The organism is Streptococcus sp. HN38 (genome assembly GCF_028335765.1).
GTDB classification, from domain to species: Bacteria; Bacillota; Bacilli; order Lactobacillales; family Streptococcaceae; genus Streptococcus; species Streptococcus suis_P.
The window spans coordinates 2,009,448-2,240,133 of the sequence record NZ_CP116604.1 but is presented as its reverse complement, the minus strand read 5'-3'; the positions used below and the strand labels follow the sequence as shown (position 1 = coordinate 2,240,133).

Annotated in this window: 209 protein-coding genes and 12 pseudogenes (2 of these 221 only partly in view); 169 read left to right on the top strand and 52 right to left on the bottom strand. The window is 41.7% G+C overall.

Annotation, left to right across the window (positions count from 1 at the left end):
• Positions 1 to 155: the 3' end of a translation elongation factor Ts gene (gene tsf, locus PHA78_RS10870; RefSeq protein ID WP_099806551.1), read on the top strand. 886 nt of this gene lie to the left of the window's left edge; the window shows 155 of its 1,041 coding nt (coding positions 887-1,041); the start codon falls outside the window, past its left edge; it ends in the stop codon at positions 153 to 155.
• Between the two features lie 330 nt (positions 156 to 485).
• On the opposite strand, the gene PHA78_RS10865 is transcribed toward tsf, so the two are convergent.
• A complete protein-coding gene (locus PHA78_RS10865) occupies positions 486 to 1,187 on the bottom strand; it encodes a GNAT family acetyltransferase (protein WP_257059716.1) in 702 nt (233 codons plus the stop codon).
• On the bottom strand, positions 1,181 to 1,525 hold the full coding sequence (locus PHA78_RS10860) for a thioredoxin domain-containing protein (protein ID WP_029177107.1): 345 nt from the start codon (positions 1,523 to 1,525) through the stop codon (positions 1,181 to 1,183). Before PHA78_RS10860 ends, PHA78_RS10865 begins: the two co-directional genes overlap by 7 nt.
• A gap of 275 nt (positions 1,526 to 1,800) precedes the next feature.
• Between PHA78_RS10860 and PHA78_RS10855 the strand changes: the two genes are divergently transcribed.
• From PHA78_RS10855 to PHA78_RS10845, 3 genes are all read left to right on the top strand, one after another.
• Positions 1,801 to 2,259, top strand: coding sequence for a CtsR family transcriptional regulator (locus tag PHA78_RS10855; protein ID WP_024418693.1), 459 nt, complete (start codon positions 1,801 to 1,803; stop codon positions 2,257 to 2,259).
• A 3-nt stretch (positions 2,260 to 2,262) separates the two neighbouring features.
• On the top strand, positions 2,263 to 4,716 hold the full coding sequence (locus PHA78_RS10850; RefSeq protein WP_272158168.1) for an ATP-dependent Clp protease ATP-binding subunit: 2,454 nt from the start codon (positions 2,263 to 2,265) through the stop codon (positions 4,714 to 4,716).
• A 118-nt stretch (positions 4,717 to 4,834) separates the two neighbouring features.
• Positions 4,835 to 5,326, top strand: a complete 492-nt coding sequence (locus PHA78_RS10845; RefSeq protein ID WP_222357305.1) for an adenylyltransferase/cytidyltransferase family protein — start codon at positions 4,835 to 4,837, stop codon at positions 5,324 to 5,326.
• 94 nt (positions 5,327 to 5,420) lie between these two features.
• On the opposite strand, the gene dusB is transcribed toward PHA78_RS10845, so the two are convergent.
• From dusB to PHA78_RS10830, 3 genes and pseudogenes are all read right to left on the bottom strand, one after another.
• A complete protein-coding gene (gene dusB, locus PHA78_RS10840; RefSeq protein WP_044775868.1) occupies positions 5,421 to 6,425 on the bottom strand; it encodes a tRNA dihydrouridine synthase DusB in 1,005 nt (334 codons plus the stop codon).
• Positions 6,418 to 7,284 (bottom strand): Hsp33 family molecular chaperone HslO, encoded by an 867-nt coding sequence (hslO, locus tag PHA78_RS10835; RefSeq protein WP_024386123.1) that lies wholly within the window; start codon positions 7,282 to 7,284, stop codon positions 6,418 to 6,420. Before hslO ends, dusB begins: the two co-directional genes overlap by 8 nt.
• A gap of 79 nt (positions 7,285 to 7,363) precedes the next feature.
• A pseudogene (locus tag PHA78_RS10830) lies at positions 7,364 to 7,927 on the bottom strand (LPXTG cell wall anchor domain-containing protein); the annotation flags it as partial.
• Positions 7,928 to 8,037: 110 nt separating this feature from the next.
• On the opposite strand from PHA78_RS10830, the gene PHA78_RS10825 reads away from it, so the two are divergent.
• Complete coding sequence (locus tag PHA78_RS10825) at positions 8,038 to 9,159, top strand: IS110 family transposase (protein ID WP_015445098.1); 1,122 nt, start codon at positions 8,038 to 8,040, stop codon at positions 9,157 to 9,159.
• Between the two features lie 376 nt (positions 9,160 to 9,535).
• On the opposite strand, the pseudogene PHA78_RS10820 reads toward PHA78_RS10825, so the two are convergent.
• Positions 9,536 to 12,091, bottom strand: a pseudogene (locus PHA78_RS10820) (DUF6359 domain-containing protein); the annotation flags it as partial.
• Between the two features lie 535 nt (positions 12,092 to 12,626).
• On the bottom strand, positions 12,627 to 14,858 hold the full coding sequence (gene gshAB / locus PHA78_RS10815; protein WP_272158167.1) for a bifunctional glutamate--cysteine ligase GshA/glutathione synthetase GshB: 2,232 nt from the start codon (positions 14,856 to 14,858) through the stop codon (positions 12,627 to 12,629).
• 363 nt (positions 14,859 to 15,221) lie between these two features.
• Here gshAB and PHA78_RS10810 point away from each other — a divergent pair, with 363 nt between their 5' ends.
• Positions 15,222 to 16,514 (top strand): adenylosuccinate synthase, encoded by a 1,293-nt coding sequence (locus tag PHA78_RS10810; RefSeq protein ID WP_032510465.1) that lies wholly within the window; start codon positions 15,222 to 15,224, stop codon positions 16,512 to 16,514.
• A 260-nt stretch (positions 16,515 to 16,774) separates the two neighbouring features.
• Positions 16,775 to 17,098: a preprotein translocase subunit YajC gene (yajC, locus tag PHA78_RS10805; RefSeq protein WP_024409541.1), complete on the top strand. Its 324-nt coding sequence runs from the start codon at positions 16,775 to 16,777 to the stop codon at positions 17,096 to 17,098.
• A gap of 165 nt (positions 17,099 to 17,263) precedes the next feature.
• On the opposite strand, the gene PHA78_RS10800 is transcribed toward yajC, so the two are convergent.
• Entirely contained in the window at positions 17,264 to 19,018 is a 1,755-nt protein-coding gene (locus PHA78_RS10800; protein WP_029175660.1) for an IS1634 family transposase, read from the bottom strand.
• Between the two features lie 336 nt (positions 19,019 to 19,354).
• Between PHA78_RS10800 and PHA78_RS10795 the strand changes: the two genes are divergently transcribed.
• The 4 genes from PHA78_RS10795 to PHA78_RS10780 all read left to right on the top strand — a co-directional run bounded on the left by PHA78_RS10795 (position 19,355) and on the right by PHA78_RS10780 (position 24,867).
• Positions 19,355 to 20,110, top strand: coding sequence for an isoprenyl transferase (locus tag PHA78_RS10795; RefSeq protein WP_029185628.1), 756 nt, complete (start codon positions 19,355 to 19,357; stop codon positions 20,108 to 20,110).
• 21 nt (positions 20,111 to 20,131) lie between these two features.
• Positions 20,132 to 20,926: a phosphatidate cytidylyltransferase gene (locus tag PHA78_RS10790; protein ID WP_272158568.1), complete on the top strand. Its 795-nt coding sequence runs from the start codon at positions 20,132 to 20,134 to the stop codon at positions 20,924 to 20,926.
• Positions 20,927 to 20,935: 9 nt separating this feature from the next.
• Positions 20,936 to 22,195 (top strand): RIP metalloprotease RseP, encoded by a 1,260-nt coding sequence (rseP, locus tag PHA78_RS10785; protein WP_272158166.1) that lies wholly within the window; start codon positions 20,936 to 20,938, stop codon positions 22,193 to 22,195.
• Positions 22,196 to 23,004: 809 nt separating this feature from the next.
• A complete protein-coding gene (locus tag PHA78_RS10780; RefSeq protein ID WP_272158165.1) occupies positions 23,005 to 24,867 on the top strand; it encodes a proline--tRNA ligase in 1,863 nt (620 codons plus the stop codon).
• Positions 24,868 to 24,946: 79 nt separating this feature from the next.
• Here the strand turns inward: PHA78_RS10780 and PHA78_RS10775 are convergent.
• The 4 genes and pseudogenes from PHA78_RS10775 to dhaK form a co-directional block, all read right to left on the bottom strand.
• Positions 24,947 to 25,591, bottom strand: a pseudogene (locus PHA78_RS10775) (MIP/aquaporin family protein); the annotation flags it as partial.
• Between the two features lie 42 nt (positions 25,592 to 25,633).
• On the bottom strand, positions 25,634 to 26,008 hold the full coding sequence (dhaM, locus tag PHA78_RS10770; protein WP_272158164.1) for a dihydroxyacetone kinase phosphoryl donor subunit DhaM: 375 nt from the start codon (positions 26,006 to 26,008) through the stop codon (positions 25,634 to 25,636).
• Entirely contained in the window at positions 26,005 to 26,580 is a 576-nt protein-coding gene (gene dhaL / locus PHA78_RS10765) for a dihydroxyacetone kinase subunit DhaL (protein ID WP_029185633.1), read from the bottom strand. The genes dhaM and dhaL overlap by 4 nt, the downstream gene beginning before the upstream one ends.
• A 10-nt stretch (positions 26,581 to 26,590) precedes the next feature.
• Positions 26,591 to 27,580: a dihydroxyacetone kinase subunit DhaK gene (dhaK, locus tag PHA78_RS10760; protein ID WP_099778379.1), complete on the bottom strand. Its 990-nt coding sequence runs from the start codon at positions 27,578 to 27,580 to the stop codon at positions 26,591 to 26,593.
• A gap of 145 nt (positions 27,581 to 27,725) precedes the next feature.
• On the opposite strand from dhaK, the gene dhaS reads away from it, so the two are divergent.
• The 17 genes from dhaS to PHA78_RS10675 all read left to right on the top strand — a co-directional run bounded on the left by dhaS (position 27,726) and on the right by PHA78_RS10675 (position 45,642).
• Positions 27,726 to 28,271, top strand: a complete 546-nt coding sequence (gene dhaS, locus PHA78_RS10755; RefSeq protein WP_014736432.1) for a dihydroxyacetone kinase transcriptional activator DhaS — start codon at positions 27,726 to 27,728, stop codon at positions 28,269 to 28,271.
• A 10-nt stretch (positions 28,272 to 28,281) separates the two neighbouring features.
• The gene (gene dhaQ, locus PHA78_RS10750; protein WP_024378835.1) at positions 28,282 to 29,271 is read left to right on the top strand and encodes a DhaKLM operon coactivator DhaQ; all 990 of its coding nucleotides are present in this window, start codon (positions 28,282 to 28,284) and stop codon (positions 29,269 to 29,271) included.
• Between the two features lie 218 nt (positions 29,272 to 29,489).
• On the top strand, positions 29,490 to 29,873 hold the full coding sequence (locus PHA78_RS10745) for a hypothetical protein (protein WP_024377344.1): 384 nt from the start codon (positions 29,490 to 29,492) through the stop codon (positions 29,871 to 29,873).
• A gap of 15 nt (positions 29,874 to 29,888) precedes the next feature.
• A complete protein-coding gene (locus PHA78_RS10740; RefSeq protein WP_024377345.1) occupies positions 29,889 to 30,578 on the top strand; it encodes a hypothetical protein in 690 nt (229 codons plus the stop codon).
• Positions 30,579 to 30,823: 245 nt separating this feature from the next.
• Complete coding sequence (locus PHA78_RS10735) at positions 30,824 to 35,215, top strand: PolC-type DNA polymerase III (RefSeq protein ID WP_099780105.1); 4,392 nt, start codon at positions 30,824 to 30,826, stop codon at positions 35,213 to 35,215.
• A gap of 145 nt (positions 35,216 to 35,360) precedes the next feature.
• Complete coding sequence (locus tag PHA78_RS10730) at positions 35,361 to 35,963, top strand: nitroreductase family protein (protein ID WP_029176159.1); 603 nt, start codon at positions 35,361 to 35,363, stop codon at positions 35,961 to 35,963.
• A gap of 415 nt (positions 35,964 to 36,378) precedes the next feature.
• Entirely contained in the window at positions 36,379 to 37,620 is a 1,242-nt protein-coding gene (locus PHA78_RS10725; RefSeq protein ID WP_024378838.1) for an aminopeptidase, read from the top strand.
• Between the two features lie 59 nt (positions 37,621 to 37,679).
• A complete protein-coding gene (locus PHA78_RS10720; RefSeq protein ID WP_272158160.1) occupies positions 37,680 to 37,913 on the top strand; it encodes a GlsB/YeaQ/YmgE family stress response membrane protein in 234 nt (77 codons plus the stop codon).
• 512 nt (positions 37,914 to 38,425) lie between these two features.
• Positions 38,426 to 39,988, top strand: coding sequence for a 2-isopropylmalate synthase (locus tag PHA78_RS10715; RefSeq protein ID WP_024378840.1), 1,563 nt, complete (start codon positions 38,426 to 38,428; stop codon positions 39,986 to 39,988).
• A gap of 8 nt (positions 39,989 to 39,996) precedes the next feature.
• Positions 39,997 to 41,049 carry a 3-isopropylmalate dehydrogenase gene (gene leuB / locus PHA78_RS10710; protein ID WP_272158158.1) on the top strand — a complete coding sequence of 351 codons (1,053 nt, stop codon included), beginning with the start codon at positions 39,997 to 39,999 and terminating at the stop codon, positions 41,047 to 41,049.
• Positions 41,046 to 42,437 (top strand): 3-isopropylmalate dehydratase large subunit, encoded by a 1,392-nt coding sequence (gene leuC / locus PHA78_RS10705; protein WP_272158157.1) that lies wholly within the window; start codon positions 41,046 to 41,048, stop codon positions 42,435 to 42,437. The genes leuB and leuC overlap by 4 nt, the downstream gene beginning before the upstream one ends.
• The gene (gene leuD, locus PHA78_RS10700; protein WP_172145390.1) at positions 42,437 to 43,030 is read left to right on the top strand and encodes a 3-isopropylmalate dehydratase small subunit; all 594 of its coding nucleotides are present in this window, start codon (positions 42,437 to 42,439) and stop codon (positions 43,028 to 43,030) included. Before leuC ends, leuD begins: the two co-directional genes overlap by 1 nt.
• 339 nt (positions 43,031 to 43,369) lie before the next feature.
• A complete protein-coding gene (locus PHA78_RS10695; RefSeq protein ID WP_024378844.1) occupies positions 43,370 to 44,155 on the top strand; it encodes an L-threonylcarbamoyladenylate synthase in 786 nt (261 codons plus the stop codon).
• A 45-nt stretch (positions 44,156 to 44,200) separates the two neighbouring features.
• On the top strand, positions 44,201 to 44,527 hold the full coding sequence (locus PHA78_RS10690) for an IS630 transposase-related protein (RefSeq protein WP_272158155.1): 327 nt from the start codon (positions 44,201 to 44,203) through the stop codon (positions 44,525 to 44,527).
• A 45-nt stretch (positions 44,528 to 44,572) separates the two neighbouring features.
• Entirely contained in the window at positions 44,573 to 45,046 is a 474-nt protein-coding gene (locus PHA78_RS10685; RefSeq protein WP_334311305.1) for a transposase, read from the top strand.
• Positions 45,047 to 45,158: 112 nt separating this feature from the next.
• Positions 45,159 to 45,380, top strand: coding sequence for a type II toxin-antitoxin system RelB family antitoxin (gene relB, locus PHA78_RS10680; protein ID WP_024378847.1), 222 nt, complete (start codon positions 45,159 to 45,161; stop codon positions 45,378 to 45,380).
• Between the two features lies 1 nt (position 45,381).
• Positions 45,382 to 45,642: a type II toxin-antitoxin system RelE family toxin gene (locus PHA78_RS10675; protein WP_024378848.1), complete on the top strand. Its 261-nt coding sequence runs from the start codon at positions 45,382 to 45,384 to the stop codon at positions 45,640 to 45,642.
• Positions 45,643 to 45,839: 197 nt separating this feature from the next.
• On the opposite strand, the gene PHA78_RS10670 is transcribed toward PHA78_RS10675, so the two are convergent.
• Positions 45,840 to 46,730 (bottom strand): helix-turn-helix domain-containing protein, encoded by an 891-nt coding sequence (locus PHA78_RS10670; RefSeq protein WP_024378849.1) that lies wholly within the window; start codon positions 46,728 to 46,730, stop codon positions 45,840 to 45,842.
• A gap of 195 nt (positions 46,731 to 46,925) precedes the next feature.
• Between PHA78_RS10670 and PHA78_RS10665 the strand changes: the two genes are divergently transcribed.
• From PHA78_RS10665 to PHA78_RS10645, 5 genes are all read left to right on the top strand, one after another.
• Entirely contained in the window at positions 46,926 to 47,051 is a 126-nt protein-coding gene (locus PHA78_RS10665) for a hypothetical protein (RefSeq protein WP_257212219.1), read from the top strand.
• 137 nt (positions 47,052 to 47,188) lie between these two features.
• Positions 47,189 to 49,243 carry an ABC transporter ATP-binding protein/permease gene (locus PHA78_RS10660; RefSeq protein WP_024378850.1) on the top strand — a complete coding sequence of 685 codons (2,055 nt, stop codon included), beginning with the start codon at positions 47,189 to 47,191 and terminating at the stop codon, positions 49,241 to 49,243.
• Between the two features lie 9 nt (positions 49,244 to 49,252).
• Positions 49,253 to 49,624 carry a hypothetical protein gene (locus tag PHA78_RS10655; RefSeq protein ID WP_024378851.1) on the top strand — a complete coding sequence of 124 codons (372 nt, stop codon included), beginning with the start codon at positions 49,253 to 49,255 and terminating at the stop codon, positions 49,622 to 49,624.
• Positions 49,625 to 49,779: 155 nt separating this feature from the next.
• On the top strand, positions 49,780 to 50,664 hold the full coding sequence (locus PHA78_RS10650) for an ABC transporter ATP-binding protein (RefSeq protein ID WP_105113129.1): 885 nt from the start codon (positions 49,780 to 49,782) through the stop codon (positions 50,662 to 50,664).
• Positions 50,661 to 53,003, top strand: coding sequence for a hypothetical protein (locus PHA78_RS10645; RefSeq protein WP_272158154.1), 2,343 nt, complete (start codon positions 50,661 to 50,663; stop codon positions 53,001 to 53,003). Before PHA78_RS10650 ends, PHA78_RS10645 begins: the two co-directional genes overlap by 4 nt.
• Positions 53,004 to 53,047: 44 nt before the next feature.
• Here PHA78_RS10645 and def read toward each other — a convergent pair whose 3' ends face one another.
• Complete coding sequence (gene def, locus PHA78_RS10640; RefSeq protein ID WP_105182309.1) at positions 53,048 to 53,662, bottom strand: peptide deformylase; 615 nt, start codon at positions 53,660 to 53,662, stop codon at positions 53,048 to 53,050.
• 129 nt (positions 53,663 to 53,791) lie between these two features.
• On the opposite strand from def, the gene PHA78_RS10635 reads away from it, so the two are divergent.
• The 3 genes from PHA78_RS10635 to PHA78_RS10625 all read left to right on the top strand — a co-directional run bounded on the left by PHA78_RS10635 (position 53,792) and on the right by PHA78_RS10625 (position 56,833).
• Positions 53,792 to 54,961: an MFS transporter gene (locus tag PHA78_RS10635; protein WP_105182310.1), complete on the top strand. Its 1,170-nt coding sequence runs from the start codon at positions 53,792 to 53,794 to the stop codon at positions 54,959 to 54,961.
• Positions 54,962 to 55,544: 583 nt separating this feature from the next.
• Positions 55,545 to 56,114, top strand: a complete 570-nt coding sequence (locus PHA78_RS10630) for a GNAT family N-acetyltransferase (RefSeq protein WP_272158153.1) — start codon at positions 55,545 to 55,547, stop codon at positions 56,112 to 56,114.
• Entirely contained in the window at positions 56,105 to 56,833 is a 729-nt protein-coding gene (locus tag PHA78_RS10625; protein ID WP_272158151.1) for a pseudouridine synthase, read from the top strand. Before PHA78_RS10630 ends, PHA78_RS10625 begins: the two co-directional genes overlap by 10 nt.
• A gap of 145 nt (positions 56,834 to 56,978) precedes the next feature.
• Here the strand turns inward: PHA78_RS10625 and tnpA are convergent.
• Positions 56,979 to 57,442, bottom strand: a pseudogene (gene tnpA, locus PHA78_RS10620) (IS200/IS605 family transposase).
• A 196-nt stretch (positions 57,443 to 57,638) separates the two neighbouring features.
• The gene (locus PHA78_RS10615) at positions 57,639 to 58,220 is read right to left on the bottom strand and encodes a xanthine phosphoribosyltransferase (protein ID WP_024378857.1); all 582 of its coding nucleotides are present in this window, start codon (positions 58,218 to 58,220) and stop codon (positions 57,639 to 57,641) included.
• A gap of 216 nt (positions 58,221 to 58,436) precedes the next feature.
• Between PHA78_RS10615 and PHA78_RS10610 the strand changes: the two genes are divergently transcribed.
• The 15 genes from PHA78_RS10610 (at position 58,437) to PHA78_RS10540 (ending at position 73,006) form a co-directional block, all read left to right on the top strand.
• On the top strand, positions 58,437 to 59,747 hold the full coding sequence (locus tag PHA78_RS10610; RefSeq protein WP_029185646.1) for a nucleobase:cation symporter-2 family protein: 1,311 nt from the start codon (positions 58,437 to 58,439) through the stop codon (positions 59,745 to 59,747).
• Between the two features lie 681 nt (positions 59,748 to 60,428).
• A complete protein-coding gene (locus tag PHA78_RS10605; RefSeq protein ID WP_208542041.1) occupies positions 60,429 to 60,938 on the top strand; it encodes a hypothetical protein in 510 nt (169 codons plus the stop codon).
• A 140-nt stretch (positions 60,939 to 61,078) separates the two neighbouring features.
• Positions 61,079 to 61,297, top strand: a complete 219-nt coding sequence (locus PHA78_RS10600; protein WP_024418664.1) for a helix-turn-helix transcriptional regulator — start codon at positions 61,079 to 61,081, stop codon at positions 61,295 to 61,297.
• Positions 61,278 to 61,751, top strand: a complete 474-nt coding sequence (locus PHA78_RS10595) for a DUF6773 family protein (RefSeq protein WP_029187700.1) — start codon at positions 61,278 to 61,280, stop codon at positions 61,749 to 61,751. The genes PHA78_RS10600 and PHA78_RS10595 overlap by 20 nt, the downstream gene beginning before the upstream one ends.
• Before the next feature lie 217 nt (positions 61,752 to 61,968).
• Positions 61,969 to 63,246: a uracil-xanthine permease family protein gene (locus tag PHA78_RS10590; protein WP_024378862.1), complete on the top strand. Its 1,278-nt coding sequence runs from the start codon at positions 61,969 to 61,971 to the stop codon at positions 63,244 to 63,246.
• A 203-nt stretch (positions 63,247 to 63,449) separates the two neighbouring features.
• A complete protein-coding gene (rpsO, locus tag PHA78_RS10585) occupies positions 63,450 to 63,719 on the top strand; it encodes a 30S ribosomal protein S15 (RefSeq protein ID WP_002938849.1) in 270 nt (89 codons plus the stop codon).
• 335 nt (positions 63,720 to 64,054) lie between these two features.
• Entirely contained in the window at positions 64,055 to 66,274 is a 2,220-nt protein-coding gene (gene pnp, locus PHA78_RS10580; protein WP_099806936.1) for a polyribonucleotide nucleotidyltransferase, read from the top strand.
• 52 nt (positions 66,275 to 66,326) lie between these two features.
• Positions 66,327 to 66,944, top strand: a complete 618-nt coding sequence (gene cysE, locus PHA78_RS10575) for a serine O-acetyltransferase (protein WP_024390851.1) — start codon at positions 66,327 to 66,329, stop codon at positions 66,942 to 66,944.
• A 43-nt stretch (positions 66,945 to 66,987) separates the two neighbouring features.
• Positions 66,988 to 67,848 carry a GNAT family N-acetyltransferase gene (locus tag PHA78_RS10570; protein ID WP_024378262.1) on the top strand — a complete coding sequence of 287 codons (861 nt, stop codon included), beginning with the start codon at positions 66,988 to 66,990 and terminating at the stop codon, positions 67,846 to 67,848.
• A 1-nt stretch (position 67,849) separates the two neighbouring features.
• Positions 67,850 to 68,623, top strand: a complete 774-nt coding sequence (locus PHA78_RS10565; protein WP_024378263.1) for a nucleoside phosphorylase — start codon at positions 67,850 to 67,852, stop codon at positions 68,621 to 68,623.
• 189 nt (positions 68,624 to 68,812) lie between these two features.
• The gene (gene cysS / locus PHA78_RS10560) at positions 68,813 to 70,156 is read left to right on the top strand and encodes a cysteine--tRNA ligase (RefSeq protein ID WP_272158148.1); all 1,344 of its coding nucleotides are present in this window, start codon (positions 68,813 to 68,815) and stop codon (positions 70,154 to 70,156) included.
• Positions 70,149 to 70,547 carry a Mini-ribonuclease 3 gene (locus tag PHA78_RS10555; protein ID WP_099872603.1) on the top strand — a complete coding sequence of 133 codons (399 nt, stop codon included), beginning with the start codon at positions 70,149 to 70,151 and terminating at the stop codon, positions 70,545 to 70,547. Before cysS ends, PHA78_RS10555 begins: the two co-directional genes overlap by 8 nt.
• 1 nt (position 70,548) lies before the next feature.
• Positions 70,549 to 71,403, top strand: coding sequence for a helix-turn-helix domain-containing protein (locus tag PHA78_RS10550; protein WP_099872606.1), 855 nt, complete (start codon positions 70,549 to 70,551; stop codon positions 71,401 to 71,403).
• A gap of 109 nt (positions 71,404 to 71,512) precedes the next feature.
• Entirely contained in the window at positions 71,513 to 72,643 is a 1,131-nt protein-coding gene (locus PHA78_RS10545; RefSeq protein ID WP_024378280.1) for an ABC transporter ATP-binding protein, read from the top strand.
• 138 nt (positions 72,644 to 72,781) lie between these two features.
• Positions 72,782 to 73,006 (top strand): hypothetical protein, encoded by a 225-nt coding sequence (locus tag PHA78_RS10540; protein WP_024378281.1) that lies wholly within the window; start codon positions 72,782 to 72,784, stop codon positions 73,004 to 73,006.
• A 94-nt stretch (positions 73,007 to 73,100) separates the two neighbouring features.
• Here PHA78_RS10540 and PHA78_RS10535 read toward each other — a convergent pair whose 3' ends face one another.
• Together PHA78_RS10535 and PHA78_RS10530 are read right to left on the bottom strand one after the other, a co-directional pair.
• Positions 73,101 to 74,069: an aromatic acid exporter family protein gene (locus PHA78_RS10535; RefSeq protein ID WP_272158145.1), complete on the bottom strand. Its 969-nt coding sequence runs from the start codon at positions 74,067 to 74,069 to the stop codon at positions 73,101 to 73,103.
• A gap of 74 nt (positions 74,070 to 74,143) precedes the next feature.
• Positions 74,144 to 74,533, bottom strand: coding sequence for a DUF1761 domain-containing protein (locus PHA78_RS10530; protein WP_272158144.1), 390 nt, complete (start codon positions 74,531 to 74,533; stop codon positions 74,144 to 74,146).
• A gap of 306 nt (positions 74,534 to 74,839) precedes the next feature.
• Between PHA78_RS10530 and PHA78_RS10525 the strand changes: the two genes are divergently transcribed.
• From PHA78_RS10525 to rpsI, 12 genes are all read left to right on the top strand, one after another.
• Entirely contained in the window at positions 74,840 to 75,997 is a 1,158-nt protein-coding gene (locus PHA78_RS10525; RefSeq protein ID WP_024378284.1) for a PASTA domain-containing protein, read from the top strand.
• A gap of 55 nt (positions 75,998 to 76,052) precedes the next feature.
• Positions 76,053 to 76,781 (top strand): 23S rRNA (guanosine(2251)-2'-O)-methyltransferase RlmB, encoded by a 729-nt coding sequence (gene rlmB / locus PHA78_RS10520; RefSeq protein ID WP_002939457.1) that lies wholly within the window; start codon positions 76,053 to 76,055, stop codon positions 76,779 to 76,781.
• On the top strand, positions 76,782 to 77,303 hold the full coding sequence (locus PHA78_RS10515) for an NYN domain-containing protein (protein WP_024389168.1): 522 nt from the start codon (positions 76,782 to 76,784) through the stop codon (positions 77,301 to 77,303).
• Positions 77,300 to 78,160: a DegV family protein gene (locus PHA78_RS10510; RefSeq protein WP_272158143.1), complete on the top strand. Its 861-nt coding sequence runs from the start codon at positions 77,300 to 77,302 to the stop codon at positions 78,158 to 78,160. Before PHA78_RS10515 ends, PHA78_RS10510 begins: the two co-directional genes overlap by 4 nt.
• A gap of 66 nt (positions 78,161 to 78,226) precedes the next feature.
• Entirely contained in the window at positions 78,227 to 79,120 is an 894-nt protein-coding gene (locus tag PHA78_RS10505) for a DUF7916 family protein (protein WP_024379173.1), read from the top strand.
• A gap of 411 nt (positions 79,121 to 79,531) precedes the next feature.
• A complete protein-coding gene (locus tag PHA78_RS10500) occupies positions 79,532 to 79,729 on the top strand; it encodes a hypothetical protein (protein WP_272158142.1) in 198 nt (65 codons plus the stop codon).
• A 157-nt stretch (positions 79,730 to 79,886) separates the two neighbouring features.
• Positions 79,887 to 81,584 carry an FAD-dependent oxidoreductase gene (locus tag PHA78_RS10495; RefSeq protein WP_272158141.1) on the top strand — a complete coding sequence of 566 codons (1,698 nt, stop codon included), beginning with the start codon at positions 79,887 to 79,889 and terminating at the stop codon, positions 81,582 to 81,584.
• Positions 81,577 to 82,920, top strand: coding sequence for an APC family permease (locus tag PHA78_RS10490; RefSeq protein ID WP_272158139.1), 1,344 nt, complete (start codon positions 81,577 to 81,579; stop codon positions 82,918 to 82,920). The genes PHA78_RS10495 and PHA78_RS10490 overlap by 8 nt, the downstream gene beginning before the upstream one ends.
• A complete protein-coding gene (locus PHA78_RS10485; protein ID WP_248033835.1) occupies positions 82,917 to 84,176 on the top strand; it encodes a YeeE/YedE family protein in 1,260 nt (419 codons plus the stop codon). Before PHA78_RS10490 ends, PHA78_RS10485 begins: the two co-directional genes overlap by 4 nt.
• A 99-nt stretch (positions 84,177 to 84,275) precedes the next feature.
• On the top strand, positions 84,276 to 84,929 hold the full coding sequence (locus tag PHA78_RS10480) for an ArsR/SmtB family transcription factor (RefSeq protein WP_158457243.1): 654 nt from the start codon (positions 84,276 to 84,278) through the stop codon (positions 84,927 to 84,929).
• A 206-nt stretch (positions 84,930 to 85,135) separates the two neighbouring features.
• Positions 85,136 to 85,582: a 50S ribosomal protein L13 gene (gene rplM / locus PHA78_RS10475; protein ID WP_027972471.1), complete on the top strand. Its 447-nt coding sequence runs from the start codon at positions 85,136 to 85,138 to the stop codon at positions 85,580 to 85,582.
• Positions 85,583 to 85,601: 19 nt separating this feature from the next.
• Entirely contained in the window at positions 85,602 to 85,994 is a 393-nt protein-coding gene (gene rpsI, locus PHA78_RS10470) for a 30S ribosomal protein S9 (protein ID WP_002942223.1), read from the top strand.
• A 109-nt stretch (positions 85,995 to 86,103) separates the two neighbouring features.
• On the opposite strand, the gene PHA78_RS10465 is transcribed toward rpsI, so the two are convergent.
• The 6 genes from PHA78_RS10465 to PHA78_RS10440 form a co-directional block, all read right to left on the bottom strand.
• Positions 86,104 to 87,324, bottom strand: coding sequence for a tyrosine-type recombinase/integrase (locus PHA78_RS10465; protein ID WP_272158138.1), 1,221 nt, complete (start codon positions 87,322 to 87,324; stop codon positions 86,104 to 86,106).
• Between the two features lie 156 nt (positions 87,325 to 87,480).
• Positions 87,481 to 87,738, bottom strand: a complete 258-nt coding sequence (locus tag PHA78_RS10460; protein ID WP_272158137.1) for a hypothetical protein — start codon at positions 87,736 to 87,738, stop codon at positions 87,481 to 87,483.
• Positions 87,719 to 88,015 carry a helix-turn-helix transcriptional regulator gene (locus PHA78_RS10455; RefSeq protein WP_272158136.1) on the bottom strand — a complete coding sequence of 99 codons (297 nt, stop codon included), beginning with the start codon at positions 88,013 to 88,015 and terminating at the stop codon, positions 87,719 to 87,721. Before PHA78_RS10455 ends, PHA78_RS10460 begins: the two co-directional genes overlap by 20 nt.
• Before the next feature lie 105 nt (positions 88,016 to 88,120).
• Positions 88,121 to 89,452, bottom strand: a complete 1,332-nt coding sequence (locus tag PHA78_RS10450) for a Rep family protein (RefSeq protein ID WP_272158135.1) — start codon at positions 89,450 to 89,452, stop codon at positions 88,121 to 88,123.
• A gap of 192 nt (positions 89,453 to 89,644) precedes the next feature.
• Complete coding sequence (locus tag PHA78_RS10445) at positions 89,645 to 89,983, bottom strand: hypothetical protein (protein ID WP_272158134.1); 339 nt, start codon at positions 89,981 to 89,983, stop codon at positions 89,645 to 89,647.
• Positions 89,984 to 90,431: 448 nt separating this feature from the next.
• Positions 90,432 to 90,956, bottom strand: coding sequence for a hypothetical protein (locus tag PHA78_RS10440; protein ID WP_272158132.1), 525 nt, complete (start codon positions 90,954 to 90,956; stop codon positions 90,432 to 90,434).
• 182 nt (positions 90,957 to 91,138) lie between these two features.
• On the opposite strand from PHA78_RS10440, the gene PHA78_RS10435 reads away from it, so the two are divergent.
• Entirely contained in the window at positions 91,139 to 92,410 is a 1,272-nt protein-coding gene (locus PHA78_RS10435) for a hypothetical protein (protein ID WP_272158131.1), read from the top strand.
• Between the two features lie 120 nt (positions 92,411 to 92,530).
• Here PHA78_RS10435 and PHA78_RS10430 read toward each other — a convergent pair whose 3' ends face one another.
• On the bottom strand, positions 92,531 to 92,704 hold the full coding sequence (locus tag PHA78_RS10430) for a YlcI/YnfO family protein (RefSeq protein ID WP_153309392.1): 174 nt from the start codon (positions 92,702 to 92,704) through the stop codon (positions 92,531 to 92,533).
• Between the two features lie 125 nt (positions 92,705 to 92,829).
• On the opposite strand from PHA78_RS10430, the gene PHA78_RS10425 reads away from it, so the two are divergent.
• From PHA78_RS10425 to PHA78_RS10345, 17 genes and pseudogenes are all read left to right on the top strand, one after another.
• The gene (locus PHA78_RS10425; protein ID WP_272158130.1) at positions 92,830 to 93,807 is read left to right on the top strand and encodes a hypothetical protein; all 978 of its coding nucleotides are present in this window, start codon (positions 92,830 to 92,832) and stop codon (positions 93,805 to 93,807) included.
• A gap of 15 nt (positions 93,808 to 93,822) precedes the next feature.
• Entirely contained in the window at positions 93,823 to 94,662 is an 840-nt protein-coding gene (locus PHA78_RS10420) for a hypothetical protein (RefSeq protein ID WP_272158129.1), read from the top strand.
• 16 nt (positions 94,663 to 94,678) lie between these two features.
• Positions 94,679 to 95,083 carry a hypothetical protein gene (locus PHA78_RS10415; protein ID WP_044753042.1) on the top strand — a complete coding sequence of 135 codons (405 nt, stop codon included), beginning with the start codon at positions 94,679 to 94,681 and terminating at the stop codon, positions 95,081 to 95,083.
• A 96-nt stretch (positions 95,084 to 95,179) separates the two neighbouring features.
• On the top strand, positions 95,180 to 95,881 hold the full coding sequence (locus PHA78_RS10410; protein ID WP_272158128.1) for a helix-turn-helix domain-containing protein: 702 nt from the start codon (positions 95,180 to 95,182) through the stop codon (positions 95,879 to 95,881).
• Entirely contained in the window at positions 95,882 to 96,232 is a 351-nt protein-coding gene (locus PHA78_RS10405; RefSeq protein WP_105156971.1) for a hypothetical protein, read from the top strand.
• On the top strand, positions 96,225 to 97,634 hold the full coding sequence (locus tag PHA78_RS10400; protein ID WP_272158126.1) for a Y-family DNA polymerase: 1,410 nt from the start codon (positions 96,225 to 96,227) through the stop codon (positions 97,632 to 97,634). Before PHA78_RS10405 ends, PHA78_RS10400 begins: the two co-directional genes overlap by 8 nt.
• Positions 97,631 to 97,990 (top strand): hypothetical protein, encoded by a 360-nt coding sequence (locus tag PHA78_RS10395; protein ID WP_272158125.1) that lies wholly within the window; start codon positions 97,631 to 97,633, stop codon positions 97,988 to 97,990. Before PHA78_RS10400 ends, PHA78_RS10395 begins: the two co-directional genes overlap by 4 nt.
• Positions 97,983 to 98,273 carry a DUF5960 family protein gene (locus tag PHA78_RS10390; protein ID WP_172077140.1) on the top strand — a complete coding sequence of 97 codons (291 nt, stop codon included), beginning with the start codon at positions 97,983 to 97,985 and terminating at the stop codon, positions 98,271 to 98,273. The genes PHA78_RS10395 and PHA78_RS10390 overlap by 8 nt, the downstream gene beginning before the upstream one ends.
• A 457-nt stretch (positions 98,274 to 98,730) precedes the next feature.
• Positions 98,731 to 99,426, top strand: coding sequence for a hypothetical protein (locus tag PHA78_RS10385; RefSeq protein WP_002942225.1), 696 nt, complete (start codon positions 98,731 to 98,733; stop codon positions 99,424 to 99,426).
• A 3-nt stretch (positions 99,427 to 99,429) separates the two neighbouring features.
• Positions 99,430 to 103,773, top strand: a pseudogene (locus PHA78_RS10380) (Eco57I restriction-modification methylase domain-containing protein).
• Between the two features lie 156 nt (positions 103,774 to 103,929).
• Complete coding sequence (locus PHA78_RS10370) at positions 103,930 to 107,688, top strand: YobI family P-loop NTPase (protein ID WP_272158123.1); 3,759 nt, start codon at positions 103,930 to 103,932, stop codon at positions 107,686 to 107,688.
• 15 nt (positions 107,689 to 107,703) lie between these two features.
• Complete coding sequence (locus PHA78_RS10365; protein WP_024376055.1) at positions 107,704 to 109,155, top strand: ATP-binding protein; 1,452 nt, start codon at positions 107,704 to 107,706, stop codon at positions 109,153 to 109,155.
• A gap of 253 nt (positions 109,156 to 109,408) precedes the next feature.
• Positions 109,409 to 110,200 carry a toll/interleukin-1 receptor domain-containing protein gene (locus PHA78_RS10360; protein ID WP_002942232.1) on the top strand — a complete coding sequence of 264 codons (792 nt, stop codon included), beginning with the start codon at positions 109,409 to 109,411 and terminating at the stop codon, positions 110,198 to 110,200.
• 216 nt (positions 110,201 to 110,416) lie between these two features.
• A pseudogene (locus PHA78_RS12630) lies at positions 110,417 to 110,605 on the top strand (helix-turn-helix domain-containing protein); the annotation flags it as partial.
• A pseudogene (locus tag PHA78_RS10355) lies at positions 110,606 to 111,452 on the top strand (IS630 family transposase); the annotation flags it as partial. It lies immediately after the preceding pseudogene.
• 380 nt (positions 111,453 to 111,832) lie between these two features.
• A complete protein-coding gene (locus tag PHA78_RS10350; protein WP_002942240.1) occupies positions 111,833 to 112,282 on the top strand; it encodes a pyridoxamine 5'-phosphate oxidase family protein in 450 nt (149 codons plus the stop codon).
• Between the two features lie 90 nt (positions 112,283 to 112,372).
• Complete coding sequence (locus tag PHA78_RS10345) at positions 112,373 to 112,720, top strand: metal-sulfur cluster assembly factor (protein WP_024376598.1); 348 nt, start codon at positions 112,373 to 112,375, stop codon at positions 112,718 to 112,720.
• 113 nt (positions 112,721 to 112,833) lie between these two features.
• Here PHA78_RS10345 and PHA78_RS10340 read toward each other — a convergent pair whose 3' ends face one another.
• The 9 genes from PHA78_RS10340 to PHA78_RS10300 all read right to left on the bottom strand — a co-directional run bounded on the left by PHA78_RS10340 (position 112,834) and on the right by PHA78_RS10300 (position 119,649).
• Positions 112,834 to 114,186: an IS66-like element short variant transposase gene (locus PHA78_RS10340; protein WP_029943004.1), complete on the bottom strand. Its 1,353-nt coding sequence runs from the start codon at positions 114,184 to 114,186 to the stop codon at positions 112,834 to 112,836.
• Positions 114,140 to 114,346 carry a transposase gene (locus PHA78_RS10335; RefSeq protein ID WP_029178301.1) on the bottom strand — a complete coding sequence of 69 codons (207 nt, stop codon included), beginning with the start codon at positions 114,344 to 114,346 and terminating at the stop codon, positions 114,140 to 114,142. The genes PHA78_RS10340 and PHA78_RS10335 overlap by 47 nt, the downstream gene beginning before the upstream one ends.
• A 50-nt stretch (positions 114,347 to 114,396) precedes the next feature.
• Complete coding sequence (tnpB, locus tag PHA78_RS10330) at positions 114,397 to 114,747, bottom strand: IS66 family insertion sequence element accessory protein TnpB (protein WP_002941575.1); 351 nt, start codon at positions 114,745 to 114,747, stop codon at positions 114,397 to 114,399.
• A complete protein-coding gene (locus tag PHA78_RS10325; RefSeq protein ID WP_029185337.1) occupies positions 114,728 to 114,913 on the bottom strand; it encodes a hypothetical protein in 186 nt (61 codons plus the stop codon). The genes tnpB and PHA78_RS10325 overlap by 20 nt, the downstream gene beginning before the upstream one ends.
• A 79-nt stretch (positions 114,914 to 114,992) precedes the next feature.
• Entirely contained in the window at positions 114,993 to 115,358 is a 366-nt protein-coding gene (locus PHA78_RS10320) for a DUF6176 family protein (protein ID WP_024377892.1), read from the bottom strand.
• 51 nt (positions 115,359 to 115,409) lie between these two features.
• Positions 115,410 to 117,125 carry a dihydroxy-acid dehydratase gene (gene ilvD, locus PHA78_RS10315; protein WP_024376596.1) on the bottom strand — a complete coding sequence of 572 codons (1,716 nt, stop codon included), beginning with the start codon at positions 117,123 to 117,125 and terminating at the stop codon, positions 115,410 to 115,412.
• A 158-nt stretch (positions 117,126 to 117,283) separates the two neighbouring features.
• The gene (locus PHA78_RS10310; protein ID WP_032497889.1) at positions 117,284 to 117,700 is read right to left on the bottom strand and encodes a hypothetical protein; all 417 of its coding nucleotides are present in this window, start codon (positions 117,698 to 117,700) and stop codon (positions 117,284 to 117,286) included.
• A complete protein-coding gene (locus PHA78_RS10305; RefSeq protein ID WP_272158122.1) occupies positions 117,675 to 118,610 on the bottom strand; it encodes a phosphodiester glycosidase family protein in 936 nt (311 codons plus the stop codon). The genes PHA78_RS10310 and PHA78_RS10305 overlap by 26 nt, the downstream gene beginning before the upstream one ends.
• On the bottom strand, positions 118,597 to 119,649 hold the full coding sequence (locus tag PHA78_RS10300) for a bifunctional glycosyltransferase family 2/GtrA family protein (protein ID WP_272158121.1): 1,053 nt from the start codon (positions 119,647 to 119,649) through the stop codon (positions 118,597 to 118,599). The genes PHA78_RS10305 and PHA78_RS10300 overlap by 14 nt, the downstream gene beginning before the upstream one ends.
• Positions 119,650 to 119,874: 225 nt before the next feature.
• Here PHA78_RS10300 and PHA78_RS10295 point away from each other — a divergent pair, with 225 nt between their 5' ends.
• The 6 genes from PHA78_RS10295 to PHA78_RS10270 all read left to right on the top strand — a co-directional run bounded on the left by PHA78_RS10295 (position 119,875) and on the right by PHA78_RS10270 (position 125,962).
• Positions 119,875 to 121,578 (top strand): acetolactate synthase large subunit, encoded by a 1,704-nt coding sequence (locus PHA78_RS10295; RefSeq protein WP_002942251.1) that lies wholly within the window; start codon positions 119,875 to 119,877, stop codon positions 121,576 to 121,578.
• Positions 121,571 to 122,047 carry an acetolactate synthase small subunit gene (gene ilvN, locus PHA78_RS10290; RefSeq protein ID WP_002942256.1) on the top strand — a complete coding sequence of 159 codons (477 nt, stop codon included), beginning with the start codon at positions 121,571 to 121,573 and terminating at the stop codon, positions 122,045 to 122,047. The genes PHA78_RS10295 and ilvN overlap by 8 nt, the downstream gene beginning before the upstream one ends.
• Before the next feature lie 140 nt (positions 122,048 to 122,187).
• The gene (ilvC, locus tag PHA78_RS10285; RefSeq protein WP_136647727.1) at positions 122,188 to 123,210 is read left to right on the top strand and encodes a ketol-acid reductoisomerase; all 1,023 of its coding nucleotides are present in this window, start codon (positions 122,188 to 122,190) and stop codon (positions 123,208 to 123,210) included.
• A 294-nt stretch (positions 123,211 to 123,504) separates the two neighbouring features.
• Entirely contained in the window at positions 123,505 to 124,755 is a 1,251-nt protein-coding gene (gene ilvA, locus PHA78_RS10280; protein WP_024379209.1) for a threonine ammonia-lyase IlvA, read from the top strand.
• 9 nt (positions 124,756 to 124,764) lie between these two features.
• On the top strand, positions 124,765 to 125,667 hold the full coding sequence (locus PHA78_RS10275; protein WP_002942264.1) for an SPFH domain-containing protein: 903 nt from the start codon (positions 124,765 to 124,767) through the stop codon (positions 125,665 to 125,667).
• An 85-nt stretch (positions 125,668 to 125,752) separates the two neighbouring features.
• On the top strand, positions 125,753 to 125,962 hold the full coding sequence (locus tag PHA78_RS10270; RefSeq protein ID WP_009910800.1) for a capsule biosynthesis transcriptional regulator: 210 nt from the start codon (positions 125,753 to 125,755) through the stop codon (positions 125,960 to 125,962).
• Positions 125,963 to 126,088: 126 nt separating this feature from the next.
• On the opposite strand, the gene PHA78_RS10265 is transcribed toward PHA78_RS10270, so the two are convergent.
• Complete coding sequence (locus PHA78_RS10265; protein ID WP_012775335.1) at positions 126,089 to 126,832, bottom strand: amino acid ABC transporter ATP-binding protein; 744 nt, start codon at positions 126,830 to 126,832, stop codon at positions 126,089 to 126,091.
• Entirely contained in the window at positions 126,825 to 128,390 is a 1,566-nt protein-coding gene (locus PHA78_RS10260) for an ABC transporter substrate-binding protein/permease (protein WP_172020106.1), read from the bottom strand. The genes PHA78_RS10265 and PHA78_RS10260 overlap by 8 nt, the downstream gene beginning before the upstream one ends.
• A gap of 122 nt (positions 128,391 to 128,512) precedes the next feature.
• Between PHA78_RS10260 and PHA78_RS10255 the strand changes: the two genes are divergently transcribed.
• The 8 genes from PHA78_RS10255 (at position 128,513) to sufB (ending at position 137,357) form a co-directional block, all read left to right on the top strand.
• Positions 128,513 to 129,352 (top strand): undecaprenyl-diphosphate phosphatase, encoded by an 840-nt coding sequence (locus PHA78_RS10255; RefSeq protein ID WP_024377889.1) that lies wholly within the window; start codon positions 128,513 to 128,515, stop codon positions 129,350 to 129,352.
• 127 nt (positions 129,353 to 129,479) lie between these two features.
• On the top strand, positions 129,480 to 130,202 hold the full coding sequence (gene mecA, locus PHA78_RS10250) for an adaptor protein MecA (RefSeq protein WP_248038977.1): 723 nt from the start codon (positions 129,480 to 129,482) through the stop codon (positions 130,200 to 130,202).
• The gene (locus tag PHA78_RS10245) at positions 130,199 to 131,371 is read left to right on the top strand and encodes a glycosyltransferase family 4 protein (RefSeq protein ID WP_272158119.1); all 1,173 of its coding nucleotides are present in this window, start codon (positions 130,199 to 130,201) and stop codon (positions 131,369 to 131,371) included. The genes mecA and PHA78_RS10245 overlap by 4 nt, the downstream gene beginning before the upstream one ends.
• Positions 131,372 to 131,884: 513 nt before the next feature.
• Positions 131,885 to 132,658: a Fe-S cluster assembly ATPase SufC gene (gene sufC / locus PHA78_RS10240; protein WP_024376584.1), complete on the top strand. Its 774-nt coding sequence runs from the start codon at positions 131,885 to 131,887 to the stop codon at positions 132,656 to 132,658.
• 16 nt (positions 132,659 to 132,674) lie between these two features.
• Complete coding sequence (gene sufD, locus PHA78_RS10235) at positions 132,675 to 133,937, top strand: Fe-S cluster assembly protein SufD (protein WP_024376583.1); 1,263 nt, start codon at positions 132,675 to 132,677, stop codon at positions 133,935 to 133,937.
• Between the two features lies 1 nt (position 133,938).
• Entirely contained in the window at positions 133,939 to 135,165 is a 1,227-nt protein-coding gene (locus PHA78_RS10230) for a cysteine desulfurase (RefSeq protein WP_161947177.1), read from the top strand.
• A complete protein-coding gene (gene sufU, locus PHA78_RS10225; protein ID WP_099806687.1) occupies positions 135,152 to 135,592 on the top strand; it encodes a Fe-S cluster assembly sulfur transfer protein SufU in 441 nt (146 codons plus the stop codon). Before PHA78_RS10230 ends, sufU begins: the two co-directional genes overlap by 14 nt.
• 349 nt (positions 135,593 to 135,941) lie before the next feature.
• Positions 135,942 to 137,357, top strand: coding sequence for a Fe-S cluster assembly protein SufB (gene sufB, locus PHA78_RS10220; protein ID WP_272158118.1), 1,416 nt, complete (start codon positions 135,942 to 135,944; stop codon positions 137,355 to 137,357).
• Between the two features lie 184 nt (positions 137,358 to 137,541).
• Here sufB and pbp3 read toward each other — a convergent pair whose 3' ends face one another.
• Complete coding sequence (gene pbp3 / locus PHA78_RS10215) at positions 137,542 to 138,783, bottom strand: D-alanyl-D-alanine carboxypeptidase PBP3 (protein ID WP_024397659.1); 1,242 nt, start codon at positions 138,781 to 138,783, stop codon at positions 137,542 to 137,544.
• Positions 138,784 to 138,997: 214 nt separating this feature from the next.
• Here pbp3 and PHA78_RS10210 point away from each other — a divergent pair, with 214 nt between their 5' ends.
• From PHA78_RS10210 to PHA78_RS10165, 10 genes are all read left to right on the top strand, one after another.
• The gene (locus PHA78_RS10210) at positions 138,998 to 140,788 is read left to right on the top strand and encodes an oligopeptide ABC transporter substrate-binding protein (RefSeq protein WP_029177413.1); all 1,791 of its coding nucleotides are present in this window, start codon (positions 138,998 to 139,000) and stop codon (positions 140,786 to 140,788) included.
• A 375-nt stretch (positions 140,789 to 141,163) separates the two neighbouring features.
• A complete protein-coding gene (locus PHA78_RS10205; protein WP_002942324.1) occupies positions 141,164 to 142,162 on the top strand; it encodes an ABC transporter ATP-binding protein in 999 nt (332 codons plus the stop codon).
• A gap of 2 nt (positions 142,163 to 142,164) precedes the next feature.
• Positions 142,165 to 143,106 (top strand): ATP-binding cassette domain-containing protein, encoded by a 942-nt coding sequence (locus tag PHA78_RS10200; protein ID WP_012027759.1) that lies wholly within the window; start codon positions 142,165 to 142,167, stop codon positions 143,104 to 143,106.
• Position 143,107: 1 nt separating this feature from the next.
• Positions 143,108 to 144,064, top strand: a complete 957-nt coding sequence (opp4B, locus tag PHA78_RS10195) for an oligopeptide ABC transporter permease (RefSeq protein ID WP_002942327.1) — start codon at positions 143,108 to 143,110, stop codon at positions 144,062 to 144,064.
• Positions 144,065 to 144,077: 13 nt separating this feature from the next.
• A complete protein-coding gene (locus tag PHA78_RS10190; RefSeq protein WP_002942329.1) occupies positions 144,078 to 144,980 on the top strand; it encodes an ABC transporter permease in 903 nt (300 codons plus the stop codon).
• 121 nt (positions 144,981 to 145,101) lie between these two features.
• Positions 145,102 to 145,467 carry an Asp23/Gls24 family envelope stress response protein gene (locus PHA78_RS10185; RefSeq protein ID WP_002939192.1) on the top strand — a complete coding sequence of 122 codons (366 nt, stop codon included), beginning with the start codon at positions 145,102 to 145,104 and terminating at the stop codon, positions 145,465 to 145,467.
• A gap of 2 nt (positions 145,468 to 145,469) precedes the next feature.
• Positions 145,470 to 147,134, top strand: a complete 1,665-nt coding sequence (locus PHA78_RS10180) for a DAK2 domain-containing protein (RefSeq protein ID WP_099780207.1) — start codon at positions 145,470 to 145,472, stop codon at positions 147,132 to 147,134.
• Between the two features lie 100 nt (positions 147,135 to 147,234).
• On the top strand, positions 147,235 to 147,675 hold the full coding sequence (gene tsaE / locus PHA78_RS10175) for a tRNA (adenosine(37)-N6)-threonylcarbamoyltransferase complex ATPase subunit type 1 TsaE (protein ID WP_024376437.1): 441 nt from the start codon (positions 147,235 to 147,237) through the stop codon (positions 147,673 to 147,675).
• Positions 147,668 to 148,195: a GNAT family N-acetyltransferase gene (locus PHA78_RS10170; protein WP_099780206.1), complete on the top strand. Its 528-nt coding sequence runs from the start codon at positions 147,668 to 147,670 to the stop codon at positions 148,193 to 148,195. Before tsaE ends, PHA78_RS10170 begins: the two co-directional genes overlap by 8 nt.
• A complete protein-coding gene (locus tag PHA78_RS10165) occupies positions 148,192 to 149,385 on the top strand; it encodes an LCP family protein (protein WP_099780205.1) in 1,194 nt (397 codons plus the stop codon). The genes PHA78_RS10170 and PHA78_RS10165 overlap by 4 nt, the downstream gene beginning before the upstream one ends.
• Positions 149,386 to 149,858: 473 nt before the next feature.
• Here the strand turns inward: PHA78_RS10165 and PHA78_RS10160 are convergent, their stop codons facing one another.
• The gene (locus PHA78_RS10160) at positions 149,859 to 150,188 is read right to left on the bottom strand and encodes a hypothetical protein (protein WP_002942350.1); all 330 of its coding nucleotides are present in this window, start codon (positions 150,186 to 150,188) and stop codon (positions 149,859 to 149,861) included.
• Position 150,189: 1 nt separating this feature from the next.
• On the bottom strand, positions 150,190 to 150,603 hold the full coding sequence (locus PHA78_RS10155) for an HIT family protein (protein WP_024376433.1): 414 nt from the start codon (positions 150,601 to 150,603) through the stop codon (positions 150,190 to 150,192).
• A gap of 62 nt (positions 150,604 to 150,665) precedes the next feature.
• Here PHA78_RS10155 and PHA78_RS10150 point away from each other — a divergent pair, with 62 nt between their 5' ends.
• From PHA78_RS10150 to PHA78_RS10080, 15 genes and pseudogenes are all read left to right on the top strand, one after another.
• Positions 150,666 to 151,400 (top strand): ABC transporter ATP-binding protein, encoded by a 735-nt coding sequence (locus tag PHA78_RS10150; protein ID WP_002942356.1) that lies wholly within the window; start codon positions 150,666 to 150,668, stop codon positions 151,398 to 151,400.
• The gene (locus tag PHA78_RS10145) at positions 151,397 to 152,437 is read left to right on the top strand and encodes an ABC transporter permease (protein ID WP_272158116.1); all 1,041 of its coding nucleotides are present in this window, start codon (positions 151,397 to 151,399) and stop codon (positions 152,435 to 152,437) included. Before PHA78_RS10150 ends, PHA78_RS10145 begins: the two co-directional genes overlap by 4 nt.
• A gap of 49 nt (positions 152,438 to 152,486) precedes the next feature.
• On the top strand, positions 152,487 to 153,281 hold the full coding sequence (gene ccrZ / locus PHA78_RS10140; protein WP_002942360.1) for a cell cycle regulator CcrZ: 795 nt from the start codon (positions 152,487 to 152,489) through the stop codon (positions 153,279 to 153,281).
• Positions 153,278 to 153,916: a tRNA (guanosine(46)-N7)-methyltransferase TrmB gene (gene trmB / locus PHA78_RS10135; protein ID WP_099870361.1), complete on the top strand. Its 639-nt coding sequence runs from the start codon at positions 153,278 to 153,280 to the stop codon at positions 153,914 to 153,916. The genes ccrZ and trmB overlap by 4 nt, the downstream gene beginning before the upstream one ends.
• A gap of 257 nt (positions 153,917 to 154,173) precedes the next feature.
• Positions 154,174 to 154,644 carry a ribosome maturation factor RimP gene (gene rimP, locus PHA78_RS10130; RefSeq protein ID WP_002942369.1) on the top strand — a complete coding sequence of 157 codons (471 nt, stop codon included), beginning with the start codon at positions 154,174 to 154,176 and terminating at the stop codon, positions 154,642 to 154,644.
• A 73-nt stretch (positions 154,645 to 154,717) separates the two neighbouring features.
• A complete protein-coding gene (gene nusA / locus PHA78_RS10125) occupies positions 154,718 to 155,872 on the top strand; it encodes a transcription termination factor NusA (protein WP_029175752.1) in 1,155 nt (384 codons plus the stop codon).
• Between the two features lie 16 nt (positions 155,873 to 155,888).
• Positions 155,889 to 156,185, top strand: a complete 297-nt coding sequence (rnpM, locus tag PHA78_RS10120) for an RNase P modulator RnpM (RefSeq protein WP_002942375.1) — start codon at positions 155,889 to 155,891, stop codon at positions 156,183 to 156,185.
• On the top strand, positions 156,172 to 156,480 hold the full coding sequence (locus PHA78_RS10115) for a YlxQ-related RNA-binding protein (RefSeq protein WP_029175751.1): 309 nt from the start codon (positions 156,172 to 156,174) through the stop codon (positions 156,478 to 156,480). Before rnpM ends, PHA78_RS10115 begins: the two co-directional genes overlap by 14 nt.
• Before the next feature lie 17 nt (positions 156,481 to 156,497).
• Entirely contained in the window at positions 156,498 to 159,305 is a 2,808-nt protein-coding gene (gene infB / locus PHA78_RS10110) for a translation initiation factor IF-2 (protein WP_272158113.1), read from the top strand.
• Between the two features lie 155 nt (positions 159,306 to 159,460).
• The gene (gene rbfA / locus PHA78_RS10105; protein WP_002942382.1) at positions 159,461 to 159,814 is read left to right on the top strand and encodes a 30S ribosome-binding factor RbfA; all 354 of its coding nucleotides are present in this window, start codon (positions 159,461 to 159,463) and stop codon (positions 159,812 to 159,814) included.
• Positions 159,815 to 159,939: 125 nt separating this feature from the next.
• Positions 159,940 to 160,629 (top strand): hypothetical protein, encoded by a 690-nt coding sequence (locus tag PHA78_RS10100; RefSeq protein ID WP_024401261.1) that lies wholly within the window; start codon positions 159,940 to 159,942, stop codon positions 160,627 to 160,629.
• Positions 160,630 to 160,837: 208 nt separating this feature from the next.
• A pseudogene (locus PHA78_RS10095) lies at positions 160,838 to 161,948 on the top strand (IS630 family transposase).
• A 170-nt stretch (positions 161,949 to 162,118) separates the two neighbouring features.
• Positions 162,119 to 162,277: pseudogene (locus PHA78_RS10090) on the top strand (group II intron reverse transcriptase/maturase); the annotation flags it as partial.
• Positions 162,278 to 162,493: 216 nt separating this feature from the next.
• The gene (locus tag PHA78_RS10085; protein WP_024376424.1) at positions 162,494 to 163,357 is read left to right on the top strand and encodes a helix-turn-helix domain-containing protein; all 864 of its coding nucleotides are present in this window, start codon (positions 162,494 to 162,496) and stop codon (positions 163,355 to 163,357) included.
• An 80-nt stretch (positions 163,358 to 163,437) separates the two neighbouring features.
• A complete protein-coding gene (locus PHA78_RS10080) occupies positions 163,438 to 163,506 on the top strand; it encodes a KxxxW-cyclized peptide pheromone (protein ID WP_099778207.1) in 69 nt (22 codons plus the stop codon).
• 122 nt (positions 163,507 to 163,628) lie between these two features.
• Here the strand turns inward: PHA78_RS10080 and PHA78_RS10075 are convergent.
• Together PHA78_RS10075 and PHA78_RS12625 are read right to left on the bottom strand one after the other, a co-directional pair.
• Positions 163,629 to 164,475: pseudogene (locus tag PHA78_RS10075) on the bottom strand (IS630 family transposase); the annotation flags it as partial.
• Positions 164,476 to 164,478: 3 nt separating this feature from the next.
• Positions 164,479 to 164,664, bottom strand: a pseudogene (locus tag PHA78_RS12625) (helix-turn-helix domain-containing protein); the annotation flags it as partial.
• Positions 164,665 to 164,692: 28 nt separating this feature from the next.
• Here PHA78_RS12625 and kwcM point away from each other — a divergent pair.
• From kwcM to PHA78_RS10060, 3 genes are all read left to right on the top strand, one after another.
• Entirely contained in the window at positions 164,693 to 165,994 is a 1,302-nt protein-coding gene (kwcM, locus tag PHA78_RS10070) for a KxxxW cyclic peptide radical SAM maturase (RefSeq protein WP_099806605.1), read from the top strand.
• Positions 165,991 to 167,082: an MFS transporter gene (locus tag PHA78_RS10065; RefSeq protein WP_024376422.1), complete on the top strand. Its 1,092-nt coding sequence runs from the start codon at positions 165,991 to 165,993 to the stop codon at positions 167,080 to 167,082. The genes kwcM and PHA78_RS10065 overlap by 4 nt, the downstream gene beginning before the upstream one ends.
• Before the next feature lie 252 nt (positions 167,083 to 167,334).
• Entirely contained in the window at positions 167,335 to 168,492 is a 1,158-nt protein-coding gene (locus PHA78_RS10060; protein WP_272158112.1) for a carbohydrate-binding domain-containing protein, read from the top strand.
• 35 nt (positions 168,493 to 168,527) lie between these two features.
• Here the strand turns inward: PHA78_RS10060 and PHA78_RS10055 are convergent, their stop codons facing one another.
• On the bottom strand, positions 168,528 to 169,187 hold the full coding sequence (locus PHA78_RS10055) for a trimeric intracellular cation channel family protein (RefSeq protein ID WP_024416372.1): 660 nt from the start codon (positions 169,185 to 169,187) through the stop codon (positions 168,528 to 168,530).
• A 231-nt stretch (positions 169,188 to 169,418) separates the two neighbouring features.
• Here PHA78_RS10055 and PHA78_RS10050 point away from each other — a divergent pair, with 231 nt between their 5' ends.
• The 4 genes from PHA78_RS10050 (at position 169,419) to lpdA (ending at position 175,922) form a co-directional block, all read left to right on the top strand.
• Positions 169,419 to 170,387, top strand: coding sequence for a thiamine pyrophosphate-dependent dehydrogenase E1 component subunit alpha (locus PHA78_RS10050; protein ID WP_024379494.1), 969 nt, complete (start codon positions 169,419 to 169,421; stop codon positions 170,385 to 170,387).
• 785 nt (positions 170,388 to 171,172) lie between these two features.
• The gene (locus PHA78_RS10045; protein ID WP_099806608.1) at positions 171,173 to 172,168 is read left to right on the top strand and encodes an alpha-ketoacid dehydrogenase subunit beta; all 996 of its coding nucleotides are present in this window, start codon (positions 171,173 to 171,175) and stop codon (positions 172,166 to 172,168) included.
• A gap of 338 nt (positions 172,169 to 172,506) precedes the next feature.
• Positions 172,507 to 173,892, top strand: a complete 1,386-nt coding sequence (locus tag PHA78_RS10040; protein ID WP_105147473.1) for a dihydrolipoamide acetyltransferase — start codon at positions 172,507 to 172,509, stop codon at positions 173,890 to 173,892.
• A 269-nt stretch (positions 173,893 to 174,161) separates the two neighbouring features.
• A complete protein-coding gene (lpdA, locus tag PHA78_RS10035) occupies positions 174,162 to 175,922 on the top strand; it encodes a dihydrolipoyl dehydrogenase (RefSeq protein WP_099806610.1) in 1,761 nt (586 codons plus the stop codon).
• A 50-nt stretch (positions 175,923 to 175,972) separates the two neighbouring features.
• Here the strand turns inward: lpdA and PHA78_RS10030 are convergent, their stop codons facing one another.
• Complete coding sequence (locus tag PHA78_RS10030; protein WP_099806611.1) at positions 175,973 to 177,163, bottom strand: DUF6688 domain-containing protein; 1,191 nt, start codon at positions 177,161 to 177,163, stop codon at positions 175,973 to 175,975.
• Positions 177,164 to 177,296: 133 nt separating this feature from the next.
• Between PHA78_RS10030 and PHA78_RS10025 the strand changes: the two genes are divergently transcribed.
• From PHA78_RS10025 to rpsR, 4 genes are all read left to right on the top strand, one after another.
• Complete coding sequence (locus PHA78_RS10025) at positions 177,297 to 178,286, top strand: lipoate--protein ligase (RefSeq protein ID WP_099806612.1); 990 nt, start codon at positions 177,297 to 177,299, stop codon at positions 178,284 to 178,286.
• A gap of 171 nt (positions 178,287 to 178,457) precedes the next feature.
• The gene (gene rpsF / locus PHA78_RS10020; RefSeq protein WP_024418487.1) at positions 178,458 to 178,748 is read left to right on the top strand and encodes a 30S ribosomal protein S6; all 291 of its coding nucleotides are present in this window, start codon (positions 178,458 to 178,460) and stop codon (positions 178,746 to 178,748) included.
• Between the two features lie 11 nt (positions 178,749 to 178,759).
• Entirely contained in the window at positions 178,760 to 179,254 is a 495-nt protein-coding gene (locus PHA78_RS10015; protein WP_002942409.1) for a single-stranded DNA-binding protein, read from the top strand.
• Between the two features lie 32 nt (positions 179,255 to 179,286).
• Positions 179,287 to 179,526 (top strand): 30S ribosomal protein S18, encoded by a 240-nt coding sequence (gene rpsR / locus PHA78_RS10010; protein WP_002939250.1) that lies wholly within the window; start codon positions 179,287 to 179,289, stop codon positions 179,524 to 179,526.
• 315 nt (positions 179,527 to 179,841) lie between these two features.
• On the opposite strand, the gene PHA78_RS10005 is transcribed toward rpsR, so the two are convergent.
• A complete protein-coding gene (locus tag PHA78_RS10005; protein WP_029185317.1) occupies positions 179,842 to 180,498 on the bottom strand; it encodes a DUF1129 domain-containing protein in 657 nt (218 codons plus the stop codon).
• Positions 180,499 to 180,513: 15 nt separating this feature from the next.
• Positions 180,514 to 181,458, bottom strand: coding sequence for a magnesium transporter CorA family protein (locus PHA78_RS10000; RefSeq protein ID WP_024397681.1), 945 nt, complete (start codon positions 181,456 to 181,458; stop codon positions 180,514 to 180,516).
• Between the two features lie 1,012 nt (positions 181,459 to 182,470).
• Between PHA78_RS10000 and uvrA the strand changes: the two genes are divergently transcribed.
• The gene (uvrA, locus tag PHA78_RS09995; protein ID WP_272158109.1) at positions 182,471 to 185,296 is read left to right on the top strand and encodes an excinuclease ABC subunit UvrA; all 2,826 of its coding nucleotides are present in this window, start codon (positions 182,471 to 182,473) and stop codon (positions 185,294 to 185,296) included.
• Positions 185,297 to 185,325: 29 nt separating this feature from the next.
• Here uvrA and PHA78_RS09990 read toward each other — a convergent pair whose 3' ends face one another.
• Positions 185,326 to 185,499 carry a YlcI/YnfO family protein gene (locus PHA78_RS09990; RefSeq protein WP_002942417.1) on the bottom strand — a complete coding sequence of 58 codons (174 nt, stop codon included), beginning with the start codon at positions 185,497 to 185,499 and terminating at the stop codon, positions 185,326 to 185,328.
• 138 nt (positions 185,500 to 185,637) lie between these two features.
• On the opposite strand from PHA78_RS09990, the gene PHA78_RS09985 reads away from it, so the two are divergent.
• From PHA78_RS09985 to nusB, 12 genes and pseudogenes are all read left to right on the top strand, one after another.
• Entirely contained in the window at positions 185,638 to 188,544 is a 2,907-nt protein-coding gene (locus tag PHA78_RS09985) for a G5 domain-containing protein (protein ID WP_099808882.1), read from the top strand.
• 57 nt (positions 188,545 to 188,601) lie between these two features.
• Positions 188,602 to 189,690, top strand: coding sequence for a hypothetical protein (locus tag PHA78_RS09980; protein WP_024376412.1), 1,089 nt, complete (start codon positions 188,602 to 188,604; stop codon positions 189,688 to 189,690).
• A gap of 12 nt (positions 189,691 to 189,702) precedes the next feature.
• Positions 189,703 to 190,050 carry a hypothetical protein gene (locus tag PHA78_RS09975; protein WP_024376411.1) on the top strand — a complete coding sequence of 116 codons (348 nt, stop codon included), beginning with the start codon at positions 189,703 to 189,705 and terminating at the stop codon, positions 190,048 to 190,050.
• A 131-nt stretch (positions 190,051 to 190,181) separates the two neighbouring features.
• A complete protein-coding gene (locus PHA78_RS09970; protein ID WP_207560313.1) occupies positions 190,182 to 191,528 on the top strand; it encodes a DUF1266 domain-containing protein in 1,347 nt (448 codons plus the stop codon).
• 113 nt (positions 191,529 to 191,641) lie between these two features.
• Entirely contained in the window at positions 191,642 to 192,496 is an 855-nt protein-coding gene (locus PHA78_RS09965) for a DNA adenine methylase (RefSeq protein WP_029176691.1), read from the top strand.
• Positions 192,486 to 193,292, top strand: a complete 807-nt coding sequence (locus PHA78_RS09960; RefSeq protein WP_032498267.1) for a DNA-methyltransferase — start codon at positions 192,486 to 192,488, stop codon at positions 193,290 to 193,292. The genes PHA78_RS09965 and PHA78_RS09960 overlap by 11 nt, the downstream gene beginning before the upstream one ends.
• 25 nt (positions 193,293 to 193,317) lie before the next feature.
• Positions 193,318 to 194,145, top strand: a complete 828-nt coding sequence (locus PHA78_RS09955; RefSeq protein WP_217451689.1) for a type II restriction endonuclease — start codon at positions 193,318 to 193,320, stop codon at positions 194,143 to 194,145.
• 27 nt (positions 194,146 to 194,172) lie between these two features.
• Positions 194,173 to 194,292 (top strand): annotated as a pseudogene (locus PHA78_RS09950) (DNA cytosine methyltransferase); the annotation flags it as partial.
• 126 nt (positions 194,293 to 194,418) lie between these two features.
• Entirely contained in the window at positions 194,419 to 195,480 is a 1,062-nt protein-coding gene (locus PHA78_RS09945) for a M24 family metallopeptidase (protein ID WP_024376409.1), read from the top strand.
• A 64-nt stretch (positions 195,481 to 195,544) separates the two neighbouring features.
• Positions 195,545 to 196,102 carry an elongation factor P gene (efp, locus tag PHA78_RS09940; RefSeq protein ID WP_002942436.1) on the top strand — a complete coding sequence of 186 codons (558 nt, stop codon included), beginning with the start codon at positions 195,545 to 195,547 and terminating at the stop codon, positions 196,100 to 196,102.
• Between the two features lie 27 nt (positions 196,103 to 196,129).
• Positions 196,130 to 196,522, top strand: a complete 393-nt coding sequence (locus PHA78_RS09935) for an Asp23/Gls24 family envelope stress response protein (protein WP_024376408.1) — start codon at positions 196,130 to 196,132, stop codon at positions 196,520 to 196,522.
• Positions 196,512 to 196,931, top strand: coding sequence for a transcription antitermination factor NusB (gene nusB, locus PHA78_RS09930; protein ID WP_024380426.1), 420 nt, complete (start codon positions 196,512 to 196,514; stop codon positions 196,929 to 196,931). Before PHA78_RS09935 ends, nusB begins: the two co-directional genes overlap by 11 nt.
• Positions 196,932 to 197,009: 78 nt before the next feature.
• Here the strand turns inward: nusB and PHA78_RS09925 are convergent, their stop codons facing one another.
• The gene (locus PHA78_RS09925; RefSeq protein WP_002938271.1) at positions 197,010 to 197,975 is read right to left on the bottom strand and encodes a LacI family DNA-binding transcriptional regulator; all 966 of its coding nucleotides are present in this window, start codon (positions 197,973 to 197,975) and stop codon (positions 197,010 to 197,012) included.
• The gene (locus PHA78_RS09920) at positions 197,956 to 199,410 is read right to left on the bottom strand and encodes a sucrose-6-phosphate hydrolase (protein WP_272158566.1); all 1,455 of its coding nucleotides are present in this window, start codon (positions 199,408 to 199,410) and stop codon (positions 197,956 to 197,958) included. The genes PHA78_RS09925 and PHA78_RS09920 overlap by 20 nt, the downstream gene beginning before the upstream one ends.
• Positions 199,411 to 199,616: 206 nt before the next feature.
• Here PHA78_RS09920 and PHA78_RS09915 point away from each other — a divergent pair, with 206 nt between their 5' ends.
• Positions 199,617 to 201,524 carry a sucrose-specific PTS transporter subunit IIBC gene (locus tag PHA78_RS09915; protein WP_272158107.1) on the top strand — a complete coding sequence of 636 codons (1,908 nt, stop codon included), beginning with the start codon at positions 199,617 to 199,619 and terminating at the stop codon, positions 201,522 to 201,524.
• Positions 201,525 to 201,651: 127 nt separating this feature from the next.
• Positions 201,652 to 202,533: a fructokinase ScrK gene (gene scrK, locus PHA78_RS09910; RefSeq protein WP_024376404.1), complete on the top strand. Its 882-nt coding sequence runs from the start codon at positions 201,652 to 201,654 to the stop codon at positions 202,531 to 202,533.
• Positions 202,534 to 202,574: 41 nt separating this feature from the next.
• On the opposite strand, the gene PHA78_RS09905 is transcribed toward scrK, so the two are convergent.
• The gene (locus tag PHA78_RS09905) at positions 202,575 to 202,895 is read right to left on the bottom strand and encodes a hypothetical protein (protein ID WP_099831366.1); all 321 of its coding nucleotides are present in this window, start codon (positions 202,893 to 202,895) and stop codon (positions 202,575 to 202,577) included.
• 81 nt (positions 202,896 to 202,976) lie between these two features.
• Positions 202,977 to 203,108, bottom strand: a complete 132-nt coding sequence (locus PHA78_RS12620) for a hypothetical protein (RefSeq protein ID WP_367648823.1) — start codon at positions 203,106 to 203,108, stop codon at positions 202,977 to 202,979.
• Positions 203,109 to 203,757: 649 nt separating this feature from the next.
• On the opposite strand from PHA78_RS12620, the gene secA reads away from it, so the two are divergent.
• The 3 genes from secA (at position 203,758) to alr (ending at position 207,853) form a co-directional block, all read left to right on the top strand.
• Positions 203,758 to 206,283, top strand: coding sequence for a preprotein translocase subunit SecA (secA, locus tag PHA78_RS09900; RefSeq protein ID WP_024378923.1), 2,526 nt, complete (start codon positions 203,758 to 203,760; stop codon positions 206,281 to 206,283).
• Positions 206,284 to 206,397: 114 nt separating this feature from the next.
• Positions 206,398 to 206,757, top strand: coding sequence for a holo-ACP synthase (acpS, locus tag PHA78_RS09895; protein ID WP_002942482.1), 360 nt, complete (start codon positions 206,398 to 206,400; stop codon positions 206,755 to 206,757).
• On the top strand, positions 206,750 to 207,853 hold the full coding sequence (gene alr / locus PHA78_RS09890) for an alanine racemase (protein WP_024375989.1): 1,104 nt from the start codon (positions 206,750 to 206,752) through the stop codon (positions 207,851 to 207,853). Before acpS ends, alr begins: the two co-directional genes overlap by 8 nt.
• A gap of 816 nt (positions 207,854 to 208,669) precedes the next feature.
• Here alr and PHA78_RS09885 read toward each other — a convergent pair.
• Positions 208,670 to 210,025 carry an aspartate kinase gene (locus tag PHA78_RS09885; protein WP_222309527.1) on the bottom strand — a complete coding sequence of 452 codons (1,356 nt, stop codon included), beginning with the start codon at positions 210,023 to 210,025 and terminating at the stop codon, positions 208,670 to 208,672.
• A gap of 176 nt (positions 210,026 to 210,201) precedes the next feature.
• On the opposite strand from PHA78_RS09885, the gene PHA78_RS09880 reads away from it, so the two are divergent.
• The 17 genes from PHA78_RS09880 (at position 210,202) to PHA78_RS09800 (ending at position 224,587) form a co-directional block, all read left to right on the top strand.
• A complete protein-coding gene (locus tag PHA78_RS09880) occupies positions 210,202 to 210,843 on the top strand; it encodes an HAD family hydrolase (RefSeq protein ID WP_024375991.1) in 642 nt (213 codons plus the stop codon).
• A 437-nt stretch (positions 210,844 to 211,280) separates the two neighbouring features.
• Positions 211,281 to 212,072 carry an enoyl-CoA hydratase gene (locus PHA78_RS09875; protein WP_012027714.1) on the top strand — a complete coding sequence of 264 codons (792 nt, stop codon included), beginning with the start codon at positions 211,281 to 211,283 and terminating at the stop codon, positions 212,070 to 212,072.
• 81 nt (positions 212,073 to 212,153) lie between these two features.
• Positions 212,154 to 212,588, top strand: coding sequence for a fatty acid biosynthesis transcriptional regulator FabT (gene fabT, locus PHA78_RS09870; protein ID WP_012775319.1), 435 nt, complete (start codon positions 212,154 to 212,156; stop codon positions 212,586 to 212,588).
• Positions 212,585 to 213,562, top strand: a complete 978-nt coding sequence (locus PHA78_RS09865) for a beta-ketoacyl-ACP synthase III (protein ID WP_105212686.1) — start codon at positions 212,585 to 212,587, stop codon at positions 213,560 to 213,562. The genes fabT and PHA78_RS09865 overlap by 4 nt, the downstream gene beginning before the upstream one ends.
• Before the next feature lie 59 nt (positions 213,563 to 213,621).
• On the top strand, positions 213,622 to 213,846 hold the full coding sequence (locus PHA78_RS09860) for an acyl carrier protein (protein WP_002938891.1): 225 nt from the start codon (positions 213,622 to 213,624) through the stop codon (positions 213,844 to 213,846).
• Between the two features lie 169 nt (positions 213,847 to 214,015).
• Positions 214,016 to 214,981 carry an enoyl-[acyl-carrier-protein] reductase FabK gene (gene fabK / locus PHA78_RS09855; protein ID WP_099806730.1) on the top strand — a complete coding sequence of 322 codons (966 nt, stop codon included), beginning with the start codon at positions 214,016 to 214,018 and terminating at the stop codon, positions 214,979 to 214,981.
• Between the two features lies 1 nt (position 214,982).
• Positions 214,983 to 215,903, top strand: a complete 921-nt coding sequence (gene fabD / locus PHA78_RS09850) for an ACP S-malonyltransferase (RefSeq protein ID WP_099808785.1) — start codon at positions 214,983 to 214,985, stop codon at positions 215,901 to 215,903.
• A gap of 9 nt (positions 215,904 to 215,912) precedes the next feature.
• Positions 215,913 to 216,647, top strand: coding sequence for a 3-oxoacyl-[acyl-carrier-protein] reductase (gene fabG / locus PHA78_RS09845; RefSeq protein ID WP_099808786.1), 735 nt, complete (start codon positions 215,913 to 215,915; stop codon positions 216,645 to 216,647).
• Positions 216,648 to 216,940: 293 nt separating this feature from the next.
• On the top strand, positions 216,941 to 218,176 hold the full coding sequence (gene fabF, locus PHA78_RS09840) for a beta-ketoacyl-ACP synthase II (protein WP_099808787.1): 1,236 nt from the start codon (positions 216,941 to 216,943) through the stop codon (positions 218,174 to 218,176).
• A complete protein-coding gene (gene accB / locus PHA78_RS09835; RefSeq protein ID WP_024375997.1) occupies positions 218,177 to 218,653 on the top strand; it encodes an acetyl-CoA carboxylase biotin carboxyl carrier protein in 477 nt (158 codons plus the stop codon).
• Positions 218,650 to 219,072, top strand: a complete 423-nt coding sequence (fabZ, locus tag PHA78_RS09830) for a 3-hydroxyacyl-ACP dehydratase FabZ (RefSeq protein WP_024378919.1) — start codon at positions 218,650 to 218,652, stop codon at positions 219,070 to 219,072. Before accB ends, fabZ begins: the two co-directional genes overlap by 4 nt.
• 24 nt (positions 219,073 to 219,096) lie before the next feature.
• Entirely contained in the window at positions 219,097 to 220,464 is a 1,368-nt protein-coding gene (locus PHA78_RS09825; protein WP_272158105.1) for an acetyl-CoA carboxylase biotin carboxylase subunit, read from the top strand.
• Positions 220,465 to 220,850: 386 nt separating this feature from the next.
• Entirely contained in the window at positions 220,851 to 221,717 is an 867-nt protein-coding gene (accD, locus tag PHA78_RS09820; protein WP_044773823.1) for an acetyl-CoA carboxylase, carboxyltransferase subunit beta, read from the top strand.
• Positions 221,714 to 222,487: an acetyl-CoA carboxylase carboxyl transferase subunit alpha gene (locus PHA78_RS09815; RefSeq protein ID WP_099808789.1), complete on the top strand. Its 774-nt coding sequence runs from the start codon at positions 221,714 to 221,716 to the stop codon at positions 222,485 to 222,487. The genes accD and PHA78_RS09815 overlap by 4 nt, the downstream gene beginning before the upstream one ends.
• Positions 222,488 to 222,550: 63 nt before the next feature.
• Complete coding sequence (locus PHA78_RS09810) at positions 222,551 to 223,012, top strand: GNAT family N-acetyltransferase (RefSeq protein ID WP_099808790.1); 462 nt, start codon at positions 222,551 to 222,553, stop codon at positions 223,010 to 223,012.
• Between the two features lie 10 nt (positions 223,013 to 223,022).
• On the top strand, positions 223,023 to 223,688 hold the full coding sequence (locus PHA78_RS09805) for a CPBP family intramembrane glutamic endopeptidase (RefSeq protein ID WP_024376003.1): 666 nt from the start codon (positions 223,023 to 223,025) through the stop codon (positions 223,686 to 223,688).
• Positions 223,689 to 223,921: 233 nt separating this feature from the next.
• A complete protein-coding gene (locus PHA78_RS09800; protein WP_024376502.1) occupies positions 223,922 to 224,587 on the top strand; it encodes a CPBP family intramembrane glutamic endopeptidase in 666 nt (221 codons plus the stop codon).
• A 79-nt stretch (positions 224,588 to 224,666) separates the two neighbouring features.
• Here PHA78_RS09800 and PHA78_RS09795 read toward each other — a convergent pair whose 3' ends face one another.
• Complete coding sequence (locus PHA78_RS09795) at positions 224,667 to 225,593, bottom strand: site-specific integrase (protein WP_002942550.1); 927 nt, start codon at positions 225,591 to 225,593, stop codon at positions 224,667 to 224,669.
• Positions 225,594 to 225,714: 121 nt separating this feature from the next.
• Here PHA78_RS09795 and PHA78_RS09790 point away from each other — a divergent pair, with 121 nt between their 5' ends.
• From PHA78_RS09790 to PHA78_RS09780, 3 genes are all read left to right on the top strand, one after another.
• Complete coding sequence (locus tag PHA78_RS09790) at positions 225,715 to 226,290, top strand: restriction endonuclease subunit S (protein WP_024378914.1); 576 nt, start codon at positions 225,715 to 225,717, stop codon at positions 226,288 to 226,290.
• Positions 226,283 to 229,489 carry a type I restriction endonuclease subunit R gene (locus tag PHA78_RS09785; RefSeq protein WP_024376500.1) on the top strand — a complete coding sequence of 1,069 codons (3,207 nt, stop codon included), beginning with the start codon at positions 226,283 to 226,285 and terminating at the stop codon, positions 229,487 to 229,489. Before PHA78_RS09790 ends, PHA78_RS09785 begins: the two co-directional genes overlap by 8 nt.
• A gap of 107 nt (positions 229,490 to 229,596) precedes the next feature.
• Positions 229,597 to 230,686 carry the 5' portion of a restriction endonuclease subunit S gene (locus PHA78_RS09780; RefSeq protein ID WP_272158102.1) on the top strand. It continues 131 nt past the right edge of the window, so only the first 1,090 of its 1,221 coding nucleotides appear in the window; its start codon is at positions 229,597 to 229,599; the stop codon falls past the right edge of the window.

The window sequence follows — 230,686 nt, the reverse complement described above, 5'->3', positions numbered from 1 at the left end:
TGGACGACAGCAAAACAGTTGAAGCTTACTTGAACTCAGTAAACGCTTCAGTTGTAGAATTTGCTCGTTTCGAAGTGGGTGAAGGTATCGAGAAAGCTTCAAACGACTTTGAAGCAGAAGTTGCAGCTACAATGGCAGCAGCTCTTGGTAAATAATGAATAGTCAAGAACTTCCGAAAGGGGGTTCTTTTCATATTGAGAGCTGTACTTTATGACTTGCTTTACAAGCTGTACGGCTCTTTTTGAGGCGAACTTGGTTCGCACTATATCCAGCCTTCAAAGGTTCCCCAAACCTTTGAAGCGTGTACTAAAAGCAAACTGAAAGACTACTCGACAATTCAAGAACTTCCGACAGGGAGTTCTTTTTTGGTAAAATCGGTCTTAGGGCGGATGTTGGCTATGTTTGATTCGGTTATACTAGTATCAATCCTAAATATTTTTCATAATCTCCTTAAAAAGCACCGGCCACAAGGCCGGTGCTTTTTGTTAGATTTTTAAAATATAAGTGTCCCAGCTAGGCTTGTTTGGTTGTCGGAATTGGTCTGCTAAATGCATGGCGATAGGATCGCAGTCATCAGCCTCAAAGCTAATTTGCTCATACTGTTCAAATAGTTGGCAAATAACTGCTTGGATGAAGGAACCAAAGCTTTGTTCATCTTTTCCGCATACGTAGGCAATTTCATCGGTATCTATGAAGGCACAATTTTCTGAGTCTGTATAAACTCGGTCAGGTAAGTCCTTCTCGAATTCTTCTTGACTGGTAGTCCAAGGATTGATGTCTTGATGGACTGTTTGATAGTGGTCAAAAATTTGCTGACAGGCTATTTGATAAGGTGCGGTGCCTTTGCGGGCTATGCTTAAGTTGGAAGTGCCTGTTTGACTGAGATAATCTTGTTTGGTCACTTCAAATTCGTAACATTTTCGTTTGCAGACAAAGCCAGCTGCGGTGAGGAAATGGATTCTTTCCTGCTCTGCAGAGGAGAGCATAACCTGCAGAGGCTTACCTTCTAAGAAAGTCTGTAGGGACTGGAAGAGTTGCTCTGCTATGGTGCAATCATAATCAACCAAATCTAGTCGTAGATAGATATTGGTCTGGTGGTAGGGGTTGCTATAGGTATGGATGTTGCCGACTGGTCTTCCGTGATGAGATATGTGGAAGGTGTTGGCTTGGTAGGAAATGTCTAGCATTGGTTCTCAATAAAAGTCACAATTTCTTCTTCCGTCATGCTGGAGTCGCAGCGGACTTGGATGCCAGTAGGTTTAGCGACGAGGAGACCTGGGACGGTAGGAACTTGGTAGTGGTCGCGAAGGGTCTGGAGTTCAGAGCTGACTTGGCTGGAGTCGAGGAAGTGGATGGTCACTTGCTTGTCTTGGGCTACCTTGTGGAGTTTTGGTGCAAAGCGGTTGCAGTAAGGACAGGTTGCTCGTCCGATGAAGAGAATGCTGCCCTCTTGAGCAGTTAGCAGGCTCTGTGCCTGCTCCACAGTCACACTTGTAAAGTCTTGAATGTAATCTTGAAAGTTCATGGTATAAGATATAAAGGGCCTTAAGTGGACACAGAAAAAATAGGAAACAGAACGACGACTAGTTCTCGTTTATCTTTTTGGCCCAGTCCGTAGCCCGTATTCAGTTCGACCAAATACGGAAGCCCTAGTCCTTTCTGTTTTTTTCTTTTATTATAGGATAAAGCAGAGCAGATTTCAAAAATTGGCTACGCTTGTGTGGAAGTGAGGCTTTCGCTTTCAAAAAGCAGATAAAAATAGTATAATGGTCAAAGATAGTCAAAGAAAGAGGCGATACTATGGTGATGAAAAATACATCAGATTATATCGAAGAGCATATCAAAGCTATTTTAGATCAGGTAAAAGTCGCAGAGTTGCGTCGAAGTGAATTGGCCAGTCGGTTTGAAGTGGTGCCAAGTCAGATTAACTACGTCATTAAAACCCGTTTTACAGCCAGCCGTGGCTATATTGTTGAGAGTAAGCGTGGTGGTGGTGGTTATATCCGAATTGGGCGGATTACCTTTTCGGATAAGCACGAACTGGTCCATGATTTGTTAAACAATATGGGTGAGCAGTTGTCTGCGACGGTTTATGCGGATATTTTACAGCTCCTTTTTGATGAAGGATTGATGACAGAACGAGAAGGCAATCTCTTTTTGTCCACAGGCTCTGATGAAATATTAGGAAAAGATGCAAGTGTCATTCGCGCTCGCATGATGCGTCAAGTCTTACGACGCTTAGATAGGAAAGAGGATTGATTCATGAAAATTTCAACTGGTTTACAAAGAGTATTTGAAGATGCTCAGTTGGTTGCCCAACGTTATGCCTGTGATTACTTGGAAACCTGGCATGTTCTCTTATCATTTGTCATCAACCATGATACCGTTGCGGGAGCTGTCTTGGCAGAATATCCTGTTTCGATTTCTGACTATGAACATGCGACTTTTGTCGTGACAGATAAGGTTTATCGCGAAGAGTTGGATAGTTTCCGTATCTTGCCTTCTTCAAAACGTTTGGATGAAACGGCTAGTTTGGCCAAGAAAATTGCTGGAGTTGTCAAGGCCAAGGAGTTAGGTACAGAACATTTGTTTATGGCTATGCTCTTGGATAAACGTTCAACAGCTAGTCAGATTTTGGACAAGGTTGGTTTTCATTTTGATGACTCAGATGATAAGATCCGTTTCTTGGATTTGCGTAAAAATTTGGAAGCCCGTGCAGGATTTACTAAGGAAGACTTAAAAGCAATCCGTAGTGTGATGAAGGGTGGAAAATCCAAGGCTACGAATATGGGGCAGATGATGGGCATGCCTCCAGCTCCACAGACTGGTGGATTAGAGGACTATACTCGTGATTTGACCGCTTTGGCCCGTGAAGGCAAGATGGAGCCAGTCATTGGTCGTGATGCAGAAATCTCGCGGATGGTTCAAATCTTATCTCGTAAAACCAAGAATAATCCAGTCTTGGTTGGGGATGCGGGTGTTGGTAAAACAGCACTTGCCTTGGGTCTGGCTCAGCGTGTGGCAGCTGGGGATGTCCCTGTCAGCTTAGCCAAGATGCGGGTTTTGGAACTTGACTTGATGAATGTGATTGCAGGGACCCGTTTTCGTGGTGACTTCGAAGAGCGGATGAATAATATCATCAACGACATTGAGGAAGATGGTCAAGTTATCCTTTTCATCGATGAATTGCATACGATTATGGGTTCTGGCTCGGGGATTGATTCAACCCTGGATGCGGCCAATATTCTCAAACCTGCTCTGGCTCGTGGTACCCTACGTACAGTTGGGGCGACGACTCAAGATGAGTACCAAAAACATATTGAGAAAGACGTAGCCCTGGTTCGTCGTTTTGCCAAAGTGATCATTGAAGAGCCGACAGTGGAAGATAGCATTGAGATTTTAACTGGTTTAAAAGGAACGTTTGAGAAATACCATAGGGTCCGTATTGGACAAGCAGCTGTAGAGACTGCCGTGACCTACGCTAAGCGGTATTTGACCAGCAAAAACCTGCCAGATTCAGCCATTGACTTGCTGGATGAAGCCAGTGCAACGGTACAAAATCGAGTGAAAGGGCAGGCTGAGGAAACAGGACTGACGAGCATAGACAAGGCCTTGATGGATAAAAAATATAAGACTGTCAGCAAGCTTTTGATTAAAACGAAAGAAGATGCAGAGGCTAGTCAAAACTATGACCTTGAAGTAACAGAAGAAGATGTTTTAGAAACACTTAGCCGCTTGTCAGGTATCCCAGTAGCCAAGCTTAGCCAATCAGATACTAAGAAGTATCTGAATCTGGAAGCAGAATTGCACAAGCGTGTGATTGGGCAGGAAGAAGCTATTTCTGCTGTTAGCAGAGCTATTCGTCGTAATCAGTCAGGGATTCGTACAGGTCGCAGACCGATTGGTTCCTTTATGTTCTTGGGACCAACTGGTGTCGGTAAGACAGAGCTTGCTAAAGCCTTGGCAGAGGTTCTCTTTGATGATGAATCTGCTCTTATCCGTTTTGATATGTCCGAGTATATGGAGAAATTTGCGGCCAGCCGTCTCAATGGAGCGCCTCCAGGCTACGTGGGCTATGAAGAAGGTGGCGAATTGACGGAAAAAGTTCGTAACAAACCTTATTCTGTTCTTCTTTTTGATGAGGTTGAAAAGGCTCATCCAGATATTTTCAATGTTCTCTTGCAGGTCTTGGATGATGGTGTCTTGACGGACAGTAAGGGACGTAAGGTTGATTTCTCAAATACTATTATTATCATGACGTCAAACCTTGGAGCAACAGCCCTTCGTGATGATAAGACAGTTGGTTTTGGTGCCCTTGATTTATCTAAGGACCACAAGGAAGTGGAGAAACGCATTTTTGAGGAATTGAAAAAAGCCTATCGTCCAGAATTTATCAACCGTATTGACGAGAAAGTTGTCTTCCATAGCTTGACAGAATCCCATATGCAGGATGTTGTCAAGGTCATGATTAAACCTTTATTGGCTGTAACAGCTGAGAAAGGAATTACTCTTAAACTGCAACCGTCAGCCCTTAAGTTACTGGCTAAACAAGGTTACGATCCAGAAATGGGAGCTCGTCCTCTTCGTAGGCTCTTACAAACCAAATTGGAAGATCCGTTGGCAGAAATGTTGCTCCGTGGTGACTTGACTACTGGTTCGACCTTGAAGGTTGGGGTCAAGGGTGAAGAGCTCAAGTTTGATGTGGTAAAGGGATAAGGAGTGCTCGTTGTTGCTATCCTTTCCAGATGCAGAATTATTCTTCCGTTTTGAAAAACGTATGAAATAGTTGGAGAGGTGAGCTTGCTCGCCTCTTTAGCAAGTAGAAAGGAAATCTATGAATCAACCCATAGCTGTTGTTTTCGGAACCTTTGCTCCCATGCACAAGGGACATTTGGATTTGATCGAGCGAGCAAAGTTGGCATGCGGTCAGGTTTGTGTGGTGGTTTCAGGCTATGATAGGGATCGTGGGGATAGGATAGGTTTAGACCTGACCAAACGATTTCAATTTGCTCAAGAGCAGTTTAAGGAAGATGATTTTGTCGAAGTTCGTGCCCTGGATGAAACGGACTTGCCTCCCTATCCAGATGGTTGGGACCTTTGGCTAGACCGCTTGCTTGCTTTGTTGGACTTGTCAGAACATCAAGTACCAGTTTTCTATGTGTCTGAGGAAGAATACGCTCAAGAACTGCATAGTCGAGGCTATCAAGCTCATTATAGTCCTAGAAAATTTGGGATTTCAGCTACCCTCATTCGTGAGTATCCTCAACAATATCAGGATTACATTGCTCCTGCCTTTCTTGCCTTTTTTGGAAAGGAAAGACTATAAAACAACATAGAAAAACGCATAAAATCAAGTTATCATCTTGGTTTTATGCGTTTTTCTGTTTCATTATTAGCGAGTTTTAACCTGCCAGTTTATCTTATTTAGCAATCCGTTCTTGATAGGCTGCTCTGGCCTGGTCAAAGAGTTCTTGGACCTGCTCGATGGTTTCGGCCTTGGCAACGGCTCCACGGATCTTGGCAGCACCTGCTGAACCACGGAGGTAGTGAGGGGCAAGACCACGGAATTCACGTACGGCAATGGATTCGCCTTTGAGATTAGTCAATCGGGTCAGGTGGTCGAAGGCGACATTGAGTTTGTCGTCAAAGGAGAGGTCGGGCAGGACTTCTCCTGTTTCAAGATAGTGGTTGATTTGGTTGAAGATGTATGGATTGCCCATAGCAGTTCGTCCGACCATGACAGCGTCGGCACCGACTTCCTCGATTCGCTGGCGGGCATCTTCTACATTGCGGATGTCGCCGTTTGCGATGAAGGGAATCTTGGTCAGGCTGCCAGCTACCTTGGTGAGGGTTTCCAGGTCAACTGTTCCTGTGTACATCTGCTCGCGGGTCCGTCCGTGCATGGCCAGGGCAGACACACCGGCACTTTCTGCGGCCAGGGCATTTTCGACCGCCAGGTCGGTATTGTTCCAACCTGTCCGCATCTTAACAGTCAAGGGAATATCGAGGACCGATGTCACTTCCTTGATGATGTGGTAAATCTTGTCGGGGTCCTTGAGCCACTTGGCACCAGCTTCGTTTTTAACGACCTTGTTGACAGGGCAGCCCATGTTAATATCTACGATATTAGCCTTGGTGTTCTTCTGGATGAAGTCGGCAGCCCGTTTCAGTCCTTCGGCGTCGCCACCAAAAAGCTGGATAGACATAGGGTATTCGTTGTCGTCGATATGGAGCATATGGAGGGTCTTCTCGTTGTTGTAGAGAAGGCCTTTTTCAGAAATCATTTCCATAACGACCAGACCTGCGCCCATTTCTTTGGCAATGGTGCGGAAGGCCGAGTTGGTCACGCCAGCCATTGGGGCCAGCACGCAGCGATTGGGGATTTCCACATCACCAATCATGAAAGGAGTGTTGAGATTAGCCATTGATGAGTTCCTCCAAATCGTTTTCGTCAAAGTGGTAATGGGTCTGGCAGAATTGGCAGGTGATGTCCACGCCCTTGTCTTCTTCCTTCATCTCTTGCAGGTCCGCTTTTGGCAAGCTGGCCAGAGCATCGAGGAAGCGGTCCTTAGAGCAGTCGCAGACGAAACCGATTTCTTCTTCTGACAGGCGTTTGAAGTCGTCGTCGCCATAAATGGCGGATAGCAGAGCTTCTATGTGGTTTTCAGAAGCCAGCAAGCTTGAAATGGCAGGCATTTCTTGGATGCGTTTTTCAAAACGGGCAATTTCAGCCTCAGTCGCACCTGGCAAAACTTGCAACAAGAATCCGCCAGCTACCTTGACCTTGTCTTCTTCGTCCAACAAGACATTCAGCCCCACCGCAGACGGTGTCTGCTGGCTGTCTGTTAGGAAGTAAGCAAAGTCTTCACCGATTTCACCAGAGATTAAGGGTGTCATGGAGTTATAAGGGTGACCTGTTCCGTAGTCTGTGATAACAAGGAATTGACCATTGCCCACAAGAGGCCCAACGATGACTTCGCCAGTCGCGGTCCGTTTGTAGTCCAAGTCTGGATTTTGAATGTAGCCCTTGACCTGACCTTTGGTATTGGCAACGGAGATGATAGCCCCAACAGCACCACTGGCCAAGATTTTCAGGGTGATCTTGGTGTCGCCTTTTTCATTGGCAGCCAAAATCTGATTGGCAATGAGGGTGCGACCCAGAGCAACGGTGGACGACGCCATGGTGTCGTGTTTTTCTTGGGCTGTTTTCACGGTTTCTGTGCTATCTAGCACAAAGGCACGAAAATGCCCGCTTTTTGATAGTGTCTTAATAATTTTATCCATAAAGATTATTATAGCATAAGTAGATGTGAAGCAGTAGAAAAATGAGCCTGAAAGTCATGCTTTCAAGCTCAAAAAATGATTAGGATTCTTTTTGTTTTTTGACAAGGCAGGCGCTCAAGAATACGAGACCGATTGTGATAAGTACAAAGCTTGTTTCTTCTCCTGTCTTTGGAAGGATTTTCTTTTGACTGTTGTTGGCAGTAGGGGCCACGGTTGTTTGTCCCTTGTCTGTAGCGCCAGAACGGTCATCAGCATTTACAGATGTTTGATTAGAAGTTGAAAGATTTGTTGGCTTGTTATTGTTGGTCGTACCATTGTCATCACTAATATTGACTGTTCCTGAGTCATCTGTCTGCTTGTCGCTTGGTTCTGGTTGAGTTGGTTCTTGTGCCTTTGTCACATCCAGTTGTACCAATAGTGGATCGTGGTCAGAAGCTCTGCCATGTTCTTCCATAAAGGCTGAATTGACATGGACCATATCAAAGGCATAGCGCTCCAACAAGTTAGTTGATACTAGCATATTGTCAAGAGACTGATTGTTTCCGTTATAGAAGTAAGAGAAGCGATCGGATGCATCGTGACGACTAACGAGGTTAGCCATTCCTCCTGTTTCTAAAATTTCTATGGTTTTAGTAAATTCATAGACAATATGTAAAGACCCCCAGTTGAGAATTCGTGGATTTACCTGTACACTAGAATAAAAAAAACAATCAACTTCTAACAGGAATTACCACACTCAATTGGAGGTCTTATATGTTTCATTTTACCACACTTTTCATCGGAATGGATGTTCACAAAGAAAGTTTTTCACTCTGCTATTATGATATGATGGCGAATCAATTCAAACATAGCACTAAAGTTGGTCCAAATGTTAGCTATATTGTGAACTATGTGAATGAGCTTCGTCGTTTATATGGTCAAGATGCAGAAGTGTTATGTGGCTACGAAGCCGGATGTCTTGGATTTACCCTATATCACCAGCTACAAGCTCACGGGATTCCCTGTATCGTGATGGCGCCTACAACGGTGATGAAGGAAGGATCTAAGCGTGTTAAGACTGATAAAAAAGATGCAGCTCAGCTCGCAAAAGCTCTGGCCTTTCGTAGCTATCGGCCTGTTCATATTCCTACTGTTGAGGATGAACAAGTCAAAGAATATATCCGCATGAGAACAGACCACAAAGTGGCTCTGAAGAAAATCAAACAACAAATTCTTGCCTTCTGTCTCCGACATGATTTTCGCTATACCGAGGGAAGCAGTAATTGGACACAGAAACATGTTCGCTGGCTCCGTTCCCTAAATCCTGATGGACTTTACGCAGAGATTTTGACAGAATATCTATTGACCTATGAGAAATTAGTAGATCAAATAGAACGGTATGATGCACGAATTGAGCAACTGGGTCAAAGCGACAGTTATCAAGAGAAGGTCTCACGGCTTTCTTGCTTTATTGGCATTAAAACACTAACTGCTCTTTCCATTGTGACAGAAATCGGTGATTTTAATCGCTTTGCGACAGCTCAACATTTTGCTTCTTATCTTGGGCTAACTCCTAGCGAAAATTCTAGCGGCGACAAGGAGAGAAGAGGTGCTATCACCAAAGCTGGGAATAGCCATGTGAGACGACTTCTGATAGAAGCTGCACAATCATTGGCTAAGGGGACGATTGGGTATAAATCCAAAGAATTGAAAAGGAGACAAAGTGGAAACCGAGTGGAGGTGATTGCTTATGCGGATAAGGCTAATGAACGCTTAAGAAGACGTTATCGCACACTTGTTCTAGGAAAAAATAAGAAACAAAATGTTGCTAAAACAGCTATTGCACGAGAATTGTCTGGTTTTATTTGGGGGATGATGACAGGAAGAATAGCTTGAAGTTAGCGCTTGTTTTCATGTACACTTTTGACCATTAAGTTTTATCATCGCAGAGCGATGAGGAATCCCTATTTCTATCCAAAATCACTGGGTGAATTTGGACAGAAATAAGGATTGAAATCATGTTTGAATGGAAAGTATCTTGAAGGAGTTTAGGACTTCAAGGTTTGAGTCATCTACGAAATGACTAAGTGGCACAATTGTGATCCACGCTTATAGAGAGTAGGACTCGCGGCAGAACCATTGACCTGTAGGTAACCAATCCACGAATATCAGAGTGGCCAATGCCCGAAGCTAAGAACTAGGCTCTTTCTAGATACTTTTCATTTTTTAATCAGTTCGATTGTTTTTACTTGACAAAGGGCTTTACATATCAGTCATTGAAGTCGCCTAGCATAACGATATTAGCATTTGGATTTTGAGCTAAGCCTGCTTTTGTAAAGTCAGCGATAATTTGTGCTAGTATGTGGCGTTTTTCTTCGGACTTGAAGCTGACAGGTTGGATTTTTCCGTAGAGACCATTGTCACCGCGTTTTGAGTTGAGATGGTTGGCAAGGACAACGACTTTCTCGCCGTTGAAGACGAATTCAGCTGCAAGTGTTTTGCGGACAGCTGCCCAAGCAGGGTTGGTTGGGTCGATTCGGCCCAGGCTGAGATTGAGTTCGCCGTTTTCCCATGCAACTGCCTGCGTTGCGGTACCGATTGGTTTGTCAGATAGGCTGACACGTTTTGAGTTGTAGAGGAAGCCGACGCGAATATTGCCTCCTTCCTGTCCGCCGTCTTTGTTGTTTTCAGGAGCAATATCCACATAGGTATAGGTTGGTCCGCCGGCTGCTTGAATGGCTGCAATTAGGCGCTCAGCACTCTTACTAGCATCAGTTGTGCCATCATTTGTAGCACCGTTGTTGTCCTGCACTTCAATCAATCCGATAATATCTGGAGAATGTAGGTCTGAAACAAAGGATTTGGCAATGCGTTGGACTTTAGCGTCTGATGTTGACTTACTGTCAGCAGAAAAGTTTTCAATGTTATAAGAAGCGATAGTCAGCTTGTCATCATTTGGGATAATGGTTGTTGTTTCTGGTTTTGTAGCTCCTTCGTGCAAGGTTGGAAGGGTGCTATCATCTACATAGACTTTATAATTGGTGTAAGAGTAGGTAACTGGTCCAGCGATACGACCGGTGAAATAGTCTCCTGATTTGACGATCTGTTTTCCATTTTTCAAAAGGAGTGGAATGATATTGGTATTATTCCCTTCAGGGCGAAGGTTGACGCCTCCAACGTTATTTAAAGGAAGTTGACTAGTGGCAGGAGCGACATAGATTTCCTTGTTTTTTAGTGGGCCGAGGATTTTTGCATCATCCACGGCAACCACCATGCCTTCAACGGATTCCCAGAAATCGAGCGCATCTTGTTCTGGATCAAATTGAGCCAAACCGTCGTTGTCAATAATATCTGCTGGGATGGTCCGATCAAGACCAAGGACTATAGGAGATGGTACAGGTGCAGTCCCATCCACAGTTACTTCAGTAGCTCGAATTTGTGTGATGGTTAAGTCTGTTTCCCCACGTTCTGTATAACCTTTTCCGAGGTATTCTTCTACACGTCCTGCGATAGTGACAAGATCTCCTACCTTGACATTTGTTTTTAATTTGTCAGTAAAAATATTAATACCGTCAGATGTTTTGACGTCTCCATCTGGTGTGACATCTTGCACGTAGAAGTTATTGGCAGAGGTAACGTAGGTTACTACGACGTTTTTAAGAATCACAGATTGATTGGTTAGAGGTGATTGGTGACTTGCACCTTGAATGTGACCGACTGTTACAGTTTCGGTCTTGCCAGGTGCTGTTTCTGTTGTTGCCTTTTCAACGACTTCAAAATGAGAGAGGTCAAATGGTTTTAATTGTATTTTTCCATTATAGGTGGATAAAATAGCGGTTAGATTAATCTTATCTCCCTTGTTGATATGGTTCAAAAAATCAGCCGTTTTGATACCTGTTCGACTATCTAAACGCACATCCACAGTTTGTCCTTCGGAATCAGTTACGGTAAAGGTAGCATTTTGATAGCTATCGCTTTGAATATCTCTGACAGTCAAGTTTTTTAGAGAAACTAGTGTTGCCTGTGCTTGTGTTGCTAACTGAGCGATGTTTGTTTCTGTAATGGGAGCGTTGAAATGCTCAGATATAGCCTTGTGGTTGCTAACTGTGGTTAGTTGGAGTTCGCCTTTATACTCACCCAATGTTCCTGTTAATTGGACTGTATCACCAGGCTGATAGCCCAAGGCAACCCCAGGGTAGATATAGATACCAGCACCGTCAGAACCCTGGAGGTAAAAGCCATTTCCTCCCCAACCGTTTACTAGGCTAATGATTTTACCAGAGACTGTGTACTCTGTTCCTTGTGCACCAGAGCGAACAGTAGCAATCGGTGTAGAAACAAGGTCGCTTGACTCGGTAGTCGTATTTTCACTGGTTGGTGGCTGAACATTAGTAGAAGATGAATCTACGATTTCAATCGATGTAGCTGGTTTGATTCCAGCTCGCTTCATGTATGTATCGCTAGTTCCTGTGATGCGAACCAATTTTCCGACTAGTTCGGGATGATCAACGAGGTTGAATTGGCTGCGAAGAGGTTCTTTTAGTTGAATAGGGATAGTGTCGGCGGCCGCAGTATCCATGCTTGCACCAAGGGCTAGATTTGTTTTGTTAGTGGCGTCAAAAGCAGTTCCGCTACTATTAAGTGGTGCAATAAGATAACCTTGTATCGTGACTTCCGACTTGGTTATTGCAAGTGACGGATAATTCTCTATCGCCACTTCAGTAGCGTGCACAGATGGTATGGGCGAAGTGGCAAGACTAAGCAAGAGTCCGGCTGTTACCGCTACAGAACCTACGGTATAGAAGAGAGAACGGTTTCTAATCTTCATATAAAACTCCTTTTTGTTATATATGGACGTTATCAAAACGTCTGCAGTTGTTATATATATAGTTTAACAAAAAATGAGTCGTTTGGAATACTTTTTTTAGATATAATACGGATATTTTTAAAAATTCAAATGAAATAGTAAAAATACATTAGAAAACGAAACAAATAACGAACGATGTAGTAGGATGTTGGGAATTGATTCATAAAAAGCACCGAGATATAAATGATTATCTTGGTGCCATATTCATTTTACTTAACATTTAGTTGGGAGTTTAAAAGGTCTGGGAGACCTTTTAAAGTGGGAGATATAAGCTGACGGCAGTCAGCTCACATAAATTGATGTCTGGGAATAGACTGTTTCAGCTCAACAACTAGAAATAAAGACTTGTTGACGAACTCTTTTTATCTTGGTCGAGTTCTTTCCCACTCCCAGCAACCTGCAGCTATTGAGGCGAACGTGCTTTGCCCTATCTCCAGCCTTCAAAAGTTCCACGAACCTTTGAAGTAAGTACTAACAAAGTAAGGAAAATGGAAAACTATAGCTCTGGAAACAATTTTTTCAAAATCTTCGGCGTAATGCTCTGACCAGGTCCTGCGTAAGTATAGGTGTGCAGGTACATGGCAGGGTTGAAGTTGAGCTCAATACAGGTGCAGTTTGGATCTTCCTTGCTTGCTGGCTTGGTGCGGTCGGGGATAATCAAGTCCACACCACAGACCCAAGCTCCCATAGCAGTCGCCATAGCGGCAGCCAGTTGCTTGTAGGACTCGTCCATCTGATTGGTCATATCGATGGAGTCACCACCCGTTGAGATATTGGAATTGCCACGCAGAAAGGCTTGAACGCCCTCTGGCAAGACCGTATCAGGTGTGTAGCCCTGTTGCTCCAACATGAGCAGTTCGATATCGCCTAGATTGATGATTTCAAGTGGCGAACGATGGTCACGCCCTCGCAGTGGATCTTGGTTTTTTTGGTCCACCAATTCACGGATGGTTGAGCTACCGTCCCCCACAACATTGGCTGCGACGCGGAGCAGGACAGCCTCGCACTTGCCATCAAGGATGAAGAAACGGTACTCGGTTCCCGCCACGAATTCCTCCACAAGCACATGGCTATCTTCTGAAAAGGCGATGTCCAGGGCTTTTTCATAGTCCGCAAGGCTGGCTGGCTCCTGGAAGATAGAGATGCCAAGGCCGAAGTTGGTAGATTTTGGTTTGACAACAATAGCAGAGCTGGCTACCTGTCCGTAATACCGCAGGGCATCTGTCTTGTTTGTAAATTCAGCTCCCGCAGGTACTGGAAAACCAGCCTGGTCCAAAATCTTCTTGGTCACCACCTTGTTGGCCATGGCGAGAGGAATGACGTAGTTGTCCTTGGAGGTCATGTTGCCATTTTTGATGTACTCGACATGGTCACCATGCCATAGTTTGAGAAATTGGTCTTCTTCATCCAAAATCTCCACGTTCAAGCCCAGCTGAATGGCGTCAAAGAGAATCATCTGGGTGGAGAGTTCCATGTTTTCATAGCCCTTGAGGGCGTATGGGGCTGTCCAAGCATAGTCATGGAAAGTCTTGCCTTGTTGCTGGCCAAATCGTTCCAAAGACCCATCTTCAACCTGCTCTGCTATTTTTCCAGAAAGGGTCAAACGAGGGTCTTGAAGTGCTGCCTCCACATGTGCAATGAGCTGGCCATAGTAGTCATCCAGTCCAAAGTGTAGAACTATGGCTTTCATGGCTGTCAAGATTGGCGTGGCATCGGCATCGCTAGGTAGAGGTGTGTGGGGATGGCTAAGGGCGATGAGATTGTTAAGTTTATCTGCTTTTGCTAAGGTGTTATCAACATCTGTCAGTTGGTCTAGCCAAAGAAGAGATAAGATAAAGAGGTGGACTGTATCAAGGGTTTCTTGACTAATAGCAAGCGGGTCATAGGGGTTCAGGTCGAAGGACCGGAATTCTAAATAAGAAATCCCCTTGCTGAGGTAGTCACGGCTAGTCTTGGCTCCACGTAGTCGGACGGAAGAGTAAAATTCCTTCTCAGCGGATAGTTGACCAGATTGGACAGCTTGTTCGATGTCGGCCACGTACTGTTGGAGAGAAGAAAAGGAAATATGAACATCATCGGAGTTGACATAGCCGTACTTGGAATTACGAATGGAACGGACGCAACCGACTTCCGTGGTTAGGAATTCTTTTTCGGCTAGGCTACTTGCTCCATATAGGTAGGTTAAGAGCCAACGATAGTTGAGGAAGTTTTGTGCTAATTTGAGGTAGAGAGTGTTTTTGAATGCGATAAAATCTGTTTCCTCGCTTAATTCAAAAAGTTGTTGGGTTAAGTCTTTTCCTAATTCAAAATTATAATGGATGCCAGACATAGACTGGACGAGCTTGCCATAGCGTTCCCCCAAACCGACACGGTATTGGTACTCATAGTCGCTATCTAGTTGAGCAATTTGGATTTCTTCTTCTGAAATCACAGGAGGCATGGATAGGGGCCAGAGATATTCTTGCTTATCCATAGAACGTGTGGCAACATCTGTAATGGCTCCCAGTAGGCGACGCGCTTCCTCCGTCGACTGAGCGATCGGTGTAATCAACTCTAACTGTGGCTCGCTGTAGTCTGTCTGGATATAGGGGTGGAAGCTACGAGAACCCAGTTTATGAGGATGGGGAGTTTGTGCAACTCTGTGGTTTGAATTGATGCGAAGTGATTCGCGCTCAATTCCAAAAGTAGCCTGAAGAATGGGGCTGTTTGGTGATAATTTTTGTAACATACTAAGTCCTTTATATTTCTGTCAAAGTCTTATTCCAATTTTATCTAGATTGGAGGGTAAATACAAATTTCTGCTACGTTTCTGGTGAAAAATGTACTAAAAATCACTGAAAGCAAACAAAGACTTCGGATTTCTCTGTTAAAAGCATATTTACACATGTCTACCTCGTGTATTTAATCGGATTTTTATGAAATATACTTTTAAAAAAATAAAAACATTCGCTATATATGAAATTATTGGAATTTCTTGAAAAAATGTTCGTTTTTTGATAGAATAGTGTGTAAAACGAAACTTGCAGGTGAGATTCCTGCCAGAAGTAGAAGAAAGGCTGGGCTGGTTAGCCAGTTCAGAGAAAGAGTGAATATGACATCAGTAGTTGTTGTAGGAACCCAGTGGGGCGACGAAGGTAAGGGTAAAATTACAGACTTCTTGTCTGCTAATGCTGAAGTAATCGCACGTTATCAAGGTGGTGATAACGCTGGACACACTATCGTTATCGATGGCACTAAGTATAAATTGCACTTGATTCCATCAGGAATCTTCTTCCCAGAAAAGATTTCTGTTATCGGTAATGGTGTGGTTGTCAATCCAAAATCTTTGGTGAAGGAAATCAACTATCTCCATGATTCAGGTGTGACAACAGATAATTTGCGGATTTCAGACCGCGCACATGTCATCTTGCCTTATCACATCAAATTGGACCAGTTGCAAGAAGAGTCTAAAGGTGAGAACAAGATTGGTACAACCAACAAGGGTATCGGTCCAGCCTACATGGACAAGGCTGCGCGTGTTGGTATCCGTATTGCAGACCTCTTGGACAAGGAGATTTTTGCGGAGCGTTTGAGAACAAACTTGGCTGAGAAAAACCGTTTGTTTGAGAAGATGTATGAGTCAACTCCGATTGAGTTTGACGAAATCTTTGAAGAATACTACGCTTATGGTCAGGAAATCAAGAAATATGTAACAGACACATCTGTTATTTTGAACAATGCCCTTGACCAAGGCAAACGTGTCTTGTTTGAAGGAGCGCAAGGTGTTATGTTGGATATTGACCAAGGTACCTATCCATTCGTTACTTCTTCAAACCCAGTTGCTGGTGGTGTGACTATCGGTAGCGGTGTCGGTCCAAGCAAGATTGACAAGGTTGTTGGTGTATGTAAGGCCTACACTAGCCGTGTTGGTGACGGACCATTCCCAACTGAATTGCACGATGAAATCGGTGACCGCATTCGAGAAATCGGTAAGGAATACGGTACGACAACTGGCCGTCCACGCCGTGTCGGTTGGTTTGACTCAGTGGTGATGCGCCATAGCCGCCGTGTGTCAGGTATTACCAACTTGTCCCTCAACTCGATTGACGTCTTGTCAGGTCTTGAGACCTTGAAAATCTGCGTGGCTTATGACTTGGATGGTGAGCGTATTGACCACTACCCAGCAAGTTTGGAGCAACTCAAACGTTGCAAACCAATCTACGAAGAAATGCCAGGTTGGTCTGAAGACATCACAGGTGTACGTAGCCTGGATGAATTGCCAGAAGCGGCTCGCAACTATGTTCGTCGTATCAGCGAATTGGTAGGCGTTCGTATCTCAACCTTCTCAGTAGGACCTGGTCGTGAACAGACCAATATCCTTGAGAGTGTATGGAGCGCAAAATAGTGTGTGAAGAGGCTGGGCAAAAAGACCAACCTCGCTTCTCAGGGTTCGTGTCAACATCTCAGCGCAGTGGTTGATTGGCAGATTTGTTCGTGTTTTACACTCCAAATCTGACCTAATCAACTGTGCGGGGGCGGGAAGACGAACTCTTTTTTTGACCGGTCGAGTTCTTTCCCGCTCCCTTTTTCTGTTTGGTCGAACTTTGCTTTCTTGTCCAGAATTTGATATAATCATGCTTATCAAACAATAAAAGAGGTAAACAAATGGAAGGTTTATTTTTGCCGCTTGTCATGGTTGCCATGATTGGTTTTATGTTCTATTCGCAACGTAAACAACAAAAACAACGTCAAGAAGCATTAAATCAAATCAAAAAAGGTGATGAAATTGTGACCATTGGTGGGCTATTTGGTATTGTCGATGAAATCGATGATAAGAAGGTTGTTCTCGATGTTGATGGTGTTTACTTGACATTTGAACGTGGTGCTATTCGTAATCGTGTAGCAAGTTCAGGTACTACATCGGCAGTTGTTGAAGAAGTGGCAGTTGAAACTCCAGAAGCAACTCCAGAATCTGCAATTGAAGAATAAGGATGAGAAACCGAGGGAAACCTTGGTTTTCTCTTGTTTTAGCCCTGCCTGATTTTTGCTATCCTAGGTAAAAATATGGTATAATCCCGTCTTTGACAGTTTTACAAGACAAAAACCTCCCTAACCCTATGCATATCAAGGGTTTAGCGAGGTTTTCTTTTTATATCAAAAATGCGTACTTTTTCTCGATTTTGACGATTGTAAAATTTTTTTCATCTTTTTTTCGCTTAGAATTTGATAATCACTTCTGAATCCAAATGTCTGATGCAGCTGGTCAGTAATAGCCGTCCGAGTGTAGTTAGGTAGATAACCAAAACCAGGCAGATACTTAAAGGTGTATGAACGTAAGGTTTCAATGAGTTCAGTACATGTGAATTGCTTCTGAACCGCCAGCTCTAAGTAACGATAGAGTATAAGAGCAAGAAAGCAAGTTGTAAAGTGAGCAGAAATGCGATCTTCTCGACTTAAATAAACTGGTCTAGCTTTCAATTCATGCTTCATAATACGGAAACATTCTTCAATTTCCCATCTTCTCTGATTAATGGAAACAATGGTCTCAATCGTATCGTCTAAGTTTGTTGTTACCGCATAAATTCCATCAAATCTAGCTTCAGAAACAATTCGTTCTTCATCCAACTCAATAAACGTTTTCTCAGCTATTTCTCCATCCCTTGTTGTCTCTGTTACTTTTAGGAAACGCTTAGGATCTGTAGATTGTTTCTTCTTGTAGTCAGCTGGTTTTCCAATCCATTTTGAGGCACGTTGAATCTGGCGTTCGCGTATCTTTCTTTGGTAATCTCTGTATTTAGCTGAGAAGGTTACAATCAATCGTTGGTCTTCTAGCCCATCTTGTGGTAAGGGGCATTCTTTGTAAAAGACTTGTCTATAGAGAAAGTCTTGATTACTTTCATCTAGTGCAGAAATATCATAGAATGTCTCGGACTTATCTCCCATCAACCGCCAACCTGTAGAAGCTGTAGCCCAGTCTTTGTCTTCTTTCTTTAACTTTTTGATAGATTGAGTTGTGACAAAGGCTCTCCCGCTGATATTATTGTAGCGTTTGTTTCCAATAGAAGATAGTCCAGCATCTGTACAGACCACAAATTGAGCTTTTTCAAAATCCTTGATAATCTTCTTCTCCAAAGGTTTCATAGTCGTTTGTTCATTCGTATTACCAGGTGTGACGGAGAAAGCTAATGGAATTCCTTGAGAATCCATAAACAGCCCCATTTGAACGATTGGATTCGGTCGATGTTCCTTAGAATAGCCATATTGTCTCAGTTGCCCCTCCTCATCTTCTTCCTCAATTTCGAAATAGAAATTTGTACAGTCGTAATAGAGGACATCAGTTTTACGAGAGGAAAGTGCAGTTGAGTTTTTATAGAGTTGTTCTTGAATAAAGTCAGTTTCTTTGGCAATAATTTCTAATCCTCGGTAGAGGTGCTGGAGTTCCAGAGTTTTAGGTTCTAGGAGAGTTTGTGAAAAATGAGCAGTAGACCGTTTAGAGGATGGGAATAGGATTCTGCCGTAGAGGAGACGAGAAAGAATGGTATCTAAGTGAAAACTAAAGTGATACCTCTTCTGAATATCTTGACAGATTTTATCCAATCCCAACTGATAATAGATATTCTGTAGAAATAAATATCCCCCATGATATTCATTTCGTTGATTTTGTTTCAACTGTTTATTCTCATGAAGTTTGACTAATATTTCTTGTTTATCTTCTTTATCAAGTTCGGTTAACTCTTTAGCCCGCAATTTTGCCCATTCCATTGGTTCCATTTCGGGATGTAGCTGTTGAAGAGTTTCATGATTGCCGAGATTTTCGACAATGGTTGATGTCCGTTTGTTTCCGACCTTGATATCTTTGATAATGGCATAGTTGATAGTATTTTTAGATACTGATTTTTTAACTCTCATGGATTCGCACCTCACTCTATTATACCACAGTACGAGAAAGTACGCAATAAAAATGTGCGAGAATTTGACAAAAAAATAGCGTCACATCAACGTTTGTGACACTTTTGGTGGTTTCAAACTGTCAAACTCCCGTGTAGCAAGTTCAGGTACTACATCGGCAGTTGTTGAAGAAGTGGCAGTTGAAACTCCAGAAGCAACTCCAGAATCTGCAATTGAAGAATAAGGATGAGAAACCGAGGGAAACCTTGGTTTTCTCTTGTTTTAGCCCTGCCTGATTTTTGCTATCCTAGGTAAAAATATGGTATAATGAAACGATTATACAATAAGGAAAATACCATGTTTAAATTTAATTTTAAAAAGAAAGAAAGCATTGAAACAGCAATTGAAGTCCCTAAGCATATCGCTGTGATTATGGATGGCAATGGCCGTTGGGCGAAAAAGCGGATGCAGCCACGTATTATGGGGCATAAGGCTGGTATGGATGCACTTCAAAAGGTTACCAAGACGGCTTCTGATTTGGGAGTAAAGGTGTTAACTGTCTATGCCTTTTCTACAGAAAACTGGTCTCGACCGGAAAAAGAAGTGAAGTTTATCATGAATCTACCTGTGGAGTTTTATGATAAGTATGTTCCTGAACTCCATGCCAATAATGTCAAAATTCAGATGATTGGTGACCATTCAAAACTTCCTGTCCCGACTCTCAATGCGCTTTATAAAGCCGAACAAAAGACAAAGAGTAACACTGGTTTGATTCTCAATTTCGCTCTTAACTATGGCGGTCGTGATGAGGTAACTCGCGCAGTCAAGGCTATTGCGCAAGATGTCTTGGATGCCAAGTTCAATCCTGGAGATATTGATGAGAAATTAATAGCGGATTACCTCTATACAGGAACCTTATCACCAACGTTACGCGATCCCGATCTAGTTATCCGTACAAGTGGTGAACTTCGTCTTAGCAACTTCCTACCGTGGCAAACAGCCTATAGCGAGCTGTATTTTACAGATGTGGCATGGCCGGATTTTGATGGTGAGGCTCTTAAATTAGCAATCAAAGAATACAACCGACGTCATAGACGGTTCGGTGGTGTATAAGGAGAATTTATGACAAGCGATTTGCAAAAACGAGTAATGTTTGGGGGAATAGCCTTAGCTATTTTTCTTCCCTTTCTATTGATTGGTGGGACAGCATTTCAATTTTTCGTGAGTTTGCTAGCGATGATTGCGGTTGGTGAATTAATAAAAATGAATGGTTTAGCACCCAATTCTATTGAGGGGATGTTAACAATGCTTGCAAGTGTAGTTTTGACCCTGCCACTAGAAAATTTCCTAACATTTTTACCTACGGATGGAAATTATACAGCATATGCTATTGTTGTATTTCTATTACTAGGTTCAATTGTTTTTAATTTCGGTCAGTATAATTATTCAGACGTTGTTTTTCCAATTGCTTCAAGTTTTTATATTGGTATTGGCTTCCATAACCTTATCTTAGCTCGAATGGATGGGTTGAATAAGGTATTTTTTGCCCTATTGATTGTCTGGGCGACAGATATCGGTGCCTACTTAATTGGAAGACAGATTGGTCGGAGAAAGCTACTTCCAAGAGTATCTCCAAATAAAACGATTGAAGGATTTATTGGTGGTATACTTTCTGCGGTAGTAGTTGCTCTCATTTTTCTAATATTTGATAAGTCCTTATTGGCTGGCTATTCACTTGGTATGATGCTATTGTTAGTTGTTATTTTCTCTATATTTTCACAGTTTGGTGATTTAGTGGAAAGTGCAATAAAGCGTCATTTTGGTGTGAAAGACTCGGGAAAAATCATTCCGGGACACGGTGGTATCCTAGATCGTTTCGATGGTATGATTTTTGTTTTCCCAATCATGCACTTCTTTGGACTGTTTTAAGGAGGCATTATGAAGGGAATATTAGCATTTATCTTTATATTCGGAGTTATCGTCATTGTCCATGAATTTGGTCATTTCTATTTTGCCAAAAAATCAGGTATTCTCGTCAGAGAATTTGCCATTGGTATGGGGCCAAAAATCTTTGCACATATTGGTAAAGATGGCACAGCCTACACTATCCGTATTCTTCCTCTGGGTGGCTATGTTCGTATGGCTGGCTGGGGTGAAGATAAGACGGAAATCAAGACAGGTACACCTGCTAGCTTGAGCTTGAATGCAGATGGGATTGTCACTCGTGTCAATCTTTCTGGTAAGCAACTGGATAATCATAGTTTGCCCATGAATGTGACCAGTTTTGATTTTGAGGAAAAGCTTGAAATCACCGGTCTAGTTCTTGATGAAAGCAAGACCTACAAGGTTGACCATGATGCAACGATTGTGGAGGAGGATGGGACGGAAGTTCGGATTGCTCCACTTGATGTTCAATATCAGAATGCTACTGTCTGGGGGAAGTTGATAACCAACTTTGCTGGACCCATGAATAACTTCATTTTAGGTATTTTCGTCTTTATTATGCTGATTTTTGCGCAAGGTGGGGTTGCAGATCCAACCAGTAATGCCGTTAGTATTACAGACGGTGGTGCCTTACAGGATGTAGGTATGGTGACAGGTGATAAAATCTTGTCGGTCAATGGTCAAGCTACGGATACTTACACAGATATTGCTAGCATCATCAGTCGGGTAGCCTCAGAAGCCTCAACAGCTCCAAGTTTTGATTTGGTTGTTGAACATGAGGGGACTGAAAAATCGCTCACAGTTACTGCTGAGAAGGTTGACGATAGTTACCGAATCGGAATTTCACCGATTTTAAAAACTGGTTTCCTTGAAAAGATTATTGGGGGCTTCCAGCAAGCGGGTGCGACAGCAGTTATTGTTGTAACTGCCTTGAAAAACTTGATTGCCAACTTCGACATCAAGCAATTGGGTGGACCTGTTGCTATTTATTCTGTCAGCAATCAGGCTGCTACAAATGGCTGGTTCTCAGTCTTTAACCTGATGGCTATGCTGTCGATCAATATTGGTATTTTCAATCTTATCCCTATTCCAGCCTTGGATGGTGGTAAGATTGTGATGAATATCCTAGAAGCCATTCGCAGAAAACCACTCAAACCAGAGACGGAATCTTATATCACTCTAGCAGGTGTAGCCGTTATGGTGGTTCTTATGATAGTAGTCACTTGGAATGATATTATAAGAGTCTTCTTCTAAGATAATTTGAAATTTATGAAAGGAATTGATTGCGTGCTAAACGTAGGATGTTCTGAAAAATACGAAAGGAATTGAATGCGTGCTAAACGCAGGATGTTCTGAAAAATACGAAAGGAACTGAACACGGGCTGAAACCTGTGCATTCCTGATAAACAAAAGATGAAAGGAATTGACTGTGTGCTAAACGCAGGATATTCTGAAAAAATACGAAAAAGAAAGGAACAGAGAGTTTTCAGATTTGAACTCGAGCGTCAGCGAGGGGTTTGAAAAGCTAATTCTTTGTCTTCCAATCAAGTAAACTATGAAAGGAATTGAATGCGGGCTGAAACCTGTGTCTTCCTGATAAACAAAAGATGAAAGGAATTGACTGCGTGCTAAACGCAGGATATTCTGAAAACTACGAAAAAGAAAGGAACAGAGAGTTTTCGGATTTGAACTCGAGCGTCAGCGAGGGGTTTGAAAAGTTAATTCTTTGCCTTCCAATCAAGTAAACTACGAAAGGAATTGAACACGGGCTGAGACCTGTGCATTCCTGATAAACAAAAGATGAAAGGAATTGACTGTGTGCTAAACGCAGGATATTCTGAAAAAATACGAAAAAGAAAGGAACAGAGAGTTTTCAGATTTGAACTCGAGCGTCAGCGAGGGTTTTGAAAAGCTAATTCTTTGTCTTCCAATCAAGTAAACTATGAAAGGAATTGAATGCGTGCTAAAAACTTTACGAAAAAGATAAACCTGCCTAGTGCCAAAGGCACTGCGTTAGGTTTCCTATTTTCGTTTCGTTTTCTTAACGCACTTATATCTTAACTATGAAACAGTCTAAAATGATTATCCCTACTTTGCGGGAGATGCCTTCGGATGCGTCGGTGATCAGCCACGCTTTGATGTTGCGTGCGGGTTATGTCCGTCAGATTTCTGCTGGTATTTACAGCTACTTGCCATTGGCTAACCGTGTGATTGAAAAAGCAAAAAACATCATGCGTGAGGAGTTTGATAAGATTGATGCTATTGAATTTTTGGCACCAGCTCTCTTGTCAGCGGACATTTGGCGTGAGTCAGGTCGTTACGAAACCTACGGTGATGACCTCTACAAGCTCAAAAATCGTGAGGGCTCTGACTTTATCTTGGGACCAACTCACGAAGAAACGGTGACTCTTTTGGCGCGTGATGCGGTGCAGTCTTACAAGCAGTTGCCGCTTAACATCTACCAAATCCAGCCAAAATACCGTGATGAAAAACGTCCTCGTAACGGTCTTCTTCGTGGTCGTGAGTTTATCATGAAAGACGGTTACAGCTTCCACGCCAGCTATGAAAGCTTGGACCAGACCTATGACGACTACAAGGCAGCTTACGAGGCAATCTTCACTCGTGCAGGATTGGAGTTCAAGGCCATTATCGGTGACGGAGGTGCCATGGGCGGTAAGGACAGCCAGGAATTTATGGCCATTACCCCAGACCGTACGGATTTGGACCGTTGGGTTGTCTTGGATAAGTCGGTTGCTTCTTTTGATGAAATCCCGGAGGATGTTCTTGAAGCGATCAAGGAAGAACTCTTGGCATGGTCTGTGTCTGGTGAAGACACCATCGCCTACTCTAGCGAATCAGGCTACGCTGCCAACCTAGAAATGGCAACTAGCGAGTACAGACCAAGTACAGCAGTTGTCGTCGAAGAAGACTTGGTTAAAGTAGCGACGCCAGATGCCAAAACCATCGACGAAGTTGCTGCCTTCTTGAATGTTGCGGAAGAGCAAACTATCAAAACCATGCTCTTTATGGCAGACGGTGAGCCAGTTGTTGCCCTCCTTGTTGGCAATGACCAGGTCAACGATGTCAAGTTGAAAAACCACCTTGGCGCAGATTTCTTTGATGTAGCAAGCCCAGCTGATGCAGAAAAAGTCTTCGGTGCAGGTTTTGGTTCCCTTGGACCAGTCGGCTTGCCAGAAAACATCAAGATTATTGCAGACCGCAAGGTTCAAGATGTGAAAAATGCTGTTGTTGGTGCCAACGAAGACGGTTTCCACTACACAGGTGCCAATGCAGGGCGTGATTTCCAAGTGACTGAGTATGTGGACATTCGCGAAGTCAAGGAAGGCGAGCCTTCTCCAGATGGACACGGGGTTCTCAACTTTGCCCGTGGTATCGAGATTGGTCACATCTTCAAACTCGGTACACGCTATTCAGACAGCATGAATGCCAACATCTTGGATGAGAATGGTCGTTCTATGCCGATTATCATGGGATGCTACGGAATCGGTGTTAGCCGTCTCTTGTCAGCCGTTCTTGAACAACACGCTCGCCTCTTTGTTAACAAGACACCAAAAGGTGAATACCGTTATGCTTGGGGCATCAACTTCCCTAAAGAATTGGCACCGTTTGATGTGCATTTGATTCCAGTCAATGTCAAAGATGAAGAAGCAATGGCCTTGACTAAGTCAATCGAAACAAGCTTGGTGGCTGCTGGTTATGAAGTCTTGACAGATGACCGTAACGAGCGTGTCGGCGTTAAGTTTTCTGACAGTGACTTGATTGGCTTGCCAATCCGTGTGACTGTTGGTAAGAAAGCAGCTGATGGCATCGTCGAAGTGAAAATCAAGGGCACAGGTGATACTGTAGAAGTCCATGTGGACCAACTCCTTGAAACCTTGCAAATCCTTACAAAAGAAAATGAATAACAGAAAAAGACTTGGTTGATGATAGCCAAGTCTTTGTTGATAAAGTAGGCTTGGTTCTAGTCACCCAAGGCTATTTTTTTTATAACATATTTAGTAGGAGGTTATAGAGGATAGCTCCTGCGACTCCTCCAAGAATTGGGCCAACAACTGGGATCCAGCTGTAAGACCAGTCAGAATCTCCCTTGTTTGGAATTGGAAGGATAGCATGCATGATACGAGGACCTAAGTCACGAGCTGGATTGACTGCGTAGCCTGTCGTTGATCCTAGTGAGAAGCCGATTGCAAATACGATAAGTCCCACGATGATTGGGCCGAGGCCAGCGCTGACATTGTTAGGACCAATTGCAAGGATTCCCATGACTAAGACAGCTGTACCAAGAGCTTCGCCGAGCAAGTTTGAAGCTGTGTGACGAAGAGCTGGTCCAGTAGAGAAGGTAGCAAGGATTGTTCCGCTATCTTTTGTTTCCTGCCAATGTGGGTAGAAATGGAGATAGAGGACGATGGATGCCAACATTGCTCCAGCAAATTGGGCAAGTAGGAAGCCTGGGACTTGAGCCCATGGTAGGGAGCCGATAGATGCCATTGCGATAGTGACAGCTGGATTCAGGTGGGCAGGTCCAAAAATTCCTGATATGTAGACGGCAATTGTTACAGCGATGCCCCATCCTAGTACGATGGTCAGCCAGCCGCTATTTTCAGCCTTGGTTTTAGAGAGGATGCAACCACACCGTTTCCAAGTAATTCTCCAATCAGATATAATGACCTCCTATTTATTGATTGTCAGTTCTTTTAATTGTTCAAGAATAGTCTCCAAGTCAGCTCCAGCCTGTAAGAGAGCTGCGGCAGTATAGCAACCTTCGACGACTGGTACGGTTTGGATAAGAATTTGTTTGTCTGTAAAATCGGCAGCAAGTTCCATGTTCATTCGGGCGCTACCTAAGTCGAAAAAGGCAAGGAGGGTATCAGCAGAGTTTGCCTCAATTCGCTCTTGTACGATTTCAAAGCTAGTACCGATGCTACCATCTTCTAGTCCGCCACAATAGGTGATGGGAATATCGTTTGCGACTTCAGATACTAGGTCGATGATTCCCTGGGCCAAATTTTTTGAATGGGATACGAGTAAGATACCAACCTTTGTCATAGTTCTGCCTCCAACATGGCTTCAAAGAGAAGTCCAGATGAGAAAGAGCCTGGATCAATGTGTCCAATAGACCTTTCCCCAACATAGGACGCGCGTCCCTTGGTTGCAGCAATATCCTTTGTCCCTTGAACGGCTTTATGGATAATTTCCGTTGTCAGCTGGCTTTCTCTTAGGGCAGAAATAACAGGAATCCACACGTCTACCATGGTTTTCTCGCCCAATTCAGCCTTGCCACGTTTTTGGATCATCTCCAAACCTGCTTGAAGCGTATCTGCCAAATCAGCGCCAGCTTGACTGGCTTTAGTAATACCCATAAAGGCAGAGCCGTAGAGAGGGCCGGAAGCACCGCCAACCTTGCTGAGAAGTTGCATGGCAACCACCTTAAAGACTTGGTCAGCAGTCTCATAGTCTTTTTCAGATAGCTCCTGCATGACGGCAGCCATTCCGCGCGCCATGTTGCCCCCGTGATCTCCATCTCCGATTGGAGAATCGAGTTCGCTCAAATAATCTTTGTTTTCTTGAATTTTTTTGTTGAATGTCTCCATCCAGAGCAGTGCTTGTTTTGCATCCATAGTCTTTCTCCTACCAAGCTACCACTTCAACAGGGGCCTGCAAAGCGTCAATCCAGCTTGGGTCTTCTAGTTTGATTAAGGTCAATGACAGTCCAGCCATATCAATCGATGTCATGTAGTTACCGATTTTCTTGTAATCGACAATAACCCCTTTTTTAGCTAGTAATTGCGCAACGTCGTTGGCAAAAACATATTGCTCCATGAGAGGAGTTGCTCCAAGACCGTTGATAAGGACACCGTAGTGTTCACCATCTTGAATGTCAAAGCCTTCAGCCAATTTCTCAACCAATTCTTCAGCCAATCTTGCAGATGGTTGGAGTTTTTCTTTCTTATAGCCAGGTTCACCATGGATACCGACACCGTATTCAAATTCATCCTCTTCAAGGACGAAGCCTGGTTTACCCACTTCTGGTACCGTAGCACCTGATAGGGCTAAGCCGATAGTCTTGATTTGTGGGACGAGACGGTCAGCCAGTTCCTTAATCTCAGCCAGAGATTTGCCAGTTGTTGCAGCGTGACCGAGAATCTTATGGACAAGGATGGTACCAGCTACACCACGACGACCTTGGGTATAGAGGCTATTTTCCACAGCGATGTCATCGTCCACAACGACACTGGCCACTTCGATGCCCTCCATTTCCGCCAATTCTTGTGCCATCTCAAAGTTCATGATGTCGCCAGAGTAGTTTTTGATGACCATAAAGACGCCGGCTCCCTCGTCAGCAGCCTTGATGGCTTCCAAGATTTGGTCTGGTGTTGGTGAGGTAAATACTGCGCCACATACAGCGGCGGACAACATGCCCTTGCCGACAAAGCCTGCATGAGAAGGTTCGTGACCAGAGCCACCTCCTGAGATGATGCCGACTTTACCAGTTTTTTCAGCCTTGCGGATAATCACATCAAATCCATCGATACGATCGACAAGATCTTGGTGCATAAAGACAAGTCCTTTTAACATTTCATCAACGACATGTTCGGGTTGATTGATAATCTTTTTCATGAGAAAACTCCTTTGTTTTTGTTTTCGCTTTCATTCTACATTGTCCAAAAGAAAAAAGGAAGGGACAGATTGCCCAATGTGTCCCTTTTGTTCCAAAGAAAAGCATGATAGGGTATAATAAAGAGGAAGCGAAAGGAAGTGACATATGCCAACCTCGTTGATTACAAAGAAAAGGATTGCAAAGGCTTTTAAAAAACAGCTATCCCAAAAATCCTTTGATAAAATCTCAGTTGTCGACATCATGCAGGAAGCAGGGATTCGTCGTCAAACCTTTTACAACCATTTTTTAGACAAGTATGAGTTGCTGGACTGGATATTTGAGACAGAATTGCAGGAGCAGGTAACTGACAATCTGACCTATATTAGTGGAATCAAGCTTCTGGATGAGCTCTTGTACTACATCGAGAGTAACCAATCTTTCTATAGGCAACTCTTTGAGATTAAGGGGCAAAATGATTTTGTCAGCTATTTAGAAGGCTACTTTATGGTTTTGATGGAGAAAATTATCAACGAGTACCAGCTCCAGGAGGGTAAAATGATTTCCCAACAGGACAAGCATTTTTTGATTCTCTATCATGCTAATGCTTGGATTGGACTGATAAAGGAAGGACTGACGCAGTCGCCTTGTCAGATTCACGGTTATTGGAAGCAAATGGTGGCTCTTGTTCGCGAGTCGTTTTTGATTTTGTAGGAGTTAATGTATGGTGTTTATTAGAAATAGACAGGCAACAATTATTGAAGATTATTTGGATGGTTTCTGTCGAACCAATCCTAAAGTGAAGAAAGTGAAGGGGCTTCCGATTGTGCTTCAGAAAGTGCAGGATGACCATTTAGTTCCAATTATTTCAGGAGGTGGTTCGGGGCACGAACCGGCACATATTGGATTTGTCGGAAAGGGTATGTTGACTGCTGCAGTATATGGTGAAATATTTACGCCCCCAACCGCTGAAGAAGTCTTGGTAGCCATTCGTGCAGTAGATAAGGGCAAGGGAGTTTTTCTGATTGTAAAAAACTTTGAGGCAGACCTTGTCTCTTTTAGAAAAGCTATCGAATTGGCTCGGCAGGAGGGGATTGCAGTCAAGTACATCGTATCCCATGACGATATTTCGGTCGATACTAAGAATAATTTCCGTATGCGGCATAGGGGGCTTGCAGGGACCATTCTACTTCATAAGATATTAGGAGCTGCTACCCTTACTGGCTATAGCTTAGATGAATTGGAACAGCTGGGACTGTCTCTGGCAACAGAGATTGCGACCATCGGTTTTGCAACCAAGTCGGCCTATTTGCCCAATGCTGCCCTGCCTTTGTTTGATTTGGAGGAGGGACAAATATCTTACGGCATCGGTATCCATGGAGAAGAGGGCTATCGGACGGTTGCATTTGAATCTTCTGAGCAGTTAGCCAACGAAATTGTGAACAAATTAAAATTAAAATTCCGTTGGAAGGAGGGCGAGGAGTATATTCTTTTGGTCAATAATCTTGGTTCTATGTCGGAGATTGAGCAAGGAATCTTTTTGAATGACATTTGCCAATTTCTAGAGCTAGAAGGTTTACAGCTTTCCTATATTAAAATAGGTAAATTTATGACCAGTCTTGATATGGGAGGAATTTCTGTCACCCTCTGTCGTGTCAAGGATCGAAAATGGCTGGACTTTTTAGAAGCACCGACAGAAGCTGCGGCTTGGTAACTGGATAAGTGAGATGTTATCAATCTCACTTATTTATTATTGAATTTGCAAACTCGAAGTGTTATAATAAGGATGGAACGGAAAACGTTTTCTAATCGTGTATAAATTCGTTAAAATGATTCAATGACTCTCAGGAATAGAAGTGGAGGGGATGTCCGATGTACGACGAAACTAAGCTATAGTATCCATTTTGTGGGGACTGTGAAAGGAGTAATATCATGAAAGTACTTAGAAAATTGATTGTTGTGTTGTCAGCGTGTGCAGTTCTCTTTACTAGTTTTGCATCCAGTTATGTCCCAGTTGTATATGCAGGCGGGGCAATAACAGATTATGTTTCGTCTCGTGAAGTACCTATTGAAAAGGGAGGGATTGTTCCTTTGGATAGAGGAGTTTGTGGAGATTTTGCAAATGTTCCGCGGCTTCATAACCGTTACTGTAATCGGCCGACCCCTCCTGGTAGGAATTTAACTGCTAGAGAAAGAAATTGTGTGATTGCATTCCTAGGTGGTGCATTTGGTATTTTAACTTGGTCTAATCCTATCACATGGAAGCAAGTTGTTTCTACATTTGGACCAGCTCTGTTAACCTGTGTACTCGGGTAGACAAAGGAGGGAGCTATGAACGTTTCATTTAACAAAGCCTTCTACAAATCTCCATCATTTTATCTGTTTATTTTTAGTTCGATTCTGTTTTTAAAACAGGGGTTATTTCAGCGTTCAATGGTTATTGCTATACTAGCTGTCGGTTTATTGGTATTCCAATTATTTCTAGCACTGACGGAACCGGTGTTAGATAGAGCGAGGGATAAGTGGCTTACTTTAGTGTTTTTACTGCTTTCCTTGTGTCTGTTGTTGCAGGGGTGTAGCTTTTCTAAACAGGCTGTAGCAACTCCTTCCCTTGATACCTCATCACGTACAGAGGATACTGCTCGAGCTATGGAAGAATCCGCCATAAAACAATACCATAGTATTGTCTCGCAGTATACTCCTTTGACTATTGAAGAGTTAGTGAATGACAGTTTTCCCAGAGATAGTTTGTTGTTTCTAGGGAAAGCCTCCTGTCCATACTGTAGAGATTTTTTACCCCTTTTTCAAGAAACTATGCAGAAGTTAGATGTAGTACAAACAGTTTATTACTATAATGTGGAGGGGATGACTGAAGAGGATAAAAAACAAGTGTTGACCAAATTTCCGATTGTGGGAGTACCAGCCCTCATTTATCTCAAGGAAGATGGGACTTACAATTTGTTAGATGAGACAGAAACATCGTTGTCCGATTGGCTTTATTCCCTGCCAAAAGAAGAATGATATATATTGTAGTGACTTGAATTAGGAAAGGGACAATTTTAAGTTATAGTGTTAATAACCCACTCCTAAAATAACTTTAGAGTTCTCAAATTGACAAACTTAGATATGTCCTGTTTCTAATTCACTCGACTATAATGTCCTGCCTTTTCTTAGAGAGAAGGTGGGATATTTATTTTCTGCCTCCCTCAAGAAAAATTCTTCCATTTATGGTAAAATGTTTCTAACGAACTACAAAGGAAATAAGTATGTCAGATAAGTTTCAACTCTTGCTACAACAAATCGGAATGCCTCTTGATGCACGACAATCAGGGGCTTTTTCGACTGCAACGATTGAGAAAGTAGTCTTGCACAAGGTCAGTAAACTTTGGGAATTTACCTTCCGTTTTGAAACCCCCTTGCCGCTCATGGACTATCAACTCTTCAAGGCTCGTTTGGCGACGGAGTTTGAAAAGGTGGGCAATAAGATTCAATTTTCTATTGTCAGCGATGCGGAGGCCTTTGAAGCTGGTTTGGTAGAAGCATATTATCCAGAAGCTTTTACGGAAGATTTGTGCCAGAGTGCAGGCTTCAAGGCTCTTTTTCAGCCATTAGAGGTGGCTTATAGAGATGGTGTTTTGTGGATAAAAGGTCCTGAAACCATTGACACCGTTCATTTTCGGAAGAATCATCTGCCAAATCTTGTGGAGCAATACAAGCGATTTGGTTTTGGCAATCTTGCGGTGGACATTGAAGTTTGCCAGGAGATGACGCAGCAGCAGGCTGCGGCTTTCCATGCGCAAAATGAAGAAATTTACCAGCAGGCTAATGAAGAAAACTTGGCGGCCCTTGAACAACTGGCTCAAATGGTGCCACCACCAGAGGCAGCTCAGCCATTTGTCCCAGAATATAAGAAAAATCGTCCTGCCAAGGTCAATATCGAAAAGGCTGAGATTACGCCTATGATTGAGGTGGATAGCGAGGAGAATCGGATTGTCTTTGAGGGACTGGTCTTTGAGGTCGAGCAGAAGACGACCAAGACGGGGCGGGTCATTATCAACTTTAAGATGACCGACTATACTTCGTCCTTCACCTTGCAGAAGTGGGCTAAGAATGAGGAAGAGGCTCAGAAGTTTGATATGGTCAAAAAGGGCAACTGGCTACGGGTACGTGGAAATGTGGAAACCAATAATTTCACCCGTGATTTGACTATGAACGTACAGGAAGTCCAGGAGGTCAAGAAGGAAATTCGTAAGGACCTTATGCCTGAGGGTGAGAAGCGGGTTGAGTTTCATGCCCATACCAACATGTCTACCATGGATGCCCTGCCTGCCGTTGAGGACTTGGTGGCGCGTGCGGTTGCCTGGGGACACAAGGCGGTGGCCATTACCGACCACGGAAATGTTCAATCCTTCCCCCATGGCTACCATGCTGCTCGTAAGGCTGGGATTAAGCCCCTCTTTGGTATGGAAGCCAATATCGTTGAGGACTCGGTTCCCATTGTCTACAATGAAGCGGATATGGTCCTGTCTGATGCGACCTATGTGGTCTTTGACGTGGAAACAACCGGTCTCTCTGCAGTCAACAATGCCCTGATTCAAATTGCGGCGTCTAAGATGCACAAGGGCAATATCATTGCAGAATTTGATGAGTTTATCGATCCGGGTCATCCGCTCAGTCAATTTACAACAGATCTGACAGGAATCACAGATGAGCATGTGCGTGGTTCCAAGCCCATGGAGCAAGTTCTTCGGGAGTTTCAGGACTTCTGTCAGGATTCCATTATGGTTGCCCACAATGCCACCTTTGACGTTGGCTTTATGAATGTCAACTATGAACGAGCAGGCTTACCTATTATTAGCCAGCCTGTCATTGATACCTTGGAATTTGCTCGTAACCTTTACCCCGACTTTAAGCGTCATGGTTTAGGTCCTCTCACCAAGCGGTTTGGTGTTGCTCTTGAACACCACCACATGGCCAACTACGATGCGGAGGCGACAGGGCGCCTGCTCTTCATCTTCCTAAAAGATGCCTTGGAGAAGCACAATTTGACCAATCTCAACCAGCTAAATACGGAGCTGATTGCGGAGGATTCCTATAAGAAGGCTCGTGTTAAGCATGCCACGCTCTATGTGATTAATCAGGTTGGTTTGAAAAATATGTTCAAACTGGTCTCTCTTTCCAATACCAAGTATTTTGAGGGAGTTCCACGTATTCCACGGACCGTTCTCAATGCCCATCGTGAAGGCTTAATATTGGGAACAGCCTGTCAAGAGGGCGAGGTCTTCGATGACTTGCTCTCCAAAGGGATAGATGAAGCGGTTAAAACGGCAGCCTATTATGATTTTATCGAAGTTATGCCTCCAGCTCTCTACGCTCCCATGATTGCCAAGGAGCAGTTTAAGGATATGGCAGAGATTGAAGAGACTATCAAGCAGTTGATTGAGGTAGGACGTAGGGCAGGTCTGCCTGTTCTGGCGACTGGAAATGTCCACTACATTGACCCAGAAGAGGAAATCTATCGGGAAATCATAGTTCGTGCTCTAGGTCAAGGGGCATCAATTAACTGGACCATCGGAAATGGCGAGAACGCTCAGCCAGCACCACTGCCAAAAGCCCACTTTAGAACGACCAGCGAGATGTTGGACGAGTTTGCCTTCTTGGGCGAAAGCCTGGCGCGTGAGATTGTCATTACCAATCCCAATGCCATGCTGGACCGGTTTGAAGATGTTCAGGTGGTTAAGACCGACCTCTATACGCCTTATATTGAGAAGGCCGAGGAAACGGTTGCGGAATTGACCTATCAGAAAGCCTTTGAAATTTATGGCAATCCTCTTCCAGATATCATCGACCTGCGGATTGAAAAGGAATTAACGTCCATTCTGGGGAATGGATTCGCCGTGATTTACCTGGCGTCGCAGATGTTGGTGCACCGTTCCAACGAGCGGGGCTACCTGGTGGGTTCACGGGGGTCTGTCGGTTCCAGTTTCGTTGCAACCATGATTGGGATTACAGAAGTAAACCCTATGCCTCCTCACTATGTCTGTCCAAATTGTCAACACAGTGAATTTATCACAGATGGTTCCTATGGTTCAGGTTTTGACCTGCCAGACAAGGATTGTGAAAAGTGTGGGACCAAGTATAAAAAAGATGGACAGGACATTCCTTTCGAGACCTTCCTTGGTTTCGACGGGGACAAGGTTCCCGATATTGACTTGAACTTCTCAGGGGATGACCAACCGTCTGCCCATTTGGATGTTCGGGATATTTTCGGCGAAGAAAATGCCTTTCGTGCAGGAACGGTTGGTACGGTGGCGGCCAAGACGGCCTATGGTTTTGTCCGAGGCTATGAGCGGGATTATGGAAAATTCTACCGTGATGTAGAAGTAGAACGCTTGGCTGCTGGTGCGGCTGGTGTCAAACGGACGACTGGTCAACACCCAGGCGGAATTATCGTATTCCCTGATTACATGGATGTCTATGACTTTACGCCTGTCCAATATCCTGCCGATGATGTGACGGCCAACTGGCAGACCACCCACTTTAACTTCCACGATATTGATGAAAACGTCTTGAAGCTCGATGTTCTGGGGCACGATGATCCGACCATGGTTCGCAAGCTGCAGGACTTGTCGGGCATTGATCCGCAGACCATTCCTGCTGATGACAAGGGAGTGATGGCCCTTTTCTCTGGTACGGAAATTCTGGGAGTTACCCCAGAGCAGATTGGCACACCGACGGGTATGTTGGGCATTCCTGAATTTGGAACCAACTTTGTACGGGGAATGGTAGAGGAAACCAAGCCGACCACCTTTGCGGAACTCCTGCAGCTGTCTGGTCTATCCCACGGTACAGACGTATGGTTGGGCAATGCTCAGGACTTGATTAAGGCAGGAATTGCCGATCTATCTACCGTTATCGGCTGTCGGGATGACATCATGGTCTATCTCATGCATGCAGGCCTGCCACCTAAAATGGCCTTTAACATTATGGAACGGGTGCGGAAGGGCATGTGGCTCAAGATTTCTGAGGAAGAGCGAAACAGCTATATCCAAAATATGAAGGATAACAAGGTGCCAGACTGGTACATCGAATCCTGTGGTAAAATCAAGTACATGTTCCCCAAAGCCCACGCGGCTGCCTACGTTATGATGGCCTTGCGGGTTGCCTACTTCAAGGTTCACCACCCAATCTACTATTACTGTGCTTATTTCTCTATTCGTGCCAAGGCCTTTGATTTGGCGACTATGTCAGGTGGCTTGGATCGAGTCAAGGCCAAGATGGAAGAAATTGCTCTCAAGAAGAAGAACAATGAAGCCTCAAACGTTGAGCAAGACCTCTACACTACTTTGGAGTTGGTCAATGAGATGCTGGAACGTGGCTTTAAGTTTGGTAAATTGGACCTTTACAAGTCCCATGCGACTGACTTCTTAATTGAAGACGACACTCTTATTCCGCCATTTGTTGCCATGGATGGTTTGGGAGAAAACGTAGCCAAGCAGGTGGTGGCGGCACGGGCTGAAGGAGAGTTTCTCTCCAAGACGGAGCTCCGTAAGCGTGGTGGATTGTCAGGTACACTGGTCGAAAAAATGGATGAAATGGGTATTCTCGGTAAAATGCCAGAGGATAACCAGCTCAGTCTCTTTGATGATTTGTTTTAAACTTGTTCACTGTTTCTTTTGGAAGCAGTGAATTTTTTTTATAAAAAGAAGTCAAAACTCTTGACTAATGTTTTTGATAGGTATACAATCTCTACATAGTGATAAAAACTACTATGTAGTAACAAATAAGAAAAGAGGAAAATATATGTCAAACTTTGCAAACCTACAAGAAAAACGCCGCACAATCTACGCACTTGGTAAAGACTTGCCAGTATCAAATGAAGAAGTAGTAGCACTTGTTGAGAAAGCCATGAAAGAATCTCCATCAGCTTTCAACTCACAATCTAGCCGTGCAGTTGTACTTTTTGGTGCGGAGTCAGAAGCTTTCTGGAACGAAATTGCCTATAGCGAATTGGAAAAAGTAACGCCTGCAGAAGCGTTTGAAGGCACAAAAGGTCGTTTGGCTAGCTTTGCAGCTGGTGCTGGTACTATCTTGTTCTTCGAAGACCAAGACGTGGTCAAAGGCTTGCAAGAGAGCTTCCCGCTTTACGCTGAAAACTTCCCAATCTGGTCTGAACAAGCTCACGGTATCAACTTGTACGCAGTATGGTTGGCTTTCGCTGAGAAAAACATCGGCATGAACGTACAACACTACAACCCATTGGTTGATGCACAAGTGGCTGAAAAATACGGTATCCCAGCTAACTGGAAACTCCGTGCACAAGCACCATTCGGAAGCATCGCAGCTCCAGCAGCAGATAAAGACTATATGGCGGATGCTGACCGTGTAAAGGTTTTTGGTAACTAGTAAAGTTTACAGTTTGCTTTATTACGTCGTTAACTCGCCTTGCCTAACTCCAGTTATGTCTGCGGCTGTTGACACGAACTCTGTTCGTTTTATCTCCCACCTCTAACTATCTCCCAGATAGTTAGAGCTAGTACTAAATGCAAACTGAAAACTTTACTCTGCGAAAATTGGGATCAGACGTTGTTGGCTTGATGTGATGAGTGTAGAGCTCCAGTGGAGCTTTACAGCCTGCTCCCTTGAAACAGGAGAGGAGCAGAGTTCAACCTTCGGCTTGATGACACGAACTTCGTTCGTTTCATCTCCAACCTTCAACTATCTTCCAGAGCTAACTTCCTGCATCAGCAGGAAGTTTTTTTATCTGTCTAGCTTCAAAATATGATACAATAATCTAGTATTACATTTCAAAGGAGAAAAAATGGTATTATCAAATTTTAAAGAAAATCTCGCTAAATATGCTAAACTCTTGGTTTCAACAGGTATCAATGTGCAACCTGGTCACACGGTGCAGTTGACAATCAGTGTGGAACAGGCTGAGTTGGCTCGTTTGATTGTCAAAGAAGCTTACGCCCACGGTGCTAAGGAAGTCTTGGTTAACTGGTTGGACGACGTGATTGCGCGTGAGCGTTTGGTCAATGTAGATGTGGAACTCTTGGAACAAGTTCATCCACAACGTGTTACTGAAATGAACTACCTCTTGGAGCGCAAGGCAAGTCGTTTGGTGGTCTTGTCTGAAGATCCAGGAGCTTACGACGGTGTTGATCCAGAGAAATTGTCTCGCAACGCTCGTGCACTTAGCCAGGCTTTGCAGCCAATGCGTCAAGCAACGCAAGCTAACAAGGTTAGTTGGACTCTTGGTGCAGCCTCTGGTTTGGAATGGGCTAAAAAAGTCTTCCCAAATGCAGCGTCTGACGAAGAGGCAGTGGACCTCCTTTGGGACCAAATCTTCAAGACTTGCCGTATCTACGAAGAAGATCCAATCAAGGCTTGGGAAGAGCATGAGGCCCGCTTGGTGGCTAAGGCTAAGGTCCTTAACGACGAGCAGTTTGTCAAATTGCACTATACAGCACCAGGAACTGACCTCGTTCTTGGTATGCCGAAGAATCACTTGTGGGAAGCGGCTGGTTCGGTCAATGCCCAAGGTGAACACTTTATTGCCAACATGCCAACAGAAGAGGTCTTCACAGCACCTGACTACCGTGTGGCAGACGGTTATGTAACGTCTACAAAACCACTCAGCTACAACGGCAACATCATCGAAGGCATCAAAGTAACCTTCAAAGATGGTGAAATCGTGGACGTGACGGCAGAAAAAGGCGACGAAGTCATGAAGAAATTAGTCTTTGACAATGCTGGTGCACGCGGTCTCGGTGAGGTTGCCCTTGTGCCAGACAAGAGCCCAATCTCTCAATCAGGTGTGACCTTCTTCAATACTCTTTTTGATGAAAATGCCTCGAACCACTTGGCGATTGGTCAAGCCTATGCCTTCTCTATCGAAGGTGGTACAGAAATGAGCCAAGAAGAGTTGAAAGAAGCTGGTCTCAACCGTTCAGATGTCCATGTGGACTTCATGATCGGCTCTAACAAGATGAACATTGACGGTATCCGTGAAGACGGTACCCGTGTACCAATCTTCCGTGACGGTGAATGGGCTATCTAATGATATGGGTATAAGACTGGGCAACCAGTCTTATTTTGTGAGAATAGGAGGAATACGAGATGTTAGCAAGTATTATTGCAGGTGCGATTATCGGTTTGATCGCGGGAGCTTTGACTTCTTCGGATGACCGTCGCGGTTGTTTGGGAAATATTATCTTAGGGCTTGCAGGTTCGTGGGTTTGCCAGTTACTCTTTGGTGACTGGGGACCACAATTTGCTGGTATGGCTCTGGTACCGTCAGTCTTTGGAGCAGTATTGCTAGTGGCTATTTTTTCAAGTTCTAGACGGAATTAATATGAACTGTAAGACCAGACTTCTGATGAGGTTTGGTTTTATTTGTGGAGGAATTTGCGTAAATTGCTCTATTGTTCGGATTTTTCAGAAAATTTCCATTTTTCTGTTGACAAGTGAAAAAAAGTACGTTATCATGGAAAACAAGTAAAACACAGAAAGGAAAAAGTCAAATGAAACCTGTCACTACAAAATTTTTTGCTTTGTTGTTGCGACGGTCGGGCTAGTGCGCTAGGTAGCATTAGTCCTGTTTGGCTTACCAAGCGGGCGCTGTTGACAACATCTCGCAGGTAGTTATCCTCGAGGTGTTTTCTTTTTTATCGTCATTTAGTTTAATTTTATTACTTCGTTAATTCGCCTTACCTAACTCCAGTTATGCCTGCGGTTTTTGATGCGAACTAAGTTCGCTCTATTTCCCACCTCCAACAGTCACTACTCTGACTGTTGGAGCTAGTACTAAAAGTAAATTCAAGGACGATAGTATTGAAGTTTGTATTGTTTAGAAAGGTATTCTTATGCGTGTGATTGAATTTTTAGATACGACTTTACGAGATGGTGAACAGACGCCAGGTGTGAATTTTTCTATCAAGGAAAAAGTGACCATTGCCAAGCAGTTGGAAAAATGGGGAATTTCTGCCATTGAAGCGGGTTTCCCAGCGGCCAGTCCTGATTCGTTTGAAGCGGTTCGTCAGATTGCGGCAGCGATGACCAAGACGGCTGTGACAGGTTTGGCACGGTCAGTCAAGTCAGACATTGATGCTTGTTACGAGGCACTAAAAGATGCCAAGTATCCGCAGATCCATGTTTTTATTGCGACCAGTCCGATTCACCGTGAATTTAAACTTCAAAAGACCAAAGAAGAAATTTTGGCGCAAATCACAGAACATGTCAGCTATGCCCGTGAGCGTTTTGAAGTGGTTGAGTTTTCACCAGAAGATGCGACGCGGACGGAGTTGGATTATTTGCTTGAAGTGGTGCAGACAGCGGTAGATGCGGGTGCGACCTACATCAACATTCCAGATACAGTTGGTTTCACCACTCCACAACACTACGGTGAAATTTTCCGTTATCTAACGACCAATGTCAAATCGGATCGTGAGATTATTTTCAGTCCGCATTGCCACAATGACCTAGGTATGGCAGTTGCCAATACCCTTTCAGCTATTAAAAATGGTGCCGGTCGTGTCGAGGGTACCATAAACGGTATCGGTGAGCGAGCAGGAAATGCGGCCCTTGAAGAAGTAGCTGTTGCCCTTGAAATTCGGAAAGATTTCTACGATGTGACCAGTCCGATTGTTCTGAAGGAAACGCTCAATACTTCGGAATTAGTATCTCGCTTTTCTGGGATTGCCATTCCACGCAATAAGGCGGTGGTTGGTGGCAATGCCTTCTCACATGAATCCGGTATCCATCAGGATGGAGTCTTGAAAAATCCATTGACCTATGAAATCATTACACCTGAGTTGGTAGGGGTCAAGAAAAATTCTCTGCCACTGGGTAAACTTTCTGGACGTCACGCCTTTGTAGAAAAGTTAAAAGAACTAGACCTGTATTTTGATGAAGGAGACGTTGCTAGCTTGTTTGCTCGTTTCAAAAACCTGGCAGACAAGAAAGAAAAAATCACGGACGCAGATATCCGTGCCTTAGTAGCTGGGACAGAAATTAGCAACCGTGATGGTTTCCAATTTAAAGATTTACGTTTGGATAGTCAGTCTGACGGCAGCATCCAGGCTCAGGTTATCTTCATCAATCAAGATGAGGAAGAAGTGATTGTTTCGGAGTCAGGCAAGGGTTCGGTTGAGGCAGTCTTTAATGCCATTGACCAATTCTTCCAGCAGGAAATCAGCTTGGAACGGTATCATATCGACGCTATTACCGACGGTATCGATGCCCAGGCTCGTGTGCTTGTCGCTGTAGAAAACAAGGCAACGGAAACAATCTTTAATGCCTCTGGTATTGACTTTGACGTGGTGAAGGCTTCTGCCATTGCCTATATCCATGCTAATGTCATGGTGCAAAAAGAAAATAGTGGACAGATAGATAAGAAACTATCTGAGAAGGACATGCCACACATCTAGGAGGAAGTATGACGAAAAAAATTGTAGCCTTGGCTGGTGATGGAATTGGACCAGAAATCATGGAGGCTGGCCTAGCAGTCCTCGAGGCTGTAGCTGGGCAAGTAGGATTTGATTATGAGATTGAGGAGAGAGCTTTTGGTGGTGCTGGGATTGATGCTGTTGGCCATCCTCTACCAGATGCTACCTTGCAGGCTTGCCGTCAGGCGGATGCGATTTTATTGGCAGCTATCGGTAGCCCTCAGTATGACAATGCGGCTGTCCGTCCAGAACAAGGGCTGCTTCAACTTCGGAAGGAATTGGGTCTCTTTGCCAATATCCGTCCAGTGAAAATTTTTGATAGCCTGAAAGACTATTCTCCTCTGAAAGCCGACCGGCTGGACGGTGTGGATTTGGTCATGGTACGGGAGTTGACAGGTGGGATTTATTTTGGAGAGCATATTCTAGAAACAGACCAAGCCAGCGATAGCAATACCTATCAGGCAGAAGAGATTGAACGGGTTGTCCGCTCTGCCTTTGACCTAGCCCAAAAAAGACGAAAAAAAGTCACCAGCATTGATAAACAAAATGTACTGGCGACGTCAAAATTATGGCGGAAGGTGGCGGATGAAGTGGCTAAGGACTACCCAGATGTGACCTTGGAGCACCAGTTGGTGGATAGCGCAGCCATGCTTTTGATTACCAATCCTAGTCGGTTTGATGTCTTGGTGACGGAAAATCTTTTCGGAGATATTTTGTCGGATGAGGCCAGCGTATTAACAGGAACGCTAGGGGTTCTGCCTTCTGCTAGTCATGCGGTGGCAGGTCCCAGTCTCTACGAACCTATCCATGGTTCGGCACCCGATATTGCTGGTCAGGGCATTGCCAATCCTGTCAGTGTGATTCTATCTGTTGCCATGATGCTGGAAGAAAGTTTTGATTTGGTCCAAGCAGGTCAGACCATTCGCCAGGCAGTTGAAGCGGTCTTTGCACAGGGCATTTTCACTAAAGATTTAGGTGGGACCGCCTCTACCAAAGAAATGACAGCGGCTATTATTGCCCAGCTTGAAAGGAGGTTGCCATGAGTGGCAAATCCATTTTCGATAAGCTTTGGGATCGCCATGTGATTACAGGGCAGGAAGGTCAGCCCCAGCTCCTCTATGTTGATCAACATTATGTCCACGAGGTGACCAGTCCCCAGGCCTTTCAAGGACTGAGGGATACAGGGCGATCTGTTCGGCGACCAGACTTGACCTTTGCGACCTTTGACCACAACGTGCCAACCGTTGATATTCACAATATCCGTGATGTCATTTCCAAGGCTCAGATGGATGCCTTAGCGAAGAATATAGAGGATTTCGGCATTCCCCACGCAGCCCACGGTTCGGAACATCAGGGGATTGTCCACATGGTTGGACCAGAAACAGGTCGGACCCAGCCAGGAAAGTTCATTGTCTGCGGGGATAGCCATACGGCGACCCACGGAGCCTTTGGGGCTATTGCCTTTGGGATTGGTACTTCTGAAGTGGAGCACGTTCTCGCTACCCAGACCATTTGGCAGGTTAAACCTAAGCGACTCCTAGTGGAATTTGTCGGTCAGGCGCAAAGAGGCGTCTATGCCAAGGACTTTATCCTGGCTCTGATTGCCCGCTACGGCGTGGATTGTGGTTTGGGTCATGTGGTGGAGTTTGCTGGTCCAGTCATCGACCGACTCAGCATGGAAGAGCGGATGACTATTTGCAATATGTCCATTGAGTTCGGCTCTAAGATGGGCATTATGGCTCCAGACCAGACCACTTTTGACTACCTGCGAGGTCGGGAGTGTGCACCAGCGGACTTCGATGCGGCGGTGGCAGACTGGAAGGAGCTCTACTCGGATGCGGACACCGTCTATGACAAGCATCTAGTCCTTGATGTGTCAGACTTGGCCCCCATGGTCACTTGGGGGACCACACCTGCTATGGGGGTTAGTTTTGACGAAACTTTCCCAGCCATCTGTGACCACAACGACGAGCGGGCCTATGCTTACATGGACTTGGCTCCTGGGCAAAAGGCTGCGGACATTCCCGTTGGCTATGTCTTCCTAGGCTCCTGTACCAATGCTCGCCTCAGCGATTTGCAGCTGGCAGCTCGGATTGTTCAGGGGCGGAAAATAGCAGAGCAGGTTACGGCCATTGTCGTACCAGGCAGTCGCCCTGTCAAGCGAGCTGCAGAAAAGCTTGGTTTAGACAAGATTTTCATGGAGGCTGGTTTTGAGTGGCGAGATCCAGGTTGCTCCATGTGTCTGGGTATGAATCCAGACAAAGTGCCTGCAGGTGTCCACTGCGCCTCTACAAGTAATCGAAACTTTGAAGACCGACAGGGCTTTGGGGCCAAGACCCACTTGTGCAGTCCTGCTATGGCTGCCGCAGCTGCGCTTTATGGACGATTTGTCGACACTAGACAGCTAGACATTCTCAAGGAGGGAGTCTAATGCACCAATTTACCACATGGATAGGGACGACTGTTCCGCTCATGAATGATAATATTGATACCGACCAGCTCTTGCCCAAGCAGTTTCTCAAGCTGATTGACAAAAAGGGATTTGGCAAATATCTGCTATATGCTTGGCGGTACTTGGATGATAACTACACGGATAATCCTGACTTCATTCTCAATCAGCCTGAGTATCAAGGCGCTAGTATCCTCATATCTGGGGATAACTTCGGAGCAGGTTCTTCTAGGGAACACGCTGCTTGGGCTCTGGCAGATTATGGCTTCAAGGTTATCATTGCAGGCTCCTTTGGAGATATTCATTACAACAATGACTTAAACAATGGGATTCTGCCCATTATCCAGCCCAAAGAAGTCAGGGACCAACTGGCTCAGCTGGCTCCAGACCAAGAAATCACGGTTGACTTGGCAGACCAGTTGATACGGACGCCTTTTGGGGAATTCCCATTTGACATCGAACAGGACTGGAAACACAAGTTGCTCAATGGCTTGGATGATATTGGTATTACCTTGCAGTATCAGGATTTGATTGAGGAGTATGAGAGGAATCGGCCAAGTTATTGGCAAGAATAGAGTCTTTCATTTTATCTTTTATTACTGCGACGAACGAGGAAACTCCGTTTCCCTATTTCCAACTTCAAATAATTTCATCATTATTTGAACTCGCTTTGCCGTACTTTACAAGCGTTACTTACTATCGTAAGTATGATTTCTAAACTTCAACAGTCACTACTCTGACTGTTGAAGCTGTCTGCGGCTCGTTGACACGAACAATGTTCGTTTTATCTCCAATCTCTAACTGTCTCCCAGACAGTTAGAGCTAGTACTAAAAGTAAACTGAAAGACTCCTACGAAATATTAGAAAACAAGCAGGTCGCTCTGCTATGAAACAAAAGAAAAGAGGAAACGATTATGACGAAACAAATTCACTGGGATGGCACACTTTCACAAGAAGGTCTTGAGATTATCAAGGGCGAGGGGGGCGTGATTGTCTGCCCGACTAAGGTTGGCTACATCATTATGACCTCGGATAAGGCTGGTTTGGAGCGTAAGTTTGACGCTAAAGAGCGCAAGCGTAATAAGCCGGGCGTGGTCCTTTGTGGTAGCATGGAGGAGCTTCGTGAGTTGGCTCAATTGACTCCTGAGATTGATGCTTTCTACCAAAAGCATTGGGACGAGGACATTTTGTTGGGTTGTATCCTGCCTTGGAAACCAGAGGCTTATGCCAAGTTGCAGGCTTATGGCGATGGTCGTGAAGAGTTGATGACCGACGTTCGTGGTACTTCTTGCTTTGTTATCAAGTTTGGTGTGGCTGGCGAGCAGATTGCCAAGGAAATGTGGGAAAAAGAAGGCCGTATGGTCTACGCTTCATCTGCTAACCCATCGGGTAAGGGAAATCGTGGTAAGGTAGAAGGTATCGGTGAGCGTATCGCGTCTAAAGTAGACTTGATTATCGAGGCGGATGATTATGTGGCATCTATCCAGCCAGACAAGACCATTGAAACCCGCTATGAGCAAGGGGTTATGGTGTCTATGGTAGATAAAGATGGTAAACTGATTCCAGAACAAGGTGCAGATAGCCGTTCTATCAGCCCATGCCCAGTTGTCATCCGTAAGGGTCTGGACATCGATAAAATCATGATGCACTTGTCAGACCACTTCAACTCTTGGGACTATAGACAAGGGGAATACTATTAAGATATCGTCATTTAGTTTTTATTTGATGTATGATAAAATAGACTTATGACTTACGGAATTGATTTTAGAAAACGCGTTATTGCCTATGTCCAATCAGGACACACAAAAAAGGAAACCTGTGACCTATTTGGTATTGGAACCGATACCTTGTACCGTTGGGAGACACAGCTGAAAAATGAAGGACATCTGAATCGTAAACCACGAGCTCGTAGTCCTCGCAAACTTCCGCATGACCGCTTGGAAGCCTATGTCAAGGAACATCCAGATGCTTTCTTAAGGGAAATTGCAGAGCATTTTGACTGTAGTATTCCCTCAGTTTGGGCTGCCTTAAAAAAACTGAACATCACTTTAAAAAAAGACCACAACCTATAAAGAACAAGATAGCGAAAAAGTGAGACGCTATCTTGATGTTTTAGCCTGCTTTCCAAACACTCCTATTGTTATATTGATGAGACTGGCATTGATACTTATTTTTATCGCTACAAAGCTAGAGCACCTCGAGGGGAGAAAGTATACGACAAGGTAAGTGGACGCAGATTCGAAAGAATTTCGGTAGTAGCTGGTCAAACTGGTTCTAAAATTATAGCCCCCTTGCTTTATCATGGAACGATGACAGCGGAATTATTTATCAAGTGGTATCAGGAGCAGCTATTGCCATCCTTGACAGAACCTCATGTCATCATTATGGATAATGCAGCTTTTCATCCCAAGAAACAACTAGATGAGCTTGCAGTGGCTAAGGGACACTATTTTCTTCCGCTTCCACCTTATTCCCCGGAACTTAACCCAATTGAACGATTCTGGGCTGGCTTGAAAAGAAAAGTGGCTGAGTTATTGAGGAGATTTCAATCGGTTGAGTATTCTTTAGAATACTATTTTAAAACTAAATGACTATAATTGAGAACGATCCGAAAGGGTCGTTTTTTGCTCTAATCTATCTAATATTGCTTTACAATTTTTGTAAAATGTGTTACAATGTAACACAAAGAAGTGAGGTAAGATGATGAGTACAGTAACTATCCGATTAAACAAAGAGGAAGAAGTATTTTTCAAGAGCTATGCTCAATTGACTGGTCAAAGTCTTTCAAGTTTATTTAAGAAGGCACTTGAGCGTGATATTGAGGATGAGTATGATTTGAACATTTACCATCAAGCCTACGAGGAGTACCAGAAAGATCCTGAAACCATCAGTCATGCGGATTTCAAGAAGGAACTTGGTCTGTAATATGTTTCATGTAGAGTATTCTAAGAAGGCACAGAGACAAATCAGAAAATTGGATAAGCCAATCCAAAGATTATTATTTGCATGGGTGGATAAACACTTAGATGGTACAGTTAATCCGAGGTTGCATGGCAAGGGATTGACAGGGGACCATGCCAATGAGTGGCGTTATCGTATCGGTGATTATCGGCTGATTTGCGATATACAGGATGATAGGATGGTTATTCTGGCACTTGAATTTGGTCATCGTAGAGATATTTACTAATAGCTGTTAATATGAAGTAGAACGATCCGAAAGGGTCGTTTTTCGTACTCACATAAAAAACTGGGAGTGGGAAAGAACTCGACTGGTCTAAAAAAGAGTTCGTCTTCCCACCCCCGCACAGTTGATTAGGTCAGATTTGGAGTGTGAAACGCGAACAAATCTGCCAATCAACCACTGCGCTGAGATGTTGACACGAACTATGAGAAGCGAGTCTGGACTTTTTGCCCAGCCTCAGTTTGGTGTTGTTTGATAAGAAATTGGAGGTTGTCGATTAGTCTTTTCTCGTCTGTCAGTTCCAAGATTTGTAGTCCTTTGTCAATTAGTTCCTGCTTATTCTCAGCAAGTCCGAGGTAAACATAGGCACGGGCTAGTTGGTCATAGCGTTTTTCTTGCTTGGCTAGGTCCATGAGTTTGGTGGCAAAAAAAGTAGCCTTATCGTACTGTTTTTGTTCCAAGAAAAAATAAGAAAGAGACTGATAGTATGACAGTATGGTGGGTTGGATTCGCTTGTAATCCTTGTATTTTTCCAATCGTTTTAGAAGAAGATTGGCAGTTTCTTCAAGGCTATCAAGGGAAGAAATCTTAGACAGAAGAGTGCCGACCAAGATAATATCGTTATGATACCAGTTGTCATATCGTTCTAGCTCTGACCACAGAAGTTTTGAAAGGGTTTCAGCTTCTTCGGAAAGTTGATTGAAAGAAGTACTGTTTCGAACGGCTACTACAGTTTCTAAAAGTTGACATTTTCGACGGATAGGACCATCATCTGGTTCTTTGTTCAAGTGGTCGTGGCAACGCTTTATCAAATCCTCCATGGTCTTAGTGGTCGGATTTTTAAGATTATCTATATCATAGAGTAATTGTTGGCGTTGGCTGGGTTGATAGTAGTTACAGAGGTATTCGAATTCCTCGAAGGTCATATCCACTTGCTTGAGTAAAAAACGCATGAGCTCATAGCTAGGAATGTTCTGATTTTTCTCGAAACGTGACAAGGTCGCTCGATTGAGATAATCCCCACAAATCTGCTCCTGGCTCAAACGTTTACTTTTCCGAATGCTTTTATAAACACTTCCGTAATCCCACCGCATAAACTACTCCTTTCAAAAAACTGTGAAAATATGTAACAAAATAGACAATATTTGTAAAAATAGTATATCATAATGGTATAAAATATACATCAATTTCTATCGGATATAAAGGAGAAAAGGAAAAACGGAAACGATATTCTTGGTAGGAGTTGAGGTATTCAAGAAAAATCCCATCAGAGAGGAGGACAGGGAAGGATGAAAAAGAAGGCTGCATATATGACAATCATCATACTGGTTTTACTTATTTCGATCATTCGCACTTTTGGTCTGCCAGAAGAAGATATCTACGAAACCCAACCGGCAACTCATCTGGTGGGGTAGGGAGCCGTAAAAGTGGCTATATGAGGATGTCAATATTTAGTGTAAGGGTTCGTTTTGATACTATCTCTGAAACATATTTTAAATTGGGGTCTTCTAGCAAATCTACTAAGTATAAACATATATAAGGGAGGAAACCTATGTTAGAGATTGATGGAATTATTCTTAGATATGGTTCTAGAATCCTGTTAAATGAGACTTCTTTACAGTTTAAGAGAGGAAACGTATATACGATTTCAGGCCCTTCAGGTATTGGAAAGTCGTCATTACTAAACAAAATTGGTCTAATAGCAACTGATTTAGGAGATATGAGTTATTCTTACGATGGTCATCCGCTTAACTTGACTGATGGGGAAGCAGTTTCAAATTTCATTGCCCAACATATTGGATTTATTTTCCAAGAAAAGAATTTAATAAGGCAGTTCAGTGTTTATGATAATTTAGCATTGTTAGTCAAGAGTCAAAGTGAAGCTGATGACTTAGATGACAGAGTGGATGAGTGTTTAAAAAAATTAGGTTTATTAGATAAAAAATACACTTTCCCTTATGATTTATCAGGTGGCGAGGAACAAAGAGTTGCCATCGCTAGAGCTATTGTTACAGATAAAGATATTATTTTAGCAGATGAACCCACAAATTCGCTTGACAAGGAGAATAGAGAGAAGATTACGAATCTTTTAGTAGAATTGGCACATCATTATCAGAAAATAGTCATTATTGTTTCTCATGATGATGAAGTGATAAAATACGGAGATGTTCATATTAGATTTTTAGATCAAAGAATTGAACAGGAAGAAAAAAATACATTTAAAAAAGAGGGAGCCAGAGATATCTACAATCTTTCGATCAAACAAAAAATTGATTTACCAAAGAGAAAATTCCCTATTTCCAAAATTGTGACAGGCTTACTTATTTTCTTTGTTGCCCTGAGTAGTATGATGTTTAATATTACTGGTTTATTTCAGTCTCACTATCAGCAATTATTGGATAATTCTTTAGAAAATGGATTTTTAGTCATGAATGACAACTTGGGGATTAAGGGGAAACAAGTTTATGATGATTTCTTGTCATTTACGACTGATGAGGTGGAATTTTTAGCGGATTCAGTGGCTATTTTGAATGTCACCCCGTACTTAGAATTTCCTTATCAAGGATTGACTTTTGAAAATCCTGAACAATCAACTCAGCAAATCAATCCTGAAATAACTCTTAATGGAAAAACGATTACTTTGTCTTCTCCGTACAGCATACAGCCACTATTTCAAACGAATATGACCGAGAGAAATATCGAGTATATTGATAGAACTACGAAACAAGGATTGATTGTATCTGAAAGTTTTATTGCAACGCAAAACTTATCTTCAGAGTTGGGAACTTTTCCAAGAATAACATTAGATTATTATGTACCAGTAGCTCTTTATGAAGGGGAAATGACCACTGATACAGGGGAAATCCTAGATAGTGACGGCAACATCTACGTTAAACAGAGAAGAGAGTTCAAAATAATTGGGATATTAAAAAATTCCTACCCTTTCCAATATTCAATTTATGGCAATAGTTTCTTCATGATGGCTGATGAAATGCTACATTTGCAGCAGGAATTACAACAGGACGAGGAACTTCCAGAAGTATTAGGAGGGCTATCGGTCTCTAGTTGGCAATCAAGTGCCTATCATATAAAAATAAAAAATAGCACAGCTGTTTCTGAGGAAATAGACCGCATTAAACAACTTCCTAGTGTAACAATTGTTTCCTCGGCAGAAGATTATCAGAGTCTGAAAGATATCCTAGCTTATGTCAGAAAAGTATCGACATATATAGGTCTAGTCATCCTGTTGCTTATGGGGTTATGTTTATTTTTCGTTTTTTTCCAAGTGAGTAATACTCGTAAAGAAGAAGTAGGTATATTGAAAGCGATTGGGTTTAATAGTAAGGCAGTCAGACGTTTTTATTATAGAGAGTTGGTCCAATATGCTATATCGGTCGGTTCAATGGCTTTATTAGTATCATTTTTATTAGTGGTTCTGCTAGCTTTTTCGTTAGATTTAGACATAAGGGATATTGTGAGAGTTATGATTTTAAATGTGATTACTTTACCTCTAGTTAGCTTTGGTGTGATTGTCACAAGTGGACTATTACCGATTTACAAGGCATGTCAAAAATCCCCAGTAGATTGTATTAGATTGAATAGGTAAGTGTTTCTAATGAAAAAATTTTCTCTAAAAGCAATTTTGATAACTTTACTGGTTATCTGTTTTCAGGCTCAGCCTGTTTCAGCGGGCTATGTAAATGCAACACGACATATAAATGGTCATTCTCTAGTGGGGTTACACGTTCTTAATGTAACTTTCCATGCTTCTGGATACTCTAATCCTACATCTGGGAGTGTAACGAATATGTATTTTACTGATTGGGCATGGTTTCCAAATACTATTTCTGACAGAAAAACTTGGACAAGTTCTATTCCTTATGGACAGAGAGCTAATGGTTCGGTATTAATTGGTGTAGGAGTAAATTCTCCTTGGGGAGCTGTCAATCTATTTGGAGGTCAAAAATATTTATCAATTGATTTTTAAGAAAAATTAATTAAATATTTTATGTGTTGTAATATTGGGGTAAAGTATTATTAAGTGGAGAGACACTTTCTTTCCACTTTTTGTTGTTCTGGATACTTTTATTTAATATTATTATATCAAATAAAACCTGCCATTTCCCAAAGAAAGGAGTTTCTATGCTAAAAGTAGTCGATGTCTGCAAGCGATACGGTGCCCACCAGGTCTTGTCCTACGTGTCCTTTGAGCTGCAAGCGGGGGACTTGGTTGCTCTAGTGGGTCCCAATGGTGTGGGAAAATCAACTCTGTTGAATATTATCAGCAACACAGAAACCGCTGACCGAGGGTCGGTAACCATCAATGGTCGTCCTAATAGTGACCGAGCGATTTTTCAAGATATGTCTGTCATGTTGGATGCCCAAGCCCTTTATCCACAGTTGACGGGTTACGACCATCTGACCTATGTGGCTGCCACCCACAAGCTGGGGAAAAAGGAAGTGGATGGGCTGGTGGAAGAATTGGGGATGGGCTACTATGTCAAAAAGCGGGTGGCTGGCTATTCCATGGGCATGAAGCAGAAGTTGCTCTTTGCCATGGCTGTCCTTCCCAAGCCCAAGCTCTTGTTGCTGGATGAACCCCATATCGGCTTGGACCCGACCAATATCATTCAACAGCGGGAATTTCTTCTAAACCTACAAGCAGAAGGGGTTGCCATTTTGCTTTCTTCTCACCATTTGTCGGAGATTGAGAAGCTGACTAATCAGGTTTATTTCCTCAAGTCCAGCAAGTTGATTGCAACTGAAGTGGAGTTGACGGCTGATTATGATTACCATCTTGCTGTGGAAAACTCCAAGCAGGTTCAGGAATTTTTACGGGATTATCCTCAACTATTGTGGAAAAAGGCAGAGCAGGGTCTGGTGGAAATCTTCTTGCCGGAGAGAGATTTACTGGATTGTTTGGATCGTATTCCAATCCAGCAGGTGGCTGGCCTTACAAAAGCCAGCGACTATATGGAATCCCTCTACCGTGATCTCTACGTGGAGGAAGGTGGTGAGGGGACATGAGGCTGAACTTTGAAATCAAGAAAATCCTCTGGTCGCCTCTCTACTGCCTGCTCTTGCTGGGTTTTCTAGGTCTGGCCTACCTTCCTATTTCTCAGCGCCAAGTCCACCAAGCGACCTATGTGGAAACCTATAAAAAAGAACTGAGTGAATTGGCCAGTGTCTTGGCAGAGATAAAAATTGAGGAGGGCACAGAAGAAGCACCGCGGATGCTGGGCTTGAAATCCGATATAGAAAGTGTCGGTCAGGCCTTAGATGAGGGAAAGTTTGAAGCTATCCCCAACTACCGCAAACTCATGTATCAGGATTTGGACTATTTTATCAGTCGCAATCGACAGCTTTTTCAAACTCGGAATTCCTTGACACAAACGGAAGTCGAACGTTTGGCCAGATGGAATGACTGGTTGCTTGAGCATCAATTGCCTGATGGTCCTGAAAACAAGGCTTGGTCAACAGGGCGTATTGTTCAAGCCTACTTAGAAAGTTTGTTTGGTTTTCTTCCTGTATTTTTGGTGCTTGGTTTTCTACTTGCCAATCAGCTGGCGGAAAAGACACTGGCTCATCAAGTTTGGCAGTTGCGGCAGTGGGATAGTCTGAGTTTGCAGGGGATGAGGCGTTTGGCTGCTTCCTTGCTTTCGCTTTTGCTGGCTGTGGGGATAGGTTTGCTCTTTATCCTGGTCTATGATGGGCTGACAGGTCAGTTGGCTGTATCTAGTTTTCAAGCTCCTCTTGAGATGTTGGGTCAGAGTCAGTTGATAGGCTTATGGCTTTACGGGCTTATCTTGCTTGGTTTTTGGCTGGTCTTGCTTCTAGCTGTTCGCCTACTTTTTGGATTTTTGGACCACTTGTTAGCCAGTCGGCTGATTTTTGTGGTGACAGGGTTACTGTTGGCTCTGGGGCTTTCCTATCAGGTAGGTGCAGTAGCTGGTTGGTCAGGTCAAATTCTGCCTTTGTTAGCCTTTCCGAGTTTTTTAGACACAGGTGCATTTTCACAGGTCTTTGTAGCGGTGGATGTCTTCGTCTTGCTGACCATTGGGCTTTTCGTTGCTTATTATCTACTGACAGAAAAGAAAAGGCTGGTCTTGCTAGTTGGTCATCAGAAGGAGTTAGACACAGGGCGTTTGGACAAGATTTGGTCTTTTGATGTTCTCATCCTTAGTCGGCTCAATTCTTGGAAAGGGCTCGTCTTAGTAAACTTGCTCCTAGCTCTGCTATTTTCCCTACTGACGGGACTAGAAAAGCAAGAGGTTGCCCAGGAGGAGAGGGTTTCGATAGAGTTGGTTGCCCAGTCCTATGAGCAAGATGGGGCCTATGTGGAGGTTTTGCAGTCGGAAATCAACCGTCTGAGGCAGTTGGTCAAAGAGGACGCGAGCTATCAGGAGGAGTTGGAGTGGAGAGTGGAGCTTTTACAGGAATACCATATCTATAAGGACCTCTATGTCAAGCAATGGCAGGTTTATCAGGAAAAACCTCAGGCACTGCCGGCCAGTCACCTTGCTATGCTGGGGGCAGAGCAGGTCTATTTATGGGCTAGAGAGGAAAGGGCTTTTGCCAATGGTGATATTGGGGCCAGCCAGACGGTGGATAATCTTCGCCGTTACCAGACCCGCAATCAGGTCAGTCAGTATTACTGGAAGCAGCTGATGGAGGCTGGGGTGCCAGCAACTAAGCGGGGCAAGGATGTCATTTTGACCAGCTTGGAAAATCGTTTTGATACCAATGATGCCTTGGTTCCAGTAGACGATCCCTCTTGGGACCGTTCCAGAGATCTGTCAGGTATCGGCAGCCTGCGCACTCTTTTTGATGGTCCGGCCTATTTGGTGGTGCTCTTGCTGGCGGTTTGGCTTGGCAGTCGGGGCAAGGCGGTGGAAGTTGCTGGAAAAAACTGGCGTCTCTATCAGACCCAGCCTGTGGATTTACGCAAGGTTCTGCTTACCAAGTGGTTGCTGGGACTGGGGCAAGCCCTTGGTTTTACGCTGCTCTTTCTAGCTAGTCTTTTCCTAGTCAATAGTCTGGTCGGAGGAATCGGTTATCTGGAAGATGGCCTTATCTTGCTTTCGCATTCGGAGAGGGGTATTTTTCTTGAACTCCTGAGAGGGCAAGAACTTTGGGCTTGGTTCCTGCCCAATGCTCCTTATCTTTTGTGGATGGTGTTTGGCTTGCTTGTCTTGGAAATTGTTCTAGTCAGCCTCAACCATCTTTTGCAAGTTCGGTTTTCAAACCGCTTAGTGGTTTTCATTCTACTAGCTGGTTTGCTGTCTCTGCTGGACTACCTCCTCTTTCAAGATCTAGTCTTGGATGGGCAGGAAATTTTTAGGCAGTTAGCTCTGCTATTTTCATGAAAAAAGAAAAACTGGCTGAAAATTCTTCAGTCAGTTTCTTATGTTTATTCAATTACCAACATACCTTCTTTAACGGCAAATGGGTGTTCTGGGTCAATGCGGTCGTAGAACATGACACCGTTGAGGTGGTCGATTTCGTGTTGGACCACGATGGCATTATATCCTTTGAGTTTGATACGGTGCTTTTCTCCGTTTTTGTCCATGTAATCAACAGTCACGCGCGCATGGCGGACTACGTAGCCTTGGACTTCTCGGTCAACGGATAGGCAGCCCTCGCCCCCTTCAATAGCAGCTTCTTGGACAGAATGTGCCACGATTTTAGGGTTGTACATGACTTCTTGTAGGGAGTAGGCTTGGGCAGGTGGATTGCCTTCCTCATCTTCTGGATTTGGGACTAAGACAGCAATGATGCGTTTGGAAACGTCAATCTGAGGTGCTGCTAGACCAACTCCGCCGCGGAGTTTCATTTTTTCAGCCATGACAGGATCCTGCGAATGTTTGAGGAACTGCATCATTTTTTCGCCTAAAATAATTTCCTGATCAGATAGAGGAAATGCAACTTCTTCAGCGACCTGGCGTAGGGTTGGGTGCCCTTCACGGATGATGTCATCCATGTCAATCAAATGGGCAGCTTTTGTTAATCGTTCAATAACAGACATGATTCTCTCCTTTGAATATAGTTAAGATAAGTATAGCATGAAATGGGAGAGAATAAAAGTCGGACTTTTCTATCCATTCGCTTTCAAATCTGTTATACTAGTAAAAGACGAACGTTGAAAGGGAGAAAAATGAAAAGAATTTTAGAAAAAGCCAGTTTGTTGGCCCTATCCACCATGCTGGTTTCGACATTTGCTGTCTCGCCAGCTATTCCACAGATGATTGAGCATTTTGCCCAGCAGGGAATTGCAGCGGCCCAGGTGGAAAACTTAATTACGGTGACCTCCTTTGCTATTATGGTTACTCTATTGGCTAATGGTCTAGTTGTCCGTTTTTTGTCTGAACGAAACATTATCATTGCAGGGCTTTTGCTTATGGCCATCGGTGGAGCTTTGCCCATGTTTCTAACTGCTTATCCTCTGATTTTGCTGGCTCGTATCTTGCTTGGTTTGGGGATTGGCTTAATCAATGCGCGTGCTATTAATATCATCGGTAATTTTTTCACCGGTCAGGAGCGGGTGCAGATGATGGGCTTGCGTGGTTCAGCAGAGGTTTTGGGAAGTGCAGGGCTCACCCTCCTTGTCGGTTGGTTGACCCAGTTTGGTTGGCAACCTGCCTTCTTGGTCTACCTTTTTGCCTTGGTCATCTTGGCTCTCTTCCTTCTCTTTGTTCCCAAAGAGGAATTGCTGGCTCGCATGGAGGTAAAGGTTGAGGAGAATGCGCCCAAGGTCAAACTGGACAAGACCATGTGGATGATGGGAATTTATCTGGCATTCTTAGCCTTCTTTGTTATCAACGTCAATACCTTCCTGACCATTCGTATTCCTCAGATTGTTTTAGCCAAGGGCATCGGTACTGCTCAGCAAGCCAGTCTCATTCTCAGTCTTATGCAGGTCATGGGGATTGTGGCAGGGACGGTCTTTAGTAGCCTGGTTGGTCGTTTGAAGGGTTGGCTTTTAGCTGTTTCCTACGTGGTCTTTGGACTAGCGGTTATCGGCATTGCCTTTGCGGATAATCTCTGGGTGCTGGGACTCGGTGGCATGGTGTCAGGATTTTTCTACAGCATCATTCTAACCATTGTCTTTAGTCAGGTAACAGACCGTGCACCCAAGGCCTTGCTCAATGCGGTCATGACCATCGTCCTTATGGGCTGCAATATCGGCGGTGCCACTTCTGCCATCTTGCCGACTTATCTGGAAAAACTCAACCCAACCCCAACAGGAGCCTTTGGTATCTACGCCATCGGCTGTGCCTTGATAAGCGTTGGCTTGATTTACCAACAACTGAAGAAGTGGGAGTGAGAAAGAACTCGACTGGTCTAAAAAAGAGTTCGTCAACAATTTTTTGTTTTAAGTTGTTGAGCTGAAACAGTCTATCCCCAGACTTTGAATAATGTGAGCTGACTACCGTCAGCTTGTATTTCCTACTTCAAAAGGTCTCCCAGACCTTTTGAACTCCCACCCCCCGTATAGCTCCAAAGGTTCGGGGAACCTTTGGAGGTTGGAGATAGAGCGAACAAAGTTCGCATCAATCGTTAAGTCAGAGTAGTGACTGTTTGAGGTTGGAGATGAAGCGAACTTTATTCGCAACAGTCGTAATGGTCAGATTTGGAGTGTAATACACGAATTGCAGAGATTTGCTTCGCAAATCTTATCTCCAACCTTTAACCTCGCTTTTATGATTCGAGGCTCGGGCTGAAACAGTTCCCCGAACTGTTTCACTCCACTGGACTGTTAAACCCAATCAACCACTGCGCTGAGATGTTGACACGAACTCTGAGTAGTAGCCGCTGGGCTTGAGCCCAGCCTCTTTTGGTATAATATTCTTATGTTAGAAAACAATCGCCTTAACCAACTGATTCTTCGTTTTCCCTAGGATGTTCAGTTGATTTTTAAGGACATGATTCCCTTCTATCAGTTGGGCTATGTGGATTATGTCTATCAGACAGATAACTACGCCACCCAAAACCGTCGGATTAAAAATTTGGCAAAAAATTTTCGGAGGATGGATTACTTTTACATCATGCCCCTGCCACAAGATTTAGCATTGGACATTGCTAACCAATGGTGCTATCAACCGCCTTTAGATGCCTATACGATTAGTGCAAACTCCGAGGCTTATGCAGAGATGATTTCACCTGATGCGCGTGGGGACCGCTTTTTTGCAGTCATCCGCAATGCCGCCCTCATGGGCTATTTCAGTATTGACCAAGATGGTGAGACCGTTGACATTCGTTTGGGCATAAAACCGTCTTTGACAGGTCAGGGAAATGGCAGAGCTTTCTACCAGACTATTGAAGACTATGTAGTGGAACATGTTCAGCCAGCTAGTATCAAACTGACAGTTGCCGCCTTTCATCAAGCAGCTCAAACCCTCTTTCATGCTCTTGGATTTACAGAAAGAGAAAAGCAAGCAGACTATATCAAAATGGAAAAGAAACTCGTATGCGATTAGATAAATTTTTAGTGGATTGTGGTGTTGGCAGTCGGACAGAAGTCAAGAAAGTCCTGAAAAACAAGCAAGTCACAGTCAATGGCCAAGTAGAGACGTCCCCAAAGCAACAGATTGACGAAAAGACGGACCAGATTGCAGTAGCAGGCCAGGTCTTGAGCCATGAGACCTTTGTTTATTATGTATTGAACAAACCCAAAGGAGTTATTTCAGCAACCGAGGATGACCGTCATCGGACTGTCTTGGACCTGCTAGATGATACAGCTCGCCAGAAGGAAGTCTTTCCAGTTGGACGCTTGGACATCGATACCCATGGCTTGCTCCTCTTGACCAACAATGGTCAGCTGGCTCATGCCATGCTTTCTCCGAAGAAACATGTTGATAAACTCTACCGTGCACAGGTTGACGGAATTATGACCCAAGAGGATGTCCAACGATTTGCGGCAGGAATGGAGCTGAAAGACTTTACCTGTCAGCCAGCCCAGTTGACCATCCTCTCTACAGATGAAGCTAAGCAGACTTCACTCGTTGACATCACCATCCGAGAAGGGAAATTTCACCAGGTCAAACGCATGGTGCAGGCCTGCGGAAAGACGGTGACAGACTTGCAACGATTGACCATGGGGCCTCTTCGCTTAGATCCAAAACTAGCGCTTGGAGAATACCGCAGGTTGACAGCTGCCGAATTAAAGCAATTAGAAGTCTTTGGTGTGGAATTATAGATAATCATGACCACCCGTCAAACGGGTGGTTTGAACAAGGGCTATAAGCCCACATCACCAGCCAGCGCCTAAAGACGCTGGCTTTCACTTTGTTCAAGCCTCACTGCTTTTGACTCGTCACTAGCCTCTTAAAGAGGCATTCGTACTACTTGCCATTATCCCTAAAGGGATCTTCATACTCTTTTACACTTAACTTATCAAGTGCTATATCATGTTTTTCCTGTTCTTGTATATATTTCTTAATTGTGGCTTCATTAAGTCCAACCGTACTTACATAATATCCCTCTGCCCAGAAATGACGATTACCAAATTTATAGGGAGATTGGCGTGTTTATCAAACATCATAAGAGCACTCTTGCCTTTTAAATAGCCCATAAAACTTGATACACTTAGCCTTGGAGGAATACTGACTAACATGTGAACATGGTCTGGCATCATGTGTCCCTCAATGATTTCCACGCCTTTGTATTGACATAGATGACGGAAAATATCAATTAAGTCCTGTCTAATTTTGTAGTAAATGGATTTTCTTCGGTACTTAGGTGTGAAAACTATGTGATATTTGCACATCCATTTGGTATGTGATAAACTGTAACTGGTTTTAGCCATGCTAAACTAGTCCACTGGACTAGTTTACTCCTCCTTATCTAACCTGAACAATTAGATTATAACAGGAAAAAGAAATGGAGGCTCAAAGCCTTGGCAGCCACCAGCATAGCTGGTGGTTTTCTTGTTTTTCTCTACGAGAAAAACTGGCTCGAAGCCATAATAGAAGAGACTTGCTCCCGATTGGAAGCAAGTCCTTTTAAATATCCGCAGCTGCAAAAACAACCTGTCCATCTTGAAATTTTTCAATACGAGCGAGTGAAGTAACAGGTACGCCTGCATCTATCAAGACTTGGCGACCATCTTGGAAGGATTTTTCGATGATGATACCAACCCCAGCCACTTGCGCCCCAGCCTGTTGGATAATGTCAATCAAGCCTTTTGCTGCTTGTCCATTGGCCAAAAAGTCATCAACGATTAGAACACGGTCCTCAGGTGACAAAAACTTACTAGCAATAGACACGGTGCTAGTAACTTGCTTGGTGAAGGAGTAGACTTCAGATGTCAAAATGCCTTCGGTCATGGTAATATTTTTATGTTTTTTAGCAAAAATCATTGGCACATCTAGGCTTTCTGCAACATAGACGGCTGGTGCAATACCCGAGGCTTCGATTGTGACAACCTTGGTAATTTCTTTAGAGCGATAGGCATCTGCCAAGACCTGCCCCATTTCTTTCATCAAGCGAAAATCAACCTGATGGGTCAAGAATGAGTCAACTTTTAAGATGTTTTCTCCTAATACCTGACCATCTTTTAAAATGCGTTCTTCCAAAGCTTTCATGTTTATCTTCTCCTCCAAATGATACTTTTGTGTATTATAGCATTTTTTTGCTAAAATCAAAACAATAAACGAATTTTTGAATTGGAATGTTGTATATATTGACAAAAATCCTTAAAGAACACGAATGTTCTTTGCTTGAGGGAGTGAAATGTATTGAAAATAATTGTGTTTTCTGATAGACTAATACCATTATTTAGGAATAAAAAAGGAGAAATCATGTCTCAGGAAACAACAAATGAACATTCTTCAGAAATGCTCTATGGAATTGATGAACAACCACCAAAAGGGATGGCTGTTTTGCTTGCTTTTCAGCATATTTTAGCAGCTTTTGCAGGAATCATCGCAGTTCCTCTAGTCGTTGCAAGTGCCTTAGGATTGTCAGTCGAAGATACTTCAATTATGGTATCAGCCTCTATCTTTGTTGCTGGTATTGCTACCATTTTGCAATCTAAAGGTGTTGGGCCAGTAGGTTCACGTGTCTCTGGTATGATGGGGACGGACTTTACCTTTGCCAATCCAGCTATCAGTGTTGGTAGCCAGCTCGGGATTGCAGGTATTGTAGGAGCAACCATTGCTGGTTCATTTGTAGAGATTGCTCTCAGTCGTTTTGTCAAACCCTTGATGCGCTTCTTTCCGCCATTGATTACAGGGACTGTTGTATCTCTCATCGGTATTACCCTGATGCCAGTAAGTATGGACTGGGCAGCTGGTGGAGCTGGCGCTTCAGACTATGCTTCAGTTGAAAATATCAGTATTGCCTTTATCGTCTTGGTCTTTACTCTGGCATTAAATCATTATGGTAAAGGAATGCTGAAAACAGCCTCTGTCTTCTTTGGGATGGTTTTTGGATATGTCCTCTGTATTCTGCTTGGAAAAGTAGATATGTCTGCTGTTGGAGAAGCAGCCTGGTTTGCTCTTCCTAAAATTTTCCATTATGGTGTAAAATTTGACCTATCTTCTATTCTAGCCTTCATTCCAGCCTATGTCGTATCTTTGATTGGTACGGTGGGAATTATGATGGCCATTGGAGAAGCTTCAAATCAAAAGATTTCTTCTGAGCGGGCAGCAAATGGTGTTCTGGCAGATGGTGTTGGTTCCTTGATTGCAGGTGTTTTTGGTGCTGGTCCAAATACAGCCTTCTCACAAAACGTTGGCCTCATTACTTTGACAAAAGTTGCTAGTCGTCATGTCATGATTTTAGCAGGTATTATCTTGGCTCTACTTGGTGTCTTTCCAAAATTATCAGCCTTGATTTCCATCATGCCTCAGCCTGTTCTTGGTGGTGTTGGGATTATCATGTTCGGTTTGGTTGCAGCCCAAGGGATTAAGACTCTTGCAACTGTAAAAATTGGGGATCGTGAGCTCTTGATTATTTCCATTGCCTTTGCGCTGGGGATTGGAGTGACCGTTCGTCCAGAATTATTGAGTCATCTTCCATCAGCTCTTCAAATGGTCTTCTCATCAGGTATTTCAACAGGGACCCTGGCTGCCTTGGTGTTAAATCTGGTGTTAAAAGAGGAAAAATAAGATTTATTTTATTAGTTTGCTTAGATGAAAAGAGAAGGCTGGGCAAAAAGCCCAGGACCACTACTCAGAGTTCGTGTCAACATCTCAGCGCAGTGGTTGATTGGCAGATTTGTTCGTGTTTTGCACTCCAAATCTGGCCATTACGACTGTTGCGAACAAAGTTCGCTCTATTTCCAACCTCAAAAGGTTCAGTGAACCTTTTGAGCTGTGCGGGGGTGGGAGTGAAACAGTCTGGGGATAGACTGTTTCAGATCAACAACTGGAAATAAGGACTTGTTGACGAACTCTTTTTATCTTGGTCGAGTTCTTTCCCACTCCCCTTTTTGGGGGAAGTAAAAAATGCTGAGGGTGTACAGTTGTCGTATCTGAAATTCTAGCCCCTGCTTGACCGTACTTGGTATAACATATTACAATATATATAAGAACCTGTGTTCACAGTTCATCGCTTCCATTGGAGTGTTTGAAGGTGGAGATAAGGAAAGGAGATTCCTGACCAATTAGGTGGTAGGCGAAAACTGCCACAGGAGCTTTTTACTCGTCGAAGCAATAAAGTGAAACTAAATGGTGATAGAGTCAAGTATTCCTTCAAAAAATTGCCTTGATGAGCAAAAACGATGTCTTGCATAAGAACACTTTGTTTATGAATATAGGTTCTAAGATTTGTCCAAGAGAGGTTATTATATGTTGAAATATATCCGTGCCCTTCCCCTTGTTATAGTAGCGGGAGCGGTTGTTTACTTTACTATTTTTATCTGTATTGATAATGGTGATTGGACCTATGTTGTGACGAGAGCACTAGGGCTTAAGGAAGAACATGCCAATAATGTTTCTTTGATTGTAATTGGTGCCCAATCACTTTTTCTGACTTCGGATTGGTTTTACAAGCGGATTCGTGCCTTTCTCAATCGTCGTTTGGAAAAGGCCAAAGGGCTTAATCGGCAGATTTATCTGGGCTATAAGGCAGGAATTGAATTTTTGATGGCGTTACCCAAACGAACTATTTTATTCACATTCTATCTACTTTTGGTAGTTGCTGAAAGTGTTGGTCTGATTGAAAAAGCCAAGGACTATGCGGTGGTAATCATCTTCATAATTGCTGTTGACCGCGTGACCAAAATCTGGCCGGAGGAAAAGCGGAGGATGATTGAGTTTAGCCAGAAGATTAAGAAACGGATTAAGAGTGTGGGATAAGTCAAGATTAAATATTTTAAGAAGGCAGGACTGTCTTCTTTTTTGTTAAAAAACCAAACAAAATGTAAGGTATATATTGCAAAATAGAAAATATAGTGTATAATATAACTATAAAAATACGCAAGGAGGACGGCTATGATATGAAGAACATACGGCTTAAGCTGGCTCGTGTAGAAAAAGACATGACCCAAGGGGACTTGGCAGAGGCTATTGGAGTGACCCGCCAGACCATCGGTCTGATTGAGGCGGGGAAATACAATCCTAGTCTAAGTCTTTGTCTATCGATTTGCCACTGCTTAGGAAAAAGTTTAGATCAATTATTTTGGGAGGAACCAACTGATGAAAAAAATTGTGACTGATGAACGTGTTCAACAAGAAGAAAACCAAGTCTTTGCCTGGGTGGGCAGGACAATGAATATTCTTTTGCCTCTCTCATTTCTCATCAAAAGTCTGGTATTAAAATGGCCGTTTGATACCTATGTTTTTGAACTGATTGCCATGTTGGTCGTTTCAATCTATCTCTTTTACGGTTATTGGAGGAAGGGGCTTGATATGGAAAGAGGAACTACTTGGCAGGCTTACCTTTACTTAGGAGGGGTGATTGCAGGGACAACGATTGTAATGGCTTGGACCAACTACCAGACCTATGGACAGCATTATACTGGTATCTGGGATTGGCATTTTTGGGTGGTGATTTTGATATTCTTTCTTTCTATCACATGTCTCATTTTCTTACTGGCGAATCTTCTCTCTTGGGCGAATAAGTACCGTCAGAAGCAGATGGAAAAAGAGCTGGCAGATGAACTCGAATAAGCAATGGAGTTCTCATCCCGCTCTGCCATTTCCCCTAAGAGAACAAAAAATAAAAAATCTCTTGCCAAAAGTAAGGGCTTATGTTACAATACCAAAAGCGTAGGTTTTTAAACTCATCCCGTGAGGTGAGAAAGACAACAGGAAAATTCATTAAGGGCCTATGACTATGTATATTTAGAAAGTCTGGGTCTTTTTGTGTACCCAGAATGGGAGAATTATGAGTACAAAAGCCAATCTTTTGTTTGATGTCCATGAGAAACCAGCGCCGCTTCAAGGGATTTTGTTGAGTTTCCAGCACGTGTTCGCTATGTTCGGAGCAACAATCTTGGTGCCGTTGATTCTCGGTATGCCCGTGTCCGTAGCCCTCTTCGCCTCGGGTGTCGGAACCTTGATTTATCAAGTGGCGACGCAGTTCAAGGTGCCGGTTTACCTAGGCTCTTCTTTCGCCTACATCTCAGCTATGGCTCTTGCTATCAAGGAAATGGGTGGCGATGTGTCAGCTGCTCAGACAGGTATTCTCTTCGTCGGTTTGATTTACGTGTTGACCGCGGCTCTGGTCAAAGTTATCGGTACTAAGTGGATTGATACCCTCTTGCCACCGATTGTTATCGGTCCGATGATTATTGTCATCGGTCTCGGTCTTGCCAATTCTGCCGTGACTTCGGCAGGCTTTGTCGCAGACGGTGACTGGAGAAATGTCGTAGCGGCTATTGCTACCTTCTTGATTGCTGCTTTTGTCAATACCAAAGGGAAAGGCTTCGCCAAGATTGTTCCCTTCTTGATTGCCATTATCGGTGGTTATGTGATTGCCATCTTCCTCGGACTAGTTGATTTCACACCTGTTCTGGAAGCAGCTTGGTTTGAATTGCCAGGTTTCTACCTACCATTTGAAACAGGTACTTTCAAATCCTACAATTTCTACTTCGGTCCAGAAATGATTGCTATCTTACCAATTGCTGTTGTAACAGTAGCTGAGCATATCGGTGACCACACCGTTCTCAGCCAAATCTGCGGCCGCCAGTTCTTGAAAGATCCAGGCCTCAGCCGTACCTTGATTGGTGACGGTGTGGCGACTGCCGTATCTGCCTTTATCGGTGGACCTGCTAACACGACTTATGGTGAAAATACAGGGGTTATCGGTATGACCCGCATCGCATCAGTATCCGTTATCCGTAATGCAGCCTTGATTGCCATTGCCTTCTCATTCTTGGGTAAATTTACAGCCCTTATCTCGACTATTCCAAGTGCCGTACTTGGAGGCATGTCTATCTTGCTCTACGGTGTTATCGCCTCAAACGGTTTGAAAGTCTTGATTGAAAGCCGTGTTGATTTCGGTCAAGTCCGCAACTTGATTATCGCAAGTTCTATGTTGGTCTTGGGTCTTGGTGGCGCAGTTCTTAACATCGGTGCCATTACCCTCTCAGGAACAGCCCTCTCAGCCATTGTAGGTATTATCCTCAATCTTATCTTGCCAAAAGCAGAAAAGGCAGAGTAAACGTGATATACAAGCAGAAAGTCAGCAAAAGCTGGCTTTTTTTGAAAATAGCAGAGCTACTCAGCTAGTTTTCAAATCAGTTGACAAAAAAGACAATCCTTGATAGAATAAATGAGGTCCAAAAGGACAAATCTAGCTTTTTCTTGGTTACAGGTCGCCAACCTGTCACTCGGATTAGGCTCAAAAACAAAGGAGAACATATCATGGCAATCTCAAAAGAGAAAAAAAATGAAATCATGGCACAATATGCTCGTCATGAAGGCGACACTGGTTCAGTTGAAGTTCAAGTAGCAGTACTTACTTGGGAGATCAACCACCTTAACGACCACATCAAACAACACAAAAAAGACCACGCAACTTACCGTGGTTTGATGAAAAAAATCGGTCGCCGTCGTAACTTGTTGGCCTACCTACGCCGCACAGACGTAAACCGTTACCGTGAATTGATTCACTCACTCGGACTCCGTCGTTAAGATAGGATATAAAAGCCGTCAAAAACGGCTGAAAAATAGGAAACTGCCATGTCTTCGGACCTTGGCAGTTTTTCTTATGTTCCATTATGGAAGTGTAGTGCTCTGAAAAGCTAGGTGTTCTTCGTTTGATTGAAGAGTCTTCGTTTCGATCAGTTGTTTTTATGGCAGGTTAGATTTTCCCTCAAATTCCTTCCTCAATTCCCCACATTTTCCGTCAAATATGATAAAATAAGGAGTATGCGTGGTTTTGTGCAAAAGAGAGTGAAACAATCTTGTTTGATTGTCTTTTGTAGAAAACACGCAAGAAAAATTTCAGAAAAAATAGGAGACAATTCATGTCAAAACAAGTATTTGAAACGGTTTTTGCTGGCAAAAAATTGGTCGTTGAAACAGGTCAAGTTGCCAAACAAGCCAATGGTGCGGTGGTCGTTCGCTATGGCGATTCAACAGTATTGACTGCGGCAGTTATGTCCAAGAAAATGGCGACGGGCGACTTCTTCCCCCTCCAAGTCAACTATGAAGAAAAAATGTATGCTGCTGGGAAATTCCCAGGTGGCTGGATGAAGCGTGAGGGTCGTCCATCAACCGATGCGACTTTGACAGCTCGTTTGATTGACCGTCCGATTCGTCCAATGTTTGCGGAAGGCTTCCGAAATGAAGTCCAAGTCATCAACACAGTGCTTTCTTACGATCCAGATGCTTCAGCTCCAATGGCAGCCATGTTTGGTTCTTCATTGGCATTAGCAATCTCAGACATCCCATTCAACGGTCCAATCGCAGGTGTGCAGGTCGGCTATGTCAATGGTGAACTCATTATCAACCCTGACAAGGCTCAGATGGAAGAGTCACTACTCGACTTGACCGTGGCTGGTAACAAGGACGCCATCAACATGGTTGAGTCTGGTGCCAAAGAATTGTCAGAAGACATCATGTTGGAAGCCCTCTTGAAAGGTCATGCGGCCATCCAAGAACTCCTTGACTTCCAAAATCAAATCGTAGCAGCAGTCGGCAAGGAAAAAGCAGATGTGGAACTTCTTCAGGTTGATCCAGAATTGCAGGCTGAGATTGTCGCAGCTTATAATGACGATTTGAAAAAAGCGGTGCAGGTTGAAGAAAAATTGGCCCGTGAAGATGCGACCAATGCCGTGCGTGAAACCGTCATCGCAGCCTACGAAGAGAAATACGCTGAACACGAAGAATTCGACCGCATCATGCGTGACGTTCATGAAATCTTGGAACTCATGGAGCACGCAGAAGTTCGTCGTTTGATTACAGAAGACAAGGTCCGCCCAGATGGACGCCGTGTGGATGAGATTCGTCCGCTGGACGCAGAAGTGGACTTCTTGCCAAACGTTCATGGCTCAGGCCTCTTTACCCGCGGTCAAACACAAGCCCTTTCTGTCTTGACCTTGGCCCCAATGGGTGAAACTCAAATCATCGACGGTTTGGATGATGAGTACAAGAAACGATTCTTGCACCACTATAACTTCCCACAATACTCAGTGGGATCAACAGGTCGTTACGGAGCACCTGGTCGTCGTGAGATTGGTCACGGAGCCCTTGGTGAGCGTGCTCTTGAGCAAGTCTTGCCTAGCTTGGAAGACTTCCCTTACGCGATCCGTCTGGTAGCAGAAGTCTTGGAGTCAAACGGTTCTTCCTCACAGGCTTCTATCACTGCTGGTACTCTTGCCCTCATGGCCGGTGGTGTGCCAATCAAGGCACCAGTTGCAGGGATTGCCATGGGTCTAATCTCAGACGGTACCAATTACACCGTCTTGACCGATATTCAAGGTCTTGAGGACCACTTCGGCGACATGGACTTCAAGGTGGCTGGTACCCGTGACGGTATCACAGCCCTTCAAATGGACATCAAGATCGACGGGATCACACCGCAAATCTTGGAAGAAGCCTTGGCACAAGCTAAGAAAGCTCGCTTTGAAATCCTTGATGTGATTGAAGCAACTATCCCAGAAGTTCGTCCTGACTTGGCACCAACTGCACCGAAGATTGACACAATCAAGATTGATGTGGATAAGATCAAGATTGTTATCGGTAAGGGCGGTGAGACCATTGATAAGATTATTGCAGAAACTGGCGTGAAAATCGATATCGACGAAGATGGTCTTGTCGCTATCTTCTCGCCAGATCGCGATGCGATTGAACGGACCAAGGAAATCATTGCAGGTCTTGTTCGTGAAGCAAAAGTGGACGAAGTCTTCCAAGCAAAAGTGGTTCGTTTGGAGAAATTCGGTGCCTTTGTCAACCTATTCGATAAGACAGATGCCCTGGTCCACGTTTCTGAAATGGCTTGGACTCGTGTCAATAAACCAGAAGATTTGGTTGAAGTTGGCGATATTGTTGATGTCAAAGTTATCAAGATTGATGATAAAGGACGTATTGACGCTTCTATGAAGGCTCTTCTTCCAAAACCAGAAGGCTATGTAGAGCCAGAAAAACGTGAGCGTTCTGACAGACCTCGCCGTCCAAGAGACCACAAAGAGAAAAAAGATAACAACTTTGGCGAATTCAAATTCCACAAGGTTGAAAAGAAATAAGCTGAGTAGACAAGTTCGGTAGCGGGCTTGTCTTTCGCTAGAAGGAGTGACTATGGGTTGGTGGAAGGACACCATTGAGATTGTAAAAGAAAAAGATCCGGCAGCACGGACCACCTTGGAAGTTCTTTTGACTTACCCAGGTGTCAAGGCCTTGGCTGCCCACCGCCTGTCCCACTGGATGTGGAAAAAAGGCTTTAAATTACTGGCTCGGATGCACAGCCAATTTTGGCGTTTTTGGACCAATATTGAAATTCATCCAGGTGCTGAGATTGCTTCGGGTGTTTTCATTGACCACGGAGCTGGTTTGGTCATTGGAGAAACCGCCATTATCGAGTCGGGTGTCATGCTCTACCACGGGGTGACGCTTGGTGGTACGGGTAAGGATTGTGGCAAACGCCATCCGACCGTGCGAAAAGGGGCTCTGGTTTCTGCCCACGCCCAAGTCATTGGCCCTATTGAGATTGGGGAAAATGCTAAAGTGGGTGCAGCTGCCGTTGTCCTAGCCGATGTTCCAGCAGATGTAACAGTGGTCGGTATGCCAGCTAAAATTGTCCGTGTTCATGGTCAAAAAGATGAGAAGGTCATTCATGACATGGAAGGTGGCCGTGAACACTACACGACTAAGCTTGCGGAATTACGAGAAGCTAGCCACCATTCGTCGCATTTGTAGGAAAGCCTTCCTATGTGAGTAGCTATAGAGAGGAAAAATAAGCATGATAAAAGCCACTAATGTCCTAAATTCCCAGCAGTTATCCGCAGCAAAAACTCTGATAAGCACTGTACAATCCCATGACGGAACCTATCGTGACCCTTACCTGTCAAATATGCTCAACTTTGACCCTGAAATGCCAGCTTTTTTCTTGGCTTATCAAGGCGAACAGTTGGTGGGGCTCTTGACTGTGTATGCCGATGATGAGGATGTAGAGCTTGCGATTATTGTGCACCCAGACTACCGCAGACAGGGGCTGGCACGCAAGCTCTATGATTGCTACCAGATGAAGACGGCTAACTATCCTATCGCTAGTGTGACCTTTCAGACCGAACGTGTCTTTCTGGACAAGCACCCAGACCTTGCGACAGCATGGAACTTGGTAGAAGATACGGATACTGAGACATGGTTGGGACGTGAGCGAGAGCCTTATCAGTTCTCACAACAGGCTGAACTCACAGTCAGTTTGGCACAGGCTCACCATGCAGACAGTATTGCACGCTGTAAGACTGCGGCATTCGGTAACGACTATGAGGTGGCGCTCCGCTATGTGCGTGAAGCTATTGCGGATGCGGATAGTTTACTTTATCTTTTGGAACATAGCGGAGCGGTTATCGGTTCTTGCACAGTAAATATCTCGACCGATGATAACTACCTTTACGGTTTAGCTATCGCACCAGACCAGCAACAAAAAGGTTACGGCACCTACTTAGTCAAAGCTGTCATCAATGACCTTATCAGGAAAAACGACAAACCTTTTCAAATCGCCGTCGAAGATGATAACCTCATCGCTAAGCGACTGTATGAAAATATCGGTTTTACCAAGCAGACACAAGTGGTCTACTTAGACCCGAAAGAAGGTTGACATGCTACTAGGAGAATTTGAAAACACCTCTGCAGTTATTGAACCGACGGACAAGGCTATTCGTGGTGGCGGAGAGGTTTGTGAGACTATGATTTTCTCCTTCAATGGGGAAATCGTAGACCATGTCCGTCAGTTACCTGAGAGCAGAGAAGGTGGCTATTTAGAAAGTATTAACGGTCGCCATCCTTGGTACATTTTGGAGAGCGATGGACTAAGGGTTGCGGTCATGTTGGCTGTTATCGGTGCTCCTATGGCAGTTGGTCACTTGGAGGAACTGAAAGCCTGTGGGTTTGAGAACTTTATCGTTCTTGGTTCCTGCGGTGTTTTGGATAAGTCGCTTGCTGCGGATAAGATCATCCTTCCTAGCTCTGCTCTGCGGGACGAGGGAACTAGTTACCACTACGCTCCTGCCAGCGATGAAATCAGCTATGACCCTGCTCTGCTATTAACCATGGAAAAGGCCTTGGACCAAGCGGGAATCGAGCATGTGCGGGCCAAGACCTGGACGACGGATGCTTTTTATCGGGAAACGGCTGCCAAGGTCAAGCGTCGCCTAGCGGCTGGTGCTATGGTCGTCGATATGGAGGCCTCTGCTATCATGGCCTGGGCAAACTTTCGTCAGGCCAAGGTCTATCAATTTTTCTACACGGCAGACTATGTGGACCACCATAAGAATGAATGGGATGCCCGTCGGGAAGAGCGTACGGCTGACAGTATGACCTTTTTTGAAGTGGCCATGGCCATTGCAAGAAAATTAGAAAGTAGATCATGTTAAAAAAATTAGTAAGACAAAACTGGCCTTATGTGTTGACCTCCATCGCTGGGATAATCATGTTTATCCTTAAATTCTCCCAAGGAAACTGGCAGTTAGGGATGATTTGGTTGGCCGCGACAGCTTATTGGCTAGTAAAATTGTATCAAAAGTATCAAGTCCTAAAGAATACTCAGAAGTAATGGAGAAACTATGATTAAAATTTACGATACCATGACTCGCAGTTTGCGTGACTTTGTGCCCTTGGAAGAGGGGAAGGTCAAGATGTATGTTTGCGGTCCGACGGTTTACAACTATATCCATATCGGTAATGCCCGTAGCGTTGTGGCTTTTGATACCATCCGCCGTTATTTTGAATACCGTGGCTTTGATGTGACTTACATCTCAAACTTTACGGATGTGGATGACAAGATTATCAAGGCTGCTAACGATGCTGGCATGACAACCAAGGAACTGTCTGATAAATTTATCGCAGCCTTCAAGGAAGATGTGGCAAAACTGGGTGTCAAGCCTGCTACCAAAAATCCTCGTGTCATCGACTATATGGATGAAATCATTGATTTTGTGCAGGTCTTGATTGACAAGGGTTACGCCTATGAAGCTTCTGGAGATGTCTATTTCCGTGTGGAAAAGGCGGAGAATTATGCTCGTTTGGCCAACAAAACCCTGTCTGACTTAGAAGCTGGGGCTTCTGGTCGGGTTGAGGGAGAAGGTCAACTCAAAGAACATCCTTTCGACTTTGCCCTGTGGAAAACTGCCAAGCCAGGCGAAGTGTCTTGGGAAAGTCCTTGGGGAGCTGGTCGTCCAGGCTGGCATATCGAGTGCTCGGTCATGGCGACAGAGATTTTGGGAGATACCATTGACATTCACGGTGGGGGTGCGGACTTGGAGTTCCCACACCATACCAATGAAATCGCCCAGTCTGAGTGTAGAACGGGTCAAACCTTTGCGAATTACTGGATGCACAATGCCATGCTCAATATCAACGATGAGAAGATGTCCAAGTCACTGGGCAATTTCCTGACAGCACATGACATGTTGGAACAAATCGACGGTCAGGTCTTGCGCTTCTTCCTATCTACCCAGCACTACCGCCGTCCACTCAACTACACTGAGAAGGCTATTTCAGATGCGGAAATCAATCTCAAATATCTGAAAAATACTTATACACAACCTGTGCAAAACTCTGTGGATAAGTCAGCTCTTGAATTACATCTGGCGGCCTTTGAAGCGGCAATGGATGATGATTTCAATGCGGCAAATGGGATTACGGCTATCTTTGACTTTGCCAAGTGGATCAACTCAGGCAACTATGACGAAACTGTAAAAGAAGCCTTTGGCAAGATGCTCGCCGTCTTTGGTATTGTCTTTGAAGAAGAAGTCTTGGACAGCGAGATTGAAGCCTTGATAGCAGAACGTCAAGCAGCGCGTGCCAATCGGGACTTTGCGACGGCTGACCGCATTCGTGATGAATTGGCAGCCCAGGGCATCAAGCTCTTGGATACCAAGGATGGTGTGAGGTGGACACGTGACTAAGGCAGTAGATGTCAATCTCATCAATGGAATTGCTCTGGCTTTCGAAGGGGATGCTGTTTATTCCATGTATATCAGACGGCACTTGATTTTCAAGGGGCTGACCAAGCCTAACAAATTGCACGGAGAGGCCAACAAATACGTCTCGGCCAAGGCTCAGGCAGGCCTGATTTCTGCCCTCTTAGAAGCTCAGCTATTGACCGAAAAAGAGGAAGAAATCTACAAGCGGGGCCGCAACACTAACAGTCACACCAAGGCCAAGAATGCGGACGTGGTCACCTATCGGATGTCCACAGGCTTTGAGGCGGTTTTAGGCTATTTGCACATGACTGAGCAGATTGAACGCTTGGAGGAGCTGGTCGCTTGGTGTGTTGACAAAATAGAAAGGGGATAAGATGGACGAAAAGGAACTTGTAAGCTGGTTTCCGCAGGCAAAGTTGTCACAAGTAGAGGGCGAATGCTCACTTCAATTGGGCGACGGATCTTATCTGGACTTGTCTGATGCAGACTTGACGGATCGGGAAGGCTACCTTTTGTCCTTGCTATCTCATCCTCGAAAGCAGGTCCAGTCAAGTCCCTGGCAGTCCTATCTACAAGGTCAGGGAAGGATTCCTCAGACAGTTGAGGCCATTCAATTTATCCATATCCACCTTTGGTCGCAAAAAGAAGCCCAGTTGGATGCCTGGCAGGCCATGATGACCGACCTCTTGCCCAGTCAACTGGCTCAGGTGCAGCTGACGCCTCAAGATTATCTCATTGTATTGGAGCAGGGCATCTGGATGGATCATCAGACCGTTTTACAGGACACCCTATCGGCCTTGGAGTTTGACTTTGGCTTGCGGTTGACCCTCTTTGTTGGGCAGGTCTGGCCCAAACACGTCGCAGACCACTGGCCTCGACTCTATCAAGCAGAAGCTCAACTTTTTGCTCACTGGCGGGCGCGCTACCAGCAGTCAGCCGTCCTCTCCTTTAGTCAACTCTTTCTTTGGGGACAAGGCAGGGCAGGCTTGGAGCTCGGTCTAGTTAAAGCCAGTATGCTAGAGCTGATAGATCAGCAAGATATGCAGGCTATCATTCTAGCCCTATGGGCAGAAGGAGCTGTGGTTACCAAGGCAGCTCAAGTCCTCTATATCCACCGCAATACCCTCCAATACCGTTTGGAAAAGTGGCAGGATTTGACGGGACTCCAATTAAAAGACCTGACTGACTTGAGTTTCTGCTATCAAGTATTATTAGATAGACAATTTTGATATTTTGTGCAACTTGCACAGAATATCTTTTTTCTTTTGGTCAACTTGACATAGAAAAATAAAGCGTTTTCATTTACAATAAAACCATCAAAGAAAGCGAGGATTGAACATGGTTCAACTAAATCTCAAAAATATCTATAAAAAATACCCAAACAGCGAGCACTACTCAGTTGAAGACTTTAACTTGGACATCAAGGACAAGGAATTTATCGTATTCGTAGGTCCTTCAGGATGTGGTAAGTCAACAACTCTTCGTATGATTGCTGGTTTGGAAGATATCACAGAAGGGGAAGCGTACATCGACGGCGTGTTGATGAATGATGTGGCTCCAAAAGACCGTGACATTGCCATGGTATTCCAGAACTATGCCCTCTATCCACACATGACTGTATTTGACAATATGGCTTTTGGTCTTAAGTTGCGCAAATACAGCAAGGACGAAATCAAAAAACGTGTAGAAGAAGCTGCACAAATCCTTGGCTTGACAGAATTCTTAGAACGTAAACCAGCTGACCTTTCAGGTGGACAACGCCAACGTGTTGCCATGGGTCGTGCCATCGTTCGTGATGCAAAAGTATTCTTGATGGATGAACCTTTGTCAAACTTGGATGCCAAATTGCGTGTGTCCATGCGTACAGAGATTGCTAAAATCCACCGCCGTATCGGTGCGACAACCATCTACGTAACGCACGACCAAACAGAAGCCATGACCTTGGCAGACCGTATCGTTATCATGTCTGCGACTAAGAATGAAGCAGGTACAGGTACAATCGGTCGTATCGAACAAATTGGTAGCCCAGAAGAGCTTTACAATAAACCTGTAAACAAATTTGTTGCCAGCTTCATCGGTAGCCCAGCTATGAACTTCTTCACAGTGACGCTTCAAGAGGGTGTACTTGTTGGAGATGGTTTCAAAGTAGATCTTCCAGAAGGTCGTCGCAAGCATTTGGAAGAAAAAGGCTACAACGGCAAGAGCTTCACACTTGGTATCCGTCCAGAAGACATCAAAGCTTCTCAGTTGGAATTGGACACTTATCCAAGTTCAATTATCGAAGCGGAAGTAGTTGTGTCTGAACTTCTCGGTGCAGAAACTATGCTTTACTCTAAAGTGGGTAGCACAGAGTTTGTATCTCGTGTCGATGCACGCGACTACCACAACCCAGGAGACAAAGTTCGCTTGACCTTCAACCTCAACAAAGCTCATTTCTTTGATGATGAAACAAGCAAGGCGATTGTCTAACCTTTCTAAAATTGTTCATAAAACACCTGACCGTCGGATGAAAATCTGGTGGTTTTTTTGGGTTGAGAACGCATAAATACTTGTTATTTTTATTAAATTCTATATAATAAATATAGGAAACACTTACAGGAGGTTCCTATGAAGACACTATTGAAAAAAATTCGTATAACGGCTCTTTATATTTTGCTTTATAATCTCATTTTAATCCTCTCCATTTGGCTAGGAAAGGTATCTTCCAAGGAAGAATTTATGATTGCAGTTGCAGGGAATGCGGTCATGATGGGGATATCTTTCTTGCATTTGCACAACCAAGTATCGTCATTTAGTTTATCTTTTATTACGTCGTTAACTCACCTTGCCTAACTCCAGTTATGCCTGCGGCTCGTTGCCTAGTACTAAAAGTAAACTAAAAGACTATATCAGATGAATTTCATGGAAAAGTAGAAGAACCGTCGGTTTAAACTGACGGTTCTTGGTCTTTATAAACTTCATAAAAATCAACCTTGAGGCGAATAAAAGCCTCCATATCGTGGAGGAGTTGGAAGAGGGTGGCCCGGGTTTCAAATTCTTCCCTGGTTTGTGGCAGAGGTCGTTCGCGGAAGGTGGCATGGAAGAGCTCGATGTCCAGGAGCAGTTCCTTGGCAGAATTTTCTCGGCTTAGTTGCTGGGCTGTTCGTTCGAAGAGGCTGGACAGGATGACATTTTCTCTGCCTTCCAGTAAACATTTGTTGATATTTCCTGCCATGGTCCGCAGGATTTTGTTTTGTGCTGCCCGCATTTCAAAGTAATGGACCTGATAGTTGGTTTGCTGGAAGAGCTGGTTGTGGCGGTCTAGATAGACGACTTTCAGGGCCTCATCTAAGGTCTTATCCAGCTGCGTAATCAATTCTGCCTCGTTTCGTCCGTCGCCGTTGAGCAGAAAGGCTTCAAAGCGGAGCAGAATCTGCTTGAGCAGGTCTTCGACTTGGTCGTGATAGGCCTGGATTTTCTTTTCTTGCGAGGGCATATAGAGGTTAAACAAAAGTGCCAGTCCTGCTCCAATCAGAAAAAGCGTCAGCTCATTTCCCAAAAAAATCAGTGAAATATCCTGCTCCAGCAAGAGATGGGTGACGAGGACGGTCGATGGGGCGATGCCAGCCTCCCAGTTGAAACGGTAGGCCAGAGGGACGTAGAGGGCCAGGTAGATGCCCAGGGTCCAGATGCCAAAGCCAAAGAGGGCGAAGGTCAGGACGGCTATGGTCAGGGCCAGGATGGTGGAGAAGAGGCGGTTGCGAGCCATTTTGAAGCTGGACTTGCGGGTGTCGAGGACGCTGAGAATGGCGATGATGCCAGCCGCTGTCGCATAAGACAAGCCCAGGGCGGTCGCTAGGTAAATAGCCAGAACGGTGGCAAATATCAGTTTGATGGTGCGAAGGGAGAGGGACATGGGGGCTCCTTTGGTTTTAGTCTATTTCTATTGTATCATAAAATAAAAACCTCCTAAGGATAGGAGGGAATTGCTTATGCAAATAGAGCCAGAATACCGACTACTAGGTAGCAGACTAGTTTGTAGCTTTCGTTGATGAGGATGAGGTTGATAGGGCGTTGCTTAAAGACGTAGTTTTTCAATGAAGCAAGGACCGCAATTACGCCCATGCCACCAGCTGCGTGAAGTGGTGAAACATCAAGGGTTTTGATGAAGAAAATAGCCACAACAGCAGTCAGTACTTCAATGACAAGGGAAATCATCATTTCCTTCTGGCCATTTTTTCCAGCCGGACGGTCTGCTTCTACCTTAGCCATGTCAATGCCTGAAGCCTTGATCCAAGCATCGCGGAAAATCATGCCATACCACAAACCACCAATAGCAAAGGCAATCAGCCCCGCCACAATTCCAAAAATAAGTGTCATAAAATCTCCTTTTTCGATTCCATTTGTACGGACAAATTGATAAGCATAAGGATACCACACTATCTAACCGTGGGCAACTATTTGAGTTGAAGTATAGAGGGAAGATTTAAAGAAAAGTAAAATCTAATTGTTTGCACAGGAACTTTTTTATATGCCCTGTTATACTAAGTACAACAGGTATTGCATTACCATGCAATACCAATCCTATAAGCTCTGGAGTAGATTTTAAGCGATGAAGAGAGGGGAGAGTTGAGTGCAATGAATTCTTTTGAGAAGCAGCAACGACACAATGAGAAAATTAGGAGTATGAATGCACAAGCACGAGCCATGAGTGCTCAAGCAATAGCACTTCAAAAACAAAATAACATTTTGCAAAAAGAGCATGAGCGTCAAATTGAAAAAGAGTTTAAGGATAGAATTTTTCAATTACGATTGCACTTAGCACAGGTTACGGATGAGAGTCAACGATTTGTCATCCAGCAAATGCTTAGCGAAGCTGAGGAAGATTATGAGAATTATCAAAGAGAGCAAGCTGAGAAACGTTTGGCAGACGCAAAAAGACGAAAGATATGGCTAATCATTTCAAGTGTTGTGGCTGTGTTAGGAATGGCTGGCTTATATTTTGTATACCAAGATAGTTCTCAAGTTACAGTTCCTGAACTATATGGTATTGAGCTATCTGAAGCTAAGGATTTACTGTATGAAGAGGGGTTAAAAGTTGGTACAATAACAGAAGTTGGTGGACAGTCAGTTCAGCCTGGGATGGTTAGTGTATCTTCTCCAAGTAGTGGGAAGAAGGTAAAGCGGGGAAGTGCGGTTAACTTAATTATTGCTAAAAATGTAGATGGAAAGGATACTACCGTAGTTGAGGATGGTTCGACTAGTGAGGTAGCAACTAGTAAGACTGCTGGAAGTTTGCAAGCTTCTAGCCAGTCTCAGGTAGGTAGCGCCGTTCAATTGTTTACTGTGGATATTAAAAAACAAGGACTGGTTATTCGTCAGGAACCTAGTTTATCTGGAGAAGTTGTGACCAATATAGAACCTGGAACGTACACGATAGTTGAGACGACTCAAAAGGAAGGACATAGTTGGGGCAGATTAAAGTCAGGACAGGGTTGGATTTCGTTGACAGATTTGCATAATCCTGTACCGCAGGTTGATACCAAAAACTTAACGACAGATCAGGTAAAAGCTTGGGTCATGGATGATTTATTTAGCCGTAGCGTCATGATTGAAAAGTATCGAAAAGACCAGGTTGTCATAAGTGTTCGTATAGCTGAAGATGGTCTAGTATATGCAGATGTAACTGTACCATCAGACCCTAATTTTGAACCACGAGATTGGAGTTATCGGATTAATAGTCGTGGGGAGTTGGAAGCTAGTGAGTATGATACAGATCCGGAACAAGGGGGTGTCAACTGGTATGTTGCCCAACATTATTATCTGGAAAACGGTGTGAACTAAGAAAGCTGAGAAATTCTCGGCTTTTTCCTTTTCAAAAATATGCTATAATACTCTTATGGAACATAATGATATTGTATATGGTGTACATGCTGTGGTGGAGAGTTTGGAGGCCAACACCGGCAACAAGCTCTACATCCAGGATGATTTACGCGGAAAAAATGTAGAAAAAATCAAGGCCCTCGCGGCAGAGAAGAAGGTGTCAATTTCCTGGACGCCCAAAAAGACCCTGTCTGACATGACAGAAGGTGCCGTTCACCAAGGCTTTGTCCTGCGGGTCTCTGAGTTCGCCTATGCGGACCTTTCGGTGATTTTGGAAAAGGCAGAGCAGGAAGACAATCCCCTCATTCTCATCTTGGACGGTCTGACAGACCCCCACAACTTTGGCTCGATTTTGCGGACCGCAGATGCCACTCAGGTGGCAGGTATCATCATTCCTAAACACCGAGCAGTTGGGGTGACGCCTGTTGTGGCAAAGACCTCCACAGGTGCGGTGGCCCATGTCCCAATCGCCCGAGTGACCAATCTCAGCCAAACCCTAGATAAGCTCAAGGAGGCTGGTTTCTGGGTATTTGGTACCGATATGAACGGAACTCCAAGCCACAAGTGGAATACGGCTGGCAAGCTAGCTCTCATTATCGGCAACGAAGGCAAGGGCATCTCCAGCAATATCAAAAAGCAGGTCGACGAGATGATCACTATTCCTATGAAGGGCCATGTCCAATCTCTCAACGCCAGCGTAGCAGCAGCTGTGCTCATGTACGAAGTATTTCGGAAGAAAATCTAAATGAAAGAAAAAGTTCTCATCGTAGATGGCTACAACATGATTGCCTTTTGGCAGACCACCAAGCAGGATTTTAAAAAGGGAGACTTGGATGCGGCCAGAACGACCTTGCTTCGTACCTTGTCTCACTACGCAGCCTTTGAACAGATTGAGGTGATTTGTGTCTTTGATGCCCACCATGTGCCAGGTCTTCGCCAGCAGTATGACGAATTCAAGGTATCGGTCATTTTTACAGAAGAGGAAGAAACGGCAGATAGTTATATCGAGCGACTTAGCGCCCAGCTCAATAGTGACCGTCGCAAGCAGGTTTCCGTCGCAACCAGCGACCTAAACGAACAATGGGTGGTCTTCTCCCAAGGCGCTTTACGGGTTTCGGCGCGTGAGTTAGAGGAGAGAACCAGGGTTATCAAGAAGGACTTGGACAAGTTTGTGGACCAGGTAGAACTCTACACCCCACGGCTCAATCCCTGGTCAGATGGGAATTTTCAAGCTTTAAAAGAAATGATGGAGGAAATGAAAGAGTGACATTTACAATCGTAACCGATTCGACATCGGATTTGCCAGTTAGCTGGCTGCAAGAAAATGATGTAACCGTGCTTGGTTTGACTATAAACCTTGACGGTGTGACCTATGAAACCGTTGGGGAAAACCGCTTGACTTCTGGGGAATTGTTGGAGAAAATGGCAACAGGGGGTCAGCCGACAACCAGTCAGGTCAATGTTGGTCAGTTTGAAGAAGTATTCGAGGCGGCAGCCAAGGAAGGCAAAGAGGTACTTTACCTAGCCTTTTCATCGGCTCTTTCAGGGACCTATCAGAGTGGAATTATTGCACGTGACATGGTTTTGGATGCTTATCCTGATGCTGTCATTGAAATTGTAGATACTAAGGCGGCGGCTATTGGTGAAGGGTACTTGGTTATGCAAGCAGCTCAAGCGCGTGCAGCAGGTCAGTCATTAGCTGAAACCAAGGCGCTCATCGAGGACTTGGTCCCACGTTTGCGGACCTATCTCTTGGTTGATGACCTCAACCACCTCGTGCGTGGTGGTCGCTTGTCCAAGGCAGCTGCTCTCATTGGTGGATTGGTCAATATCAAACCTCTTCTTGCTCTCAATGCGGAAGGGAAGTTAGAAGCCATTGCCAAAATCCGTGGCCGTAAAAAAGGGATTAAGGAAATGCTAAACCTGACCTTGGATAATTTGGATCATTCTACGGTCATGGTGGCCTATACAGGTGATTTGGAAGCTGCTGAAGCCCTCAAAGCGACCTTGTTGGAAGATAGCCGTGTGACCGATGTTCTCTTGACAGAGTTGGGACCAATTATTGCCACCCATACAGGGACAGGGGTGCTAGCTATCCTATCTATCAATAAAGAAGAGAGATAATCTCTTTTCTTTTTACAGAAACAGAAAACGATTACAAATTATATACCTATCATTGTGGAGGTTCTTATGAAACGTTTATTGTCATGCTATGCCAGTGATATGGTGGGAGCGACCAAGGAGGAGCTCAAGCAGTCCATCTTGTCCAGTGAAGGTCGGATTATCATGGGGGAAACGGTGGTTACGGCGGCTCCCTTGATTGCAGGGGTGACCAATGCGGAGATGATGGCTGCTTTTGGTTGCGACCTCTTAGTGCTCAATGAATTAGATGTTTTTCATCCGGAGATTGTTGATTTTTACGACTGCGACAATCCTATCGCTGAAATCAAGCGGTTGACGGGTCGATTGGTTGGGATTAACTTGGAGCCTGTGGATACTAGTCAGGAAGTCCAAGACCAGCAGGTTTTTCTAAAACCAGGTCGTCAGGTCAGTCCAGAAAGTCTACGACAGGCCCAAGTTCTTGGCGTAGATTTTATCATGCTGACAGGTAATCCTGCTACGGGTGTGTCTATGGCTGCAATCCGCTCTGCTATTGGCCTTGCCAAGGAACACTTTGAGGGCCTGATCTTTGCAGGAAAAATGCACGGTGCAGGTCTGGGAGAGTCGGTCGTGGACAGCCAAGCCCTACTGGACTTTGTGGAGCTGGGGGCAGATGGTGTCCTCATACCTGCAGTCGGAACGGTGCCGGGTGTGCGTGAGGAGATTGTGGCACCAATCATCAGTCAGGTCAAGGCGCGTGGGGCTTTGGTTATTTCGACTATCGGGACCAGTCAGGAGAGTGCGGACAGTCAGACGGTGCGGGAGTTTGGGCTCAGCAACAAGCGGGTGGGTTCGGATATTCACCATATCGGAGATGGAGGTTATGGTCGGATGCCAGACCCTGAAAATATCTTGGCCTTGTCCCTGGCGGTCAGAGGCAAGCGACATACTTATTTTAAAATGGGGCAATCGGTAAGGAGATAGAATGTCACTCATCATCAGAAGAGAAGAAGAAAAAGATCAGCGTGCGGTTGAAGAGCAAGCACGTGACGCCTTTTGGAATGTCTTTCATCCGTCAGTTTATCTTTTATTACATCGTTAACTTGTTTTGCCGTACTCCAGTACTGTCTGCAACTCGTTGCCTTGTACTAAAAGTAAACTGAAGGCCTATTATCTGAGTGCGACGGAGCATCTGAACTTTCATCAATTACGCGGGCAAGATCTCAATCTTGTGGTGGAAGCCGACGGTCAGCTGGTAGGGCATATCTTCTATGTGGTGTCGGAGATTACAGTAGGCTGCACTCGCTTGCCAGCCTGCTCTTTGGACCCTTTAGCATCTCGCCAGACCAGCAAGGCCGTGGTTATGGTCAGGCACTTTTAGAGCATTCGTTGGCTTTGGCGGAAAATAGCAGAGCAGTCTTGGCGGTCATTACAGGCTTTCCTGATTACTACAGTCGATTTTGCTTTGTCAAGGGTAAGGAGGTCGGCATTAGCTATCAGGCAGACCCAGAGGCCGATTATTTCTTGGTCAAGTTGTTCCAACCAGAAGCCTTGGATGGCCGGGACTGGTGGTTTACAGATCCGCCGAGCTAGACGGTGGACGAATTGGTCTTGCCTGGACAACTAGGGCAGTAGGTGAGTAAATTTTAGAAGAATGGAAAGAAGTCCATTCTTTTATTTTGAAACCGTTGACAAACAATCAATTGAATGTTAGAATGTATTTGAGAAAAAAATCACAAAGGAGGTCAAGATGACTAAGAAATATATAGTTGTAGGTGGTGTTGCAGGTGGTGCCTCTGTAGCAGCTCGTCTTCGTAGGATTGATGAAAAGAGTCAGATACAGATTTATGATAAGGGTTACGACATTTCCTTCTCTAACTGTTGCTTGCCAAACTATTTCAGCGGAGAGGTCGAAAATATAGAGGATTTAGTTTTTTATGATACTGAGAGTTTTAAGAAAACCTATAATCTGGATGCCAAAGTTCGTCATGAAGTGATAGAGATTCTTGCAGATGAACATAAGGTTACCGTAAAAAATCTTGAGACTGGCGAAGAGTTTCAAGATTGGTATGATGCCCTCATTTTGTCACCTGGGGCAAGGGCAATTCGTCCCTCTAGTATAAAGGGGATCGATGCTCCTCATGTTTTCGCATTGAAGAATGTGTCAGATGTTCGCAACATTGATCAGCATTTAAAGCATTCAAAAGCAGAGCAAATCGTTGTGGTTGGTGGCGGATTTATTGGTGTCGAGGCAGCAGAATGTTTGCGCCATTCTGGCAAAGAGGTAAGCCTTGTTGAAGCCAGTGCTCAAATCATGACTCCTTTTGATGATGATATGGTTCAGATGCTGCACAAGGAACTTTATGACAATGGTGTGCAACTAATCTTAGAGGATAGTGTTGTCGAGGTTACAGAGAAGGAAGTTGTGTTACTGAGTGGCAAACGATTGCCCGCTCAAGCGGTTATTGTAGCTATCGGTGTCAGTCCAGATGTTGATTTTGCAGTCAAGTCAGGCATAAAATTAGGGGAGACAGGGGCGATTGAAGTAGACTACCGCTACCAAACAAACTTACCAGATGTTTATGCTGTGGGTGATGCTATTGAAGTTGTGCATCAGATTACAGGTCAAAAGACAAGGCTACCTCTTGCGGGACCTGCCCAAAAACAAGCACGAAACGTGGCAGACGCAATCTCGGGCAAACAAAATCGCAATCGAGGCGTGATTGGTTCTTCTTGCATCCGGGTCTTTGGTCTGAATGCGGCTAGTACAGGGCTAAATGAGAAAGACTGCCAGAAGGCTGGTATCGATTATCGCGTCGCCTTGGTTATCCCAAACGACCATGTTGGGTTGATGCCAGATGCAGCACCCATGCACTTTAAATTACTTTATCAGTATCCGACCGGAAAAATAGTAGGTGCCCAGGCCATCAGCAAGGGCAATCCTGTTAAGAACATCAATGTCATTGCGACCTTGATTAGTTTCGGGGGCTACCTGGAAGACTTGAAAGATTTGGAATTGTGCTATGCTCCTGCTTTTTCAACTGCAAAAGATGTGGTGAACTTTGCTGGAATTGTCGGCCTCAACTATCTCAATGGAGACTATCAGCAAGTACCCGTGACAAGTGTTCGTCAGTTGGTAGATGAAGGTGCGTTTATTCTTGATGTTCGTGGGAAGGAAGCCTTTGACAAATCTCATATTATCGGTGCAGTAAACATTCCGCTCGATGAAATTCGACAACGCTTAGGGGAGATTCCGAAAGATAGACCGGTTTACATTCATTGTCGGACCTCTTGGAATAGCTATTATGCTATCCGCGCCTTGAAAGGTTACGGCTTTGACAATATTATCAATATCCAAGGTTCCTTCCTTGCCTTGAGTTATTATGAATATTTCAAGGATAAAACGACCGATAGAAGACCAATCGTGACGGGGTATAACTTTGACTAGTGGCAGACAGACCTTATCAAAATTAGATGTTATTTCCTTAGTAATTGGGTCAGTTATTGGCTGGGGTGCCTTCTATCTGCCGGGGAATAAATTTCTGCCTGAAGCAGGAGTTCTTAACACGGCAGTTGCATTTTTTCTTGGAGCTGTACTGATTTATTTTATTCAGATGGGCTACCATGTCATGATTGAATACCATCATGAACGTGGCGGAGAATTTTCCTATGTATTCGTACATTTAGGAAGAGGTCATGGTTTTCTAGTAGGCTGGGCCTTGACATTTTGCTATCTGACCTTGATTCCCTTGAATGCTACTGCGGTGGTACTGGTTCTGAAACAACTTTTCGGAGGTATTTCTTTTGGATATCTTTATACTGCGGCTTCCTATCCAGTCTATATCACGGATGTACTGATTTCAACAGTAGTAATCCTGGTATTTTATTGGGTCAATCTGCAGGGAGTCTCTCTCTCCATGCGTTTGCAAAAGATATTGATCATAAGTCTGGTAGCCATTGTAGTGGTGAGTTGTATCTATATGCTCGTTTCTGGAAATCGTGTTCAGTTTGCGGCTAGTTATTTAGAGAGGTCTCAGATTGATAGCGTTGCGATCTTGAAGGTGTTGGCCATTATTCCCTTTCTTTTTGTTGGATTCGATATTGTGCCGCAGGTCTTGACTGATCTTGGTTTCCCTTTCCGTTTCGCAACAAGAATGACGATTCTAGCAACTATAATTGGGATGATCATTTACAATATGTTGAATGTGATGACAGCCTTAGCCTATTCTCCAAATCAGGCTAGTCAGCTTGATTGGGCTTTGGGGAGTGCCATTTTAGAACATGCAGGCTGGGTTGGTTTTGTTGGTCTATGCCTTGCTCTTTTTGCCGCAGTAGTTGGCGGAATCAACGGCTTTTTAGTTGGAAGTAGCCGAGTATTAGCTTCTCTAGCGACGCATGGATTACTTCCTGCTCACTTTGCTAAGGAAAATCAATATGAGATACCAGAAAATGCTTTACGGTTTGTAACGGTTGTAAGTATTCTGATGCCACTCTTGGGGAGAAGTGTTATTTCCTATATCGTTGATTTGTCCAGTTTGATGGCGGCAGTCACCTACGCTTATGTTTGTTATGTGAGTAGTCGGCTGACAGAAAAACGAGTTATGAAGTATCAAAGTTTGTTTGGAATGCTAGTGGGGATTGTGTTTGTACTATTGCTTATTTTCCCAAATTCACCGAGCCAGTTGTCTCCTTATTCATTTGGAATTTTGGGCATTTGGGTCGGTTTAGGATTTCTTTATTTTCATTTGTCAAAGAATAAACAAAATAAAAAGGAGTTTTTATGAAACATGTAGAACGTTATAGCGGTTTTCTATTAGGAGCAGCTATTCTGATTTTGGGGCCAAAATTATTGTCATCGGATATGCTATTCTTTCGGCTGGTGATAGGTGCGGCTCTTGGCTACACACTCAGTCGAGGGTATACAGGATTTGCAGGTAGTGTCAATCGTGCCTATCGAACAGGCTCTACACGCTTGATGCGGACCATGATGATGATGTTCTTTATTACAACTTTATTGAGTACCGCTTTTCTATTTAATGCAGACGCTTCTTCTTACGATCTTTGGGTGAATCCCATTAATCTAGGTCTTCTCTTAGGAGGGATTTTATTTGGATTTGGGATGACCTTCTCTTCTTGTTGTGCCTCAGGCGTATTGACTGATTTGGTGACAGCCTTGCCTCGTGGATTGATTACATTGGTCTTTTTCTGCTTGGGCGTATTTATTGGATTCCCTATTCAGAATTCAGCTAGTTGGATTACACAATCTTGGTTTACAAGTGAAGTGGGATCTAAATTATATGGAGGGGTCTATCTACCAGACTTGTTCAAATTTGATGGCCTGGGTGGATATCTAGGAGCATTGATGTTTACCGGTCTCCTCTGTGGAATTGTCATTTGGCTTTCTTATCGTTATGAAAATAAACGCAAGCAAGCCGGCACCTATACTGGTCACTTTGGCGAGAAAATTCAAGATATGGAAGTGGCAGAGTCTTTGGAAAATCCAGCGGATGAGGCAGGGTGGTATGATCGCTTGTTTGTAAAGGCATGGTCTTTGCGTAAAGCTGCGGTTATTCTTGCCGTTCTCTTTACTCTCTTAATGGGAGTGACAAAAGCAGGTTGGGGTGCAAGTACTCCCTACGGTTTATGGTTTGGCCAATTCTTGATGCTGTTTGGTATAGATGCAAGTAGTTTGGCGGAGTTTACCCTGATGCCAGAGGGAGCATTTTCAACACCATTCTTTGAACACCCAATTAGCACACAAAACTTTGGAATCATGTTAGGGACAATTTTCTTCTTGTTGACTTCAGGTACCTTTACCAAAGTAGCCAAATCAGAGTTGAAAATTACTCCAAAACAGGCTTTCTTCTTTGCCTTGGGTGGTTTATTGATGGGCTTTGGAACGCGGTTGTCTAATGGCTGTAATGTAGGAGCTCTCTTTACTCCGATTGCGAATTATTCTCTGTCGGGATGGATTTTCTTAGTTGTTCTGGTTACGGGTGGAGTGCTAGGTAATACGGTAGCCAAGAAATTAGAACTCTAATTCCTAGATTATTAAGGACAAATACTTTGTTAGTTCTGACTAGCAGAGTATTTTTACTATATGCTATAATGGAGATAGTAAGTTTATCAAGGAGTCATCATGAGTCAAGATCGTGACTATATGGATCAAGTATTTTTAGAATATGTTCGGATCGCCAAAGCCCTTTCTAGTGAAAAACGCTTGGAGATACTTCACCGTTTAATTCATGGACCCAAGACGGTAGAACAGCTAACCAGAATGACCGATATGACAACAGCTAATACATCCAGGCATTTGCAAGTTCTGAAGGAAGCGTCCCTCGTTTCAATTGAAAGAGACGGAAAATATATTTGGTACAGTATTTCCACCCCGACAGTAGAAAAACTCTTGTCTGATATTCATTCCATTAGTGAAGAACGGTCGCCGATGTTAGGGTGGATTGAAAAGAGTTATATTGAGCAAGATAAAGCAATCCAAACAATTGGTTTAGATGAAGCCAAGGATAAGGTCTTTTCTAGCCAGGCACAACTAGTTGATCTAAGAAGCGTTAGTGAATTTGAGCTGGAGCATGTAGATGGAGCGGTGAATATTCCTTTCAGTCAATTGGAGGAGCATTTAGAGGAACTAAAGCGCGATAAACCAATTATTCTGTATTGTAGGGGATTATTCTGTACCTATGCCAATCGAGCGGCGGCCTTTCTAAATAAGAGAGGTTATCATGCCTATAGCGTAAGTGGGACACATTTTGATTGGAAGCGAACTAGAGAAGAGTAGTAGATCCCAAGGCTTTCATTCTCAGCTGCTCTGTCATCTTTCAAAAAATAAAAAAAGTAAAGTAAAATAACTTGACGGAGAACAGTAGTTTTGATAGAATGGTAGACGGTATTGTTTACCCCATTTGAAAGGCCCCGGAACCTTCCAAATACCCGCGGACCGGAACATCCGCCCAGTAAACAAAAACGATTCGTATAGGAGAAATCATGAACAAAACAACATTTATGGCTAAACCAGGCCAAGTTGAACGTAAATGGTATGTAGTAGACGCTACTGATGTACCTCTTGGACGCCTTTCAGCAGTAGTTGCTAGCGTTCTTCGCGGTAAAAACAAACCAACTTTCACACCTCACACTGATACTGGTGACTTCGTTATCGTTATCAACGCTGAGAAAGTGAAATTGACTGGTAAGAAAGCAACTGACAAAGTGTACTACACTCACTCATTGCACCCAGGTGGTTTGAAATCAATCACAGCTGGTGAATTGCGTTCTAAAAACGCTGTTCGTTTGATTGAAAAATCAGTTAAAGGTATGCTTCCACACAACACACTTGGTCGTGCACAAGGCATGAAGTTGAAAGTGTTTGTAGGTGCTGAGCACACTCACGCTGCACAACAACCAGAAGTACTTGATATTTCAGGTCTTATCTAAGGGAAAGGACGTAATCTAAATGGCACAAGCACAATACACAGGTACTGGTCGTCGTAAAAACGCGGTTGCACGCGTACGTTTGGTCCCAGGTACTGGTAAAATCACAGTTAACAAAAAAGATGTAGAAGAGTACATCCCACACGCTGACCTTCGTTTGGTTATCAACCAACCATTCGCAGTAACTTCAACTCAAGGTTCATACGACGTTTTCGTTAACGTGAACGGTGGTGGTTACGGTGGTCAATCAGGTGCGATCCGTCACGGTATCGCGCGTGCATTGCTTCAAGTAGACCCAGACTTCCGCGATTCATTGAAACGCGCAGGCCTTCTTACACGTGACGCTCGTATGGTTGAACGTAAGAAACCAGGTCTTAAGAAAGCTCGTAAAGCTAGCCAGTTCTCAAAACGTTAAGAACCAGCTACATTACAGTATTTACAACACTTCATGGTTCACACCATGGGGTGTTTTTTGATGATTTTTTAGCAAAATTCACACCACTTTTCACACCAAATTCACACCATTACTTTTTAAGATTACGGTAGGCAATTTCTCCGACAGCCATTGGAACAACGTTTGAAGTATTGACATAAGTCTTAGTTGTGATAGTGTCGCTATGCGTTAGAGCTTCAGAAATAGCTTCGAGTGATGTTCCTGCTTGTCTAGCTAATGTTGCTCCTGTGTGGCGTAATTTGTGCGGTGTGGCGTGTTTCAGCTCCTTGTGACGACGTTTGACTGACTTCATCTTGTTATTGAGATAATCAGCGTGTAAGGGGCTATTCACGTTGCCTTTCGTATCGATATAGGTAAAGACATATTGTTCATCAGATTGGATAATACCAAATTTTGCCAGCTCTGCTTTCTGTTGCTTTTTCCAAGATTGGAGAAGGTCCGTAAGTTCGGTAGGAATTCGAAAAGTTGTTTTCTTATTTCCTTTAGTAGACTTAGGATTCTTGTATTTATCCAAGGCTTGAACTAATTGAATTTCCTGTTTTTTGATGTTGATGTGTTTCCATTGCAAGGCGTAGCTTTCGGATTTTCTATCTCCTAAGAAAAAAGTTGTATAGAATAATACATAATCTTTGAAAAATATTTTACCGTTTTCTAAGTCTTCTTCAAAAGCTGTGAACCATGCTTGAAGTTCCGCTTGTGAAAGATATAAATCCTCATCACGCTTAGATTCTTGCAACTTAATTTTTTTAGTTGCTTTGATTCGCTTGATAGTTTTTGAGATTCGATTAGAGTCAATATATTCTAACTCCTCTGCCCAATCAAAGATAGAATTGACATAGCTTCTAATCACCTTAAAGTTTGCATATTCCTCAGCTTTTTGGGTCAGTAGGTTCAAGACAACTTGTTTATTTTGATTGAGAAAGTCGATGGAATAATTCCCAAGCATGGGTAAGATATGTTTCCTAAAGACAATTTCTGTTGTGTCAATTGTTGCCTGTGACGGTGGTTTTGTAGTTGAGGTTGTTTGACCTGCTTTGTAAGATTCCCACCAAACATGATGATAAAATTCCTTGAATTGGATAGAGCCAGTTCGTTCAAGTTGTGATACTGAATCGCCACTTAGAATCTTATCGATTTTATTTTGTAATTCTAATTCATATTTTTTAGCTTCGCTCCTTTGTTTGAAACGTTTTTCAATCACTTTTTTATCAATTCCGAGAGTTGTTTTAACTTCATCAGGAATGTAGATACGCAATCGATATGTTCCATTTTTAGTTTTTGTAATTGACATAGTATTCTCCTTGTGAATTGAGCTAGAAAAATACCGTATCTACATTTTAGCAGATACGGCAGATTTTTACTCGTTAATTCTATGACTTTTATAAATTATTTGTGAAGAATTATCGAGTGGATAATATTCTAAAATTTAGTGGTTCCGATTATCTGTTTAAATTGGTCGTTTTAATATATCATAATCCCTGAATTCTGCATCATTACCGAATTTAATTCTGTACATTTCGACAGCTTCTGTTATACAATCTTCCAGAATTGAATTTGCATAATCATAATGTTGAAACTCTCCCAGATATGTTTCATTTCCGTCAAGAGGTCTATCTTCAAATACTGTTTTAAGGAGAAGTTCTAGTAATATGTAAATAATAGCTAGTTCTTCTGCGGAAAGTCTTTCAAATAGTGTTTTGTACATTGTTGTCCTTCTCTTTTTTTATATTGGATAACCAACAGTTTATTTCATTTTTGTTAAATCTAACTGTTTTGTTTATACGAATAGTTGGTAAACCTTTTTGAATCCAATTGTCCAATGTGTTGTTTGAAATACCTAAATATTCGCAAGTTTGTTTCTTGTTCAAGTATGGACTGTCGATATTTCTGTTTGTTAGTTGATTCTCTATTTCTTGATGAATTAATTTAGAGACCAATCGTTGAATTTGATGGACTTGTTCATCGGGTAGAATGACTTGCATACAATTTACCTCTCTTGAATCTTTAGTATTAGTGTGAGATAATAACAACAACAAAATTGCTTGTGTGCTATTTTTGTTGAATATTTCTGGGTTATCTTCGGTATTTTACTTTGTGTCGGAGATAACCTTTTTCTTGTTCCATTGCATATTTTTGATGATAGTTTTGATAAGGTAGTCTAGAGTCTCATTACTGCTTAATGCAATTGGATTTGCGAAGTTGTAAGAGCTAATTTTTGGTTCAATCCAAGGATGAGTTGAGATTTCAACTGGATTTACCGTTTTTTCTGGTAGAGATATGTTGAAATTCTTATCAATCGTTAGTAAGCAATCTATACGACGAACAAATTGTCCAAGGTCTTCACTGATATTTCCTTTTGCTTGCTCAAAGAAAGACAGTGGTTCCTTTGTATTGGTAATAATGATGACTTTAGCTGAACCCATTTTGTTATGGTAACGTGCGGAGATAGGACTAATCATAAAGGGGTCTAGTAATTTTAGCCAATCTGAAACTGTTAAGCTGTCTCCTTTAATATCGTCAAGGAACAAAATTTCTTGTCCGTTATATTCATCAAAAGGATTGGTTGAAGCCGTTACACATGAGTCCCATGAATATCCAAAATTACGTGCAACATTTTTCAATAAACGAATAAAGGTTTTACTAAATTGAGTTTTACCTACTCCACTCTCAGCATTAATAAAGAGAACGGTCTTCTTGAATTTACCTGCTTCAAGTTCCGCAATTGTCCTGTAGCTTCTTCTTTCCCCAGCGGTTTCTAAAGCTTCATTGATTTTTCGTTTGTGCTGTCCATAAATTGAATAGTATTCATCTGTAAGCAAGATATTGCTTTTAGTCAAATCACCAGCCAATATTTTCTCGATTAGCCAGTCAACACTAAGATTTGTTTCCTTAGCTTTTTTGGTTGCACGCCCTTTCAGCCATGTTTCTATACTGCGATGATATATACTTATGTATTCTTCACCTCTGACTGTAATTACTTCTTCTGGTTGGTACTGATGCTTATTCTCTTGTTTGGAGTGGCATAGGTAAGCTAAACAATTATCATAGCCATATCTACCCGATTTGAGTTTTTCCAAGTACTGTGGCTCGACTTGTATTGCTAAAGCAAGTTTATTAAGAGAAGCTCCTTTTTCGAATTTGAATAAAGCATGAACGTGGTCCTCTTTATTCTCAAAGATGTTTTTCATTTCATTAGGATTCCAAATGGCTACTTTGTCTTTATCGTGTTTGATGATATAAGCATCCTTGACAATAATGCCATGTTTTTCTAGCTTTTCAACAATCATTTCAAGCAAAGGACGGCAGTTACCAGACTTAGCATCTTGAAGTGGTTTTTGATAATCTGAAGATAACCAATATTCATTTTCTAATTGTTGTACCAACATTATTGTAGTAAGTTTAGCTTCTTTTTTTATCAAAATAGATAAACTCCTTTGACTTTTTATTATTCCTCTAACTATTCCCTAGAAAATCAAGGGTTCGAAATTTGATATGTTGTTTCAAACCCTTGTCCTATCTAGGTTTTTGTTAGACACGGCAGTTGACAAGCCCAGTGCCGTGCAGGCGTAGAGATATTTAGAATTAGCGTTTATTCATCTTTAGATAAATATTTAGTTTTGTTGTACTAGAGTTACAGATTCAGCAGTATACCAACCAATTCCATTTGGTGTAGCTCCACCCCGAACGTTTTTAAATTGCAAAGTTGTACCAAATTTTACGTCTACTAAATTTGAAGTTTTGATAATGTATTCAAGTTCGTTTTTTGCGTCGACAATTGAGTATTTAAATTTTCCGTCAAATACTTCGATTGAACCTGTTGATAAAACAGTAAGAGTAGGGATTACCTCTGCTGTATATTCGTTTCCAGTTTTTTCACTAGTCATAACGACTGATTGAGTCTTGTGCTTAAGAACCTCGTCGAGGGTTTTATTCCAATTTGTTTTTGCCATTCTATGTGCCTTCCTTCTATCGTTTAGTTATTATTATTTTATTGTAAAAAGCTTTGTAGCTCGTTTTAGATGAAAATCTACTTCTTAGTAATTTGCCATTGCTTAACGAGTTTATTCCTAGAAAATATGATAAATTTTTTCGTGAAGAACAAACTCAGGCTCAAAAGTTCTAAAATCTTCCATGGAAAATCAACTTTCTTACCGTTTTTATTGTTTTAGAAACCTTGCTAGTAATATCTTAAATTATGAAATTTTGGATAAAACCTAGTATTGTTTCACGGTAGAAAATGCTTTGAGACTAAAGCTAAAAATTTTCATTCCAGTCGCCAAGGCAGGCTCTTTGCGACTTACATTCAAATTTTTAGCTTAAAAGTCTGTCAAAGCGTTGTTTCTAGAGTGAAACAATTACTTAGTATTTTGTATCAAAAACTTAAATAATTTATGATGTTTACTCATTTATAGTTTCATAAATCCAATATAAAAACTGCCAAAGCCAATGGTTGCTTTTCCAATCGTCGAAGTTTTCTTTTAGAGACTCTTTAGTTCTTTTGAGTTTGTCGATTTCACGACGCAGAGGAAATTTTATCTCATTTAATCTAGTAATCTCATCGTTGATTGCATTGACTTCATTTCTTAAAGAAGCACATTTTTCTTCTAAAACGTCACAATATTCTTGGCTTTTTGCAATCTCATCTACTAATATCTCTAATCTAGTAGTCTCAAGCTGTTCTCGCAATTGCAACACTGAATCTGCACAATAGTAAGCACCAGTCTCTTTGTCGCGTGCAAGGAGATAAAGCGGTGCTTTTTCTCTCTCATCGTATCCAACTCGTAGATAGTCAAGCGGTGTAGATGACTTATATTCAAAATCTTTTTTGCTAAATTCACTATATGAGCATAAAACTAAGTCGCATTTTTGACTAAGTTTCTGTAACGTAACACTTGAGACATTCTCGTCGAATTTTATTTTCATATATGTACGTCCATTCCTTTCTAATTTTATTTTTGAAAATGCATGCTCTTTTTTTCGAGCTTTGCATCGTGTATAATAAATTTATTGTTTCATCATAAAATCTCTCGCTTTCTTTTTAATTAGCTAGCTTATACATCTATGATACAATCAAAAAAATTAACTAGGTCAGGAGCACAGCAAAAATGAAAAAAATTTTTTATCTCTATAATCAAATCAAAAATGACAAAAAAAAATTACTGGCTTCCAAACTTTTTTTTAGAGAGCTGATATTTGAATTATTTAACTGCGATTCACAAGAAGAATTTGAAAAAATTCCATTGACTGATGATGACGTTAAAATGTTGTTAGAAAAATTAGACGAAAAATTCATTACCATATTTTCTACTAAAGAAATGTTAGATATCATAAATTCAAAGCTATATTATCCATGTGTTCTTGATGAAATTTATAGCAAACAAAAAAATGCAATAACTTACGAGAGTTTTCTTGATATATATCGTGAAAAATGCAAAGACTATGGAATTTCTGACGACTTCTATAAAATAATAAATGGAGCTGGTCATCCTACTATAAAGTACAATATTGTTTTTTGGGATTTATTTATTGACTTTGTAATAAATGAAAGTCAAAAATATAAGAAAGTAAAAAATGGTGTGAGAATAAAGAACTTAGCTTTATTACGTAAAGAGCTAGAAGCTACTATTGACAATAAGCAAAAGTACTTTGACATTGTAAAGAGTCAGTTAGATAGTATTGAAATAGAGTATTACAATGATTTAGAAAAGTTATACAATTTGATGTTTTCATATGTTGGTAGGGCTTTTGAACTTTACGATTTACTAAATGATGAATTTAATCAAAAAATAACGGAAGAAATGGATATTTATTTAGACTTTGTGAAATTAATGACTCACGAGTTTATTAATTTATTTATTTCAAAGACAGTGAGTATTTTCGAAGATGCTAATTTAGCAGAACAGCAAATAGCAGTAAATTACTATAGAGATGTTTTCACAGATTGGACGTTATTCTTTGAAGATTTTAGACCGTTAGAAATGCAAGAAACAATGACAAGCTTTAGAGAAAGATACAAAAAACTGTACATTGAGAATCCCGATTTGCGAATAATACCAGCGACAAAATCTAGTAGTATATATTACTTTATGATAGTAAAAGAACGATTACTTAAAACATTGCAAGAAGATATTGATTTAGATTATGTAAATGTTAACAATCATATTCAACGATTAAAAGATTTAAGTACAAGATATGTTGAACGTAAGATTAAATTAACTAGTGATACGGAACGTGAATTATATTCAATTTACCACATACAATTTCGCTCAACATTACTAAAGTACATACAGTCAAAATTTGAAAAATATTCGAGCAACGACCTTGAATTTCAAAGACTAAAAGAACAATTAATTGATAGGAAGTGGTTATATCTTTAAATCAGAATAAATTAAAAGCCTTCTCATTATTGAAAAGGCTTTTAGTATCTAGTCCATGTTTGATTATGTCTTCAAAGTTCCATTCAAAAATCTCAAATAACTTATCAGTAGTTTTAGTTGTTATTTACCATCTTCTATATCTCTCAACGCATACTCACAAGCTTGAATCACGAAACTTGAAAAAGTCACATCTTTGTTTTGAATTGCTTTTTCTATTTCTTCAATAAGTGGTACTGGAAAACGAATTGTTTTATTTTCTGTTTCTTTGCGATTTGATTTTAGTTGAAATGCCATATCTTTTCTCCTCTTTTTGTTTTTAGGATATAGCATTTTGCACATTAAATATGCATTGCGTTTTGCATTGCAAACTTAGTGTTATTACGTTATAATGTAATAAAAATTAAAATATAGGAGCCCAGATGGATATTGCCAATTCATTAAGAAGGTACTTAATATTAAAAAATAATCTAATTCCCTCAACACAAAATAGAATAAAAGAACTTGGAAGAGAAATTTTTCAAGCTGAGGTTACCCTAAATGCTATTTCAGATGAAAAAGTATTTCTTGAGGACTTTAAGTGGGATATTCGCACTAGAGGATTTACTATTTTCAATCTGATTCATCTACCGTCCCTGATTGCGTTTATAATCTTTCTAATAGTTGTATTAATAGCCTTAGCAGGGGTTACCATTATTGGTGTCATTATAGAAACGATTATCCGAACTTTCATACTTTTCCAAGATTTTGAGTTTGAGGATACATTTTTCTATATCCCAATAAAAGCGGTTGAAGACTTTATCTATTCTCCTCCCTCAATTCCTGTTCCGATTGTGGTTGGGCTTTTGATAGTCTGGGTTTTATACAGTATCAGACAGGTTCAAAAAAATAGAATCTACTATGAAAATGTTGTTATTCCAGAGAATCGAAAGAAAAATGCTCTCGTCCCTGGAAAGCGTAGAAAACAACAATTAGCGGTAGATAATCTGAAAAATACCTTGAAATCCACTGAAACTCAACTACTGAACTATCAAAATGAATTGATGAATATCATGAATACCATTTCCATTCCCAACCAGTATTGGACTAATGATGAAGTCATAAATTTCCTCATACAGAAATTAGAATATGGGCAAGCGAAGACTATCGGAAAAGCTTTGAATCTTTGGGATATAGAAGTATCGACTAGAAGAGTTGAGCAGGCATCGAAAGCTGTTATAAAAGAGACGAGAGAATCAGAAGCTCGTCTAGCTAGACAACGTGCAGAACAACACGCGCAAGAGCAACGTAACATTAGAGATAATACTGAAGCTCAAAATAAAGTAGCAGAAGAATTAAAACGAAGGAATGACCGTTCTGAGTTCTATGATGATATTGCGAAGAAAAACGGTTGGTTATAAATAAGGAGACACACTATGAACAAAAAGAAATTTTTAGCGAGCTTTACACTATTGGCATCTACAGTGCTCTTATTTGCTTGTCAGAGTAACGAAAGTACCACAAAATCCTCTGAAAAAATTGTTGAAACCTCCTCTTCATCAAAGGATTCAATCTCCGAGGAACAAAGAAATAAGTGGTTGAAGGAGTTTTATGAAGAAGTAGCTGAGACTCATGGTTCAAACTACCATAATGAGATTGAAGAACGTAGTCAAAAAGCATGGAATGAGAATCAAACCAACATCTTCAATGGACAGGCTAGTCTAAATGTTACTAATGATTACCTTCCTTCTGAATTGACAAAGCTAAATGTCACGATTGATGGTTATGATGCAGCAACTAGAAGATTGAAAGTTACTGTTACTAACAACTATGATGAAACACTGATTGGAACAACAACCAATTCAAACAATAACAACTTGTACGGGACATATTTCACTCTATATGGCTACACAACATTGTCAGGACGTTCTGAGAGAGTAAAAATCGCTCAGATTGCTCTTGCTAGTGATTTACCAGCTGGGGAGTCTATTCAACTTGAAATTCTTCCATCAGCTCTTGCAAATCGTCAAACTGATTTTGCTAAAAAAATGCAAAATAGTGAGCTAGATTCTAAATACTACCTACTATCAACCAATTACGGAAATTCCTTATGGGACATTACTAAAGACCAAGTAATGGGAGAAGAGATTATTTCAGAACAAATAGTATTATCTAGCCTTGCGAATATCTACATTGTGCCCAAGCTAGTATTTGAAACTTACCCATCTACAGCTCCAAATGATTCTGAGCTAGAAAATCTAATTTCAAACAATTAAAGAAAAGAGCAGACTGATGAATATAAAGAAACTAATATTGACCCTACTCACTCTAACGCTGACAATTGTCCTTTGTGCTTGTGGTAATCAATCGAATGCCAATGATAGTCAGTTATCAGGAACATATTCATACGAAAAAGGCGGTATTGATGGTTCTGAAATGGGATTTGAAGACGAAGAATTGACATTGCATTATGAACTAAAAGTAAGTGGTGATGAAAATATACTTAATATCAATCTCCTTTCAGAGAGAGGCAATAATGTGAAGTACCTCTATTCAGAGAAAGTAACTATTGATACGGACAAACAGATTATCAGTGATAGCAATGGAACGGAGCTGAAATATTCAGTTTCAGGAGATTCTGTAACAATACCTGATTTAGCAGGAGATAGTGGTGAAACAGTAACATTAAATAAATAATGCTAACAACCGAGAAATTTCTTGGTTGTTTTCTTATGGACAAATTGGAATATGTTTTGTATAATGTGTTTAATAAAACACATTTCGGAGGTGTTTATGTTTTCAGGAGAACGATTAAAGCAACTTAGAAAAGAAAATGGTTTAACCCAACAAGATATTGCCCAAAAATTAGGGATAAATCGAGCCTCTTATACAAGTTGGGAATTGGGGCGGGCAAAACCGAATAGAGCAAACTTGGAACGTTTAGCTAATCTATTTGGTGTAGCAATCACTGATTTTGAACACGGCTATACGATTCTATCCAATTATCTTAAATTGAATCAAAAAAATAAGAATACAGCTGAACAGGTTGTTGAACAATTATTAAAAAATCAAATTGAAGAAGAAGTAACTAATAAGGTAGTTCCTTTATATCCCATTCAAGTATTGGAAGAAGTACCTTTGTCTGCTGGATATGGAGAGAGTTACTACAATGAATATAGTTTCCAAACTGTTTATTCCGATAAGGAGTATAACTATGACTTTGCTTCTTTTATTGTAGGGCAATCAATGGAACCGAAGTATTTCGATGGGGAAGTCGCATTGTTTTCGGATTCAGGATTTGATTATGATGGAGCAGTGTATGCAATTTCATTGAATGGAAAGGCTTATATTAAGCGTGTGTTCAAAGAAAAAGATAGATACAGAATTGTGTCCATCAATCCCAAGTATGCAGACATGTATGCTTATGAGAGTGATGAATTTAAAATTGTCGGAAAAATAGTCGGGCATTTTATCCCAATCGAAGAGGAACAATAGATGAAAACAAAAGTAATATTTCCATTAGGTAGCGAGAATAAACACTTAGCAATTGAGAACCAAAGAATTGTGTTCAATAATTATAGTGAAAAAATAGATGTCACCTTAACAGTACTTTCAGCATGCCAAAAATGGTTTGAAGAGAATAACTTTCATATTACAAAATCAACTATAGCTGAGAAGAATCAAGCTCTGATATTTACAAATGAGAGAGAAATTATTGACTATATTGAAGGTTTCTATGATATCAAGTCTGGTGATTTCAGTAGTGTTGAATCAGATGCAGAAAAAGAATGGCTGGAATCTTTACTGAAGAAAAATAAGATTACAAAATGTAACGAGTATGATTGATTATAGCAGAGAGCCAAAGAGTGATATTGCATTTATTGACATGAAATCTTTTTATGCAAGTGTTGAATGTGTCAGTCGGGGCTTGCACCCATTAAAGACATCCTTATGCGTGATGAGTAGGGCAGACAATTCTGGAGGATTGATATTAGCATCTTCACCAATATTTAAAGAAGTTTTTGGTAAATCAAATGTAGGAAGAGCCTATGATTTACCTTTTGATATCAATACAAGAAAATTTTCTTACTATAATGCAAAAAGACAGGGCTTACCGACAGACCCTGCTTATGTTAAATTCATTGAGGAATGGGCAGTAGCAACAGTTATTGTTCCGCCTCGTATGGATTTATATATTGAGAAAAATATCGATATTCAACATATTTTTCAACAATATGGAAGTATTGAAGATATAATGCCTTACTCAATTGATGAAGGATTTATAGACCTGACATCTTCTTTAAATTATTTTATTCCGAATCAGACGATTAGCCGAAAAGATAAATTAGATATGCTTAGTGCGAAAATACAAAGGGATATCTATCGCAAAACAGGTGTCTACTCTACAATTGGGATGTCAAATGCCAATCCTTTACTTGCAAAATTAGCATTAGATAACGAGGCTAAGAAAACACATAATATGAGAGCCAATTGGTCTTATGAAGATGTGACTACAAAAGTTTGGGGAATTTCTAAATTAACTGACTTTTGGGGAATTGGAACGGCAATTCGAAAAAGACTTGAAAAACTTGGAATCTATACTATTAAGGAGCTGGCTAAATATAATCCAGACTTGTTAAAAAAAGAATTCGGTGTATATGGTGTTCAATTGTGGTTTCATGCAAATGGCATTGACGAAAGTAATGTACACATACCGTATAAACCAAAGTCTAAGGGATTAGGAAACTCTCAAGTTCTTCCGAGAGACTATTTCAAGCAGTATGAGATAGAACTTGTTTTAAAAGAGATGGCTGAACAGGTTGCTATTCGCTTACGAGGTATTCATAAAAAAACAACAACAGTCTATATTGGCATTGGATATTCATGGTTTGAAGAGAAAACATCATTTAGAGGACAAATGAAAATAGAACCTACTAATCTAACTGAGGATTTACAAAAGTATGTAATTTCTCTATTTAGGAAAAAATACAACGGTGGAGCTGTTAGAAGTATAGCTGTATCCTACTCTTCGTTCGTTGATGAAAATCTGACAATCCTGAATTTATTTGATGACCCTGAAGAATTACTAAAGAAAGAGAGATTACAAACCGCAATAGATTCGATACGTAATCAATTTGGATTTACAATGCTCCAAAAAGCTAACGTACTTACGAATGCATCACGTAGTATTGCAAGAAGTAAATTGATTGGTGGACATTCTGCAGGCGGTTTAGATGGTTTGAAATGATTGATAGAAGTTATTTGCCGTACCAATCGGCAAGAGATTATCAAGACCGAGGTATGCAGAAATGGATGGGGTTCTTTCTATCTGAACATACCAGCTCATTGATGGATGATAAGAATAGAATAGATATGCCATTTAAGCTATCAAAAATTGAGATACTAACTTACATTACTCAATTATACTCTTCGCAATCACAGGGAATGTTTATTGTAGTACGTAATGGTAAAAGGGAAGTGTATCAAGGCAAAATAACCGAACTAAGTATAAAAGAAATCACCATAAAAACAATCCAAAAGTATGAATTGATTCAAATTACTGAAATAATTGAAATTAGTTTAGTGGAGGTATTAGATGAATAGAAAAGCTATCTATGAAGACATGATTCAATTCGATTATTTTTCTGATTCATATCTTCAATTTGAGAAAGATTTTAACAGGTACTATAAAGGTGTAGACCCTCTTACATTTTTAATTGATGATATATTACTAACTATGGCGATGAAACAAAAAAATTACTTTCGATTGCACAAAAGTAAGTCAACTGATGGTCGTGACCACTATTTTATTTTTAACGTAAGAACAACTAATGAAAACAAACGAATCAGGATTTATGAGTATGCAGAAACCAAAACAATGATTTAACAACCATATTTGTAATAATTTCATAATAGAATCATGGTGTGAACTTGTCGGTATAATTTAGCTCAATTCGTGTATTTTGGGGGTAAAATTCACACCATTCAAATGAAATTAGTTGAAATTGGATGAAATTTCGAGTTTTGAAAACCCGTGAAAACGTTGATATTAAAAGCTTTTGAAATTTATTCAAACAAAAGTTTTTAAAACCAGGTCTTAAGAAAGCTCGTAAAGCTTCACAATTCTCAAAACGTTAATTATCAGCGATATATCAACGTTTCAAGGCACTCAAGAGTTTACCTCATGGGTGCTTTTTTCGTGATTTTTTGAAAAGTATTTTTTCAAAAATTGTACACCAATTTTATTTGAGGTTTTCTTTGGATAAGGCGCTAATGAAATCTAGTAGTGTTCGTTGGAAAATGGTATAATAGGTGGAGATATAAACGTTTTCAAGGAGTAGGTTTTGGAAGAGAGCTTAATTAAATCAAAACAACGTGTTCAAAAACATGGAGAAGTCTTTACACCTGCTTGGATGGTTCAGAAAATGCTGGATACTCCTGGAGTGAAAGAAGCTTGTGAAAGTGTATATAAGACCTTTTTAGAGCCATCTGCAGGCGATGGAAATTTTTTGCAAGCAATTTTAGAGAGAAAGCTAGAGGCTGTGGTCAGACAGTATGACAAACGAAATTGGAAAACAAAGTCTTTAGTTGCTCTCTCGTCCATCTATGGCATAGAGTTTTTAGAAGATAATTTGGAAGTGGCACGTTCACGGATGTTTCTTTGTTATTTAGACTGGTACGAGCAAGCTTTTGGAACTAGACTAAATAGCAAAAATGATATCTATCAATCAGCACACTATCTTATTCATAAAAATATTGTGAGAGGAAATACTTTGACTCAGCAGCATCCAGTTACAGGGGAGCCTATCAGGTTCAATGAGTGGCAACTGGTCAAAGGTCATCCAAGTTTGGTAAGAAAAATTCCTTTTGCACTTTCAGAACTTTTGGGTAAGGAAGTAGAAGACGATCGGACAGTCGTGGAAGGACAACTGAGTTTTTTTGATATAGATGATGAATTTATGATTGAGAATGAATCTGTTAAAAAAGCAGATACGATAAAAGAGATAACCATTCAAAAAGTGTATTTACTAGGAGATTAGGCTATGATTTCAAATTTTGAATTTTTGGCAATTGATATAGATACAGCTGAGCTTTTTAGAACCATAAATATGGCTGAAGAAAATTATACACATGGGGATTATGAAGGCACGCTAACTAAGGTAAGAAAAGTTGCTGAGAATACAGCGAGGTTGGTTGCCGATAGAGAATATTTAGATATTAGTGAGCGCGCCACCTTTAATGACGTACTAAGAGAGATAAGAGACTTTATTCCCAATAAAACAATCGTCGATCACTTTTATGATATCAAGGGAAAGGGGAATAATTCTGCCCATGTCCTTAATCCAGAAGATGCGACAAAAGAAAATGCCTTAAAATCACTAAAACAAGTCTTTGACATACTAGCTTGGGTCATGCTGACCTATATTGAACCGGATATTAAAACCAGTGCAATTGGTCAGTTTTTAGAACCGAGAGCACAAGAAATGTACACTACGGCTGAGCGGAAGTTTATCTATATTCAAACAGTTAACAATGAAAGTGGACTATTTAATGCCTTCGAAGGGACTCAAAAAATTGGTGAGGGTAGCGTTTCTTCGGATGATATTGAGACAGATTGGTCTCCAAATAGTGACTTTTTACGTACTGTTGCCCCAAAACGTATTAATCAATACATGAAAACATCTGGTCTGCCTTATACGCTTGGTTGGGTAGAGCTTGCTTACAAAAAGGCGACCAAGTCCTGGTTCCATGATTATGATGTGCATAATGTCTTGAAGCGTTCAGGGATTAAACAGGCTGAATAACTGGAAGGAACAGAGTGGTTCAAGACGGATTTAGAGACAGCTAAGGCTGCTATTAAAGCTGTTAAAGAAGGTAGAAATTATCTAAATATTACTGCCAAAGAATCATTTATTGAAGAACCAGTTATCACCCTTCGTCCAGAACAAGAGGCAGCGGTCGAGCAGACGCAAAAAGTCTTTAAGAAAAAAGACCGAATGCTCTGGAATGCTAAAATGCGTTTTGGCAAAACTCTGACGTCCTTGCAATTAGTCAAGAATGAGGCTTTTCAAAAAGTTCTCATCATGACTCATCGCCCTGTTGTGGCGCATTCTTGGTTTGATGATTTCAAGAAAATGAAGATGAGCGCCGATGGGTATGATTATGGCTCAGTCAATCAAGGAGAAACGCTTGAAAACCTGAAGCGAGGAGAAAAACCTTTTGTGTATTTTGCTTCAATCCAATTGCTTCGGTACAATGGCGGACAAACCAATCTGAAAGATTTTGCAGATGTGGATTGGGATTTGATTATCATTGATGAGGCGCACGAGGGAACGCAAACCGAGCTCAGTGACACCGTTATGAAAGAATTGGTCAAAGAGCATACAAAGATACTTGAATTATCAGGAACCCCCTTCAATCTTCTGGATCAATTTGACGAGGAGCAAGTTTATACTTGGGACTATGTCATGGAACAACAGGCTAAGAAGAAGTGGGAATTAGAACGTCCAAGTGAGCCAAATCCTTATGAAACTTTGCCAAAAGTATCAATGTACACTTTTGAAATGAAGCATAAGGAACGTTTTTCTGATGAGAGTAAATCGTTCAACTTTAGGGAATTTTTCCGTGTGGCTGAGGATGGTCAACTTGTTTATAAGCAAGAGGTTCGCCAATTCTTAGATAATATCACACATCCAGATAGTTGTACGAACTACCCTTTTTCAACGAAGTCTTATCGTGAAGAGTTGCGTCATACGCTTTGGCTTATGCCAGGTGTTAAGGAAGCTAATGCTTTTGAGGGCTTGCTTAAAGAACACCCTATTTTCGGGAAAGAATATAAAATTGTTAATGTTGTTCGAGGAGCAAGTAGTGATGATGGAATTGCTAACGATGCGGATATAGAGAAGGTTCGTTCTGCTATTGGTCAAGACCCTTCGCAGACAAAAACCATTACCTTGACCGTTCGTAAGCTGACAACAGGGGTCAATATTCCAGAGTGGACGGCGGTCATGTTCTTGTCAAATACCAATAGTGCCATGAACTACCTACAAGCTGCCTTTCGTGCCCAGACGCCTTTTTCTCATGAGAAATTGGGAATGAAGACAAATTGTTATGTCTTTGATTTTGCTCCTGATAGAGCCTTGACTGTCATGGCTGAGAGTGCCCAGATTAACTCAGGTGTAGGGAAGAAAAATACGCAAGCACAAAAGCAAGCTATGGCTCGTCTTCTAAACTTTATGCCAATCTTAGGGGCTTCAGACAATGGAATGAAGACCTACGATGTGGATAGAATGCTGACACAGCTCAAGAAAGTTTATGCTGAAAAGGCAGTGCGGTCAGGTTTCGAAGATGACAGTCTCTATAATGATAATCTTCTAACTTTAACCGCTGATGATGCAAGCATGTTTACCAAACTAAATGCTATCGTTGGTAAGACACAGAGTCAAAAAACGCCTAAGAAAGTTGTAATCAATGAAAATGGATTGACAACTGAAGAGCATGAGCAAGCTGAAAAAGCTAAAAAGAAACCAAAAGCTAAACGAACAGCAGAAGATCTAGAGGTTATCGAAAAACAAAAAGAAGCGAAGAAACAGCGGAAAAATATGATTTCTATTTTACGCGGGGTTTCTATCCGTATTCCAATGATGATTTACGGCATGGCGGTCGATTTATCAAAAGATATCACCATTCAAGACTTTATCAAGCAGGTGGATGATGAATCGTGGAAAGAGTTCATGCCAAAAGGTTTCACCAAGGGAATGTTTAGTGAGATTACCAAGTATTATGATGCTGAGGTCTTTATCGAAGCGGGTCGTATCATTCGTCAGCGTGCCAAATCCTTTGATGACCTGGACTTCATCGAGCGGGCGGAGCAGATTGCGGAGTTGTTTGGGACCTTTAAAAACCCTGACAAGGAAACGGTACTGACACCGTGGCGCGTGGTCAATCTACAAGTATCTAAGTCTGCCGGTGGTTTGAACTTCTATGATGATAATTTTGAGTCGGCGACAGATGGTGCGAGGTCAAATCTTCACTGGGTGTCTAATGAAGTGACTTCATCAATCTATCAACGAGATACGAAAATCTTAGACATTAACTTGAAGACAGGTCTCTACCCTCTTCATAGCGCCATTAGCTTGTATTATCAAAGAGTGGCAGAAAATGATGACAACCATTTTGAAGCTGACCAAGTCTATCAAGAGATTTTAGCGAATAATATCTACGCTATTGCCAAAACACCAATGGCAAAAACCATTACTGAACGTACACTGACAGGCTATCGGAAGTACAAAACCAATGTGACTTATATAGAAAGCCTGACAGATACCCTAAAAACAGATGGTGAACAAGGTAAGAAACTAGTTGAGGAGGCATTTAACAAGGTGAAATTTGATGTAGTGATAGGAAATCCTCCGTATCAGGAAGAAACGAAAGGAACAAGTGATAATCCTATTTATCATAATTTTATTGACTTATCTTATCAAATAGCAGAAAAGGTCTGCTTGATTACTCCTGCTCGTTTCCTATTTAATGCAGGAAAGACTCCAAAAGTATGGAATCAAAAAATGTTGACTGATGAACATCTTAAAGTGATTTACTTCTCTCAAAAGTCAGATGAAGTCTTTCCAAATACAGACATCAAGGGTGGTGTAGCAGTTACTTACCGAGATTCAAACGAAGATTTCGGTGCGATTGAAACATTTACTCCATTTGATGAATTAAATGAAATGTATAGATTAGTTACCCATCATAAAGATTTTTCATCTTTAAGTGAATTGGTATATGCACCTGAAAGTTACAAACTGACAAGCCAATTACATGAAGAATTTCCACAATTGGAATCTCGATTGAGTAAGGGGCATAAATTTGATGTCACAACAAATATTTTTGAGAAACTTCCTGAAATTTTCAAAGATATCAAGTCGGATTCAACTTATGTAGAAATAATTGGACGTCAAAATAATGAGCGAGTAAATAAGTTTGTGAGAGCCGATTATATAAAGGGGCCTGATAACTTTGAGAAGTATAAAGTCTTTCTTCCGAAAGCAAACGGAAGTGGGGCGATAGGCGAAGTTCTATCGACCCCACTCGTGGGTCACACACAGACGTTTTTATCTATTGGCTCATTTAATACTGAGTACGAAGCTCATTCATTATTGAAGTACATAAAAACCCCTTTTGCTAGAACGTTGTTAGGTATTTTAAAAATCACTCAAGATAACAAGAAATCAGTTTGGAAATATGTTCCAGTGCAAAATTTCACTAATAAATCTGATGTTCCATGGGATAAGTCAATTGATGAAATTCATGATTATCTGTGCAGTAAATATCATTACGAAGAAAGCCATCGAAAATTTATGGATTCTTATATTAGTAAAATGGATTAGAAATTGCGTCTAACTCGGACATTGATTGGTTACAATCAATAGCTGAGTTAGACGCACAACTCTATCGAAAATATGGACTTTCGGATGATGAAATTGACTTTATAGAAAGTAAAGTGAAGGAGATGGAGTAAGGAAAATTTGAAAACAGAGGTGTAGATGACAGAATTTAAATTTAATAAGTTAACACCATTAAACGATGTTGATATCGACCCATCGCATGATGCAGCGATGAAATATGCGTTAGAAGATAAAGGTATTAAGAATGTAGCGATATCTGGAAATTATGGTTCAGGTAAAAGTAGTTTTATAGAGACTTATAAAAGTAAAAATGGAAGTTTTAAACCATTACATATCTCGTTGGCACACTTTTCTTCTCTGAATCACCTTGAAAATGGGAGCAATGCTCAATTGGAAATATTTCAAGGGCAGATTGAAAATAGTGATTCGCTGGAGCAAATTAATATCATTGAGGGGAAAATAATTAATCAATTGTTACATCAGATTGATGCAAAGTACATCCCAATGACTATTTTTAAGTCAAAAAAGAATCCTGTATCATTTGAAGTTGTTAAACTTTCTGTCGTAATATTACTATTTTTATTACCCACTTTATTTTTATGGAATTATACTCAATTAGCCATTTTAGTTAGAGAAGGATTCCCAAACTTTCCTCACCTTGGAAGTATTATTCGTTTGTTAGCCTATCTAATTTTAACGTGCAATATGATTTATGTAGTATATAAATTATCTGAATTACAGTTAAAAAGACGATTAATCAAAAATCTTTCTTTTCGTGGGGCAAATATCTCTGGAGATATTGAAGTATTTCAAAGTGAAGAAGACTCCTATTTTGATAAATATTTAGATGATGTTTTATATCTCTTTGATAACTGTCAGAGTGATATTGTCATCTTTGAAGATATTGATCGATTTGAAACAAACCTAATCTTTGAGAAACTAAGAGAAATAAATACGCTTGTTAATAATAAGAGAAAAGATGGGAAGAAACTTTTATTCATCTATCTTATCAAAGATGATATGTTTACTTCGCAAGATAGAACTAAATTTTTTGATTTCATCATTCCAATTATTCCAGTAATTACTTCATCTAATTCAGGTGAAAAACTAGGAGAAATACTAACAAATTTAGGTGAATCACACAGTGTTAGTAAAACATTGTTAAAACAAGTGGCGATTTACATTGATGATATGAGACTGGCGTATAATATCTGTAATGAGTTTGTTTTATATAAGAATAACTTATTTAGTCAGAAAGAAAATGATAATAATAAGCTGAATCTTTCATCAGATAAAATTTTTGCAATCATTGTTTATAAAAATATTTTTCCTAAAGATTTTTCATTACTCCAGAAAGACTCAGGATTTGTTCATCAACTTTTTAGTAAGATTGATAATTTGAGACAGCGTAATCTAGATAAAAAATCAGCAGAAATTGAGAAAATAGAAGAAAAGATAATTTCTTCTGAACAAGAATTTTCTAGGAATAAACTTGAACTTTATTCAACGTATCTGAAGGTTCCTGAGGGAAGGGTAGCTATTCGAGTAAATGGTAAAACCGAGAGTCAATTTCCTAATAGGCTAGATTTTATACGTGAAATTCTATCGGAAGATGCTGAAATTGAATCAGTTAAAGCAGATTATTATTCTCAGCTAAATGGTCGAAAAGAAGAATTAGAAGATATATTCCCGATGAATGATATTAGTTTTCAAGAGCGGTTGAGTGCTTTAGATAATCAAAATCATCTTAATGAGTTGAATTCTAATTTAGAAAAATTACGCGAAGAGTATGGAAATATTAAATCAGAAAAGTTATCTGTACTCATTAACCGTCATTTTTTCGATACTATAATGGAAGAATATTCCTACTTAAAGAAAGAGAAAAACTCTCTAATCATGCATTTATTGAGAAATGGCTATATAGATGAGAGTTTTCCAGACTATATTACTTATTTTTACCCTAATAGCCTGAAGAAGCAGGATAAAGAGTTTTTAAATGCGGTGCAAGGAGAGATTGAACTCGACTGGGATTATTCTTTGATAGAAGTTGCAGAAGTCAATGAAAGACTTGATGACTCCGATTTTACGAGAATTTATGCCTTAAATTTTGATCTGTTTGAATATCTTTTACAGAGAGAAAGTAAGAAAAGATTGGAAAGTTATTTATCAGAGACTAATGTAAAATTTGTTAACAAGTTTTTACAACAAAACTCACGACCTCTTGCAGCAAAAATTTCTGTCCTGCTCTACTTAACTGATTTAAATCAGGAAACATTAAAATTACTTTTGACATCTGATGACATTCTTGAAAAAGAAAAAATTCAGATAATTGTTTTACTGTTATCATTTATTGACTTTTCTAAAGTCGGTTGGCAAGAAGAACTACAAGAGGTAATAAACTCTTTTGTAAATAGTAACTGGTCAGATATCCAAGAAATTATTGATAATTTTAACGAGCTCCTCAATAATACTCAGATTCAAGATAATTTGAAGTTTATGGAAGTTAAAATTAAAGATTTAAGTTTTGAAGATAGCCATAAAGTGATGAGTGATTTTGTTTATGACAATAATCTTTATGATGTTAATGTTAAAAACGTTCGAAGTTTAGCTTTTTATTTGGATGATAATTTTAAACAAGACAGTTTGATAAAACAACCAATTACGACTGTTAGAAAGTTTGATAAGCTCTTTAGTTATATTGAAAAAAATATTGACCGATTTGTAACAGAGTTTATACCCTATATGAGCGATAATTTATGTGATAAGTGGCTAGATATGTATTATTTACTTAATCATAACGAAGTAACCAGTGATAATAGAATAGAGTACTTGAAGAGAGTCCAAAATAATATTTTGGATTTTGAACAATTGGATGATGCTATAATCAAGGACGCAGCTATTGCATTCAATAAAGCAAGATTTAGTACGAAAAATATTCTAGATTACTTCTGTGAATATCATAGTTGGAATGATCGATTGATTGAATTTGTAAATAACGGGGAGCACTTGGATTTTTTACAAACAGAGTTCAAGGGATTTTCAGATGAATTTCAAGAAGAATTTTTTGAAGAAACCGTTAAATGTAACCAATTAGCTAATGATAAATACAAAGAGATTCTTTCAAAATTGGGATGGTGTTTTACAGAATTTAAGTTGGCAAATATTGCTGATGAAAAAATGTCAATTCTAATTAGTACAAGAAGTATATCGGATAAATTTTCAGTAAATACATTAAATTTCCTCAGAGATAATTATCAAAATCATGTTATTGAATATTTGATGGAATATATTGATGAGTATCTTTTAGAAAATGTGGAGGATACGGATATTTATCAAGAAACTGAAATGTTCAATCTTTTACAAGAAGGATTAACTGATGAACGGAAATTTAAAATTATTGATAGATTTCCTACTAGGATATCTATTGAGGGTAAAGACTACTCTACACCTCTAGTTAATCATATTTTACAAAATAAATTTGATGAATCTGATTTAGAATATATTCTGTGTGGGTACACTTCTTTTGAATTCAGTACTAGAAAGTTAGTAGAAAAAATCTTTGCGGATTATTTCGATGACATTCTAGAGGAAGGATACTCAGTCAATAAGGAATTATTGCAATCAGTCATCGAAAATACTGATATAGATTTAAGTGAACGTCGATTAATATTGGCAAAATACCTTAATGAGTTTACATATGATGAAGTTTTGAGTTTATTTAGAGTTTTAGACCTTACCGAAATTATTTTGGCGTTAACTGATAGAAAGAATCCTAAGATTAAAAATACAAATTATAATAAATCAATCCTCCAGTATCTAAAAATAAATAAAAAAATTGCCTCCTACCAATTAGAAGGTGATGGATATAGAATATATAGCCGTAAAAAAATAAAGTAGAAGAGGTGTTACAAATTGGAAAATAAGGAATATTTATCTAATGATTTATCCCTCTACCAATTCTCTCCAGAAAGCCAATACCTAGATCGAAAATCAGCCAGAAAGAAACCGTCTGAACTTCTCAAACACCTGATTGCTTTTGCCAACGCGGATGGCGGTCAACTGGTTATTGGTATTGAGGATGAGAAACAGGAAAATATTATCACTGGTTTCAAGGACGGCAGAGCTTATCCCATAGACGATTTCAAAAAGATTGATCGTGGGATGCGTGAGACTCCTTTGGATTTATCTTTTGAGGAAATCCCTGTAATCAATCATAAGGGTGAAGAAGATTTCATTTTAGTTATCTCTGTGGAATTGTCATCAAATCGTGTGATTGCAGCACCAAATGATGATGTTTATCTTCGTCAAGGAGATGACTCTGTCAAGTTGAGTTATGAGCAACGAACTCAACTCAGTTATGATAAAGGACAACGCTTCTTTGAAGATGAGGTCGTCCCTGATGCCCGTCTGAAAGATATTGACGATAGCTTGGTTCAGGATTTTAAAAATCGTTTTGATATATCAGAGCGTTCTGTGGAAGAAATCCTTAAAGCACGTCGATTTCTAATCAATGGGAAATTAACCAAGGCAGCAATTTTACTCTTTGGCAAATATCCGTCAGCATTCTTCCCTCAAGCGCGTGTCCGATTCCAGCGATTTGATGGTACAGATATGGGAACTGGAAGTAGTTTTAATGTTATCAAGGAAGTAACCTTTGATGATGCTCTCCCAATTTTGATTATCAAGGTACGAGATTTTATTCGTACTCAGCTTCGTGAATTTCAGTATTTGGATGACAATGGGCAATTCCAAATTTTGCCTGAGTATCCTGAATTTGCCTGGTTTGAAGGTGTTGTCAATGCTGTAACTCACCGTGATTATTCTGTCTATGGTGATCACATTCGTGTGCTTATGTTTGATGATCGACTAGAGATTCATAGCCCAGGGAAATTACCCAATATCGTCACCGTTGACAATATCAAGCATGAACGCTTTTCGAGAAATCCACGTATTGCTCGAACTCTGACCGAGTTCGGTTGGGTACGTGAGATGAATGAAGGTGTTAAACGTATCTACTCGGAGATGGAATCTGCATTTCTCCATGAACCTAAATTCTCAGAACCTGGGAATAAGGTTGTCCTGACGCTTGAGAACAACATTGTCAGCCGACATCTCCGTACAAGAGACAGCTTGGAAAAACAGTTCTCTGATTTTGATAACCTAAACTCAGACGAGCAGGCTATTATCCACTATATGTATAATTCAGGCGAGAGAATGACAACGGCAAAAGCTGTTGAATTGACTGGTAGAAGCAGACGTCATATAGGAAAAGTGTTGCAAAAATTGACAGATCAAGGACTCTTGAAATGGTATGGCAATAGTAAAAATGACAAAAATCAATACTACACTCTTGCTTCAAAATAGATTTCATTTTATACTGAGAACGCAGTAGAACGCAGTAGAACGCAGTAGAACGCAGTAGAACGCAGTAGAACGCAGTAGAACGCAGTAGAACGCAGTAGAACGCAGTAGAACGCAGTAGAACGCAGTAGAACGCAGTAGAACGCAGTAGGATACAGTAGAATACAGTGTTGCTAGGGCACCAAATTATTCAATATGTTGGATAATTTTGATTATAGGTGAAAAGTATCTAGATGAGGAATGGAAAGAGGAAGAGATGATTTTTATTAGTTATAATCACGGAGATCAAGATGTAGTAGATATGATTGCTAAACGATTAGAGATTGAGTTTGGACGAGATAATATTTTCTACGATAAATGGTCTATGCAACCAGGAGATAGTATTATAGGCAAAATGGATGAAGGGCTTGAAAAAGTTACAACATTTTTTTATTTTCTATCATCAAATAGCTTGAATAGCAACATGGTCAAAAAAGAATGGCAAGCGGCTCTAACTAAGTCTCTCTATGAGGGAGTTAAATTTGTCCCAATAAAGGTTTCTGATTGCAAGATACCAGCTATTTTAACAGATGTATACTACATTGATTTATTTAGTCAAGGATTAGATAATACTATTGAACAAATGCGAAGTGTGATAAGTGGCAGTTCGAGATATACACCCTTACCTGATATAGAGAATTTACAAGTTTCTATTAAATATATATCAACTAATGAGGTTGAGTTTAAAATTTTTACTACACATTTTGTGGAAAGTGATGCATCTTTTGGTTTTGTTTGCAAAAATCCAATTGACTCATATGAAGTTCGTCCCTTAACAGAAACGATATACCGGAGTATGCAAGGGGAAACATATAAGAAATTAAGTGATGGTAGAGAGAAAGCATTTAAAATGCAAATTGGAATTCTGCAGCGTTCTATTACGCCAAGTCAACCTTTTATAGGCAGGTTGGTCTCTAAGCAATTACCATTACAGCTAGAAGGTATTTTGCATATAAAGTCATTTGAACCGGTAAATTTTAGGGAATTAAAGATAAATATTGAGCAGTGATTAGTATTTAAAATAACTCGAATCAGGGAATAAAAAAACAAGTCATTCTATGACGACTTGCTTATCCATTTCTCAACTATATAAGCTCCGAAAACGAGTTTTTGGTAATCTATTTGAAAGTTTGCTTTAATAGGCTTTTATTGAGATTTTACTTTTGGAACCCAAAACCAGGTCTTAATACTATTCAAAAAACAAAAACTAACCTATAATAGATTTATGAAACTTACTATCGAACAAACGAAAGAATTAAAAACTTATTTGAAAGATAAAACCTATTCTCCATTTCATAGACGACTTCAAGTTATCTTGTTCAGAGCAGAAGGTCTTAGCTATAAGGAAATCACTAACCTCATCGGCTATTCAAAGTATACAATCTGGTCCTTACAGCGCAAGTACGAACTTGAGGGGATTTCAGCTCTAGTAAGAGAAACGCGAGGTGGACGGAACCGTCAATATTTAACCCTTCAAGAAGAGGAAGCGTTTCTAAAAGAACAGTTAACAGCCTCACTAAATGGCGAATTTGTGACGATAAACTCTCTCTATGAAGCTTATCAGAAACGGGTTGGACACCCTACGACCAAGGAAGGATTCTATGCCATTCTTAAACGCCATGGTTGGCGCAAAGTGACGCCAAGACCAGAACACCCTAAAAAAGCAGACGCCGAAACGATTCTAGCGTCTAAAAATAAAATCTTCATTCACGAAAACAGGAAAGCGCTTCAAGAATAGTCGTCGCTATCATAAAGTCAGGCTAATGTATCAAGATGAGGCGGGTTTCGGTCGGATCAGTAAAATTGGGAAGGCCTGGGCACCAAAAGGGGTGAGACCGCATGTACATAGTCACTATATTCGTGAGTATCGCTATTGCTATGGTGCTGTTGATGCCCATACAGGAGAGTCCTTCTTCATTATCGCTGGGGGCTGTAATACAGATTGGATGAATGTTTTTCTCAAACAACTATCTGAAGCTTATCCTGACGATTATATTTTATTAGTGATGGACAATGCCGTTTGGCATAAATCAAGTACCTTAGAGAAACCACATAATATTGGTTTTGAGTTTATTCCTCCCTATACTCCTGAAATGAATCCAATTGAACAAGTTTGGGCTGAGATTCGAAAGAGAGGGTTTAAGAATAAAGCTTTTAAAACACTAGACGATGTGATAAACAAGCTTCAAGAAGTAATACGAGAGTTAGATTGGTCTATTTTAAAACCAATTGTTAGTAGACAATGGTTTAAAAACACTTGACTGGTTTGCTTTTGATTTTTGTTGAGTATAAGAAAGCACGTAAAGCAAACCTGTTTAGTAAACGTTTACATACCTCGATATATCAACGGTTCAAAGCACTCAAGAGTCGCTTTTTTATAATTAGGTAGTTTTTATAGTTACAACGGATTTTGATTGATGTCATAATCGGTTCAGAGTCAAATCTATACCAATTGGAAATCAAAAGGGTTGAGGAACCTTTGAAGGTTGAAAATGAAGCAAACATAGCTACCTTCTTTAATGGTTCTGTCAGTAGGGAGTTGTTCATGAAACACTTTCACCATTTCTATCAATATCCCACTTAACATTTTCGCTTGTTTTTGATATACTTTAGAAAATAGGTGTTTTCAAGGGGTGATACCATGGAACTAAAAGATATTATGCATATTTTGGAAGATATGAAGGTTGGAGTTTTTGCAACTCTGGATGAGTATGGAAATCCACATGCTCGTCATGCTCATATCACTGCAGCAAACGAAGAAGGGATTTTCTTTATGACAAGCCCAGAAACGCATTTCTATGATCAATTGATGGGGGATCAAAGAGTTGCGATGACTGCTATTTCTGAGGAAGGGTACCTTATCCAGGTAGTGCGTGTAGAAGGGACTGCCAGACCTGTGGAGAACGACTATCTAAAGACAGTTTTTGCGGATAATCCTTATTATCAACATATCTATAAAGATGAGTCTAGTGATACAATGCAAGTATTTCAGATTTATGCTGGTCATGGCTTCTATCATAGCTTGACTCAAGGTCATAAGTATATCTTTTCTATTGGTCAAGGTGAGAATTCAGAGGTTCGTACACTTTGAAAACTAGATGAAGACATCTGATAAGACAAGTATATTTCAAATAATTATGATACAATACTTTTTATAAATGTTTTAGGAGTGTTTGGATAAATGAGAGAAGATATTCAGATCAATGAGCGAGCCCTTGTTTTGTCAGAACAGTTGGTAGAGGTTTTGGAATCTATTTACGATCCTGAAATTGAACTAGACATCTACAATTTGGGTTTGATTTATGAGATTCATTTAGATGAAGCTGGATTTTGTAAGGTTATCATGACCTTTACGGATGCAGGCTGTTCCTGTGCCGATACCATGCCAGGAGAGCTTGTTACAGCCTTGAAGACCATTGATGGCATTGAAGATGCACAAGTTGAAATTGTCTGGTCTCCTGCTTGGAAAATGACACGCATCAGCCGTCTAGGACGGATTACATTGGGTATTAGTCCGAAAAGAAAATGAGTTGTACTGAGCAACTCATTTTTTATATGTTTCGTCATAACGTTTATCGTAACCGCCCAATAACAAGGTATATTGAAAAGGTTCCAAAGTCCTGTCGACTCTGGAACCTTTTTCTATTTACACGCTCTCTTAATTGTTTCCTTCCATGGCAAATAAGCCTCTAGCACCTCTTTTTTTGCGAGCGTCTCTTCGTTGGGTAAGTGTTCTAGAAGATAGGTCATATATTTCTCTGCATCAAGTCCGTGTCGCTTAGCTGTTTCCAAAAGACTCAAAATGACAGCTGTCGACTTGGCTCCCTCAAAGCTCTGAGAGAACAGCCAATTTTTTCTGCCCATCACCAAGGTCTTCATAGCCCTCTCAGCCATATTGTTGGATAGGACTAGGTCACCGTCCAAGAGAACGTTTCGGAAGGTGGTTTCGTATTTGAGGCTATACTCCATTGCAGTGCCCAATTTGGAGCCTGGCAAAACGGCCTGATTGCGACACCAATCAAAGAACTCGTCCATCAAGGGAGTTAACTCTGTCTGCCGTTTATGTCGCCGTTCCTCAGTAGACAAATCTGCCCAGTCATTCTCTAAGGCAAATAGGCGGTCGCAATAGGCTAAACCCTTAGCACCTAAAGAAGTCTTGTCTGTCTTCTTAGGAGTCGCCTCAAAGAACTTCCGTCTAACGTGAGCCCAACAGCCAACCAGCTGTGCCTTGTCTAACTGCCGATAGGCCGACCACATATCACAGTGAACATAACCCGCATAATCCCCAAGAAATTCCTTTACAACCAAGCCACTCCGTCGTTTGTCATGATGATAGAGGGTGACGCCCTTTTTCTCATGTTTCCCAGACAAGAAGGTCCAGTAGAAGGTCAACTGGCTATCATTTTCCAAGACCTTGTAGGAGGTTTCATCCGCATGGAGAATAGGCTGCTCCAACAATTTCTCGTGCAACAGGTCATAAATCGGTTCGAAATAATACTGACTAGACTTGATGTGCCAGTTGGCTATTTCCTTCCGACTGATTGGCAGACCAAGCTTATGCCAGTCCTCTTCCTGGCGGTAATTGGGCACCTTAAGATTGAACTTCTGATGAATAGTATGGGCGATGATAGAAGCTGAACCCAAGCTGTGTGCCAAAGGTGCCTTAGGAACTGGAGCCTTGATAATCTTATCGCTCAGATTCTTCTGACTACATGCCTGACACTTGTATGCGTGTTGAACATGGTCAATCCGCTTTAATTGTGCGGGAATGAAGACCAACTCTTGTCGTTGAACAGTAGAACCAATCTCTTTCAACTGTCCATGACAGTCTGGACAAGTGCAATCTTCGCCCTGCAATTCGTGATGAACAATCTCTGGAGTGAACTGACTAAAAATAGCCTGACGAACTCCCTTGGCTTTCTTGCGTTTATAGGTGATGGTCTCCGTTTCAACTGGGTAAGTCAGCTTCTTCTTCAGGGAGAATTTCCTCCCCAAACAAGCTCAGCTGACCGGGTTGATACACAACCTTCTCTGATGATTTTCCGTAGAGTTTCTGTCTCAGATACTCAATCTGTTCACGAAGGAGGGTAAGTTCATTAGCCATCATATCTATCGTTTTTGACTGTGTTTCAATAATTTTTTCTAGTGATGACATAACCAATCTCCTTCTTTTTATCTCATTATACACAAAGAAAAGCCATGATTTCAATAGAAATCACGACTTTTTGAAAGATTTATTTTTGGATTGATAGAAAATCCTTTCATGAGCCAGTCCACCTGCTCGGAAGTTAGAGCCTTGACCTCTTCTTCATTGTTTGGCCAGGTCAATTTTCCATTCTCAAAACGTTTATACAATAACCAAAATCCTTGTCCGTCCCAGTAAAGAGCTTTGAATCGGTCTTTTCGACCTCCGCAGAAGAGATAGACCTGACCTGAAAAGGGATCCAGATTGAATTGACTTTTGACAAGGTAGGCGAGAGAATCAATCCCTTGACGCATATCCGTTTTACCGCAAACCAAGTAGACTTGACCTAAATCACTGAGTCGGATGGTCATAGTGCAGTACCTTATCCAAGATTGTTTCTAATATTTTTTGGTTGATAGAGTGAAAGAATGTGACTTCCACTTTTCCGAGACGAATTTTCATCAGAATATCGTTTCTGCCTTTCTTCTCAAAGCGGCGAGATTGGGGAACAGTCAATGGGACGATGGGCTGTGACATAATAAATCCTCCAGTTTTGTTTTTTATAACAGTATACTGGAGGAGGGAGTGATTAGATAGATACTTTGTTATTGGGCGGTTACCGTTTATCAAGTTTTTCCATGGTTTCATAAATCGGTTTTGGAATCATAATAACCTGGGGTTCGAGGTCAACCATACCATAGCTTGGATCGATGCACTCTTCCCAATATTCCAAATGTTTTTTGTCGATATAGGATTCTGAATCTTCGACTTCATTCCCTCCTTCGGCTTGAACAGAATACCAGTAAAGGTATTCGCGTCCGTCCAATACCTCACGGAAGATGGTTTCGACATACATTTTCTCTCCTTCAAGAGTGAGAAGGGTGTCTTCCATGTGCTCGTTGAGAAAGGCCATCCATTCATCTACTTGAACGGTTTTGCCTTCTTTAACACGAAAGCGGGAGAGTTCGACAGTTAGTTTCATTTTTTCTCCTTTTGGAAAACCCTGCCGCGAGGACAGGGTCGTTGAGTTCTTTTATTTTTTCCCAGTTTGTTCCGGTCTCCAGAAGTCGGTAACGGCTCCTTTAGAGGCAGAGGATACAGTGTGGGCGTATTTTCCGAGAACACCACGAGAGTAGAGTGGTGGAATAACAGTTGTTTTCTTGCGTTCTTCGATTTCTTGGTCAGAAACGTGCATGGTGATTTCTTTGGTATCTTGATCAACGGTTACCAAATCTCCAGTACGAAGGTAGGCAATTGGACCACCGTCCTGAGCTTCAGGTGCGATGTGTCCAACAACCAGTCCATAGGTACCACCAGAGAAACGACCGTCTGTTAGAAGGGCAACCTTGTCACCTTGGCCTTTTCCGACAATCATAGAAGAAAGGGACAGCATTTCAGGCATACCAGGACCACCTTTTGGTCCAACATAGCGGACAACGACTACATCGCCATCTACGATTTCATCGGTCAAGACGGCTTCAATTGCTTCCTCTTCTGAATCAAAGACCTTGGCTGGACCTGTATGGTTGCGGACTTTCACACCAGAAACCTTGGCAACGGCACCTTCAGGAGCAAGATTACCTTTTAGGATGATGAGTGGGCCATCTGCACGTTTTGGATTTTCAAGTGGCATGATGACATCTTGACCTGGAGTCAAGTCTGCAAAATTCTCTAGGTTTTCAGCAACGGTTTTACCTGTACATGTGATGCGATCGCCATGAAGGAAGCCGTTTTTGAGCAAGTATTTCATAACCGCAGGGACACCGCCGACATTATAGAGGTCTTGGAAAACATATTTACCAGATGGTTTGAGGTCTGCCAAGTGAGGTACGCGTTCTTGGAAATCGTTGAAATCTTCAAGAGTGAGGTCGACATTAGCAGCATGGGCGATGGCTAGAAGATGGAGCGTAGCGTTGGTTGAGCCGCCCAGAGCCATTGTGACTGTAATAGCATCTTCAAATGCTTCACGAGTCATAATGTCAGATGGTTTAATGCCAAGTTCTAGCATGCGTACAACAGCACGACCAGCTTCTTCAATATCAGCCTTCTTCTCAGGAGATTCAGCAGGGTGAGAAGAAGAGCCAGGAATAGACATGCCCATAACCTCAATGGCAGTAGCCATGGTATTGGCCGTGTACATACCACCGCAACCACCAGGTCCAGGGCAAGCATTACATTCGATTTGACGAACTTCTTCAGCGGTTAAGTCGCCATTGTTCCATTTTCCGATTCCTTCAAAAACGGATACCAAGTCGATGTCTTTACCATTGAGATTACCTGGCGCAATGGTTCCACCGTAGGCAAAGATAGCAGGAATATCCATATTGGCGATAGCAATCATAGAACCAGGCATGTTTTTGTCACAGCCACCGATTGCGACAAAGGCATCGACGTTGTGTCCTCCCATAGCTGCCTCAATAGAGTCGGCTATGATATCACGAGAAGTCAGTGAGAAGCGCATACCAGGCGTTCCCATAGCGATTCCGTCTGCAACGGTGATGGTACCGTATTGAACAGGCCAGGCACCTGCATCTTTTACCCCTTCTTTGGCTAATTTTCCAAAGTCATGAAGGTGGATGTTACAAGGTGTATTTTCAGCCCATGTCGAAATAACCCCAACAATCGGTTTTTCAAAACTATCGTCGGTCATTCCTGTTGCTCTTAACATAGCACGGTTAGGTGATTTGACCATCGAATCATAGACAGAACTACGATGACGGAGGTTTTTTAGTGTATCTTTTTCGGTCATTACTCTTCTCCCTATCTTATTTTACCCATTATATCATAGATATGAAAGAAACGATAAAAGATTTGATAACTAATTGGAAATTTCCGAATTTTTCAATAATTCATTCTACAGTAAAAGGCACCTAAGAATGTTAAGTGCCCTTGCAATTAATTTGTAGATTAAGTGGTTGTTCTTTGACGATTATTTGCGGATGGATTGATGAAAAGACCGACTAACGATAGAACTAGGAAGGCTGCGCCGATGTACCAATAAGGTTGATCTAAGGTGGTTGAACGTCCAGATAGGTTGATAATGCCTCGGAGAAGACAACCAGCTGTAATAGTTGCAACGCCAGAATTCCACAAATTATAAGAGAGACGTGAAAGAGTAGGCATAAGTTGCAGCAAACCGAGTAACACAGCTCCGCCAATCAGGGTCACACAGAACATATAATGCATGAAGATTGAAACTTCGCCATAGCTGAGACTTTCATAGATTCGACTGAAAATAAACAGGAAAGCTGTTATTGCTAAGTAGGAGATAAACGTTCTTGAAACTCTTGTAGTTGAATTAGTAACCGATGTAGACAATGTCACTCACCGCCCTTTCTGAGATAGTATTTCCATTTGTTGTTGGGTTGTTAATAACTTGACCGTTAAAGTAAAGAGTGGATGAACCACCGCCATCGAGGTTGTAGGCAGTTTGAGCACCATATTGTTTCATAACTTCTGCCAATTGATAGAGTGAAAGTCCTTGGCTTTCAGACGTACGTCCATCTGCTACGACGATGATATAATGATTTTCATCGATAATCCCGATAGCAGAACGAGGGTTGGATGACATTGCACGTCCGACTTCTGTTGATGTATCAACGACAATTTCGCCGTTTTCGACCAATGATGGACCGAATGCTAAGAGGTTGACAACGCCCTTGTCAATCAATTCTTGGGCGGTAATCTCATTTTCATAGATGACCTCGAATGAGCCATCTGCGTAAATTGCCAAGTCGCCGTAAGCTGCATTGTCCCGAACAGTGTCTCGATACAGAACCCCATTCTTAATAACATAACCAGCCGAGTTGGCTCCGTAGTAGTCACCATTAACCGCTAAGATAGCATTGTTTGCTGCCGCAGTTTCAGAAGTTTTAGCTGTTACGTTTGTACCGTAAGTGTTTTGTGCGAGTGCTGTTTTTAAATACTCGGGTGAGCTGACTTGAATATCTGCGACGTAAACAGTTGTGTTGTTGGTAGTGATGGTCTCTAAGTTGATTTGGATATTGTCATCAGTATAACTAGTATCCGTTGTAGAGACATTAGTTGCAGTGGTTGCGGCAGTTGACGACGATGAAGTAGCAGTGTTCTGGCTATTGGCTGTGGCATTACTTGCAGCAACCGTTGTGATGGCCTCGGAAAGCACGAAGGTTTTTAACATGGAGTAAGTAAAGCCTCCTGTCAAAAGTATTCCGAAGATGGATGCGTAGGCAAAGGGTTTTTTAAGCAATTTCATGGGAAAATGATTTCCTTTCTTTAAAAATAATATTCTTTTGAACAAACCAAGAGGTTAGGAAAAGGAAGATACCAACTGCAAGTTTGACAATGTAGAGGTTGAGTCCTAGAATTTGGTGGAAGAGATAGAGGAGGGCTGTATCGCAAAGGAAGAGGACAAGGGCTAGTGTAAAGTAGCCTGCGCCTGTTCGTGCGATGCTCTCTTCATTGTTAAAGACTAATTTCTTATTAAGTGCAAAATTACAGATAGCACTACAAATGCGAGCAATCGTGTTTGCGACCAATAAGCGTAGAGCAGTTGGTAAGTTAGTGAGTAACAATAAGGCAAGTGCATATACTCCGTAGTCAACTAGAAATCCACCAAAAGATGCCAGGGCAAATTTGAAGAGATTCTTGTAAATGAGCAGTCCATCTTTTATGGGACGAAAATGCGAACTGGCATTATCATCGATATAAATGGTTTGGATTGGAACTTCCGTAATTTTATAGCGTTGACTTGCCTGAGTTAACATGTTCATCTCGTACTCATAGCGGTCGCCTTCAATATCTAACATGAATGGAATTAAGTCAGTATGGAAACCACGCAAGCCTGTTTGGGTATCGGACACATTGACACCCGTTTGTAGTCTAAACAATACTCTAGTCAGTTTGTTACCAAAACGACTCCGAAAGGGAATATCCTTAGTAAATTGACGGACGCCAAGGATGAGGCGACTGGGTAGGTTCATGGTGGCGCGTGCAATACGGTCAATATCATTCACAGCGTGTTGACCATCTGCGTCAGCAGTTACGATAACACCTGGTTTTCTCAAATCTTGGATGAAACTAAAGGCTGTTCGCAAGGCTTGGCCTTTTCCTTTGTTGACATCATGGTGTAGAACAATTGCATAGGTTTTGGCGATTTCAAGAATATTTTTGGATGTGCCAGTACTACCATCATCCACAACGATGACCTGACAATTTAGCCTGTTTTTCATTATTTCTAATAGTTGGATTAATTTTTCATCTGGCTGGTAAGCCGGTATCACTACATAATACATATCCTAAACCTCATTTCTTTTTCTTGTTTGGACTACAATACTGAAGTTTTCTAAAAGCAAGCTAAAACCAAGCCAGTCAAGGGATTTGCTTAAGTTTTGCTTAAGAAAATGTTAGGAAATCGTTAAGAAAACGAACAAATGTAGGAATTTTCAGAAAATTTCTTGACATTCTACTTCCTTGTGATAATATAGTAGATAACAAATTTGCAGAGAGGAGGAATATTCGTGCAAGAAATTCAACTAGACCAACCGCGTTCGGGGTCCTATCTCATTTTGGACACCCTGCATCAGCTAGGAGTAGACCTTGTTTTTGGTTATCCTGGTGGAGCAGTTTTGCCTCTATATGATGCTATTTATCAATATGAGGGAATCCAGCATATTTTGGCTCGTCATGAACAAGGAGCGGTCCACGAGGCCGAAGGATACGCTAAATCATCAGGAAAGGTGGGCGTAGCCATTGTCACTTCTGGTCCAGGAGCAACAAATGCCATCACAGGCATTGCGGATGCAATGGGAGATAGCGTCCCTTTGTTGGTCTTTACAGGTCAAGTAGCTACACGGGGGATCGGTAAGGATGCCTTTCAAGAGGCCGATGTTTTGGGCATGACCATGCCCATTACGAAATATAATTATCAGATTCGAGATACGGCAGATATTCCTCGTGTGATTACAGAGGCGCTTCATATTGCAACAACTGGTCGTCCAGGTCCGGTTGTCATTGATGTTCCAAAAGATATTCAAGAGAGAGTAGTTGATTTTTATCACGATCCAACTGTTCAACTTCCAAGTTATCAACCGACTGTTGAACCAAATGGTTTGCAGGTTAAGAAAATTTTGAAACAGCTTAGCCAAGCTCAAAAACCAGTTATATTGGCTGGTGGTGGTGTCAATTATGCAGATGCCAATAAAGAATTAGTTGCCTTTGCAGAGCGCTATCGTATTCCAGTAGTTTCAACCCTCCTTGGATTAGGTGCAATGCCCATTGAGCATGAATTATCCTTGGCTATGGGGGGGATGCACGGTTCATACGCTGCTAATATGGCTATGGATCAGGCTGATTACATTATCAATATTGGAGCGCGATTCGATGACCGCCTAACAGGAAATCCAACAACCTATGCGCCAAATGCGACGGTAGCACATATTGATATTGATCCCGCAGAAATTGGTAAAGTTGTCAAAACGGCTATTCCAGTAGTGGGCGATGCTAAGGCAACCTTGAAAGCTCTGCTTGCTTTAGAAACAGTCGAAACAGGCTATGCTGATTGGACGGCACAAGTATTGGAAAACAAACGTCGGGCGCCATTTTGGTATGATGAAGATGAAAAGGTTATTAAGCCACAGGCGGCAATTGAATTAATTGGTCAGTTGACGCAAGGGGATGCCATTGTCGTGACAGATGTTGGTCAGCATCAAATGTGGGCCGCTCAATTCTACCCCTACAAACATGCACGTCAACTTGTAACATCTGGTGGCATGGGAACCATGGGCTTTGGTATTCCTGCAGCTATCGGTGCCAAATTAGCCAATCCAGATAAAGAAGTAATCATCTTTGTCGGTGATGGCGGCTTCCAAATGACCAACCAAGAATTGGCTATTTTGAATGGCTATGGTGTACCGATTAAGGTTGTATTGATCAATAACCACTCTCTTGGAATGGTTCGTCAATGGCAGGAATCCTTCTATGAAAAGCGTCGTAGCCAATCTGTCTTTGACGATGAACCGAATTTCCAATTGTTGGCAGAGGCCTACGGAATTAGTCATTATAGTTTTGACAATCCAGCGACTCTAAGTGAAGATATGAAAGTTATCTTAGAAGATAAACCAATGCTCATAGAGGTTCATATTTCTAATCGTGAACATGTTCAACCGATGGTGCCAGCAGGTAAGAGCAATGCAGAAATGTTGGGGGTGAAGTTCAATGCGTAGAATGTTAACAGCTAAATTGCGAAATTCATCTGGTGTTCTGAATCGTTTTACAGGTGTCCTATCTCGTCGCCAAATCAATATTGAGTCCATCTCCGTCGGCCCAACAGAAGTAGATGGCATCTCACGTGTGACGGTGATTGTAGACGTGGCCAGTCACGATGAGGTCGAACAAATCATCAAACAGCTGAACCGCTTGATTGATGTGGTCCGTGTCCGTGATTTGACGGACATTCCCCACTTAGAGCGTGAGGTGATTCTTGTTAAAATTTCAGCTCCGCCAACAAAACGAGCAGAAATTTTAGCGATTATCCAACCCTTTAGAGCAAATGTTGTTGATGTGGCACCGCACTCCATTACCATCCAAATGACTGGTGATGGAGATAAGATTGACGCCCTCCTGCGGGTGATTCAGCCTTATGGCATTAAGAATATCGCAAGAACGGGTGCGACTGGATTTAGTAGAGACTAATCCTTTTCGATAATAAAACCTATCCTGCGTTGATTTGGCTTGATGAACGTTAGTTCTATCTTCGCCTACATCGCCTAGTCTAGCCTTCATTTTCTTTGAACATCCAAAACTACAAATAAAAATAGAAAAGAGAAAAAATTATGACAGTAACAATGCAATATGAAAAAGATGTAACAGTAGCAGCACTTGACGGTAAACGTATCGCCGTGATCGGTTATGGTTCACAAGGTCATGCCCATGCTCAAAACTTGCGTGATACAGGGCACGATGTCATCATCGGTGTGCGTGCAGGTAAGTCATTTGACAAGGCAAAAGAAGACGGTTTTGAAACGTTTGAAGTAGCAGAAGCAGCAAAACAAGCAGATGTTATCATGATCCTGGCTCCAGACGAAATCCAAGCAGACCTTTACAATGACGAAATCGCTCCAAACTTGGAAGCGGGCAATGCTCTTGGTTTTGCTCATGGTTTCAACGTTCACTTTGAATTTATCAAGGTACCAGCAGATGTGGATGTCTTCATGTGTGCACCAAAAGGTCCAGGTCACTTGGTCCGCCGTACCTTTGAAGAAGGTTTTGGAGTACCAGCCCTCTATGCGGTCTACCAAGATGCAACTGGCAATGCAAAACATATTGCGATGGACTGGGCAAAAGGTGTTGGTTCAGCCCGTGTTGGTCTTTTGGAAACAACTTTCAAAGAAGAGACAGAAGAAGATTTGTTTGGTGAGCAAGCAGTTCTCTGCGGTGGTTTGACAGCCCTTATGCAGGCAGGTTTTGAAGTCTTGACAGAAGCTGGTTATGCGCCAGAATTGGCTTATTTCGAAGTTCTCCACGAGATGAAACTCATCGTTGACCTTGTCTACGAAGGTGGCTTTAAGAAAATGCGCCAATCTATCTCAAACACTGCTGAATTCGGTGACTATGTATCAGGTCCACGCGTGATTACAGACCAAGTCAAAGAAAACATGAAGGCAGTCCTTGTAGACATTCAATCTGGTAAATTTGCAAATGACTTTGTAAATGACTATAAAGCAGGCCGTCCACGTATGGAAGCTTATCGTAAAGAAGCAGAGAATCTTGAAATCGAAAAAGTAGGTGCAGAACTCCGAAAAGCAATGCCATTTGTCGGACGCAATGATGACGACGCATTCAAAATCTATAATTAAACACTATCATGGTAGATAGGGGGATAGTCAGCTTTACTTTGAGTGATGGCAATACATTTAAGGTTTGAGTTGGCGGCTGAGGGGATGTCATTCCCTTTTTCCCTTATCTCCGAAAATGAATAAAAGAGCTGGTTTTTCCAGCTCTTTTGCCCATTTTGTTCATAAATAGATCTTTACAAAATTAAACATTCGTTTTCTGTTGAATAACATGCTAGTAGCTTGAATATAAGTATAAATACTAGGATTTTCTAGGGAATAATGATACAATAAATATAGAAAGAAATTAATGGAACTATGATTACAGCAAAAAATGTAGAACAAGCATACTCCGTTCTTAAGCGCGTGGTAGTACGTACCCCCTTGGATTATAGTCGATACTTGTCGGAAAAATATGGTGCAACTATTTATTTAAAAAGAGAAAATGAACAGCGTGTTCGCTCTTTTAAAATTCGAGGAGCCTATTATGCTATTTCACAATTGACAGATGATGAGAAGTCACGCGGAGTGGTCTGTGCTTCGGCCGGGAACCATGCTCAAGGTGTGGCCTACACCTGTCAGGAAATGCAAATTCCTGCTACGATTTTTATGCCCATTACAACTCCGCAACAAAAAATAGGGCAGGTTAAATTTTTCGGAGGAGACTACGTAGAGATTCGGCTCGTAGGTGATACCTTCGATGAGTCAGCCAAGGCAGCACAAGATTATACTCAGGAAAGTGGGAAAACCTTTATAGACCCATTCGATGATGAAAATGTGCAGGCTGGTCAAGGAACAGTAGCCTATGAAATCTTGGAAGAAGCGGAAGAGCAAACCATTAGTTTTGACCAAATTTTAGTTCCCATAGGAGGAGGTGGTCTGGTTGCAGGCGTTTCGGCTTATCTGAAAGAACATGCACCTGAAATTAAGATTGTTGGTGTTGAAGCAAGTGGGGCACGGTCAATGAAAGCGGCTTTTGATAAAGGTCGTCCGGTTAAATTAGACCAAATTGATAAGTTTGCTGACGGTATTGCGGTACAGAAAGTCGGTAAGTCGACCTACGAAGTGGCTCGTAAATACGTAGATCGCCTGATTGGTGTGGATGAAGGATGGATTTCTGGGACTATTTTAGACCTCTATTCTAAGCTGGGTATTGTTGCTGAGCCAGCAGGAGCAGCAACGATTGCAGCTCTTGAGGTAGTCAAGGACCAAATCAAGGGGCAAACCATTTGTTGTATCATTTCTGGTGGTAATAACGACATCAACAGGATGCCGGAAATGGAGGAACGTGCGCTTATCTACGAGGGAATTAAACACTACTTTGTTGTTAATTTTCCACAACGTCCAGGGGCTCTTCGTGAATTTGTAAATGAAATTCTAGGGCCAAATGATGATATTACTCGTTTTGAATATATCAAACGTGCCAATAAGGGAACAGGACCGGTTCTAATCGGTATTGCCCTAGGAGATAAAAAAGATTATGCGCAGTTTATTTCTCGCTTGGAAGAATTTGATCCTCAGTACATCAATCTTCATGAAAATGATTCGCTTTATAAAATGCTAGTTTAGGAGGTCATTATGGTGCTTGGTCCAATTGTTTTTATTGGTAGTTTCTTGTTTTTTGTACTGATTGCTTTGATTTTGATTGCTTCAGGGCTATACGTTGTTAAGCAGCAGACGGTCGCTATTATTGAGCGCTTTGGGAAATACCAAAAAACATCTACTTCAGGTATAAACTTTAAAATACCATTTGGAGTCGATGTCATCGCAGCCCGCATTCAATTGCGGATGTTGCAAAGTGAAATTGTGGTAGAAACCAAGACGCAGGATAACGTTTTTGTCACAATGAATGTGGCAACTCAATATCGAGTAAATGAAAATAATGTGACGGATGCCTATTACAAGCTCATGCACCCAGAAGCACAGATTAAGTCCTATATTGAAGATGCCCTGCGTTCATCTGTGCCTAAATTGACCCTGGATGAGCTCTTCGAGAAAAAGGATGAGATTGCACTTGAGGTACAAAAACAAGTAGCAGAAGAAATGTCAACCTATGGTTATGTTATTGTCAAAACCTTAATTACCAAGGTAGAGCCAGACGCCGAGGTTAAACAATCTATGAATGAAATTAACGCAGCTCAGCGGAAACGGGTTGCGGCCCAAGAATTGGCAGAAGCCGATAAGATAAAAATAGTTACTGCTGCTGAAGCGGAAGCTGAAAAGGATCGCTTGCATGGTGTAGGTATTGCACAACAACGTAAGGCGATTGTAGATGGACTGGCAGATTCGATTCGTGAACTGAAAGAATCAAATGTTAGCCTATCTGAAGAGCAGATTATGTCTATCTTGCTGACCAACCAATACTTGGATACTCTCAATAATTTTGCACAAGGAGGTAATCAAACTATCTTCCTTCCAGGGAATCCGGAGGGGGTCGAAGACATAAGGACGCAAATACTATCATCACTTAGAGCAAAATGATGGTAAAAACCGAACAATTTACTTGACAAAATAGGTTTAACTGTATTATACTTAATTGCACGAATAAAAAGGAAAGGGGTTTCTCATGACAAGTTACGAAAAAGTTGCCGCAGTTGTTGGCTGGGTTCGTGAAAAGAAAATCACAGGTTACCGTATCAGTAAGGAAACAAATGCTCGTGAAATGTCAGTTATCGCTCTTGCACAAGGTCGCGCTAAGATTGACAATATTTCATTTGCAACTGCCTTGGGTTTGATTGATTTTTACGACAAAAACCACAAGAAATTTGAAAACTAATCTAAATGGTTTCATTTAGAGATGTCCAAAAAGGGGGGGAATTCTACGAATTCCTCTTTTTTAGTCTAAAAAAACTTACCAGCTTTGCAACTGGTAAGTAATAGTCTTCTATGGAACAGATTGAGTTTATCCAAGAAAACGCTGAAGGAATTCACGTGTGCGTTCTTCCTGTGGATTTTCAAAGATTTGTTGAGGACTGCCTTCTTCGGCGATGACACCCTTATCCATAAAGATAACGCGGTCAGATACGTCACGGGCAAATTCCATTTCGTGAGTTACGATAAGCATCGTCAATCCTGATTTTGCCAAATCTTGCATGGTTTTGAGAACTTCCCCAACCATCTCTGGATCGAGAGCAGAAGTCGGCTCATCAAAGAGGATAACTTCTGGGTCAACAGATAGGGCGCGTGCAATGGCCACACGTTGTTTCTGTCCACCAGAGAGTTGACTCGGTTTGGCTTGCCAGTACTGTTCGGTCATGCCAACCTTGTTGAGGTTTTCCTTGGCGATTTTCTCTGCCTCAGCTCGATCTCGTTTCAGTACCGTAGTTTGTGCTACAATGGCATTTTCCAATACATTTAGATTGTTGAAAAGGTTGAAGGATTGGAATACCATACCTAGTTTTTCACGGTAAGTCGTCAAATCATATCCTTTAGCCAAAACATCTTGTCCGTGGTATAGAATCTGTCCTTCTGTTGGTGTTTCCAAAAGGTTGATAGAGCGGAGGAAGGTTGATTTTCCCGAACCAGATGAACCGATGATTGAGATAACCTCGCCCTTTTCAACGCTAATAGAGATGTCTTTGAGGACTTGATTTTGTCCGTATGATTTCTTTAGATTTTTGATTTCAAGAATTACATTTTTAGTCATGTGGCACCTCGACTTGCATTTGGTTTGCACCTGTTGTGTATGTATCTGTATCAAAATGCTTTTCAACTGCGCGTAAGATACGTGTCACAGTAAAGGTTAGGATGAAGTAGATAATAGCAATAACCGTAAAGGTTTGGAAATATTGATAGGTTTGGGTTGCGACAGTATTTCCTGAGAAATAGAGTTCAACAACTGAGATAACGTTCAATACAGAAGTATCTTTGATATTGATGACAAATTCATTACCAGTCGCTGGTAAGATGTTACGAATAACCTGTGGAAGGACAATCTTACGCATGGTCTGATTGTGGGTAAATCCGAGAGCAGTAGCAGCTTCAAATTGGCCCTTATCGACGGCAAAGATACCACCGCGGACAATCTCACTCATGTAGGCACCTGTGTTGATGGATACAATGAAGATAGCGGCAAGTGTGCGGTCAAGATTGAGTCCGAATGCTTGGGCGGTACCATAGTAAATAACCATGGATTGTACAATCATCGGCGTACCACGGAAAATTTCGATGTAGATATTGATAATCCAACCGAGCACTTTTTGACCAATAGCAAGTGCCTTGTTTGCTGCTTTTGGAGCTGTACGGAAGACACCGATGAGGAGGCCGATAGCAGTACCGATAATTGTACCGAGGATGGAAATGAGTAATGTCATCCCAGTTCCACGCAGAAGTTGTTGCCAGTTGTTAACAACAATATTCCAAACTTGGGCGAAGAAACTAGGTGTTTCGCCCTCGCTGGCTTCTTCAACGGGCTGGTTTTCAATCATATCATCCATAAGTGCGATTTGCTCTTCTTCTGAAATAGTTGCTAAGACTTCGTTGACCTGAGTGATACGATCGTCATCTTTGCGCATACCGACAGCAATGGTCACGTCTTCGGCATTGGTTTCAAAACTGTCTGCCAATTCAACCATTTTGAAAGCTTTATTTGCAGCTTCTGCTGTACGACCTTCTGGACGTTCAGAAACATAGGCGTCTATAATGCCAGATTCTAAAGCTTGACGGATTTGGGAGAAATCTCCCATGGCAGTCTGTTTGTTAGCCCCTTCAATTTGATCAATCAAATCATAGAGGTAAACCCCTTGCTGGGCAGTGATTTTTGCGCCAGCAAAATCTTCCAAGCTGGTTGCATTTGCGTACTGACTATCAGAACGAACAACCAGGGTAGGAATTGAAGTGTAGTAGCTATCTGAGAAGGCGATTTCTTTCTTGCGCTCTTCTGTCGGGCTCATACCGGCGATAATCATATCGATTTTACCAGATGTAAGAGCAGGGACCAAGCCTTCCCACTTGGTTTTAACAATCAAGAGTTCTTTGTCCATGGATGCAGCGATTTTTTTTGCAACCTGAACATCATATCCGTTGGCAAATTGATTGGTTCCCTCAATAGGAACGGCACCGTTGCTATCATCTTCTTGGGTCCAGTTAAATGGTGCATAGGCAGCTTCCATACCGACCCGCAGGTATTCGTCTGCCCGAACCCCTGTTGTTACAGAAAAAACAGCGATTAGGGTCAGCAGAAATATACTGAGTTTACGTTTCATAATGTCTCCTTTAAAATGCTATTACACCATTTTATTAAAAATTCTGACAAATTTCAATATCCTTGAACTATCATTGTGTTATTTTTTTATGATATAATATAGAGAATTGAAAAAAGGAGTTTATTATGATTTTGGAATTGTTGAAAGCCATTTTTTTAGGAATCATTGAAGGGGTAACGGAATGGTTGCCAGTCTCTTCGACAGGACATTTAATTTTGGTTCAAGAGTTCGTGAAATTAAACCAAAGTAAGAACTTCCTAGAAATGTTTAATATTGTCATTCAATTAGGAGCAATTCTAGCAGTTATGACTATTTACTTTAAAAAATTGAATCCATTTCAGCCTGGAAAAACCAAGCGTGATATTCAATTGACTTGGCAATTATGGGCCAAGGTTGTCATTGCCTGTATTCCGTCCATCCTAATTGCAGTCCCATTGGATAATTGGTTTGAAGCGCACTTCAATTTTATGGTACCGATTGCGATTGCTTTGATTGTCTACGGTATTGCCTTTATTTGGATTGAAAACCGTAACAGTGGTGTAGAGCCACAGGTGACGGACTTAGCGAAAATGTCTTATAAAACTGCCTTGTTGATTGGGTGTTTCCAGGTCTTAAGCATCGTTCCGGGGACTAGTCGCTCAGGTGCGACCATTCTGGGAGCGATTATTTTGGGAACCAGCCGATCTGTGGCGGCAGATTTTACCTTCTTTCTTGGGATTCCAACCATGTTTGGTTATAGTGGCTTGAAGGCTGTTAAATATTTCTTAGATGGCAATAGCCTGAATATGGAGCAGGTATGGATTTTACTAGTCGCTAGTGTGACGGCTTACTTGGTATCCTTAGTTGTTATTCGTTTCTTGACAGACTTTGTTAAAAAACATGATTTCACGGTTTTTGGTTACTACCGCATCATTTTAGGGGCGATTTTATTGGTTTATGCCTTTATCACATTTTTATTTTAAGAGCAGGGGGACCTGCTTTTCTTTTGTCTTTCGAGCTTGGTTTTAGTATAATGGTGGAAGATATGTATGAGTATTGAAAATGATCAATCAATTTTAAGAAATTGATGAATCAATGAATGAGGTAGTTATGAAAGTAAAGCAAATTAGTGATTCAACCTTGAAAATCACTATAAAATTAGATGATTTGGAAGAGAGAGGAATGGAACTTTCGGACTTTCTCATTCCGCAAGAAAAGACAGAGGAGTTCTTCTATACTGTTTTGGATGAATTGGATTTACCAATGACTTTCCGAGAAAGCGGTATGTTGAGTTTTCGTGTGACTCCGAAGCCAGATCGGGTGGACATCTTTGTTACCAAATCTGATTTGGATCAGAGCTTGAATTTCGATGAATTTACAGATTTTTCGGAACTTGGTGATGTTGCAAGTATGACTCCAGATGAGTTTTTCAAGAGTTTGGAGCAAACCGTTCGTGAGAAAAGCACACCGGATGCAACAGCCGTTCGTCATTTGGAAGAGGTAGAGCAAGAGGAAGAAGCAGATGAAGAGGAGCAGGAGCGCTATATTTACTATATTTTGGAATTTCCAACGATAGAGGATCTGTTTACTTTTGTTGGTACGGTTGATTATCTAGTAGAAGAATCGGAATTATATAAAATGGATGGTCACTACTACTTGACCGTTCTTATCAATGTAGAAAATCGTTCCAAGCAGTATCCAGGCTACATTCTTTCACGAATGTTGGAATTTACCAATGATACTAAGTTGACCAGACCTGCTTTACAAGAACACGGAACTTTGATGCTTCCACTTGCGGCAATCGAGGAGCTTAGGAAGGTTCCGACAGTATGATTCCTTTTGCTCTAAAATACATAATGGTCATTATTACAACCATGGTCATATCAGCCATTGCGACCCCCTTGGTTCGTTTTATGTCCCTGAAGGTTGGAGCAGTCGATAATCCCAATGCACGGCGGATAAATAAGGTGCCCATGCCTTCAGCGGGAGGGCTGGCTATCTTTGTGGCATTTACCATTTCTGTCCTATGGTTTTTACCAGGAATTATTACCCGTGTCAATTACCATGGCACTTACTTGCATTATATCTGGCCCCTGGTCCTAGCATCCAGCATTATCGTTCTTACGGGATTCATTGATGATGTCAAGGAGCTAAAGCCTGCTCCTAAAATGTTTGGTATTCTAGCGGCAGCGACGATCATTTGGATTTTTACGGAATTTCGTTTTGATAGCTTTAAGATTCCTTTTGGAGGACCTTTCCTTCAATTTCCTGTCTGGCTCTCTTTTCTATTAACGGTCCTTTGGATTGTTTCCATTACGAATGCAGTCAACTTGATTGATGGTCTGGATGGTCTGGTTTCGGGAGTATCGATTATTTCCCTGACAACGATGGGAATTGTGTCTTATTTCTTTTTGAATGATAGCAATATTTTTTTAACCTTAACCATCTTTGTTTTGGTTGCGGCGATTGTTGGTTTTTTACCGTATAACTATAATCCCGCCATCATTTATCTTGGCGATACAGGAGCCCTCTTCATCGGGTTTATGATTGGAGTCTTGTCGCTTCAAGGACTGAAAAATTCGACAGCTGTTGCAGTGGTTACTCCGATGATTATTCTTGGAGTGCCTATTACGGATACTGTAGTAGCCATCATTCGTCGAAAATTGTCTGGGCAAAAAATCTATGAAGCAGATAAGATGCATCTGCATCATCGCTTGCTCTCTCTGGGACTTACTCATCGTGGCACAGTATTGGTGATTTACGCCATCTCTTTCTTATTCTCCCTGACCTCTCTTTTGCTCAATGTTTCGAGTCGAATAGGGGGGATTCTCCTATTGGTGACCATGGGACTGGGAATTGAGATTCTCTGTGAATTGATTGGCATCTTTGGTATCAATAGAACTCCATTGCTCAACCTTCTTCGGTTTATTGGTAATAGTAGTTACCGTCAAGAAAAAATCGCAAAGTATAAAAAGTGCTACGAAGAGAAAAAAAGAAAATAAGAATCTTTCTAAACAAGATAAGAGCCGTCAGGCTCTTTTTTTGATATAATATAGTGGATATAGTTAATTAAAATTGTCAGAAAAGACTATTTTATAGATTAACACTCTCTGAAAATCATCATTAACACGAAAAGAGGCTGGGCTCAAGCCCGTACCGCTTCTCAACGTTAGTGTCAACATCTCAGCGCAGTGGTTGATTGTCAGATTTGTTCGTGTTTTACACTCCAAATCTGACAATTACGACTGTTGCGAACAAAGTTCGCTCTATTTCCAACCTCAAAAGGTTCACTGAACCTTTTGAGCTGTGCGGGGGGCGGGAGTGAAACAGTCTGGGAATAGACTGTTTCAGCTCAACAACTTAAAACGAAAAATTGTTGACGAACTCTTCTATGAATGGTCGAGGAATGGTCGAGTTCTCTCCCCACTGTCAAAGTTGAGTCTTATCGGTGTATCTAGTTAGCTTGGTCAGTTAATGTGGTTTTTGAAGAGGACAAAAATGAAAAGGAGCACAGCATGTCAGTATTAGAAATCAAAGACCTTCATGTGGAAATCGAAGGCAAAGAAATCCTAAAAGGCGTTAATTTGACCCTTAAAACAGGTGAAATTGCAGCCATCATGGGACCGAACGGAACAGGGAAATCCACCCTTTCAGCAGCCATCATGGGCAATCCAAGTTACGAAGTGACCCAAGGGGAAGTTCTCTTCGATGGTGTTAATATTTTGGAGTTAGAAGTCGATGAACGTGCCCGTATGGGTCTTTTCTTGGCTATGCAATACCCGTCGGAAATTCCAGGGATCACCAATGCGGAATTTCTTCGTGCCGCTATGAATGCTGGCAAGGAAGACGAAGACAAGATTTCTGTCCGTGATTTCATCACCAAGTTGGATGAAAAAATGGAACTCCTCAACATGAAGGAGGAAATGGCAGAGCGTTACCTCAACGAAGGTTTCTCAGGTGGTGAGAAAAAACGCAATGAAATCCTACAACTGCTCATGTTAGAGCCAACTTTCGCCCTTCTTGATGAGATTGACTCAGGATTGGATATTGATGCCCTTAAAGTCGTGTCAAAAGGAATCAATGCTATGCGTGGTGAAGGCTTCGGTGCCATGATTATTACCCACTACCAACGCTTGCTCAACTACATCACTCCTGATGTTGTCCATGTCATGATGGAAGGTCGTGTCGTGCTTTCAGGCGGACCAGAATTGGCGCAACGCTTGGAAAAAGAAGGATATGTCCAAGTCGCAGCAGAGCTTGGCATCGACTACAAAGAAGATGACATTTAAGTCTTTGGAGGAAGCTATGACCAAAGAAAAGATTCAAGAATTTTCAGCCTTGCAGGCAGAACCGACTTGGTTGACAGACCTGCGCCTTAAGGCTTTTGACAAAATAGCAGAGCTGGACTTGCCGGTTATCGAGAGGGTCAAGTTTCACCGTTGGAACCTTGGTGACGGAAGCCTAGCTACAAATGATGAAATCGGGGCTGTTCCAGATTTTACAGCTATCGGCGACAATCCTATGTTGGTTCAAGTTGGCAGCCAAACGGTTCTAGAACAGTTGCCGGTTGACCTTGTAGAGAAAGGTGTAGTCTTTACAGACTTCGCATCGGCTATGGATGTCATTCCTGATGTCATTGAGAAATACCTCGGTGTAGCAGTTCCATTTGATGAACACAAATTAGCGGCTTACAACACTACCTATTTTAATGCAACAGCTGTCCTCTACGTGCCAGATAATGTTGAAATCGACCAGCCAGTTGAGGCCCTTTTCTACCAAGACAGCACCAGTCCAGTTGCTTTTAATAAACGTGTCCTCATCATCGCTGGAAAAAATGCCAAGCTTAATTATCTAGAACGCTTTGAAAGTCTGGGCGACGGCGCAGCAACGACTTCAGCCAATATTGTTGTGGAAGTAATCGCCCTTGCTGGCAGCCAAATCAAGTTTGCGGCTATTGACCGCCTTGGTAAGCATTTGGATACCTACCTCAACCGTCGCGGCTATCTCGGAAACGATGCAACGATTGACTGGGCGATTGGTCTGCTCAACGAAGGAAATGTGGTTGCCGATTTGGACAGTGAATTAAAAGGAAACGGTAGCCATGCCAACCTCAAAGTTGTCGGACTGTCATCAGGTCGTCAGGTCCAAGGTGTGGATACGCGCGTGACCAACTACGGTCATAATTCTGTAGGTCACATCCTGCAACATGGGGTTATCTTAGAAAGTGGAACCTTGACCTTCAATGGCATCGGACACATTGTCCGCGGTGCTAAAGGTGCGGATGCCCAGCAGGAAAGCCGTGTCCTCATGCTGTCTGACAAGGCTCGCTCCGATGCTAACCCAATTCTCCTTATCGATGAGAATGAGGTCACAGCTGGACACGCAGCCTCAATCGGTCAGGTAGATCCAGAAGATATGTACTACCTTATGAGTCGTGGTCTGGACCGAGCAACAGCTGAACGCTTGGTTGTTCGCGGTTTCCTTGGTGCAGTCATTACAGAAATTCCTGTCAAGGAAGTTCGTGACCAACTGATTGCCGTCATTGAAGAAAAATTAGTAAAGAGATAAGATGATTGATTTTGAACGCATTCGCAAGGATTTTTCAATCCTAGACCAAGTTGTTAACGATGAGCCGCTGGTCTATTTGGACAATGCGGCGACCACTCAAAAACCGCAGCAGGTATTAGATGTGCTGGCGGATTATTACCAGAAGGACAATGCCAATGTCCACCGTGGCGTTCACACCCTTTCGGAACGGGCCACTGCTCGCTATGAGGCGGCTCGGCAGAAGGTGGCAGATTTTATCCAGGCCAAGTCTAGCAAGGAAATCCTCTTCACCAGAGGGACGACCACTGGTCTTAATTGGGTAGCTCAGTTTGCTAGAGAAATTCTCCAGCCAGACCAGGAAGTGATTATCTCGGTCCAAGAGCACCACTCCAATATCATCCCTTGGCAGCAAGCCTGTCAGCAAACAGGTGCCAAGCTCCGCTATGTGACCCTAAAAGACGGCGAGCTAGATATGGACCACCTGCGGTCGCTACTATCTTCCAAGACCAAGTTCGTCTCTCTAGCTCATGTGTCCAATGTCCTAGGTAGCGTGGCTCCTATTGGGGAAATAGCAGAGCTGGTGCATCAAGTCGGTGCCTACTTGGTGGTGGACGGAGCCCAGTCAGTTCCCCACATGGCCGTCAACGTGCAAGAATTAGATGTGGACTTCTATGCCTTTTCAGGTCATAAGATGTTAGGGCCGACAGGAATTGGCGTTCTTTATGGTAAGGAAGAGTTGCTCAATCGCATGTCGCCTGTTGAATTCGGCGGTGAAATGATTGACTTTGTCTATGAGCAGTCAGCCACTTGGAAGGAATTGCCTTGGAAGTTTGAGGCAGGAACGCCCAATATTGCAGGTGCCATTGGTCTGGGAGCGGCCATTGATTACCTGACCGAAATTGGTATGGACGCTATCCAGGCCCACGAGGCAGAACTGGTTGACTACATCTTTCCTAAATTACAGGCTATTCCAGGCTTGACCATTTATGGTAGTCAGGACCTGTCCAAGCGGACGGGAGTTATTGCCTTTAACTTGGACGACTTGCATCCACACGATGTGGCGACCGCTTTGGACTATGAAGGGGTTGCGGTGCGGGCAGGTCACCATTGTGCCCAACCGCTTCTCAGATATTTGCAGGTACCAGCTACTGTGCGAGCAAGTTTTTACATCTACAATACCAAGGCTGACTGTGACAAGTTGGTCGAGGCTTTGATCAAGACAAAGGAGTTTTTTAATGGCCCTATCTAGGTTAGATTCTCTGTATATGGCAGTTGTGTCAGAACACTCCAAGTCGCCTCGTCACCGCGGAAGTTTGGATGGAGTGGAAAAGCTAGAACTCCACAATCCAACCTGTGGCGATGTGATTGAACTATCAGTCAAGATTGAAAAAGATGTGATTACCGATATTGCTTTTGACGGCGTTGGGTGTACCATTTCAACCGCATCAGCTTCTATGATGACTGAAGCAGTCCTTGGCAAAGAAATCAGTCAGATTCAAGAACTAGCCGAAATCTTCTCACAAATGGTCCAAGGGCAAGATGATGAACGTCAAAAGGAACTAGGGGACGCCTCCCTCCTTGCAGGTGTCGCCAAATTTCCTCAACGAATCAAATGTGCCACATTACCGTGGAATGCCCTGAAGAAAGCAATCGAACGCAGTGAGAGTGCTGAATGAAGGATAACTGCGACATGAGCGATTTTGGTCGATAATAGCAAAATCAGCGAATTAGCTCCAAAGGTTTAGGGAACCTTTGGAGGTTGGAAATGAAGCGAACGTAGTTCGTGTCATTGGTAGAAATTGGTTTCGTTTTGCGAAACACGAATATCAAGTTCCAACCAAGTTTAGTGTCTTGAAGAAAGCAATCGAACGAAGTGAAGGTGCTGAATGAGCATGAACAAATAAATAAAAATGAAAATCATACAGAAAGGATTGTTCAGTTTCTGATTGGAATTGAACAGGCCCAGGAAGCTTTGAAGAAAGCGTAACAGCATTCTCATACTTTTTGGGCTTAGTATCTTATATTATGTCAGAAGAAAGAATTGAACCAACCCCGATTGACCTTGGGGAATACAAATTCGGTTTCCATGACGAGAACGTGGAACTAGTGGCTTCAACTGGTAAGGGTTTGAACGAAGAAGTGATTCGTGAAATGTCCCGTATCAAAGGCGAGCCAGAATGGATGTTGGAATTCCGTTTGAAATCCTATGAAACCCTCAAGAAAATGCCCATGCAGACTTGGGGAGCCGACTTGTCTGAACTGGACTTTGATGATATTGTCTATTACCAAAAACCGTCGGATAAACCAGCACGGAGCTGGGACGATGTGCCAGACAAAATCAAAGAAACCTTTGAACGCATCGGTATTCCAGAAGCTGAGCGTGCTTACCTGGCAGGAGCTTCTGCCCAGTACGAATCAGAAGTGGTCTACCACAATATGAAAGAAGAGTACGACAAGCACGGCATTATCTTTACGGATACCGACACGGCTCTTAAAGAACACCCAGAGCTTTTCAAAAAATATTTTGGAAAACTCGTTCCGCCGTCAGATAACAAACTGGCTGCCCTCAACTCAGCGGTTTGGTCAGGGGGCACATTTATCTACGTACCAAAAGGGGTTAAGTTGGATATTCCACTCCAAACCTATTTCCGAATCAACAATGAGGGGACGGGTCAGTTTGAACGCACCCTCATCATCGTAGATGAAGGAGCAAGTGTTCACTACGTGGAAGGCTGTACCGCTCCGACCTACTCAACAGCAAGTCTTCATGCAGCGATTGTAGAAATCATTGCCCATGAAGGTGCCTATATGCGTTACACGACCATTCAAAACTGGTCTGACAACGTCTATAACTTGGTAACCAAACGTGCCCGTGCCGAGAAAAATGCTACAGTTGAGTGGATTGACGGCAACCTTGGTGCCAAGACGACCATGAAATACCCAGCGGTTTATCTAGAAGGTGAAGGGGCTCGTGGAACTATGTTGTCTATTGCCTTTGCCAACAAGGGTCAGGTCCAAGATACCGGTGCCAAGATGATCCACAATGCACCACGGACTTCCTCTTCTATCGTATCCAAATCCATTGCCCGTGGTGGTGGAGAAGTCAACTACCGTGGTCAAGTAACCTTTGCTAAAAACTCAGCCAAGTCCATCAGCCACATCGAGTGTGACACTATTATCATGGATGATATTTCCAAATCAGATACCATTCCATTTAATGAAATCCACAACTCACAAGTGGCCCTCGAACACGAAGCCAAAGTATCAAAAATCTCAGAAGAACAGCTCTATTACCTCATGAGCCGTGGCCTATCCGAATCCGAAGCCACAGAGATGATTGTCATGGGCTTTGTCGAACCATTCACCAAAGAACTCCCAATGGAATACGCAGTCGAACTCAACAGACTGATTGCATATGAGATGGAGGGGAGCGTGGGTTAAGGTAACAATTCGGGGAATTGTTACCTTCCACGCTCGTTGTTTTCTGTAAGAAAACGATATGTAGCTAGGAGTTTCGTAGAAACTCTCTCCAACTCACTCTCCATCCGAGGTAGGAGATAAGGAGTAGCGGATGTCACTCTGCTATAAAAAATAGTATGTCGAAAATCGTTCGACATACTATTTTTTATAATTTTTCATTAACATAGCGGACAAATTGATTCCACCAAGAGAATGGCCAGGACGCTTCTTTCATATCGCTAGGGATAATCATATCGACACTAGCTTGCTCGGAAATATAACCTTTTCCAATGAGATCTTGATCTTTCAGTTGTAGTTTGCCAACCAGGGTCCCTGCTTTGAGGGGAGCATCAATTTCTTTTATATCCGTTGTGAAAGTTGCGGTGGGGACATTATCAGTTTGATTTCGTTGAACAACAGTTAAATCTGCTGCTGCGACAACAGGACTTGTTTCTTTTTCGCCATTGAAAACCTTTATCTTACTATCTTCAAAAGCTTCACCTTTTTTTACTAGCGTAACAAGCGAAAAGTTAGAATAAACATAGTTCATCAAATCATTTGTCGCGACAAATCGATTTTCTGGAGAGGTCAGCCCATCAGTGGCATTCAATACTACTGTGATGATGCGCATACCAGCTTGTTGAGTTGTTGCAAGAAAACTTGAACCTGCTGAGTTTGAGGTCCCTGTTTTTAAGCCGTCAACCCCTCCACGAGCGTGAGTACCATCGCTTAGCATTTGGTTGGTGCTATAGTAAGTGTAGCCACCAAAATCGTAGGCGTTTAGCGAGGTAATGTCGAGTACCTGAGGATAGTCGAGTATCAATCGTCTTGCAATGATAGCAACATCTAGGGCTGAAAACATATTTACATCTTCAGGACTGGAGCCTGGATAAATATTTTCACCCAAGTCGGTATTGTCTAGTCCGGATACATTGACAATCTTTGCGTCGGTAATTCCCCATTCTTGGACTTTTGCTTTCATTCGATCCACGAATGCAGCTTCGCTACCGGCTATTTTTTCTGCCAGAGCAATAATAGCACTATTGGATGATGTGATTAAAGAAGCGTTTAATAGGTCTCTTACTGAATAGGATCGTTCATCTAGGTTGACATTGCTTAATTCTGTATTAGAAGTGAGGCTATAGGGATAATCAGAAATATCTACCATAGTATCTAAAGTGATTTCACCCTTTGCCAGTGCTTCGTAGACCAGGTAAATGCTCAATGTCTTACTGATAGAAGCAATGCTTGCTTTGGTTTCGGCATCTTGCTCATACAAGATTTTGCCGCTACTTACTTCAACTGCGATAGCATGCTTGGCTGCAACAGAAAAATCTTCTGCCAAAATAGGTGTGGAAGTGAAAAAAAGAGCAATAACTGTAGTGAGTGTTAGTAAAAATTTACGCATAATCATTCCTTTGGCTGTTATTTTATTCTATTATATCACAAGAAATGTGAGAAAAATTTGGAAAAAATATGTAAAAAATAAGAAAATGCTGAAAATTTATGTTTTTACAAAATTTTCTGACAAAAAGACTTTATTTAAGAAAAATTTATGATATAATAAATTCTATAACGACATATGATTATGTGTCAAAGAAAAAGAAAAACAGAGGTGTTTTATGAAAAAGACAACGAAACTTTTTGCACTTGCAGGTGTGACTCTCCTTTCAGCATCTGTTCTTGCAGCATGTGGTTCAAAACAATCAGGTGCAGCAAAACAGGAATTGTCATTCCCATCTGAAGTAAAACAAGATGGAACAGCAGTCGCAGATGCTCAATTGAAATATGCATTTGTTTCAGCTACAACTTCATCAGGTCTCTTGATTGACGAGTTGACTGAAAACACAACTGACTCAACATTTGGTGGAATGGTTGATATTTCAATGTTTGGTTACGATGGAGATCGTAAGTTAGATGATTCTGGTCTTGCTAAAGCTGAATTTGATGTAAAAGGTAAGAAAATCACTGTTAGTTTGACAGGTAAAGATTACAAGTGGTCAGATGGTGAGCCATTTACAATCAATGACTACATCTTTACTATCAAGTCAATGGCAAGCAAAGACTATACAGGTGTTCGTTTTGATGATAAATTCTTGAACATTGTGGGTATGGATGAATTTGTTGCTGGAACTGCTTCAGATATCTCAGGTCTTAAGAAAATTGATGACTACACAGTAGAATTGACTGTAAAAGAAATGTCACCTTCTATGATGTATGCCGGTGGTGATGTACCTGCCTATATCCAACCAGAACATATCTATAAAGACATCCCTGTTGCAGATTGGGAAAAGAGCGAGTACTCACGTACAGCTAAACTTGTTGGTATGGGACCTTGGAAAATCAAGGAAATCGTAAACGGTGAGTCTATCACTTATGTACCAAACGAATACTTCTTCAAAGGTACAACGCCAAAAACAAGCTCATTGAAGATTGACATCGTATCTCCAGATACTATTGTTTCTGAAATGAAAGCTGGTAACTATGACATCGCAGATATGCCTGTTGACCAGTTGGATTCATACAAGGATGCTTCTAACTTGAATATCGTTGGTTCTTTGGACTCAGCTTATGAATACATTTCATTTAATTTTGGTAAATATGACGAGTCTGCTAAGAAAAACGTCATGGATGAAAATGCTAAGATGAATGATGTGAAACTTCGTCAAGCAATTGCCTATGCGATTGATACTAAGACAGCTGGTGAGTCATTGTACAATGGTCTTTACCACCCTGCAAACTCATTGATTATCTCATTCTTCGGCGACATTCATGATTCAGAGTTGGAAGGCTATTCATACGATCCTGAAAAAGCGAAAAAACTCTTGGAAGAAGCTGGCTACAAAGACGTAGATGGCGATGGTATCCGTGAAGGTAAAGATGGTAAAGAGTTCAAGATTACCTTTGCAGCTCGTAAACGTACGGAAGCAAACGAAGCACTTGTACAACAATACATTGCTTGGTGGAAAGAAGTTGGCTTGAACGTTGAACTTTACACAGGACGTACAGTTGAAGGTAAGTCGTTCTATAACTCAGTTCAGGCTAATGATGCTGCTATTGATATGTATGCTGGTGGATGGTCAACAGGTTACGATCCAAACCCAACAGGACTTTGGGGTCCAATCGCAGCCTTCAACATGTCACGTTTCGTGTCTGATGAAAATACTAAGTTGTTGAATGCAATCAGCTCAACAGAATCATTTGACGAGAAGAAAAATGTTGAGAACTATAAGGCTTGGCAAAAATATGCTCACGAGCAAGCATTTGCTATTCCAACATTTGAATCTGAGTCAATCACAGCCCTTAACAAACGTGTGAAAAACTATGATTCTAACTATGGTTCAGCTTCAGGTAAAGGTATCGCTCTTGAAAATATCGAACTTACAGCTGATAAAGGTGTAGTAGCAGAATAGTCTGCAAGAAGACAATAGAATTTGAAAAAGCCAACTTGCTTGGCTTTTTTCAGATTGCTATTGGAATTTTCTGATAATTATGGTATAGTAGACTCAGTACACAAAAAATGAGTCACTACTAACAAAAACTCAAGATGGATCACATTAACCTACTCAATTTCTAATTGAGACAGTAATAGGGATGGTATTGATTTATGATTGGATATAGTACTTTTTTTACTTCTGGGTAACCGCTATCAAACGATAATTGATAGAAATATGTTATTCTAGAGTAGTTATATAAAGTCAGTTAATCAAACATTATATGAACTTGATAATCGTAAGGATATTGAATTGATTGAGCTTGATTAGCTGGCACATAAAGGAGGAGAAAGCGTGGCTACTGAAAAACCGCTTTTAGACATTAAGGATTTACACGTTGGATTCCGCATTGGAGATGATTATTTTGACGCTGTTGACGGCGTTGACATCTCATTGCAAAAAAATGAAATTTTGGCAATTGTAGGGGAATCTGGTTGTGGTAAATCAACTTTGGCAACGACCATTATGGGCTTGCATAACCCTTTGAATACCAAAATCACAGGAAGCATCCAGTACAATGATATGGAATTGATTGGTATGGATGAAGCCAAGTACAATACGGTACGTGGTAATGATATTGGTATGATTTTCCAAGATCCCTTGGCTTCTCTGAATCCATTGATGACGATTGGTGCACAGATTGATGAGGCGCTGTTCTATCACACTGATTTGGATGCCAATGCCCGTACAGAGCGAGTTTTGGAACTCTTGGCTCAGGTAGGTATTCCAAATCCTAAGCGGACATTTAAACAGTATCCACATGAGCTTTCAGGTGGTATGCGTCAGCGTATCATTATTGCGATGGCCTTGTCTTGTAAACCGCCAATTATTATTGCGGACGAACCGACAACAGCCTTGGATGTTACAATTCAAGCACAAATCTTGGATCTCTTAAATGATATTCAAGCGGAGACAGGTTCGGGTATTATTTTGATTACCCATGACTTGGGAGTAGTTGCAGAGACTGCTGATCGTGTGGCTGTCATGTACGGTGGTCAGTTTGTCGAAGTAGCGCCAGTAGAAGAACTATTTACCAATCCAAAACATCCATATACACGTTCGCTCTTGAAGTCAAATCCTCAATCAGGTAGCGAAGGAGGCGATCTTCATGTTATTGAAGGTATTGTGCCGCCGATTACAAAAATGGTTCGTAAAGGTTGCCGTTTTGCTCCGCGTATTCCGTGGATTGGAGCAGAGGCTCATGAAGAGAATCCGAGCATGCACGAGGTAGGTCCAAATCACTTTGTTCGTTGTACCTGCCATGAGACATTCTATTTTGAAGGGGAGGCCTAATAGTGGGATTTATTGAAGTAAAAGATTTAAAAGTCCATTATCCAATTCGTAGTGGCTTCTTTAACCGTGTGACGGATCATGTCTATGCTGTCGATGGCGTTAATATTGAGTTTGAAGAAGGAAAAACCTATGGTTTGGTAGGTGAGTCAGGTTCTGGGAAATCAACCATTGGTAAGGCAATTATCGGTTTAGAGCGTGCCACTTCTGGTCAGATTATCTATGAAGGACAAGATGTAACCAACAAATCACGTGGTAAAAAAGGAAACTTTAATCGTGATGTTCAAATGATTTTCCAAGATTCTCTTTCAAGTTTTAACCCGAAAAAACGTATTTTGGACATCATTGCAGAACCAATCCGTAACTTTGACCGTTTATCTCCAGATGAAGAAAAGAAAAAAGTTCTTCAACTCTTGGATACAATCGGTCTAAATGAAGAAGCTCTGATTAAATATCCTCACGAATTCTCAGGTGGTCAACGCCAACGTATCGGTGTTGCTCGTGCTTTGGCTAGTAATCCTCGTTTGATTATTGCAGATGAGCCGGTTTCTGCCTTGGATTTGTCTGTGCAGGCACAGGTCTTGAATTATATGAAACGTATCCAAGATGAGTTTAAGCTCAGCTATCTCTTTATTTCCCATGACCTCGGTGTTGTGCAACACATGTGTGATGAATTGTTCATCATGTATCGCGGACGTTTCGTAGAAACAGGAAATAAGAACGATATTTATAATAATCCACAACACATTTATACTAAACGTTTGTTGTCAGCTATTCCAACGATTGACCCACTCAATCGATTGAAGAATAAAGAAAAGCGTTTGGCTGCTGAAAAAGAATATCAAGAAATGCAAGGTCAATACTATGATGAAAACGGTCGTGTGTACGATTTGAGATCCTTCTCAGAAACTCATCAAGTAGCCCTTCCAGAAGGAGGTCAGAACTAAGATGTGGAAAACAGTATTACGTCGTTTACTCATGATGATTCCGCAGATTATTATTTTGAGTGTCATTGCGTTCTTTGTTGCGAAGATGATGCCGGGGGATCCCTTTACAGGATTGATTGACCCCAATATTGATCCAGCAATCATTGAACAAAAACGGATTGCGGCAGGTTATTATGACCCAATCCCTGTTCAGTATTTCCGTTGGGTAGGCAATCTTTTGCAAGGAGATTTTGGTCAGAGTGTTATTTTTAAACAACCAGTTGTTGATGTTATCATGCAACGTTTAAACAACACTATTTGGTTGTCTTTATTGACGATGGTGTTGACTTATTTGATTGCCCTTCCATTGGGGATGATTGCAGGTCGTTACCAAAACTCGCTTGCAGATAAAATCATTGGCGTGTATAACTTTTTGACATTTTCAACTCCAACTTTCGTTTTTGCTATCCTTATGCTTTGGATGTTTGGCTTTAGTTTGGGTTGGTTCCCAACACGTGGGTCGATTGACGGTGGTGTAGAAGGATTTGCAGCCATTCTCAGTCGCTTACACCACATGATTTTGCCGGCGATTACAATGGCAATTTTGTCAACAACAGTCACTATTCAATATCTTCGTACGGGGATTATCGATGCGAAGAGCCAGGACTATGTTCGTACAGCTCGTGCCAAAGGTGTTCCTGAGAGAGTTGTTTATAACCGTCATATCTTCCGTAATTCTATCTTGCCAATTGCATCTTTCTTGGGCTATGAATTGACAGGATTGATTGGTGGTTCTATCTTCATTGAAAATATTTTCACTTATCCAGGTATCGGTCAGTTATTCTATAACTCTATTTCTAGTCGTGACTATAGTGTCATCTTGGCTTTGTTGTTGATATTTGGTATGGGTACCTTGTTGGGGACATTGATTTCAGATATTATCATGAGTATCGTGGATCCACGTATCCGTGTGAAATAGAAGGAGGAGTAAGGTGAGTAAAGAAAATAAAAAACAAGTACAATCTGCTTCAACTCCTCCAGGTGGCTTCCGTGTCATCGCGCGGGAGTTTATGAAGGATCGACTTGCATTGACCTCATTAATTATCTTAGTGACGGTTCTCTTGGCAGTCTTTATCGGAGCGCTTCTGTTGGATCAAGAACAAGTTATGAAAGTCAACCTTTTGGGACGTTACTTGGAACCAGGTGTTAATGGCTATATCTTGGGGACAGATGAAGGTGGTAAAGATATCTTTGGTCAGCTGATTATCGGTGCTCGTAACTCGATCATTATCGGTTTTACCATTACGATTATTACTAGTATTGTTGGTATCTCTATCGGTCTGATTTCTGGTTATTACGGTGGTCGTTTGGACGGATTCTTGATGCGTATTGTCGATTTCATCATGATTTTGCCAGTGACTATGTTGATCATTGTGTTCGTAACAGTTATCAAGAACTATACGATCTATCACTTCATTCTCATCATGAGTGCCTTTTATTGGACGGCCAAGGCTCGTCTATTCCGTACAAGGACTTTGTCAGAGGCAAGCTTGGATTATGTCAATGCATCAAAAACATTGGGAACAAGCGACTTCATGATTATGTTCCGTGAAATTTTACCAAACTTAAGTTCATTGATTATCGTTAACTTGACCTTGAACTTTGCGGGAAATATCGGTATTGAGACATCGTTGACTTATCTTGGTTTCGGTCTACCATCGACAGTACCAAGTTTGGGTACCTTGATTGCCAACGCCCGCAATGCAGATATTTTGGAAAACAAGACATGGATTTGGTTGCCAGCAGCCATCTTCATCCTTGTGATGATGCTCTGTATCAACTATGTCGGACAAGCTTTCCAACGTGCAGCAGATGCTAAACAGCGTTTAGGTTAATTGTGAAAAGGGTTCCTTTGGGAACTCTTTTTTTGTAAAATCCGATGTAACAAGCTTGTTTTTTACAGAAAGCAGAAAATGTGGTAAAATGGAGTGATAAAACTATTTGAGGTAACGAATTATGACTGTTAAAATCAATACTAAAGACGGCCAAATCGAATTGACTGACGACGTGATTGCCACAGTTGTTGGCGGTGCTACGACTGAGATTTTCGGTGTTGTTGGGATGGCTAGTAAGTCTGCGATCAAGGATAATTTTCAAGCACTTTTGAGAAAAGAAAATTATTCTAAAGGTGTTGTGATTAAGACTTTGGAAGATGGTCGCATTGCAGTCGATGTTTATACTGTGATGAGCTACGGTGTAAAAATCAGTGAAGTATCTCGCAACATCCAAGAACGCGTTAAGTTCAACTTGGAAAATCAACTAGGTATCTCTGTAGATGCCGTCAATGTCTTTATCCAAAATATCAAAGTCGTAGGAGAATAATTGTGTCTAAAATTACAACTAGTTTATTTCAAGAAATGGTGCAGGCAGCATCAACTCGTCTGAATAAACAAGCCGAATATGTGAACTCACTCAATGTTTTCCCTGTTCCAGATGGGGATACTGGTACCAACATGGGGATGACTATTACCAATGGTGCTAAAGAAGTAGCAGATAAGTCTGCTTCTACTGTTGGAGAAGTTGCGCAAATTCTTTCTAAAGGCTTGTTGATGGGAGCTCGTGGAAACTCAGGTGTTATTACGTCGCAATTGTTCCGTGGTTTTGGTCAATCTGTTAAAGGCAAGGTTGAATTGGACGGTAAGGATTTGGCGCAAGCCTTTCAACATGGTGTAGAAGTGGCTTATAAAGCCGTTATGAAGCCAGTTGAAGGTACAATTCTTACTGTTTCGCGTGGGGCAGCCACTGCCGCTTTGAAAAAGGCAGAAGAGACTGATGATGCGGTTGAGGTCATGCGTGCCACTCTTGATGGTGCTAATCGTGCTCTTAAGAAAACGCCAGAGATGCTTCCAGTCTTGAAGGAAGTAGGTGTTGTCGATTCAGGTGGACAAGGTCTTGTTTACATTTATGAAGGCTTCTTGTCAGCTTTGACGGGTGAGTATATTGCTTCGGAAGATTTTGAGGCGACACCTGCTGTTATGTCTGAAATGATTAATGCTGAGCACCACAAGTCAGTTGCAGGTCATGTAGCGACTGAAGATATTACCTTTGGTTACTGTACAGAAATCATGGTAGCTCTTCGCCAGGGTCCTACTTATGTCAAGGACTTTGATTATGAAGAATTCCGTACCTACCTCAACGACCTTGGAGATTCCCTCCTTGTGGTCAACGATGATGAAATCGTTAAAGTCCATGTCCATACAGAAGATCCAGGTTTGGTCATGCAAGCGGGTCTTCAATATGGTAGCTTGGTCAAGGTAAAAGTGGACAATATGCGTGAGCAACATGAAGCTCAGGTTGAGAAAGAAGAAAGTTTCCAAAAACCGGCTGAACAAAAAGAGTATGCTATTATTGCGGTAGCTGCTGGGGAAGGTTTAACAGAAATCTTCAAATCACAAGGTGTTGACTATGTGATTTCAGGTGGTCAGACCATGAACCCATCAACAGAAGATTTTGTCAATGCTATTGAATTGGTCAATGCCCGTAATGTCATCTTGTTGCCAAACAACAAAAATATCTTGATGGCTGCTCAGACGGCTGCTGAGGTTGCAGAAGTTGCGGTTAAGGTTGTGGAAACTAAGACCCTACCACAAGGTTTTACTAGCTTGCTTGCATTTGATCCAAGTCGTGATTTGGAAAGCAACTTTGAAGCGATGACGGCATCTCTCGCAGAGGTGAAAAGTGGTAGCGTGACAACTGCAGTCCGCGATACAACCATTGACGGTCTTGAAATCCATGAGAATGATAACCTTGGTATGGTTGATGGCAAAATTGTAGTGTCCAATCCAGATATGATGGAAACACTTGTCGCTACATTTGAGAAAATGCTCGATGAAGATAGTGAAATCGTGACGATCTATATCGGTGAAGATGGCAATGAAGAATTGGCTCAGACACTTGCAGACCAACTGGAAGAACAATTTGAAGATGTTGAGGTCGAAATCCATCAAGGAAATCAACCAGTCTACCCATATCTTTTCAGCGTAGAATAAACAAAATCGCAGGCTCTGGCTTGCGATTTTTTCTGTCGACTTGTCTACAATTTCCAGTAGACCTATGACAAACTACTGGGGCTATGGTATAATTAAAGACATGTATAGTCAGAATGAAAATGAATTGATTGCCATTGGTGAGAGAATTGGAAAAGCCTGTAAGCCAAATCAAGTTCTAGTATTATCAGGGGATTTGGGTGCTGGGAAAACAACTCTGACCAAGGGTTTGGCCAAGGGGTTAAAAATTGAACAGATGATTAAGAGTCCTACTTATACGATCGTTCGAGAGTATGAGGGGACCATGCCACTCTATCACTTAGATGTTTATCGAATTGGAGATGACCCTGACTCGATTGATTTGGATGATTTTCTCTATGGAGGAGGTCTAACGGTTATCGAGTGGGGAGAATTACTGGATGTCAGTCTATTTGATGACTATTTGCTCATTCGTATAGAGAAAGAGGGAGATGGTCGACGATTGACAGTCGAATCTCATGGAGCTCAAAGTAGCGATTTAGCGAAGGAGTTCCAAAATGTCTGAAAAAGAAGTGTATTTTAGTGAAGCTGAACCAGCTGATGCAGCAGCTTTTATTGATTTTATGAATCAAGTTGCTAGAGAAACGGATTATCTGGTCATGGATGAGACTGGTTTTCGATTTAGTGTTGATGAAATGGAGACCATCTTCGAAGCAGGAATCGAAAATCCTCGTGAATTGTGCCTGTTGGCTAAGGTTGGTTCGGAAGTCGTCGGCGCAATTTCTGTTAAGTCCTCTAAGCAGTTTCGCATTAGCCATATCGGAAATATTTTTATTGCAGTAAAAAAAGCCTACTGGGGTCACGGTCTAGGGACGATTTTACTGGAGGAAGTATTGCATTGGGCAGAGGAAATGGATGTATTGAAGCGTTTGGAATTAACGGTTCAGGTTCGCAATCAGGCGGCAGTACATTTATACCAAAAACAAGGATTCAACATTGAAGGAACCCAGATACGTGGGGCTAGAACAGATGAAGGAGAATGGCTTGATCTTTATTATATGGGCAAGTTAATTGGTGAAGTATGACAATTGGAAAAAAAATATTCTTAATGTCTTTGGCTATTGTTGGTTTAACACTAGGTGCCGGCTTAATATATGGGGCCAGCTTGTTAAATTTTTCTACAGGTACTATTTCAAAAACCTATAAGCAGCTAGATGGAGAGGAAGAAATCACTCCTATTGATGCGACAGAGCCCCTAACTATCCTACTGATGGGGGTGGATATGGACCAAGCGACCCGCGGGGGAGATTGGGAGGGTGGCCGTAGTGATTCGATGATTTTAGTAACTGTTAATCCCAAGACTAAGGAAACCAATATGATGAGCTTGACTCGTGATATTATGGTTGAGATTGCAGAAGCGAACGGGGAGTCTTCAGGAACGGTTGAAAAACTAAATCATTCTTATAGCTACGGACAGGCACCGATGGCCATTGCCACGATCGAAAAGATGATGGATATTACCATTGACCGCTATATCGAAATAAATATGGATGGTCTGGTTGAGCTTGTTGACGCGGTTGGAGGTATTGAGGTAAACAATACTCTTGGCTTCCCTATATCCATTTCAGAACATGAGCCTGCCTACACCTCTATTGTCCAGCCGGGGAAACAGTTGGTAAATGGGGATCAGGCGCTGGTTTATGCTCGGATGCGCTATGATGATCCTGAGGGGGATATCGGACGTCAGAGACGCCAACGAGAAGTTATCACGGCTATTATAAAAAAACTCCTTCAGTTAGATGGTTTGACCCAGTATAAGAAGATTCTGACCGCCATCTCCAATAATATGCGAACCAACATTGAGATTAGTCCTGCGACAATTCCAAGCCTCCTGGGTTATAAAGACTCGGTCTCTAAGTTGAATTCCTATCAGTTGCGCGGTGTGGACCAAATGGTTGATGAAATCTATTATCAATTACCAACCAGTGAACATCTATTGGAAATGCAAAATATTCTGAAAAAATCTATCGGCTTAGAAGAAAAGACCGACTTAGTCACAAACGTGAAGGTCTACGAAGGACAGATGGGATTGCCAAGTCCAATAAACGTTTATGATGTATATACAAATCTCTTGCTGTTAGAAGCAAGTCCATGGGCAGAAAGTTTGGATCCAGAAATAGGGAGTCCATCGGCTACTACGACTGTGATAACAGAAGAGCAGGTAACCGATTTTTCAACAGAGCCAGTACTTGGTGATGAAAACGGGTCACAATAATGTTGTCATTCAGTTTTTCTTTTATTATAGTCATTTGAATTAACTTTGATACATCGTCACTTTTATAGTACAGCCTGCACCTCAGTTCCTTGTCTGAAAGCTAATTCATTCGACTATACTTTGACGAGCGAGTATAAAAGCCCATAAAAATAGAGGTTGTTTGCAACCTCTATTTTTATGGGCTTTTAGTTTACTTTTAGTACGAGGCAATGAACCGCAGGCATAACTCAATGCTTTCTTATTTCTAGGTGACCAGCTGATGTACTTCGCTTTTTTGTTTTCAAGCTCAGGTACGAATAGTCCACTGGACTATTCGTATCCCCCAGATTGCTTGCACAGTCAATGGACTGTGCAAGGTGGGAGATAATACTTGCAAAGCAAGTCACTTTTACAAAATCAGGCAAGGCGAGTTCAAACAGTCCACTAGACTGTTAAACCCAATCAACCACTGCGCAGAGACGTTGACACGAACTCTAAGAAGTGGCGCTGTTTTTTTTGCCTAGTCTCGTGCTATTCTCATTCTGGTATTTTTTGAGAATCTGTTGGATTTCTTCCAAGTTTCCTGCAATACTTTGCTGATAGACTCGAGTCTTATATTGTAAGTCAGAAGCCATTTCCTGCAAGGGTTCTTGAAAACTTTGGATAATGGCAAGTTGTTCCTGAATATTGTCCTTGCTCAGTTGAATATCTGATAGAAGTTGTTTGGTTTCCTGTACTTCTTTAGCGATTTTATCCCGATGCGTGACTGCAAGGAAGCTGGCGGTAGCGGCGCTTACGGCTAAAATGATATTACGAAGTTTCATATTATTCTCCTAGATAGAGATCTTGTGCCAGTTGAGCCAGGGCCGGGAAGTCAGGGTCGTTGGCTTTAAATTGAATGCTCAATCCATCTTGATTGTTAAAGCGTGGTAAGAGATGGATGTGTGTATGAAAGACGGTTTGTCCAGCGGCCTCCTCGTTATTATTAACGATGTTTAGACCACTAGCTCCAAGTTTTTCTTTTAACTGACGAGCGATGGTTGGCACAACAGAAAAGAGTGTGGCTGCAGCTTCTTTATCCATATCAAGCACGTTTCGGTAGTGTTTTTTAGGGACAACCAATGTGTGTCCTTTTGTGACCTGAGTGATGTCTAAAAAGGCTAATACTTGGTCATCTTCGTAGACTTTTGAAGCTGGTATTTCTCCAGAGATAATTTTGCAAAAAATACAATCCGACATAATGGCAACCTCTTTCTAGGATTTTTGTTATAATAATTATATCAAATTGTAGGAAGAAATGTATGTTAGAAGTAAAAAATGTAACTGGGGGATATGTCAATATCCCAGTTTTGAAAGATGTATCTTTTACCGTTGAGGATGGTCAATTAGTTGGTCTAATTGGTTTAAATGGTGCAGGGAAATCAACGACTATTAAGGAAATTATCGGTCTTTTGACCCCCTATCAGGGACAGATTGCAATTGACGGCCTAACTTTGCTACAAGGGGCTGAAAATTATCGGAAGAAGATTGGGTTTATCCCTGAAACACCAAGTTTGTATGAAGAACTAACCCTCAAAGAGCACTTGGAAGTGGTAGCAATGGCCTATGATTTATCCTGGGAGCAAGCTTGGGGACGTGTCGAGCACTTGTTAAAACTGTTTCGCTTGGATGAGAAATTGGACTGGTTTCCTGTCAATTTTTCAAAGGGAATGAAGCAGAAGGTCATGATTATTTGTGCTTTTATGGTGGAGCCGAGTCTATTGATTGTTGATGAGCCTTTTCTGGGATTAGACCCTGTGGCTATCTCTGATTTAATCGCTCTTTTGGAGGAAGAAAAATCTAAGGGCACTTCAATCCTCATGTCCACTCACGTTCTTGACTCAGCTGAGAAAATGTGCGACTCTTTTGTGATTTTACATCAGGGACAGGTCCGTGCAACTGGAAATTTGGAGGAGCTACAAAGCGCATTTGGTATGGATGGTGCAAGTCTGAACGAAATTTATCTGGCCTTGACGCAAGAAGGAGTGGCTGGATGAAAGAATTGTTTCAACAACGCCGACTAGATTTTTTAAATCGTTGTTCCAAGTATCTGCGCTATGTTCTGAATGACCATTTTGTTTTGGTTCTCATGGTTTTATTAGGCTTTTTGAGTTTGCAATACCGTCAATTATTGTTGTCATTCCCTGAGAATCCGTTGCCGATTGTTTTTGTGGTTATTGCAATCAGTCTACTGGTACTAGTGTCCGGAAGAATTGCGACTTATCTAGAAGAAGCTGATCAAATCTTCCTATTGACCAAGGAAAAAGACATTCTGCAAGGACTCGAGGGTGCAGCCAGACGCACGGTCTTGTTTTGGTCCTCTATACAGGTGGTGGTTCAGCTTGTTTTGTTACCAATCTATTTGAAACTGGGTTTACCGGTGTGGATGATTGTAGCTGGTCTTCTTACTTTGTTGGTTTTAAAATATCTTTTTGTCAAGCGCCAATTAGTGGCTTATCAGTCACAGGGAGTATTGGACTGGTCTAAGGCTATTCAAGATGAACAAAAAAGGAAACAGTCTATTTTACGTTTCTTTGCCTTATTTACGACGGTTAAAGGAATCAGTACGACTGTTAAACCGAGAAACTATCTCAATGGAATCTTGCGTCTCGTCAAGTCGAGACAGACTTGGTTTTATCTCTACTTACGGGCTTTCTTGCGTTCAGGAGACTACTTGGGCTTGACGATACGTCTACTGTTGTTGGCGATTTTGTCCCTATTTGCCATTGAAGAATCGTGGTTATCTATCGGCCTAGTTTTAGTCTTTCATTATTTGCTTGTCTTCCAGTTGTTGGGGCTTTACAAGCATTATGATTATCAATATGTAACACAACTGTATCCTCTAGAGAAAGATTCCAAGAAAATCGGTCTTCAGAATTTGCTTAGAGTGATTTTATATAGTCTATTAGTAGTGGAATTGGGCTTTGCTCTGCTATTTTCTAAAGAGAATGCGATGGTAGTCGTCTTACTTCTCGTGGGGATTTTCTTGCATGAAATATATTTGCCTCTAAAATTAAAAAAATTGATTGACTAAATAGACGAAAATTAGTAAAATAGTAAGGAATTTTTAAAGGAGGAAAGGCATGCAGTTTGATACCAGTGGGCTACAATTACAGTCTATTGCAGGAAATAGTGGCAAAGCGTTTAAAGGTCTACGGTCAGACGGAACGCCAGTCTTTGTGAAGTATGAGATGCCTCCGATAGTGTCTGCTCTTGCGCGTGAGCAAATTACACCACCCGTTTTGTCAGCAAATCGTGAAGTAGGAATGGGGCATCGTGTAGAGCAGGAGTGGTTGAATGGTCGTACCTTGGAGCGTCAAGATATGACTAGTAAACAGATTCGTCAAATACTGGTGAGAATGCACTATTCTCGCATTTTGCTCAATCAGGCTTTGCAGATGAATTATACCTATATGGAACCTCAGGATTTGGTTTATCGTTGGCAAAAAGAGGCTCCAACTAGATTGGGACAGAATTCTTATCTGCAATCTATCTGTCAAGATTTATTGAATAATCTACCAAGATTCCGTCAAGAGGTGGCAACATTTGTTCACGGAGATTTGCATCATAGTAACTGGGTAGAAACGACGTCTGGTTTGGTGTATTTGACAGATTGGGAGACCGCTTGTGTAACGGATCGGATGTTGGATGTTGCCTATATTTTGACGCATTATATTCCTCGTCAGTCCTGGGAAGAGTGGCTTCGGGCTTATGGCTACAAATATAACAGCACAGTATTAAATAAGGTTTATTGGTATGGCCAGCTTGGCTATCTAAACCAAATAGCTAAGCATGTAGAAAGCTACAATGTTTTGGCTGCAAATAAAGAAATTTATGCTCTACGGCAATTCCGTCAGAGTTTCTATAAGGAAGTATGAGAGTTAGAAATCGTAAGGGAGCGAGTGAGCTTCTAGCAAACAATCCCCAGTATGTTATCTCCAATCCAGAGGAGTGTAAGGGGAAATGGGCAGAGATTTTTGGAAACAATAATCCTATCCACATAGAAGTTGGTTCTGGTAAAGGTCGCTTTGTCACTGGTATGGCTGCGCAAAATCCAGATATTAACTATATTGGTATTGATATTCAGATGACCGTGTTAAGCTATGCCTTGGACCGTGTGCTTGAAGCTGGCTTACCAAATATAAAATTATTGCAGGTGGATGGTTCGAGTTTGACCAACTATTTTGCACCGGTAGAAATAGATCAGCTTTATCTGAATTTTTCTGATCCATGGCCTAAGAAACGTCATGAGAAACGCCGTTTGACCTACAAGTCATTCTTAGATACCTACAAGGAAATCCTACCTGAGAAGGGAGAAATCCACTTCAAAACAGATAATCGTGGTCTGTTTGAGTATAGCCTGGCTAGTTTTTCTCAATATGGCATGGTCTTGAAGCAAGTTTGGCTAGATTTGCATGCGGATGGTTTGGAAGGCAACGTTATGACAGAGTATGAGGAGAAATTCTCCAAAAAAGGCCAGGTTATCTACCGTGTGGAAGCACAGTTTCAATAATTCCCTTAGTGGAAAATGAGGAGAGGTCTAACAGAGACCTTTTTCCTTTACAAATAGGGATAGATATGATAGAATAGTGTAAGTGAATAATGAGAAAAGGGGTTGGCGTCAGTCAACCCTTTCCCTGTACACGGATTTCTGTATATAGAATGAAGGATAGTACAAGGGAGTTTATTGTCAAAGGAAATAGAGAGTCCTGGATAGTGCGAACTATTTGAGTAATGTATTTCTAGCGACTATAAAAATAGGAGGTGTTTATGTCATCAATTATTGAATTGGTCACAGCAGCAATTACCCCCGCTATTCAAACTCCTTACGAGTTGGTGGATGTGGAATATGGTAAAATGGGCGGTGACTATGTCCTATCGATTTTTGTCGATAAGGAGGGTGGAATTTCCCTTCAAGATACGGCAGATTTATCCGAAAAGATCAGTCCGATTTTGGACACTATCAAGCCAGACCCATTTCCAGACCAATACATGCTGGAGGTAACAAGTCCAGGTTTGGAGCGTCCTTTAAAAACGGCAGATGCTGTTGAGAAGGCGGTTGGAAAGTACATCCATGTCAAGCTCTATCAGGCAATTGATAAAATCAAGGTTTTTGAAGGAACGTTGCTCTCCTTTGATGGAACAGACCTGATTATGGAGTATATGGATAAAACTCGTAAGAAGGAAGTGACTATTCCTTACCAGACGGTGGCTAAGGCCCGTTTGGCTGTTAAGTTATAATGCTCTTTCATGAGTATTTTATAAAGATATTAGACTTTAAGAAAGGACCTTTTGAGCGCAAAAGGAAAACAACATGAGTAAAGAAATGCTAGAAGCCTTCCGTATTTTAGAGGAAGACATGGGTATTAACAAAGCGGATATCATTGATGCAGTTACAGAGTCGCTTCGTTCAGCTTATAAACGCCGTTATGGTCAATCAGAATCAGCAGTGATCGAATTTGACGAGAAAAAAGGTGATTTCCATGTATTTACTGTTCGTGAAGTAGTAGATGAAGTATTTGATAGCCGACTAGAAATTAGTCTAAAAGATGCCTTGGCTATTTCATCAGCTTATGAAATGGGTGACAAAATTAAATTCCCAGAAGATCCAGCGGAATTTGGTCGTGTAGCAGCCCAATCAGCTAAGCAGACCATCATGGAAAAAATGCGCAAACAAAAGCGTGCCATTACCTTCAATACCTACAAGCAACATGAAAATGAGATTATGTCAGGTACGGTAGAGCGTTTTGATAATCGCTTTATCTATGTCAACCTTGGTACGATTGAAGCACAATTGTCAAAACAAGACCAAATTCCTGGTGAGGTTTTCCAATCTCATGATCGTATTGAAGTCTATGTCTACAAGGTAGAAGACAATGGTCGTGGTGTTAACGTATTTGTCAGCCGTAGCCATCCAGAAATGATCAAACGTCTCATGGAACAGGAAATTCCAGAAGTATACGATGGAACAGTTGAAATCATGAGTGTTGCCCGTGAAGCTGGAGACCGAACGAAAGTGGCTGTTCGTAGCCATAATCCAAACGTAGATGCCATCGGTACAATCGTTGGCCGTGGTGGTTCAAATATCAAGAAAATCACCAGTAAGTTCCACCCAGCTCGTTATGATGCTAAAAATGACCGCATGATTCCTACGGAGGAAAATATTGACGTTATCGAGTGGGTAGCAGATGAAGCGGAATTTATCTACAATGCTCTCGCTCCTGCTGAAGTTGACCAAGTATTGTTTGACACGGAAGATGGGAAGCATGCTACAGTCGTTGTGCCAGATGATAAATTGTCACTAGCAATTGGACGTCGTGGTCAGAACGTTCGTTTAGCAGCCCATTTGACCGGATTCCGTATCGACATCAAATCTGCATCAGAATATGAAGCAATTGAGGCGGCTCAATATGCGGCAGAAGAGCTTGTAGAAGAAGTCGCGGAAGAATTTACAGAAGAACAAGAATAGAACAAAAGGAGCAGCCATGGCAAAAGCTAGAAAAATACCCTTGCGCAAGTCTGTGGTGTCCGGTGAAATCATCGACAAACGGGATTTGCTCCGTATTGTAAAAAATAAAGAAGGTCAAGTATTTATCGATCCAACAGGCAAGGCAAATGGTCGTGGAGCTTATATCAAGCTTGACAATGATGAGGCAAGCCAAGCTAAGAAACGTCGTGTCTTCGATCGTTCCTTTAGTATGGAAGTGGCCGAAGAATTTTACGATGAATTAATTGCCTATGTTGATCATAAGATCAAGAGGAGAGAACTTGGACTCGAATAAGAGACAGAAAATCTTAAATTTATTAGGTTTAGCCCAGCGAGCTGGTCGCCTGGTTTCGGGTGAGGACCTGGTTGTTGAAGCTATTCAAAAAGGGCAGACAAAGTTGGTGTTTTTAGCCGAAGATGCTGCTGGAAATTTAAGTAAAAAAGTAACAGATAAAAGTCATACCTATCAAGTAGAAGTTGTAACAGTGTTTTCAACACTGGAATTGAGTGCAGCTGTCGGCAAGGCTAGAAAAGTTCTTGCAGTGACAGACGCTGGATTTACAAAGAAGATGAGGTCTATTATGGAATAGAACAGGAGGACAAGGCATTGTCTAAGAAGAGATTGAATGAAATAGCCCGTGAATTAGGTGTAAGCAGTAAGGAAGTTGTTGCTAAGGCTCAAGAATTGGGTTTTGAAGTCAAAAGTCATGCTTCAAGCGTAGATGAAGCAAGTGCTAAACGCCTTGCAGAAAGCTTTGGGGGACAAAAATCAGAGGCAACTAAAGTTGCGGCAAAAGTTAGCCAGCCTGAAAAGGTTGATGAAACTCCAAAAGTGGAAACAGCTAAGGTAGAAAAAGCTAAGGAAACACAGCCAGTAGTAAAAGAAGAAGTTGCGGCAAGCGCAGTACAATCAGCTCCACATCGTCCACAGAGTCGAAACTTTAAGGCAGAACGTGAAGCACGGGCCAAAGAGCAGGCTGCTAAGCGAGCTCAGGGTCAAGGAAAAGGTGGTCAAGCTAAATCTGGTCAGGACCGTCGTGACAACCGTCAACAAGGTCAGGGACGTTCAAACAATGAGCGAAATGATCGCCGCGATAATAGACGTGAACAGGGTTCAGATAAACGAAAGGACAATCGTTTTGGGGACCGTCGCGATAATCGTGATAACCGTTCAGGTCGGTCAGCTCGCTTTGAACAAAGAGAGGCTGCAAAACCAGCAGGACCTAAAATTGACTTCAAAGCGCGTGCTGCTGCTTTGAAAGCAGAACAAAATGCGGAGTATGCTCGTACCAGTGAAGAACGTTTTCGTCAGGCTCAGGAAGCTAAAAAGCAACCTAAGAAGCCAAAAGAAATTAAGTTTGAAGAACCGGTTGTGGAAAGCAAACCATTTGTGAAGCCTGCACCTGTTGCATCGGTACCAGAGCAAGTTGCAGAAACTACTGTAGATACCCGTCGTAAGAAACAAGCTCGACCAGATAAAAAACGTGACTTTAATGGTGACGAAGAAGATGGTCCACGGAAACAACAAAGAAATCGAAATAGTCAAAATCAAGTGAGAAATCAAAGAACAAGTAACTGGAATAACAATAAGAAAAATAAAAAAGGCAAGGCAAACCAACCTGCCAAACCTGTCACAGAACGCAAGTTCCACGAATTGCCAACTGAATTTGAATACACTGCTGGTATGACCGTCGCAGAAATTGCAAAACGAATCAAACGTGAACCTGCTGAAATTGTGAAAAAACTCTTCCTTATGGGAGTTATGGCGACTCAAAACCAATCTTTGGATGGAGATACTATCGAACTCCTCATGGTTGATTATGGTATTGAGGCGAAAGAAAAGGTAGAGGTCGATAACGCAGATATTGAGCGTTTCTTCGTAGAAGAGGGTTACCTCAATGAAGAAGAGATGACAGAACGCCCACCTGTTGTGACTATCATGGGACACGTTGACCATGGTAAAACAACCTTGTTGGATACCCTACGTAATTCTCGTGTTGCTACTGGGGAAGCTGGAGGTATCACACAGCATATCGGTGCCTACCAAATTGAGGAAGCTGGTAAGAAAATTACCTTCTTGGATACTCCAGGACACGCGGCCTTTACTTCTATGCGTGCACGTGGTGCATCTGTTACCGACTTGACCATCCTAGTCGTTGCTGCAGATGATGGTGTCATGCCACAAACGATTGAGGCTATCAACCACTCAAAAGCCGCTAATGTGCCAATCATTGTAGCTATCAACAAGATTGACAAGCCAGGTGCAAACCCAGAGCGTGTTATCGGTGAATTGGCTGAGCACGGTGTTATCTCAACCGCTTGGGGTGGAGAATCTGAATTTGTAGAAATCTCAGCTAAGTTTAACCAAAACATTGATGAATTGTTGGAAACTGTTCTTTTGGTCGCTGAAATCCAAGAACTGAAGGCAGACCCAACTGTTCGTGCAATCGGTACGGTTATCGAAGCACATTTGGACAAAGGGAAAGGTGCGGTTGCAACCCTTCTCGTTCAACAAGGGACACTTAATGTTCAAGACCCAATCGTTGTCGGAAATACCTTCGGACGTGTTCGTGCCATGACAAACGACCTTGGTCGTCGTGTTAAGGTGGCTGGACCATCTACACCGGTATCTATTACTGGTTTGAATGAAACGCCAATGGCTGGCGACCATTTCGCGGTCTATGAAGATGAAAAATCTGCGCGTGCTGCCGGTGAAGAACGTGCTAAACGTGCTCTTCTTAAACAGCGTCAAGCAACGCAACGAGTTAGTCTTGAAAACCTCTTTGATACCCTTAAAGCAGGTGAGGTTAAGTCAGTTAATGTGATTATCAAGGCTGACGTACAAGGTTCAGTTGAAGCTCTTGCATCATCGCTTCAAAAGATTGAAGTTGAGGGAGTACGTGTCAATATCGTCCACTCTGCAGTTGGTGCTATCAATGAATCAGATATTACTCTTGCGGAAGCTTCAAATGCTCTTGTGATTGGTTTCAACGTTCGTCCAACAGCTGAAGCGCGTAGCCAAGCTGAAGCAGATGACGTTGAAGTACGTCTTCACAGCATCATTTACAAGGTTATCGAAGAGATGGAAGATGCCATGAAAGGTATGCTTGATCCAGAATATGAAGAAAAAATCATTGGTGAGGCAATCATTCGTGAAACCTTCAAGGTATCCAAAGTTGGAACGATCGGTGGTTTCATGGTCGTACGTGGTAAGGTTACCCGTGATTCAAGTGTTCGAGTTATCCGTGATGGTGTTGTAGTATTTGATGGTAAACTAGCTAGTTTGAAACGCTATAAAGATGACGTGAAAGAAGTTGGTAATGCCCAAGAGGGTGGTTTGATGATTGAGAACTACAACGACTTGAAAGTTGATGATACCATTGAAGCTTACATCATGGAAGAAATCAAAAAATAATATTTTCTCACTGTCAAAGTCATAGACAAGTGATTTTGTCGAGGAAGTGATAATTTAATAGATTTTAGTAGATTTTAAAGCAATAGTTTTTAATCTACTTGGATTATTCAAGCTGGGGAAACTCAGCTTTTCTATCATCTAAGAAAGGAAAGAATATGGCGAATCATTTTCGTACAGACCGTGTCGGGATGGAAATCAAGCGCGAAGTCAATGAGATTTTACAAAAGAAAGTTCGTGATCCACGTGTGCAGGGAGTGACCATTACAGATGTTCAGATGGTCGGCGATTTGTCAATGGCCAAGGTTTACTACACAATCATGAGTAATTTGGCATCCGATAATCAAAAGGCACAAACGGGTCTTGAAAAAGCGACTGGAACCATTAAGAGAGAACTTGGTCGTAAGTTAACTCTTTATAAAATTCCGGATTTGGTCTTTGAAAAAGACCAATCAATTGAGTACGGCAATAAAATTGACCAAATGTTGCGTGCTCTTGATCAGAAAGATTAACAACAAAAGTCGGATGGAAACATTCGGCTTTTTCTGGCTCGGATGCTTTGTCCAAATATGGTGGCGTTTACAAGCCCTCGGAAAGATGTTATACTAAGACCAAAGATAGAGCACAGGAGGAAGTTATGAAAAAGTTTATTAGTCGTATAATGTTGGTATCCACGGTTGTGTTATTAGCAGCATGTCAATCCATTCAGACCAAGGAGGATGAAACTTCCAATACTAGTTCATCGAGCCAAGTTACAACTAGTTCGGACCAACAATCTACCTCAGAGTCTTCCTCAGAGACTACATCTAGTTCAGACTCACAAACCGAAGCATCTTCTACAAATACTCAGGCGATACCGACTGTGTACCAGTCCGTTATCGATCGTTACCAAGCCAATTTAGGTCAGGTTTCTGAAGCGATTAATCAGGACGAGGTTAGTAGTTATCTAAGTTTACTGACGAGTCAAGGCCAAGAATACAGCGGAGCATTTTATAGCCTATACGATATTGATCAAAATGGGACAGAGGAATTGCTCATAGCCTTGAATAAATCTGGTGACTATATCCTCATTGATCTTTACACGCAGCTATCTGGGGAGAATTTTCGTTTAGTAGATAATTTCCGAAATATTGGTTTTGAAATTGGCCCGGATGCCATTCTTCGTCCCTTACAGGATGGAACCTATTTATTTGAAGGGGGTGGAGTATACCGGATTTATCAGTACAATGCAATGATTCCAGGATTGAAACGGATTTCTGAATCGGATACTAATCCTGAAACATCCCCCTTGCTTGAGTTGAAAAGCTTGCATTGGGTTAAGCTATAGATTTTATCAATGATTATTCCTAGGCTGGGTTTCCCGGCCTTTTGTAGTTCCTAAGCACTTTGAGTACATCGGTATGTCGTAAATCGGAGGAGCAAGTCCTCTGTGGGCACCCACAGCCCATGAACCCAATAGCGACTCCCAAGTCTGACTATCGTGAGGTCGAGACCTAATACTTAACAAAAATCAAAAATAGCGATATGATAGTATTATGACAAAAGAATTTACCCAGACACAAGTTGAAGAATTAAAGCAAGCACTTAAAGATAAAAATAATGCTCCGCATCATAGAAAAATCCAGGCACTCATTCTTTATTCTGAATGCCATAATTTAACATCCGTAGCTAAATCAGTAGGTTTTGTCCATCAGACAGTCCGAAACTTATTGAATCGCTATCTAAGTGGTGGCTTAGAAGCCCTCTTAAAGGAAAATCGTGGTGGTCGCCGCCGTTCGTATATGACGCATGAGGAGGAAGAAGTTTTCCTTAAAGAGCATCTCTCTTCCTCTTTGAATGGAGAATTCGTTACTGTTAACACCCTCTTTAAAGCCTATCAAGATAAACTTGGTTACGCAACGACTAAAGACGTTTTTTACCAACTATTGAAACGTCATGGATGGGTCAAAGAATCAAAAGATTCTTTGAGAGGGGAAATAAAGCTTACGCAGTAAGCAACAAAAGTTAGCCCACGTCCCCAATATCCGAAAAAAGCAGACGCCGAAACCATTTTAGCGTCTAAAAATAAAATCTTTATTCGAGGAGAGAACGAGTAAGCGCTTTATTGATGGAAAAGAATATCAAAAAATCCGCCTTATGTATCAAGATGAGGCGGGTTTTGGGCGTATCAGTAAACTTGGCTCGTGTTGGTCTCCTAAAGGTTATCGTCCTCACGTAGCAAGTCATCATATTCGTGAGTACCGCTATTGTTATGGAGCTGTGGATGCCCATACAGGCGACTCGTTTTTCATCATAGCAGGCGGATGTAATAGTGATTGGATGAATGCATTTCTACGCCAACTATCGGCAGCTTATCCAGAAGATTATATTGTTTTAGTCATGGATAATGCCATCTGGCATAAATCTCAGACCTTAAATATCCCTAAGAATATTGAATTTACCTTCATTCCACCCTACACACCTGAAATGAATCCTATTGAGCAAGTCTGGACTGAGATTCGTAAACTTGGTTTCAAGAATAAAGTATTTAGGACCTTAAATGAGGTAATCGATAAACTTCAAGAGGTTATTCAAACCTTAACCGCTTATCAACTCAAATCAATTGTAGATAGAGACTGGACTTCCGCTATTTTTGATTTTAACTGAGTATAAAATCAAAATGAGTATAATTGGAAATTTTTATATCAGATATGTAAATTTAATGATAAACTACCTAAAAATTTTCTAGTTTCAGTACTTTGCAAAATGTAATGAATAGTTGTTGGTAGCTATGCCGGAACGGTTTGTGAAATTTGATTCTAATTTAGTATAAGGCGTATATAGCGAATAAAGTATCTGGATAGGGTGACCGTTATCCATTAGTGGCTCAGAAGTCGGTATTGAAATGTGCCATATCAAAACCAGTCCTCGCTAAACATGGACTGGCTTCTTACTTAGATTATTATCTAGAACGACATGCGTTAAAAATTAGTTGAACCGCCGTTTACCGGTGGTGTGAGAGGGGGTGGTGAGTAGCTCTTACTCGATTTTATCCTACACCGATGACGATAATTCCTTCTAAAATAACAAAAAGAAGAGTTAATAAATGGTATTTTTTCATGTGATAATCCTCACTTTTATTTTTCTTTATTGTATGCTATTATAGGATCAAACAAAAATTATTCCCATATATGCGTGATGGAGGAGGAGAGATGAAAAATTTTGGAGAAATTTTTAAAAAGTTTCGAGAATCGAGAGGATTAAAATTAAAAGATGTCGCAAAGGTTGGTATCTCAACGTCTCAGCTCTCTCGATTTGAGAAAGGAGAGACTGACTTAACGATTTCAAAGTTCTTACTCATATTGGATGAAATTAACATGCCGATCGATGAATTTATGTATGCGGTTCATGATTTTCATAGAGATGAACTAAATGAGCTCCTGTCAAAAGTACGTTATTATGTATCTACTCGTGATGTCGAAGGCATGAAAAAACTTCTTTATTCTCAGATAGAATCGGAGGATAAACGGGAGAAATTTTATCACATCAATATCATTTTATTAAAGATTCGCCTGCAAGATTTGTCAGGGGAAAATTATTACAATGATAAAGACTTAGATGAATTAACTGACTATTTATTTAGTGTGGAATACTGGGGCTATTATGAACTTTTGATTTTCATGAATACTTTAGATGTCTTGAAATATGATGTTTTCATAGTATTAGCGAGGGAAATGTCTAGACGGTCAGACTTTTTTAAAGAAATCCCTAATAATCGTCGTCTTATTTCTACGATGTTACTTAATGCCTATATCACCTGTATCGAACGGCAAAATCTTATAGATGCTTTGTATTTTGAGAAGCAATTGAAACAGTGCTTTTTTATCGAAACAGAAATTTATGAGAGACTTGTTTTTCTCTATGCTCAAAATCTTTATCGCTATCGCAAAACTGGAAGTAAATTTGCGATTGTGGAAATGAGGAAGTGTATTGGAGCGATGAAATTAGCAGGTAGTGATCATGTGGCACAGATTTATGAAGAACATTTGAAAAAAATTTTAACAGAAAATAGTTAATTGGCATATATGGGAACATTTTATTGTAATTGATTTAAAAGAATATACTTACAGTATCACGTTCGAAAGGAGTAGCAATTATGTCAAAAGAACTTGAAAAAGTCCTTGAGTCTAGTGCTATGGCAAAAGGCGACGGTTGGCATGTATAAAGTAATTTATACATAGGTTAAGCAGAGGTTATTTTCCTCTGCTTTTTTAAAGAGGTGTTCAAGATGAGGACAATTTCAGAAGATATTTTATTTATACTCAACAAAAATCAAAAGCAAACCAGTCAAGTGTTTTTAAACCATTGTCTACTAACAATTGGTTTTAAAATAGACCAATCTAACTCTCGTATTACTTCTTGAAGCTTGTTTATCACATCGTCTAGTGTTTTAAAAGCTTTATTCTTAAACCCTCTCTTTCGAATCTCAGCCCAAACTTGTTCAATTGGATTCATTTCAGGAGTATAGGGAGGAATAAACTCAAAACCAATATTATGTGGTTTCTCTAAGGTACTTGATTTATGCCAAACGGCATTGTCCATCACTAATAAAATATAATCGTCAGGATAAGCTTCAGATAGTTGTTTGAGAAAAACATTCATCCAATCTGTATTACAGCCCCCAGCGATAATGAAGAAGGACTCTCCTGTATGGGCATCAACAGCACCATAGCAATAGCGATACTCACGAATATAGTGACTATGTACATGCGGTCTCACCCCTTTTGGTGCCCAGGCCTTCCCAATTTTACTGATCCGACCGAAACCCGCCTCATCTTGATACATTAGCCTGACTTTATGATAGCGACGACTATTCTTGAAGCGCTTTCCTGTTTTCGTGAATGAAGATTTTATTTTTAGACGCTAGAATCGTTTCGGCGTCTGCTTTTTTAGGGTGTTCTGGTCTTGGCGTCACTTTGCGCCAACCATGGCGTTTAAGAATGGCATAGAATCCTTCCTTGGTCGTAGGGTGTCCAACCCGTTTCTGATAAGCTTCATAGAGAGAGTTTATCGTCACAAATTCGCCATTTAGTGAGGCTGTTAACTGTTCTTTTAGAAACGCTTCCTCTTCTTGAAGGGTTAAATATTGACGGTTCCGTCCACCTCGCGTTTCTCTTACTAGAGCTGAAATCCCCTCAAGTTCGTACTTGCGCTGTAAGGACCAGATTGTATACTTTGAATAGCCGATGAGGTTAGTGATTTCCTTATAGCTAAGACCTTCTGCTCTGAACAAGATAACTTGAAGTCGTCTATGAAATGGAGAATAGGTTTTATCTTTCAAATAAGTTTTTAATTCTTTCGTTTGTTCGATAGTAAGTTTCATAAATCTATTATAGGTTAGTTTTTGTTTTTTGAATAGTATTAGATTAGAAAAGTTTGGTGGAATTTTAATAAACAAAACAAATTTTGAAAGAATAGAGTTAGATGAGACTGAGGCTTTCTTTCTATATTTAGTTCAAAATCATGGTATTGAAATTGCAACTTCTTTTTTTAAAAAAGAAATTGAGATAGGGAAACTAGAGAGAGCATTATCATTAAATATCTATTCTGATAATAATATTGAGGATTCATCGAACAATCCTTACGAGACTCTTCAAAATGCGAGAAAGCATGTAGCAAAATTAAAAAAACATAACATACTGAGTTTTCCGCTTGAACTAGTAATATACCCCAGTATGTACTGTGATTTAAAATGTGGTTTTTGTTTTTTAGCAAATCGTGAAGATAGAAATGCCAAACCTGCTAAAGATTGGGAAAGAATTTTGCGCCAAGCAAAAGATAATGGAGTGTTAAGTGTTTCAATTTTAGGAGGGGAACCGACTAGATATTTTGATATTGATAATTTGTTGATAGCTTGTGAGGAACTAAAGATAAAGACTACTATAACAACTAATGCCCAATTAATAAAGAAAAGTACAGTAGAAATTCTAGCTAAATCTAAATATATTACACCGGTTTTATCTTTGCAGACTTTAGATTCTAAATTAAATTTTGAATTAATGGGGGTGAGACCTGATAGACAAATAAAATTAGCGAAGTACTTTAATGAGGTTGGAAAAAAATGTAGAATTAATGCAGTGTATACAAAGCAAAGCTATGAGCAAATTATAGAATTGGTTGATTTTTGTATAGAGAATAAAATAGATAGGTTTTCAGTAGCTAATTATTCTGAGGTAACAGGATATACGAAAATAAAGAAAAAATACGATTTGGCTGATTTGAGAAGGTTGAATGAGTATGTTACAGATTATATAACTCAACGTGAAGCAAATTTAAATTTTGCTACTGAGGGATGTCATCTTTTCACCGCTTATCCAGAGTTGATAAATAATTCAATTGAATTTTCAGAGTTTGACGAAATGTATTATGGATGTCGTGCAAAATATACTAAGATGGAAATAATGTCTAATGGGGATATCTTGCCCTGCATTGCTTTTTTAGGAGTTAATCAAACTAAGCAGAATGCCTTTGAAAAAGATTTGTTAGATGTTTGGTATGATGATCCGTTGTATGGAGGGATTCGTTCTTTTAGAACGAAGAATTCTAAGTGTTTATCTTGTGGATTGTTAAAAATTTGCGAGGGTGGCTGCTATATTAACTTGATCAAGGAGAAGAGTCCAGAATATTTTAGAGACTCAGTTTGCCAATTATGAGTAAAAGATTTTTGAACTTATACATGATGAATATATTTTTGTCCGGATTGCCCTACTATTTTATAGGTGTATTGCTCTTAAAGCATCTGGGCTTCTCTTTCACAGAAATAGCTACTTTATCAGTGATTACTGAGTTATGCGGCTCAGTTTTTGATATTCCTTTAAGTTTTCTTTCAAGTAAGTTTGGCTATAAGAAAATTTTGATTTTATCAAATTTGTTATTAACTTTAGCCCTATCTTGCTTACTGTTAGGACAATCAAAAATAATATATATTTCAGCGATATTTTTTGGCTTGTCAGAATCCTTATCTTCAGGCGTTCTTAATGCTTATAATTTTGAATTAATTGGCAACGAGCTAGTATATCAATCTTTTTTGAAATACCTCAATACGGTAAAATACATTTTTATAGCGATTATTACAATTATATCTCCCTATCTACTGAATAGGAATTATATTTATCCGATTATTATTTCGATTGTATTTGTCATTTTCAGCCTCTTAAATGTGATACAATTACCTGAAATAAAAAATGAATTACCTAATGATTCAAGATTTTTTAGCTTTGATGATGTTAAAACGATTCCATGGTATTTACTACTGTTAGGAGTAGCATTCTCAACTCTAATTATGATCAGCAATTCCTATGCAGGCATTTTTCTAAATGAACAGGGACTTTCACTAGATATGTTGGGCATAGTACTATTCATGTTTAATATAGCTATGGCTTTGGGGAGTTACCTAAAAATGAAGTTTGAAATCAGTTTATTACTACCAGTGCTAGCTATTTTTATGTTTTTTCAAACGAATGTATTCATAGAAATTGTATTATTTTTATTGATGCGTGTTCTCAATTCAAGTTATAATAATCATTTTTATTCTATGTTTAATAGTTCGATAGAAAAAAATAGAGCAGTATCATGGTCGGTCTATAATTTATTTATTTCCATTAGTTTTATGGTATCGGACTTTCTAGCTGGTATTTTCGCAGATAACTTTGGTATAAGGAGTAATTATTTACTATTTGGCATCATAACTTTGTTTTCCTTTTTATTCTTTTCATTTTCAAATAGAGAGGAAAGGACGTAAGTTCAAATTCAGGCAGTCTACATCAGGGGACCCAATTTTAATAGGGTATTCCTTGAGGGGAAGGGTAATCATGGAACGAATGTTGAATGGACGGTAGTGGAAGGAGCCTAGGTAGTACAAGCATACTGGTAAAAATCAGACTTTAAGTTTTCTTTTGGTAATCTTTAATCTTTCTTTTAGGTAGGGAAGGTAAACTAAGAGCATATCAGGAAGGTATCCAAAAACCTCCTAAGAAAGAAAAGGAATCTATTTATGAAAACAAATTTTAAAAAACTACTTTATTCGGGTGTCACGTTGATGAGTATCGGTATCTTGGTGGCATGTTCATCAACTTCTAGTTCAATGACAACATCAAGTTCTGCAGCTACAAGTCAATCAAGTGCATCAACTACTTCCAGCAATAGCACATCATCTGACTCAAGTTCATCATCATCTTCGATTGACTGGTCAGCCCTTCCTACTACAGAAGTAACACTTTCAAACGATGGCTTGAAAATTACAGAGGGTGGTACCTACATTTTGACAGGTTCAACAACTGCTGGTGTAACGGTTGAAACAGATGCCAATGTTCGCATCATTCTAGCAGGTGCTGAGATTTCAAGTTCAGATACTGCAGCAATCAATGTTATTAATGCTGACAATGTTGAATTGGAAATCAAAGATGGTACGACGAATACAGTGAAAGATACCAGCAATCATACAGACACCAATATTGAAGGGGCTATCCATGTTGAAGCTGATTTGACCATTACAGGAAATGGTAGCCTGACCGTTGAAGGCAACTTCCAAGATGGCATCGTATCGACAGATGACCTTGTCGTGAATTCAGGAAACATTACCGTCACTGCAGTGGATGATGGTATCCGTGGCAAGGATTCATTGACAATCAATGGTGGTACAATCAATGTCACAGCAGGTGGTGATGGTATCAAGTCTACAAATGATACAGATACTACCAAAGGTTATACAACTATCACAGGTGGTGAAATTACTGTAAAAGCAGGTGATGATGGTATTAAAGCGGAGACGGCTTTGACAATTGACGGAGGTACCATTACAGTATCAGAATCAGTAGAAGCCTTGGAAGGAACTAATATCACTATCAACGGTGGTACAATTGATGTCTATGGTTCAGATGATGCTATTAATGCGGCAAGTACAACGTCATCAGAAATCTTCATCAAGGTAACTGGCGGTGACTTGAAAGTAGCTGTAGGTAGTGGAGATACGGATGCCTTTGATGCCAACGGTGATATCTACATTTCTGGGGGTACTATTGCTGTAACAGCACCAACATCAGCATTCGACTTTGATGGTACAGCAGAATTGACAGGAGGTACTGTGACAGTTAACGGTGAGCAGATTACTCAAATCACGGCGACAGGACCTGGCGGTCGCGGTGGCTGGTAATCAATAATAATACAAAAAGGTCTGTGTTGACGAACTCAGACCTTTCGTTTGCTTTCCATATTTGGAAGATTGATTTTGTATTTAATTACCAATAGTCGAATGATTAAAGAAATGGTAAAAATAGTGATGAAGGTTGGAATTTGTGGTAATTTCCAATTTACAACGCAAAGATGATAGAGGACTCCTGAGAAAAATGCAAGGACAGCATAGACATCTTCTTTAAGAACAATAGGTGTTTCATTGACGAGTAAATCACGGGCGATTCCGCCTCCGACACCTGTTAAAGCTGCCAGAATACCACTGGTTAGAGCGTTTAGCTGGAGAGAGATGCCAGTACTGGCTCCAATGAGGGCGAAGATGGCTAGACCGATTGCATCAAAGATAAGGTTTGTCTGGGAAAGGAAATGAATCATCTTCTTACCAGGTGGTTTGTCCTGCTTTAGATTGATAACAATCAAGTACATGCTAATCGCTACTCCGAGAGATAAATAGATGGCTGTAGGATCAGTCAAGGCGGCAGGAATGCGATTGGCCATTGTATCTCGAATAATTCCCCCACCAACGGCGGTAATGATACCGAGCAAGCTAATTCCAAAAATATCTAACTTTTTCTTAAATCCTTTTACGGCCCCCGAAACAGCAAATGCAATAGTGCCTATGTAGTTACAAATCATAAGAAATAAATCGAATTCCATAAGAACCTCCGTACCTATATTAACAGAAAGAAAGACGGCGTGCAAGCTTATTTAAAGTTTGTGAAAAAAGTTTCAAACAAGTAAAGTGAATCTTTTGAGGATTTGTGAAAAAACGCACTAAATCAAGGTTTTCACGAAAATTTCTGTAAAAAGAAAACGGTTCAATTACTTGCCATTTGTGAAATATTGGTCTATCATAGTACAGAAAGAGAAAAACCTTTGGAGGAAATTATGGTATCTATCTCAAAAGAACAACATTTGGATATGTTCCTAAAAATGCAACAAATCCGTGATGTTGATATGAAATTAAACAAATTAGTGCGTCGCGGTTTCGTACAAGGTATGACTCACTTCTCAGTCGGTGAAGAAGCTGCGGCTGTTGGACCTATTGCTGGATTGACAGATGAGGACATCATCTTCTCACACCACCGTGGTCACGGTCACGTTATTGCAAAAGGCATTGACATCAACGGTATGATGGCGGAGCTTGCTGGTAAGGCAACTGGTACATCTAAAGGTCGTGGTGGTTCTATGCACTTGGCCAACGTTGAAAAGGGGAACTTCGGTTCAAACGGTATCGTTGGTGGTGGTTATGCCCTTGCAGTTGGTGCAGCCCTTACCCAACAATACCTTGGTACAGATAACATCGTTATCGCCTTCTCAGGTGACTCAGCGACAAACGAAGGTTCTTTCCACGAGTCAATGAACTTGGCAGCTGTTTGGAATTTGCCAGTTATCTTCTTCATCACCAACAACCGTTACGGTATCTCAACAGACATTTCTTATTCAACTAAGATTCCTCACCTCTACCAACGTGCAGCAGCATACGGTATTCCAGGTCATTATGTTGAGGATGGTAACGACGTTATTGCCGTTTATGAAAAAATGCAAGAAGTCATCGAGTACGTTCGTGCAGGTAACGGTCCAGCTATGGTCGAAGTTGAATCATACCGCTGGTTTGGACACTCAACTGCCGACGCAGGTGTTTACCGTACCAAAGAAGAAGTTAACGAGTGGAAAGCAAAAGACCCACTTAAGAAATACCGCAAATACTTGACAGAAAACAAGATTGCGACAGACGAAGAATTGGATGCCATCGAAGCACAAGTTGCAGAACAAGTAGAAGCATCTGTGAAATTCGCACAAGAAAGCCCAGATCCAGACATTTCAGTAGCATATGAGGATGTGTTTGTAGACTAGGGTGTGAAGACGTTAAAGAGGCGCAGAAAAATTAGGGAGTCAGCTAGTGATGCGGGCATCACTAATGGCTCATCTATTTTTCCAAGCCTCTAGTCTGAACCCAACTAGTAACGAGAACGTTAAAAGGACACAGCGAAAATAAGCGGTAAGTCCGAAATCTTTGATTTCGTAGACGCACCCTCGTCAAGACAACTAGTATTTTCACAGGTGAAACCGAAGAAAGTACAGTTGTCTACGACGCAGTAACTGCAATAGTTAAACATGAAATTCGCACAGTCCTTAGTTCGAGTACAATTCTAGGGTGTGAGGACGTTAAAGAGGCACAGAAAAATTAGGGAGTCAGCTAGTGATGCGGACATCACTAATGGCTCATCTATTTTTCCAAGCCTCTAGTCTGAACCCAACTATTAACGTCAGAAGTTTGACTAAGCTCTAAAGAAGCAAGTCAAACTACGGTAGCCACTATGGTGGACTACCTACTTACAGGAGGAGAACAAAGTTCTCCCTATTGGGAGACCTCCAAACATTTCCCAAATGTTTGGAGCTAACTTCGCCTATTCAGCAATATCGGCTGAATAGTCTCCGTGTCGTAAGTGATGTGATTAGTTTGACTACGTTCTAAATAGCAAGTCAAACTAGGGTAGTTCACCAAGGTAGACTACCTATTTAAGTTCGAGTACAATTCTAAGGTGTCTTAAGCTGGGACAATAAACAATTACATCGTAGTAATTGTTTGGTTTTCCTTAGTTCAGTAAAGATAAATTGATATAAATTAGGAGTAAAAAATGGCTGAAACAAAAGTAATGGCCTTGCGTGAAGCGATTAACTTGGCTCAAAGCGAAGAAATGCGTAAGGATGAAAAAGTATTCTTGATGGGTGAAGACGTCGGTATCTACGGCGGTGACTTCGGTACATCTGTTGGTATGTTGGACGAATTTGGTCCAAAACGCGTTCGCGATACGCCTATCTCTGAGGCAGCAATCGCTGGTTCTGCAGTTGGTGCAGCTCAAACAGGTCTTCGTCCAATCGTTGACTTGACCTTCATGGACTTCGTAACAATTGCCCTTGATGCGATTGTTAACCAAGCTGCCAAAACTAACTACATGTTTGGTGGTGGTTTGAAAACGCCTGTAACCTTCCGTGTGGCTTCAGGTTCTGGTATCGGTTCTGCTGCCCAGCACTCACAATCTCTTGAAGCTTGGTTGACTCACATCCCAGGTATCAAGGTTGTCGCACCTGGTACAGCTAACGATGCAAAAGGTCTTTTGAAATCATCTATCCTTGATAACAACCCAGTTATCTTCTTGGAGCCAAAAGCTCTTTACGGTAAAAAAGAAGAAGTTAACTTGGACCCAGATTTCTACATTCCACTTGGAAAGGGTGAAATCAAACGTGAAGGTACTGATGTAACCATTATTTCATACGGTCGTATGTTGGAGCGTGCCTTGAAAGCTGCTGAAGAAGTAGCTGCAGAAGGCATCAGCGTAGAAGTGGTTGACCCACGTACCCTTATCCCATTGGATAAAGAATTGATCATCGAATCTGTGAAGAAAACTGGTAAGGTTATCTTGGTCAACGATGCTTATAAAACAGGTGGTTTCATCGGTGAAATCGCATCGATCATCACAGAAAGCGAAGCCTTTGACTACTTGGATGCACCAATCATCCGTATCGCTTCAGACGATGTACCAGTTCCTTACGCAAACATTCTTGAAAACGCAGTATTGCCAAACGTAGAGAAAATCAAAGAGGCAATCTACAAGCAAGTAAACAGAGGTTAATCTTATCGTCATCCGCTTATCTTTTCTGGCTGTGTTGATTTGGCCTGCCTAACGTCAGTTATGCCTGCACCAAATCGCCTTGTCAGAAAAGCAATCGGAAAGACGATAACCCTAAAATGCTAGAAATAAAATATTCTAGCATGACTAAGAATGCTTGGGAAAGAATTGAGCCGCTTCGATGAGCGAAGTCTGGTTTGGTTCTTGACAAGGTAAGAAACTGAAAGAAAGGAATTGAACCCGTCCGGAAAATTAGGAGAAAAGATAAATCGCTAAGAAATCAGGATTTTCTATGATTTCCTAAGCTCCTTCGTTTTCTGTTCGGACTTGGTATCTTAAAAATGGCTATTGAAATCATTATGCCTAAGCTCGGTGTGGACATGCAAGAAGGTGAAATCATCGAGTGGAAAAAACAAGAGGGCGATTTTGTCAACGAAGGCGACGTCATCTTGGAAATGATGTCTGACAAGACTAGCATGGAGCTGGAAGCAGAAGAGTCAGGCGTCCTATTAAAAATTGTTCACGGAAACGGTGCTACCGTTCCTGTAACAGAAGTCATTGCCTACATCGGTGCAGAAGGTGAAACGGTTGAGGCTGGAGCGTCAGCTACTCCAGTTGCCCCAGCTGCAGCCATCGAAGAAGTACCTGCAGGTCGCACGCCTGTTATCGTTGCTCCAGCAGTGGCGGCTAAGCCACAAGGTGGCGGCAAGGTACGTGCTACTCCAGCAGCGCGTAAGTTAGCGCGTGAGCTTGGTATTGACTTGGGACTTGTGCCAGGAACTGGTGCAAATGGCCGAGTCCACAAGGCTGACGTTGAAGACTTCAAGGGAGCAGCTCCAAAAGCAACTCCGCTTGCAGCCCGTATTGCAGCAGACCAAGGTGTTGACCTGTCAACTCTTACAGGTTCAGGTGTCAATGGCAAGATTGTTAAGGACGATGTTTTGGCAGTACTTGCTCCTGCAGCTGTAGAAACTGCTGCTCCAGCACCGAAAACTGAAGAAAAACCAGCTAAAGAATTGCCAGAAGGCGTTGAAATCATCAAGATGAGCCCAATGCGTAAGGCGATTTCAAAAGGTATGGTCAACTCTTATTTGACCGCTCCGACATTTACACTTAACTACGATATTGACATGACCAACCTCATGGCACTTCGTAAGCAAGTCCTTGAGCCAATCATGAACAAGACTGGTTTGAAAGTAACCTTTACAGACTTGATCGGTCTTGCGGTTGTTCGTACTTTGATGAAAGAAGAACACCGTTACATGAACGCATCTTTGATTAACGATGCACAAGAAATCGAATTACACAAGTTCGTCAACCTTGGTATCGCAGTGGGTCTAGATGATGGCTTGGTGGTGCCAGTTGTTCACGGCGCAGATAAGATGAGCTTGTCTGACTTTGTGGTGGCTTCGAAAGATGTCATCAAGAAGGCTCAATCTGGTAAGTTGAAGGGGGCTGAAATGTCAGGTTCGACCTTCTCTATCACCAACTTGGGTATGTTTGGTACTAAAACCTTTAACCCAATCATCAACCAACCAAACTCAGCAATCCTTGGTGTAGCATCAACAGTTCAAACACCAGTTGTTATCGACGGCGAAATCAAGATCCGTCCAATCATGGCACTCTGCTTGACCATTGACCACCGTATCGTTGACGGTATGAATGGTGCTAAGTTCATGGTTGACTTGAAAAACTTGCTGGAAAACCCATTGGAATTGTTGATTTAAGATAAGATGCAAAAGGCGTTAAGAAAACCGTATGAAAATAGGAAATCAACGATGTGCCTTGAGGCACGAGGCGATTTATCTTTTTCAATAGGTTTTTAGCCTGTGCTCAATTTGGTAAAGTGAAAAAATAAAGAAAGGATGTAGGACGAGTTCGTGACATTTGAACACGAACTAAATGCTTCGGAATTTAGATAGTCCGCCTTGGATGCAAGCATCCTATGTTGGACTCCTAAAATTCTGTCGCATTTGACGTTCTTTGTATCATAACTATGGCAATTGAAATTATTATGCCGAAACTTGGTGTAGATATGCAAGAAGGCGAAATCATCGAGTGGAAAAAACAAGAGGGTGATTTTGTCAACGAAGGTGATGTTATCTTGGAGATGATGTCAGACAAGACAAGCATGGAATTGGAAGCAGAAGAATCAGGTGTTCTTTTGAAAATCGTTCATGGTAACGGTGCAACGGTTCCTGTAACAGAAGTCATTGCTTACCTTGGTGCAGAAGGTGAAACAGTTGAAGTGGGTGCTGCACCTGCTCCAGCTGAGGTTGCACAAGCAACTGCCGACTTGAAAGCAGCTGGTTTGGAAGTGCCTGTAGCTCCTGCAGCAGCTCCACAAGCTCCTAAGGCTGAATTGGCGGCAGACGAATATGACATGGTTGTTGTCGGTGGTGGTCCTGCTGGTTACTACGCTGCCATTCGCGGTGCTCAATTAGGCGGTAAAATCGCTATCGTTGAGAAATCAGAATTCGGTGGTACTTGCTTGAACAAGGGTTGTATCCCAACTAAGACCTACCTCAAAAATGCTGAAATCCTTGACGGCTTGAAGATTGCGGCTGAGCGTGGTATCAACCTTGCTTCAACCAACTACACAGTTGATATGGACAAGACAGTTGACTTCAAGAACAAGGTTGTGAAGACATTGACTGGTGGCGTTCAAGGTCTCTTGAAAGCTAACAAGGTAACAATCTTCAACGGTCTTGGTCAAGTAAACCCTGACAAGACTGTTGTTATCGGCGACAAGGTTATCAAAGGTCGCAGCATCGTTCTTGCAACAGGTTCGAAAGTATCACGCATCAACATCCCAGGTATCGATTCTAAGTTGGTATTGACTTCTGATGATATTCTTGACTTGCGTGAAATTCCTAAGTCACTGACTGTTATGGGTGGTGGCGTAGTCGGTGTGGAACTTGGTTTGGTTTACGCATCATACGGTACAGAAGTAACAGTTGTTGAAATGGCTGACCGGATCATTCCAGGTATGGACCGTGAAGTGTCTGTTGAATTGCAAAAAGTCCTTTCTAAGAAAGGTATGAAATTCTTGACATCTGTTGGTGTATCTGAAATCGTTGAAGCCAACAACCAATTGACCATCAAATTGAACGACGGTTCAGAAATCGTTTCTGAAAAAGCCCTTCTTTCAATCGGTCGTGTACCACAATTGGCTGGTCTTGAAAATCTTAACCTTGAATTGGACCGCGGTCGTATCAAGGTTAACGAATACCAAGAAACATCTATCCCAGGTATCTACGCACCAGGTGATGTCAACGGTACTAAGATGTTGGCACACGCTGCTTACCGTATGGGTGAAGTGGCAGCTGAAAATGCTATTCACGGTAACCACCACAAAGCGAAGTTGGACTTCACACCAGCAGCGGTTTACACACACCCAGAAATCGCTATGGTTGGTTTGACAGAAGACCAGGCTATCGAGAAATACGGTAAAGAAAATATCCTTATCGGTCGCAACAGCTTTACTGGTAACGGTCGTGCCATTGCTTCTAACGAAGCACATGGTTTCGTAAAAGTAATTGCGGACAAGAAATACCATGAAATCCTTGGTGTTCACATCATCGGTCCAGTTGCAGCTGAAATGATCAACGAAGCAGCAACTATCATGGAATCTGAGTTGACAGTTGACGACGTGGCAGCATCCATCCACGGTCACCCAACCTTCTCAGAAGTGATGTACGAAGCCTTCCTTGATGTGCTTGGGGTTGCGATTCACAACCCACCAAAACGTAAATAATAAGCTAAGAAAAAAGAAAGCCGTTTGGCTTTCTTTTTTGTGATATGTTACTAATTGCTAGTATTTTCTTGTGGTAATAGATTTTTTGATAGTGGCAAATACTGGCCTGCAATGCGATTTTCTGGCTGACAATCATGCAGATAGATGACGAAGAGGAAGAACCATTCGGCTGGTTTCATGATCAGGTAAATCAGATCTGCCTGCCAGGCATTGCGAATATATTTGGAAATGGGATAGCCATACCGGTCGTAGATGGAACGAATGCGGCCATGCAAGCGTGGACATCTTTCTTCTAAAATCTGTTCAAAAGCATTGGCAATTTGTAGCTGACGATTGACCACCACACGATGTCCATGGCGTTCCCCCATACGAATGGGTTTGACCAGTTTGCGGTGACCAGCAGCCCCCACTGTACAAAGATAGTGTTCATCATAGAATGTGTTTGGTGGGGAGATTTTTTCCGACAAGGCCCAATCACTGGTTTCTGTCCACATCTGAAGCAGCTGGTCAGGTTTTTGACCAAAGAGAATGAGATAGGAACCAAGAACGGCAAGATAGGGAAGAATGAAGAAGAACAGCCAAATTGGCAGAGAAAGGCTTTTTTGCAGGAGAGCAGAAAGTCTAGGAAAGCGTGGGGTGCTCTGCTTAGCTAATTCTGCTTGCCACAGTTGAATAGTTTGTAAAATAGTCCGACTGTAAATGAGACAAATATTAAAAGGAACCAAACACAGGTAGAAGTAGGTGAAGAAATCTGTTTCAATCAAAGTAGAAAGTTGTATGGTCCACAAAACAGCAAAGACAAAACTTGGATACAGGCAGCTGATGAGTAGGACGGTTAGGAGAGGGGGGAGGAGCCTGGTTTGGTAGATGTTTAGTACCAAATAAGCTAAAACACCCAAAAGGAGTAGGAAAAACTGTCCTGACCAGGCCTCCGTTTGTATCGGGCTGTGGAGTTGGTTGTTCACAAGGGTTTCTGGCCAATCGATGTACACAACTTGTTCTCCCTCAAGAGCCAACCAACTTAGCCCTGTTCCTAGAAAGAAAATGAGCCCATCATTGACCCAAAAAACATACTCTTTTAATTGTTTCTTCAAGAGTGCAATAAAATAGCGAAGGTTTTTCCAGGTCAGATAAAGAGGAAGGATCAAGCAGATGATGGGGAAATTGATTACCCACATAAAAGGAACAAAGATACTTGAGATAATATAAATTTTCCAAAATGTGTTTAACTGTTTTTTCATGACTTCCTCCTTCTCTAGCCTACCATCAATTTATAGAAAAAGCAAGGCAGGTCAGAAAAGTAAGGTTCCAACACTTGCCATTTGTTATCGTTTCCACTATAATAAAAATTAGTTAACAATAAAGGAGTTTTGCATGAAATACATTGTAAATAACAGCAATGACCCAGCTTATAACATTGCCCTCGAAGCCTACGCTTTCAAGGAATTAACAGATATTGACGAAATTTTTATTCTCTGGATTAATGAGCCTGCCATCATTATCGGTAAGCACCAGAATGCTATTGAAGAAATCAACAAGGAATTCACAGACGAAAAGGGCATCCATGTTGTTCGCCGTCTGTCAGGTGGTGGCGCAGTTTATCACGACCTAAATAACCTCAACTATACTATTATTTCAAATAAGGCAGACGAGGGAGCCTTTGACTTCAAAACCTTCTCCAAACCTGTGATTGATACCCTTGCAACACTGGGTGTAGAGGCCAATTTCACCGGTCGTAATGACCTGGAAATCGACGGAAAGAAAATCTGTGGTAACGCCCAAGCCTATGCCAAAGGTCGCATGATGCACCACGGTTGCTTGCTCTTTGATGTGGATATGTCAGTCCTCGCAAGTGCCCTCAAGGTCAGCAAGGACAAGATTGAGTCCAAGGGTGTCAAGTCCGTCCGTGCCCGCGTGACCAATATCAACAACGAATTGCCAGAGAAGATGACCGTTCTGGAGTTCAAGGATGCCATCCTCAACCAGATGAAGCAAGAATACCCAGACATGGAAGAGCATGTCTTGTCAGAAGATGATTTGGCCCGTATCCAAGAAATCCGTGATACCCAGTTTGCAACTTGGGATTGGACTTACGGTCAAACACCAGAATACACAGTGGAGCGTAGCGTTCGTTACCCAGCTGGTAAAATCACGACCTACATCAAGGCTGAGAAATCGGTTATCGAGTCCATCAAGATTTACGGTGATTTCTTCGGTATCGGCGATGTATCGGATATCGAAGACTTGTTGGTCGGTACTCGCTACGAGTATGCGGATGTTCTTGCCAAATTGCAAGAAATCGACACCACGCACTATTTCTCACGCATGACAACAGAAGAAGTAGCAAAAGCGATTGTAGCTTAATTCATAGGGCTGCCCTTTGTTTGGGCAGTCTTTATTTTTTGTGAAAATGTTTTCGGCAAACTGTTTTCACTTGCACATTTTCTATATTATGGTATAATTATTTTCTGTGAGTATCCCTCACTTACTCGTGGCTAGACCATGAGTCATTAGACCAAAAGGAGGAACATATCAATGGCTAAATACGAAATTCTTTATATTATTCGTCCAAACATTGAAGAAGAAGCTAAAAACGCTTTGGTAGCACGCTTTGACTCTATCTTGACTGACAACGGTGCAACTATCGTTGAATCAAAAGCATGGGAAAAACGTCGCCTTGCATACGAAATCAAAGATTTCCGCGAAGGTTTGTACCACATCGTTAACGTTGAAGCTAGCAACGATGAAGCTCTTAAAGAGTTTGACCGTTTGTCAAAAATCAACGGCGACATTCTTCGTCACATGATTGTGAAACTTGACGCGTAAGAAGGTAGATTATGATAAATAATGTAGTATTGGTTGGTCGTATGACCCGTGATGCAGAACTTCGTTATACTCCGTCTAATCAAGCTGTTGCGACTTTTACTTTGGCGGTTAACCGCAATTTTAAAAATCAAAACGGTGAGCGTGAAGCGGACTTTATCAACGTAGTCATTTGGCGTCAACAAGCTGAGAATTTGGCGAATTGGGCTAAGAAAGGTGCTCTGATTGGTGTTACAGGTCGTATCCAGACACGTAGCTATGACAATCAGCAAGGGCAACGTGTCTACGTTACTGAGGTAGTTGCAGAAAGTTTCCAACTCTTGGAAAGCCGTACTGCCCGTGAAGGTCAAGGTGGAGGCTATTCAGCTGGCAACTCGTTTGCTGGAGGAAATGACTATAACTCGCCTTATCAAGCGCCTGCACAATCTACACCAAACTTCGCTCGAGAAGAAAGTCCATTTGGAGCAAGTAATCCAATGGATATATCAGACGATGACCTACCATTCTAGGTCAAAAATTAATAATATAAAGGAGAACACACATGGCTCAACAACGTCGTGGCGGTTTCAAACGCCGTAAAAAAGTTGACTATATCGCAGCTAACAAAATTGAATATGTTGATTACAAAGATACTGAGCTTCTTAGCCGTTTCATTTCTGAACGTGGAAAAATTCTTCCACGCCGTGTAACTGGAACTTCAGCTAAAAACCAACGTAAAGTAACAACAGCTATCAAACGTGCTCGCGTTATGGCTCTTTTACCATTCGTAAACGAAGATTAAAAAAATGACCCCAACGGGTCATTTTTTCTTGCGCTCTAGAAATGCGAAAAGCGCAATAACAGTATGGACTGTTTTTTCACGAGCATGAAAATAAGAAAGCGAGTAATGGTCCAGTGGACCATTTTTGCATGAACTCGAAATTAAGAAAGCGAATTAAGCCCTTGAATGGACTATTTCAACCCGAGCCAAGAAGTTAGAAAGCGAGGCACAGTCTGGGGATAGACTGTTTCAGTCACTTACGCAGATGTGTAAAACTCCCAGGTGAACTGTATAGATAAACAAAAGCGACTGGAATATTCCAATCGCTTTGTTTTATTATTGAACTGGGGACATGGCATTGCGAATGTTATATTTCTTTTTCAAGAGGTAGCGTGCACCGAAAGCAGCAGCTCCGATAAGAATAGTAACAAGCGGAGGTAGAACTGGGTTAAATGCGGCCGGAATCAGTGCTGCCAGAATGAAAACGACTGACCAAGCCAGCGTAGCAAGTCCGAGAAAAGCGATAGCTTTCAGCAATTTAGGACGTTGCCCAGTTCTAATTTGTTCTCTGTAAACAAAGTGATACATAAAGTACATACCAGCGCCGACACCAAAACCAATGACTAATAGTGTGAGCAAGCCATATTGGGCACCTTGTCCCAATAAGTTCATCAATCCATTGATACCTGCAATAATAGCAAGCATGAAAAGACTAGAATCTAGCCACATCAACCAAGGGTTTTCGTTGTATTCAACTTGGTCTTTCTTTTCCTGTTCAGAAATTGTCTTACTAGCAGCCCACTCACTTGGTGCTCCATAGAGATTGCGGGCAGTCACGCCAGTTTTTTGCTTTTCAATGATAGTTGGTAAAATTTCTTCCAAGAGTTCTTTGATTTCGCTATCAGACTTTCCATCTTTAATCAGTTGGTTGGTCGCAATATGGATAAATTCTTGGTTCTTTTTTGTTAATCCGTTGATTTCTGTAAATGACATGTTAATCTCCTTAGGTTAAAACCATCTCTTACGGATGAAGTAGAAGGTGAGTGATAAGCTGATTGCAAAGGCGAAAAGAATAATCCACCAAAAAGCATAGGGAATATCGTTAAAAGGAATGATGTTGTCCTTAAAGTTCATACCGTATGCAGAGAAGACCATGGTTGGGATAGAGAGAACGATTGTCACTAATGCCAAGGTTTTCATGATGGTATTCTGGTTGTTGGAAATGATAGAAGCAAAGGCATGGGTCATAGAGTTCAGGATGGAACCATAGATGTCTGCCATCTCAATGGCCTGTTGGGTTTCAACCAAGGTATCTTCAAGCAAATCCTCATCCTCTTCATACTTACGGAGTAGACGTGAGGAACTAGCAAGTTTTTTGACCAAACGCTCATTGGTTTTGAGGGAAGCCTTGAAGTAGACGATGGTTTTTTCCAATTCCATGAGTACAATTAATTCTTCATTTCGAGTGGCTTCATGGAGCTGTTTCTCAATCTCTTCGCTCTTTCTGTCAATGGTCCGTAGGGCTGACAAGTAGAGTTGAGCATTGCGGTAGAGAATTTGGAAAACGAAACGAGACTTCATGAAAGTGAAGAAATTCCGTAGACGACGATGGATAAACTGCTCAAACAGTGGCAATTGTTCCAAACAAGTCGTGATAATCGCATCATCTGTTAGAATGATTCCCAAAGGAATAGTAATATAATATGTCTTGTTGTTTCGTTCTTCAAGAATTGGGACGTCGACCAGGATGAGCGTATAGTCATCTTCGACGGTGATACGAGAGGATTCTTCCGCATCGAGCGGTGCTCGCAGGTCAGCGATATCAATTTTATAGTGCTCAGCAACTTCCATAGACTCGCTCTGGGAGGGGTTGACCAAATTAATCCAAGCCCCTGGTTCAAAGGTTTGAATTTCTTCTAAATCAGTCATGGTTGATAGAAAAATTTGTTTCATATCTTTGCCCTCCTTTTATCTTTGTTGCGTTAACGCAACCTCTATTATACCAAAAAATGTGCAGTTTCGGAAAGGTTTTATATAGAAATGTGGTATAATATGTAGACATTTAAGCGAATAAGTTGTACGAACTTTTTCTAATCTCTCATGGTACAGCTAGATCCTCTTAAGAAAGGAATTGAATGCGTGCTAAAAGCGTCAAGTTTTATAGGGTTTTCTTAACGTGAGATTTTCAAAACGATATTTTTTGAAAATCGAGCTAATACAAGATATAGAAATTGCCTATAGGCAGTTTCGTCTGGTGACGCGGAGTTAATCGACCGTCACCAGTTATCTTGTGAACGCACTTATATCTAGAAAGGAATCGAACACGCCCTAAACGCTGTGTGAAAAATTGCTGGTTTCTTCATGTTTAAGCGTGTGGAACTGGCTTCTGCGTCGTAGACATCTGTGCTTTCTTCGGTTTTCGACCTGTGAAAGCACTAGTTGTCTTGACGGGGGTGCGTCTTCGAAATCACAGATTTCGGACTTACCGCCTATTTTCACCGTGCGTTTTATGGGCTCTGTATCTTAGAAAGGAATTGAACACGGGCTAAACGCTGTGTGAAAAATTGCTGGTTTCTTCATGTTTAAGCGTGTGGAACTGGTTTCTGCGTCGTAGACATCTGTGCTTTCTTCGGTTTTCGACCTGTGAAAGCACTAGTTGTCTTGACGGGGGTGCGTCTTCGAAATCACAGATTTCGGACTTACCGCCTATTTTCACCGTGCGTTTTACGGGCTCTGTATCTTTAGAAAGGAATTGAACACGGGCTAAATGCAGTGTCAAAAATTGCTGGTTTCTTCATGTTTAAGCATGTGGAACTGGCTTCTGCGTCGTAGACATCTGTGCTTTCTTCGGTTTTCGACCTGTGAAAGCACTAGTTGTCTTGACGGGGGTGCGTCTTCGAAATCACAGATTTCGGACTTACCGCCTATTTTGACTGTGCATTTGACGCCCTTTGTATCTTAAACTATGCAAGAAAATATTGTGATTCATGGGGCGCGTGCCCATAATTTAAAAAATATTGATGTGACCATTCCGCGTGAGAAGCTGGTGGTGGTGACTGGTTTGTCGGGGTCTGGTAAGTCGAGTTTGGCTTTCGATACTCTGTATGCCGAAGGCCAACGCCGCTATGTAGAGTCTTTGTCTGCCTATGCTCGTCAGTTCTTGGGCAACATGGACAAGCCAGATGTGGATTCCATAGAGGGTCTCAGCCCTGCTATTTCCATCGACCAAAAAACGACGTCGCGGAATCCGCGTTCGACAGTCGGTACAGCGACGGAAATCAATGATTATCTCCGTTTGCTCTATGCTCGAGTTGGGGTGCCTTATTGTATCAATGGGCATGGTGCCATCGCAGCTTCCTCGGTGGAGCAAATCGTAGATGAGGTTTTGGAATTGCCAGAGCGTCAACGCTTGCAGATTTTAGCGCCGATTGTTCGTAAGAAAAAGGGGCAACACAAGACCATTTTTGAGAAAGTGCAGAAGGACGGCTATGTTCGGGTCCGTGTCAATGGCGATGTCTATGATGTGTCGGAAGTACCAGAATTGTCCAAGAGCAAGGCTCATAATATTGAAGTCGTCGTCGATCGAATTGTCATCAAAGAGGGCATTCGTTCGCGGCTCTTTGACTCGATTGAGGCGGCCTTGCGGATTGCGGACGGCTATGTCATCATCGACACCATGGATGAGAAGGAACTGTTCTTCTCTGAGTACTATGCCTGCCCAGTATGTGGCTTTACAGTGCCTGAGTTGGAGCCTCGTCTTTTCTCTTTCAATGCGCCTTTTGGGTCTTGTAGCGATTGTGACGGTTTGGGGATGAAGCTGGAAGTGGATACGGATTTGATTGTCCCAGATGCCAGTAAGACCTTGCGTGACGGGGCTTTGGCTCCGTGGAATCCTATTTCTTCTAACTACTATCCTCAGATGTTGGAGCAAGCTATGAACCACTTTGGCGTGGATATGGACAAGCCTTTTGAGGAATTGACGGAAGAGGAGAAGAACCTGATTTTCAACGGTTCTGACGGTAAAGAATTCCATTTCCATTATGAAAATGAGTTCGGTGGGGTGCGTGATATTGACATTCCGTTTGAAGGCTTGATTACCAACATTAACCGTCGCTACCGTGAAACCAACAGTGACTATACACGGACAGTCATGAAGACCTACATGAACGAGTTGACTTGTGGGACCTGCCACGGCTATCGCCTCAATGACCAAGCCTTGTCTGTCAAAGTCGGTGGCGAAAAGGGACTTCATATCGGGCAGTTGTCTGACTTGTCCGTGGCTGATCATTTGCAAGTGATTGAACATCTGACTTTGTCTGAAAATGAAGCGACGATTGCGACGCCCATTGTCAAGGAAATCAAGGATCGCCTGTCCTTCCTTAACAACGTAGGTCTTAACTATCTGACGCTTTCACGAGCAGCGGGGACGCTGTCTGGTGGGGAGAGCCAGCGGATTCGTCTGGCGACTCAGATCGGTTCCAACCTGTCAGGTGTTCTTTACATCTTGGATGAGCCATCGATTGGTCTGCACCAGCGGGACAACGACCGACTGATTGCCAGTCTGAAAAAGATGCGTGATTTGGGCAATACCTTGATTGTGGTGGAGCATGATGAGGACACCATGCGTGAGGCGGACTGGTTGATTGACATTGGTCCAGGTGCGGGTGTGTTTGGCGGGGAAATCGTGGCCTCTGGAACGCCTGCCCAAGTAGCTAAAAATAAAAAATCCATTACAGGCCAGTACCTGTCTGGCAAACGTGAAATTCCTGTACCTCTAGACCGTCGTGTTGGAAATGGTCGATTCTTAGAGGTGACCGGTGCCAAGGAAAACAACCTGCAAGATGTGACTGTTCGTTTCCCACTCGGAAAATTTGTGGCGGTGACAGGGGTGTCTGGCTCTGGTAAGTCAACCCTGGTCAATTCCATTCTGAAAAAAGCTATTGCTCAGAAACTCAATCGCAATTCGGACAAGCCAGGCAAGTTCAAATCCATTTCAGGAATTGAACACTTGGACCGCCTGATTGACATTGACCAAAGCCCGATTGGACGAACACCGCGTTCCAACCCAGCTACCTACACAGGTGTCTTTGACGATATTCGTGACCTCTTTGCCCAGACTAATGAAGCCAAAATCCGTGGCTACAAGAAAGGACGGTTCTCCTTTAACGTCAAAGGTGGACGGTGTGAGGCTTGTTCTGGTGATGGTATCATCAAGATTGAAATGCACTTCCTGCCAGATGTCTTTGTACCTTGTGAAGTCTGTCATGGACACCGTTACAATTCTGAAACCTTGGAAGTACATTACAAGGAGAAAAATATCGCCCAAGTCCTTGATATGACAGTCAATGATGCGGTCGAATTCTTCAAGCATATTCCAAAAATTGAGCGGAAACTTCGCACCATTCAAGATGTGGGCTTGGGCTACGTTACTCTAGGTCAGCCAGCAACGACCCTATCAGGAGGGGAAGCCCAGCGGATGAAGTTGGCTTCGGAACTCCACAAGCGGTCAACTGGTAAATCCTTGTATATCTTGGACGAACCAACGACAGGTCTGCATACGGAGGACATTGCCCAGTTGCTCAAGGTCTTGGCCCGCTTTGTTGATGATGGCAATACCGTGCTGGTCATCGAGCACAATCTGGATGTTATCAAGACAGCCGACCACATTATCGACATGGGGCCAGAAGGCGGTGTAGGTGGCGGTACCGTTGTCGCGACAGGAACGCCAGAAGAAGTGGCGGATAACCCAGCCAGCTTTACAGGCCAGTATTTGAAAACTAAGTTGAAATAAGCAAGTAAAAAAGAGCCATCGGCTCTTTTTTACTGTTCTTTATCCATATTATTCAAGGCATAGTCACAAGCCTGAATGACAAAGCTTGAGAAACTGACATCTTTTTTGACGATTGCTTCCTCAATTCTATCTACCAACTCTGACGGAAATCGAATGGTTTTGATTTCTGTTTCTTTTTTATCTGATTTTAATTTAAATGCCATTTATTTGCTCCTTGTTACAAGTGTATAGCGAAATAAATGAATATGAAATATTACAGATTGTATTACTAAATGTATTGCAAAAATAAAAATTGTATAGTAAAATATTTTGGAAGACTATTTCATAAAAGGGAGAATTATATGGTTTATAGTAGAACTCAGCGCATCCAAGAAGAAAAGAAGCAGCGTTTACGATATGGGATTCGTAAATTTACAGGCTTAGGAGCCGCATCTGCTCTATTAGGAGTAGGTTTACTAACAAGTTTATCGGTTCATGCACAGACTAAGACGGCAGAGGTTCGTTATGATTATGTAACGACTGAGGAATTGACTGAGGCAGAGAAAAAGGCGATTTTTACAGAGCTTCCAGCTCAGGTGACAGAAGATGTGAACTACTATCTTGTGTATAGAAAAGTAGGGTCTTCAATTTTGCCACAGACAGGAGAAAGCACAGGTGTATTAGCTGGAGCTATTGGGGCAGGCTTGCTACTGGTTGGTGTAACTGTTGGTCGGAAAAATCAACGGATGGTTCGCTCAGCAATGACCTTGACCTTGACCTTGGTAGGAGGAAGTCTAGTCTTTACTTCTGTATCTGCCGTGACGGTTGCCCAGCTGGCTCAGTATGGTCAAACCCAAACATTGACAGTAGGGGCGGCACTCCCAGATGGAAAGATTTCAATTGCAGGTTATGAGTTTGTAGGTTATTTGGAAGGGAAAAAGCAGAGCAGAGAGACAAGTTCAGCACTGCCTATGGGTTCAATAGATAAGGCAGAAGAAAATGAGAATCTACTTGTCCAACCAACCCAACCAGCAGATGAGAACAAATCAGACATCCCAACAGAATCAATTCCGTCAGAGGACAAGGTAACAGACATCCCAGCAGAATCAACTCCGTCAGAGGACAAGGCAACAGACGCTTCGGCAGAACAGAAACCATCTGAAGACAAGGTTGAAGAAGTCCCAGCAGAAAGTAAGCCAGCGGAGAAACCTGTTGAAGAAACAGGAGGTGGTCAGGTTATCGGTACAGAAGACAAGGTTATTTCAGAAACGGAGAAACCAGTCCAACCAGAAATACCTGCGCCAGTGGAAAAACCAGCTGTACCAGGGGAAACGGAAACGACTGTTACACCTGGAGAAGAGAAACCTGTTAGTCCAGAACTTCCAACTAATCCAGCAGAACCAGATCGACCTGTTGATACAGTTCGAACAGATGTAGAGAAACAGGTAACGGTCATCAAGTATGGAACTAGCTATGTGAAAGATACAAGTTTGCCAGCTGGAGAAAGCAAGGTTCTTACACAAGGTGTGGATGGAAAGCAAACAGTCACCACCAAAGTGACTTATACCAATAATGTAGAGACCGCTCGTGAGATCGTTGCGACTGAAACAATTGAACCTGTTACAGAAGTAATTGCCTATAATGATGAGGTTTCTAAAAATCTAGAAGAGCTTATAGAAAGCTTGGCGACTATTTCATTTGCTACAGAGCGTCGTGGCAATGCTGATTTGGAAGTAGGTTCCGAACGCGTACTGGTAGCAGGAGTTAATGGACAAACCAAGACCCTTACAAAGAAAGTCTATGATTCTACAGGTGCAGTCATTAGTGAAGAAGTGGTCAGCACGGAAGTTATTGCTCAACCAGTTACGCAAGTCATTGAATACGGTACTAAGCCAAAGTCTGTTGTTGAAACAACAGAGGAAACCAAGGTAACAGAGCTTGACTACACTGTTGAAACTCGTCAAAATCCAGACTTAGAAAAAGGTCAAACTCGTACACTTACAAAAGGAAGAAAGGGAACACTAACCCAAACCTACCGCATTACTAAGACAAACGGTAATGAAACGGCGCGCGAACTAGTAAAAGAAGAGCGTGTCGAGCCGGTAAATGAGATTATTGAAGTCGGTACAAAGGCTGTTGTTCGTTACCAAACTCGCCAAGAAACAAGTGTCATTCCATTTACTACAGAAACTCGTCAGGTGGATAGCTTATTTGAAGGTGAAAGTCGTGAGTTGGTAGCAGGTGTAGATGGCCAGCAAACACAGACCTATAAGGATACCTATGTGGACGGCGTCAAGGTTGCTTCTGAAATGGTGGGTCAACCAGAGGTTATTCAGCCAATTAAGCGTATAGTAGAAGTTGGTATCAAGAAAGAAGAGACGAGTCAAGTTCTGACAGAAACGGAGGTGCTTGCCTATACTTCAATCAAGGAAGAAGATCCGAATTTCCCAGAAGGTGAAACAAAAATCAAAGTTCAGGGAGTAAACGGGGAGCGTAAGGTCCGTATCACACGGGTCACCAATAACCGTACTGGTCAAGTAAGCGAAACCCGCGAGGTTATCTCCGAGACTGCACCAGTCAATGAGGTCCTTGTGGTCGGCACTAAACCTGCCAGCACTAGCCTACTCGACAAGAAGACGCTAACGCTGGATGAGTTCATGAGCCTCACCGAGGAGCAACAGGATGCCTTCATCGCTAAGAAAGGTGGTGTGACTGGCACCAGCATCCGTGGGGGAGCCACTAAAGAGACATTCGAGAAGGTCGAGACACTCATCAATCTCGACAAGCTCAACGCTGAGTTCGTTCGCCTGCTTAACGCAGCCCGTGCGGCAGAGGGCCTATCGGCTGTAACATACGCAGGACAGGGCTCAGACGCTCAGAACGCGGCAACTGCCCGTGCCAACGAGATGGCTGACCACGGTAGCTTGCGCTATCAAGGGGTACCAGCTGGGGCTCACAAGCGTCCAGATGGCTCTCACTGGACGACCATCTACACAGCAGAGCAGACTGCTCGACAAGGCTGGCGTGGCGAAAACGCACTCCAGTTCGGAACAGCGCTAACAGCCCGCATGGCAGCAAACGAGACTGAGTTAGCCTCAGACCTCTTCGACGAGTGGATGCGTTCCGCAGGACACAAGGCTGTCATGATGAAGAACCTGGACGACCTCCAGGTGGCAGTAGGTATCGGACTCAACGACAAGGCCATCGAGACCACCTTCAACCAGGGTGTGACCGTGGCTATGCTGGAATTGGTTGAGCCAAAACCGTAGAGGAACTGAGAAAAATTGTCGAAATTGCATGGATGGTATTATACTATAGGAGAACATATGAAAAAGAATTTTTTAAAATTGTTGGTGGCAATATCAACGTTAAGTCTAGTAGCTTGTGGTCAGACGGATCAGACTGGTCAAGTGAACCAAGAAACCTCTAGTAGTACACAAAAGGTCACGGAAAGCTCAAGTACAACGAAGAGTGAGAAAGTAGTCAGCAGCCCAGATGATTTTCCTCGTGTAGATGAACATACTGAAATTGATGCTGAAGCAAAGCAAGCTGTAAAAGACTATGTAGGATTTTATTCAGGAATAGTTGACATTCCGTCAGCTGAAACAAGTCATGCTCCCGATGATAATTTGACCGTATTTTATAAGATTGATTTTGCAATCAACGAAGATGGTAGCTATGAATTGTATCTAGAGCGAGATGTTCCTGGAAGTCAAATAGGGCATTTGTATGTCACAAAAGACAATCAAATGAATGCTAAACTAAAGGTTGGGGAACTTCATCAAGGTAAGTTCGAACTAGAATATGGACAACTGTTGCTTTCAGAAGGTCCTAGCCTAACTCAAGGTTTTCTTGGAGAAGATGGAGAATTACTGCCAATGTATGGCTTTTATGGCAGTGATACACCAACAAACTATCTTGGTGTAACAGATAATGATGAAATTGTTGTAAAAGACGGTAAAGTACAGGCTACCTTTTACTTATCTGCTTATACCGACAAAGCAACTGTCATTGACCTTGAAAAACAAACAACAAGACCAACATCATTGAAGTACAGTACAGAACAGATTAGCCAATATTCAGCGGAACATTACAAAGAATTGGGGATGGCGTCTGAAGTGACCTATCAGTACAATACAGTAAATGAGTTTCTACAGGCACTCAGATTGAGTCATACGACTCAGAAAAAAACGTTAGAAAAAATAAAAGTTGTTGATGGTAGTAGTCTGACTGGCTATTATACTTCTGATAATAAGGAAATTAAAAATATCAAGTTTGCGATATTCGATGGGATATCTAACTCTTACTATGTTTATACGGGAGATAAGGTTTATCAACTCGAAAATGAACACGAAGCCAAAGAAATAAAAGTTATACCTGAACTCATTGATTACATTAGTTACTCTGTAGGTTAAAAGGAGAGTAGGATGAAAAAATTATTAACCCTTATTTTAACGAGCGTCACCGTATTTTTCTTAGTTGCTTGCGGTGCTAAAAATGATAATGGAACCTATACCTATTCAAGGGAAAAAGACGGCACTACTTACACAGTAATTATCAAAATTGAAAATAATACTGGGACCCTTACGTTTGAAGAAAAAAGGGAAGATGGTCAAACTCAATCTGAGGAACAAGGACTGACTGTCGATCAAGAAAGAAAAACGCTAACAGCAGAAAATGATAATTCGACCGTGGATTATGAAATTGTTGATGGGGTCCTAACATTAGACACTCTTGATTCAACTTTAGCAAATGCAGAGTTTACCAAAGAATAAACGTAAATACTCTGTTCCATTTGTCAGAAAAGTCGCTCTAGCGGCTTTTTTGTCTGATTTTTTCTACGCTTGATAAGCTAGTACAAATCAGATATAATATAAAAAATAAGTTACTTAACAAGGAGACCTCCATGCAATCGGAATACGTTTTATTGTGCAGTCCATACAGATACAGTTCAGTTTTTGCCAATTCAGTCAATAGACAATTTATCGAAAAAGAACTAATGAGTGTCGTCATGCCAGGTGTCAATATGATGACCAGAGGCCTGTTGCGAACCATGTTAGAAACAAACTATGGAATTACAGATTATTCAAGTTTAAAAGAAGAAATTGATAAGCTTGAAGATGGTCGTTATCATGCTTTAGAAGATGTTTCGTCATTTATTGATGGAATAGCCAATCCTGATGTAAAAGACTTTTACTTTTCTTTAAATTCATTAACAGGTTCTCAACTAATCAAAGGCTTTGACGACTGCCGTATAATTGATGTCTTGACGAAATCGTATGCTGCTCGCTTGATTACTAAAGAAGAATTTGAGGAACTGTTTACCAAGCAAACAGAGCGTATCAAAAATAGTTATCAGACTTGGGAACAATACCTAGCATCTTGTGTAATGGGAAAATTACTTCAGTATGTTCCTAGCTCAGAAACGATTACAAGCGTTGAGGAATATGTGGTAGATGTTTATTCTTTTTGTATTGCACCGACGAATGTCTTTTCTTATGGTACTTTTTGGGCAAATCATGAGTTAGCCAACTTGACAGCTTTGTTAGAAAACTTCTTACCTGAAGAAATTGTTAAAGAGTTAAAATCAAGGCAAGATCGTGTGGATTATAAGGGTGAGATTCCGGGACTTACTGCGCCTTCAAATGATTTGCTTGCTTCCCTAGAAGGAACCTCTATAGACCCAACTTTTATCGATTATGAACGCTATCAGTACCTGAGCGAACTTGCAGATTACGTTTTTTGGACTCCCCTTATTGAGAATAATCTTGAATGGATGATTGCAGAAAAAAACTTGCAAGAACAAGATACAATTCTTTTACCAAAGGAGTATGCAAGTCTTTATTCGGCTAGAGTATTTTGGTATCATTATCCAAGCCACAAGGAGTTGCATGAAGAACATATTTTTGCCATGTTTGAAGGAACTCTAAGTTTAAATCTTATCTTTACAGAGGAAGCTGTCTACACCTTTAAGAAGAAATTGTTCGGCAAACCAGCACTTGTCAGAATCCCTTGGGAACAAGTTGAGTTAAGCTCCTCACTTAATTTATGGATGGAAGAAAGTAAAATTCATTTTGGCAAAAAGACAATCTCTAATGTCAGTCCAGTTTTAAGCGAAATCGGCCTAAATAGTAAGGCTATTGACGACCTAGATTCTCAAGAAAGGAAAGCTCTTGAAAATGAATGGCAACAAAAAATGAATCAATTTTTAGAGGGTATTCCTCAACGGATTCGTGAATTTAAAGGGAAATGAGAAGAAACTCTTAATGCTGTTTTGAAAAGTCGCTCTAGCGGCTTTTTTGCATGTTGGAGGCTATTCCACTTCAATTAATCAAACATATTTAGAGATATGGTATAATATAAACGATGATACAATTACAACGAACTCAACCAACTTTACAACCTTTTACAAAATGGACTGGTGGGAAGCGACAACTGCTTCCGGTTATAAAATCTCTTATGCCAGACAATTATAATAGTTACTTTGAACCATTCATTGGTGGTGGGGCGGTATTTTTCGAACTCATTCCGAAAAAAGCAATTATCAATGATTTCAATAGTGAGCTTATCAACTGTTATCGTCAAATAAAAGATAATCCCCAAAAACTCATTGAGTTACTAACTAAACATCAAGAAAATAACTCTAAAGAGTATTACTTAGAATTACGTGCTGTCGATAGAGATAATAGGATTAATAAAATGACTGATGTTGAGCGTGCTGCACGTATTATGTATATGTTGCGAGTGAATTTTAATGGCTTGTATCGTGTTAATTCTAAAAATCAGTTCAATGTACCTTATGGTCGCTATAAAAATCCTAAGATTGTTGATAGTGAGTTAATTTTATCTATTTCTCAATATCTAAATAAAAATAATATTGAGATTTTGACGGGGGATTTCGAAAAAGCTGTTGAAGATGTAGGTGCTGGAGATTTTGTTTATTTTGACCCACCGTATATACCTCTTTCAGAAACAAGTGCCTTTACATCTTATACTCATGAAGGTTTTTCCTATGAAGAACAAGTTAGATTGCGTGATGTTTTTAGAAAACTAGATAAGAAAGGTGCCTATGTAATGCTATCCAATTCATCTAGTCCGTTAGTAGAAGAATTGTATAAAGGTTTTAATATTCATAAAGTAGAAGCCATTAGGACTAATGGGGCGAAAGCATCAAGTCGAGGAAAAATATCAGAATTTATCGTAACTAATTATGACAAATAACGAATATAAGTATGGAGGGGTTATTATGACGAAACCATACTATCATAAAGAGAATTCCATACTTGTTCATGCGGACACTTTTGAGTTTTTGTCTAAAATGAAACCTGAGAGTATGGATATGATTTTTGCAGATCCGCCGTACTTTTTGAGTAATGGTGGAATATCTAATTCAGGTGGTCAAGTTGTATCAGTTGATAAAGGTGAGTGGGATAAAGTTTCCTCACTTGAAGAAAAGCACAACTTTAATCGACGCTGGATTCAGTTAGCTAAAAAAGTTTTGAAACCCAATGGGACGATTTGGATCTCAGGTAGTTTCCACAATATTTATTCAGTTGGAATGGCTTTAGAACAAGAAGGTTTCAAAATTCTGAATAATATTACATGGCAGAAAACGAATCCTGCACCCAATTTATCCTGTCGTTACTTTACGCATTCAACCGAAACAATTCTTTGGGCAAGAAAAAACTATAAGAAGGCTCGTCACTATTATAACTATGATTTGATGAAAGAGTTAAACGATGGAAAACAGATGAAAGATGTCTGGACTGGTGGATTAACAGCAAAATCAGAGAAATGGGCTGGAAAGCATCCAACCCAAAAACCAGAATATCTTTTAGAGCGAATAATATTAGCTAGCACAAAAGAAAATGACTACATTCTAGATCCTTTTGTTGGTAGCGGAACGACAGGAGTTGTAGCGAAGCGATTAGGTAGAAGATTCATTGGAATAGATGCCGAACGAGATTACTTAAAAATAGCGAAAACGAGATTGGAGAAAGAAAGTGGAAAAAAATAGAGACTTTGAAAAATGGTTGTCTACCATGACAGACACTATAGCGGATTGGACTTATTATACAGATTTTCCAAAAGTCTATGATAATGTGGAAAGTATAAAAATTCCTCTCAATATTCTGAATAGTCTTATTGGTAGCAAAAATATACAACAAGATTTTTTAGATTTGTACCAAAATTATCCAGAAGTTTTGAAAGTTATACCAATCCTTATTGCGAAACGTTTGAAAGATACAATTATTGTTAAAGACCCTATAAAAGATTTTTATTTTGACTTTCGTAAGCCAAACTATAGTATTGAAGAATATGCTATGTTTTTGGAAAAGTCAGGGATTTTTGATTTACTCGAGAAGCATATTATATCAAATCTAGTGGACTACGTTACAGGAGTCGAAGTCGGCATGGATACTAACGGTAGGAAGAACCGTACTGGACATGCTATGGAAAATATTGTGCAAAATTATCTAGAGGCGGCTGGTTATGTTTTAGGTAAAACTCTATTCAAGGAAGTCTATCAAAATAAGATTGAGGAACTCTTCTCAGTTGATTTATCCGCCATCACTAATGAGGGAAATACAGCCAAACGATTTGACTTTGTTATCAAGCATAATTCAACTATTTATTTGATCGAGGTTAATTTTTACTCAAGTGGTGGATCGAAATTAAATGAAACAGCACGTTCATATAAGATGATTGCAGAAGAAGCGAAGACAATTCCTAATGTGGAATTTATGTGGTTTACTGACGGAAAAGGTTGGCATAAGGCTAAGAAAAATTTACAAGAAACTTTTGAGGTTTTGCCTCACTTGTATAATACTAACGATTTAAAAAATGATATTTTAAAGACTTTAAAATAGTTTAGGCAATGATTAAATTTTCCCTAAAAATTAGCCGAAGGCTCTAGTGTAGACGTATCCGATAAAATGCGTATGTTCTTTATGGGAAATGCTCTCGTAACTGAAATCGTACGAAAAATTGGAGAGTATATAAAAGTATTGGATTAGTGAAAGATTCCATTTCTCTGTGACATACTTAAAACAGTCGCTCTAGCGGCTTTTTTGTCTGCTGAAAATAATTGGTAAATCCTAGTATTTCTGCTATAATAGTTTAAAAATCATTGGAGGAACAGAATGCAAAAAAGACTTGGGAAATTTGAAGCAAAATTAACTCAATCAACTGTTGATGGAATCTTGGTGACTGGTCAAAACAATATTTACTACCTAACTGGTTTTTGGGGAACTGAGGCGACTGTCTTCATTAGTGGCAAGCGTCGCTTGTTTGTAACTGATTCGCGTTATACCTTGATAGCTAAGGCATCAGTAAAAGGTTTTGATATTATCGAGAGCCGTTTTGCCCTTGAAGAGATTGCAAAGGTGATTAAGGAAGATGGGCTTGAAACCATTGGTTTTGATAGCCAGGTGACCTATGGTTTCTATCAAAGTCTGACCAGCATTTTTGAGGGTTATCAACTAGTTGCCATGTCCAACTTTATCGAAGACTTGCGCATGATTAAGGATGAGAAAGAAATTGCAACCATTCGCCGTGCGTGTCAGATTTCAGATCAGGCTTTTATTGATGTTCTTGACTTTATCAAGCCAGGTCAGACGACTGAGATGGACGTCAATCATTTCCTTGACCACCGCATGCGTCAACTCGGTGCAGAAGGGGCATCATTTGAGTTCATCGTGGCATCTGGCTACCGCTCTGCTATGCCTCATGGAAGAGCGTCTGAAAAGGTTATCCAAGCTGGTGAGACCTTGACACTTGACTTTGGTTGCTACTACCAGCATTATGTCAGCGATATGACGCGGACTATTCATATCGGTCATGTGACAGACCAAGAGCGTGAGATTTACGATGTCGTTTTGCGTGCCAATAAGGCTTTGATTGAGCAGGCCAAGGAAGGTGTGACCTATCGCGAGTTTGACGCTATTCCTCGTGAGATTATCAATGCGGCGGATTACGGAGCCAACTTCACTCATGGAATTGGCCACGGAATCGGCTTGGATATTCATGAGTATCCATATTTTGGAAAATCTGACGAGACTATCAAGGCAGGTATGGTCTTGACGGATGAGCCTGGTATCTATTTAGATGACAAATATGGTGTCCGTATCGAAGATGACCTATTGATTACGGAAACAGGTTGTGAAGTCTTGACATTAGCTCCAAAAGAATTGATTGTGATTTGAGAAAATTGTCAGTTTGTGGTAAAATAAAACGAATAAATAAAATTTTGAAGAGGTATTCAATACAATGATTGAAGCAAGTAAACTTAGAGCAGGTATGACCTTCGAAGCTGAAGGTAAATTGATTAAAGTTTTGGATGCAAGCCACCACAAACCAGGTAAAGGAAACACCATCATGCGTATGAAATTGCGTGATGTACGTACAGGTTCAACCTTCGATACAACTTACCGTCCAGATGAAAAATTTGAACAAGCTATTATCGAAACAGTTCCAGCACAGTACCTTTATCAAATGGATGACACTGCTTATTTCATGAATACTGAGACTTACGATCAGTATGAAATTCCAGTAGCGACTATCAAAGAAGAATTGCTCTATATCTTGGAGAATTCCGATGTGAAGATCCAGTTCTACGGAACAGAAGTGATCGGTGTTACTGTACCAACAACTGTTGAATTGGTCGTTGCAGAAACACAACCATCTATCAAAGGTGCGACTGTTACAGGTTCAGGTAAACCAGCTACGATGGAAACAGGTCTTGTAGTCAACGTACCAGACTTTATCGAAGCAGGTCAAAAACTCGTTATCAACACAGCTGAAGGAACTTACGTATCACGTGCTTAATCGTTTCCTCTTAAGAAAGGAGAGCCTATGACAACAGAATATCAAGGCGAGATTGTTATTGCACCTCGCGTCCTTGAAGTAATTACAGGCATTGCTGCAGCGAAAGTTGATGGAGTACATTCCCTTCAAAATAAGCGTGTAGCAGACAGTTGGTCAAAAACATCGTTAAATAAAGGTGTTTATCTTGAAACTGACGAGGAAGGTCGAGTGACTGCGGATATTTACGTCTATCTAGAATATGGTGTAAATGTTCCTGCTGTATCAATGGACATCCAGCGTGCAGTCAAGACAGCAGTTTACAACTATGCAGAAGTTCAAGTGGTTGCGGTTAATATCCATGTCAGCGGCATTGTTCCTGATAAAACACCAAAACCAGCATTGAAAGATTTATTCGGAGAGGATTTCCTTGATGAAGAATAATAGACATGCCCTGCGTAAGTGTGCTTTGCAGGCAATCGTATCACTTGAATTTGGTCAAGAACCTGTTCAGGCAGCTCAGTTTTCTTATCTTTATGATAGAGAGGAAGAGCAAGAAGGAGTTGAAATTCCGCTCTTTCTCCTTAACCTTGTCAATGGTGTAGCAGACTATTGTGATGACTTGGATAAGGAGTTATCTAGCCGATTAAAAGCAGGATGGACCTTAGACCGTTTAACCTTGATTGACAAGAATATCATGCGACTAGGTCTATTTGAAATCTTACATTTCGAAGAAACGCCAGACCGCGTTGCTGTTAACGAGGCTATTGAATTGGCTAAAGAATTTTCTGATGAATCTTCAGCTAAGTTTATCAATGGAGTTTTGAGCCAGTTTATTAAAGAAGAAGCTTGATGAGCTTCTTTTTTACTTGAGAAATAAGAGAATGTATCACAAAAAGCTGCACCTAATTTTTATTAGGTGCAGCTTTTTTTATATACTAGCTCCTGCTAGTAGGCTAATCGGCAGGATATAGTCTGTTTTTGTCAGTTTTTTTCCTTCGATTTTATCAACTAATAGTTCAACCAGCAGGCGAGCTATTTCGGTTAATGGTTGCTTGATGGTTGTCAGTTGAGGGTAGTAGTTTTCGATGAAACTGGTTCCATCATAACCAATCAATTTAATATCTTCTGGAATAGACAGTTTCATTGAACGAATGACGTTCCATACCAGCATAGCCGTTGCATCGCCAGATACAAAGATACCATCTGGTTTTTGCTTTTCAAGAATGGCTCGGATTTCCATCTCCTTGCGCACAGGTGAGAAATCACTGGAGATATGAAAAACTTCGGCTTTGTTCAAAATAGATGTGAAACCTACTTGGCGAAGGCCGGTAGGTGAATTGGAATCATCGTTCCCCGTAATCATTAATGGATTGTGACATCCCGCTTTTTGTAAGGTTTGGGCAGCTAATACCCCGCCAGCAAAATTATCGGAAGAGACAATGGGAATGGAAGGAGAGAGGTTGCGGTCAAAAGCGATAATTGGAGCTACGACACGGTCGTAGTCTTGGATACCGAGATTGTGACTGCCCGAGATAATCCCATCTACTTGGTTAGCTGCTAACATTTCTAGATATTCACGTTCCTTATCGGACTCGTGCTGGCTATTGCAAATAATGGTTTTATAGCCTCGATCAAAAAGCTCTTTTTCTAAATGGCTAATCAATTCAGAATAAAAAATATTGTTTATTGTTGGGAAGATAAGACCAACTAATTTTGCAGATTTACCTTGCAAACTACGAGCTAAATTATTAGGTTTGTAGCCCAGTTCACGCATAGCCTCTTCGACATTGCGAATGGTTTTTTCAGATAGGTATCCTTTTTTATTGATAACGCGCGAGACAGTTGTTGGGCTGACCCCAGCTAACTGTGCGACATCAGTTAGTTTTGCGACCATAATCTAAATGGTAGTAGGTTCCGGTCGGATTACCAGTCGTAATGACGATACCAGACTGATCCGCATCAGGGAAGACACGACCAGAAAATACTTTCTCTCCTTTATTGATAAAGATTTCAAAGACAGATTTGTCGATGAAGATATTGGCTGTGAGAGCTCCTGGAGAAATCTCGCAAGAGCGACTTGTACCGAAATCGAGTGCGAATGGCTGGCCACAGTTGCCGCGGTCCAATGTAATCTGGCCTTGCTCAGTGTCCACAGACAAGACCAAGCCTTTTTCTGCTTCATTTGCGAACAATACGATTTCATGCTTCGTGCCCGCTGAAAAATCAAGTTCCAATTCGTAAACATTATTGGTTTCTTTTTGGGCTGAAAATGGCTGAGCTTCTTTACGAAGACTGGTAATCGCATCGACTGGATATTGGTAGAGCTTACCGTCCTTGATGGTTAATTCTTTAACCAATGACAGACAGCCTTGGTAGTCATAAGCATCGGTTGGGTATTCCACATCTGGAAGTGCCAACCAGCTAACAGATAAAGTCCGCCCGTCTGGTGCATTAAAGGCCTGGGTTGCATAGCACTCAAAACCATAGTCCAGATTGATCAATTCGCTCGGTTCGACAATGCTTGCTGTTTCAGGATCGAAACTCTGACCAATCTTGTACATATTTGGATAGATATTGCCATAGTCCAATACCTCTTTGTCTAAGCCTTGTGGACAGTAGAGGAGAATTGGTTGCTCACCGACAAAAGCAATATTTGGACATTCCATCATATAAGCAGTCAAGTCGTTGGCAAAATCTAAATCGCCGACCAAGGTCCAGTTGAGGTAGTCATTGTTTTCAGCCTTGTAAAGTTTGACAATTCCTTTTTTATCCAGATTTTGTCCACCGACAATGGCATAATATTGACCTTTGTAGTTGAAGATTTGTGGATCACGGAAATGGTCTGTCGTATCTTCTGGCTGGTCAATCAAGATTTTATCGATCTTTTCAATCTTTCCGTCCTTATCCATCAAGGCACCGATTTGGTAAGGGTGGCGGATCCAATTTTCATCACGGACATTTCCTGTATAGAAGAGGAAGAGTTTGTCACCAAATTCCATAGCAGAACCTGAGTAGGCACCGTGGCTATCAAGTGGTGTATCGGGATACATAACCGTACCAGTTTCTTCAAAGTGAACCAGGTCTGTCGATTCAGTATGAACCCATGATTTTAAGCCGTGTGCAGCACCGAATGGGAAGTACTGGTAGAAGAGAGTCCATTTCCCGTTGAAATATGAAAAGCCGTTTGGATCGTTTAACAGACCGTGTGGAGTTTCAATATGAAAGTTGGTTCTCCAAGGGGAACTTTCGGTGTTATTCTTGATTTTTTCAATGTATTCAGGTGTCCAGTCAGCGTAAGCTCTGTAACGTTCTTCAGTGGTAAAAGCCATACTATCTCCAATTTTATCTAACATTTCAATTATTATAGTAAACGTTTTCTTATTAAAAATCAAGCTTTTTACCATTGTTTTAATAATTTTTTAAAAAATTCTGCAAAACGTTTGACATATTTTGTAAAAGTGATATAATTAAACCATCGAAAGCGTGAAAACACTTTCAAAAAAACAAATAATATTTATAAGGAGATTTTTGCAAGATGAACAATACAGAAATTGCAAAAAAAGTCATTGACGCCCTTGGCGGACGTGAGAACGTACGCAGTGTTGCCCACTGTGCGACTCGCCTCCGTGTCATGGTTGTTGATGAAGGAAAAATCGACAAGGATACAGTCGAAGACATCGAAAAAGTACAAGGTGCTTTCTTTAACTCTGGTCAATACCAAATCATCTTTGGTACTGGTACAGTAAACAAAATTTACGATGAAGTCGTTGCCCTTGGTTTGCCAACAGCAACAACTGGTGAGCAAAAAGCGGAAGCAGCGAAACAAGGTAATGCTTTCCAACGTGCAATCCGTACCTTCGGTGACGTATTCGTTCCAATCATTCCTGCTATCGTAGCAACTGGTCTTTTCATGGGTCTTCGTGGTCTTTTGACACAAGAAGCAATTATGGGAGCACTTGGTGTTACAGAATGGAACGCTGACTTCATCACTTATACTCAAATCTTAACAGATACAGCCTTCATCATCTTGCCAGCCTTGGTTGTATGGTCAACTTTCCGTGTATTCGGTGGTAACCAAACAATCGGTCTTGTTCTTGGTATGATGTTGATTTCTGGTTCATTGCCAAACGCTTGGGCAGTTGCTTCAGGTGGCGATGTGACTCCACAAATCTTCTTTGGCTTCATTCCAGTTGTTGGTTTGCAAGGTTCAGTCTTGCCAGCCTTCATCATCGGTATCGTTGGTGCCCAGTTTGAAAAAGCAGTCCGTAAGGTTGTTCCAGAAGTACTTGATCTCTTGGTAACTCCGTTCATTACCCTCTTGGTGATGTCTATCCTTGGTCTCTTTGTGATTGGTCCAGTTTTCCACGTTGTTGAAAACTACATCTTGTTGGCAACACAAGCAATCTTGAGCTTGCCATTTGGTTTGGGTGGTCTCCTTATCGGTGGTGTTCACCAAATCATCGTGGTATCAGGTGTTCACCATATCTTCAACTTGCTTGAGTCACAATTGGTAGCAAACACAGGAGTTAACCCATTCAACGCCATCATCACTGCAGCGATGACAGCACAAGGTGCTGCTACAGTAGCGGTTGGTGTAAAAACTAAGAACCCTAAATTGAAAGCTCTTGCTTTCCCAGCAGCTCTTGCAGCCTTCCTCGGTATTACTGAGCCAGCTATCTTCGGTGTCAACTTGCGTTTCCGTAAGCCATTCTTCTTGTCATTGGCAGCTGGTGCCCTTGGTGGTGCGGTAGCATCTCTTCTTGGTCTTGCAGGTACTGGTTTCGGTATCACTATCATCCCAGGTACACTTCTTTATGTAAACGGTCAATTGCCACAATACTTGCTCATGGTAGCAATCTCATTTGCAGCAGGTTTTGCTTTGACTTACCTCTTCGGTTATGAAGATGAGGAGAAAGACATAAAAAAGCCTAGCGCTTCAGCACAAGAAACAGCAAAAACGCTTGAAGAAGCAGAAACAGGACTTGTAGCTGAAGAAACTCTTGTATCTCCACTTTCAGGTGATGTTGTTGCCCTTGAAAATGTAAATGACCCAGTCTTCTCATCAGGAGCTATGGGTAAAGGTTTGGCAGTTAAGCCAACTGAAGGTGTTGTTTACGCACCGGCAGATGCAGAAGTAACCATTGCTTTTGAAACAGGTCACGCTTATGGCTTGAAAACAGCTTCAGGTGCTGAAATCTTGATCCATATCGGTATTGATACAGTATCAATGAACGGTAACGGTTTTGAGAAATTGGTTGCGGCTGGCGACAAGGTTAAAGCTGGTACGCCACTTGCTAAATTCGATGCAGCTAAAATTGCTGAAGCAGGTCTTGATGATACAACGATGATTATCGTGACAAACACTGCAGACTTCACAGAAGTTTCACCACTTGCTGAAGGTACAATCGCTCATGGTGCGGACTTCTTGAAAGTTGCTAAGTAATCTTATATAAAATCGATTTGTAGAGTCTGCCTCTACTACATAATTAACAGGAAAAAGGCTTTCAGCCTTTTTCTTCTGTTTGCTTATATGTTATAATAAAAGTGATAAAAATTTTGGAGACAATCAAATGACAAAATTATATGGTAGCTTAGAAGCTGGTGGTACAAAGTTTGTTTGTGCAGTAGGTGATGAGAACTTTCAAGTTGTTGAAAAAACGCAATTTCCAACGACAACTCCTTATGAAACGATTGAGAGAACGGTTGAATTCTTCAAGCGCTATGAAGATCGTTTGGCAGGTATTGCGATAGGTTCTTTCGGTCCAATTGATATTGATCAAAACTCACAGACTTATGGTCATATCACTTCGACACCAAAACCACACTGGTCAAATATTGATTTACTTGGTCTGATTGCTAAGGAATTTAACATTCCATTCTACTTCACGACAGATGTGAATTCATCAGCTTTTGGTGAAACATTGGTTCGTAAAGGGGTAAAGAGTTTAGTTTACTATACAATCGGTACAGGTATTGGTGCAGGTGCTATTCAGAATGGTGAGTTTATCGGTGGCTTGGGTCATACCGAAGCGGGTCATACTTACGTTGCCTTACACCCTTACGATGTAAAACATGAATTTAAAGGAATGTGTCCATTCCACAATGGGTGTTTGGAAGGCTTAGCTGCAGGTCCTTCTCTTGAAGGTCGTACAGGTGTTCGCGGAGAATTAATTGAACTTAATTCAGAAGTGTGGGATGTTCAAGCCTATTATATTGCTCAGGCAGCAGTACAGGCAACCTTGCTTTATCGTCCGCAAGTGATTGTATTTGGTGGTGGGGTTATGGCTCAAGAGCACATGCTTAATCGTGTACGTGAGAAGTTTGTCGGTTTGATGAACGATTATCTCCCAACACCAGATGTCAAAGAATATATCGTAACGCCAGCTGTTGCTGAAAATGGTTCTGCAACTCTTGGGAACTTTGCTTTGGCAAAACAGGTATCAGAAAAGTAACATAAAAAGTTAGGGACTAGAAATAATCCCTAACTTTTTTCTTATTCTGTAAAGATACTAGTTCTATAATCAGGCTCTTGAGTTTCTGTAATGGAGAGAGCAGTATACATATTTTCAGAACGAAATTCAACTGCTTGTAGGCTTGGAACTACCTTGTCTAGAATGTCAGAGTAGTCTTGTAATGTTTGGAAAGGTGAATAAGTAACTCCCCAATCCGCTATTTGGTAGTAAGCACGTTTATCTTTGCTTTCTGTATATTGGAGCGGGAAAAATAAGGTGCTGCCATCTTCAAAGTGAGCTAGGAGTGTATTGATGTTTTCTTCTCGTCCCTGTATATCAGAAGTAATGGTTTTGTCGGCCATGGGGACAAGGCTGATCATTTTACTACTAGCCAATTTGTGGTCTGCGGGGGTGGGAGTGAAACAGTCTGGGGATAGACTGTTTCAGCTCAACAACTTAAAACGAAAAATTGTTGACGAACTCTTTTTTGACCAGACGAGTTCTTTCCCGCTCCCTTTCTTTTTGCCTTTTCCGACCAAACTTATTCCTAGAACTAGAAGAAGTCCCCCTCCAATCGTTAATAGATTGATCCCGGTCTCCCCTGTAGCTGGAAGAATCCCAAATATTTTTTAGGTTCGGTCTTGTAGATGAGATAGATTGTTTGATTCTCCGTAGCTATTTCTTTGGAAGGTGAGACAGTTTTCGGCTTAGATAAGACAGAATCCTTCTCTGAACTTGTTAGTTCATCTTGTGCAATATATTGATATTGAACAGATACCGTCGATGCATATAGGAGGCTGGCTTCCCCATAGGCCACTCACTATGGCTACTGTAGTACTAGACATGGCTAGTTGTTTAAGAGCGATTTTCTTGGTATACATTTTCCTCTCCTTTTTAAATATTTACTTGTACAATCAGATTATACTACTTGTACGAAGAAAAAAATGCCAAATCGTTCACATTTTTGGGGCAATAGTGCATATTTTTTTAAAATTTTAAATGGTATATTTTTACTAGAGATAGAGGATGGTATTCTGGTATTTATTTTAGTAATTGGTGTCTTAATCATGTTCTTTTTAGCAATGTAGTATTACTGTGTAGAAATTTTTCCAGATTATGGTATTTTTATCTAAGAATACTGTGTATCCTAGTGCCAAACCTTGAAAATTGCCTAATTTTCTGCTACAATATATTATTGACTAAAATTGAAATAGGATGAATGATATGGTAACAAATGTACTTCGTTCTCTCATTGAAAATGATAAGGGAGAGCTAAGAAAACTTGAGAAAATGGCAGACAAGGTCTTCTCGTATGCCGATGAAATGGAAGCGCTGACTGATGAACAGTTGCAAGCTAAGACAGCAGAATTTAAGGAGCGATACAATAACGGTGAATCCCTCGACGATCTTTTGTACGAAGCTTATGCGGTAGTCCGTGAAGGAGCACGTCGCGTATTGGGCCTCTATCCCTACAAGGTTCAGGTTATGGGAGGAATCGTTCTTCACAACGGTGACGTTCCAGAAATGCGTACAGGTGAAGGTAAAACTCTGACTGCAACGATGCCTGTTTATTTGAATGCCTTGTCTGGTCAAGGTGTTCACGTAGTGACGGTTAACGAGTATCTTTCTACTCGTGATGCGACTGAAATGGGTGAATTGTATTCATGGCTTGGTCTATCAGTTGGTATCAACTTAGCTGCTAAATCACCCTTGGAAAAACGTGAAGCCTATAACTGCGATATTACTTATTCGACCAACTCAGAGATTGGTTTTGACTACCTCCGAGACAATATGGTTGTTCGCGCAGAAGACATGGTTCAACGTCCTCTCAATTACGCCTTGGTCGATGAAGTTGACTCAATCTTGATTGACGAAGCTCGTACGCCGTTGATTGTATCTGGTGCACAAGGTTCTGAAACAAACCAGTTGTATTTCTTGGCAGATAATCTTGTTAAATCTTTGACAACAGAAGATTACATCATTGACATTCCATCTAAAACGATTGGTCTGTCTGATTCAGGTATTGACAAAGCAGAGAAATTCTTCAGGTTAGATAACCTCTACGATATTGAAAATGTAGCCATTACCCATTTCTTGGATAATGCACTTCGTGCCAACTACATTATGACCTATGATATTGACTATCTGGTTAATGAAGACCAAGAGGTCATGATTATCGATCCATTTACAGGTCGTACGATGGAAGGTCGTCGTTATTCTGATGGACTTCACCAAGCCATCGAAGCTAAGGAAGGTGTACCGGTTCAAAACGAGTCTAAGACAAGTGCTTCTATTACCTACCAAAACCTTTTCCGTATGTATAAAAAATTATCAGGGATGACGGGTACTGGTAAAACAGAAGAGGAAGAATTCCGTGAAATCTACAACATCCGTGTTGTACCAATTCCAACCAACCGTCCAATTGCGCGTGTTGACCACGAAGATTTACTCTATCCAAGTCTAGAATACAAATTCAATGCCGTTATTGCTGATGTGAAGAGACGCTATGAGAAAGGGCAACCTGTCTTGGTCGGTACAGTTGCGGTTGAAACTTCTGATTTGATTTCTCAAAAATTGGTAGCTGCAGGTGTCCCTCACGAAGTATTGAATGCTAAAAACCACTATCGTGAAGCGCAGATTATTATGAATGCTGGTCAGCGTGGTGCGGTCACTATTGCGACCAACATGGCGGGACGCGGTACCGATATTAAGTTAGGTTCAGGTGTACGTGAACTTGGTGGGCTATGTGTTATTGGTACTGAGCGCCATGAAAGTCGTCGTATTGATAACCAGCTTCGTGGACGTTCAGGTCGTCAAGGTGACCCAGGTGAATCACAATTCTATCTATCTCTCGAAGATGACTTGATGAAACGCTTTGGTTCAGAACGCATCAAAGTATTTATGGAGCGTATGAATCTAACAGAAGAAGAGTCCGTTATCAAGTCTAAAATGTTGACACGTCAAGTTGAATCTGCTCAGAAGCGTGTGGAAGGGAACAACTACGATTCACGTAAACAAGTCCTTCAATATGACGATGTGATGCGTGAGCAACGTGAAATCATCTATCGCCAACGCCAGGATGTTATTACTGCTAACCGTGATTTGGCTCCTGAAATCAAAGCGATGATGAAACGGACGATTGAACGCCAAGTTGCTGGTCACTTCCTTGGTTCGAAAGATGAAGCTATTGATGGAATTATCAAATTTGCGCATGCAAATCTCGTTGACGATGATACCTTGAGTAAAGCTACTTTTGAAGCAATGAATCAGAAAGAGATTGTCGAAGAGCTCTATGAACGTGCTTTGAGAGTCTATGATTCGCAAGTGAAAAAATTACGCGATGAAGAACGTGTACGCGAATTCCAGAAAGTTCTTATCCTTCGTGTTGTGGATAACAAATGGACAGACCATATTGATGCCTTGGATCAATTGCGCAATGCAGTCAGCCTTCGTGGATATGCTCAAAACAATCCAATCGTTGAATATCAATCGGAAGCATTTACTATGTTCAACGATATGATTGGGGCTATCGAGTTTGAAGTAACCCGCTTGATGATGAAGGCGCAAATTCATGACAATATTGAGCGTGAGCGCACAAGTCAAGAAGCACATACGACAGCTGTTAAGAATATTATGCCGAACCAATCGCATGCAATTCAGGAGAATGTATCTTTTGAAGGTGTTGATCGTAACGATCCATGCCCATGCCAGTCTGGTAAGAAATTTAAAAATTGTCACGGCCGTAAATAGGAATGACGCGTGGACTGGACGGCTGTCCAGTCCTTTTGCAATTTTTAGACAAGTCACTAGAGTCAGTTCGTTTATTTTGATAAATGAAATGACTATGCAAAAGGAGACCGATTAATGATAGTAGGACATGGCATTGACCTTCAGGAGATGGAGGCGATTGAAAGTGCCAGAATCAAACACCAAGGGTTTCCCCAAAAGATTCTCACAGAGAAAGAATTTGAACGGTATCAAAGTCTGTCCGGTCGCCGTCAGTTAGAATATTTAGCTGGACGTTGGTCAGCCAAAGAAGCACTGACGAAGGCCTTGGGGACAGGCATTGGTAAGATAGGATTTCATGATATTGAAATTCTGAATACCAGCAAAGGAGTTCCCTATGTGACGAAGAGTCCCTTTGATGGGAATATTTGGCTCAGCATTAGCCATTCAGGAAATTTTGTACAAGCTAGTGTGATTTTGGAGGAGAAAGATGATTGAAAGTGAACATCGACCCACGCAAATTCGGGTTAACTTAGATGCGATTGCGGAAAATTTCGAGCAAGTAATGACCAACTTGCCCCATAAGACCGAAGCATTTGCTGTTGTTAAGGCGAATGCTTATGGTCATGGAGCTGTTGCGGTAGCGAAAAAGTTATCTAGTCAAGCAGCTGGTTTTTGTGTTTCGAATTTGGATGAAGCATTAGAGTTACGTAAAGCAGGTATCGAGCATCCTATCTTGATTTTAGGAGTGGTTCCTGTACGTTTTTTACCAGTAGCTCATCAACTCAATATCAGTGTGACAGTTGCCAGTCTGGACTGGTTGCAAAATACAAAAGACTTAGAGGCTGATTTATCTGGTCTAACTGTTCATCTTAAGCTAGATACAGGTATGGGGCGGATTGGTTTTAGAAAAATAGCCGATTTGCTACAAGCGATTGCTATCCTTGAAGAATTAGAGTATGACATCGAAGGAGTTTATACTCATTTTGCTACTGCGGATGAGGTTGAACAGGCGCACTTCGAGAGTCAACTGTCTATTTTTAAAGAATTTTTGGATGTTCTACCAATTACTCCGCGCTGGATTCATGCCAGCAATTCAGCAACAAGCATTTGGCATGCTGATACAGTATTTAACCTGGTTCGTTTGGGAAACATTCTTTATGGACTTAATCCAAGTGGACGAGTGCTAGAACTCCCGTTTGATGTTCAACCAGCCTTATCTCTCGTATCTGAAATTGTTCATGTAAAGCAGGTTGAAGCTGACACAACAATTGGCTACGGAGCTACTTATCACAGCGCCGATTCAGAATGGATTGCGACCGTTCCGATAGGATATGCAGATGGTCTCGTCCGAAGCTTACAAGGCTTATCAGTCTTAGTCGATGGGCAGGCTTGTGAAATTGTAGGGCGTATTTCGATGGACCAGATCACCATTCGTTTACCTCATGCTTATCCACTTGGTCAAAAAGTCACCCTAATCGGTCAAGATGGAGATAAAACGATCTCTGTTCAGGAGTGGGCTGATCGCATCGGAACCATAAATTACGAGGTGGTTTGTCTTTTGACAGATCGCCTACCTCGAATTTTTGAATAACAGCGATAGTAAAAGTGACGATAATCCGCCTTTTTCACTAGAATAGAAGGCTAAAATATTAGAGAAGTGTTACCTAGAGATTGTCTATAATACAAATATCGTCATTTAGTTGACTTTTATTACTTCGACGTAAGGAGGCTGGGCAAAAAGCCCAGGACCACTACTCAGAGTTCGTGTCAACATCTCAGCGCAGTGGTTGATTGGCAGATTTGTTCGTGTTTTGCACTCCAAATCTGGCCTCTACGACTGATGCGAACAGAGTTCGCCTTATCTCCAACCTCAAACTGTCTCCCAGACAGTTTGAGCTGTGCGGGGGTGGGAGTGAAACAGTCTGGGGATAGACTGTTTCAGCTCAACAACTAGAAATAAAGACTTGTTGACGAACTCTTTTTATCTTGGTCGAGTTCTTTCCCACTACCTTTGTCCCCAGTCTCCAACTATCTCCCAGATAGTTGGAGCGAGTACTAAAAGTAAACTAAAAGACTATAATGAGGCTGGTCAAAAAGTCTAATACTCTTCGAAAATCAAAATTATCCGTTGTCAACTTGCCTTGATGAACTCCAGTTCTATCTTGGACTTCGTTTCCTAGGCTACTTTTGATTTTCATTGAGTATAAAAAATAAAAAATAGCTTAGAATTGCATCGTCAGAAACGTTGATTCTAAGCTATTTTTGTTTATTCAAATTTTAATTGGTACTCAATGAAAATTAAAATCAGACTAGCTCCAATGGAGCTTGACACTCATCAAATCAAGTCAACAACGTCTGGTTTTGATTTTCGAAGAGTATGAAGAGGGAACTGCCCGACCTCGTTTGATTATTGCTCGTTAAAAAAAGCTTCATAGAGTGCGTGCAGGGCGCGTTTCTTTTCTTCGGTTTTGACAACGAACATAACAGAAACTTCACTGGCTCCCTGTGAAATCATTGCCAAGTTGACATTTTGTTTAGAGAGGGCAGTGGTAGCGGTAGCTGTTACACCGACATGGCTCTTCATATTTTCACCAACAATCATGATAATAGATAAACCATGTTCGATTTCGGCCTTGTCAACTTCCATTTTCGTATTGAGTTGACGAAGGATCTCTTCTTCCTTGATAGGAGTCAATTCACGCTCACGGACTACGATGGATAAATCGTCAATCCCGGTCGGCATGTGCTCCCAGCGAATATTGAGATCTTCGAGAATTTGCAACACCTTACGACCAAAACCAACTTCACGGTTCATCAAGTATTTAGACAAGTTAATGCTGACAAAACCATCGTCTGCAGCAATACCGACAACAGGAACTGTTTGCTCGGCATGTTTGTGTACAATTCGGGTACCAGGGTGAGTTGGGTTATTGGTGTTTTTGATAACCAATGGAATTCGTCCGCGATAGGCAGGAAGGAGGGCTTCATCGTGGAGGACGGAGAAACCTGCATAAGCTAATTCTCGCATTTCACGATAGGTCAATTCTTTGATTGAATGTGGATTTTTAATGATGCCAGGATGGGCAGCAAAAATACCATCGACATCTGTAAAGTTTTCATAGAGGTCAGCCTTGACCCCGGCAGCAATGATGGAACCTGTAATATCCGATCCGCCTCGTGAGAAGGTACAAATCTGGTTATCAACAGTTACACCGAAGAATCCTGGAATAATGAGTACTTCATCTGTATCACGAAGCTCTTCGATTTTGTCATAACTTGAAGGCAAAATGCGAGCATTTCCTGGTTCGGAGCTGACAACAATACCAGCTTTTTTAGGATGGACATAGCGTGCAGGCAATCCTCTGTGGGTAAAATATTCGGCAATCAATTTGGCATTATTATCTTCACCAGCTGCTAAGAATGCGTCGTAAAGGAATTCGTTATCATCAATTGGTAGGCTGGCCAAAGAGATGATGCTGTCTGTGATTTTCTTCATGCTGTTAGCTGTGAAACCAAGTTCGTCAACCATTGCCTGATAACGGTTGATGATCCATTCTTGACTGGCAGTCACATCTTTTCCGTTAACATATTCTTTATAATATTTAATCAACGCATCAGTAACTTTAGTATCCTCGGCATTGCGTTTTCCAGGTGCAGACACCACAACAAAGCGACGTTCTGAATCAGATTGAACAATATTGAAAACTTTTTCTAACTGTCCAGCTGAAGCAAGTGAGCTTCCTCCAAATTTAATAACTTTCATTCTCATCTCCTTGGATATTTTTTTCTATTATAGCAGAATGATATGAAATTGTCAGTATGTTCAGACAAATCTTGCCAAGAATTTTATCGAAAAACGAACAAGAGACAGGTATGAAAATTTCAGAAAAACATTTTTTTCTTTCAACTGTGTTACAATTAAAGTAATAGGAGGCGAGTATGGTAAAAGCAATTATTTTCGACATGGATGGTGTACTTTTTGACACAGAAACATTCTATTTTCAGCGTCGAGCGGATTTTTTAGCGACAAAAGGTTTATCGGTTGATCATTTGGATCCATCTATATTTGTCGGTGGAAGGGCTAGTCAAATTTGGCAACGGATTTTAGGGGATGATTATGACAACTGGGATGTCCCTGCCTTGGAAGAAGAATATCGTGTGTATAAAGAAAAGCGACCAACCCCTTATGCAGAGAGGATTTTTCCTGAAGTTAAAGCGGTATTGGAGAGACTAACTATCCAAGGTATTCTTGTAGTTTTGGCTTCAAATACCGACCGTTCAGATATCGAACGTGCTCTACTAGATGCTGGTATACGCTCTCACTTTAGTCATGTTTTCTCAGCGATGGATTGTGAGGCCCCAAAACCAGATCCCGCGGTTTATGTGAAAGCAGCCAGTGCAACAGGAGTAGCTAAATCGGACATTTTAGTATTTGAAGATAGTGCGAAGGGGATTGAAGCGGCTAAAAAAGCAGGTTTGACAGTTTGGGCTATTCGAGACCAGCATTATGGAATTGATCAGTCGAAAGCAGATAAATTGGTAGACAATCTTGAAGAGGCCTTTGACTTATTGCGATTTTAAGAAATATGATATTGTATCCAAGTATTAGTTCTTGGTGAAAAATGGTATTTCTAGCTCAGAATCCAGTTAAATCTTCCAAAAGTATTAACGTGAAAAAATGATAGTTGTAAATTAATCTTAGATCCTATATTTACAGTTCAGACTTGCATATTGAGGTTGTTTTTTTCAAAATACAGTCAGTATTTCCCACAAAACCTACCTTGATGAGTGAAAAAAGCCAAGGCGCTTTGCGTGTGAATATAGGTTCTTAGACACGTTATTTTCTAGCATATCTAAATTTTATATTTCGATGATAGCCCCCATCTTTTTCGGATGTCACACTTTCCTTGCTAGAAAAAAGTGACAATTTTAAAAACTGTGTTACAATGGAAAACAAGAATTTGAAGTTTGATATTCAAATCTTTTAATTATCAAACTATTTTGAAAGGAGCAAGGGAATGGCCTACCAAACAATTCGTTATGAAGTAATTGATTCCGTAGCGATTCTAACTTTAAACAGACCGGAAGTGGCAAATGGTTTTAATATTCCTATGTGTGAAGAAATCTTAGAAGCAATCCGCCTTGCAGAAGGGGATGCCTCCGTCAAAATTTTACAAATTCAAGCACAGGGTTCCATTTTCTCCGTGGGTGGAGATTTAGTTGAGATGAAGCGTGCAGTTGATGATGATGATATTGCTTCTTTAGTAAAAATAGCAGAGCTGGTGAATGATATTTCGTTTGCGATGAAGAAATTGTCTAAAGTGGTCATTATGGTGACGGATGGAGCAGTGGCTGGAGCCGCGGCTAATATGGCAGTGGCAGCTGATTTTGTTATTGCCTCCAGCAAGACAAAATTCATCCAAGCCTTTGTAGGCGTTGGACTTGCGCCGGATGCGGGGGGGCTCTTTCTACTGAGTCGTGCTATTGGGGCTAATCGTGCTAGTCACTTGGCGATGACTGGAGAGGGCTTATCAGCGGATAAGGCTTTAGAATATGGGATTATTTATAAATTGGCAGAGCCAGAAAAACTAGAAAAGACAGTTGCCCAGGTCATAAAAAAACTCTTGCGAGGCTCAGTAAATTCTTATGCAGCAATCAAACAACTGACATGGGAAAGTCAATTTAAAGACTGGGAGTCTTATCGCCGATTGGAGCTGGATTTGCAAGAAACATTGGCCTATAAAGAGGATTTTAAAGAGGGAGTTCGAGCGCATGCAGAACGACGTAGACCAGTGTTTACGGGAGATTAATTTTTAAATTAGTAAAAAAAATGTTTGACAATCAAAGTTTTATGGTTTATACTTTGACTATCAAAGTAAAGGAGGCCTGTTTTGGAAGATCCAAAAGTAAATGAATATCTAACGGCCATTTTTAACAATGTGTTGGTGATTGAAGAAACAAGTCTGCGTGGTAGCCGATTCAATGATATTTCGATTAAGGAAATGCACACGATTGATGTGATAGGAAGTATTGATGGAGCTACTCCGAGTGATGTTGCTCGGACTTTGATGGTAACCTTGGGTACTGTTACAACTAGCTTGAACAATTTGGAAAGAAAAGGATATGTTGAGCGTATTCGTTCGACCAAAGATCGGCGAGTTGTTCATCTCTATCTGACCAAAAAAGGTCGACTGGTCTATCGTTTACATCAACGATTTCACAATGAAATGGTGAAACAGATTACAGATGGCATGGATGATGCAGAGTATCAGGTAATGAAGAAAGGACTCATGAAACTCTATCACTTCTTGGAGGATTTGAAATGAGAAACCATGCTAAAATCAGTCAGGTGGCCCACTATCTTCCGAAGAAGATTGTGACCAATGATGATTTGGCCCAGCAAATGGATACCAGTGATGAGTGGATTCGTAGCCGTACAGGTATCGGTCAACGACACATTGTTACTGGAGAGACGACGAGTGATTTGGCTAGTCAAGTGGCTAGAAAATTACTGGAAAAGTCTCAGCTAGATGCTAGTGAAATTGATTTCATCATCGTAGCAACGATTACTCCAGATGCTTCAATGCCATCTACGGCAGCTATGGTTCAAGCAGCAATTGGCGCGAAAAAGGCTTTCGCCTATGATCTCGTTGCAGCTTGTTCAGGATTTGTTTTTGCGCTATCAACAGCGGAAAAATTACTTGCTTCAGGAGTCTATAAGAGAGGACTTGTCATTGGTGCAGAGACCCTATCTAGGTCTGTCGACTGGTCAGATCGATCAACGGCTGTTTTATTTGGAGATGGTGCTGGAGGAGTTTTGCTGGAAGTGTGTGAACAACCGAGCTTTTTAGCAGAAATCTTGCGAACGGATGGCGGTCGAGGTGCGAGTCTGACAGCAGGGATAGACCAGAAAGAGACGCCATTCTCGACACAAAGTCGTCAACAACCCTTTATCCAAATGGAGGGAAGAGCTATATTTGAATTTGCGACGAGGGATGTCACGGCAACCATGGCAGAGCTGTTAGAACAAGCTGATATGACTGTGGATCGTGTTGATTATTTCTTGCTCCATCAAGCCAATATACGTATCCTGGATAAGATGGCTCGTAAATTGGGAGTGGCGCGTGAAAAATTTCCAGCAAATATGGATAAATATGGCAATACCAGCGCAGCAAGTCTTCCTATTCTCTTATCAGAATGTGTAGAGAGCGGAATGTTGCGATTGGATGGAAGCCAGACAGTCGTTCTGGCAGGCTTTGGTGGCGGGCTGACTTGGGGTACGCTACTACTGAAACTTTAGTTAATACGTTGCCTCTGGCAATGATTAAAAATATTTTTTATACAAAAAGGAGCACTATCATGGCAGTATTTGAAAAAGTACAAGAAATCATCGTTGAAGAATTGGGTAAGGATGCTGAAGAAGTAACCCTTACAACAACTTTTGAAGATTTGGACGCAGATTCATTGGATCTTTTCCAAGTTATCTCTGAAATCGAAGATGCATTCGACATCCAAATCGACACTGAAGAAGGTTTGACTACTGTAGGCGATTTGGTTGCCTACGTTGAAGAAAAAACAAAATAATGACTGTTAAGGAAAGTGCTATTTAGCATTTTTCTTAAATTAAATACTTTGATAATCAAAACATTGAAGCATCAAACTATTTTTGAGTGAGGGGGCAACCCTTCACTTGTTTACCTAATGATTTGATATTCAAATGATTAGGTAAGCAAGAAAAAAAGATGAGGGAATTATGAAGACGAAAATAACAGAATTGCTCGATATTAAGTATCCAATTTTTCAAGGTGGGATGGCTTGGGTAGCTGATGGAGATTTGGCTGGTGCCGTCTCTAATGCAGGTGGTCTGGGAATCATCGGTGGAGGAAATGCTCCAAAAGAAGTCGTTAAGGCAAACATTGATAAAGTCAAGTCCATCACAAATAAGCCTTTCGGTGTCAATATCATGCTCTTATCGCCTTTTGCAGATGACATTGTTGACTTGGTCATTGAAGAAGGTGTTAAGGTGGTGACAACAGGTGCGGGTAACCCTGGTAAATACATGGAACGCTTGCACGCAGCTGGTATTACGGTTATTCCAGTGGTTCCAAGTGTCGCTTTGGCTAAACGTATGGAAAAACTGGGTGTGGATGCCGTCATCGCTGAAGGAATGGAAGCAGGTGGTCATATCGGTAAATTGACCACCATGACCTTGGTTCGTCAGGTTGTTGAAGCCGTATCTATTCCTGTTATTGCTGCTGGAGGTATTGCAGATGGTGCAGGTGCGGCGGCAGCATTCATGTTGGGTGCAGAAGCGGTGCAAGTTGGAACTCGTTTTGTAGTAGCTACAGAGTCCAATGCCCATCAGGTTTATAAGGAAAAAGTTTTAAAAGCTAAGGATATTGATACAACTGTATCTGCTTCTATTGTTGGACATCCTGTGAGAGCCATCAAGAATAAGTTGTCATCTGCTTATGCAGCTGCAGAGAAAGATTTCTTGGCAGGTAAAATTTCGGCAGATGCTATTGAAGAACTTGGTGCAGGAGCACTACGTAATGCAGTTGTTGATGGTGATGTAACAAATGGCTCCGTGATGGCTGGTCAAATTGCTGGTCTGGTTTCTAAAGAAGAATCTTGTGAAGATATTTTGAAAGACATCTATTATGGAGCAGCCAAAGTGATTAGAGAAGAGGCAAGCCGTTGGGCTTCGGTTGGAGAATAGGATGACAAAGACAGCTTTTCTTTTTGCAGGTCAAGGGTCTCAGACAGTGGGGATGGCACGCGACCTTTACGAATATTACCCGATAGTTAGAGAAACGTTTGACCAGGCTAGTCAGATTCTGGGTTATGATGTGCGGGACTTGATTGACCATCGGGAAGACGAGCTCAACCAGACCCGCTATACCCAGCCTGCGATTTTGACAACCTCACTTGCCATTTATCGCTTATTGGCAGAAAAAGGGATTAAACCCGACATGGTGGCTGGTTTGTCCTTGGGAGAATACGCAGCCTTAGTTGCTTCAGGTGCTCTGGCCTTTGAAGATGCCATTTCCTTGATTGCCAAACGGGGTGAGTTTATGGAAACGGCTGCGCCAGCAGGGACTGGTAAGATGGTTGCTGTTCTCAACACAGATGTCAACTTGATTGAAGAAATCTGTTCGACTGTTACCTCTGGGATTGTTTCCCCAGCCAACTACAACACACCAGCCCAAATCGTTATCGGTGGAGAGGTAGCAGCTGTGGATGAGGCGGTTGAATTACTGAAGGAAGCTGGTGTCAAACGGATGATTCCGCTCAATGTATCTGGCCCCTTTCACACGGCTCTCTTGCGTCCAGCTTCGGAGCAATTGGCTCAAGCTCTGGAAGAGGTGGAGTTTGCAGACTTCCAAGTCGACTTGGTCGGTAATACGGAAGCCAAGGTCATGAAACAAGAGGACATCAAGTCCCTCCTGACCCGTCAGGTCATGGAGCCTGTCCGTTTTTATGAGTCCATTGGGACCATGCAGGCGGCTGGTGTGACCAAGTTTATCGAAATCGGTCCAGGCAAGGTCTTAGCAGGCTTTATCAAGAAAATTGATAAGACAGCTGAGGTTGTGACAGTAGAAGATGTGGCAAGTCTAACAGACTTGTTGACTAGCCAATAAGGAGAAATCATGGAACTGACCAATAAAAATGTGTTTGTGACGGGTTCAAGTCGGGGAATCGGCTTGGCCATTGCCCATAAGTTTGCTAGCCTTGGTGCCAATGTGGTGCTGAATGGTCGTGGTCAGCTGGGGCAGGACTTGCTGGATAGCTTTTCAAGCTACGGTGTCAAAGTGGTGGCGATTTCAGGCGATATTTCCAGCTCGGCAGATGCCAAACGAATGGTAGCTGAGGCAGTTGAGGCTCTTGGTAGCGTCGATATCTTGGTCAATAATGCAGGGATTACCAAAGACGGTATGGCCTTGCGAATGACGGAAGAAGATTTCGAGAGCGTTTTGAGTATCAATCTAACAGGGACCTTTAACATGACCCAGGCTGTTTTGAAACCAATGACAAAGGCTCGTGAGGGTGCTATTATCAATCTATCAAGTGTATCTGGCTTGATTGGAAATGCTGGACAGGCCAACTATTCTGCTTCTAAGGCAGGTGTGATTGGATTTACTAAAGCCATTGCCCGTGAGGTTGCTGGGCGAAATGTTCGTGTCAATGCGATTGCGCCGGGCTTTATCCAGTCTGATATGACAGATGTTTTATCTGACAAGATTAAAGAAGCTATGACTGCACAAATTCCGATGAAACGCTTTGGCGCGACAGAAGAAGTGGCAGATGTAGCAGTGTTCTTGGCTAAGCAAGAATATCTAACAGGACAGGTGATTGCGGTTGACGGCGGCTTGACCATGCAATAATCCAGTCTTCCAGTTTATCTTTTATTACTTCGATGAGCGAGGAAACTTCGTTTCCAGATTTCCAGCTTCAAACAATCTATTGGATTGTTTGAACTCGCTTTGCCGTACTAACGGAGCGGTACTTACTATCGTAAGTACGATTTCCAATCTTCAATAGTCCAGTGGACTATTGAAGCTGTCTGCAGCTTGTTGAAATGAACTTTGTTCGTAGTACTAAAAGCAAACTGAAAGACTGCAATGACGCACTTTGAATTCAATATTGTTTTGTGTGTTGTTTTAAGAGAGGTTTGAAAATGACAAAATTAAATCGTGTAGTAGTAACAGGCTACGGTCTGACATCGCCAATTGGCAATACGCCAGAGGAATTCTGGGATAGCCTGGTCAATGGTAAGATTGGAATCGGAAAGATTACCAAGTTTGATACCAGTGAATACTCTGTTCATAATGCTGCGGAAATAAAGGATTTTCCTTTTGACAAATACTTTGTTAAAAAAGATACTAACCGCTACGACAACTATTCCCTCTATGCTCTCTATGCGGCTCGTGAGGCAGTAACCAATGCTGGTCTTGATACAGAAGCCGTTGACAGCGATCGTTTTGGTGTTATCTTGTCGACTGGGATCGGTGGTATTTTGGAAATCGAAGAGCAGGTTGCTCGCATGAACGAAAAAGGACCAAAACGGATTCGTCCGATGGCACTTCCAAAAGCACTTCCAAATATGGCGGCTGGTAATATTGCCATGCAGGTCGGTGCCAATGGTGTCTGTAAGTGTGTCATCACGGCCTGTGCTTCGTCAAATGATGCCTTGGGTGAAGCCTTCCGTGAAATCAAGTTTGGCTTCCAAGATGTCATGTTGGCAGGTGGAGCAGAGGCAGCCATTACTCCGTTTGCAATCGGTGGTTTCCAAGCTTTGACAGCTATGTCAACTACTGAGGATCCAGAACGTGCGTCTATTCCATTTGACAAGGACCGCAATGGTTTTGTCATGGGAGAAGGGGCTGCTGTCTTGGTATTGGAAAGCTTGGAGCACGCAGAAGCGCGTGGGGCAACCATCTTGGCTGAAATCGTCGGCTATGGAAATACCTGCGATGCCCACCACATGACCTCTCCACATCCAGAAGGTCTGGGTGCTATTAAGGCCATGAAGTTGGCCATTTCAGAAGCAGGTTTGGAGCCAGCTGATATTGACTACATCAATGCCCACGGAACTTCGACACCGGCTAATGAAAAAGGGGAAAGCCAAGCTATCGTATCCGTCTTCGGCAAGAATACGCCAGTTTCTTCCACCAAGTCCTTTACAGGTCACTTGTTGGGGGCAGCAGGTGCCGTTGAGGCAGCGGCTGTTATTGAGGCTATGCGTCATTCTTACGCACCGAAGACAGCAGGTACGACGGAATTATCTGACTACATCGAGGCAGATGTTATCTATGGTCAAGGTCGTGACATGGAAATCCGTCATGCCATTTCAAATACATTTGGCTTTGGAGGTCACAACTCGGTGATTGCTTTCAAACGTTGGGAGGCTTAAGTGAATATTACAGAAATAAAGGACTTGATGAGTCAATTTGACCAGTCAAGTTTGCGAGAATTTTCATATAGCAATGCTGGGGAGACCTTGCATTTCAGTAAAAACCAGCAGGTGACAGCGGCTCCGAGTCCAACAGTAGAAGCTCCGCTTGTTCCGGTAGTTGCAGCAAGTCCAGCTACTGTACAGGCAGTTGAAACCAGTGAGCAAGCTCCAGTAGAAGTTAGCTCAAGCTCTGTAGCGGAGGGTGCGGTAGTGGAAAGTCCACTGGTTGGGGTGGCTTATTTGTCACCAGCCCCTGACAAGCCAGCCTTTGTAGCAGTTGGCGATACGGTCAAAAAAGGACAGACCCTCATGATTATCGAAGCCATGAAGGTCATGAACGAAGTGCCTGCTGACCGTGACGGTGTGGTCACAGAGATTTTGGTGGCCAACCAAGATGTTGTAGAATTTGGACAAGGATTGGTACGCATCAAATGATTGATATTTTGAAAATTAAAGAGGCTCTTCCTCATCGCTATCCTATGCTCTTGGTCGATCGTGTCCTTGAAGTATCAGAAGATGAGATTGTGGCCCTCAAAAATGTGACCATTAACGAGCCCTTCTTCAACGGGCATTTCCCAGACTATCCTGTTATGCCAGGCGTTCTCATCATGGAGGCCTTGGCTCAAACCGCAGGTGTCTTGGAGTTATCCAAGGAAGAAAACAAGGGCAAGCTGGTCTTTTATGCCGGCATGGACAAGGTCAAATTTAAAAAGCAAGTTGTACCTGGTGACCAGTTGATTATGACAGCTAAATTTGTCAAACGCCGTGGAACCATTGCGGTTGTTGAGGCAAAGGCAGAGGTGGACGGAAAACTGGCTGCGTCGGGGGTATTGACTTTTGCTATCGGGAAATAGTATCTAAAGGAGATAGGATTCATCATGTTTGAGAAGATTTTGATTGCCAATCGTGGTGAGATTGCGGTGCGGATTATTCGTGCGGCCAGGGAGTTGGGGATTGCGACGGTGGCTGTCTATTCAGAGGCTGACAAGGAAGCCCTCCACACCATGTTGGCAGATGAGGCTTTCTGTATCGGACCTGCCCGTTCGACAGATTCCTATCTCAATATGCAGGCGGTCATCTCGGCGGCAGTTGTGACAGGTGCCCAGGCTATTCATCCCGGCTTTGGATTTTTGAGTGAAAACTCCAAATTCGCCACCCTCTGTGAAGAGGTTGGTATCAAGTTTATCGGTCCTTCAGGGACGGTCATGGATACCATGGGCGATAAAATCAATGCTCGGGCAGAGATGATTAAGGCTCAAGTGCCTGTCATTCCAGGCTCAGACGGTGAGGTCTTGACTAGTCAAGAAGCCCTTGAAATTGCTGAAAAGATTGGCTACCCTGTCATGCTCAAGGCATCGGCAGGTGGTGGCGGGAAAGGGATTCGTAAGGTGGAAAAAGCCGAAGACCTAGTGCCTGCCTTTGAATCAGCTTCCAGCGAAGCCAAGGCAGCCTTTGGCAACGGAGCCATGTATATGGAGCGTGTCGTCTATCCAGCCCGCCACATCGAAGTACAGATTTTGGCAGACCAACACGGTCATGTCATCCATCTGGGAGAACGGGATTGTTCCCTTCAACGCAACAACCAGAAGGTCTTGGAAGAAGCACCGTCTATCGCCATTGGCCAAACCATGCGGGACCGTATCGGTCAAGCAGCCGTGCGGGCTGCCCAGTCAGTTGGCTATGAAAATGCGGGAACCATTGAGTTTCTTTTGGATGAAGCCAAGGGCGAATTTTACTTCATGGAAATGAACACACGGGTGCAGGTAGAGCATCCAGTTACCGAATTTGTGACCGGTGTGGATATTGTCAAGGAGCAAATCAAGATTGCGGCTGGTCAGGAACTCAGCGTCTGTCAAGAAGATGTGAAGATTACAGGCCATGCCATTGAATGCCGCATCAATGCTGAAAATCCAGCCTTCAACTTCGCCCCAAGCCCAGGTAAGCTTTCCAATCTCTACCTGCCAAGTGGTGGCGTTGGTTTGCGTGTGGACTCGGCAGTTTATCCTGGCTACACCATTCCACCATATTATGATTCTATGATTGCCAAGGTTATCGTGCATGGGGAAAATCGTTTTGAAGCCCTGATGAAGATGCAGCGAGCCCTCTACGAATTGGAAATTGACGGAGTGGTGACCAATACCGACTTCCAGCTGGACTTGATTTCCGATAAGCGAGTGGTAGCTGGTGATTACGACACTGCCTACCTCATGGAAGAATTTTTACCCCGCTATCAGAAAGAATTATAGTCTTTTAGTTTACTTTTAGTACTAGGAAACGAGCCACAGGCATAACTCAATGCTTTCTTGTTTCTAGGCATTGACTTGAAACAGTCCCCCAGACTGTTTCGATCAGGCAAGGCGAGTTCAAACACTCCAGTGGAGTGTTTGAAGTTGGAAATAGAGGCTGGGCAAAAAGCCCAGCACCGCTTCTCAACGTTAGTGTCAACATCTCAGCGCAGTGGTTGATTGGCAGATTTATTCGTGTTTTACACTCCAAATCTGACCTAATCAACTGTGCGGAGGTGGGAAGACGAACTCTTCTATGGATGGTCGAGTTCTTTCCCACTCCCTCATTCGTCGAAGTAATAAAAGTCAACTAAATGACGATAAAAAAAGTAAACTAGGAGAATGCTATGGCTTTGTTTCGCAAAAAGGACAAATATATCCGCATCAATCCCAATCGTTCGCGGATAGAGTCAGCACCTCAAGCAAAGCCAGAGGTGCCAGATGAACTCTTTTCCAAATGTCCTGCTTGTAAGGTCATCCTTTACAAGAATGATTTGGGATTAGAGAAAACCTGTCAACACTGTTCCTATAATTTTCGGATTACAGCCCAGGAACGCCTGGCTTTGACAGTCGATGACGGTTCGTTTGAGGAATTGTTTGCAGGGATTGAAACAACTAATCCGCTGGACTTCCCCAATTATTTAGAGAAATTAGCAGCCACCCGTCAAAAAACGGGCTTGGATGAGGCTGTTTTGACAGGTAAGGCAACCATCGGCGGACAGCCAGTTGCCCTTGGTATCATGGATTCGCATTTTATCATGGCCTCTATGGGAACGGTAGTTGGTGAGAAAATTACCCGCCTCTTTGAGTTGGCGATTGAAGAGCGTTTGCCAGTTGTCCTCTTTACCGCATCCGGTGGTGCTCGCATGCAGGAAGGCATCATGAGCCTGATGCAAATGGCTAAGATTTCGGCAGCTGTAAAACGCCATTCTAACGCTGGCCTCTTTTACCTGACGGTCTTGACAGACCCCACAACAGGAGGTGTGACGGCTAGTTTTGCTATGGAAGGTGATATTATCCTGGCTGAACCGCAGACCTTGGTTGGTTTTGCAGGACGACGGGTTATTGAGTCAACTGTGCGTGAAAATCTGCCAGATGATTTCCAGAAGGCTGAATTTTTACAAGAACACGGCTTTGTCGATGCCATTGTCAAACGTCAGGACTTGCCAGCGACCATTAGTCGCTTGTTGAGAATGCATGGAGGTGTCAGATGACCAGTGATGTAGCACGTATGATCCGTTTGGCACGTGACCAAGCTCGCCTGACGACCTTGGACTTTGCCACACAACTCTTTGTTGACTTTATCGAACTGCACGGCGATCGGAATTTCCGTGATGACGAAGCTGTAGTGGGTGGCATCGGCTTTCTAGCAGGTCAACCTGTGACAGTTATCGGTATCCAAAAGGGAAAGAATCTCCAAGATAATCTCAAACGGAATTTCGGTCAACCTCACCCAGAAGGATACCGCAAGGCTCTTCGTCTTATGAAACAGGCGGAGAAGTTCGGCCGTCCCGTTGTCACCTTTATCAATACTGCTGGAGCTTATCCCGGTGTTGGTGCCGAGGAACGTGGACAGGGTGAGGCCATTGCCCGCAACCTCATGGAGATGAGTGACCTCAAGGTGCCTATTATCGCTATTATCATTGGCGAGGGCGGCTCTGGTGGAGCTCTGGCTCTAGCAGTTGCAGACCAGGTCTGGATGCTGGAAAACTCCATGTATGCCGTCCTCAGCCCTGAAGGCTTCGCCTCTATCCTCTGGAAAGATAGCAGTCGGGCTATGGAAGCGGCAGAACTCATGAAGATTACCTCTTACGAGTTGGAGAAGCTCCAGGTGATCGATCGGGTTGTTTTGGAAAATGGCAGAGCGACTAAGGAAGTCTTGGCTGACATCAAGGAAAACCTAGTCAGCCAGTTTGCTCAGTTACAAGCCTTGCCACTTGATCAACTACTCGAAAACCGCTATCAACGATTTAGAAAATACTAGGAAGACCTAGTATTTTTTTGTGATATTTGATAGAATAAATAAAATAATTTCAGGAGGTTTTCCATGTTAGTAAAAGCAGCTCTATCAAACGCAGAAGAATTGCTGCCCATTCAGCACCGAGCCTTTGCAGCTGTGTATGAAACCTATCAGGACCAGTACAATCCTGCCATTGAAACCATGGACTATTTCCAATCACGCTTTGCACGACCAAATTGTAACTATTATAAGATTGTGGAAGAAGGTCACACAGTCGGACTAGTACGAACAACGGCCACTGAAGATGCTGACCAGGGCTGGCTAGGCTTGATTGGCATTGATCCAGAACACAGGGGAAAAGGCCATGGTCATAAGGCTATGCTCGAATTGGAAAGCCTTTATCCGATAGTTAACCGTTGGGTGCTCTGTACGGTTTTACAGGAGCCTAGATTGGTCGCTTTCTACGAAAAACTCGGCTACAAGTCTATAAATACAGAGCCTGAGCAGGAGGGTATAGATATGGTCTATATGGAGAAGTGGATAGGATAGGAGGTTAGAAATGCTAGAAACATTCAGTCAACGATTGGAATGGATTTGTAGGAAAATCTGGATTTTATTACAGGTCTTTCTATTATTGCTTCTGGAACTCATTCCAACTTTCATATTGCAAAAATCAACCTCGCCAGTCGCTCAATGGACTGCCGGCCTATCTTCTATTGGAATAATGGTCTTTATGTGTTGGTTGGCAGAAAGGAAAGGGCTTGCCATTTGGGATAGAAAATTCCTGACCTGGAAGGGACTTGGATTGGTTGCACTGACCGTACTATTTACCAGCCTTTCTACTGTCTTAGGGCATACTATCATGGACCTTCAAGGGATTGAAGATACGGCTAATCAGATTGGTATTGACAAGCTGTTGCGAATGATTCCCTTTGGGTTAGCCTTTGTTAGAATTGCCTGTCAGGCAGCTATTTCAGAGGAGATCATTGTCAGAGGCTATCTATTCAAAAAGTTTTTTGAAAAGCACAAGATTTTGGGAATTGTGGTGTCTGGTTTGGTATTTGCTTTTCTGCATGGACCAACAGATTTGGGCTCTTGGATTATTTATGCTAGTCCAGGTTTTATCTTGGCTTACTTGTACTATAAGACAGATTATCTGATTTACCCAATAGCAGTTCATTTCATAAATAATGCTTGGGCGGTGGTGGCTTTCTACTATTTATAAAACTGCAATAAAATATAGCTCTTGAAAGCTGGAAGAATGCCCTCTTAACTAACCTTGTTAGGAACTATCAGATTTTCCTATTGGATAATTAATCAACGCTTTAGAAAATACTAGGAATACTTAGTATTTTTTATTGGTTTCTATTGACAAATACCCTGTATCGTTGTATTATAAGTATATTACAAAAGCTAATTACATAATCCTTTGATTATGTATCAGAATAGGGGATTGATATGAAAACATTTTGTCAAGGGATGAAATGGCTTGGTCGAAAACTTTGGGTATTACTGAGAGCGTTTGGTTTGTTATTAATTGCTGTTCTTCCAGATGCTATTTTAGAGGTATCTACTTCTCAATTAGCCCAGTGGGGAGCAGCCTTAGTATCCTTCGTGATTATTGTCTTTATGTACTGGAGAGCTGAGAAGAATGGTATCAAGATTTGGGATAGAAGTTTTTTAACTTGGAAAGGTCTTGGTTTAGTTGTCTTAACATTCGCAGTGGCTCAGCTATTTAACCACCTTGGCTATTACATTCTGGAACTTCAGGGGATTGAAGAAACCAGCAATAATCTTGAATTGACAAAGTTATTAGAAAACATTCCATTTTGGTTAGCTCTTATCAATATGGCTTGTTTGCCTGCTATTTCAGAGGAGATCATTGTCAGAGGCTATCTTTTCAAAAAGCTATTTGAAAAGCACAAGATTCTAGGAATTGTAGTATCTGGTTTGATTTTTGCTTTCCTGCATGGACCAACAGATTTGGGTTCATGGATTATTTATGCTAGCCCAGGTTTCTTGCTGGCTTACCTCTACTATAAAACAGATTATCTGATTTACCCAATAGCAGTTCATTTTATCAATAATGCCTGGTCGGTAGTGGCATTTTACTATTTTCAATAAGTAAGAAAAAAGACGATTCCGAGTGGAGTCGTCTTTTGCTATTGTCAGTAAAAGCCTTGTCACGATAGAGATAGGAATGTCAACAAAGTCCTGACAGTGACCGCATAATTAAATCAACATCTTGGTTTTCCAACTCACGAATGATATGAAGATAGGTTTTTTGGGTCGTTGTTATGCTTGCATGACCAAGTCGTCTAGCAACACTTGCGATAGAGACCCCGGCAAATAATAAAATAGATGCATGGGTGTGTCGCAGGGCATGAATGGTGATGACAGGAAGGTTTGCACTTAGGCAACGCTTTTCAAGAATGGCATTGATGGTAGAGTTGTATATCCGCTCTTTCTTCACGAAAAGTAGGTCATCAGGTTGGGCGTGCTGCAATAAGTTGGCGAATTGGGTGCTGGTTTGCCAGTCGAGTTGGATTTTTCGAATTGAAGATTTATTTTTTGTAGGTAAAAATCCGCCGTCTCCTTTATAATTCCATGTTTTATCAATGGTCAATAGCTGTCGGTGAAAATCAAAATCTTGAGTAGTGAGAGCAAGGGCTTCGGAGAATCGAATACCTGTTTTAGCAATCAATAAGATGAGCCAATCCCAATTCAGCTCCTCTCCGAGACGTAATTCTTGTATCAACTGATGAAGTTCAAATTGGTTGAGGTATTTTGTCTTTTTCTTTCGAGGAAGTCTTCCTTTGATAATCACCTTACGTGTCGGATCTCGTTCAATAATTCCTTCATCTACAGCGTCTAAAATAGCTCCTTTCAACTGGTGATGAAAATCCATGGTTGTCTGTCGTTCATGTGTTTTAGCATAGCTGTTAATCAATTCTTGGTAACGAACCCGATTCAAATCTTCCAACAACAGACTAGGAGCAAGCCTGATAAGCCACTGCAATGTCATTCTATATTTCTTGAGAGTGACTTCTCGAATGGCTCCTTCCTTGTAAATCCGTAGCCAATTTGCATAATAGTGATGGAAAAGCAGTTTTTCTTTTGATAAGTTCATAGCAGAACCTCCTTTTTTAATTTTTATAAATTACATAATTTATTGACATATTTCTGAGAAGATGCTATATTAAGTTTAGCGAAAAAATGTAATTATGAAAAATTTCAAAGAAAGGAAAATTATGAAACTAGAAGAATTGGCTCTCTTTACGGGAGGTAGTTTACAGGTTCGCTTGGATACTACCAGCTGGGAAGATGCTAGAGACTATATCCTCTACAATCAGCAACATCATCAATTGGATGGTTATGAGGTGATAGAAGAAGTGATAGATAGTCGGACCGTGACGACAGATAGAGAAGTGACCTTGCTAGAGGAGGGAGACTTACTCTTTAGTTTACTATCGGGGAAGGCTGTTTTAGTGAGAGCGGAGCACGCAGGCTTACTCTATACACAGAACTATATCAAAATTGAGCCCATTGCAAAGCTGGATAAGGTCTTCTTGCTGTATCTGATCAATGAATCCTCGGCTATTAGACGGCAGTTTTACCAAAGCTTACAGGGGAGTGAGGTAATGAAATATACAGTCAAGCAACTGAAAAGTTTACAGCTAGGCGCCTTGCCTCCTTTAGATAGTCAGCAGAAACTAGGAAAGATTTATTTAGATGGATTAGCCTTACGGCAGAAGCGGCAAGCTTATGCGCAAGGAGATTTTTTACGACTAACATATTTGTTAAAGGAGGTTTACACATATGAATGAATTAGCATTTGAAACAGAATTGATTCAATATATTACGACAGGGACTATTACACAGCCGGAGCACCTAGAAGGTCTAGAATGGTCTGTCAGTGATTCTTCGACCCTGTATGCAGTCAAATCTAAACTGTGGACTTATGAGCCGGGTATCAAGACAACGGAGCAATTATGGGAAAATTTTCGTAATATTCTCTGGCAACACAACCAACATCGATTGGACAAACCCTTGAGCGATACCGAGTTTGCTCAAGTCAAGCAGATTATTTCAGATCTAAAGACACCTTATGAGGCTGGTCAGTTTTTATATGGAATTAGCGGTGTTTCCGAATTGGAAATTACACTTGATGATGGACGGCATACATTTTTGACAGTATTCGACCAACGTAAGATAGGTGGTGGGGACACTGTCTACCAAGTGGTGAACCAAATCCGTAGGACTCCTAAAATCCCTGGACGACGAGAATGTATATTCGATACAACCTTGTTGATTAATGGCTTACCTATTATTCAGATTGAAGAGAAAAAGGATACGGTAGATGTGGACAAGGCATTGAACCAAATGCACCAATATATCCAGGAACGGCAATATACGGATATTTTTTCTACCTTGCAGATTCTAGTCGCTATCGCCCCCAACAATGTTCGCTATATGGCCAATACCACTGCGGAAAAATTTAATAAGGACTTTGCTTTCCACTGGCAGCGTAAATCTGACGGTAGTAAGGTTCGGAATTGGAAAGAATTTGCGGATTCCATGCTCAGCATTCCTATGGCCCATCAGATGGCGACCAACTACATGATCTTAGACGGGACACCGCAGAAACAAATGCTGAAAGTCATGCGTCCCTATCAAGTTTATGCCACTCAGGCGGTCATTGAGGGGATAAAAAAAGTCGATTTTGAACTAGGCTGTAACAAGGTTGGCTACATCTGGCATACGACAGGCTCAGGGAAGACGATCACTAGTTTTAAAACAGCTTGGCTGGCAAGTCGAATGCCCAAGGTAGACAAGGTTGTCTTTCTAGTGGATCGTATCGCATTGACCAATCAGACTAAGGATGATTATCTGGCTTATGATCCAGAAGCTGGGGAGAATAGTTTTGGCAGTATTCGAGAAACTCAAAATACCACAGCCTTGGCACGGCAGTTGACTAGTAAGGATAGTGGGATTATCGTTACTTCTGTGCAAAAATTGGATACACTGGTGAAGAGAAAATCCTTCAAATCACCAGATAAGCATATCGTGTTTATCGTTGACGAAGCTCATCGCTCAACTGGTGGAGATAGTTTTGCAGGGATTCAAAAAGCCTTTAAGAAAGCGGCTTGGATTGGCTATACAGGAACTCCCAACTTAGATGATACAGGTGCTAGTCTGCGGACGCAAGATATTTTTGGTCCTCTTCTTCATGCCTACACTATTAAAAATGCCATTAGTGATCGCAATGTACTAGGGTTTAAGGTGGATTTTGAGACAACCATTGATCAGGAAAAACTAAAAACAACTTACTTACCAGATTTTTATCGGCAAAAATATCCGAAGTGGACAAGTGCACAGATTGAAGAAAAGATTGCCAATCTAAGTCCGGATGATATGGATGATGCGGTGACTTCTAGCATCTATGACGAAAATCCAGAGCATGTTCGATTGGTAGTCGAAGATGTCTTCAAACACTGGGCAAATCGCTCTGGCAGTGGCCGTTACAATGCCTTGTTCACCACCCACGTAGGTGGAGGCAGGGCCTCCACACCCATGGCTATGATGTATTTCCGAGAGTTTCAACGAATCAATCAACTGCATCGAGAGCAAGGAGGTCTGGTCTTGAAGGTGGGAGTGACCTTTGCCTTGAATACTCAAAATAATGATAGTATGGTCGAGTCAAATACTGGTTTGCTTGAAGCTATTACGATCTATAACACAGAATTTGGGACATCCTTTGGCTTGTCAGATGTTGCCTCTTATACAGAGGACCTGGTTAGTCGCCTTAATAGAACAGCCAAGGACAAGAACTACTTAGATTTGGTGATTGTCGTGGATCAGTTGTTGACAGGTTTCAATGCTCCTGAGCTCAATACTCTTTATGTTGACCGAACCCTAAAAGGAGCCAGTCTTATCCAGGCCTATTCTCGTACCAATCGTGTGGAGGATATGGATAAAAAACCTTTTGGACGGGTGGTCAATTACCGCTGGCCAGCTCATAATGAGAAATTGATGAATCAGGCCTTGGCCATCTATGCAGATGATAGTGCTGCCGATTTATCAGATGCGGAACAAAAAAATAACAATGAAAAAAATGGACTGGTGGCTAAGCCTTTCAAGGATGTATTTGCTGAAGTCAAACAAACGGTCGACCAATTGAGAGAGTTGACGGGTGATTTCAATGATATTCCGAAGTCTGAGAAAAAGCGTGAGGCTATGTTAGAATTGCTCCGTGCTTACAATCAAGGATTGTCTAAGCTGAAACAGTATCAGCCAGAGGAGGTTGATGGGGTGATTGAAGGATTTGATTACAATCAGCCGGACCGCTTTATTGAAAGTTTGGGAATGTCTGTAGAGGAAGAAAACCTTTTGACGACAGTCTTAGCCAACGAATTGAAACGAACCTTGGCGAAAGAACAAAAAGTTAGCATTCACCAAATTGAACTCAAGATGACTCACATCAAGGAAGTGACAATTGACTACGATAAATTGACCGAACTGGTTGAGCTCTTGCTGAATCAGGTTCACGAAGAGAAGATGGTAGAAGCCGCAGCTACCAGGGATGAATTGGATAGATTTGCAAGCGGTTTGGAAGACCTCAACTATGCTGACCAGATCCGTCAAACAGGGGATGCAATCTATCGAGGTGATTTTCCGACACAAGATATGAACTTTGCTTATCCAGTCAAGGGGATTGATAGTCAGAAGATTATCCAAGAAGCCTCGCATGTTTACATTGACAAGAAGCTCTTTGCATTCCGAATCCAATGGGGCTTGACGGAACATATCCGCAACCAAGAACTACGTGAGTTGTTGGCGAGACATCGATTTGGTCAGAATGACTTGGATGATACCGGACACTTACGTACCTTGATAAAAGAAGCTAGTCGCGATTACCAGACCTGGGCAGAAGGTGATGCTGTTAAAGGCTTGAGCAAGATTCAGTACCGTAATCAGTTGAGACAAGCTCTATATGATTTGGCCGACAACTTGGTTGGTCAATAGGTTGCGATTTTGTTGGATGGTAGCGTATAATAGAATGGAAATCGTCCGAAAAATTGCAAAAATAACTTTCAAAAATAAAACAAAAAGAGAGTAGAAAAGGAGGGACTATGACAAAAGAAAAATCAACAGTACCACGATTGCGCTTCCCCGGATTCACGGACGCTTGGAAACAGCGTAAGTTTTCTGATTTAGCAGAAGTTCGTAGGGGACTAACATATTCTCCATCAGCTATACGAAGCCACGGTGTGCGTGTGTTACGTTCTTCAAATATTAACGAAGATACATTTGTTTTTGGAGAGGATGATGTTTTCGTCGATAAAAGTGTAGTAAAAATTCCCTTAGTGGAAGAAGGGGATATATTAATAACCTCTGCTAATGGTTCGAGTAGATTAGTGGGCAAACATTCTATTATCAAAGGTTTGCCTAGTAATTCCGCAATACATGGTGGTTTTATGTTATTAGCATCATCTAAAGTACCATGTTTTCTCAATGCATTTATGAGTTCAACTTGGTATCACAAGTTTATTGGTTTGTATGTTGCGGGAGGAAATGGAGCAATCGGAAACTTGAATAAGAGTGACCTAGATGAGCAGATTGTTTTAGTCCCCACCCTCCCCGAACAAGAAGCCATCGGCAGCTTCTTCTCCGACCTAGATCAGCTTATTACTCTTCATCAGCGAAAATTAGATGATGTTAAAGAATTGAAGAAGGCTTTGTTACAGAAAATGTTTCCGAAAGGGAATGGAAACGATTTTCCTGAGCTAAGATTCCCAGAATTTACGGACGCTTGGAAACAGCGTAAGTTGGGGGAATACTTTGTAGAGAGGTTAGAATGTTCAGCTGAGGGGGAGTTGCTATCAGTAACTATAAGTGATGGGGTCAGAAGATTTTCAGAGCTTGGTAGAAAAGATAATTCAAGTGAAGATAAAACGAAATATAAGGTGTTGAAGCAAGGAGATATTGTATATAATTCTATGCGAATGTGGCAAGGGGCATCTGGTTATTCTATATACGATGGAATAGTTAGCCCTGCCTATACAGTATTAATTCCAACTTATCTTAGTTATGCGTTATTCTTTTCCTATTTATTTAAGAGAAGTAGTTCACTACAAATTTTTCAGGTGAATTCACAAGGTTTAACATCTGATACATGGAATCTTAAATATAAACCCTTTAGCAATATAGTATTCCCGGCTC

Bases quoted from the DNA above. Each gene is read 5' to 3' on its own strand.
- yajC (WP_024409541.1), top strand. From the start codon at position 16,775: ATGGAAGGTTTATTTTTGCCGCTTGTCATGGTTGCCATGATTGGTTTT.
- PHA78_RS09865 (WP_105212686.1), top strand. From the start codon at position 212,585: ATGAGAAACCATGCTAAAATCAGTCAGGTGGCCCACTATCTTCCGAAG.
- PHA78_RS10715 (WP_024378840.1), top strand. From the start codon at position 38,426: ATGCGTGTGATTGAATTTTTAGATACGACTTTACGAGATGGTGAACAG.
- PHA78_RS10055 (WP_024416372.1), bottom strand. From the start codon at position 169,187: ATGGAATTCGATTTATTTCTTATGATTTGTAACTACATAGGCACTATT.
- dhaQ (WP_024378835.1), top strand. From the start codon at position 28,282: ATGGTGTTTATTAGAAATAGACAGGCAACAATTATTGAAGATTATTTG.
- dhaL (WP_029185633.1), bottom strand. From the start codon at position 26,580: ATGGATGCAAAACAAGCACTGCTCTGGATGGAGACATTCAACAAAAAA.
- PHA78_RS10515 (WP_024389168.1), top strand. From the start codon at position 76,782: ATGAAAGAAAAAGTTCTCATCGTAGATGGCTACAACATGATTGCCTTT.
- PHA78_RS10730 (WP_029176159.1), top strand. From the start codon at position 35,361: ATGTCAAACTTTGCAAACCTACAAGAAAAACGCCGCACAATCTACGCA.
- PHA78_RS09860 (WP_002938891.1), top strand. From the start codon at position 213,622: ATGGCAGTATTTGAAAAAGTACAAGAAATCATCGTTGAAGAATTGGGT.
- PHA78_RS10325 (WP_029185337.1), bottom strand. From the start codon at position 114,913: ATGTCACAGCCCATCGTCCCATTGACTGTTCCCCAATCTCGCCGCTTT.
- fabK (WP_099806730.1), top strand. From the start codon at position 214,016: ATGAAGACGAAAATAACAGAATTGCTCGATATTAAGTATCCAATTTTT.
- rpsO (WP_002938849.1), top strand. From the start codon at position 63,450: ATGGCAATCTCAAAAGAGAAAAAAAATGAAATCATGGCACAATATGCT.
- fabD (WP_099808785.1), top strand. From the start codon at position 214,983: ATGACAAAGACAGCTTTTCTTTTTGCAGGTCAAGGGTCTCAGACAGTG.
- sufC (WP_024376584.1), top strand. From the start codon at position 131,885: ATGTCAGTATTAGAAATCAAAGACCTTCATGTGGAAATCGAAGGCAAA.
- PHA78_RS09985 (WP_099808882.1), top strand. From the start codon at position 185,638: ATGGTTTATAGTAGAACTCAGCGCATCCAAGAAGAAAAGAAGCAGCGT.
- PHA78_RS10655 (WP_024378851.1), top strand. From the start codon at position 49,253: ATGAAAAAATTTTCTCTAAAAGCAATTTTGATAACTTTACTGGTTATC.
- PHA78_RS10045 (WP_099806608.1), top strand. From the start codon at position 171,173: ATGGCTGAAACAAAAGTAATGGCCTTGCGTGAAGCGATTAACTTGGCT.
- PHA78_RS09970 (WP_207560313.1), top strand. From the start codon at position 190,182: ATGCAATCGGAATACGTTTTATTGTGCAGTCCATACAGATACAGTTCA.
- PHA78_RS10165 (WP_099780205.1), top strand. From the start codon at position 148,192: ATGACAATTGGAAAAAAAATATTCTTAATGTCTTTGGCTATTGTTGGT.
- ilvD (WP_024376596.1), bottom strand. From the start codon at position 117,125: ATGACCGAAAAAGATACACTAAAAAACCTCCGTCATCGTAGTTCTGTC.
- PHA78_RS10665 (WP_257212219.1), top strand. From the start codon at position 46,926: ATGAAAAAGAAGGCTGCATATATGACAATCATCATACTGGTTTTACTT.
- PHA78_RS09885 (WP_222309527.1), bottom strand. From the start codon at position 210,025: ATGAAAGTTATTAAATTTGGAGGAAGCTCACTTGCTTCAGCTGGACAG.
- pbp3 (WP_024397659.1), bottom strand. From the start codon at position 138,783: ATGCGTAAATTTTTACTAACACTCACTACAGTTATTGCTCTTTTTTTC.
- sufB (WP_272158118.1), top strand. From the start codon at position 135,942: ATGTCAGAAGAAAGAATTGAACCAACCCCGATTGACCTTGGGGAATAC.
- PHA78_RS09935 (WP_024376408.1), top strand. From the start codon at position 196,130: ATGACAACAGAATATCAAGGCGAGATTGTTATTGCACCTCGCGTCCTT.
- PHA78_RS09975 (WP_024376411.1), top strand. From the start codon at position 189,703: ATGAAAAAATTATTAACCCTTATTTTAACGAGCGTCACCGTATTTTTC.
- PHA78_RS10860 (WP_029177107.1), bottom strand. From the start codon at position 1,525: ATGAACTTTCAAGATTACATTCAAGACTTTACAAGTGTGACTGTGGAG.
- rseP (WP_272158166.1), top strand. From the start codon at position 20,936: ATGAAGGGAATATTAGCATTTATCTTTATATTCGGAGTTATCGTCATT.
- fabG (WP_099808786.1), top strand. From the start codon at position 215,913: ATGGAACTGACCAATAAAAATGTGTTTGTGACGGGTTCAAGTCGGGGA.
- PHA78_RS10605 (WP_208542041.1), top strand. From the start codon at position 60,429: ATGTTGAAATATATCCGTGCCCTTCCCCTTGTTATAGTAGCGGGAGCG.
- PHA78_RS10525 (WP_024378284.1), top strand. From the start codon at position 74,840: ATGAATGCACAAGCACGAGCCATGAGTGCTCAAGCAATAGCACTTCAA.
- rnpM (WP_002942375.1), top strand. From the start codon at position 155,889: ATGGCAAAAGCTAGAAAAATACCCTTGCGCAAGTCTGTGGTGTCCGGT.
- PHA78_RS10855 (WP_024418693.1), top strand. From the start codon at position 1,801: ATGGTGATGAAAAATACATCAGATTATATCGAAGAGCATATCAAAGCT.
- PHA78_RS10675 (WP_024378848.1), top strand. From the start codon at position 45,382: ATGTTTCATGTAGAGTATTCTAAGAAGGCACAGAGACAAATCAGAAAA.
- PHA78_RS10505 (WP_024379173.1), top strand. From the start codon at position 78,227: ATGAAACGTTTATTGTCATGCTATGCCAGTGATATGGTGGGAGCGACC.
- PHA78_RS09790 (WP_024378914.1), top strand. From the start codon at position 225,715: ATGAAACTAGAAGAATTGGCTCTCTTTACGGGAGGTAGTTTACAGGTT.
- nusA (WP_029175752.1), top strand. From the start codon at position 154,718: ATGAGTAAAGAAATGCTAGAAGCCTTCCGTATTTTAGAGGAAGACATG.
- tsaE (WP_024376437.1), top strand. From the start codon at position 147,235: ATGTATAGTCAGAATGAAAATGAATTGATTGCCATTGGTGAGAGAATT.
- efp (WP_002942436.1), top strand. From the start codon at position 195,545: ATGATTGAAGCAAGTAAACTTAGAGCAGGTATGACCTTCGAAGCTGAA.
- PHA78_RS10275 (WP_002942264.1), top strand. From the start codon at position 124,765: ATGGTGCTTGGTCCAATTGTTTTTATTGGTAGTTTCTTGTTTTTTGTA.
- cysE (WP_024390851.1), top strand. From the start codon at position 66,327: ATGGGTTGGTGGAAGGACACCATTGAGATTGTAAAAGAAAAAGATCCG.
- PHA78_RS10635 (WP_105182310.1), top strand. From the start codon at position 53,792: ATGAAAAGAATTTTAGAAAAAGCCAGTTTGTTGGCCCTATCCACCATG.
- PHA78_RS10850 (WP_272158168.1), top strand. From the start codon at position 2,263: ATGAAAATTTCAACTGGTTTACAAAGAGTATTTGAAGATGCTCAGTTG.
- PHA78_RS10370 (WP_272158123.1), top strand. From the start codon at position 103,930: ATGACAGAATTTAAATTTAATAAGTTAACACCATTAAACGATGTTGAT.
- fabF (WP_099808787.1), top strand. From the start codon at position 216,941: ATGACAAAATTAAATCGTGTAGTAGTAACAGGCTACGGTCTGACATCG.
- PHA78_RS10040 (WP_105147473.1), top strand. From the start codon at position 172,507: ATGGCTATTGAAATCATTATGCCTAAGCTCGGTGTGGACATGCAAGAA.
- PHA78_RS10650 (WP_105113129.1), top strand. From the start codon at position 49,780: ATGCTAAAAGTAGTCGATGTCTGCAAGCGATACGGTGCCCACCAGGTC.
- rpsF (WP_024418487.1), top strand. From the start codon at position 178,458: ATGGCTAAATACGAAATTCTTTATATTATTCGTCCAAACATTGAAGAA.
- PHA78_RS10725 (WP_024378838.1), top strand. From the start codon at position 36,379: ATGGTATTATCAAATTTTAAAGAAAATCTCGCTAAATATGCTAAACTC.
- PHA78_RS10360 (WP_002942232.1), top strand. From the start codon at position 109,409: ATGATTTTTATTAGTTATAATCACGGAGATCAAGATGTAGTAGATATG.
- PHA78_RS10265 (WP_012775335.1), bottom strand. From the start codon at position 126,832: ATGACTAAAAATGTAATTCTTGAAATCAAAAATCTAAAGAAATCATAC.
- PHA78_RS10660 (WP_024378850.1), top strand. From the start codon at position 47,189: ATGTTAGAGATTGATGGAATTATTCTTAGATATGGTTCTAGAATCCTG.
- PHA78_RS10590 (WP_024378862.1), top strand. From the start codon at position 61,969: ATGAGTACAAAAGCCAATCTTTTGTTTGATGTCCATGAGAAACCAGCG.
- PHA78_RS10000 (WP_024397681.1), bottom strand. From the start codon at position 181,458: ATGAAACAAATTTTTCTATCAACCATGACTGATTTAGAAGAAATTCAA.
- def (WP_105182309.1), bottom strand. From the start codon at position 53,662: ATGTCTGTTATTGAACGATTAACAAAAGCTGCCCATTTGATTGACATG.
- PHA78_RS09815 (WP_099808789.1), top strand. From the start codon at position 221,714: ATGACCAGTGATGTAGCACGTATGATCCGTTTGGCACGTGACCAAGCT.
- dhaS (WP_014736432.1), top strand. From the start codon at position 27,726: ATGCCAACCTCGTTGATTACAAAGAAAAGGATTGCAAAGGCTTTTAAA.
- rlmB (WP_002939457.1), top strand. From the start codon at position 76,053: ATGGAACATAATGATATTGTATATGGTGTACATGCTGTGGTGGAGAGT.
- PHA78_RS10030 (WP_099806611.1), bottom strand. From the start codon at position 177,163: ATGAAAAAACAGTTAAACACATTTTGGAAAATTTATATTATCTCAAGT.
- PHA78_RS10245 (WP_272158119.1), top strand. From the start codon at position 130,199: ATGATTCCTTTTGCTCTAAAATACATAATGGTCATTATTACAACCATG.
- PHA78_RS10485 (WP_248033835.1), top strand. From the start codon at position 82,917: ATGAAACATGTAGAACGTTATAGCGGTTTTCTATTAGGAGCAGCTATT.
- PHA78_RS10480 (WP_158457243.1), top strand. From the start codon at position 84,276: ATGAGTCAAGATCGTGACTATATGGATCAAGTATTTTTAGAATATGTT.
- PHA78_RS09825 (WP_272158105.1), top strand. From the start codon at position 219,097: ATGTTTGAGAAGATTTTGATTGCCAATCGTGGTGAGATTGCGGTGCGG.
- ilvC (WP_136647727.1), top strand. From the start codon at position 122,188: ATGACAGTAACAATGCAATATGAAAAAGATGTAACAGTAGCAGCACTT.
- PHA78_RS10740 (WP_024377345.1), top strand. From the start codon at position 29,889: ATGAACGTTTCATTTAACAAAGCCTTCTACAAATCTCCATCATTTTAT.
- PHA78_RS10745 (WP_024377344.1), top strand. From the start codon at position 29,490: ATGAAAGTACTTAGAAAATTGATTGTTGTGTTGTCAGCGTGTGCAGTT.
- dhaK (WP_099778379.1), bottom strand. From the start codon at position 27,580: ATGAAAAAGATTATCAATCAACCCGAACATGTCGTTGATGAAATGTTA.
- PHA78_RS10170 (WP_099780206.1), top strand. From the start codon at position 147,668: ATGTCTGAAAAAGAAGTGTATTTTAGTGAAGCTGAACCAGCTGATGCA.
- tnpB (WP_002941575.1), bottom strand. From the start codon at position 114,747: ATGACCATCCGACTCAGTGATTTAGGTCAAGTCTACTTGGTTTGCGGT.
- PHA78_RS10610 (WP_029185646.1), top strand. From the start codon at position 58,437: ATGTCTCAGGAAACAACAAATGAACATTCTTCAGAAATGCTCTATGGA.
- rimP (WP_002942369.1), top strand. From the start codon at position 154,174: ATGTCATCAATTATTGAATTGGTCACAGCAGCAATTACCCCCGCTATT.
- PHA78_RS10495 (WP_272158141.1), top strand. From the start codon at position 79,887: ATGACTAAGAAATATATAGTTGTAGGTGGTGTTGCAGGTGGTGCCTCT.
- opp4B (WP_002942327.1), top strand. From the start codon at position 143,108: ATGTGGAAAACAGTATTACGTCGTTTACTCATGATGATTCCGCAGATT.
- PHA78_RS10335 (WP_029178301.1), bottom strand. From the start codon at position 114,346: ATGTCATCACTAGAAAAAATTATTGAAACACAGTCAAAAACGATAGAT.
- PHA78_RS09875 (WP_012027714.1), top strand. From the start codon at position 211,281: ATGGCCTACCAAACAATTCGTTATGAAGTAATTGATTCCGTAGCGATT.
- ilvN (WP_002942256.1), top strand. From the start codon at position 121,571: ATGCGTAGAATGTTAACAGCTAAATTGCGAAATTCATCTGGTGTTCTG.
- PHA78_RS10670 (WP_024378849.1), bottom strand. From the start codon at position 46,730: ATGCGGTGGGATTACGGAAGTGTTTATAAAAGCATTCGGAAAAGTAAA.
- PHA78_RS10810 (WP_032510465.1), top strand. From the start codon at position 15,222: ATGACATCAGTAGTTGTTGTAGGAACCCAGTGGGGCGACGAAGGTAAG.
- PHA78_RS10570 (WP_024378262.1), top strand. From the start codon at position 66,988: ATGATAAAAGCCACTAATGTCCTAAATTCCCAGCAGTTATCCGCAGCA.
- PHA78_RS10720 (WP_272158160.1), top strand. From the start codon at position 37,680: ATGTTAGCAAGTATTATTGCAGGTGCGATTATCGGTTTGATCGCGGGA.
- PHA78_RS09955 (WP_217451689.1), top strand. From the start codon at position 193,318: ATGACAGACACTATAGCGGATTGGACTTATTATACAGATTTTCCAAAA.
- dusB (WP_044775868.1), bottom strand. From the start codon at position 6,425: ATGGCTAATCTCAACACTCCTTTCATGATTGGTGATGTGGAAATCCCC.
- secA (WP_024378923.1), top strand. From the start codon at position 203,758: ATGGTAACAAATGTACTTCGTTCTCTCATTGAAAATGATAAGGGAGAG.
- PHA78_RS10085 (WP_024376424.1), top strand. From the start codon at position 162,494: ATGAAAAATTTTGGAGAAATTTTTAAAAAGTTTCGAGAATCGAGAGGA.
- rpsI (WP_002942223.1), top strand. From the start codon at position 85,602: ATGGCACAAGCACAATACACAGGTACTGGTCGTCGTAAAAACGCGGTT.
- PHA78_RS10305 (WP_272158122.1), bottom strand. From the start codon at position 118,610: ATGAAATTGCTTAAAAAACCCTTTGCCTACGCATCCATCTTCGGAATA.
- PHA78_RS10695 (WP_024378844.1), top strand. From the start codon at position 43,370: ATGACGAAACAAATTCACTGGGATGGCACACTTTCACAAGAAGGTCTT.
- PHA78_RS10440 (WP_272158132.1), bottom strand. From the start codon at position 90,956: ATGAAAATAAAATTCGACGAGAATGTCTCAAGTGTTACGTTACAGAAA.
- relB (WP_024378847.1), top strand. From the start codon at position 45,159: ATGAGTACAGTAACTATCCGATTAAACAAAGAGGAAGAAGTATTTTTC.
- mecA (WP_248038977.1), top strand. From the start codon at position 129,480: ATGAAAGTAAAGCAAATTAGTGATTCAACCTTGAAAATCACTATAAAA.
- accD (WP_044773823.1), top strand. From the start codon at position 220,851: ATGGCTTTGTTTCGCAAAAAGGACAAATATATCCGCATCAATCCCAAT.
- PHA78_RS10690 (WP_272158155.1), top strand. From the start codon at position 44,201: ATGACTTACGGAATTGATTTTAGAAAACGCGTTATTGCCTATGTCCAA.
- PHA78_RS09795 (WP_002942550.1), bottom strand. From the start codon at position 225,593: ATGAACTTATCAAAAGAAAAACTGCTTTTCCATCACTATTATGCAAAT.
- PHA78_RS09990 (WP_002942417.1), bottom strand. From the start codon at position 185,499: ATGGCATTTAAATTAAAATCAGATAAAAAAGAAACAGAAATCAAAACC.
- PHA78_RS10565 (WP_024378263.1), top strand. From the start codon at position 67,850: ATGCTACTAGGAGAATTTGAAAACACCTCTGCAGTTATTGAACCGACG.
- gshAB (WP_272158167.1), bottom strand. From the start codon at position 14,858: ATGTTACAAAAATTATCACCAAACAGCCCCATTCTTCAGGCTACTTTT.
- PHA78_RS09925 (WP_002938271.1), bottom strand. From the start codon at position 197,975: ATGGTCGCAAAACTAACTGATGTCGCACAGTTAGCTGGGGTCAGCCCA.
- PHA78_RS10395 (WP_272158125.1), top strand. From the start codon at position 97,631: ATGATTGATAGAAGTTATTTGCCGTACCAATCGGCAAGAGATTATCAA.
- sufU (WP_099806687.1), top strand. From the start codon at position 135,152: ATGGCCCTATCTAGGTTAGATTCTCTGTATATGGCAGTTGTGTCAGAA.
- PHA78_RS10015 (WP_002942409.1), top strand. From the start codon at position 178,760: ATGATAAATAATGTAGTATTGGTTGGTCGTATGACCCGTGATGCAGAA.
- PHA78_RS09945 (WP_024376409.1), top strand. From the start codon at position 194,419: ATGCAAAAAAGACTTGGGAAATTTGAAGCAAAATTAACTCAATCAACT.
- rplM (WP_027972471.1), top strand. From the start codon at position 85,136: ATGAACAAAACAACATTTATGGCTAAACCAGGCCAAGTTGAACGTAAA.
- PHA78_RS10615 (WP_024378857.1), bottom strand. From the start codon at position 58,220: ATGAAAGCTTTGGAAGAACGCATTTTAAAAGATGGTCAGGTATTAGGA.
- PHA78_RS10345 (WP_024376598.1), top strand. From the start codon at position 112,373: ATGAGAGAAGATATTCAGATCAATGAGCGAGCCCTTGTTTTGTCAGAA.
- PHA78_RS10405 (WP_105156971.1), top strand. From the start codon at position 95,882: ATGAAAACAAAAGTAATATTTCCATTAGGTAGCGAGAATAAACACTTA.
- PHA78_RS09810 (WP_099808790.1), top strand. From the start codon at position 222,551: ATGTTAGTAAAAGCAGCTCTATCAAACGCAGAAGAATTGCTGCCCATT.
- PHA78_RS10145 (WP_272158116.1), top strand. From the start codon at position 151,397: ATGAAAGAATTGTTTCAACAACGCCGACTAGATTTTTTAAATCGTTGT.
- PHA78_RS09920 (WP_272158566.1), bottom strand. From the start codon at position 199,410: ATGGCTTTTACCACTGAAGAACGTTACAGAGCTTACGCTGACTGGACA.
- PHA78_RS10625 (WP_272158151.1), top strand. From the start codon at position 56,105: ATGCGATTAGATAAATTTTTAGTGGATTGTGGTGTTGGCAGTCGGACA.
- PHA78_RS10300 (WP_272158121.1), bottom strand. From the start codon at position 119,649: ATGTATTATGTAGTGATACCGGCTTACCAGCCAGATGAAAAATTAATC.
- leuB (WP_272158158.1), top strand. From the start codon at position 39,997: ATGACGAAAAAAATTGTAGCCTTGGCTGGTGATGGAATTGGACCAGAA.
- PHA78_RS09915 (WP_272158107.1), top strand. From the start codon at position 199,617: ATGAACAATACAGAAATTGCAAAAAAAGTCATTGACGCCCTTGGCGGA.
- PHA78_RS09805 (WP_024376003.1), top strand. From the start codon at position 223,023: ATGCTAGAAACATTCAGTCAACGATTGGAATGGATTTGTAGGAAAATC.
- PHA78_RS10415 (WP_044753042.1), top strand. From the start codon at position 94,679: ATGAATATAAAGAAACTAATATTGACCCTACTCACTCTAACGCTGACA.
- nusB (WP_024380426.1), top strand. From the start codon at position 196,512: ATGAAGAATAATAGACATGCCCTGCGTAAGTGTGCTTTGCAGGCAATC.
- PHA78_RS10550 (WP_099872606.1), top strand. From the start codon at position 70,549: ATGGACGAAAAGGAACTTGTAAGCTGGTTTCCGCAGGCAAAGTTGTCA.
- PHA78_RS09800 (WP_024376502.1), top strand. From the start codon at position 223,922: ATGAAAACATTTTGTCAAGGGATGAAATGGCTTGGTCGAAAACTTTGG.
- PHA78_RS10435 (WP_272158131.1), top strand. From the start codon at position 91,139: ATGAAAAAAATTTTTTATCTCTATAATCAAATCAAAAATGACAAAAAA.
- PHA78_RS10230 (WP_161947177.1), top strand. From the start codon at position 133,939: ATGATTGATTTTGAACGCATTCGCAAGGATTTTTCAATCCTAGACCAA.
- PHA78_RS10350 (WP_002942240.1), top strand. From the start codon at position 111,833: ATGGAACTAAAAGATATTATGCATATTTTGGAAGATATGAAGGTTGGA.
- PHA78_RS10390 (WP_172077140.1), top strand. From the start codon at position 97,983: ATGAATAGAAAAGCTATCTATGAAGACATGATTCAATTCGATTATTTT.
- PHA78_RS10320 (WP_024377892.1), bottom strand. From the start codon at position 115,358: ATGAAACTAACTGTCGAACTCTCCCGCTTTCGTGTTAAAGAAGGCAAA.
- sufD (WP_024376583.1), top strand. From the start codon at position 132,675: ATGACCAAAGAAAAGATTCAAGAATTTTCAGCCTTGCAGGCAGAACCG.
- PHA78_RS09960 (WP_032498267.1), top strand. From the start codon at position 192,486: ATGACAAATAACGAATATAAGTATGGAGGGGTTATTATGACGAAACCA.
- PHA78_RS10430 (WP_153309392.1), bottom strand. From the start codon at position 92,704: ATGGCATTTCAACTAAAATCAAATCGCAAAGAAACAGAAAATAAAACA.
- cysS (WP_272158148.1), top strand. From the start codon at position 68,813: ATGATTAAAATTTACGATACCATGACTCGCAGTTTGCGTGACTTTGTG.
- PHA78_RS10160 (WP_002942350.1), bottom strand. From the start codon at position 150,188: ATGAAACTTCGTAATATCATTTTAGCCGTAAGCGCCGCTACCGCCAGC.
- uvrA (WP_272158109.1), top strand. From the start codon at position 182,471: ATGCAAGAAAATATTGTGATTCATGGGGCGCGTGCCCATAATTTAAAA.
- rbfA (WP_002942382.1), top strand. From the start codon at position 159,461: ATGGCGAATCATTTTCGTACAGACCGTGTCGGGATGGAAATCAAGCGC.
- PHA78_RS10465 (WP_272158138.1), bottom strand. From the start codon at position 87,324: ATGTCAATTACAAAAACTAAAAATGGAACATATCGATTGCGTATCTAC.
- alr (WP_024375989.1), top strand. From the start codon at position 206,750: ATGATTGAAAGTGAACATCGACCCACGCAAATTCGGGTTAACTTAGAT.
- PHA78_RS10545 (WP_024378280.1), top strand. From the start codon at position 71,513: ATGGTTCAACTAAATCTCAAAAATATCTATAAAAAATACCCAAACAGC.
- PHA78_RS10735 (WP_099780105.1), top strand. From the start codon at position 30,824: ATGTCAGATAAGTTTCAACTCTTGCTACAACAAATCGGAATGCCTCTT.
- PHA78_RS10060 (WP_272158112.1), top strand. From the start codon at position 167,335: ATGAAAACAAATTTTAAAAAACTACTTTATTCGGGTGTCACGTTGATG.
- PHA78_RS10600 (WP_024418664.1), top strand. From the start codon at position 61,079: ATGAAGAACATACGGCTTAAGCTGGCTCGTGTAGAAAAAGACATGACC.
- dhaM (WP_272158164.1), bottom strand. From the start codon at position 26,008: ATGACAAAGGTTGGTATCTTACTCGTATCCCATTCAAAAAATTTGGCC.
- ccrZ (WP_002942360.1), top strand. From the start codon at position 152,487: ATGCAGTTTGATACCAGTGGGCTACAATTACAGTCTATTGCAGGAAAT.
- PHA78_RS09880 (WP_024375991.1), top strand. From the start codon at position 210,202: ATGGTAAAAGCAATTATTTTCGACATGGATGGTGTACTTTTTGACACA.
- PHA78_RS10780 (WP_272158165.1), top strand. From the start codon at position 23,005: ATGAAACAGTCTAAAATGATTATCCCTACTTTGCGGGAGATGCCTTCG.
- PHA78_RS10460 (WP_272158137.1), bottom strand. From the start codon at position 87,738: ATGTACAAAACACTATTTGAAAGACTTTCCGCAGAAGAACTAGCTATT.
- PHA78_RS10530 (WP_272158144.1), bottom strand. From the start codon at position 74,533: ATGACACTTATTTTTGGAATTGTGGCGGGGCTGATTGCCTTTGCTATT.
- fabZ (WP_024378919.1), top strand. From the start codon at position 218,650: ATGATTGATATTTTGAAAATTAAAGAGGCTCTTCCTCATCGCTATCCT.
- PHA78_RS09965 (WP_029176691.1), top strand. From the start codon at position 191,642: ATGATACAATTACAACGAACTCAACCAACTTTACAACCTTTTACAAAA.
- PHA78_RS10445 (WP_272158134.1), bottom strand. From the start codon at position 89,983: ATGGCAAAAACAAATTGGAATAAAACCCTCGACGAGGTTCTTAAGCAC.
- PHA78_RS10410 (WP_272158128.1), top strand. From the start codon at position 95,180: ATGTTTTCAGGAGAACGATTAAAGCAACTTAGAAAAGAAAATGGTTTA.
- PHA78_RS09785 (WP_024376500.1), top strand. From the start codon at position 226,283: ATGAATGAATTAGCATTTGAAACAGAATTGATTCAATATATTACGACA.
- PHA78_RS10155 (WP_024376433.1), bottom strand. From the start codon at position 150,603: ATGTCGGATTGTATTTTTTGCAAAATTATCTCTGGAGAAATACCAGCT.
- PHA78_RS10420 (WP_272158129.1), top strand. From the start codon at position 93,823: ATGAACAAAAAGAAATTTTTAGCGAGCTTTACACTATTGGCATCTACA.
- PHA78_RS10455 (WP_272158136.1), bottom strand. From the start codon at position 88,015: ATGCAAGTCATTCTACCCGATGAACAAGTCCATCAAATTCAACGATTG.
- PHA78_RS10425 (WP_272158130.1), top strand. From the start codon at position 92,830: ATGGATATTGCCAATTCATTAAGAAGGTACTTAATATTAAAAAATAAT.
- PHA78_RS10595 (WP_029187700.1), top strand. From the start codon at position 61,278: ATGAAAAAAATTGTGACTGATGAACGTGTTCAACAAGAAGAAAACCAA.
- trmB (WP_099870361.1), top strand. From the start codon at position 153,278: ATGAGAGTTAGAAATCGTAAGGGAGCGAGTGAGCTTCTAGCAAACAAT.
- leuC (WP_272158157.1), top strand. From the start codon at position 41,046: ATGAGTGGCAAATCCATTTTCGATAAGCTTTGGGATCGCCATGTGATT.
- leuD (WP_172145390.1), top strand. From the start codon at position 42,437: ATGCACCAATTTACCACATGGATAGGGACGACTGTTCCGCTCATGAAT.
- pnp (WP_099806936.1), top strand. From the start codon at position 64,055: ATGTCAAAACAAGTATTTGAAACGGTTTTTGCTGGCAAAAAATTGGTC.
- PHA78_RS10270 (WP_009910800.1), top strand. From the start codon at position 125,753: ATGACAAGTTACGAAAAAGTTGCCGCAGTTGTTGGCTGGGTTCGTGAA.
- acpS (WP_002942482.1), top strand. From the start codon at position 206,398: ATGATAGTAGGACATGGCATTGACCTTCAGGAGATGGAGGCGATTGAA.
- scrK (WP_024376404.1), top strand. From the start codon at position 201,652: ATGACAAAATTATATGGTAGCTTAGAAGCTGGTGGTACAAAGTTTGTT.
- PHA78_RS10065 (WP_024376422.1), top strand. From the start codon at position 165,991: ATGAGTAAAAGATTTTTGAACTTATACATGATGAATATATTTTTGTCC.
- PHA78_RS10865 (WP_257059716.1), bottom strand. From the start codon at position 1,187: ATGCTAGACATTTCCTACCAAGCCAACACCTTCCACATATCTCATCAC.
- PHA78_RS10150 (WP_002942356.1), top strand. From the start codon at position 150,666: ATGTTAGAAGTAAAAAATGTAACTGGGGGATATGTCAATATCCCAGTT.
- PHA78_RS10210 (WP_029177413.1), top strand. From the start codon at position 138,998: ATGAAAAAGACAACGAAACTTTTTGCACTTGCAGGTGTGACTCTCCTT.
- PHA78_RS10535 (WP_272158145.1), bottom strand. From the start codon at position 74,069: ATGTCCCTCTCCCTTCGCACCATCAAACTGATATTTGCCACCGTTCTG.
- ilvA (WP_024379209.1), top strand. From the start codon at position 123,505: ATGATTACAGCAAAAAATGTAGAACAAGCATACTCCGTTCTTAAGCGC.
- PHA78_RS09980 (WP_024376412.1), top strand. From the start codon at position 188,602: ATGAAAAAGAATTTTTTAAAATTGTTGGTGGCAATATCAACGTTAAGT.
- PHA78_RS10260 (WP_172020106.1), bottom strand. From the start codon at position 128,390: ATGAAACGTAAACTCAGTATATTTCTGCTGACCCTAATCGCTGTTTTT.
- PHA78_RS09905 (WP_099831366.1), bottom strand. From the start codon at position 202,895: ATGGCCGACAAAACCATTACTTCTGATATACAGGGACGAGAAGAAAAC.
- PHA78_RS10825 (WP_015445098.1), top strand. From the start codon at position 8,038: ATGTTTCATTTTACCACACTTTTCATCGGAATGGATGTTCACAAAGAA.
- hslO (WP_024386123.1), bottom strand. From the start codon at position 7,284: ATGGATAAAATTATTAAGACACTATCAAAAAGCGGGCATTTTCGTGCC.
- PHA78_RS10845 (WP_222357305.1), top strand. From the start codon at position 4,835: ATGAATCAACCCATAGCTGTTGTTTTCGGAACCTTTGCTCCCATGCAC.
- rpsR (WP_002939250.1), top strand. From the start codon at position 179,287: ATGGCTCAACAACGTCGTGGCGGTTTCAAACGCCGTAAAAAAGTTGAC.
- PHA78_RS10100 (WP_024401261.1), top strand. From the start codon at position 159,940: ATGAAAAAGTTTATTAGTCGTATAATGTTGGTATCCACGGTTGTGTTA.
- lpdA (WP_099806610.1), top strand. From the start codon at position 174,162: ATGGCAATTGAAATTATTATGCCGAAACTTGGTGTAGATATGCAAGAA.
- PHA78_RS10795 (WP_029185628.1), top strand. From the start codon at position 19,355: ATGTTTAAATTTAATTTTAAAAAGAAAGAAAGCATTGAAACAGCAATT.
- PHA78_RS10050 (WP_024379494.1), top strand. From the start codon at position 169,419: ATGGTATCTATCTCAAAAGAACAACATTTGGATATGTTCCTAAAAATG.
- PHA78_RS10645 (WP_272158154.1), top strand. From the start codon at position 50,661: ATGAGGCTGAACTTTGAAATCAAGAAAATCCTCTGGTCGCCTCTCTAC.
- PHA78_RS10540 (WP_024378281.1), top strand. From the start codon at position 72,782: ATGAAGACACTATTGAAAAAAATTCGTATAACGGCTCTTTATATTTTG.
- PHA78_RS10800 (WP_029175660.1), bottom strand. From the start codon at position 19,018: ATGAGAGTTAAAAAATCAGTATCTAAAAATACTATCAACTATGCCATT.
- PHA78_RS10185 (WP_002939192.1), top strand. From the start codon at position 145,102: ATGACTGTTAAAATCAATACTAAAGACGGCCAAATCGAATTGACTGAC.
- PHA78_RS10025 (WP_099806612.1), top strand. From the start codon at position 177,297: ATGAAATACATTGTAAATAACAGCAATGACCCAGCTTATAACATTGCC.
- PHA78_RS10005 (WP_029185317.1), bottom strand. From the start codon at position 180,498: ATGTCATTTACAGAAATCAACGGATTAACAAAAAAGAACCAAGAATTT.
- PHA78_RS10400 (WP_272158126.1), top strand. From the start codon at position 96,225: ATGATTGATTATAGCAGAGAGCCAAAGAGTGATATTGCATTTATTGAC.